This is a genomic window from Exiguobacterium sp. s124, from assembly GCF_018617485.1.
Taxonomy (GTDB): domain Bacteria; phylum Bacillota; class Bacilli; order Exiguobacteriales; family Exiguobacteriaceae; genus Exiguobacterium; species Exiguobacterium aestuarii.
Window position 1 is genome coordinate 1,549,710 of sequence record NZ_JACSKH010000001.1, and the last position, 230,686, is coordinate 1,780,395.

Sequence of the window (230,686 nt, forward strand, 5' to 3'; positions counted from 1 at the left end):
TTGTATTTCAGTTTGATTTCAGTTTTTGTAATTCAAACAAGAAGTTGTCATTTAATATCTTGATATACGTTCCTTTCATTCCTAAAGAACGTGATTCAATGACACCCGCACTTTCTAATTTACGCAGTGCGTTTACAATGACAGAACGAGTGATTCCCACACGGTCGGCAATTTTGGAAGCAACTAGCAACCCTTCGTTCCCACCAAGCTCTTCGAAAATATGTTCAATCGCTTCGAGCTCAGAATACGATAGTGAATTGATCGCCATTTGAACGACGGCCTTCTTACGGGCTGATGTTTCTGCTTCTGCCGCCTTCTCACGAAGAATTTCCATTCCAACTACCGTCGCACTATATTCTGCGAGGACGAGGTCATCTTCTGTGAATTCGTTTGCCAGTCGACCTAGCACGAGCGTACCTAGACGCTCACCACCACCGATGATTGGGACAATCGTCGTCTTCGAGTTTAGGAATAAATCGTGGTTCTCGACAGGGAACGCCGTATATTCGCTATCAATATCGATATTCGCTGTTGTTTCTTTCACATTAAACAAGTTAGAAGCATACGGTTCTGGGAACTGTCGGTCCACCAAGAATGCCTTCATGCGGTCGTTCTCAATCTGTTGTTTGATCGCAAAGCCGAGTAGGCGACCACGACGGCTTACGATAAACGTATTGGATTCAAGTACTTCACGCATTTTATCCGCCATTTCTTTAAAGTCAACGTGCGCACTCGCTTCTTGTTGAAGCATCGTGTTTAATTGGCGAGTTTTGTCTAGTAAGTTCATAATGTCTATTTCCTCCCTGTATGTGCATACAGAATCTTATAAAATATATTGGCTGAGGTCTCGGTCATCTGCGATTGACCCGACTTTAGCTTGTACGTAAGCGGGTGTGATTTCCACGCTTGTTTGTGGCATGTCTGCCGCTTCAAATGAAAGATCTTCAAGCACACGCTCCATAATAGTATAGAGTCGACGTGCACCGATGTCATCGGTCTCGCGATTGACATGCGTCGCAATTTTTGCGATTTCTTCAATCGCTTCATGCGTGAATCGGACCGTTATTTCTTCCGACTCTAATAATGCGGTGTATTGCTTGATCAAAGCCTGAGATGGTTCAGTTAAGATTTTGACGAAGTCTTCCTCCGTCAAACTATTCAATTCGACGCGAATCGGGAAGCGACCTTGCAACTCCGGAATCAAATCAGACGGCTTCGCCATATGGAACGCACCGGCTGCGATGAAGAGAACGTGATCCGTTTTGACAGGTCCGTACTTCGTAACGACCGTAGACCCTTCGACAATCGGAAGGATATCGCGCTGCACACCTTCACGAGAGACACCAGCATGGTCTTGTGACTTCGTCGCAATTTTATCGATTTCATCGACGAAGATGATTCCCATCTGTTCACTGCGCTGAACCGCTTCGTCATGCACTTCATTCAAATCTAAAAGATTTTCAGCTTCTTCCGCCACGAGGAGCGGTCTTGCTTCGCGGACAGTCAACTTACGTTGCTTCCGTTTCTTTGGAACGATTTGCCCGAGCATGTCTTGAAGGTTCGATAACCCTTCCATCCCTTGTCCTTGGAACAAATCCATCGTCTGCTTTTCTTCCAGTTCAACTTCAATGACCCGTTCTTCAAGTTCACCAAGTTCAAGAAGACGGCGAAGTTGTGCCCGATCATTTTTTGACGTATCGGTTGTCGATTCTGGTTGTTGGGTCTGTCCACCGAACAGTGCCTCAAACGGGTTTGAAGCACTCGGTGCAGCTTTCGCTTTCCCTTGCAAGGCGTCTAACAACCGCTCTGTCGCTGCTCGTTCTGCAGGCTCCTTGACGTCTTCTTTCTTCTCTTCTTTCACGAGACGAACGGACGCTTCGACAAGATCTCGAACCATTGACTCAACGTCCCGACCGACGTAACCAACTTCCGTAAACTTTGTCGCTTCCACTTTGACGAATGGTGCTCCGACTAACTTAGCTAAACGGCGGGCGATTTCGGTCTTCCCGACCCCTGTTGGACCAATCATTAAAATGTTTTTCGGTGTGACTTCGTCGCGAAGGTCCGCACTCAATTTCTGGCGACGGTAACGGTTACGTAAGGCGATCGACACAGCCCGTTTGGCGTCCTTTTGTCCGATGACGAACTTGTCTAGTTCCGATACGATTTGTCTTGGTGTCAACTCTCGATTCATTCAGCAACGCCTCCGATCGTTTCTACAATGACTTGATCATTCGTATACACGCAAAGCTCACCGGCAATTTCGAGAGCGGCTCTCGCGATCTCTTCTGCTGACTTCTCAGCAGAATGGCGGACGAGCGCGCGTCCTGCCGCGAGTGCATAGTTCCCGCCTGACCCGATTGCAAGGATGCCATCGTCTGGCTCAATGACTTCTCCATTCCCAGAGACGAGCAACAAATGTTCCGCGTCCATGACAATCAATAGAGCCTCGAGCTGTCGCAACATTTTATCACCGCGCCACTCTTTAGCAAGCTCGACCGCGGCACGCGGTAAGTTACCGTTATACATTTCAAGTTTCGATTCAAACTTCTCAAACAATGTGAAAGCATCGGCTACGCTACCTGCAAAACCGGCAACGACTTTACCACCGTACAGGCGTCTCACTTTCTTCGCCTTGTTTTTCATAATGACGGCATTCCCGAACGTAACTTGGCCATCTCCGCTCATCGCGCATTGGCCATTGTGTCGAACTGCAAAAATCGTTGTTGCATGAAACATATCGTAACCTCCTACTTTCTTGGATGTGTCGCTTGATAAATCGAACGTAGTCGTTCTGTCGATACGTGGGTATAGCGTCCAGTCGTGGACAACGATTCATGACCGAGCAACTCTTGGACCGCGCGCAAGTCAGCCCCCCGCTCCAATAAGTCCGTTGCAAAACTATGTCGCAACGAGTGCGGGGTCAACGGCTTATGTACCCCACTCTGTTTTCTCAAGCGCTTCATGACATACCGAATTTGGTCTGTTGTCATCCGATTCCCTTTTTGACTCAAAAATAATGCGTTTTCTGTCGGGAGTCCGACGTCTTTACGTATTTCGATGTACCGTTTCAATGATTGTACGGCATATTGACCAATCGGAACGTACCGTTCTTTCTTTCCTTTGCCCATCACATGAACGAAAGCTAAGACTTCGTCAAAGGATGAAAGGTTCATCCCACAAAGCTCTGCGACGCGGATGCCCGTTCCATACAACACTTCGACGATGGCGACGTCTCTCGCCTGTAAAAAAGGATCATCTTGAATGGAAGCCGCTTCTAATAATTGTTCGACCTCGGTCGGGACGGCGAACGTCGGCAAGGATTGTCGCTTTTTCGGTGAAGTCAGGTCATGAAACAAGGGCTCTCCCCCGTGCTCCCTTGCCATATACTTCCCGAACTGTTTAAGGCAAGATACTTTCTGAGACACCGTAGATGTGGCCAATTGTTTCTCATAAAGGACATATAAATAACGCCGCGCCGTCTGTGCATCGTAGGGATCTTGATGCGTCGATTGGCAATATGCGGCGTACTGGTCGAGCGTTTGCTCGTAGGAGCGTTTCGTATGAGGAGACAGTCGACGTTCAATTTGGCAGTAGCGTAAAAATGATTGTCGATCCTCTAAGAATCCCATTTTATCGCCTCCTCGATGACACGTAAAAACGCATGTTCTCGTCAAATCGAAATTAGCATAGCATACAGAATGTATGGTGACAATAGATAGTCGTTCAATAATCTGAAAATTTTCAAAGTATGAAACAAAATACACAATTGAAATTTTATTTCAAAACAAAAGAGCCAAAAAATGGCTCTCTTGTTCAAAGGTCCTTAAACTGCTGAATCGTTTCTAAAGCTCGGTTGGCGTAACGCTCATACCGTTCTTGTTTTTTCATTTTCTTCGGAGCGTCCTCTAACGTTGGGACCAATCCAAAGTTCGCATTCATCGGCTGGAAATGCTTTCCGTCAGCTGTCGTGATGTAGTGCGCCATCGAACCGAGCATCGTTTCACGTGGTAACACGACGAGCTCTTCTCCCGCGATCATCTTCGCTGCGTTGATTCCTGCCAACAATCCAGATGCCGCTGACTCAACGTAACCTTCCACGCCTGTCATTTGACCAGCGAAGAAGAGCGTGTCTCGCGTGCGTGCTTGATACGTCGGTTTCAACAAGCTCGGCGAATTGATGAACGTGTTGCGGTGCATCACACCATAACGAACGATATCTGCATTCTCAAGTCCAGGAATGAGACGGATGATCCGTTTCTGCTCGCCCCATTTCAAATGCGTCTGGAAACCGACAAGATTATAAAGCGTTCCTGCCGAGTTATCCTGACGCAACTGTACGACCGCATAAGGACGTTTACCTGTCTTCGGATCTTCTAAACCGACTGGCTTCATCGGTCCGAAGAGAAGTGTCTTCTTCCCACGCTGGGCCATTACTTCAAACGGCATACATCCTTCGAAGTAAATCTCCTTTTCGAACTCTTTCAGTGGAACGACTTCTGCTTTGACCAGTTCTTCATAAAACACGTCAAACTCTTCTTCCGTCATTGGACAGTTCAGGTAAGCAGCTTCACCTTTATCGTAACGTGACTTCAAATAGACTTTATCACGATCGATCGTATCTCCGTCTAGAATCGGAGCGGCCGCATCGTAGAAGTAAAGATAATCTTCACCTGTGAACGCTTTGAGCGATGCCGACAAATCTGGAGATGTCAGTGGGCCTGTCGCAACGATGACAATCCCTTCAGGAATTTCTTTTAGTTCTTCAGTATGCACTGTGACGTTCTCGTGGTTCTTCAGTTTCTCGGTGATGAACCCAGCGAATTCATGACGGTCGACAGCGAGTGCGCCACCAGCTGGGACGCTTGCCGTGTCTGCCGCCTTCAAGATGAGTGAGTCAAGCGTTCGCATCTCTTCTTTCAAAACACCGACCGCGTTTTGAAGACCGTTCGCACGGAGTGAGTTCGAACAAACAAGCTCCGCGAATTGATCCGTGTGGTGCGCCGGCGTTTGACGTACCGGTCTCATTTCATACAAATCTACTTGAATACCACGCTTGGCGAGTTGCCAAGCCGCTTCGGAGCCGGCCAATCCGGCCCCGATTACAGTTACACGTTGTCGCAACATTAATCCTCCTCTTGCTGATGTACCTCGGTATGGGTACAGTTCGTACATTGATATTTCACGCCGTCTTTAATTTTCTTCTCGACCATCAAACTGTCGCACACCGGGCACGGTTTCGCAACTGGTTTGTCCCATGAGACGAATTCACATTCTGGATAGTTCGAGCACCCATAGAAGAGGCGACCTTTTTTACTTCGACGTTCCACGATTTGTCCGTCCTTACAGTCTGGGCAAGGTACACCAATCTCAACTTGAACTGGCTTAGTGTTCGTACAGTTCGGGAAGTTTGAGCAAGCCATGAACTTACCGTATCGTCCCATTTTGATGACCATCGGCGAACCACATACTTCACAGTCAATTCCTGCAGGTTCATCTTTTACTTCGATTTTCTCAATCTCTTCTTCTGCACGTTTTAAGCGCTTCTCGAATGAACGATAAATCGGGGCCACGACTTCTGTCCACTCGACTTCTTTATGCTCGATCGAGTCAAGGAGCGTCTCCATGTCTGCCGTGAACTGAACGGTGATGAAGTCATTGAAATATTCGTCAATCATTTCAATCACGAGTTCACCGAGCTCTGTCGGAAGGAATTTCTTCTCTTCTAAGACGACATAACCACGGCGTTGGATTGTATCGAGTGTCGGCGCATACGTCGACGGGCGACCAATACCGAGCTCTTCCATCGCTCGGACGAGTCGTGCTTCTGTATAACGTGGCGGTGGTTGCGTGAAGTGTTGTTTCGGTTCAATCGCTTCGAAGCTGACCGTATCTTCGACTTCAAGAGGTGGTAACAAGCCCTCTTTCTCTTGATTCGTATCTTCGATGTCATCGTCTTTCGATTCGATATACACTTTCATGAAACCTGGGAATTTGACGGTCGAGCCATTCGCACGGAAGATCATACCGTTCGATTCGACGTCGATTTTGACAGTGTCGAGCACTGCCGGCGCCATTTGACTTGCGATCAAACGCTCCCAAATCAATTTATAAAGGCGCAACTGGTCACGAGACAAATAAGGTTTTAGAGAAGCAGGGTCACGGAGTGCTGAAGTCGGACGAATCGCTTCGTGCGCATCCTGTGCGTTTGCCGCTTTCTTTTCCTTTTGCTTCTGTGAGGCGACGTATTCTTCACCGAATGTCGATTCGATGTACTCTTTCGCCTCTCCCTTCGCCAAGTCCGAGATTCGTGTCGAGTCTGTACGCATATACGTGATCAGACCGACCGTCCCCTCTTTCTTACCGAGGTCAATCCCTTCATATAGTTGTTGGGCGAGCATCATCGTCTTCTTCGCACGGAAATTCAATTTACGTGCCGCATCCTGTTGCAACGAACTTGTCGTGAACGGCAACGAAGCGTTTCGTTTTCGTTCTTTCTTCGTCACGTCGATGACTTTAAATTCGTCGTTGATGGCGTCAAGAACGGCTTGAGCGTCTTCTTCAGACTTCAATTCCATTTTCTTCCCATCTTTTCCGTAAAATGAAGTCTCAAACGTTTCCCCATCGTGATTCAAGTCGAGCTTGATTGTCCAATACTCTTCTGGGTCGAACGCATTGATTTCACGTTCACGGTCAATAATCATCTTCACGGCAACTGATTGTACTCGTCCGGCAGACAATCCTTTTTTGACTTTCTTCCATAATAGAGGACTCATCCCGTATCCGACGAGGCGGTCTAAAATACGTCGAGCTTGTTGCGCGTCGACGAGGTCATGATTGATTTTACGTGGATGTTTGAATGATTCTTTAATCGCATCTTTTGTAATCTCGTTAAAGACGACGCGACATTCCGTCGTTTCGTCTACGCCGAGTGCGCGAGCCAAGTGCCAGGCAATCGCTTCCCCTTCTCTGTCGGGGTCGGCCGCGAGAAAGATTTTTGTGGCTTTTTTCGCCGCTGTCTTCAATTCTTTTAATACCGGTCCTTTACCACGGATGGTAATATACTTCGGTTCAAAGTCATGTTCGACGTCTACACCGAGTTGACTCTTCGGTAAGTCGATGACGTGTCCCATCGAAGCTTTGACCATATAATTCGGACCTAAATAACGTTTAATTGTTTTTGCTTTCGCAGGTGACTCAACGATCACCAAATATTTTGCCATACATCTGCTCCCCTTTTAGAGGTCATTTAAATCCCTACCATAATATTCATGTTCTCACCGGTTTGTCAACGTACAATCCTGAGATCTCGAATAATTTGATCGGAATTCGTCAATGGAATCGCCCCTTCTTCAATCAATCGATTCGGTCCTTCCGCTAGAGGATCAAGCGGTGAACCCGGTACCGCGAAGACCGTCTTTCCCTGCTCTAGCGCGTGTCCGACCGTGTTCATCGTCCCGCTCTTTCGTCTCGCCTGTAAGACGACGAGTGTATCACCTAGACCACTCACCAATCGATTTCTTTCCAAAAATTGAAATTTTTGAACAGGTGTGTTCGGGGCATATTCACTCAAGAGAATTCCTTGCTTCGGAATTCGCAAGAGCATATTTCGATTCGCTGCTGGATAGAGGTTGTTCAGTCCAGCTCCGAGCACCGCCACGGTCGGACAATTTTTATTTAAAGCATGCTCGTGCACGAGACCATCAATGCCAAGCGCTCCGCCCGAAACCGAAATAGTTTCTTCTATTAAAGAGTGATAGTGTCGCACTAACGATTGACTGATCCGATTCAACTCACGACTTCCGACCATTGCGGTCGTTCTTTCTTGTAGTACCTCTAAATCCCCATCGTAAAACAAACAGTATGGCGGGTTTGGAATCTCGAGCAATCGCTTTGGAAAAGACTCATCTTCCCATGTGACAAAATGAGTATACGATTCGCTTGAGCGAAGAGCCAAACTGGCTCGCTTCCAAACATGTGTAGAAAATTGAGTGCGATGTGTGTCTAACGTCCCGTTCAAATAATGATGCACGAATTCAACAGGAATGCGCGCAGCAGCAAACCGAGCTATTGTTTGATTCATCACAATCTCCCCTTTAAAAAAATGAGGGATGCAAGCATCCCTCATGATTCTTATGTCGTCGGTTGACCCGTGACACACGCTTCGTATAGACCTTCTTTTTTCAAGACACGAATCAACGTTTCACCGATGACAGCTGGTGTTTCAGCTACTTCGATCCCATTCGCGTTCAATGTCTTGATTTTTTCAGCAGCCGTCCCTTTACCGCCTGAGATGATCGCGCCAGCGTGTCCCATACGTTTGCCTTCAGGAGCCGTCTGTCCGCCGATGAAGCCGATGACCGGTTTCGTCATGTTCGCTTTCACCCATTCAGCCGCCTCTTCTTCAGCCGTTCCACCGATTTCCCCGATCATGATGACAGCTTTCGTGTCCTCATCATCGTTGAACGCTTTAAGCGTATCGATGAAGTTTGTTCCATTGACTGGGTCTCCACCGATTCCGACAGCTGTCGATTGACCGATTCCTGCCGTCGTCAACTGATGAACTGCTTCATACGTGAGCGTTCCAGAACGTGACACGATTCCGACATGCCCTTTCGTATGAATATAGCCAGGCATGATTCCAAGTTTTGCTTCTCCTGGCGTGATGATTCCAGGACAGTTCGGTCCGATCAAACGAGCCGGTTTGTCTTCGAGATAGCGTTTCACTTGAATCATGTCCACTACAGGAATGCCTTCTGTAATACAGATGATGAGTTCAATCCCACTGTCCGCTGCTTCCATGATCGAGTCAGCAGCGAAAGCTGGAGGTACGTAGATGATTGATGCGTTCGCACCCGTCGCCTCGACCGCCTCAGATACCGTGTTGAAGACTGGAACGTTGTCGAGGACCGTCGTTCCACCCTTACCTGGTGTGACACCACCGACTAATTTCGTGTTATACGCAAGCATTTGTTCACCATGGAACAAACCTTGCTTCCCTGTAATCCCTTGAATGATGACTTTCGTATCTTTATTCGCCCAAATACTCATGTCGTTTCCCCCTTATCGAACAAGTGCTGCGATTTTTTCCGCACCGTCAGCCATCGAGCTAGCTGTCGTGATCGCAAGTCCAGATTCATCGAGAATGCGCTTCCCGGCATCAACGTTCGTTCCTTCTAAGCGAACGACGAGTGGTAAGTCGAGTCCGATTTCTTTCGTCGCTGCGACAATCCCCTCTGCGATGATGTCACACTTCATGATTCCACCGAAAATGTTAACGAAGATTCCTTTGACTTGGTCATCTGACAAAATCAATTTGAACGCTTCCGTTACTTTTTCTTTTGTCGCACCGCCGCCTACATCGAGGAAGTTAGCGGGTTCAGCGCCGTAATGTTTGATGATATCCATCGTCGCCATCGCAAGGCCAGCACCGTTGACGAGACAACCGATGTTTCCGTCAAGCGCGATGTAGCTGAGGTCATGTTTAGATGCCTCGACTTCACGTGGATCTTCTTCCGTCGTATCGCGAAGTGATAGGATGTCTGAATGGCGATAGAGTGCGTTGCTATCGAAGTTCAATTTCGCATCAAGCGCGATGACGTTTCCGTCTTTCGTCGTGACGAGTGGATTGATTTCTGCGATTGTGCAATCTGTCTCGACGTATACTTTGTACAACTTCATGACCATGTCACTGAACTTGTTCACAAGTTTCGTCGGGACTTCCATTTTAAATGCGAGACGACGTGCTTGGAATGGACGCAAGCCCACAACCGGGTCGACAATCTCTTTATGAATCTTCTCAGGTGTATGTTCAGCGACTTCCTCGATGTCCATACCACCTTCAGATGAACCCATGATGACAATTCGGCCGATCGAACGGTCAAGCACGAGTCCTAAGTAAAATTCTTGGTCAATCGCAGAACCTTCTTCGATATAGAGACGCTGGACAACTTTTCCTTCCGGACCTGTTTGGTGTGTCACGAGCGTTTTCCCGAGAATTTCTGAAGCGTATTGCTTCACTTCTTCATCTGTCTTCGCAAGTTTGACGCCACCTGCTTTACCGCGGCCACCTGCGTGGATTTGTGCTTTCACAACTTTCAAATCACCGTCAAGCTTGGCAGCAGCTGCTACAGCTTCTTCAACAGTAAAGGCTGGATAACCCGTCGGAACGGCTACCCCAAACTCTCTTAACAATTCTTTCGCCTGATACTCATGGATATTCATATGTTTTTCCCCCTTAGTCCCCTTTAATATCGGCACGTCTATTGTAACGAAAAACTGAAAGCGCTGTCTATCGTTCTTGCTTTAAGTTTTCATCTTTTTTTCACATATAACCCTAGACAAATCAAATTTTATCTTGTTCCATCTGATAAAGAAACACAAAAAGTTCGGCAATGACCTGATAGACGTCCTCTGGAATCTGCTCTTCGATGTTTAAGGCTGAGAGTAAGGAAAGGAGTGCCGGGTCCTCATGAACAGGGATTCCGTTCGCCTGGGCAATCTCAAGCATCCGCTCAGCGACGATGCCTGTCCCTTTCGCCACGACGTGCGGGGCATCCATCGATTGCTCATAAGAGAGTGCGATTGCTTTCTTTGGATCGTTCATATTTGGAGATCCACCTTTCCAAGAGGCGCAAATGTTTCGGGTACACGTTCACGCTTTGCTTCGTATGAAAATGAAGACAAATCAAAATCGACACGTTTCAACCCTTCTTTTAGAAGCGGTTCGTATGTACGAACGTATGGACTTAAATCGTGAGTCTCATTAAATACCCGAACGGACACGTACCGTTTTTGGATCAATACATCGATTCCTGTTTCACCAAAACGTGGTGTTTCGAGAAACAAGACGATGCGGGCATGGTCGGAATCGATCGCCTCTCGCTTCGGTGCCTCTAAACGAAGTTGAACGTGCTCGAACGGACCTAGTTGCGGTATGTGAAATGCTTGTGCGACGAACGGTGGACTTTGGGTCGCGTTAAACGCTTCCTGAGCTCGCACAAACTGTTCGAATTTCGGCTCGCCTTTCGCTTTGAACAGTTCGCCGACGAGCGTCTTTACATCAGACCCCGCCCCGCTCTCTAGCATCGCTTTCCCGGCTGTCTTGACCGATTCTGGTGTCGGAATCGGTTCCCGAATGAAACGGGCGAGCTGTTCGCCTAACGCCTGGAGAGGCGACTTGGCAGCTGTAAGTGATTCTGATGCTTGTGGGACGACTTTCAAGACAAGCTTCGGCTCGACATCCGTGACGACCATTTTATACGTCACATTCTCTTTGACGTTCGCATTGACGCCGACCCGGAAGATTCCTTGCGGCAACTGCATGACCGCCTCATTTCCGGGCAGAAGTTGTAACACTTTCCCGACAATTGTATTCCCGAGTAAAAGCGGTCGCGACGTCTGTTCGGTCACTTTGAACGGTAAGACTCCTTGATGATCGATCCGCAACGCTACCACTCCTTTCACATGTGCTTGATTGGGGCGAATGTACGACGATGGATCGGCGTCACCCCGTGACGTCTCAAGCCTTCTAAATGTGCCTCCGTCCCATAACCAGCATTGTTGGCAAACCCGTAGCCAGGATACGTACGGTCGTATTCTTCCATCATCCGGTCCCTGACGACTTTAGCGATGACACTCGCCGCTGCAATCGATACGCTCAGCGTGTCCCCCTTGATTAGAGACTGTTGGGGAAGATCGAGATCGAGTTTCATGGCGTCGATCAACAGGGCATCGACCTCACCGACTTGACGAATCGCCTCCATCATCGCAAGCTTCGTCGCTTCATAGATATTGATGTCATCGATTACCGCAGGCTCGACGATTCCGACACCGACTTCCGCGACTTCCATGATGAGATCATACGCCGCGTTTCTAGCCGTTTTCGACATTTTCTTCGAGTCGTCCAATCCTGCAATATAAAACCCTTCCGGCAATAGAACGGCGGCCGCCACGACGGGTCCCGCGAGAGGGCCCCGTCCGACCTCATCCACCCCGACAATTCGAGTGAACCCTTCCGCCTTCCATTCACGCTCATACGCCATCCGACGTTCGAAATCGACCCGTTGCGCCTGAACTCGTTCGAATTGGCGCTGTTTTTGCTTAAGCAACGTTTGTACGCCCGCTCGGGGGTCTTGTGACAGGGTGGGAAAGAGTTGTACCCATTCTTCATATCGGATGTCCTCTAGTTGTTGTTTAATCTGTTGAATCGTCACGGTCTTCCTCCTATTCAAAAAAGCCCTGTTTACACAGGGCTTTACGCCATTTCATGGTCAGCCGGTGTCTCGAGCGAGATCCGTCCGATTTTCTCATGTCGTAGTTCATTCAAAAGCAGTTCGCTTGCCTTTTCAAAGTCGACATAACCGCCACTGATTAAACCGCGCTTCTTCCCGATCATCTCAAGGAGCTCCACGCCGTCTTCAGGTAACGTTTCGAGCTTGAATCGTTCCTTTAATTGTTCCGGATAACGAGCATGCAACTCACGAACCGTATACAAGGCGATATCGTCCAAGTTAAGAATCTCATCTTTAATCGCGCCTGTCGCGGCTAGACGATACCCGACGAGCTGGTCCTCGAATTTCGGCCAGAGAATCCCTGGCGTATCCAAGAGCTCCATCTCGCCGCCCTTCATCTTGATCCACTGCTGACGCTTCGTCACGCCTGGTCGGTCACCTGTGATGGCGATGTTACGCCCGGCAAGACGGTTGATGAGTGTCGACTTCCCGACGTTTGGGATCCCGATGATGAGCGCACGAATCGGTCCAGGGTTACGTCCCTTTTCACGCATGCGGTCATGTTTTTCTTTCATCAACTTTTGAGCACCTGTGATGAGCTGTTTCAAGCCTTTGCTATGCTTCGCATCGACTGCGACGACTTCAACGTCCTCACTCTTCAAGGCGCGTAACCATGCATCCGTCACGGCCGGGTCGGCCATGTCTGCCTTGTTCAAGACGATGAGTCTTGGCTTACCAGCCGTAATCTCGTCGACCATCGGGTTGCGGCTCGATTGCGGTACACGTGCATCCACGAGCTCGATGACGACATCAATCAATTTTAATTTTTCAGTAACTTGTCTTCTTGCTTTGGCCATGTGGCCAGGAAACCATTGAATTGCCAAAAAAGCACCACCTTAATCTTCTACCGTGCCAACATCGTCGAGCGGCCAGAAGATGAAGTTCGTCTTGCCGACAATCTCCTCTTTCGACACAAATCCGATTTCACGACTGTCCTTCGAGTTTTGACGGTTATCTCCCATGACGAAGTATGAGTCTTCAGGAACGACTGACTCGCCTGTCACTTGTTCAAGCGTGAAGTTCTCCGTCAACGGGAAACCGTTCATCTGTGCGCGGAACTCGTCTAAATACGGTTCTTCAACCGCTTCACCGTTAATATAGAGCACGTCATCTCGATATTCGAGCGTGTCGCCTGGGATGGCGATGACACGTTTAATATAGTCTTTTGATTCTGTCGCATGGAATACGACGATATCGCCTCGGTCTAGCTCACCAACATAGTTCGAAATTTTACTGACGATCATTCGATCCGCATTGTGGAGTGTCGGCATCATCGACTCCCCTTCAACGATGACAGGAACGAAGATGAACGTCCGGATGACGAACGCGATGACAAGAGCGACAACGATGGCCTTTAGCCAACTAAACACTTCTTTCAACTTCACTCACTCCTCTATCCATTTGAACTTATTGTACTAGAAAAAAAGAAGCTTGTCGCAAGCGACAAGCTTAATTCCCATCTTAACGACGGATTTCTTTAATACGTGCTGCTTTACCGCGAAGGTTACGGAGGTAGTAAAGTTTCGCACGGCGAACTTTACCGTAGCGTACTACTTCGATTTGCGCAACGCGTGGTGAGTGAAGCGGGAATGCACGCTCAACACCTACGCCGTAAGAAATCTTACGGACTGTGAATGTTTCGCTGATGCCGCCACCTTTACGCTTGATAACAACGCCTTCGAAGATCTGGATACGCTCACGCGTTCCCTCTACAACTTTAACGTGGACACGTACTGTGTCACCAGGACGGAAAGCAGGTACGTCCGATTTGAATTGTTCTTCTGTGATTTCACGGAACAGTTTTTGTGTGTTCATGAATCATATCTCCTTTTTCTTCAATGTTCATATCTTCATATGCCCAAGCATCCAATAGCGGAACATCGGTAATCGATGGGTTTAACCCACATGCTCAAACATAGCATATATTTCTCAATCGCGCAACGATTGAAGAAACTTTTTATCGTCTTCCGTCAGCTCGATTTGCTCGAGTAAATCCGGACGACGTCGATACGTTCTCGCGAGCGATTGCTCGCGTCGCCACGTCTCGATACGAGCGTGATTTCCAGACAGGAGGACGTCCGGCACTTTCAACCCGCGAAATTCCGCAGGGCGTGTGTAGTGCGGATACTCAAGGAGACCGGTCGAGAACGAATCGTCTTCGTGGCTCGCCTGATCACCAAGGACGTCCGGGAGCAGTCTCACCGTCGCATCAATCATCACCATCGTCGCGAGCTCCCCACCCGTCAAAACGAAATCGCCGATGGACACTTCGTCCGTCGCCAGTTCATCGTGGATGCGCTGGTCGAATCCCTCATAATGTCCACACAAAAAGATCAGATGCTCTTCACGGGCCCATTCTTCCGCCATCTGTTGATTGAACGGCTTTCCGGTCGGCGTCGTGAGAATGACACGTGGTGACTTCGCTTCGATCGAGTCAAATGCATCAAAGATTGGTTGTGGGGTGAGCAACATGCCCGCCCCTCCTCCGTACGGATAGTCATCGACTTTATGATGCTTGTTCGTTGAAAAATCCCGAAAATTGATGAACGACATATCCACTTGTCCGAGCGCTCTCGCTCGGCCGACGATGGAATGGTCGAGCGACTTGAACATGTCCGGGAATAACGTCAACACATCAATCTTCATCGTCAATCATTCCAGGGATTGGGGTGATGACGACCCGTTTCGCTTCCACGTCAATCTCTTTCACGACCGATTCGATGTAAGGAATGAGCGCGTCCGACTTGCCTGGTCGTTTGATGACCCATACGTCGTTCGCACCTGTCTCAAAGATATCATCGATTACCCCGATCGCCTCGCCATCGACAATCGCCTCGCAACCGATAATCTCGTGATAGTAATATTCATTCTCCGAGAGATTGTGCACGTGTTCGGCATGGACGTACAACTTCAACCCTTTATATTTCTCGATGAGGTTGATGTTTTCAAATCCTTTGAACGTGACGAGATGAAACTGTTTATGCGGACGATATGTCGTGATCGTCATCTCTTGTTTCGTTCCGTCCACGTCAAGGAACAACGTATTTCCTTTTTTAAATCGTTCTTCAGGGAAGTCTGTCGCCGCCAAAATCTTTACTTCCCCTTTAAGGCCGTGCGTATTGGCGATTTTCCCAACGTATAACCAATCCATTCGCGTTCCCTCCTCAACAAAATAGGCCGACCTCAGAAAAGGTCGGCCACATCATTACTTCGCGTTTTTCGCGTTGTGGAATTTCTCCATGATCCCTGCTTTAGAGAACAAGTTACGTACTGTGTCAGATGGCTTCGCGCCGTCTGCCAACCATTTGAGAGCGAGTTCTTCGTTGATGCGAACTTCAGCTTCTGGTTTTGCAACCGGGTTGTAGTGACCAACTTGCTCGATGAAGCGACCATCACGTGGTGAACGTGAGTCTGCTACAACGATACGGTAGAAAGGTGATTTTTTTGCGCCCATGCGCTTAAGACGAATTTTAACTGCCATGGTAATATACCTCCATCATGTGTTTAAGAATTGACAACTTTTATAGTATACAGCTTTTTTGTCCGACTGACAAAAGTTTTTGTTAGAAGAACGGAAGACCTAAGCCCTTTTTCTTCCCTTTCATTTGTCCTGACATTTGCTTCATCAGCTTCTTCATGTCATCGAACTGTTTGATGAGACGGTTCACTTCCTGAATCGAGCGACCGCTCCCTTTTGCGATCCGTTTCCGACGACTCGCATTGAGCACTTCCGGGTTGGAACGCTCATGTTTCGTCATCGAACGAATAATCGCTTCGACGTGATCGAGTTGTTTCTCGTCGATTTGGACGTTCTTCAACCCTTTCATCTTACCTGCACCAGGTAACATCGAAAGTAATTCATCAATCGGGCCCATGTTTTTCACTTGACCCAACTGTTCAATGAAATCATCGAACGTGAATGACGCGTCGCGAATTTTGCTTTCTAGCTCTCTCGCTGCGTCTTGGTCCATTTGTGTCTCGGCTTTTTCAATGAGCGAGAGCACGTCCCCCATTCCAAGAATCCGTGACGCCATGCGCTCTGGATGGAATGGTTCGAGGGCATCCAACTTTTCTCCGAGACCGACGAACTTAATCGGCGCTCCCGTGACTGCCTTGATCGAAAGGGCTGCCCCGCCTCGTGTATCTCCGTCGAGCTTTGTGAGCACGACCCCGGTGATTCCGAGTTTCTCATTGAAACTGTCGGCCACATTGACCGCATCTTGACCTGTCATCGAGTCGACGACAAGGAAGATCTCATTTGGTTTGGCAATCGTCTTCACATTTTCGAGCTCACCCATGAGCGTCTCGTCGATATGAAGGCGACCCGCCGTATCGATCAACACGAAATCGTGATGATTTGTTTTTGCGTACTCGAGTGCTTTCGTCACAATCTCTTCCGGCTTCACTTGATCGCCAAGTGAGAAGACCGGTAAATCAAGTTGTTTCCCGAGTGTCTCGAGCTGCTTGATTGCCGCCGGACGATAAATATCCGCCGCGACGAGAAGTGGACTGCGGTTATGCTTTTTACGAATCAAGTTCGCTAGCTTCCCGGTCGTTGTCGTCTTACCTGCCCCTTGTAGCCCGACCATCATGACGACTGTCGGTGGTTTCTGACTAAATGAGATCGGGACGACATCGCTTCCCATCAAATTCGTCAACTCTTCGTGAACGATTTTGACGACTTGTTGACCTGGCGTCAATGATTTCATGACATCCTGACCAACCGCACGCTCTTTCACGTCATTGACGAATTGCTTGACCACTTTAAAGTTGACGTCGGCTTCTAGTAAGGCGAGGCGAACCTCACGCATCATCTCTTTGACATCAGTCTCCGAGATTTTCCCTTTACCACGCATCTTTGAAAGCGTCGCTTGCAACCGTTCTGATAATCCTTCAAATGCCATGCTCCAGCCCCCTACTCTAAATTCTCAAGCGCAGAAATCGTGGCATTCACGTCATCCGTGAGCTCGACTTGACGTTTGAGGGTCTGAAGAAGTTGCTGACGCTGTTCGAATTTTTCGAATAGAGCGAGCTTTTCCTCGTACTGTTCAAGCATCGTTTCTGTACGCTTTATGTTATCGTAGACCGCTTGACGGCTGACTTCAAACTCTTCCGCTATCTCTCCGAGCGAGTAGTCATCTAGGTAATAAAGAGACATATAGTTGCGCTGTTTCGGTGTGAGGAGCGCTTGATAGAAATCGATGAGATAGTTCATGCGATTCGTTTTTTCGAGCGTCAAACCTTTCACCTCCACATGTTAAGTGAAATCCCTTTACAACTACCTATAGTACAGCCGTGCCTAGTACTTGTCAAGTTTTTTTCTTAACAGCAAAACTTAGGCGAGGTCTTTGTTTGTGTCCTCTTTTTCAGTCGAGTCGTCTTCTGACTTCTCTTCGAAAACGTCCCCGAATAACCCTAGGACGAACTGTTCTGGATCGAACTCTTGTAAATCGTCCATCTTTTCACCAAGACCGACATATTTGACCGGGATGTCGAGTTCATTTCGAATCGCGAGCACAATCCCACCTTTAGCCGTCCCGTCGAGCTTCGTCAAGACGATTCCGCTCACGTTCGTCGCTTCTTTGAACGCTTTAGCTTGAATCATGGCGTTTTGTCCTGTCGTTGCATCTAATGCGAGCAAGACCTCATGCGGACCGTTCGGAACTTCTCGTTCGATGACACGCTTCACTTTTTCGAGTTCTTTCATTAGATTCACTTTATTTTGAAGACGTCCCGCCGTGTCACAGATGAGGACGTCCATGTTACGCGACTTCGCGGATTGGACGGCATCGTATACGACAGCAGCCGGATCTGATCCTTCCGTTTGACGGATAACAGGAACGCCGACACGCTCTCCCCAAACTTGGAGTTGTTCGATTGCCCCTGCACGGAACGTATCCCCTGCCGCGAGCATGACGTTACGACCTTCCGACTTCAATTGATGCGCCAGTTTTCCGATTGTCGTCGTCTTCCCGACCCCGTTCACACCGACAAACAAGATGACCGTAAGTCCATCTTGCATATTCAGTTCGCGGTCTGATTCGTCTTCTTGGAGGCGTTTCGCTACTACTTCAACGAGTGCATCCCGAACTGCGACCGGGTCTTTTAAGTTGCGACGTTTCACTTCTTCTTTCAAATCTTCGACAAGATCCATCGTCGTCGTGACGCCGACATCCGCTTGGATGAGCAAATCTTCGAGTTCATCGAAGAAGTCCTCATCCACCTCGCGGAAACGATAGACGAGGTCGTTGACGGCACTCGCAAACCCGTCACGTGTCTTCGTCAACCCGTCTGTAAACTTTTGTGACACCTCTTGGGTAGATGTCGTTAATTTCTCTTTTAATTTCTTGAAAAAACTCAACGTGATTCCTCCATCTCTTCATCCATTTCTACGACACGTTTTGCTTCAGACAGTTCGACCGATAACACTTCGGACACCCCGTTCTGTTGCATCGTGACGCCATAAAGCGTGTCCGCCGCTTCCATCGTGCCTTTTCGGTGCGTAATGATGACAAACTGCGTATCAATCGATAGCGTGCGAATATATTCCCCGAACCGGTGTACGTTCGCCTCATCAAGAGCCGCCTCGACCTCATCGAGGACACAGAACGGTACCGGACGCGTCTTCAGTATCGCAAACAATAAGGCGATCGCTGTGAGTGCGCGTTCTCCACCAGACAATAGACTGAGCGTCTGTAGCTTTTTGCCAGGCGGTTTGGCAACGATCTCGATTCCTGTGTTCAGCAAGTCCGATTCATCAACAAGTTTTAAGTCGGCCTCACCTCCACCGAATAACTCGGTGAACGTCTGTTTAAAGTGTGCCCGTACGTTCGTATACGTTTCTTTAAAGAGACGTGTCACTTCACGGTCCATCTCGGCGATGATCTCATACAAATCTTCTTTTGCACTAACCAAGTCATCTCGCTGTTCAGACAAGAACGTAAAGCGTTCGTGAACGCTATCGAACTCTTCGATTGCATTCAGATTGACCGGTCCGATCTCCTCAATCTGACGAACGAGCAATTTAAACTCTTCTTTCGCTTCATCAAGAGGAATCTCGAGCGCTGGTAAAAGTTCTGCGACAAGCCCCTGTTCTTCTAACGCATCGAGCTTCCATTGTCGCTTTAATTCGAACTCTTGCTTCGCCGTCTCTAGTTTTCGGACGACCGCTTCTGCCTGTCGTCGCGCTTCCGTCGCCTGGTCGACACGCTGACGCATGATCCGGTACGCTTCTTCATTCGACTTGAGCGTTGTTGCCATTGCTTGTAGCGACTCTTGAATCTCGTTGAATTCGAGCTTGGCCGTGGTAAGCGTCGCTTCTAATTCAGCAGATGAAACGACTTCTCCACTATCGAGGCGTGTGAGTTCACGCTCCATCTGATTGTTTCGTTCCTGTAGACGATTAAGTTCAGTCGTCAAGCGCTCCAATTCATATCGAACACGTTCTTCTTCGAGCGTATGGCGTTGCAGGTCGAGTTCGTTTTGGCGAAGCGCCGTTTCGAGTTGCCCCGTACTCTCGGCACTTTTTGACTGTTCGGCACGGAGCGATTCTAGACGGACACGAATATCCGCTTGCTCTTTGTCCGTATCTGCCAAGGCTTTCGTCAATCGTTCGAGCTCGGCTGTCGACGTCTCAATCGTCCGTTCATAGCGCATCATCTCGTGATCGAACAGTTCAAGTTGTGATTTGGCATCGAGTGAGGCACGTTCAGCAGTGCGGTAAGTAGCCTCGACATCTCGAAGCGTGACTTCGACGGTACGTTTTTCGTCTCGAAGTGTCGATAGTGCTTGAGTAATCGTTGTCAATGCTTCCGTATACTCTTGAAGACGTTGCTTTTGCTCATGGAGCATGGCAAGACCTTGTGTCAATCCTTGTTTCAAGTCATCTAGTTCACGCGATTGTGTAAACAAAGCCACACCTTGCTTACGACTACCACCTGTCATCGAACCGCCGACGTTCACGATGTCTCCCTCGAGTGTGACGACGCGGAAACGATATCCGGTCGACTGTGCCATTCGGTTCGCGACTTCTAACGTCTCCGCGACGAGCACCGCACCGAGGAGTGATTGTTTTAACGTCTCAAACGATTCGTCCGTCTCGACCAAATCGGACGCCACACCGACAAACCCATTCATCGATTCGAGGCGATGCATCACTTCGGTCGGTACGAATCTCGGCTTGATCGTCGTCAGCGGCAAGAATGTCGCACGACCCGCGTTCGCTTTTCGCAATTGATCGATTTCACGGCGACCGACTGTCTCGTCTGTGACGACGACATGTTGCTGCGTCTGACCGAGAGCTGTTTCGATCGCTGCTTCATACGAAGGACGAACACGAATGAGTTCAGCGACGGCACCGAGCACACCTGCAGAACGATTTTTCAACACGAACTTGACCGCATGGAAATAACCTTCATACGATTGCTTCATCCGTTCGAGCATTTCGATCCGATCTTCTGTTTTTTGACGACGACGCTCGAGATCATAGTAAGACGTCTCCGCCCGCGTTAATTTCTCACGGATCGTCGTTTCTTGATCGTGAAGTTCCGCCTCTTTATCAGTCAATTGTTCAAAACGACTTTGTACCTCTTCGTACTGTTTTTGCGCCGCTAACAGTGTCGCTTCTTGTGAAGAACGGTCATCGAGACGGTGTTTATTCTCACGAAGAAGTCGTTCTTTCGACTCGATGGCGACATCGATATCCCGTTGTTCCCGCTTTTGTTGGTTACTGATTGTCGCTCGCGTGGTCGCGAGTTCGAACGCTTCACTTTGTAACGCTTCGATTTCAGAATTGAAATCACGCGATGCGGCTGTCAATTGTTGTTGAAGCGCATCTCTCGCCTCAGTCGTTTGGCGCAACGTATCTACTTTTTGAGACAATTCATCACGAACGGTCTGCAACCGTGTCTCAAGCTCTGCCATCTCAGCTTTTACTTCTTCACGTTGACGCAAGAGACGGTCTTTCATCTCGGCACCGTGCTCTTCTTGGGCTTTTGCGAGCTTGATGTCACCCGTCAAACGCTCGACATACGTCGACTGTTCGCGCTCCTTTTGATTCAATTCAGCCAACTCGTCACGAAGTGTCGAAAGTGTCGCCTCGAGTTGACTACGTTCTTCGGTAAGGTTCTGTACCGAACGGTCGGAGTTAGACAATTGCTGAATGGATTCTGTGTGACGTACCGTCACCTGCTCGATTTCTTGTTGAAGCATTTGAATTTCGGCACCCATGATACCCGTTTCAAGCTCGTCATGACGGGCTTTTGCCACTTTATACTCCCGAGCAAGCGCTGCTTGTTCGCGAAGGGGTTCTACCCGGTCAGCCAACTCAAATAAGATGTCGTCGACACGAGATAAGTTCAACTCCGTATCTTGTAATTTACGCTCAGCCTGTTTTTTACGCTGGCGATACTTGAGGACTCCCGCCGCCTCTTCGATGACAGCCCGGCGATCTTCCGGTTTCCCGGAAATGACTTGTTCGACCCGACCTTGCCCGATGATGGCGAATGCATCGCGGGAAAGACCTGTGTCTAAAAACAAATCAATCACGTCTTTTAGACGACATGGTTTTTTATTCATAAAATAGTCGCTGTCCCCACTCCGGGTCACGCGACGGGTCACACTCACTTCTTCATAAGGGAGACGTAACTGTTCGTCGCGATTATCGAGGACGAGTGTGACCTCGGCGACGTTTCGGTGATTCTCACCTTCACTTCCGGCAAAGATGACATCTTCCATCTTGGCACCGCGCAGTGATTTGGCCGACTGTTCTCCAAGTACCCAGCGAACAGCGTCCGATATATTGGATTTCCCGCTCCCGTTCGGCCCTACTACAGCCGTGACGCCGGGACGGAAATCTAATTCAATTCGCTTGGCAAATGATTTAAAGCCAGCGAGTTCGATTCGTTTTAAGTGCATCGTGACCATCCTATCCGCAGTAAGCATTCATCTGTATATTTTACCACAGTTAACAGTTCGTCAAAATGCCAGAATCATGCTATTCTTAAAAGAACTGTAGAAAGGGGTATACAGATGACGAATGAACAGATGATTGAAGCGATTTTGGATAAGATGAACATTATTAACCGCGGTGCGATCAAAGCGGAAGAATATAATGAGGCTGACCCATCAGCGGTGAAAGAGATTTATGAGTACGTGATGACACGTTCTTCCCTCTCTTTATCAGAAGTCGACGGAATCGTCGAAGAGCTCGGTCAATTGACATGAAAAAGGAGTGGAACCATGGTGAATGGTCCACTCCTTTTGTTTATAAATCTGCGTATCGCCGATTAAAAGCGATGAGCGCTTCTTTCGCTGCCAATTGTTCCGCTTCTTTTTTAGAACGCCCGACCCCTTCACCGACAATATCGTCGCTGAGACGTGCATGAGCCACAAATTCTCGGCTATGTGCCGGTCCGCGCTCTTCGATGATCTCATAAGTGACCGGACCTAACCCTTCACGTTGCACGCTTTCCTGCAACTGGCTCTTGAAATCAGTCTGTTCTTCAAATACTCCGGCTAAGACTTTCGGAAAAACCGCTTCGGCGAGGAATCGTTCGACTGCCTCAATCCCTTGGTCTAAATAAAGAGCACCGATATAGGATTCGAAGACATCGGCAAGTAATGCCGGACGTTTTCGTCCACCAGTCAACTCTTCACCTTTTCCAAGCAAGATAAAGTCAGAGAAGGCATAGGCCTCCGCAAAATTCACGAGTGACGGTTCACAAACAATCGCCGCCCGTAATTTTGTTAATTCCCCCTCGGAGCGCTCCGGATAAGTCTCATATAGGAACCGGGATACGGTCAATTCTAATACGGCATCCCCTAAAAACTCTAAGCGTTCATTGTCTTTTCGCAATCCACGCTGCTCATTCACATATGATGAATGCGTGAACGCCTGCATGAGCAAGTCGTGATTTGAAAACTGAACGTCTAAACGCTCTTCTAATGACTTGAATAACTCTAAGATGCGTGCTCGTTCCATTTCCTGACGTCGACGTCGCTGCGCCGATCCTTGACGGTCAAACCGCCGTTTTTCTTTTGTCATAGTTCCCTCCATGAATAAGCACAAGCCCACCACTCGGGACCGAGCGGTGGGATGGCTTGATTACACTTTTGTTTCGATGTACGCGACTACGTCGCCAACAGTTGCAAGTTTCTCAGCGTCTTCGTCTTCAATCGTGATGTCGAATTTGTCTTCGAGGTCCATCACCATTTCCATTACTTCAAGCGAGTCAGCGCCAAGGTCGTCCTTGAACGATTTCTCTGCCGTGATTTCAGAAACGTCTTTTCCGAGTTTCTCTGCTACTGCTTCTTGTACGTCTACTAAAATTTGTTCTTTTGTCATGATAAAATCCCTCCAAAGGTAAGTATATTAAATGTCTGTCTATTGGTAAAGTTCTCTTTTATGCCTTTATGCCATCGTCATGCCGCCATCGACGGCAATCGTCTGGCCAGTCACGTAAGCAGCCTGTTCAGACGCCAAAAATGAGACGAGGTTCGCTACATCTTCCACTTGTCCGAAACGGTTGAACGGAATTTGCTCGAGTGTAGCGTCTCGCTGCGCATCTGTCAAGGCATCGGTCATGTCGGTTTGAATGAAACCAGGACAAACGGCATTGACCGTCACATGACGACTTGCGAGTTCGCGTGCCACAGATTTTGTCAATCCAATCAACCCTGCTTTTGCGGCCGCATAGTTTGCTTGTCCCGCGTTCCCAGTGATGCCGACGACCGAGGCGATATTGATGATACGCCCTGATTTTGATTTGAGCAACGGACGTGTCACCGCTTGCGATGTGAGGAATGCCCCTTTCAAATTCGTCGATAAGACGTCATTGAAATCTGCCTCTTTCATACGCATGAGTAACCCATCACGTGTAATCCCTGCATTGTTCACAAGACAATCGACGCGTCCATACGTATCGACTGCCGTCTTGACGAGTGCTTTGACGTCGTCTGCGTTTGAGACATCTGCCTTCACAGCAATGGCTTCTCCGCCTGCTTCGGTGATGGCTGCCACGACGGCGTTTGCCTTCTCTTCACTACCCGAGTAGTTCACGACGACACGGAAGCCGTCTTCCCCTAAACGTTTCGCGATGGCCGCACCGATTCCACGGGACGCACCAGTCACGATCGCTACTTGATCATGCACGAACTTCTCCTCCTAACGAGGCGACTTCTTCAAGCGTGGTCGCCTTTTGAATCGAAACGTTCGAATCGATTCGTTTAATCAACCCTGAAAGGGGTGACGATGGACCGAACTCGATGAACGTGTCCACTCCGTCTGCAATCGCTTTTCGAACACATTCTTCAAAGCGCACTGACGAATAGAGTTGTTTCGTCAACAACGCTTTTAACTGTTCAGGATCGCGATGTACAACTGCATCCACGTTCGAGATGAAATCGACAGACGCCTCTTTGAACGGTGATGAGGCGAGGACATCCTGGAAACGTGTCGCCACCGGCATCATATATGAACTGTGGAACGCACCGGAGACGTTTAACGGTAACACTCGTTTCGCGCCGGCTGCTTTCAATTCTACACCTGCCTGTTCGACAGCATCGATATGCCCGGAAATGACAAACTGACCAGGGCAATTCAAGTTAGCGATTTGTACCAAATCCCCACTCGCACTAATTTTTTCAGTGATATGAAGCGCTTCTTGAAGATCGGTCATGCCGACAACTGCCGCCATCGTCCCGTCTTTCACTGAAGACATCAAATTACCACGTTCTCGAACGAGCACGGTCGCCTCTTCTAAATCGATGACCCCTGCCGAGACGAGCGCAGCATACTCTCCTACGCTATGTCCGATGACGACATCTGGTGTCGCACCATTTGCCGCATAGGCTTGTGCCAGTAACGAGGCATGCGCCACGATTGCCGGTTGTGCGACTTCTGTTTCTTGGAGGTCTTCTTTCGACCCAGCAGACATGACTTCAAGAAGGTCAAATCCGAGTCGACGCCCGATTGCCTGAAGAGTTTCAGGTTGGCCTAAAAATGTCTGTCCCATTCCGACGGCTTGAGAGCCTTGTCCCGGGAACACCCATGCTACTTTCCCCATGTCCTCACCTGCTTTCGCTTAGTCTATCGCTTTGGCACGCTTGATTTTATCGACGACATCGTGGTCTACCATGATTTTCGCCTGTTTCAACGCACTCATCATTGCGAGTGCGTCACTCGATCCGTGCGCCTTGATGACAGGCGCATTGATTCCAAATAACCCGGCTCCCCCATGTTCGCGATAATCAAGCGTTTCTTTCAATCGTCTTAATTTCGGTTTTAAGATGAGAGCGGCAAGTTTCGATACAAGATTGCTCGTGAATTGTTCTTTCATCATCTTCATAAGCATTGCTGAGGATCCTTCTACACCTTTTAACAAGATGTTTCCGGCAAATCCTTCTGTCACGATGACGTCCACGTCTCCTGACATCGCTTCACGCGCTTCGACATTCCCGACAAAGTGGACAGGGGCCTGTTCAAGGAGGGGGAACGCTTCTTTCGTGAGCGCATTTCCTTTTCCGGCTTCTGTCCCGATATTGAGAAGAGCGACACGCGGTGTTTTGATGCCACGAACATGTTCGGCATAGAGTGAGCCCATGATCGCATAATCCACAAGATGTTCGGCTTTCGCATCCGGATTCGCTCCGACATCCAACACGACGACACCACTACCTGTATATGTAGGGAACGTCGGAGATAATGCCGGACGCTCGATTCCTGGGATTCGTCCGATGATGAAGAGAGATGCAGCCATCAAGGCGCCAGTGTTTCCAGCAGACACGAGAGCATCCGCTTTACCTTCTTTGACGAGATTGGCCGCTACGACGAGCGAACTGTCCTTTTTACGGCGGACCGCTCGAACCGGCTCGTCCTCTCCTGTAATGATTTCACTAGCTGGAACGACCGTCACACGAGGATCGTCAAGTCCGTAAGAGGCGATTTTCACCTCGTCACCGACTAAAAAGAGCTCCATCGGCTCGTTCGGATATTGTTCGACGAACCGTTTCACACCTTCTACGATTGCTTTCGGTGCGTGGTCGCCACCCATTGCATCAATTGCTAATTTCATGCTTGTTCCTCCTCACCACGTCGGTAAATCGTGAAGTCGCCTTCAAAGACGCGCTCCTCGCCGACATAACTTTCGACTGTGACGTCTGTTCTTCCGTCTCCTCTTAGCTTAATCACACGAGCCTTGGCAACGACTCGCTCTCCAAGATGAACCTGGCGACTAAATCGGATCTCCGCTTTAGTGGTCAACGCCAATTCATCATTGATGAGCGCCACCGCTAACGAGTTGGCTTGCGCGAACAAGACGTGTCCACGAGCAATCTCATTGCGGCTAAAGACGTGTTCTTTTTCGATATCGAGGACAGAAATCGCAGAGTCATCGAGTTTCAAGTCAATCATATCACCGATGACCTCGCTCATTGAAAGCGATTTGACTTCATCGAGGTGTTCAGAAGCCACATGTTTGATTCGTTCCCTCACTTCTGGAATTTTTAATTCCATCCGATCGAGACGAATCGTCTGGATGCTGACGGAAAACTGTTTTGACAGTTCCTCGTCTTTGATGAACGGGTTGCGCTCAATCGTTTCTTGTAACAAGCGTTGCCGCTCTTTCTTAGGTACCCGCATTCAGTTCCCTCCTAAACTAATCGCTAAAGAACTTAATACCTGGTACTAATAGCAGTATATATTCTTTAGTCGTCATTTTCAAGTATTATTCTAACCTTTCCCCTACGAGGAGGTCGAGTTGTTTCAAATAGCCACGTAACCCTTCATATTGGGCGTCCTGCCAAAACGCATCGCTTCCAAGAAGTGCCACGGCGTCACGCATCGCCACTTCCATCACTTTTAAATCGAGAACCGGATCGGCGACCCGGAAGCTAGGCAGCCCGCTTTGGGCGGTACCAAAGAAATCACCGGCACCACGTAACTCTAAATCTTTCTCCGCCAATACGAATCCGTCATTCGTCTCCGTCATCGTTTTCAGTCGAACTTTTCCAACATCTGACTTCGGATCCCCGACGAGGATGCAGAAGGACTGATGGGCACCACGACCGACACGTCCTCGCAACTGGTGCAGTTGTGCGAGACCGAAGCGCTCAGCGTCATGAATAATGATGAGTGAAGCGTTCGGAACGTTTACCCCGACTTCGACGACCGTCGTCGAGACGAGAATTTGTGTCGCATTGTCGGCAAATGATTTCATCACGTCGTCTTTTTCTGCGCTCGATAGCTTCCCGTGCATCAAACCGACGGCATAGTTTGGGAACCGTTCTTTCAACAGTTCATATAAAGCTGTCGCACTTTCGACTTCGAGCGTATCCGACTCCTCGATGAGTGGTGCAATCACATAGGCTTGACGGCCAAGCGCTAGCTCTCGATCGACCATCGAATGGACACGGTCGATTTGGTCTTGCTTCGCCCAATATGTTTCAATCGGTTTTCGGCCTTTTGGCATCTCATCAATCGTCGAGACGTCCATCTCTCCGAACGCACTGATTGCAAGTGTCCTCGGAATCGGGGTCGCTGTCATATACAAGACGTCCGCAAATTCGGCTTTATCACGAAGTTTCTTCCGTTGTTCGACACCGAATCGATGCTGTTCGTCTGTAATCGCCAAATGCAAATTCGAAAATTCGACCGGTCCTTGAATGAGGGCATGCGTTCCGACGATGATGTCGACATCACCGGATCGAATCGCAGTCAGAAGCGCCTCCCGGGCTTTTCCTTTCACCGAGCTCGTCAAGAGGGCGATGGTGATGCCAAACGGCTCAAACAATTCCTGTAAAGATGTCGCGTGCTGTTCGGCTAAAATTTCGGTCGGTACCATCAATGCGCCTTGATACCCAGCCATGACGGTCGCATACAAGGCAATCGCGGCAACGACGGTCTTCCCGCTCCCGACATCCCCTTGCAACAATCGATTCATCCGTTCTGGCTTTTCGAGATCGGACACGATTTCACGGATGACCCGTGTTTGAGCTCCCGTCAACGGGAATGCGAGTCGTTTGACGAATTCGTTCAATTGAGGCTTATCGAGTTGAAGGGCCCGACCGTTTCCTGACCGCTCCATTTTCCGAAACGCCTGCAATTTCAATTGATACATGAGACACTCTTCGTATACGTAGCTCCGTCTCGCCTGCTTATATGTCTCCACCGTATCCGGGAAATGCATCCCGCGAAGCATGGTCATCCGGTCCTCTAGTCGATACCTGTCTCGTATGGACTGTGGCACCCGTTCCGGGAGGTCCGTCACTTGTTCGAAAGCTAACTTGACGATTCGACTAAAGTTTTTTTGCGTGAGTCCGGCTCGTAACGAATAGATGGGCTGAAGGCCGCCTGACGGTGCACCGAATTCGAGGTCGGTCGCACTGATCGTCATCCGATTCATATCCCATTTCCCTTTGACCGTGACGGTTTCGCCAATCGTCAACTTATCCTTATAGAACGCCCGATTGAACATCGTCACTTGGACTGCATACCGTTCTTCTAGCAATAATCTAAACTGAAGGCGGTTCTTCCCTTTACTATAGTACCGAACGAGCGGCTCTGCTTGAACCGTCCCACTCCATTTGACGAGGTCCCCGTGAACAGCGGTCGTTACGGTCCCACTATTATAATTCTCATAACGAAACGGGACGTGCTCTAGCACGTCCTCGATTCGAACAAGTCCCATCATTTCTAGTTTTTTGGCCATCTCTGGCCCGACTCCTTTCAGAGTCGTCAGCCGTTCATTGTTTTGCATCTTCTTTCGCTCCAAAAATATTTCGTTCGAGGCGACGAGCCGTCGGCGTATTCGCCAATCCACCTTTAGCCGTCTCTTTCAACGCAGTCGGCATCATTTGACCGACTTCATGCATCGCTGAGATGACTTCGTCACAAGGAATACGCGATGTGATTCCCGCGAGGGCCATGTCCGCTGCGACAATGGCATTGGCACCGCCCATGGCGTTCCGTTTCACACACGGCACTTCAACGAGTCCTGCCACAGGATCACAGACAAGGCCGAGCATGTTTTTAAGGGCGATTGCAAACGCCGTAGCCGACTGGTCCGGTGTCCCGCCGGCCGCTTCGACAATCGCTGCTGCTGCCATTCCGGTCGCTGAACCGACTTCTGCCTGGCATCCCCCTGCCGCTCCTGAAATCGAAGCGTTGTTCGCCACAACAAACCCGAACGCTCCTGACGTGAACAAGTAGCGAATCATGGCATCGCGGTCCATCTCGAGGCGATCTTTCACCGCGAATAACGTTCCTGGCACGACGCCCGCACTCCCCGCAGTCGGTGTCGCACAAATTCGTCCCATCGCCGCATTCACTTCGTTCGTCCCGATTGCTTTTGACACGGCATCTAAAATAAGGTCTCCGGCAAGTGATTTGCCTGAACGTATATAATCTTGCATGAGTACGGCATCGTTCCCCGTCAATCCCGTCACCGATGTGACACCTTGAAGCGCACGTTCGACCGCTTCTTCCATGACCTCGAGGTTACGGTCCATCATCCCGATGATGTCTTCCCGGCTCGAGCGTCTGACGTGCATCTCTTGTTCAATCATCACCTCAGAAATCGGGATACCTCGTTCTGTTGCCATCGTCACTAACTCTTCTACTGATTTAAACATCTCACATTCTCCTTATTCCCCAAAAATAGCGATCCGTTCGATCTGCGGTAACCGTTCTAGCTCTGCTAACACTTCAGCAGGAATCGTTTCATCAATCTCAATGGCCATCAAGGCTTGCATTCCTTTTTCGTGACGACTCACTTCCATATGTCCAATGTTCAATTGATGATTCGCCAAGACACCTGTCACTGCGGCGATTGCCCCGAATCGGTCATGATGCAAGACGACGAGCGCAGGTCCCCCACCTGTCAACTTTAACGGGAATCCATTCAGTTCCGTGATTTCAATCGTTCCCCCACCGATTGAGATCCCGACGATTTCAAACGTACCGAACTCGTCTTCGAGCAAGACACGCGCTGTATTCGGATGATCCGTCAACAAATCGCTCGTCTCAAAGATGACTTCGATTCCTTTTTCACGGGCAATGTCTAACGCTTGTGGGATTCGCAGGTCGAACGTATCAAACCCCATAATTCCACCGACAATCGCGACATCCGTACCGTGACCACGATACGTGTCCGCAAACGACCCATAAAACGTGATGCGTGCGGTGCGTGGCGTTCTTCCGAATAATTTCCCTGCCATCAGCCCGATGCGCGCGGCACCTGCTGTATGCGAACTCGATGGCCCGACCATGACAGGACCAATGATGTCAAACACACTACGATATTTCACCTAATTTTCCCCCTTTCAAAAATCCCTACCTTCATTATACAGAAGGTAGGGACTTGAAACAGCTTATTCCACACTAAAAATATAAGAGTAAAGCGGTTGTTTGCCGTCGTGTACTTCAATCTCAATCTCATCATTTACAGATTCGATATATGACGTCAACGCTTCTACGTCTGCTTCAGATGAACCTTCACCCGTTAAAATCGTGATGATTTCATCATCTGCTTCGACGAGTGCATCGACCAACTTTTTAGCCGCTTCGAGGCTCGACGTTGAGGAAGAAACGATTTTCTTCTCTGCAATCGCCATGTGCTCGTCTTTCTTGATTTCCACACCATCGATGCTCGTGTCACGAACAGCGTAAGTGACTTGTCCGGACTTCACAGTCGAGGCAGCTGACTTCATCGCTTGTTCGTTCATCTCGACATCCGCCTCTGGGTTGAAGGCGATTGCTGCCGCAAGACCTTGTGGGACCGTCTTCGTCGGGATGACAGAGACGCCGCATGGTGCGACAGACGCTGCTTGCTCAGCAGCCATGATGATGTTTGAGTTGTTCGGGAAGATAAAGACGTGTTCCGCATGTGCAGACTCAATCGCCTTGACGATATCTTCTGTTGATGGGTTCATCGTTTGACCGCCCTCGATGACGTGTGCCGCCCCGAGTGAACGGAACAATTCGCTGACGCCTTCACCCATTGCTACCGTGACGATCGCAAATGGTGCTTTCGGCTTCTCTGCCTGTTGAACACCGTGTTGATTCGCACCATGTTCTTCTTCGAGAATGGTCGAGTGTTGTTGACGCATGTTCTCGATTTTAACGGCGACGAGTTCACCGAAACGTTGACCTTTCGTGATGACCTCACCCGGTGTCTCAACGTGAACGTGAACTTTTAAGAGTTCTTCGTCCGCGACGACAAGGAGAGAATCTCCCAGTTCAGACAATTCGTTACGGAACGCATCTTCATTGAACGGTGCATCCTTTAACTTTTCGTCTTGGAAACGAACCATGATCTCTGTGCAATAACCGAATTCGATATCTTCTGTAGACATGAACCCTTGTGCCGCATGCGCATGGTGTTCTGCCTCGATCAACGCATCCATGACAGGAGCATGTGGTTTCTCGAGCTCTTTGCCTTCAAGGCTAGCAAGGAAACCTTCGTAGATGACGAGAAGTCCTTGACCGCCCGAGTCGACGACGCCGACTTCTTTTAATACCGGCAACAAGTCCGGTGTACGGTCTAACGATGCTTTCGCTTCTTCGATGACGCGTTTCATAAATTCAGTGAAATCACTTGTCGACTCTGACGCAAGGAGCGCTTCGTCGGCCGCTTCACGAGCAACCGTTAAAATCGTTCCTTCAACCGGTTTCATAACCGCCTTGTATGCCGTGTCGACACCGCGCTTGAGCGCTTCTGCAAAATCAACTGTTGTCAGTTCTGCTTTTCCTTCAACAGCTTTACCGAATCCACGGAACAACTGACTTAAAATAACACCCGAGTTTCCGCGTGCCCCCATAAGTAGTCCACGTGCAAACTTTGATGACACCTCTGCGATATCTGATGAGTTCATCGCCGCTACTTCTTTCGCGCCCGACGTCATCGTCAAGTTCATGTTCGTCCCCGTGTCTCCGTCTGGAACCGGGAAGACGTTAAGCGAATCTACATAATCTGCGTTTTGGCTCAAGTTGGCCGCTCCGTTCGCGATCATGTTTGAGAGCGCCAATCCATCTAAACGTTTTAAACCCACACCAAATCCTCCTCCGTTTTCGTCAGTCATTCGTCAGACGAACGCCTTGAACGAATATATTTACCGACGAAACGTTTAATCCTAAAGTTTCTCCGAGCGTATACTTGACTCGGCTCTGCACGTTGTATGCGACTTCAGATACTTTCGTCCCGTAGCTTACAATGATGTGCATGTCGATATGTACGTCTTCGTCTTCTTGACGTACGACGACACCACGCGCGTAATTTTCACGTTTTAACAATTCAGCAATGCCGTCTTTCAATTGTGCTTGTGAAGCCATGCCGACCACACCGAAGCATTCCATCGCTGCACCACCTGCGAGTGTCGCGATGACGTCACTTGTGATGTCAATATTGCCATATGTTGTCTTCATTTCAATTGCCATATGGAGTAGCCTCCTTTATTCGGAATGATTCCTAATGTACATTCTACAATAAGTACCTAGTTATTAAAAGAACCTGCTCCAGAAACTCGGTCAATTAACGCGATAACCTCATTCATTATTCAAATCCTTGAGAGTAATGTCAAGTTTTTTTCTTGTCATGGTACGATTTTCTAGTTGCATCGGGAAAAAAGCCGTGCTAATATAAACGAGTGTCTATTAGGACGAACCCACATAAAAAAGGAGGGGAAACGCATGGCACGTAAATGCTACGTAACAGGTAAATCACCTAAATCAGGTAACAACCGTTCGCACGCACTCAACAAGACAAAACGTACTTGGGGTGTAAACGTACAAAAAGTTCGTATTCTCGTTGACGGTAAACCGAAACGCGTTTGGGTTTCAGCTCGCGCACTTAAATCAGGTCTCGTTGAACGCGTATAATACTTATACACGAACGAATAAATCCCAGCGGCATTCGCCGATGGGATTTTTTTGTGCTCATTTTTTGACAATCATGACGAGAACGGTCCCTTGATGGACCGTCAACCGGGCAGAATCCGTAGACCATTCATTTGAGATCGTCAGCGCCTCTCCGCTAGTCACGTCATGATGGTCAAGTGGATATTTGACATCTTTAATGGAAATCGTAGCTGTCTTCCATGGCATGAAGGACAAATAGTGACCGTCCCGTTTCGGAATCGTATAGTCTCCTATTCTTACAAGATAGACCGTTTGCCCTTCATTATGAAGGTGCATCTCCGGATAGGACTCCAGTAAGCCTACATTCGCAAACGTCATATCGATCCGTCCCCCGAGAGCCCCATACACATCGATTCGTGTTGCTCCCCGTTCTCTTGCTAACTCCAATGCAATTTCTAAGTCTGTCACATCTTTCTCCGAAGGATAGCGTAACGCTTGATCAGGTGGTGTCCCATCGAACGAATCAAAATCTCCCACCACGACGTCTGGTACAACTCCTTCATCTAACAGTCTTTGATATCCACCATCCACACCAATCACAAAATCGGCATCACGCGGTAAGTCCGGAATAGGTGCCGGACTCGCCGCGACGATTAGTACGTTCATTGACGGATATCCCGTGTCGCCACACGCGTGAAACGTGGTGCTGTCGTGAAGAGAAGTACTAACACGATGGCCGAGATGACAAAGGATGGGAGCATATACGTGGCGTTATATCCGAGCGAGTAGGCCACGACCGGACCTTCTGCGTATTCAGCGAAGAAGACGATACCCGAGATGACGTGCGCTGCGTATCGTAACATCGACCCGAGCAATGCCCCGAGCACTAAATAGATGGCAAGCGTCTTTGTCGCACCTTGACTCGCAGCATGTTTCACTCGCCCTGCGAATACCCCGGCCATACCGACGAGGCCATATGCGACCGTATAGTCGAGCAAGAATTGTACAGGTGTGAAAATGTATGCTCCGAACAAGAGTTGAAGTGTCCCGACGAGCGCGCCTGTCGCAAGACCACCCTTCAGCCCGTGACGGAACGCCATGACAAAGATCGGGAGCATCGCTAAACTGATAGACCCACCTTGTGGTAAACGATATGGAATGAGCAAATCAAAAATAAGCCCGAGCGCCGCAAACAATGAAATTTCAATGAGCGCTTGTAATTTGAAACGTGATTTCATCCTTCTTCCTCCTTTATTTGTTTGAACGACAAAAAGCAGCATGACGTAAACGCCATGCTGCTTGAATTCGCAACGTGCATTTTCGCCACATCCCTACGTCCGTGTGAACGGAACAGGTTCAAAGGGTTAGCGTATGCCTCTCAGCCACATGATGTGACACCCCTTGCGACTCTATCTTGTTGTTCTACCGTCGATTATACACGAGATGCGCCACGAATGCTATCGATGGCTGCTTTATAATCCGATTGACTATAGATGGCTGATCCTGCCACAAGCACATCAGCTCCAGCATCGATGCAACGTTTTGCCGTTTCTGCGTTCACACCACCATCGATTTCAATCTCAAAATCAAGTTGATGGTCTTGACGAAGTTGGCTAAGCGCTGAAATTTTTGGCACGACCGATTCAATAAACGCCTGACCCCCGAATCCTGGGTTGACCGTCATGAGCAACACCATATCGACGTCCGTGAGTACGTGTTCAATCGTCGAAAGTGGTGTATGTGGGTTTAAGACGACCCCACATTTCGCACCTGCCGCTTTGATTTGCTGTAAGACACGATGCAAATGATTCGTCGCTTCCACGTGTACGGTTACGATGTCCGCACCGGCTTTCACGAAATCTTCTACGTAGCGTTCTGGTTGGTCAATCATCAAATGTACATCGAGTACCATGTCTGATTTTTTACGCAAGCTCGCGAGAACAGGTAGACCAATCGAGATGTTTGGTACGAATTGCCCGTCCATCACGTCAAAATGGATATAGTCAGCCCCTGCTTCTTGAACGGCTTTTACTTCAGCTTCCAAGTTGGCAAAATCGGCAGCTAAAATAGATGGTGCAATTTTAATCATCTGTCAATACCTCCGTTTTCGATCGTTTAACTCCTCCATAAAGGTAACATAATTTTCGTACCTTGTTGAAGCAATTTCGCCATTTTCAACCGCTTGTTTGATGGCACATCCTGGTTCATTAACGTGGACACATCCCCGGAACTTACAATCGTCATGGCGTTCCACGAATTCGGGGAAGCACCATCTGAGCTCATCTGTCTCAAGTTCCTGAGGAAACTCTAGACTTGAAAAACCCGGTGTATCGGCAACGAGACCATCCGCCAATTGGATTAACGTCACGTGACGTGTCGTATGTTTTCCTCGTCCGAGCGATTTCGAGATTGCACCTGTCGCCAACTCGAGTTCTGGCGCAACTGCATTGAGTAACGAACTTTTCCCGACACCGGTCTGACCGGCGAAGACGCTCGTTTTTCCCTTGAATAGACTACGCACTTCATCGACACCGTGCCCATGCTCCGTCGATGTTTCAATCACGTCATACCCAATCGCCCGATAGCGAGCAATCGCCACTTGAATCGGTTCGACTTCACTTTCATCGAGCAAGTCCATCTTCGTCAATACGATGATTGGATGAATTTGCTTCGATTCAATGAGAATGAGAAAACGGTCAAGCAAATGATAGGAAAACGCTGGTTCCTTAACTGAAAAGAGGAGGAACGCTTGATCAATATTCGCAATCGGTGGCCGAACGAGATGGTTTTGACGCTCTTCCACTTCAAGAATATAACCGGTCCCATCTTCTTGATCTTGAATCACCACATCGTCGCCGACGACAGGTGAGATATTGCGTTTTCGAAAATTCCCTCTTGCCCGACAACGAATCTCTTGGTTCGCCTCGGTCATCACATCATAAAACCCGCCTTGAAGACGAATGATTGTTCCTTTCATTATGACTACCTCCTTTTAAAAAAGAGGTGACGACACCGTCACCTCTTTATTGTGCCTCTTCGGCTTGCGCATATGTGACTGAATCCGTTCGAACAATCTCACCATCAACTTCAATCGTTGCTGTCCCGACTTCGTCAGGGGCAATGACTAGCGTGTACGAGTACGTTGTCGTCTCTGTGATTTGATCACGAAGTACCTCAATTTCACCACGTGCGTCAACCGTACGAATGACGACTTCGACCGCTTTCGGCTTCTTATCCTTATCCGGTTGCTCGACTTCAACACTCACTTCACGTTCAATCGAGATATCGGTCGGTTCGACGCCTCCCGATACAATCACCGTGAGCTCCGTTCCCGGGTCGACTGCCGTCCCGGCTGTCGGAAGTTGACGGATGATTTGACCTTTTGGAACACTTGTCGAAAATTCATCCTTCTTCACGATTTTCAATTTGTTCTGTTCAGCATAAATAGATGCTTCGTCGAACGTATACCCGGCAAGGTTAGATAGTTCCACTTTGTTGCTACCTGTCGACACAACGAGCGTGACCGTCACCTCTGAAGGAACGACCTCTTCACCTGGGTCAACCGATTGTGAAATTACATCCCCACTGTTTACTGTTTCAGAAGCTTCAGTTTTGATTTCAAGATCGCTGAATGCCAAGTCTTTTAGCATACGCTCAGCGGCAGTCTGTGAAAGACCTTCCACGTTCGGCATCTCGACCGTCTCTTTTCCGGCCGATACGACAATCGTCACAGTCGTGCCGCGTTTCGGTTTACGTCCTTCTTGCGGATTTTGCGAAATGACCTCACCCTCCGCAATATCATCGCTCGCACGTTCTGTCACTTCGACGACAAATCCAGAAGCCTCGAGTTCTGTCGTCGCGTCCCCGATACTCATGCCGACGACATCAGGCACGACGGCGCGCGACATTTCGTCGGCGACCACATACGCCGCAATGCTTCCCCCAATTAAGAGAATGACGAGTAATATCCAAATCCACCATTTGCGTTTCTTCTTTTTAACCGGTTCCTCATTTGGCTCCTGTTCCTTTGGTGGTGTGACCGGGGGCGGTGTCACCGGTACATCTTGTTTTTCTTCGGGCATGACCGCCGCCATGACGAGTGTTTGGTCGAACTCGTCCTGATTGGCTGAGACTCGTCTCGGCTCATTGGCACGTTCTCGGCTTAATGCGGTCATACAATCTTTCTTGAAGGCTGCGACCGATATATGACGGGCACCCGGTGATTTCGACAAGGCTTGCATGACACAATTCTCAAGCGCTTGTGGAATATTCGGATTCAAATCCATCGGCCGAATCGGGTCATCTTGCAAATGTTGAAGCGCGACTGCGACCGGCGTCTCGCCGATAAACGGTACGCGCCCCGTCAACAATTCGTACAAAACGGCACCGAGCGAGTAAATATCCGACTTTTCATCCGCGAACTTCCCGCGAGCTTGTTCAGGTGAGAAATAGTGGACAGAGCCTAGGACGGACATCGTATGCGTCAACGTCGCATTCGACATCGCGACCGCAATTCCAAAATCGGTCACCTTCACATTTCCATGCTGATCGATCATCATATTTTGTGGTTTGATGTCCCGATGAATGATTCGATTCGCATGGGCGTGATCAATCGCATCACAAATCTGTCCCATGATGCGCAACGCCTCATCGACAGATATGTATTCTTCTTGCAAATATTGTTTTAACGTCACGCCATCGACGTGTTCCATGACGATATAGTATAAATCATCTTCATCACCGACGTCGTAGATGGCGACGATATTCGGATGGTTCAGACTCGTAGCCGCGTGGGCTTCTCGCTCGAACCGACGTATAAATTGTTCGTTATGTGAGAATTCAGATCGCAACACCTTGATGGCGACGGTTCGGTTTAAAATCTCGTCATGAGCCCGGTAGACATTTGCCATGCCTCCGCTGCCGATTTGTTGTTCGATCCGATAACGATCGTTGATTCGTTCTCCGCTTCGCATCGGATTCATCCTCTCTTTCTATCTGTGAATTGAACGAGCGCGACCGTGATGTTGTCGCTCCCTCCCAATTGATTGGCTTCAGCAATGAGTTGATCTGCTTTTTGATCAGCCGATACAGCTTGTTGTAACACGTGTTGAATTGCGCCATCCGTCAGATGTGTCGTCAATCCATCCGTACAAATTAATATCACATCAAACTCAGGGTCAGCGAGCACTTGCACGTCAGGTTCGACTTGTTCGCTTGAACCGATCGCCCGGGTGATGACATTTCGTTTCGGATGAACGCGCATCTCCTCTTCTGTCAATTCACCGAGCTGTTTAAGCACGTTGACGTAAGAATGATCTTCTGTGAGACGTCTTAATTCATTTGCTTGCAAGGCATAGACACGGCTGTCACCGATATGAACGATGACCACCGTCTCTCCGTTCCAACAAACGGCTGCCACAGTCGTTCCCATCATGACGAGGTTCGACTGCTTTGCAAATTGCAACACTTGTTCATTCGCCAAGTGAATGTGATGACGGAACCATCGCTCGATATCGACCGGGGTCGACGGGAGAGACGGGAAAGCCCGTCGAAACTCCTCAATCACGATTTGACTCGCGACCTCTCCCGCTGCATGTCCACCCATCCCGTCGGCAACGAGCGCAATTCCTGAGAAGGCATCGCCTAAGATTAAAACTGCATCTTCATTTTGTGTGCGTACTTGTCCACGATCTGTTCGAAATGCTAATTCCATCTTTCTGATTACCTCGTTTCTTGTTCGCGCTCCTTCGCTCGAAGTTGCCCACAAGCAGCATCGATATCTGACCCTTGCTCGCGACGAATCGTCACGTTCACATTGCGGTCTTTGAGCACTTTTTCGAAGGCAAAGATTTGAGCTCTCGGTGTGCGTACATAATCGCGTTCCAATACGTGGTTAACCGGGATCAAGTTGACGTGACATTTGATTCCTTTCAACAAGTCAGCCAATTGATGGGCATGGTCTTCTGTATCATTGACGCCACCAAACAATCCGTATTCGAACGTGATGCGACGACCGCTCTTCTCCGTATAGTAACGGACGGCATCCATCAACTTGTCTAAGTCAAAGGCACGGTTGATTGGCATGAGACGTGTACGTAGTTCTGTCGTAGCCGCATGAAGCGAGATGGCGAAGTTAATGCGCATTCCTTCATCCGCAAACTTGTAGATTTTTGGAACGATTCCACTTGTTGATACTGTGATGTGGCGTGCTCCGATGTTGAGTCCGTGATCATGGTTGACCGTGCGCAAGAAACGCATTAACTCATCATAGTTATCAAACGGCTCACCGATTCCCATGACAACGATTGAGTCGACACGCTCACCTGTCGCGTCTAACGCACGCTGTACGTCGAGCACTTGTGCCGTGATTTCACCGGCTTCTAAGTTTCGCTTCAATCCACCGAGTGTTGAAGCACAGAACGTACAACCGATTCGACAACCGACTTGTGTCGTGACACAAATTGAGTTCCCATATTCGTGACGCATGAGAACCGTTTCAATTGAATAACCGTCTTGAAGTTCAAATAAGAATTTGATTGTACCGTCCTGTGATTCTTGTTTGACCAATTCTTTTAACGTCGTCAATTGGAATGATGCTTCTAATTGGTCACGTAGTGCCTTTGGAACGTTCGTCATATCGTCGAATGACGTGACACGTTTAACGTACATCCAATCATATAATTGTTTCGCACGGAATGATTTTTCTCCTGCTTCCACGACCCACGCTTCAAGTTCAGGGAACGTCAACGAATAAAGTGACGGTTTTGCGCCTAAAAGTGGGGTTTTTTCTACTGCTTTTGGATTCATTTTTTATACCTCTTTCTTAAATGCGGCGATATAGAAGCCGTCGGTCCCGAATGTCGTCGGTAATAGTTTTAATTCAGCACGGTCCGATGCCATGATCGGACGAACAGATTGTGGGAGACGTTCTCGTAACGTTTCGTCCCAGACCAATCCTTTTGATAACACATAGTCAGCCTGTGTCTCGTTCTCAGACGGATCAATTGTACATGTCGAGTAAACAAGCGTACCACCTGGCTTGAGCAGTGGCAATACGGCATCAATGATTTGTCGTTGAATCTTCGGTAAGTTCTCGAGCTGGGCTTTGTCTTTCGTCCATTTGATATCAGGCTTGCGACGAATAACACCGAGCCCTGAACAAGGAACGTCCAGAAGGATTCGATCAAAACTCTCTTTTTCGAACTGTTCACCTGCCAGACGAGCATCAAGGGCAAGTGCGGTCACTCCATTGATGTGAAGACGTTTGGCTTGCTGGTCAATCAATTTCGCTTTATGTGGGTGTAAATCGAGCGCTGTGAGCGATCCACTTTCCATCCGTTCAGCCGTATGCATCGCTTTCCCACCAGGGGCGGCACACGCGTCTAAAATATGGTCATCTTTCGAAACGCCGAGCGCATCTGCGACAAGCATAGAGCTCTCATCTTGAACCGATAAAAGTCCTTCCTCGATGAATGGGGTCGAATGGACGTTGCCCGATTCGACAACGAGTCCATCGCTCGATAGTTCAGAGCGAGATGTCAAGACGCCCAAGTCGGCCAAGCGATTCATCATTTCGTCGACAGACGCACGTTTCCGGTTGACGCGTACCGTGACAGGAGCCGGCTCATTGTTTAACTGACAGATGGCTTCAGCCGTCTCGACACCGTAAAAATCAATCCAGTCCGAAACGAGCCACTTCGGGTGACTATGCTCAATCGAGATTCTCTCCGCATCCGTCAATTCACTAAAATCAGGGAATCCTTCACGGAGAACGTTACGTAACACCCCGTTCACGAACTTACTCGTCCCGAGATGATGTCCTCGTTTTTTTGCGATTTCGACGGCTTCGTGCAAGACGGCACGATCCGGTACCTTATCAAGGTAAAAAAGTTGATATACACTCATTCGAAGAAGCGGAAGCACGAACTTGTCGAGCTTCTTCGGAGAACGGATTCGATCGTTTAAGATGTAGTCCAACGTCCCTTTCCGACTGAGTGTCCCATAGACGAGTTCGGTATACAGACCCACATCTTTCGGGGCAACTTTTTTTTGTTTTAATACATCATTGACGGCAATCGTTGAATACGCGCCGCCTTGTTCAATTTTCATCAGCGTATCGAGCGCTGCTTCACGTACGTTCATGAGTTCCTCCTAATCGGTCACCAACACGCAACTTCTGTCCAGCTCCGCGCATGAAGGTCGCACCATCCATTCGCTTTTTACCTGCTGGTTGTAGGTCCGTCACTTTGATGGCGACATTGTTTCCGGTCGCCACGACGAACCCGTCTTCTTCTAGGCGAATGACTTCTCCCGGTTGACCTGCACCGGTCGTCTTTTCTCCCATGAACAGTTTCACCCGTTCTCCGTCAAGCGTCGAGTAGGCAGTCGGGAATGGGTTCATCCCTCGAATATGGTTATAGATGGCTTCTCCACCGATACTCCAGTCAATCTGTTCGCGCTCACGGCTAATGTTCGGCGCAAACGTCACCTCCCGCTCATCTTGAGGGACCGCTTCAATCCATCCTTCTAAGAAAGCTGGAAGTGTGCGAATGAGAAGATCACTTCCCGCTACGGCAAGTTTATCAAATAGCGTTCCGACCGTATCCATCTCTTCGATTGGGACGATTGTATTCGCAATCATGTCACCCGCGTCTAACTTGTCGACCATATACATGATCGTCACACCTGTCTCCGATTCACCATCGATGATGGCTTGATGAATCGGGGCGCCTCCCCGATATTTTGGAAGAAGTGAGGCATGAACATTGATCGCTCCGTGAGGCGGTGCCTCGAGTAATGCGGTCGGCACGATTTGTCCATACGCTGCCGTGACGATGAGGTCCGGGCGCAACTCTAAAATTCCGGCATAATCTGTTCGAACTTTCTCAGGTTGTAAGACAGGAATACCGTGACGGAGTGCACACTCTTTCACAGGCGTTGGTTTGAGTTCACGTTTTCGTCCGACCGGTTTGTCCGGTTGCGAAACGACACCTACGACATTGTATCCTTCTTCGAGCAGTCGCTCAAGTACAGATACCGCAAATGTCGGAGTTCCCATAAAGACGATTCGCTTGTCTTTTCCAGGGTTTGGAACCGCTAGCTTGTCAGTGAACAAGACCCCATCCAAATGATCCATCTCATGCTGAATCGCACGAGCGAAGAAACCGCTCGCTTGAATGGTATGCGTCCGGCCTTTCAAGTCCTGATTTTTGACGACGATCGACTCATGACGTTCCACGAATCCGAATTCTCCTGGGATGCTCAAACATCCTTCAAGACCGACCTCACGTCCAGACGTTTCAATGATTTCAGGATTGATCAAGACGAGTGGACCCGTCTCATCATCGGTATGGACGACAGCGAGTCGCTGATTCAAATTGACCTGTGGCGCCGCGACTCCGACTCCGTCGTACTCATACATCGTATCAAACAAACGGTCGACCGTTTGTCGCAATTTTTTATCGAACTTCGTTACCGGTTCGCATGTCACACGTAAAATATCGTTTGGTACTTCTACTACTTTATACATGTCTCTCCACCTCACATGAATACGTATGGGTTCACATCGATACTCATTTGATATTCTTTCTTACTGATTGCTTTTGCTCTTGCTTGTTGAAGTCTTGCTAGTTCCGCGTAAAGTGTGTCAGGTTGTTTCGTTTTAATGAACACTTGATAACGATACGCGTTCTTTAATTTTGATAACGGGGCAGGCATCGGACCATTCAAGCGGCTATTCTCTACTTGCGCTTGTAAAAAGTCCGATGCGAACAGTTCCGCTTCCGCTTTGGCGACGAGCGGGTTCTCTGCTGAGAACGTGACGAGCGTCAAAAACCAATACGGCGGGTGGTTCCCGACTTGACGAAGACCCATCTCTTTCGCAAAGAACGTTTCATAATCATGTTCACTCGCTGTCTCAATCACGTAATGGTCCGGGTTGTACGTTTGCACGAATGCCTCACCTGGAAGTTTGCCGCGCCCCGCCCTTCCCGCCACTTGGGTGACGAGTTGGAAAGTCCGTTCGGTCGCTCGGAAGTCAGGCATCCCGAGTGTCGCATCTGCCGCGAGTACTCCGACGAGGGTGACGTTCGGGAAGTCGAGTCCTTTGGCAATCATTTGGGTGCCGAGTAAAATGTCGGCCTCTCCTTCTTCAAAGCGTCGTAACAGTTGTTCATGGGAACCTTTCCGCGACGTCGTATCTTGGTCCATGCGGATGATGCGCGCCTCTGGAATCCGGTTCAACAGCTCCGTTTCGATCTTTTGCGTCCCTGATCCGAACTGCTTGATTTTTTTGCTGTTACACGATGGACACGTCGACGGCATCCCGACTTCGTAGCCACAATAATGACACTTCAATCGATCACCATACTGGTGATACGTTAAATTGACGGCACAGTGCGGACACGTCATCCCTTCCCCACAGTCCCGACACATGACAAATGTCGTAAACCCACGACGGTTCAACAGAATGACACATTGCTCTTTTTTTGCGATTCGGTCGAGAATCCCGTCGAACAATTCTTCCGAGAACATCGTCGTATTGCCTTTTGCCAGTTCGCGGCGCATATCGATAATGTGGACAGGCGGCATTTCCCCGCCGTACCGCTCTTTCAAGTGCAAATAACGATATACACCTTTTTGCGCCCGTGCGTAAGATTCGAGAGAAGGTGTCGCACTTCCCAATACGACGGGACACCCATGATAGCGAGACCGCCAAATGGCGACATCACGCGCATGATAACGTGGATTTTCTTCTTGTTTATACGTCGTCTCATGCTCTTCATCCAAGATGATGAGACCGAGACGGTCGAGCGGCGCAAAAATCGCAGAACGGGCCCCGACGACGACGTCGACTTCTTTCCGCTTGATTTTACGCCATTCATCATACTTCTCACCTTTTGAAAGAGCACTGTGTAAGACTGCGACGCGTTCCCCGAAGCGACGCTTAAATCGCTTCACCATCATCGGGGTCAAACTGATTTCAGGCACGAGCAAAATGGCCTGTTTTCCTTCATCGATGACTTGCCCAATCGACTCTAAATACACTTCGGTTTTTCCGCTACCCGTCACGCCATGGACGAGCAATGTCTCTCCTGCATCCGCCTCATGAATCGCCTGGACCGCATTCGCCTGACTATCATTTAACTGCACAGATTCCTGTACTTGTTCAATCGTCGCGTAAGGGTCGCGATTCAATTCAACTTCCGTCAACCGTACCGCCCCAATGTCTTCAAGCTTTTGAAGTTGTGGGCGAGTCAATCCGATTTGACGAAGTGCCGACCAGTACATACGCGGCGTCTCTTCTAACTGCTGAATCGCTTCAAGCTGTTTTTTCGCGCGTTTCGAGACGACGGTCGCTTCGAGCAGTTCGACGACGATGTCGGTTTTGACCGTTTTCTTCTCTTTCAGAACAGGGGCGAGGGTAAGCTCCCCTTTTTTAGCGAGTCCTAAAATGACAGACTGTATGTCTTTCGGATACTCCGATAAATGTGTCCCTAGACGAACACCGTCAGGCACATGCCCTTCTTTGATTTCTTTGTCATAACTGACTTTCAGCGCTGCAGGTAGCATCGCGAGAAGCGCGGAAGACCGAAAGCAAAGCGTCGTCTCTTTCACATGAATGGACAAGTCGAGCAGTTCATCTGTGAGTGACGATTCTTCATCTAATAAAGCTTCCAGTGGCTTCAATCCATCTCTCGTCCCGTCAGACGTGCCGACGACGATTCCTAACAGACGGCGTGAGCCGAAAGGAACCGAGACGCGCATCCCTGGTTCAATCAAGGATTCGAACTGTTCGGGCACTTCATAGTCAAACGGACGATCGATCGTGATCACCGGTGCATCGACATGGACGTGGGCAATCATCGGACCGCTTCCTTAAAATGTGTGAGCAGTTCGAACGCCAACTGTTTCTTCGATTGTTTCGGTAAGTTGAGCGTCGTCCCGTCTGCATGAAAGAGGACTGCTTCATTGTCGTCTGCACCGAATCCGATGTCGCTGCCGGATACATCGTTTGCGACGAGGAAATCGACGTTCTTTTTCTTCAGTTTGGCTGCGGCATGTTCTTCGAGCCGTTCTGTCTCGGCAGCAAACCCAACTAATATTTGATGAGTCTTTCGTTCACCGAGTGTTTTTAAAATGTCCGTCGTTTCTTCGAGTTCGATGGTGAGTGGTCCGTGAACTTTTTTATGTTTCTCTGCATGAACCGTTTTCGGACGATAATCCGCAACGGCCGCCGACTTCACGACGAGGTCGAGTGAATCAAAACGACTTGTCACTTCATGTAGCATCTCTTCACTCGACATAACCGGAATCGCCGTCACGCCGTCTGGTACCGGGACTTGAAGCGGACCGTGGACGAGTGTGACACGGGCACCCATATCACGTGCCACTTCTGCGAGCGCGACACCCATTTTCCCTGATGAGTCGTTTGATAAGTAACGAACCGGATCGATGCGCTCTACCGTCGGACCTGCTGTAATCAATACTTCTTTTCCGAGGTATAGTTTCGGGACGAACTGGCTTTCGATGATGCGTACCAAATCTTCTGGTTCTGGTAGGCGTCCACCACCAATCCAACCACATGCCAAGTTGCCGACGCCCGGTTCGATCAACTGATAGCCGTATGATTTCAACGTCTCGATATTCCGCTGTGTGGCAGGATGTTCGAGCATATTCACGTTCATCGCCGGTGAGACGATGACCGGGCACTTCGCCGCAAGAATCGACGTCGTGATAAAGTCATCTGCAATCCCGTTCGCCAGTTTTGCGATCATGTTTGCTGTCGCAGGAGCAACGACGATCAAATCACTCGAGTCGACGACATCGATATGCGCAATCTTTGTCGGGTCGTGCTCTTCGAACACATCGGTATAGACCGGGTTTCGACTGAGCGCCTGGAAGGTCGCCTGACCCACGAATTGTTCTGCCGATTTCGTCATCGCGACACGAACATTCGCTCCGGCTTGAACCAATTTCGATGTGAGCGCACACGCCTTATAGGCGGCGATGCCACCACTCACACATAACAAAATAGTACGATCCTTCACCATTCCCAAACTCCCCCTTATAGACAATGAGACCCAAGTCGCAAACGACTTGGGTCACACTTCATCCGTTGTTTTTTTCGTTCACGATGATTGTCGTATCACCCGAAAATAGTTCTTCTAACGCTTGACCGACCGGCTTATATGATTTTGGCTCGGCGACTTTCGGTGCTTTTCCATCTTGAATCTGACGCGCCCGTTTCGCAGCGACCGTAACGATCGTATATTTTGACGGGATAGTACGTTGTAAGGCATCAATCGAAGGGTATAACATTAAATGACCTCCATCATGGCTTTTTTATAGAGTGACGCAACACGTTCACGTTTACAATGCTCAGCTGTCACGATCGCTTTAATTCGATCGATGGCTTTGTCGACCTCGTCGTTCGTGACGACGTAATCATAGGCGTCCATCAACTCGATTTCTTCACGCGCGACGAGCAGGCGTTGCTTAATGACTTCTTCTGACTCCGTGCCTCGTCCGATTAGACGATTGCGAAGTTCTTGAAGACTTGGTGGTGCCAAGAATAAAAAGACGGCTTCCGGGAGAAGTTCCTTCACTTGGAACGCCCCTTGCACCTCAATTTCAAGAATGACATCTTGGCCGCTTTCGAGCGTTTCACGCACCCACTCTACAGGCGTCCCGTAATAGTTGCCGACGAACTCGGCGTGTTCGAGCAATTCTTTTTGTTCGATCATGCGTTCGAACTCTTCTCTCGATTTGAAGAAGTAATGTACTCCCTCGACTTCCCCTTCACGTGGCTTTCGAGTCGTCGCCGACACCGAATATTGAAGGTTATTGTCCTCTTCCTCGCGAAGAGCACGACAAACGGTCCCTTTTCCGACACCGCTCGGTCCAGACAAAACGATTAATAATCCTCGTTCTTTAAAATTCACTGCAAGCCCTCCATCTTCTAACATCACATTTAATTATAATAGCAGTCAATCAATTGTCCCGGCAAGAAGAAGTTCGGATTTCCTACTCCATCGTACCATATTTTCTGTTTTTCTGATAACGTAGAGACAGAAAATGAACAAAGGTGATGAGATCATTGGCTTATGATGGATTAATGACATATCGTGTCGTACAAGAATTACAATCGCTCGTCGGAGGACGAATCAATAAAGTACATCAACCGTATTCTCTCGATTTGATGCTCCAGATTCGTTCGAACCGACAGAACGCGCAACTACTCATATCAGCAAATGCGATGTATGCCCGTCTCCAGCTGACGGATACACCGATTAAAAACCCACAAGAACCCCCGATGTTCTGCATGATGTTACGGAAACATGTAGAAGGCGGATTTATCACGGCGGTCGAACAAATTGGACGTGACCGCGTCATCGTCATCTCTGTCCGCTCTCGAAATGAGCTCGGCGACGAAGAATCAAAAAAAGTTTACATTGAACTGATGGGACGTCACTCAAACGTCGTCCTAACGACAGAAGAGGGGAAAATCTTAGATGCAATCAAACATCTCCCACCTTCGCAAAACACCTATCGAACGATCATGCCGGGAAGTGAATACCTCCTCCCGCCTGAACAACATAAGTTCGACCCGTTGTCTGATTTGACGGAAGGACTGAAGCGAATCGACTGGAATGCCGGTAAACTCGACAAACAGATTGTCGCCACGTTTGCTGGTGTCAGCCCTCAAATCGCCCAGGAAGTCGTTCATCTTGCGAAGATGCCCAACCGCGACTCGGTTCAGCAAGCGTTCGAGAACGTACTACGTCAACTCGAAGGACCTTACGTCTTTCAACAACTCGCGAATGGTAAAGAGCGTTTCGCTCCGATTGTATTAACGGCCGGAGACATCGTCTCCGAGGAAACATACGCATCAAGTAAAGAAGTGCTCGACCGTTTCTTCTATGAAAAAGCAAACCGCGATCGTGTCAGACAGCAAGCTCACGATGTCGAACGTCTCTTAAAATCAGAACTCGAGAAAAATCAATTGAAGCGTCGCCGTCTCTTAGAAGACTTAAAGGCGACAGAACGAGCAGATGAATTACAAAAGTTCGGTGAGTTATTGACGACCTATTTGTTCCAACTTGAGAAAGGAATGCGTGTCGCAGAAGTCGTCGATTACTATGACGAAGACGGTGCGACCATCTCGATTCCGCTCGACCCGCTCAAAACACCAAATGAGAATGCACAGCAATACTATAAGAAATACAACAAGCTAAAAGTTGCGAAAGTCGAAGTGAAGAAGCAACTCGAATTAAACGACGCGGAGATCGAATATTTGGAAACACTCACCGCTCAGCTCGATGTTGCTTCTCCTTCCGACTTGCTCGAAATTCGGGAAGAGCTCGCCGAAGAAGGATATATCCGTCAAAAACGTCAAAAGAAAAAAGCGAATCCGAAAATTTCGCTTGAAGCGTACACGTCTTCGACCGGAACGGACTTCTTTGTCGGCAAAAACAATACACAAAACGATCATTTGACGTTCAAGTTCGCCCGTCGTGACGAGATTTGGCTTCACGTCAAAGATATCCCCGGCTCTCATGTCATCATTCGTTCGACGGAACCGGATGAAACGACGCTTCTCGAAGCCGCATCGGTCGCTGCTTACTTCTCGAAAGCACGCGCATCGAGCGGTGTACCCGTCGATTATACACGCGCCCGCTACGTGAAAAAACCAAGCGGCGCCAAACCTGGTTTTGTCATCTATACGGATCAACAGACCGTCTATGTGACGCCAGATGAACAATTGATGAAGTCGTTGAAACAGTCGTAATCGAAACCTCGCCGTGTTCTCATGGCGAGGTTTCATCTAAATATTGGGAAAGATAAAAATCGCACTCGGCTTTCTTGCGCCCACGCTTTCCGAAGGCAAGGCAAACAAAACAATTCTGCAAAAAAGTCAGGCCCGCCATTTCTTGATGGCGGGCCTTTGTAGCTTGTTCACGCTTTTGGGTCATGCTTAAACGCTTCGAGCTGTTCATGATAATCGAGCAAGTGCCCGTGTAAAATTTCTGAAACGGATAAATCTTCATGCGGTAGTCTAAACAGTGAATATGGTTTATCGCACGTATAGAGAACATCATGATGGTGCGCGAGCAAATATAAGAACTCCGATTCGAACGCCTGACGTTCTTCCTCACTCATCAGCAGGAAGGCTTCACGGTGCTCGGCCAGACTTTCTAACAATAAGACGAGCTTGTCTTCTAGATGAATCAGTAATCGATATTGCTTGATTGTCATATACTTCAACTTCACGTTCGTCACTTTCATATCCTCTTGAAGCATCATGTGGAGTTCCTGATGACCGAGAATACGAGCACGCGTCTCTAATAGCTCCGCCGGGGAGCCAACGAGTTCACGCCAATGATGGAACAAGTAGGATGAGGTCTTTCTAACTTCATTTAATAACCGATCCTCATAACGTGGTGGCAAGAACGCGTAGTTCACACCGAGTGAGACAAATACACCGACCGCCGTCAATAAAGAACGCGTCCATGCATAATGAAAGAAATCCGAGGTCGGGTTCTCTAGCATCATGACGATGGCGAACGCCGCATACGTCGACATGTGTGTCTTATCGAACGTCGTATTGAGCGTGAGCGAAACGATGACCGCTAACCCGATCGAAATGGGATTGACACCGAACAAATAGACGATGAACAGTCCACACATGAGCCCGAGGACCGTTCCAAATATTCGACTGAATACAATTTTAGACGAACGCTTGACGGTCGGTTGCATCGCCACGACGGCTGCAATCGCACCCATTCCGGAATAAATTCCAAATACATACCACGAGATTGCGACGGTAATCGATACGGCAATTCCCGTCTTTAACGTACGAAGCCCGATTTTCGGGATGTAACGTTTTCTGTTCATTTCAGCTCGACCTTCCCTGTCTCAGAAATCAACTCAACGACGGGTCGATTCGATGTCGACAACTGATAGACACCTGGCTCAACTTCGTCGTAACGGTCGCTACTTGAAATTTTTCCGGCCGTCGTCACGTTCACTTGCCCAGTCGCATGTTTTGGTGCATAACTGAGCGTTCCCGCTTCCGTTTGAACGGTCATCGCCTGATTCACGACGACATCCTTGACGGTCGCATGGCGATAGGAACGAATATCTCCCGTTACGAGACGTGCTGATTCGATTGTCGCATCGCTTTTCGTCTCAATTCGGAGGCGATCACTGTCGATTTGTTTCAAATTGACCGCGTTCGCATCCATCACGATCGTTTTCACATTCAGTCCTTGCCCGGTCACTTGTTCAGCCCCTAAATGGACCGAAGTCATCGAGCTAGGCAAGGCGACACGTAGCTTATAGCGTGACGGTTCTTCACTGGCACGACTGCCGAAGTAACTGAACCATCCATACCGTTCGACGACATAGATCGTATCGCCGACCGATTTGACTTTAATCCGTCGTTCTTTCGAATTGGTCTGTACCACTTCGATTTGTACTTTTTCATTCGGACTACGGACAAACTCGACGTTCCCATGATACGTCTCGAGTCGTAACTTTTTCATTTGGTATCGATCTTCATACTGATCTCCCAACGCCAACAGATGGCTGAATACGAATAAATTCACGAGAAAGAGCGTTGGGATGACCGTCAAGACGAGACCAAAGGCGATTTTACGATGTTTCGGAATTGCCCGAAACCGTGCCCTCCATGTTTTTTCCTTGCTTCTTGAATACGCCATATGCCTCTCCTTCTTGGTTCACTTTCATCAGTTTACCATGAAGTATGACATATGCCGAATTGAAAAAGAATCCGCCCGAAGGTGGATTCTTACGATGTGACAAGGTCGCTCCAGGCGCGAGGATCCTGCTGCCACTCACGAAGAGAAAGAATTTCTGATTCGTTCAAGATTCCGGTCGACTGCGCAACATCGATCAGTTCGAGGAATGTCGTCAATGAAGCAACTTCGAGATGTGAGTCCGCTAGATTCTTCTCTAAAATCGGCAATCCGTAAGAGAAGATGGCTTGAATACCGACGACCTCACCGTCCGCCTCACGAATCGCCTGCGCCGCCTCGATACTCGACATACCTGTCGACAATAAATCCTCGATGACAAGGACACGTGCCCCGCTGTCAAGTTTCCCCTCGATTTGATTTCCTTTCCCGTGTCCTTTTGCACTCGAACGAACGTAAATGAACGGAAGCCCGAGACGGTCGGCAAGCAAAGCTCCATGTGGGATACCGGCTGTGGCCGTTCCCGCGATCACATCGATTTCTGTTGACTCGACTGCATCGACCAACCCATCGATGATTCTGTTACGGATGTCGGGATAACTGAGCGTCAATCGGTTGTCACAATAGATTGGACTCTTCAATCCGCTCGACCATGTATATGGCTCCGTCGGTGATAATGTGACAGCCTCAATTTGTAATAATGCTTCAGCGATTTGTTTCATATGTTTGTCCCCATTCCCTCATAAATTGTTCATACATGGCCATCGGATCATTTGCGCGTGTAATCGGGCGACCGACGACAATCGAGTGGACACCAATCATTCTCGCTTCACGCGGCGTTGCAACACGCACTTGGTCGTCATCGGATTGACCGAGTCGGATTCCAGGTGTGACCGTCATAAACGTGTCACCGAGTTCCTCATGAATCCATTTCGCTTCTCGGACAGATGCGACGACCCCGTCAAGTCCTGCCTGTTTGGCGAGCGTCGCCTGACGGATGACGGCTTGGTCGAGTCGACCCGCGATTCCGAGCTCCGTCTGCATCATGTGTTCATCCGTAGACGTCAACTGTGTGACACCAATCAATCGAGTCGTGTCATTCTCTTGACGAAGACCGTCCAATGCATAGCGCATCATCTTCTCACCGCCTAGCGTATGAACATTCGTCATCGTGACCCCAAGCTTTCCGATTTGACGCATCGTCCGTCGTGCCGTCTCCGGGATATCGTGTACTTTCACATCGAGAAAGACCGGATAGCCGAGATCGACCAATTCTTCGACAAAGCGTCCGCCTTCTCGATAAAACAGTTCCATCCCTACTTTGACAGCCGGACGGACTGGGAACGGTTTTAATAACTGAAGTGCCTCATCACGCGTTTCCACGTCAAGGGCGAGATACAAGTTGTGCATATGCTTTCCCCCTCACATCCAGAATGTGGTCAATCCCGAGTGAATCAAGTCGTGACGGTAATGCCTCGATAATTTCTTGGCAAACGTATGGATTTTCAAAATTCGCGGTACCGACTGCAACGGCAGAAGCCCCCGCATAGATGAATTCGAGAACGTCATCGACTGTCCGGACTCCCCCCATGGCGATGATTGGAATATCGACCGCTTGTGCGACTTCGTATACCATCCGAACCGCCACCGGTTTGATCGCTGGACCCGACAATCCTCCGATTCGGTTCGCCAAAATCGGTTGACCTGTCTGGATATCGATTCTCATCCCGACGAGTGTATTGATCATCGTCAACCCATCCGCACCAGCTGCTTCGACCGCGCGTGCCATGTCAGTGATGGACGTGACGTTCGGGGACAGCTTGACATAGACCGGCTTACTTGAAGCCGCTTTGACGAGTCTCGTCAATTCTGCTGCCATCTCAGGGTCTGTTCCGAATTGCATGCCCCCACACTTCACGTTCGGGCATGAAATGTTCAACTCGATCGCTTTGATGGTCGGGTCCGCACTAATGCGACGCGCGACTTCCACATATTCGTCTGGTGTCGACCCGGCGACGTTGGCGATGATCTCTGTATCAAAAGTGGAGAGGAACGGTAATTTCTCTTCGATGATCGCATCGACGCCTGGATTTTGAAGTCCAATCGCATTGAGCATCCCTTGCGCCGTCTCCGCGACACGTGGCGTCGGATTTCCGAATCGCGACTCTTCTGTCGCCGCCTTGATCATAATGCCACCTAAGATGGAGAGGTCATACAGTTTGGCGAACTCCTCTCCGAATCCGAAACAACCGGAAGCCGGGATGATCGGATTCTTTAACTGGAGTCCTGGTAAATCGACGTGTAATCTCATAACAGCACCTCTTCCGCATTGAATACCGGACCATCACTACACACTTTCACGTAGCCTTCCGGTGCTTTGCAGACGCAAGCGAAGCAAGCGCCAATGCCACAGCCCATTCGATTTTCAATCGAGACGTACCGCTCCGGAATCGGTGAAGCAGCGACCGCCTTCAACATCGCTTCTGGACCACAGCTGAATAACACGTCCGCCTCGATGCGTGCGAGTGGTCCCGTCACAAATCCACGTTCTCCGTAGCTCCCGTCAACTGTTGTGATAATCGTTTCCCCAAGCGCTTGAAAGGCTTCTTCATAAAAGACGCTTTCTTTTGAATCAAACCCAAGAATCGCAATCGTTTCAATTCCCATTTCATGTAGACGACGTCTGACGTAATAAAGTGGAGGTACTCCAATTCCGCCACCGACGAGGACGACTCGTTTTCCATGTTGTTTGAGTGGAAAGCCGTTCCCGAGAGGCCCGAGAACATCGAGCGTTTCCCCGACGCGCTTTCTTGCCAACTCGGAAGTGCCTTCTCCAATCACTTTGTATAAAAATGTGACCTCGTCTCCTTCGACGTTCGCCACCGATAACGGTCGACGTAACAAACCGGACGTCTTGATGTGAAAGAACGTCCCAGGGGCGACTTCCACCCCAGGACACTGTACTTTCATCTCCATCGTCGCTTTTGCGATTTGACGATTGCTGATGATTGTGACGTCACGTCTCATACCATCACCCCGAACTTAGTGAATGCCGGGATGCTGACCGTTTGGAACGACAGGCTTTCGATGACTTGTAGCAACGCTTCAACCGTATCGAGCGATGTGAGGCAAAGCGTGCCTTGCTCGGCGGCCGTACGGCGAATCAAGAAGCCATCTTTTGTCACGAGTGCGTCGCGACTCGTCGTATTGATGATCAAGTCGACTTCCCCGCGCTCGATCACGCTCAGCATCGTCTCACCCGATTCTTGAATTTTCCCAACCCGTCTGACACGCATCTGTTCCGCTTCTAGCGTATCTGCTGTACCGCTCGTCGCCATAAGACGGAAGCCGAGACGGTCAAATCGTTTGGCTAAGGCAACCGCCTCTTCCTTGTCGTGGTCTGCGATGGTCATCAGGACATTTCCTTTTAAAGCGATGTTCATTCCTGCTGCGACAAGACCTTTATAGAGTGCTTTTTCAAGTGTGCGGTCTGTCGCCATGACCTCCCCGGTCGACTTCATCTCAGGTCCGAGCGACGGATCGACTTCTTTTAATTTCGCAAACGAGAAGACCGGCACTTTGACCGAGATACTGTCTGACTCAGGATGGATGCCCGTTCCGAGACCGAGTTCTTTCAGGCTCGTGCCAAGGATCGTTTGCGTCGCAATTCGCGCGACCGGTAAGCCTGTCACTTTCGAGATGAACGGGACCGTCCGACTCGCACGCGGATTTACTTCGATGACGTACAAGTCATCTGCATAGACGAACTGGATGTTGAGCAGTCCCTTGATGCGGAATGCCTTCGCCAATTTGATCGTGTAGTCGACAACCTTTTGTTTCAACGCATCACTGAGACGTTGCGGTGGATATACTGCGATTGAGTCGCCAGAGTGTACGCCGGCACGCTCGATATGCTCCATGATGCCTGGGATATAGACGTCCGTTCCGTCACAGATCGCGTCGACTTCAATCTCAATCCCCGTCAAATAGCGGTCGATGAGGACTGGACGATCTTTTGAGGCGATGACGGCATTTCGCATGTACCGCTCGAGCTCCGACTGCTCATATACAATCTCCATCGCCCGTCCGCCAAGGACGTAAGATGGTCGGACGAGCACCGGATATCCAAGGTCGTTCGCGCAGGCTACTGCTTCTTCGACGTTCGTCGCTGTCTTGCCTGGTGGTTGAGCCAATCGTTCGGCAGACAACGTAGCTTCGAACGCCTTTCGGTCTTCAGCCCGATCGATGTCTTCTAGCGTCGTCCCGAGAATTTTCACACCGTTCGCCTCAAGCGATGCCGCTAAGTTGATGGCAGTCTGTCCACCAAATTGAACGATGACGCCGAGCGGCTTTTCGTTATCGATGACTTCTAACACATCTTCTGTCGTCAACGGCTCGAAGTACAATCGATCGGAGATCGAAAAGTCTGTCGAGACCGTCTCTGGGTTGTTGTTAATGATGATGGCTTCATATCCGGCGTCGCGAATCGTCTGAATCGAATGGACGGTCGCATAGTCGAACTCGACTCCTTGACCGATTCGAATCGGACCTGATCCGAGGACGAGGATCGATGGACGTTCCGTCTTCATCGCCTCGTTCTCCACTTCATACGTCCCGTAGAAATATGGCGTCTCCGATGCGAACTCCGCCGCACACGTATCGACCATCTTATACACCGGTCGAATGTTCCATCCGTGACGCTGCGAACGAATCGTCTCAACGTCTGATGCAAGGATGCGGGCAATCGCCACATCACTGAAGCCAAGTCGCTTCACGTCGAGTAAACGTTCTGACGTCAACGGTTCGTTAGCGAGTTGTTGCTCGGCTTGCCAAATATGATTCAATTTGTGTAAGTAGAAACGATCGATTTTCGTCAATTGGTGAAGTGCTTCCACCGTGTATCCGCGACGTAGCGCTTCATATACCATAAACAAGCGCTCGTCTGTCGGATGAACGAGCCCGTGCTCGAGCTGATCTGTATTCAATTGCTCAAGTTGCGGAACGTATAATTCTTCCATCCCGAGTTCGAGCGAACGCACTGCTTTCAACAATGCCTCTTCTAAATTTCGACCGATGGCCATGACCTCACCCGTTGCTTTCATTTGTGTGCCTAAGCGGCGATCCGCGGACTCAAACTTATCGAAAGCGAAACGAGGAATTTTGGCGACGACATAGTCAAGTGCCGGTTCGAATGAGGCGTAACTCGTCTCGGTGACCGGGTTTTTCAGTTCTGACAACTTATAGCCGACAGCGACTTTTGCAGCGAGTTTGGCGATCGGATAACCAGTCGCTTTTGATGCGAGTGCCGAGCTTCTTGAGACACGTGGGTTCACTTCGATGACGTAATATGTGAAGCTGTCCGGGTCGAGTGCGAACTGGATGTTGCATCCCCCTTCAATCCCGAGTGCCCGGATGATATCGAGCGAGACACTACGAAGCATCTGGTAATCCCGGTCCGACAACGTCTGGGTCGGTGCGAATACGATCGAGTCTCCCGTATGGACACCGACCGGGTCAAAGTTTTCCATCGCACAGACGATGATGGCTTGGTCGCTCGAGTCACGCATGACCTCAAACTCGACTTCTTTCATCCCAGCAATCGATTTCTCGAGCAAGACTTGTGTCACTGGACTCGCTTTTAATCCAGATTCGACGATTTGCTCGAACGATTCTCGGTCATGGGCAATCCCTCCACCGGTACCGCCAAGCGTGTAGGCAGGTCGAATAATGATTGGATATCCAATGCGCTCCGCGAAGCCCCAAGCGGATTCAAGCGTATGGACGATTTCACTCTCAGGTACGCCATGTCCGAGTTCGAACATGAGGTTACGGAACTGTTCACGGTCTTCAGCTTGTACGATGGCGGCTAGGTTCGTCCCGAGTAATTCCACACCACAGTCTCGTAAGACCCCTCGCTTATCGAGTTCAAACACCAAGTTCAATCCCGTCTGTCCACCGAGTGTCGCGAGTAACGCATCAGGGCGTTCTTGGCGGATAATCCGCTCCACAAATTCTGGTTCGAGTGGTTCGATATAGACACGGTCCGCTGTCGTCGGATCCGTCATAATCGTTGCCGGGTTCGAGTTGACGAGAATGACCTCGTAGCCTTCTTCTTTCAAGGCGAGACATGCCTGTGTACCAGCATAATCAAATTCTGCTGCTTGTCCGATCACAATCGGTCCTGATCCGATTACAAGGATTTTCTGAATATCTGGTCGTTTTGGCATGTCAAATTCCCACTTTCTGTTTGTTTTCTTGAACGAGTTGCATGAAACGGTCAAATAAATCGTTGGCGTCAAATGGTCCAGGTGCTGCTTCCGGGTGGTATTGTACCGAGAATGTCGGATGGTGTAGATGTTTCACTCCTTCGATTGTTCCGTCGTTGACCGCGCGATGCGTCACGATGAGCGCAGTATCGAGAAGCGATGACTCTTCTACCGCATATCCATGGTTTTGTGACGTGATTGTCACGGCGCCTGTCTCTAATTCGAGCACCGGATGGTTCGCCCCACGATGTCCAAACGGAAGCTTGAACGTGTTCGCACCGTTTGCAAGGGCGATCAGTTGATGCCCAAGACAAATCCCGAACATCGGTGTCGTCGGCATGAGTTGTTGAATGAGCGGAATCGCTGTCGGGACGTCTTTCGGGTCCCCAGGTCCGTTCGACAACATGATGCCATCTGGCTCATACCGCAACACCTCTTCTGAGGTGGCGTCATGTGGGAAGACGATGACTTCACAGTCTCGTTTCATCAACTCGCGCATAATCCCAAGCTTCGCCCCGAAGTCAATCAACGCGATTCGTGGTCCCTTACCTGTACTCACATACGTCCGCTTCGTCGAAACTCGCGCCACTTGGTCGTTCGGTGACAGTTCGTCAAAGCGTGACTGTACCTCGTCCCACGTCAACTCCCCATCGATAAGGACACCTCGCATGACACCTTGCGCCCGCAAGTGACGTGTTAACATACGCGTATCGATGTCCGACAAGCCAGGGATACCGAACCGCGTAAGCGTCGCGTCAAGCGTTGCCGTTGAACGGAAGTTTGATGGTGTGTCACACGCCTCTTTCACAATCAACGCCTTTGCCATCGGAACCGTCGTTTCAAAGTCCTCACGATTAACTCCATAGTTTCCGATCAACGGGTTCGTCAAGACAATCATCTGATCGCAATACGAAGGATCCGACAAGATTTCTTGATAGCCGGTCATACCTGTTTGGAAGACGACTTCCCCCATCGTATCCGCTGATGCTCCGAATCCTTTTCCGACAAATTTCATTCCATCCTCAAGCCATAATGTTCGTTTCATCAAATCGCCCCTTATATACAATTTCGCCACCGACCATCGTCATGACCGGCCACCCGACAAGTTGTTTCCCCGTAAACGGTGTGTTCTTCCCTTTAGAATAGAACGTCGTCGGATCTACCGACCGTATCGTCTCTGTATCGATCAGTACTAAATCAGCATCCGCCCCTACTTCCAGTTCACCTCTTGATAGGCCGAACACATCGCTCGGACGCTTCGTCATCCAGTCGATCAACTGGTGCTCTTCCATGACACCCTCTTTCACGAACGTCGTGTATAGAAGTGGGAACGCCGTCTCGAACCCGGTAATCCCGAACGGAGCTCTCTCGATGCCTTGCGCTTTTTCCTCTGCCGTGTGCGGGGCATGGTCGGTCGCAATCATGTCGATCGTCCCGTCGAATAACCCTTCGAGTAGCGCCTGTCGATCATCTTCGCTTCGGAGCGGTGGATTCATCTTAAAGTTGGCATCGAGCCCCGGGATATCCTCTTCGCTCAAGACAAGATGATGGGGTGTCACTTCTGCCGTCACTTGAATGCCTGCCCGCTTCGCATCTCGGATGACACGAACCGATTGACGAGATGAGACGTGACACACGTGATAGTGGCAACCGGTTTCTTCCGCAATCAAGACGTCACGGGCGATGTGGATGCTTTCTGCAAGGCTTGGAATCCCTTGAATCCCGTGAGCCTCACTGAACTTCCCTTCGTGGACCGAACCCGCTTTGAGCGTATTGTCTTCACAGTGTGCGACGACCGCTTTGTTCAATCGCTTGGCTTCGCGCATCGCTTGACGCATCATCGCCGCTGATTGAACACCGACGCCGTCATCGGTGAACGCGAATGCATCTGATAGAGATTCCATATCGACCTGTTCTTCGCCGAGTTGTCGTTTCGTGATGGCGGCGTAAGGAAGGACACGGACAACCGCGTCTTGCTTAATCTTTTCAAGGAGCGCGTCCATCGTTTCTCGATTGTCTGGTACCGGTCGTGTGTTCGGCATCGAACAAATCGTTGTGAATCCGCCTGCCGCCGCAGCCATCGTCCCCGTTTTGATTGTCTCTTTCGCTTCGCCTCCTGGTTCACGTAAATGTACATGTACATCGACAAGCCCTGGTGCGAGCAAGTAGCCCGTCGCATCGATGATCTCTTCACCGGCTGTCGTCCCTTTATAGTCGAGCGATTCGATTTTCCCGTCTTTCACGAAGATGTTTGTCGTGCGCTTTGTCCCGTTGTCATACCATGTCGCGTGTTGAAGTATCATTGTAGTCCTCCTAGTGCTCGATTTAAGATGCTCATGCGTGCATAGACGCCGTTCTTCATTTGTGGGAAGATGCGCGAACGTTCATGTTCAATCAGACTGCCTGCAATCTCCACATCCCGATTGACCGGTGCCGGATGCATGATGATGGCTCCTTCTTTCATCCGCTCGACTCGTTCGACCGTCAAGCCAAACTGCGTGTGATACTCCTCTTTCGAGAAGATGTCTCCCATGATATGCCGCTCGTGTTGAACACGGAGTAGCATGATGACATCACTTTCTGCTAGAACGTCATCGAGCTCCTTACGCTCGAGTCCCATTGAGTCGTCCCACCAAGAAGCAGGACTGCATCCGACCACATTTGCACCAAGACGTTTCAACACACTCGCATTCGATCGTGCGACGCGGCTGTGGACGAGATCTCCACAGATGGCGACGTTTAAGCCTTGAAACGTTTTGAACTCTTCAAAGATGGTGACGAGATCGAGTAACGATTGAGAAGGATGTTCGCCGCTCCCATCGCCCCCGTTCAGTACCGGGATGTTCAACTTTTCGACGAGTTCATGATAGTATCCCGCTTCCGGATGTCGGATGACGAGCGCATCGACGCCGATTGCCTCGAGCGTCTTGCACGTGTCATACAGTGTCTCGCCTTTCGTGACCGAGGATGTCGTCACGTCGAACGGAATCTCTTGCATGTTCAGATGTCGCTCGGCCATTTGAAACGAGTTTTTTGTACGTGTCGAGTTTTCAAAGAACAGGTTCGCGACCGTCTTCCCGTCAAATAATGGCGGTAGATCTCCTTGCTTATAGCGCAAAGATTCTTCAATCATGCCCATGATCTCATCGAGCGAGAGTGTGTCTAAGCTGACGAAGTGTTTCACTGGTTTCACATTGGTTTGCATCGTATTCATGTTCGTCTCCTCCTTTTGTTAGAGGCAAAGAGAAAAGGCGTCTCTTCACCGATGTGAAGGGACGCCTTCATTTGGGCAAGGTACACCCAAATAAACGAGCCTTCACTTTGCCGACCTCACGGGATCGAATTAAAAGTTACTTGCTTGTTTCGTTTCTTCAGTTGTGTTGACTTCAACCGCTGTCTCGACTTCTTCTTTCGGTAAGATGGCGTTCAAGAGAATCCCGACGACCGTTGCGAGCGCCATCCCTTGTACCGGGAAGCTTCCAAGTTGAATCATCGCCCCGCCTAGACCGATGACGAGGATGACCGATGAGATGATCAAATTGCGTTTTTCTGCCAAATCGACGTTGCTCTCCACCATCGTGCGTAGTCCGTTCGACGCGATGACCCCGAACAAGAGGATCGAGATGCCGCCTTTGACCGGATTCGGAATGGTTGAGATGAATGCCTCGATATGACCGAGGAACCCGAAGCTGATGGCCATGAGCGCTGCTCCGGCGATGACGTAGACGCTGTATACACGAGTGATGGCCATGACGCCGTTGTTCTCCCCGTATGTCGTACATGGCGGACCACCGAGTGCGGAAGCGACCGCTTTCCCTACTCCGTCGCCGAGTAGCGTGCGATGAAGGCCAGGATCTTTCATCGTCTCTCGTCCGATGATTTTAGATGTGACCATTTGATCGCCGATATGCTCTGTCATCGTGACGAGTGCGACCGGTACGATAGCGAGGAGTGCACCGACTTGCCACATCGGCATATAGTCGACGAACACCATCGTGAAGTCAGGGAGTTGGAACAAGCTTGCTTGTTGGATCGGTGAGTAGTCGATGATTCCGAATGCTGCGGCAATCCCATATCCTCCGACGATTCCGAAAAGGATTGGAACCGCTCCCCAAACGCCTTTCAGTTTCGTCATGGCGAGCATTGTGATCCCGAGTGTAAGAAGTGCGATTGTCATGAACGTTCCATTGTAGGCTCCATCTTGATTCATGGACATGTCGATGGCGACCGGCGCGAGCGACAATCCGATGACCATGATGACCGGTCCGACGACGACCGGCGGGAGCAACCGGAGCAACCAGTTGACGCCTGTCTTGTAGATGATCAAGGAGACGACGCCGTATACCGAACCGGCAATGATTCCGCCGAACAGTGCGGCTTCGACACCCCATTGCTGACTGACCGCAATGATTGGAGCGATGTAGGCAAAACTTGAACCGAGGTATGTCGGGACTTTGAAGCGAGTAATCGCTAAGAATGAGAGCGTGGCCACTCCGGAAGCGACGAGGGCGACCGATGTATTTAATCCTGTTAAAATCGGGACTAAAATCGTCGCTCCGAACATGGCGAAGACGTGCTGAAGACTGAATAACAGCCATTGTGGAAAGTGAGCAGGACGCTCGTGGATGTGTAGAACGGGTTGTTTCATATTGAATTTCTCCTTCCTGGCCTCTCTGGACCACCTTAAAGGTATGGGATTATTGCTGATTGATTGTCACTTCATCTGCCGTGTCGACTTCACTGAGTCGGACGACGACTTGCTCGGACTTCGATGTCGGAACGTTCTTCCCGATGAAGTCAGGTCGAATCGGGAGCTCCCGATGCCCTCGGTCGATCAAGACCGCAAGTTGAATGTAGTCTGGGCGACCGTGGTCGACGAGTGCGTCCATTGCGGCACGAACCGTTCGACCAGTATACAGGACGTCGTCGACGAGGACGACGGTCTTACCGTTAATATCATGTGGCAATTCCGTTGCTTTCACTTCCGGGTCTAGTGACTTTTTCGATAAGTCATCCCGGTAAAGCGTGATGTCGAGATTCCCGAGTGCGATCGGCTTGCCTTCAATCTCTTCGATGCGACGAGCGAGTCGGTCGGCGAGCGTCTCTCCCCTCGTCTTGATTCCGACGAGCACCACATCATCAATCCCTTTGTTGCGCTCGATGATTTCATGAGCGATTCGGGTCAGCGCGCGACGGATGGCTGATTCATCTAAAATGACGGATTGTTTCATGTCATTCCTCCTTTCTTACTTTATCCAAAAAGAAGACTCCCTCGTCCGGCTGGAAAGGGAGTCTTCATCAAAAACGGCAGTCTGATGCCGGGTTGAATTGACGTTAGTGTGACCGCGGTCACAATCCTTTCGCAGCCTCTCTGGACTGGGTTTAAAGGTGTTATGCTTCCTAGACTATAAATCGGAACGTGATAGAAGTCAACGAGTTTTCTCGATTTTATCTAACTTTGCGAGTTCTGCTTTAAAGTCTTCCGGAAGTGGTGCCTCAAATTCCATCCATTCTTTCGTACGTGGATGGTGGAATCCAAGCGTTGCCGCATGTAAGGCTTGACCGCCTAAATCAATCGTACGGCGCGGTCCATATTTCGGATCTCCCGCAAGCGGATGCCCGATATAGCGCATATGCACACGGATTTGGTGTGTGCGACCTGTCTCGAGCTTACACTCGACGAGCGTGAAGTCTTTATAGCGCTCGAGTAATCGGAAATGCGTCACCGCTTCTTTTGCGTTCTTGTCCGTCACGGTCATACGCTGACGGTCATTCGTATCACGACCAATCGGTGCCTCGATCGTCCCGAGTTCGTGAACGAGTTCGCCGTGAACGAGCGCGATGTATTCGCGTTTAATCGTCTTATCTTTCAATTGGCTCGCGAGCGACTCATGAGCCAAGTCATTTTTAGCGACCATGAGGAGACCCGTCGTATCTTTATCGATTCGGTGCACGATTCCTGGGCGTTTCACCCCATTGATACCTGAAAGGTCATCACAATGTCCGAGTAGCGCATTGACGAGCGTTCCAGACGTGTGACCAGCTGCAGGGTGAACGACCATCCCACGTGCTTTATTGACGACAATCATATCTTCATCTTCGAACACGATCTCAAGCGGAATGTTTTCAGGTAATACTTCGAGTTCCACAGCTTCAGGTACGTGCACTTCGATTTCATCGCCCACTTGGAGCTTGTAGTTCGGTTTGACGGCACTTCCATTGACGAGAAGCGCACCTGTCTTAATCCATTCTTGTACTTGTGAGCGTGACCATTCACCCTGGTCACTCACCCACTTATCAATTCTTGCCTTTTCATCGGCGACAAAAGTATAGGATTCCATTACGATTGTCCCCTTTCTTTGTGTAATTTTTCTTCAAATAAAATCGCGATGACCATCAAGATGACACCGAATGTGAGTGCCATGTCGGCCACATTAAATATCGGGAAGTTGTAGCCAAACGGATACGTATCGACAAAGTCGACGACTTCGCCACGGAACAAGCGATCGATAAAGTTACCAATCGCACCGGCCAAGAGTAGCCCAACACTATATCCAAGAAGCTGATACCCGTTTACTTCTTTATGCAAGAAGTAAACAAGTCCCGCAACGACAAGAATCGTGATGACGAAAAAGAACACCATCTGTCCTTCTAACATCCCCCAAGCCGCTCCTTTATTGCGATAAGAGGTCCAGTATAACAAGTTCGGGATGACTTCAATCGATTGACCGATCGTCATCGTCTGAACGACAACCCATTTTGTGAGTTGGTCGATCAAAATCAAGATGACGGCCAATCCGTAATATCGTTTCATATGCGTCTCCTTTCAAGCCGTTAAGAAACCGGAGTGGGGACGCCACTCCGGTTCGTCTTAACCGATTACTGATGCACAGCGTGGGCAAAGCTCAGGATGCTCTTCGTTTTGTCCAAGCTCTGTCGAGTATGTCCAACAACGTGCACAAGCAGCTCCATCCGCTTTCATGACTGTGATTTTCGTCGTCGCATAATCGACGTCTGCCGTCTCAGCCCATTCTACTTGTGAAACTTGAAGCAACTGACTGACGTTATCGATTGTTTCCAACAACGATGCAGTCTCAGCTTTCGGTGCGAGAATCAACTTCGCTTCAAGCGGTTTCCCGATCAATTTCTCGCCACGTGCGATTTCAATCGCTTTGAGGACATCGTCACGGAAGACGAGGAATTTCGACCATTTGTCTAACAACGCTTGCTCGTCAGTCGTCAACGCATCGACTTCTTCAAGATCAGTCAAGAAGATGCTTGCTTCTGACTTCCCAGGAACCTCTTTCCACGCCTCATCGGCAGTGTGTGGAAGAACTGGAGCCAACAGCTTCGTCAACAGGACGACCGCATCGTACATGACCGTCTGAACAGCACGACGGCGAAGATCATCTTCACGTTCGATATAAAGGATATCTTTTGTGAAGTCGAGATAGAACGATGACAACTCGTTGACGCAGAAGTTATGGACGAGATGGTACACCGCCATGAAGTCAAACGTGTCATACGCTTTGACAACTTTCGCCTGAAGCTGTTTCAGTTTTGTCGCCATGAAGCGGTCTGCCTCTGGCATGTCATCGAATGCGACGCGCATCGACGGCTCAAAACCGTTCAAGTTTCCAAGAAGGAAACGAATGGTGTTACGCATCTTACGGTATACTTCTGACACTTGTTTAAAGTTATCGTGTGAAGCGCGAACGTCCGACTGATAGTCGACCGAAGCGACCCAAAGGCGCACGATTTCAGCACCATACTGCTTCACGAGATCGTTCGGTGCAATCGTGTTGCCGAGCGACTTCGACATTTTACGTCCATCTCCATCAAGGACGAAACCGTGGCTCAAGACGTTACGATATGGAGCTTTGCCCGTCGTCGCAACAGCTGTTGAGAGTGACGAGTTGAACCAACCACGGTATTGGTCAGACCCTTCAAGATAGAGGTCTGCAGGGCGACGTAGGTTTTCACGTTCCTCTAACACACCCGCGTGAGATGAACCTGAATCGAACCAGACGTCCATGATGTCGAGCTCTTTACGGAATTCGCCATTTGGGCTGTTCGGATGCGTGAATCCTTCAGGGAGAAGGTCTTTTGCTTCGCGCTCGTACCAAACGTTTGATCCGTGTTCACGGAACAAGTTCGCGACGTGATCGATTGTCTCGTTTGTGATGATTTCCGTTCCATCCTCTGCATAGAAGATTGGGATTGGTACGCCCCACGCACGTTGACGACTGATGACCCAGTCCCCACGGTCACGGACCATGTTGTAAAGACGTGTCATTCCCCATTCAGGAACCCAGTTTACTTCTTCGATTTCACGAAGCATGTCTTCGCGGAAGTCTTTGATTGAAGCGAACCATTGCGGTGTCGCACGGAAGATGACTGGTTTTTTCGTACGCCAGTCGTGTGGGTACGAGTGTTTGATGAATTTCAAGTTGAGCAAGAAACCATTCTCTTCAAGTTTCATCCCGATTTGTTTGTTCGCATCTTCATAGAACAGCCCTTCGAAACCAGGAGCCTCAGCCGTCATGTAACCGCGGTCATCGACCGGGCAAAGGACATCTAAGCCGTAAGCCTGTCCGACACGATAGTCATCTTCCCCGTGACCTGGAGCTGTGTGGACGAGTCCAGTCGCATCCGCTGTGACGTGATCGCCAAGCATGACGAGCGATGTGCGGTCATATAGTGGATGTTGAGCCGTCATATATTCAAAGTCACGACCATTCCATGAGCCGCTCACTGTGAAATTAGACCATCCGAGCGCTGTCGTCACTTCTTCAACGAGCGTCTCTGCGACGATATAACCTTTTCCTTCATGCTCGATGCGCGTGTATGTCAACTCATCACTCACTGCAATCCCAAGGTTCGCTGGGATTGTCCAAGGAGTCGTTGTCCAGATGACAAAGTGATCATCAGACGTCAATGTGTCTTTACCGTCTACGACGCGGAATGCCACATAGATGGCTGGTGATTTTTTATCGTAATATTCGATCTCCGCTTCCGCGAGTGCAGACTCAGAAGATGGCGACCAATATACTGGCTTTTTCCCTTTATAGATATATCCTTTTTCAGCCATCGTTCCGAACAAGCGGATTTGTGCCGCCTCGTATTCTGGAAGAAGTGTGATATATGGATTTTCAAAGTCTGCAAGAAGACCAAGACGTTTGAACTGTTCACGTTGCGAGTTCACCTGCTCCATCGCATACTCCGCACACTTTTCACGGAATTCAGCGACTGTCATCTCCTTGCGGTTGACGCCGGCTTTTTGAAGGGCGTTCTCGATTGGAAGACCGTGTGTGTCCCAACCTGGAATCATTGGAGACTGGTACCCGTTCATCCCTTTGAAACGAACGATGATGTCTTTTAATACTTTGTTCATCGCATGTCCCATATGGATGTCGCCGTTCGCATATGGAGGACCGTCATGCAAGATGTATTGTGGTTTCCCAGCATTTTTCTCTTGTACCTTGTTGTAAAGGTCCATGTCTTCCCATTCTGTTTGCATCGCTGGTTCGCGTTTTGGTAAATTCCCACGCATTGCGAATTCTGTGTTTGGCATTAATAGCGTGTCTTTGTAGTTCATCGAAACTCCTCCATCAACATTTATTAGAAATCAAAAAAAACCAACCCATCCCTGATAGGGACGAGTTGGTTGACTCGCGGTACCACCCTACTAGTCTCACTTTCATGAGACCGCTCTCGGTAACCGATAACGAGGTCAGGCGGTCACGCTTACTATTGTTCAGCGTGACAACTCATAGGGGATACCGATTCGAGTCTTTCTCTTAGGCTCTCACCGTCCCTAAGTCGCTTCGTAGGTATGACTCGATCGACGCGTCCTACTCAACGTGTTGATCATTTATCCATGTTGTTCTTCATTCTGTGTGACTTCGTGGTCATTATACGCAAGTTCTGATCTATCGTCAAGAACCGTCTGAACAGGCGGTTCTCCTACAATCGTTTCCCATTCCGTGCTATTCAAGAGCTCCATCTGGGCATCAACGAGGACACGGAAACGCGTCCGATACAATTCCACTTTTTTGAGCATTTGCACGACTTCACGTTCTGCGAGCTGCTCTTTACGGGTTGCTTCTTCTTCACGAGCGTACGCTTCACGTTCCGCTTGTTTCAAAATCAGGCTCGCTTCTTTTTGTGCATTGTTCTTCACTTCTTCCGCAGCTTCCTGCGCGACGATAATCGACTTGTTCAACGTATCTTCCATCGAGGAGAAGTAGTCAATGCGAGCTTGCATATCGTTGACAAGTTCTTCATACCGTCGATTCTCACGAATCAATAGTTCAAACTCTTTAATGATTTGATCTAAAAATTCATTGACCTCATCGATGTCGTACCCACGAAAACGGGAAGAGAATTCTTTATTATGAATATCAATCGGTGTCAACGCCATTCGACTTTCCTCCTAAAATTTAACGTATGGTCCCATACTGTATTTTAATCTTTTCACGTTTGGTCGAACCAAGAATCTCCATCATCTTAATACGACCGTATCCACGAACGGATAGAAGATCGTCTGGTTCAAGCATAAAGCTCGGATCTTCGATGGCTTTATGATTCACTTTACAGTCACCATGTTTCACAAGCGCTTGGGCTTTCTGACGTGATATGTTGAGCACCTCGCTCACGACGGTATCAAATCGCAACGAGGATACAATCCCAAACCCTTCGACCCATTCTGTTTCTGGAACGACGAGAATGTCATCTTTCGCAACAGCAGAAATGCGAACTTTTGCTTTTCCGACACGTTCCAAGTTCATTTCGATAAATCCGACCGCTTCACGGGTTGTCGCAAACTGGACGATTTCATCTTCAAGGACGACATCCCCAAACTTTTGACGCTTCAGTCCAGCGTTCAGTAAGGTTCCAGTCACTTGTCGATGCGTCAGGTCAACAAATTTTGTCGGATATTCGATGCGACGAATCTCGATTTCAAAATCATCAACGTTCAGTTCATAGTACTCTGGCGCCAAAATCAGCCGCCGGCGTTCTGCTCCTTCGAATCCGCCGTCGTCATGAATGACGAGCTGTTTACCGACAAGCTGTTTGACGATTTGCTGTTCACGAGGGTCTAAAAAGTCTGTCAACTTCAATACGTAGCTGTCCTCGACTTGTTGTACCCAATCTAGCACTTGCTCCACGAACGCCCGTTCACTTGGTCGGTAATGATCATAAACGCTCATACATCACCCAAAAATGGCAGTGATGCCGGCTTGTGCCATCCGAAGCACGAACAACGCCACGATTGGAGAGATATCGAGCATGCCACCGATTGGCGGGATAATTCGACGGAACGGTGCTAAAAATGGTTCACATAAGAACGATAAAATTTGTCCGAACTTCGATTCACGCGCGTTCGGGAACCATGATAATAAGATATAGCCGATGAGAATCCAACTATAAATACCAAGTAAGTCTCTCAACGTATTGCCTAAGGCAGGGATTACGTTTTCCATTCAGTTACCACCCTTTACTATGAAGTTCATCCTCCGAAATCAAGTTTGAGATTGAACCAGTCAATTCGACGTTGTTCGGAGTACACAGAATCGTGTTATGTCCAATCGAAGTCATCGATCCTTCTAGTGCATAAACGACACCGGAAAGGAAGTTGACGACTTGACGCGATTGCTCTTTTGACATGCGCTGAAGATTGACGATGACAGCACGGTTTTCTTTCAATTGGTCGCTAATATCTTGCGCCTCAGCAAATACACGTGGTTCGGCCAATACGACTTTCGAACGTTCTTTCTTCTTCGTATTTAACGCCACAAGATTATTTGCTGATTTCGGACGATCTTCTTGTCTCACGACCGATGTTTCAGTCGAAGAAGGTGTGGTTGTGTTTGCGACGGCAAACTCTTCTTCTTCGTATGTGCTGTTCGGATCTTCCTCAAGTCCAAAGAAATCTTTCATTTTGTTTTTGATTGACATAACGGATTCCTCCTTAAGATATATTATTGCACAAGTACGGTACCAATACGAACAAACGATGCGCCTTCTTCAATCGCGATCGGGTAATCGTTTGACATCCCCATCGACAGTTCCGTGCAAGGTGCGTGTTCAAACGCCTTTGCGGTTACTTCATCACGTAATTGACGTAAACGGCTGAACGTCTCACGAACGACTGTCTCCTCTTCGGTGAACGGTGCCATCGTCATCAACCCGATGATTCGAATATGAGGATACTGTTTACAGTTCTCGATGAAAGGCATAACTTCCTCTATTTCGAGACCATGTTTTGAATCTTCTCCCGACGTGTTCACTTGAACGAAACAATCGATTGTTTTGTTCGCCCGTTTATCAATCTCTGCAGCGAGTGATAGACGGTCTAACGAGTGGATCGCGGCAACGTGATCGATGATTTGTCTCACCTTCCGCGTCTGTAACGTGCCGATGAAGTGAAACTTCGCATCTTCTGGCATCCCTTTTACTTTTTCAAGCAAAGAGTCCGGTCGATTCTCACCAAAGTCACGAATCCCCTCTTCATAGAGGGCGTTGGCGACATCAACGCCGACCGACTTCGTGACAGCAATCAAAGTCGGTTCTACATGTTGAACGTGTGCTGCCATGATGGATTGAACTTGTTTTACGTTATCTGAAATACTCACAATTTACGCTCCTTGACGATGACTGCCGCAAATCGACGTTTCGTTTCTCCATCTCGATACGAGAAAAATGGAGCATTTGCGCCAGTCGGTAAATTCGATTGCATGACGGACGCGTCATGTTCTTTAGCCAATACTTCATTGACGGTTTGAAGTGATAACATGGCGTGATCACCGGACTCCTGTCGAACAGCTTGTCCATAGGCGGTCGGTGAGACGGCACGAACTGCTTCTAGCACACGACGATCGACTTCATAGTCATCACCAGAAATCGATGGACCGACGAGCATCTCCACTTCCGTTGCATCGATTCCTTGTTCGTTAAATGCGTGAACCATAGTCTCGACGATATTCCCGACCGTCCCTTTCCAGCCCGCATGTGCAACTCCGATGACCCCATGGTCTTTCGCGCAGAAAAAGAGAGGTACGCAGTCAGCGAAGACGAGCGCGAGTGGTATGGCTTCTTCTTTCGTGACGAGTCCGTCTGTTTGCGGGATCGCCTCGTCATATCGAAATGCGCCTTTTCCCTTGTCGGCTGACTCGACGAGATGAACCGTTGTACCGTGTACTTGGTCGGCCCAAACTGAATCTTCAAGTGAAAGCTCTGCCTGTTGAAAGAATCGTTGACGATTTTGAACGACCTGATCGACGTCATCACCGACGTGAAGACCGACGTTTCCGGCATTGTGTCCGTTCGTCCGTGTCGTCACGTAAGCGTGATAGCGATTCGTTTCGGTTTCCCATGTATGTAACAGTTGCATCGGATTCTCCTTTTTAGAAAAAGGGATGCCGATTCGGCACCCCTTGTTGTTTAGTTACGGCGTTGTCTCACAAACGCAGGGATGTTGATCGTCTCGTCTGGGACGTCTCCTCCATACACTGGGCGATGGAAGTTCCCTTCGTCTTGTTGAGCCGCTTCATTTGCTTTTGGTTGGGGTTCCTTGTTCTCAACCTCAGGCTGTTTTTTCGGCTGCTGAAGGAATGGGTTCGCCCCTTGTGTTTCCTCAGCAAATTCAGTTGCAATCACGGTGACGATGATTTCATCGTTCAAGTTTTCGTTGATGACCGAACCGAAGATCAAGTTCACTTCCTCATCCGCTGCACTTTGAACGATTTGAGCCGCTTCTGTCACTTCATACAAGCTAAGGCTAAGCCCACCTGTAATGTTCATCAAGACACCTTTCGCTCCTTCGATTGAAGATTCGAGAAGTGGTGAAGAGATGGCTTTCTTCGCTGCTTCAACAGCACGGTTTTCACCTGTAGCGACACCTACACCCATAAGTGCAGATCCTTTTTCCGTCATGATCGTCTTCACGTCAGCGAAGTCAAGGTTAATGAGACCTGGGATAGCGATCAAGTCGGTAATCCCTTGCACACCTTGACGAAGTACGTTATCCGCTTCACGGAACGCTTCGATCATCGGCGTGTTGCGTTCCACGATTTCAAGAAGCTTATCGTTTGGAATCACGATGAGAGTATCTACTTTTTCTTTAAATGCCTGAATCCCGTGTTGCGCATGTTGCATCCGTTTCCGGCCTTCGAACATGAATGGTTTTGTGACAACGCCGACTGTGAGCGCTCCGATTTCTTTTGAAATCTCAGCGATGACCGGTGCAGCACCAGTTCCTGTTCCGCCACCCATACCAGCTGTGACGAAGACCATATCCGCTCCATCAAGCGCTTCAATCAATTGTTCGCGACTTTCTTCTGCCGCTTTTTTACCGATATCAGGATTCGCACCAGCACCGAGACCACGTGTCAATTTGGCACCAAGTTGAAGCTTCACATCAGCTTTCGACATATTCAAGGCTTGAGCATCCGTGTTGACGGCGATGAACTCAACTCCTTGTACCCCGTGTTCAATCATACGGTTAACGGCGTTTGAACCGCCGCCTCCGACTCCAATTACTTTAATTTTTGCTACGGCGTCAATCGCCTCATCAAAGTACATCATTCAGGTATCCCCCTACTTATTTTCCAAGTTGTATTACAACGTCAGCTTAAACGCCAAATAATTTTTCCATCAAACGACTAAAACCTTTTTTCGACTCTTGATCGGTCTCGTATTCGTTCTCTCCAACATGAGTATCGGTCGGTTCCTGCTTTGTGTTAAGCGTTTCGTAGCGAACTTCCGGTTTTTCGAGTTGAGATTTTGAAACGTGATGATCACTCATTAAGACATATTTCAATACACCGACTGCCGTCGCGTACTTCGGATGTCTCACACCAATCGATGAAGGTTGATATAACCTCGTCTTTTGGCCCATAATACGAGTCGCTAACTCTTGAATACCTGGTAGAGCAGCAGCTCCACCGCAAAGTAAATATCCGCCATTCAGCATCGGAACACCTACTTTTTGAACCTTATTCAACATAAGAGTAAACATTTCCTCTATTCTCGCCTCTAAAACATAGCTAATTTCTGACTGTGGTTCGAACGCCACTTCCCCATTGATGTTCGTGTAGGAGAAACCTTCTGTTCCATCGGCCATTTCTTCGAGTGCAAGACCGTATTCTTCTTTCGCCACTTTGGCATCTTGATATTTACAATTGAGTTTATAGACCAAGTCTCTTGTCATATGGTCTCCACCGACTGGAAGGATATACGAGTAGACGAGATCTCCACGATAAAATACCGAGACCGTCGTCTTTTCGTGACCAACATCGACGAGTCCGATTCCTAAATCAATCTCATCGACAGAAGCTGCACTCATGCCGAGCGCGAGGTTCCCTAAAATAAATCCTTCGAGGTGTAATCCGGCACGTTCAATCGAACGACGAATACTATGTAAAATTGTCTTCGATCCAGTAACCATCTTTCCATGCATTTCTAGTCGATAACCAAGCATGCCACGAGGATCGACGACACCCGTTTGTTGATCCACCGTGAATGATGATGGGATTACATCGATGACACTCATCTCATCCGGTAATCGCATCACTTGTGCTGAATTGATGACTTCCATCACGTCTGCATCTGTAATTTCCTGATCTTCCCGCTTCACGGATGCGATTCCATGACATGGGGCAATTTGGATATGTTCCCCTTCGATGGCAACGTATACAGATCGAATTTGATCACCTAACGATGTCTCCGCGTGTTCAACGGCCTGTTTGATCGCTTGGACTGTCTTATCGATGTCTACGACAGCACCACGTTTCACCCCTGCAGACGGTGCACACCCTTCTGCCAAAATATTAAGCGTTCCGCCGAGCAATTCACCGACGACGAGCTTAATCTCTGACGTTCCAATATCTAATGCGGCCACATAACCATTCGCTTCCAAAAGGGAAACACCTCCGCTCTATAATTTTCCTGTACAAATTACATGACAAATATGACAGATATCCAAAAAAATTGTTGGTTTCGACAAGATATCTCACGTCTAAGTTTACAACAAATAAGATAGTGAGAAAAGGTAGAATCCTACAATTTAAGCGGTTTCGCGTTATCAATTCGTTTACAAACGACAAAAAAACAGCCCTTATGTGTCTAAGGACTGTAATATAACTGACTATTCATTCGTTTTCTTATATGGAACAAAGTAAAAACCACCATCCATGACGACCGTTCCTTGCTGTCCTTTTGGGATGTTTTCATAGATTTCTCCATATTTCGATACGGTCTCACTTAACTTCAAAGTCGGGGTGAGAAGCGTATTTCCGTCATTCATAAAGATCTCGTAACGTGTCGGCTCCCCTTTTTGCTTAGACAAGATGACTTCCGACATACGAGCCCGAGTCGCATCATCGACTTGTTCCAACTCACTTGCAATCTTTTCGAGTTCCTTTTCTGAATTGAACTCTCTTAGCAGTGGACCGTCTTTCAATTTCTGTGGATCTGTAATCGTGCCTGTCGGATGAAGCGAGCCGTCTGCTAGAACGACGACATCTCCTGTCTCCGCACGAGCATAGGCAATCATCTTCTCTTCCGTCACATTGACGTGAACCACGTTATACCAAGATCGGTCGATGTCTACCCGTTTGACCCCAGGCAACTTTTCCATTTGTGCACTCATCTTACTTGGTGATAGACTGACAAATTTTGTCGATGTGTCGAGTTCCATGTCTTGAAATACATAGGCCTCATCTAACCAATAAAGTCCAGATACGTTCACTTCTTTTACGTTCGACATCGAAGTTTGCATATAGACCACGAGTAAGATGAGAATCCCAAACAGGGAGAGCACGGAGAACATCCGACGGTTCGCTTTTTTCCGTCGCTGTTTTTTCATGTACGGAATACGGTCTTCTAGACTGCGTACCGTTTGTTGGCTTGGTTCCATCGGATTCTACTCCTTTATCGAATGACTTCTTCTACTAGGTCGGCTAGCGCATCCGATGCGTCTGGGAATCCGAGGGCACGGGATGCATTCGCCATCTCCTCTTGTCGACCGAGCACTTGACGAATCGCTTCGACGAGCGTCTCACCAGTCAACGACTCTTCTTTTACGAGTAAAGCCGCTCCGTTCTCGACAAGAGCAGAGGCATTTTTCGTCTGGTGGTCTGCCGTCACGTATGGACTCGGAATTAAAACACTTGGCAACCCGAGTGCGGTCAATTCAGAAATCGTCGAGGCTCCTGCACGCGAGATGACGAGTGACGTACAAGCAAGCAAGGATGGCATATCATAGACGTACGGATGAATGTGGACATTTTCAGAAGTTGGCGCTTCTTTCGTCACAGATTCATAATGGACCTTCCCGGTGACGTAAAGTACGTTGATCGGTAAGTCTGACAGCGCCGGAATGGCCTCTATGACGGCACGGTTGATCGCTTCGGCGCCACGGCTCCCTCCGTAAATCAATACGATTGGTCGTTCGTCTAACTTATACTGTTCACGAACAGCTGCTACATCAACTTTTGTTTGTAGCACTTCACTCCCACGCGGGTTCCCAATCAAACGAACGTTCGCATCAGGGAAATGAACATCGGACCCTTTAAAGGAAAGGGCGACCCGATCCGCTTTCTTCGATAAAAACTTGTTCGTTAATCCCGGGATGCTGTTTTGTTCATGTAAAATTGTCGGGATACCGAGCTGTTGCGCCGTATAAACGACTGGTCCGGACACGAATCCGCCCGTCCCGATGACAACATCCGGTTTGAACGCCGCCATATCTTTTTTAAGAGAACGCACCGCTTTCAAAAACCAATATGCCGTCTTCAAGTTCTCGAGTGAGAGAGACCGCTTCAACCCAGCGATTTGGATTGATTTAAACGGGACACCTGTTCTTGGGACGAGATCGGCTTCTAACCCATTCTCCGTTCCAACGTATTGTACCTGTAAATCAGGGTGACGTTTTTGTAACGTCTCGATCAATGCGAGGGCCGGATAAATATGACCACCGGTACCCCCACCAGAAATCATGATTTTCATCGGTTCGCCTCCTCATATGCGCGAACGAAATGAACAAACTGTTCGCCTCGTTCTTCAAACGTCTTAAATTGATCCCAACTTGCACAAGCAGGAGACAATAGAATGACGTCTCCCACCTCAGATTGCTCAAACGCGAGTGGGACAGCGTCTGCTAACGTCTCGACAGTGAATGATGGGATTTGTTGAGACTCCCCGAGCTCTTTAAAACGCTCTTTCGTCTCACCGTATGCGACGACCGCTTTCACATTTGAAAGGGCCGGTACGAGCGAAGATAAGTCCGCACCCCGTTCGAGTCCTCCACAGAGCCACACAATCGGAGCGTCAAATCCTCGTAACGCTGCCTCCGCCGCAACATTATTCGTCGCCTTTGAATCATTGTAGACGGCACGTCCAAGGACGTCACCTAAACTTTCAGTCCGATGCGCGACGCCTCCAAAGTTTCGTAACACACGCTCGACGTGTGCTTTCGGAAGATCAAACGGCTCGACTAACAGAAGCGCCGCGAGCACGTTCTCGACGTTATGGGCACCACCTAATGCCAATTCGTTCACGCGAATGACTCGCTCACCACGCACCGTGACCCAACCATCCACTACGGAAGCATCTCCTCGCTCAAAACTGAACGTGCTCGGCTCGAACTGAGTCGGGACACGTTTCATCACATCGGCATCTGTCACTTTAACGACGACTTGGTCGTCAGACGTCATTTTGCGGAACAGATTTCCTTTTGCGTCTGCGTATGCGTCAAAATCACCGTGATAGTCAAGATGGGCTTCTGATAGATTAAGCAATGCTGCCGAACGCGGATGGAACGACTCGACGCCCATCAACTGAAAACTCGACAATTCAATGACAATCAATTCGCCCGCCTTCGCTTCTGTCGCGACCTCGATTGCCGGGAATCCGATGTTTCCCGCAAGATGAACCGGACGATCTCCGCCTTTGAGCAACTCATAGACGAGCGTCGTTGTCGTCGTCTTCCCGTTCGACCCTGTGATGGCGACGAATTCTGCCTCCGTTGCCAAATAAGCGAGCTCGACTTCCGTGTAGATTGGAATCTCACGCGACATCGCTTCTTGAAGCAACGGAATGTGGTACGGGATCCCTGGATTTTTGACAATCAGGTCTGCTTCACTCAATAAACCGATTGGGTGTTCGTTAAACACTGATTTTATCCCGAGTGCTTGAATTTTTTCTTGTTCGTCTTCGGGTGGAATGTTACCCGTATTAATCGTCACATCCGCTCCCGCATGATGCAAATACGTCGCCGCTGCAATCCCGCTCTTGGCGGCACCGAGGACGAGAACTTTTTTACCGTGCCATTGCTTTTCCATCTGTCTCACCCTTTTACATGAGTAGTAATGATAAACCTGCTGTAATTAAACTGATGCCACCGAACGTGAGGACGATGCGCCATTCCGACCATCCGACCATTTCGAAATGGTGATGAATCGGACTCATTTTAAAGATACGCTTCCCTGTCGTTTTGAACGAAAGGACTTGTAAGATGACACTCAATGTCTCGATGACAAAGATGATTCCGACAAATACGAGAAGCAACTCAAGCTTCAGCATGAGTGCGAGTCCAGCAACAGCACCACCTAACGCGAGAGAGCCTGTATCGCCCATGAAAATCTTAGCCGGATATTTGTTAAAGACGAGGAACCCAATTAAAGCACCGACAACGGCGAATGCGAACCAGGCAATCCCGAGCTCATCTTGTGCGAGCGCATAAATACCAAAGAACGTGAACGTCGGAATAGCTGAGAATGAGACGAGACCATCTAGACCGTCCGTCAAGTTGACGGCATTTGAGAATCCGACGAGCCAGAAAATGACGATGGCGATATAGAACCATCCTGTATCAAATGAAATCGATGTGAACGGAATCGAAATCGATGTATCGAGTTCCCCACCAAGTGACAAGAACCATGCGAACAAGACGGATACGATGATTTGACCAATCAACTTCTGTAGAGACGTCAAGCCAAGGTTTCGTTTATTGACGACTTTGATGTAATCATCTAAAAATCCGATTACCCCGAACGCCATCGTCACGAATAGAAGTGTCCCGAATCCGGCGACTGCTTCCCCGAAAATGACGGAGACGATAAAGCCGACTAAAATGGCGAGCAAGATGACGATTCCGCCCATCGTCGGCGTACCTGATTTCTTCTGGTGCCAACCCGGACCTTCGTCACGAATCTCTTGTCCAAATTTCAATTGACGCAATGCCGGAATGGCTCGCGGCATGACGATTAAGACACTTAATAATGCACTGATCAATACGATTAAACTAATTAACATGTTGCTACCTCACTACTCTATTTATTGAACGAGACGCTCAAGCGCCAGTCCTCGAGATGCCTTTAACAATACCACAGTATCCGGTCGTTGATAACGATGAAGAAGTGCCTTCGCTTCCTCAACATTCGGGACAAGCGTGACGTTCACGCGCGTGTCTTGAATCCCATCCGCAATCCATTTTGCTTTTTCGCCGACGAGAATACAATCCGTCACCGGAGACGTCACGACAGCCCCCACTTGTGTATGTTGCATTTGTTCATCCGTTCCAAGCTCATACATATCTCCAAGCACGAGCACGCGCTTTTTGAATCCTTCGAGTGATTTGATCGTCTCAATCGCTGCGATCATCGATGTCGGACTTGCATTGTAAGCGTCATTGATGAGATGTGCTTCACCGAACATCTGCTTCTCCATTCGCATCGTCGTCAATTTGATTCGATCAAGACCACGTTGAATCATCGCATGATCGAGTCCGAACTCGAGACCGCATGCAATCGCATAAGCCGCGTTTCGAATTTGATGGGCACCGAGTACCTTCAATTCATATAAGTCACCGTTATATTTAAAGATGGATGCTTCAAACGTCGTCTCGACCACTTCGATTTTCCCGTCAGCCGTCTCATCGTATCCGACTCGATAGCCTTGACCGTCAAGGAGCGGCTCGTCTGCATCGACAATCAATCGTCCGTCCGGTTTCAGACCAGCCTTGATTTCAAGTTTCGCTTTCGCGATACCGGAACGCCCACCGACTTGTTCTCCATGAGATTCACCGATGTTCGTCACAAACGCCACGTCCGGTTTGGCAAGCTTCGATAATTGCTCGATTTGGCCGAATCCGTTCATGCCCATTTCTAATACGGCCACTTCCGTATCGCGCGGCATTCTGAGGACGGTAAGCGGTAGACCGACATCTGAATTAAAGTTGCCAGCCGTCTTATGCGTCTTGAATTTTTCTTCTAGTACGACGGCAATCATGTCTTTGGTAGACGTTTTTCCATTTGAACCGGTAATGGCAACCACAAGTGGATGGATTTCCTCTAAATAGCGTGCCGCTGCCGTTTGCAAGGCTTCGACCGTCGACTTGACCGGAATGACGAACACATTGTCCGGTTGAGGGCGACCTTCTTCCCAGAACGTCACGATGGCCCCTTTCTCGATTGCTGCTTCGATGTAGTCATGACCGTCAACACGTGCCCCGACGATCGGCACGAATAGCCCGGCCTCATTTGCATCTCTAGAATCCGTGGCGACGCGTTCGACGAGACGCTCGTCATCTACTTCGATTCCAAACCATGACGCTAATTTTTGAACTGTCAGTTGTTCCATTCAAACTTCCTCCTCATACATAGGAAAAGAGAGCCGCAGCCCTCTTCATCTCGTGCGTTAATTCGATGGTGTCTCCAATTTCACTTTCAAGGAAGCGCCGGTCTTGACAGGTTTCCCTTTGCCAATCGATTGCGATGTGACAAATCCGGTACCATCGATTTCTAAATTTAATTGATAAAGCGTCGCTAAGCGTTTCACATCACGTAACGACCACCCTTTTAATGTTGGCATCGTAAACGAATTGCTCGTTTTTAGCAACAGTCGTTCACCGACGACGTAAGATTGTCCTTTTACAGGGCTCTGGGCCGTCACTTCATCCCCGTCACCTAAAACGATCGGGTTGAACGAACTGTCAGTCGCCTCTTTTACGGCATCCTCACGGTTATTACCGATATAAGATGACGTTGTCTTCGTCGAGGCCTCGACCGCTTTTTCTTGCTTTTCAGGCTCGACACTCCGATAACGTAACGCGACATCCATCACATCTTTAAAGAGTGGCGCCATGATGCGTGGGCCAGTTGTCGACGAGTCACTGTTCGGTCGATCGACAGCGATATACATGACGAGTTCGGGGTCGTCTTCTGGTGCCATCCCGACGAATGAGTGAATGTACTGTCCACTCAAATACTTCCCGTTCTCAGCGATTTGGGCGGTACCGGTCTTTCCGACCACTTGATAGTTGTCTAGCGCGTACAATTGCCCAGTCCCTACATCACTGTTGACGACACCGTCAAGCGCTTCACGCGTCTTTTTCGCGGTCTCAGCGGTGATTGGTTGGCCGACCTCTTTCGGATTCGTCGTTCGAATCGTCTCACCTGTTTCACTGTTGACAATCTTTTTAATGACATGCGGTTGCTTCATCGTGCCGTCGGTCGCAATCGCAGATGTCGCCTGTAAGATTTGCATCGGCGTCACCGCGGTCGATTGTCCCCAAGCCGTGATCAAGACGTTCATCGGACTTTCGAAGTCGAATTGACTGTTCACCTCGCCCGGCAAATCGATACCAGTCCGTTGATCGAACTTGAACGCTTTAAAGTAATCTTCATAACGGCTAAGACCGAGGCGTTCGTTCGCTAAAATTGAGAACGCAACGTTCGATGAGTGCCAAACGCCTTCTACCATAGGAATGGTACCCCATCCGGTAATATTGTAATCATTAAATACCGTCTTGCCGTATTTGTATGATCCCGACTTATACAGCTCGTTCGGGTTGTACACGCCTTCGTTGATTGCGGCCGCTAACGTGAAGATTTTCATCGTCGACCCTGGCTCAAAGCGTGACGAGACCGAGAAGTTACTATACGAAGAAATTTCACGCGTGTTCGGGTCGAAAGAAGGACGGTCCGATAAGGCGATGATCTCACCTGTTTTCGGGTCCATGATGATGGCCGTCGCGTTCTTCGGTTCATATTCCTCATAAAGCTCATTCATCTTCGTCTCGAGTAGCTGTTGAATCCGGTGGTCGATCGTCAATTGTACGTCGGCCCCGTCTTCCGGCTCGATTTTTAATTGTTCGTCACTCGAGACGAGCTCACGGCCGGCCAAATCTTTTTCAAATCGATACAAGCCGTACGACTCACTTAAAATGTCGTTAAGCGACTTTTCGATACCAAGTTCACCGACGAGCTCGATGCGACCGTTTTGGTCAATCTTTTGCGCATAACCGATGACGGAAGATGCGAATACTTTATTCGGGTAATAACGCTTCGGCTCCTCGACGAACGTGATCCCAGGGAGTTCGAACGCTTCGATTTCTTCTTTTTGTTCAACGGTCAAATCGCGACCGGGAACGCCAAACTCGATTTGACCTCGATCGACATTTTGCTCGAGTCGCTTCAAGATGTCGGCTTCTGCAATCGGAAGAACGGTCGCAAGTTGTTTCGCCGCTTCTTCAAACTCATTAGGCATGAGCGTCTTCCCACCGACCCGCTCACCGCCAAGTTTTAACACGGCGACGAGTCGATACGATGGAATGTTGATGGCGATCGGTTGACCGAAACGGTCGTATACTTCGCCTCGTTCGGCCTCTAACGTACTGACTGCCTTCCATCGCTGTTCCTCAGCGAACGCCAACATATTCTCGCCTTTATATGTATGCGTGACCGACAAGTAAAGAAACCATCCGACAAAAAATAAAAAGAGCGGGGTGAAGCAGACAATCGCTACCCACGCCACTCTTTTTTTACTCTGTTGTAGAGAATTCATCAATCAATCACCTTGACGTTCTTCTCATTGAATTTCATTCCGAGTTTCTCGGCAATCGCATAAATTCTTTCTGGCGAGCTTAGTTGGGCGATTTCATACTTTAATTCTTCGTTTTCTTTTGCAACCCCATTCACCTGCTGGTTGACGGCTGCCGTGTCACGCATAATGTTATACGCTTCGTTGTGTTTTGACACCGTGATGCCACCGAACATGACCACTGAACCAATCATCACTGGATACAGGATCGATTCAAACAAGGTCAACGTGCGTCGTTTTGGAGCAGGTATTGGTCGTTCTTGCGGAATCGGATTTCGATTCGGTGTAACTTGAGGCTGCAACGCCTTACGGGCAGCTTCTGGCATCAGGTATCCCTCCTACAAAGTGATTATTTTTGTTTTTCGGCCACTCTCAGTTTTGCCGAGCGTGAACGACGGTTATCTTCGAGTTCTCCCTCGCTCGCCACAATCGGTTTACGCGTGATCAACTTGAGTTCAGGTTCGAACTCTTTCGGGATGACCGGCAATCCTGGCGGTAACGGCGGGTGTTGGCTCCGTTCTTTAAACACTTGTTTACAAATGCGATCTTCTAACGAATGGAACGTAATGACACAGATGCGTCCGTTTAATGCGAGTAAGTCAATCGCATCTTGAACGGCCCGGTCGAATACGTTCAACTCGTCATTGACGGCGATACGAATCGCTTGGAACGTTCTCTTCGCTGGATGACCACCTTTTCGTCTTGCTGGTGCAGGAATCGCTTCTTTAATCAAGTCGACAAGCTCAAACGTCGTCTCAATCGGTTTATCGGCACGCGCTTGCTCAATCTTTCGTGCGATTTGCTTCGAAAACTTTTCCTCCCCGTATGTAAAGAAAATACGAGCAAGTTCGCCAAACGACCATTCATTCACAACATGATAGGCTGAAAACTCTCGCGAGCGGTCCATTCTCATATCAAGCGGCGCGTCGTAGTTATAACTGAATCCACGCTCCGCCTCATCAAGCTGTGGCGAAGAAACGCCTAAGTCGAATAGGACGCCGTCCACTTTTGTCACGCCATGTTGCGCGAGTTCTTCTTTCAAGTGAACGAAGTTGCTCTTTATAAACGTCACACGGCCTTCATAAGGAGCCAATCGCTCTTTCGCATGCGCGAGTGCGACGTCATCTTGGTCGAACGCATATAGTTGACCCGTCGTTAGACGCTTTGCGATTTCTTCACTATGACCCGCTCCACCTAACGTACAGTCCACATATACCCCATCTGGCTTGATGTTCAATCCCTCAATGGACTCCATTTTTAAAACCGTTTCATGCTCAAACATTCAAAAAACCCTCTCAACCTACAAATTTCAACTGTTTTATTACACTTACTTTATCATAAAAATGTCAAGGTCCGTACAGGTTTTTAGCGAAAAGAGGAAACAAAAAGGTAACAACAAAAAAAAGCTCCTGACAAATGTCAAGAGCTGTTCAAAAAAAGGTTATACCTTGAACAAACACCGTTCTGTATCCGATTGCTCATATGCGTGTTTCATCCGCTCGAAGATGTCTAATCCATGACGATTCAACATCGGAACCATCGATAAAATACGCTCTTGAGGTGCATCCATCGGGAATAGTCGAGTCGAAAGATGAATACGGCGCGCGTTCAATCGATATTGATCACGTTTCGCCTCGGCACGCATCTCATCTGCCAAACGTTCGAGAACGTGTCTCGACTTCGATTCAAATCGTCTTCCGTGGCTGCGAGCTTCCTGACTAACCGCCTCCGTGAGTGTCCGATACGCGTACAACTTCGCTTCAAACGCCTCATCATCAAACGGATGGTCAGGTAACGGCCGTTTCATATATTCCTCTAGCGTGACGCTCTCTTGTCTTAATTTCTTTTCGTCGTTACTCGAGACGATCAAACCACCGAGACGTGGTAACAGTAGCGGCATCTTCCATCCGAGTTCGTGGAATAACGGACGGAGTTGTAGCCAATAGGCGATTTCCCCAGGACCCGCTACATAGCCGAGCGTAGGGAACAAATAGTCTTGCATGAGCGGCCTGGAGACCACGTTATTCGAAAAGCGTTCGGGGTGTGCCTCAATTTCACGGAGCAATTCGGTTTCCGTGAATCGATGACCACGTTTCGTCGTGTACACCCCGTCAGTTTTGGTGAGCAACTCACGTGTGCCGTCATGATAAAACAGATGCGCCGCCTCTTTGTTTAAATCGACTGCCGGCATTCCGTCTTCAAAAGCGTCCTCAAGTGCTAGATGCAATGCATCATGTTGCTCGATGAGCCGACGGAACATCGGGCGTTCAAGCGCGCGTATGTCTTTTGCGTGCGGATCAAATAATAAGAAGTCGTTCCCTACGAAACGACGCATCATCCCTCCGAAAAACTGAGCGAACGAATGACTCCCTTGTATGAGTTCGATCAACGCATGGTACAGACGTGATGTATGCGGTGTCTCCGTCTCATTCAACAGCAACCGCTGCGCCATTTGCACAAGCTCGAGCTTCACGCGATCGAATTCGAGCTCCCCGACAGATGCTTTCCCTGCTAGCGGAAGCGTCGACAAGGCGTCTTTCTTTAAAGTTCTCGAAAACGTCTGTGTCGTGAAGACGTGATTGATTTCCGCGAAGTCATGATCTTCCGTCGCCATCCAGAAAATCGGAAGGACGGGTTTACCGAGCTTTGCTTCCGCTTCTTTCGCTCGTTTGATGACCGCCATCAATTTATATACAGCGAACAAGGGTCCACCGTACACACCGACTTGTTGCCCGGTCACCATGACATATGCTTCCCGCTGTTCGAGTAAATCGAGATTCGCTGATAAACGTTCCGATAGTTCCCCGAACTGCCGTTGTTGCTGTTTTAAAATTTGGACGAGCTCATGCAGATGGTCGTACGAACGTCCTGCAATTTCTCTTGCACGCTCCTCGACCTCATCCATGCCTCGATAATCGAGCCAACGTCCATACCCTTGCTCGACTTGGATCATCGGAGATGTGGGTGCATATAGGGCATCAAATGCTTCTACCTTCACGTATAACAACTTCCTTTCAATCAATCAACGAATCATTTCTTGAGCCACGCCGATCGCAAATAAAATGGCATGCGTCGGGACTAGGAGTAAAAAGAGGAGACGCCAGCCATGGACGAACATCTTTGTGAACAATACTTCCTCATATCGAACCCGTTGCCAGATCGCATTGATCGGAAAGATGGCACAGCAGGCCGCAAGCAATAGAAGAAACATTTCCGTCCCGACGATGGCCTCAAGTAAAACGCCACAAGCATAAAACCAGAGCACGACTCCGGCATCACATGCGAGTTTGAATGAGTTGATTGATTTCGGCATAATTTTTCTAAGTATCATATACACCATAAACCATAAGATGAGTGGAAATGAAACGATATACACTAACACGATGCGCTCGCTCCTATAATCAGTTTATGTAGCAGTGGAATAACGGTAAGTGAAATCTTCATTTGTTCAGCTTTCTCCATGACAGGTTTCAAAATGGCATCCACCTCTGTCGGCCTACCTTCCTCAAGATCACGCAACATGGAAGAACGATTCTCCGCAGTACGCTCGATGATGGACTCGATATACGAATACGAGACACGCTTTGAAAATAAAGGCGTCAATTCTTCATAAATGGAATGCGCAATCTCACGATACGGCGCGTTCGCGAGCGCCCCATTCGGAACACGGCACAACGCTGTGATCGGATTGATAATCGCATTTGCGAACAGTTTTTCGACGACGACTTGTTCGATGTCGTCTTCCCAGATGACCTGAAGCGGACTATCTTGAAGTGTGATCGGAAGGAGACCTGTCATACTCCCGATTCGTATACGACCGAGCCCTCGATGCTCGATCGCGTCCCCTTGATTCGTCACCCCATGTTCGACGACACCTAAATGAAACCCATGACGTTTCGCATAGTCTAGATGGGCAATGCCGTTCGAACAAATGAACACCGGAACCGCTCCGGAGAGTCGTGCCGTCGCCTGTTCGACTTGGTGAGCTTTCGTCGTGACAAAAAAGAGATCCTGGTCAGTCTCTTGTAACGTCGTGCTAGATTGAAGCGACACACGTGCTGAGCCGCTCGTCACGCCCGTTCGCGTGATGGAGAGATGTGCGTCAGACGATGCGTTTCGTGCGTATACCGTCACCTCATAATCATCAGCGAGCAAGGATGCCATCAATAGTCCGACCGCCCCGTTCCCGATGATGCCAATCCGTTTAATGGAGTTCATACATGCTTTCCTCCTGATTAGAACTATTTTCGCACAAAAAGTTTACCACATCTTCTCGTCATGACCCAAAAATGACAAACAAAAAAAGAAGCGACCTGATGTCAGGTCACTTCTTCTCGCATTATTTGCTTGTCACTTCTTTACCGTTATAATGTCCGCAAGATTTGCAAACACGGTGTGAAAGTTTCATTTCGCCACAGTTCGGGCACTCGTTCATACCAGGTACGTTGAGTTTGAAGTGAGTACGACGAAGACGTTTGCGAGTTTTCGACGTTCTACGGAATGGTACTGCCATCGTTGTCCACCTCCTTGAAAAGTTAACCTTCCTCGTTCTCTTTTTTCGAGAACAGGTCGGCCAGTCCCGCGAATCGCGGGTCAATTTTTGGTTGGGCTTCGGGCTGTTCGTCAGTAAGCGTCCAGCCTTCTCCTTCAACCTGAGTTTTGTCTGTTTCGTTCCCGTAAACTTGCATCGGGACGTCTAACATGATGAGCTCTTTTACGATCGGCACAAGACTGATCGTATTTCCTTCTGGCAAATTCACGTCATCGAATTGCTCCGTATAACGCCCATTCTCCAAAAAGAAAGGCTCGAGCGATTCAATATCGAATTCATAAGTGACGTCTTCTAACGTTCGCGCATCTGGCAACGTCAGATCACCTTGAATCTTCAGATTGAATGTAACTTGATTAGATGTGAACGATGCATCCCCGTGCACATGCACCGGGCGAATCGAACGGATATCCGGATGGAGCTGAGTCAGCTCTGGTAGTTCTACCATCTCATCGATCGTAAAACCGTCACCCTGGTTTCGGAGCTTAAGTAGCTGTGCAATAGACCATTTCATCCGAATCACCTCAATTGCAACAATATGAATTATAGATAGGCCAACTTGTTTTGTCAATGTTTTTTCTTTACACTAAAATCAGTTGACGACGGCGCTTTGCCAAAGCGTACTTACTCATCTTACACCAATCCATACGACAATGCAAAGGAGTAAATCATGCAAAAGACGGCCATTATTGCAGAGTACAATCCGTTTCACAACGGACACTTTTATCAAGCGCAAACTGCACGTCAAGAAACGGGTGCTGATGTCATGATTGCCATCATGAGTGCACAGTTCACTCAGCGAGGAGAACCGGCCTCTTTCGATAAGTGGAAACGGGCTATAGCAGCCGTCGAGAGCGGGGCAATCGATCTTGTCGTCGAACTGCCTACCAAGTACGGGGTACAGCGAGCGGATCGTTTTGCCACGTCTGCTGTTTCGATTGCAGAACAACTTCGTTGCCAAACGTTATCGTTCGGAAGCGAAAGCGGTGACGTCGACGCCATTGTTCACGCTGCTCAATCAAATGTCGAAGAGTCGCCTCTATATAAAGAGGCACTCCATCAAGCGTTACAAGAAGGACATTCATCGGCGCAAGCTTCGAGCCGAGCGTTTCATACTGTCTATCCGTCCTTTGATTTGACACGCCCTAACAATATTTTGGCCTATCATTATGCCAAAGCTGCGAAGACGATTCAGCTACATACGGTCAAGCGTCTCGGTGCAGATTTTCATGATACCTCACTCACGGACGTCATGTCGGCCACAGGCATTCGTGCCCATTACTTAGACACGGGTGAAGTTCGTGCCGTTCCTGCATCCACTGAAGCGATGTTTCGGACGCAATCGATGACGCATTGGGAACTGTATTGGCCCGTCTTACAATACAAGCTTCGGACGTTACCGCTCCACACATTGACCGAACTCGTTGGCATTGATGCTTCTCTTGCACCACGTCTGAAGCGAGCTGGGCTCGAAACATCATTTGACGCTGCCCTCACAGCCGTTTCGACACGTCGATATACGCGTACATCGATTCAACGGGCGTTCGTGTCCGTCCTTCTGCACTGGTTAAAAGATGACGTACCGACACGTTTTGACGATGTCCCGTACGTCAGGCCGCTCGCTTTTAACGAAATCGGTCGCATGGCGTTACGGGATGTGAAAAAAGAGTTGCCGCTCCTCAGTAAATATGACGAGCGTCTCGATTTTGAAGCCCGCGTTACCGAAGCGTATCGACTGCCGCTTCATAACGACGCACTAATCGAACATCGGCAACGACCTCAGTTCATCTCTTCCAAATAACGAATCGCGTCTTCGACCGTCTTCACAGGGACGACTTTGATGTCACTGTCGAGACGGTCGCGTGATTCGAGCGCTTCTTCATAATTGGAGCCGGCTGGAACGAAGAAGACTGTTGCCCCTTCTTCCTCTGCTGCGACAATTTTTTGCCATGCGCCTCCGATCGGTCCAACATTTCCTTCCTCATCAACGGTTCCTGTACCAGCAATCCGCTTTCCGTTCGCCAAATCGCCCGGTGTCAATTGGTCATAAATCTCTAACGTGAACATCATTCCCGCGGACGGTCCTCCGACATTCGTCAATGCGACATCGACTTCAGGCACTGCTGTGATTTCCTGGACGGGAAGTGGCTCATAAATGCCAATCCCGACGCGGTCACCACTTTGGTCAATCGGCTGAATGAGCGTCTGTACGACACGTTCTTCTCCGTCTCGCTCAATCGTCAACTCGACCTCATCTCCCGCGTCAGATTCCATCACCCGGTTTAAAAAGTCAGTACGCGTCGCAAAAGACATCCCGTCGATCGCCGTAATGATATCGCCTGGCTTTAACACGTTAGCGGCGAGCGAGCCGGGAATCGGTGCCGATACGTAAATCCCTTCAAAGTCGACCGTCACTTCTTTGCCGGCGAGCTCATACGCATATTGAATTGCCGCTTGTTGAGAGGAGTCCATCAGGAGTTGCTGCCGGCGATCGTAGTCCGCCTCACTTTCCCCATCATATAAATAGCGACTGGATAAATTGGCTTCTGTGAACGGTGTGACCCAACTTTCTACTAGCCAAAATGGCGTCGCACGTCGTTGGGAAATCGTCACCATCATCAGTTCCCCGTCGTCCTTTTCGCCACCTACGACGGTCAGGAATTCTTCAATCGACGTCGCCGCACCCGGTGATGAAATGTAATAAGGGAGCGGAACGAAGAGAAATAGAAGAACCGTGATGAGCAACCCGATCCCGATTTTTAGCGATTTCATTGTCCCGAACTCACTTGATATTTTTTGCGTAACGCCACTTCGACTTGTTCTGGTACGAGCTCACTGACTGACGCGCCATATTTCGCCACTTCTTTGACGATGGACGAGCTAAGGAATGAATATTGACTGTTCGTCATCATGAACAGCGTTTCTACGTTTTCATTCAGTTTTTTGTTGATCGATGCGATTTGAAGTTCGTATTCAAAATCAGAAACGGCTCGTAGTCCTCGTACAATCGTTGCCGCTTCCCGTTCCGCAGCGTACTCGACAAGAAGTCCGCCGAACGCATCGGCCGACACGTTCGGAAGATGTGTCGTCACATCTCGAATGAGTGCTAATCGTTCTTCCACATCAAATAGTGGGGCCTTACTTGAGTTTTCAAGGACGGCGACAATGACTTCGTCAAAGATGGCCGCTGCCCGCTCGATAATATCTAAATGTCCATTTGTGATCGGGTCAAAGCTCCCCGGGCAAATCGCAATCCGCTTCATTCGTTTCACTCCTCAATCGATGCATACTCATAAAAGCTGATTGTGATCACCTCTGAGTATCGCTGTTCTTTAATTCGTTCAAACCGTCCCACACGTTCTGGCAACGTCACGTCACTTCCGTGTTCACATACAATGACGCCAACGTCAATCAACATGTCAGAGGCATCAATCAGTTGCAAGAAAGCCTCATGCTCTTCCGCGTGATAAGGCGGATCCATAAAAATCAGCTTGAACTGTTCCTGCTGTCCTTTCAGCTGTTCGAGTACCGCCTTGGCATCTTGTCGATATATTTTTCCCTTTTCTTCATAATGGGTCGCCCGCAAATTTTCTTGAATCGTTTGCACGGCTTTCGGTTGACGGTCGACGAAAATCGCTTCGTCGCACCCTCTCGATAACGCCTCGATCCCAAGTCCACCACTACCCGCATATAGGTCTAACGCTTTCCCGCCAGAAAAGTAAGGACCGATGATGTTGAATAACGATTCTTTCACTTTATCTGTCGTTGGGCGCGTAGCCGTTCCCGGGACCGCCTTTAAACGGGTCCCTTTTCGTTCTCCAGATATGACACGCATGTCTTTCCCTCCAGCAGAAAAGATGAAGGTGATGCCACCTTCATCTTTTTGTTTATTTCGATTTTGTCTCGTACGTTTCGGAAATGAACGGGCGCTCGCTCCGAACGACCGATTCCACGAACGGCAATGCCTTCACTTGTTCGAGTACGGCTTCATGACCTTCGAGGTCCGTGTAAAGAAACGCATATTTTTCTCGTTTTGAGACAAAGTACAGATTCGCATAACGTCTTAACGCTTTCACTTGTTTCAAGGAATTCACGTATACGACGAAACCGATCCGTTCATTCAACTTAGACGGCGCATCCACAACTTCCGCCTCCTCCGCAACTGCCCCCTCCAGAACATCCACCTTCGTCAAAGAATGGATTACCGGTCGGGACTTTGATTTTAGGAGATACTGAATGAGCTAACAGTTCACTCACTTCCCCTAATAACTTATCCAAGTTTCGTTCCGCTTTTTTGAACGCTGCAATCTCTGGCTGGACATCGAGGCGACGTTTGATGAGATGCATCTCTTTTTTGATGCGGTCGTGGTCCGGATGATGCTTCCCGAAGCGCTGGACATACTCATAGTCCTCTTTCATCTTTAAGAACTCACGCTCGATTTCCTTTGCTTCTTGTGATGCGAGACGTGCCGCTTTCGTTTGAATATATGTTTGAAACGATTCGCTTGCTTCAATCAAATCGGTCAATTCTTCAGTTTGATCGAGCAGGGCAATCGTCTGTTCAGTGATTATCATACCCCTCACCCTTTCTGCCATGATTTTACCACAATTGTTTCCCTATGTAAGCAATCCACACTATAATTGAAGTTGACCGCAAGGCGTTCAATGTAGAAAGGAAGTGAATAGACGCACGATGTGTGTCTGTATATGAAAAAAGTTTCTTTTAATATGATTCGATCGGCCGGTATAAAGACGGAGTATGCAAAGCCTGAATATTATTACGACCAACTCGATAAAGTTCGTGAAGCTGACCTCGTCTTGTTCCCTGAGTATTGGATGGTCAATTCCATTATATACGGGATGAACAAAGCCATTTTCCCGTCCCCTGCGACTTATCACCTCGGGCATGACAAGATCGAGATGACGCGTGCCTTTAAAGCGACGTATCCTCACCGCATCCCAAAGACGCTCATTTACGGAAAAAATCCATATACAATCGAACGGGTATTGGAAGAGTTTCATTATCCATTCGTCGCCAAAAAAGCAAAATCTTCGATGGGCCAAGGTGTATGGTTGATTAAAAACGACCAAGACTGGTTAGAATATGTCGAGAACCACGATACGTTCTACGTCCAAGAATTCATCCCGAATGATCGTGACTTACGGGTCATCATCATCGGCGAGGAAGTGGTTGGATCCTATTGGCGTGTCAGCGAAGCCTTCTTGAATAACGTCGCCCAAGGAGCAAACTTCTCTTATGAGGATATTCCGGAAGACGTCGTTCAAGAAATTCAATCGATTGCCAATACGTTACACATCAATCACGCAGCGTTTGACGTCATCGTGACCGAGGACGGATTTTATATTTTGGAGTTCAACGTCTTTTTCGGTTCGGAAGGACTCCTCCCACTCGGCGTGAAACTCACTCAAAAAATCGAGGAATACTTAAATACATTAAGCTGATCAATCGTTCATCTTTTTTTCACAATTTGAACACACGTTATTCCAAGAACGTTTTTGAATATGGTATGATGACATATGAGGTTTATTCGAAAAGGGGGATTATGATGAAATTTGAGCAGTTCCACATCGAGGGAAAAGAAATCCGTTTTGGTTTGCTCGAGACGATCATGGATCATCATCATTTCATCCGTGAAGGTGCTTGGGACTACGAGCGTGCCACGTATGATATGAAATATGAGAAACAATCGACTGGCGAAACATTCTACCTTCGCTTACCTGTATACGCGATTGAAGGTCAAATCGAAGATCGTCACGCTGTCGTAAAAATGCTCACACCGATTTTAGGAAAGCATTATTACCCACACGGTGTTGAATACGATGAAGTCTTCCCAGAAGAAATCGTCCGCGATTGCGAACGTCGTCTAAAGGCTCTCGCCGAAACACTAGAAGTCAAACCCCTTGCATAAGCGAAGGGGTTTTCTTTTTGTCATAAATAAAGCCCATAGAAGCACACTGCTTCTATGGGCTTTATTTTTAGTTGGTTGCAATGATTGTCAACGTCACATCGACCTGACCGAGCAATAAGTCGAATTGGTCTCGAACATAGCGATACAATCGCTCTGCCTCGACGAGTGGTAATGAGGCAACGATTTGATAATCATAATGGTCTTTTGATCGAGACACGACCTTCACTTCTTTCAAGCCGAACTCAATGGCGCTACATGCGATCAAATCTTCAATCGCCCGTTCCGCGATCGTCACGTCTCCGTATGAATAGTCATTCCCAATCACAGCCATCGTATCGTTCAATGTGATCACTCCTTTTCATTCGCGAGCACTTTCACGTCCTCCATGATAGATTCGATATCGACCGGTTCATCCCCTGCCGTTGCCATCTGAGCGACAGCGCGAACATCATGATGACGGTCGATGACGTACATTGTCGTCGCATGTGTCACTAACCCGCTATTCGCCTTCGAATAATAAAATTGAAGCTGACGAGTGATTCGGTCGATATCGACTTGATCTCCCGTTAACATCTTCCAACCTTCAGGCTCCGCCTGGAACGCTTCCCCATAGTTTTTCAGTACGGGTACCGTGTCCACTTCCGGGTCGACGGTGATCGCAACGAGTTCTACATCCGAACCGTATAAATCCTCTGCCTTCAACTCTTTCTCCAACTTCATGAAATCACGTAACGTGAGCGGGCAAATATCTGGACAATTCGTATAGAAGAACGTGACAATTTTCACTTTTCCATTATCAGAATTGTACGTCTCTTCATTTAAAGCGTTCGTCAATGTGAACGGGGTCGGCTCTTGGATGACGGGCAAGTCGTCTTTATTGAAGAAAATAAAATAAACAGCCACTCCGATGACAACGAGCGTCAGGACGGTCAGACCGACCGTCATATAGCTATTCCGTTTCATACAGCTCTCCCTCTCTATGGATCATCCTCCGATTATTGCGCGGAATACGTTCGTCGTTTCACCAGGGTCATATGCCACATAGAGAAGAATATAGACGGTCACACCTGTAATGGCCGTGAAGAACCAGACGACCGATGCTTTCGGTCCGATTTTACGGTGCTTCTCAATCTTGTTTTTATAACCGAGATAAAGAGTGATCAACCCGAGGACACCACCCGTAGTCGCGAGTAGGATATGGAAAATCATAAAACCAAGATAGAACGGTTTTACAGAATCCGGTCCTCCGAATGCTGTGTTTCCGACAAAAATGGTACGTGAGACGTAAAGGATGAAGAATGTCGTCGCTGCAATCGCGGCCGCTGTCATCACTTTCTTATGTTTCTCGATGTTGCTGCGGTCTTTTGCGATAATCACCCATCCGATGGCGACCAGAATCGCACTGATGACGATAAATGACACACTAATTAAGGCAAGATAGTTCATCAATGTTTCCCCTTTTTGTTCTGTTTAATTTTTCTCATTCGTTTCTTGCGGAGTGAATGACATACCCTCATCTAACGCAAGAGACTTTGTACGGCGAACCCAACCGAAGAACGTCCATCCGAAGAAAAAGCCATAGACGATTTCTTGACCGAGTTTCATCAAGACCCCACCGAATCGTTGATCTTCGAGCGCACTGTTCGTCGCTCCCATGAGCGCCTCTAAATTAATACCTGACACGTCACCATTCGGTAGACAGTATCCAAGTACCCTAGCGAACGTCTCCGGGTCCGTATACGCGTTATAGAGCGTCGTTTGACTGAAGATGATCAGCGCACAGGCTGGCGTCAACAAGACTCCGTTGGCGATAATGTATACCATTCGTTTCAAGTCGGACATGCCTTCCTCCTCGTCTGTGACGAGCGGAACGATGACCGGGTACCACATCGTCAAACTAAAGACGACCAACGCCCCATGGAAGATGCGGTGTACGCCATAGTTCGTCAAGACATAGTCAAATACGACCGGCATGTGATAAATCGAGAACAATGCGTTAAATAAAATGAGCGCAATGAGTGGCTTTGTTAAAAACTTGAACGTCGGTCCGATGAATTTGAAGCTAAGTACTTTTTCAAACACCCAGTACGGTAGACCGTACACGACGAGTGCTGGTGCCAAAATGTAGACGAGAACCATCTGGAACATGTGCACCGATAAGATGATGTGTGCCAACACATCGATCGGACTTCCGAAACCAATATAATACAAGACAATCGCAAACAACATACTAAACTTTTGTAATAACGTGGTCGAGGCATATCCTCGCTTCGCCATTCTCTCAGTCACGACGGCGTATAACACATAAATCCCGACCATGAGCAATCCGAACAGCGGACTCCATAACGTGAGCCAATCAAATTGATTGAGCAGCTCCGACGTATTCCAGAGCATCCGTTCACCCCTTTTCTTTCTCTCCCTAACCTTTGAAACCGTTCACTTCAAGATTACTATTCATTCATTTTTGAAGTAAAGGAAAAAGGACCGAATCATCCGTGTTTCCACAGATGTTCAATCCTTTGTCACAATTACCAAATGAGTAAGCGTAGTGCAGCGACCGTGATGATGGCGACAAAGATGCCTAACCACATCATGCCGACGATCCATGTGTTCCCACGGTTATTCATATGCATGAAAATATACAACTGTAGGAAGACTTGAATGACCGCCAAGATGATTAAGAAACCACCTGCTGCCCAAACTGGCATGAGTTCCGCATAGACGGCACCGAATGCCACGAACGTGAGTAAAATCATCATCGCAAAGCTGATCAATTGAAGCTGATACTCGCGTTTCGATTCTGCTTTTACTTCAAGCTCTAATTGTTTGTGTGATTCGTTCATTGCTCGTTTTTCCATATTAGTTCACCATCCCTAAGAGGTAGACGATTGAGAAGATGAAGACCCAAACAACATCGATGAAATGCCAGTACAGACTTGATACATAAAACTTCGGTGCGTTGTACACATCGATTGGACGGTTCCAGTTACGAATCAAGAGTGTCGTGATCCAAAGGAGACCGAACGTGACGTGCGCTCCGTGGAAGCCGACTAGCGTGTAGAAGGCTGAACCGAATGCGCTCGACGTGAACGTATGACCGATGTGGTAGTAGTGAATGAACTCGTAAATCTCAGCACCAAGGAATCCAGCGCCTAGAAGGAGCGTCACAATCAACCAAAGCTTCATCCGCCCTGGATTGTTTGCTTTCATGTTCATCATCGCAAGGACACTTGTCAGTGAACTTGTGAGGAGGAGCATCGTCATGATGAAGACGAGCTCCATTTCAAAAATGTTATACGAGCGTAACTCCTCTGGCGCACCAGAGTTCAAGAGACCAACGTACGTTCCAAAGAGCGAGGCGAAGAGGACTGTCTCTCCACCAAGGAAGAACCAGAAGGCCACATATTTATTTTTCCCTTCCAGCGTTGCTTTCTCTGGATTGGCCGGGATACCGGTCACTGGGTGTTTTTCTACTGCATGTGCCATTTATTGTTCTCCTTTCTCACGAATCGCTTTCAAGTCTGCTTCGACTTGTGACTTCGGAATGTAGTAGCCGTGATCATCAATCCAAGAACGTAGGAACATCGAGACGAACGTCATCGCTAATCCAAACCCGATCAATGACCAACCGACCACTGCGTTATCTAAGTGGAAGATTGCTCCAAGTCCTGCAATAAAGAGACCGAGTGACATGAAGAACGGAATGAGCGAGTTGTTCGGCATATGAATGTCCGATACTTCTTCAGCGACTGACACGCGTTTGTTGCCAGCCATTTTCTCGAGCCAGAACGTATCAAGTCCTTTGACGAGCGGTGTTTGTGCAAAGTTGTACTCCGGAGTCGGAACAGGAAGTGTCCACTCAAGCGTACGTCCGTCTCCCCAATGGTCTGGTTTGACGCGTTCTTTCGACAAGAAGGCTTTTACGACAGCGACGAGCAAGACGATCGTTGACACACCCATGAAGAATGCTCCAGCTGTTGAGAGCATGTTGAGTGTATCCCAACCTTGACCACCGAGGTATGTGAAGACTCGACGTGGCATACCGAACAATCCGAGGAAGTGTTGCGGGAAGAACGTCAAGTGGAACCCGATAAAGAACAACCAGAACTGCCAGTATCCAAGCTTTTCAGAAAGGGCTTTTCCGAACATGAGCGGGAACCAGTAGTAAAGTCCTGCGAAGAGACCGTATACAACCCCACCTACGATTACGTAGTGGAAGTGAGCGACAACGAAGTAGCTGTCGTGGTACTGATAGTCAGCCGGTGCGACGGAGAGCATAACCCCTGTCATCCCACCTACGAGGAATGAAGGAATGAACGCGACTGAGTAAAGCATCGCGACGTTAAATTTAATTTGACCGCCCCATAGTGTGAAGAGCCAGTTAAAGATTTTAACACCGGTTGGTACGGCGATTGCCATCGTTGCAACAGCGAAGATTGAGTTCGCTACTGGACCAAGACCGACTGTGAACATGTGGTGAACCCAAACCATGAATCCAAGGAAACCGATAAGCATTGTTGCGAAGACCATCGTCGTGTAACCGAAGAGACGTTTACGCGCAAATGTCGGAATGATTTCCGAGAAAATACCGAATGCCGGTAAGATCAAGATGTATACTTCCGGGTGACCGAAGATCCAGAAAAGGTGTTCCCAGATGACAACGTTCCCGCCAAGTGCCGGGTCAAAATAAGCAGCTCCGAAGAGTCGCTCGAACATCAACATGAACAATCCGACCGTAAGTGGTGGGAATGCGAAGACGATCAATGCCGATGCAACGAAAGTCGTCCATGTGAAGAGCGGCATGCGCATGAGTTTCATACCTGGCGCACGCATGTTCAAGATGGTGACGAGGAAGTTAATCCCGGCCATCAAAGAACCGAAACCTGAAATCTGAAGACCGAGGGCGTAGAAGTCTACCCCTGTCGCTTCCGGTTGTGTTGAAAGTGGTGCGTAAGCCGTCCACCCTGCGTTCGGTGCTGCTCCGAAGAACCAGCTCAAGTTAAGCATGACTCCACCGAAGAAGAACAACCAAAAACCTAATGAGTTAATGAATGGGAACGCAACGTCGCGTGCCCCGATTTGAAGCGGTACGACAGCGTTCATGAAACCGAATAGCATCGGCATCGCCGCTAGGAAGATCATCGTCGTCCCGTGCATCGTAATCAATTGGTTAAATGTCTCACCGCTGACGAAATCGTTCATTGGTTTAACAAGTTGCCAACGAATCAGTAATGCTTCAATTCCACCGAGAAGGAGGAAGAAGATTCCTGAGAACAAATACAAAATACCGATTTTTTTGTGGTCAACCGTCGTAATCCAATCCATGATGCCATTGTATTTACGCGATTGCTGCATTGCAGTGGTCTGTGCCACGTGAAATCCCCCTTTTCCCGTTAGTCAATCTTCTGCTCATACAAGAAGTCAACGAGTGCGTCTAATTCTTCGTTGCTGATTTGACCTTCATTGAAACCTGGCATGAGAGCCCCTTGTTTCTTCTTCTGCGGGTCACGAATCCACTCTTTCAAGTTGTCCTCGTTATTTTCGAGGTAACCTGCGAGCCATTCGCGATCGCCGAAGTTCGTTAAACTTGGTGCAACTTTACCGCCGCCGTGACAGCTCAAGCAGCTTTCGACATACACTGCTTCACCTGTCGTCAAGTTCGTGTTGTCTGCGACAAGTTTCTCACCGTTCTCGTCTTGCTTGGCTTTCATGTCAGCGAGCCATTGATCATATTCTTCTTGCTCGAGCGCGATGACTTTAAAGTCCATAAGGGCATGTGACGGACCGCAAAGCTCTGCACATTTCCCGTAGTAAGTACCTGGTTCATTTGCATGTAACCACATTTCGTTATCAAGTCCTGGGTTCGTATCTGTTTTACCAGATAAAGCCGGTACCCAGAATGAGTGAATGACATCTTTTGACGTCAAGTTGATGCCGACTCGTTTTCCAACTGGAATGACGAGCTCTTGCGCTGTCACAACACCTGCTTCTGGATATTCAAATTCCCACCAGTACAAGTTTGCTGTAACGTTGATTTCTTCTTCTTTTTTCGCTTCTTTCGCTTTCGCGAGTTCGACAGTCGTCGTGATTGTCGGCACAGCGAGAATGATGAGAAGGATAATCGGAACGACTGTCCAAATCATCTCAAGTGTACTGCTACCTTCAACTTGCTTCGGAATCGATTCATCTTTCCGACGGAACTTCATGAGCACGTACACGTAAATGACCGATACGATGATGAGTACGAAGAGCATGATCGCCAAACTGATGAGAATGATACGGAGCTGAAGCTCAGCCCCTTCTCCCATCGGCTTCAATGCAGACAATCCCTCTTGACCGCAACCTGACAACAGGACTGCGAACATCATCATCGGGACGATGCCAAACAGAAGCTTCTTAAATGATTTCACAACAATCCCCACTTTCTCCCAAAATGATGTGTAATGGTTTTCTATATAGTGAGTGCAATCATCAAAGTGCTGTCAAAATCAGCGCGATAATCCACACGACTAAATAAATTAATGAATAAAAGAACATTTTGTTTGCCCACTTAATTTCATCCTCGGCATTGAATCCTTTCAATCCGAGATACAACCAGTAGCCCCCTAAACCGGCTGCGACTGTCAAGTAAACAAGACCGTAATGCATAAATAAGAGCGATGCCGGAATCAGCGTCGCAATCCACCAGATGATTTGCCGTTTTGTGATGGCAAATCCGTTCACGACCGGAAGCATCGGAATGCCTGCCGTTCGGTACTCTTCCGTACGTCGCATAGCGAGCGCCAAAAAGTGTGGTGGTTGCCATAAGAACATGACAAGGAACATGAGCCACGCATCGATATGAAGTGCCGGATCAAGTGCTGCCCAACCGATGAGCGGTGGAACGGCTCCCGAAATACTACCGACGACTGTATTGAGCGTACTCGTACGTTTCAGCCACATCGTATAAATCACGACATAAAAAAATGCCCCGATTAAACCGAATACTGCGGCGACGTACGATACAAGGAGCAATAAAAGTGTTCCTAATGCAAGTTGTGTCAATCCGAGGAGTAAAATCTTCTCCCCTGAAATCTTGCCGGTTACACTCGGTCGATTGTCCGTACGATCCATTAAGTAATCGATATCTCGGTCCACAAAGTTGTTTAGGTAACAACTCCCCGAAATCACGAGTGCGCTTCCTAACATCGTTAATAAGAGCTGTGGCCAAACTTCAAACAAGTAAAGGACTGGCGTATCGCTCTGATACGTCGCTGCCACGAAGAATCCCGCAAATACCAACAGTAAGTTGGCGCGAACGATTCCCATTTTCGCTAAGGCGACGTAATCTCGGAATGACGTTGACTCTGTATATTCTACATCTACGGTCATTCCTGGGTTGACTTTTGTCATACTGACCCCCCCACATAATCACGAAATCCTCGCATTCTCTTCACAGAAAAAACACAATATGAACAAAATACACTTAACTCTCTACAAAGATACCATATTTTTTTATAAAATACGCCCTTTATGCTTGTAAAATAGCGAGTTTTTTGTGTCAATAGTGTGATATTTGTCACACCTTATGTGCCTTACTAATATTAGAATAACGTTTTTGATAACGATTGCAAGCTTTTCCATTTCGTTTTTCGAACGGAAAGCCGTATAATAAGTATGGCGAAAAAAATATAAATAAACAAGGTACATTTTTAACGGATTTTGATTAGAAGCAGGTGGTATTGCATGCATAAAAAACTCGCGTTTTTCTCAGGGTTTGTCACCCTTGGGATGATGCTTGTCCTCATCATGGGTGGAACCGTGACGAAGACAGACTCAGGGGACGGTTGCGGAACAGATTGGCCGCTCTGTCACGGGAAATTGATTCCAACCAACCCGAGTGTTGAAACGATGATCGAATACAGTCACCGTGTAGTATCCGGCTTTGAAGGTCTCCTCATCATCGCGCTTGCGATTTGGACGTTCATCGCCGTCAAGCATCGTGTCGATGTGAAAATCTTTGCGTTTCTCGCATTTATCTTTATGCTCATCCAATCAATCATTGGAGCAGGGGCAGTCATTTGGCAACAGTCGGATGCCATCTTAGCCCTTCATTTCGGAATTTCGCTCGTTTCGTTCGCATCACTACTCATTTTGACGATTCTTTTGTTTGAAGGTGACCGAGAACATAAAGTTGTGTCGAAACGTTTGAGAGCTCATCTGTATGGACTTTCGATTTATACGATGATCGTCGTGTACACAGGAGCTTACGTCCGACACTTAGGAGCGACTTACGCTTGTGTCGGTTGGCCAATTTGTGATCAAGAGGTATGGACGTTCGAATCTTATGTTCAAATGGGACATCGTGTGATGGCAGGACTACTCGTCTTGTACACGTTGTATGTTCTCTACCTCGCTCGAAAAGAGATGAACCAATTAATCGAACGCGGCATGATGGCGTCTCTCTTTTTCATTCTTCTTCAAGTCGGAACAGGTGCATGGATCGTACTCGGTGGGCATGCCACATACGTACCACTTCTCCACGCATTCTTGATCACATGCTATTTCGGTATTTTGTCTTACTTGTCTTACCATGCATATCGATCGACCGGTCGACAAGATAGCACACAATTGAAAGACATGAATGGTTAAGTAAAAAAGCGCCGTGAACTGAACTGCCCCATAAAAGTTGGACATGCAAATCCAACGTTTATGGGGCGTTTTGGTTTACAACTCTTTAAATCGTTCGAGTGCCCGCGCTCTCGCTTCTTTATGGTCGACGAGTGGCATCGCATATTCTTTTCGATCAGACGGATCAGGAAAGTGAATCGATTTGTCCGTCACATGTTTCAGTTCCGGCACATATTTCCGGATGAACGTCCCATCTGGGTCGAACCGCTCAGATTGCGTCGTCGGGTTGAAGATCCGGAAGTATGGAACCGCATCCGTCCCGACCGAGGCGGCCCACTGCCATCCCCCGATATTCGATGATGCCTCATAATCGATCAATCTCCGCTCGAAGTAACGTTCCCCTTTTCTCCAATCAAGAAGAAGGTGCTTCGTCAGGAACGATGCGACAATCATGCGTAAGCGGTTGTGCATCCATCCCGTCTCGTTCAATTGGCGCATCGCTGCATCGACAATCGGATACCCGGTCTCCCCGTTACACCACTTTTCGAACTGCTCCTCATTGTCTTCCCATTCGAGCGATTTGTATTTGTCATTGAACGGTTGATCTTTCAATCCTTTGAACTTCGCCATCACCATGTAATAGAATTCACGCCACAGCAGTTCATCATAATACGTGTCGCGTCCTTTTGATTTTTTAGCGGATAACACCTGCTCGGTAATCGTACGAATCGACAATACACCGGTCCGTAAGTATGGGGATAAGCGGCTCGTCCCCGCGATGCTCGGGATATCTCGCTTTTCATCATAATCAACCATGCGATCATTGACGAATCGAGTCAACCGTTTCTTCGCCTCGGTTTCCCCTAACCCTTTCCACTCGCGCTCACAGCGTTTGAACAAATCTTTCAGTTCACTCGGTATATCATTTTTTGTGCTAATGAATTCCGCTAAGCGATCGACATCAACGTCGTAAGGTTTCGGCGGCTGTTCGGCATACGCCGCTTTTTTAAACGGGGTGAACACTTTATACGGATCACCGCTCTTTGTCGTGAACGCATCAGGGTGGAACAGATGGCGGTCGAGCAGTCGTACGACTTTTACCTCCTCACCAAGTGCGTCGATGACACGATCGTCCCGCTGTTTGAACGGTTCCACATACTCCGCATTAAAGTAAAGTACATCCATATCCCCGAGTTGTTTCACGAACTCCTTCTCCGTTTCCGCCACGAAGACGTGAAGTCCCAGTCCCTTCTCCTCTAGATCATCCATAAATGTCCGCATCGTCGAGAAGAAATAATCGTGACGCACTTCAAACGGGTCACAATATTTCGGGTTTAGCCAAAAGACGAAAGCGAGGTCGTCACCCTCTTCCGCATCGTTCAATGCCCGGTGAAGCATATGATTATCGGTCAACCTAAAATCTGATCGGAACCAACATACTCGTTTCATCATCACCACTCCCATCTACAAAAAAAGAAGCATAGCGCACTATGCTTCTTTTGATTATACAAATTCAATCAACAAGTCGTCACTTTGTATTGTGTCGCCTTCTTTAATGTGGATGGCTTTAATCTCCCCATCTTGCGCTGCCTGAATCGTCGTTTCCATCTTCATCGCTTCTGTGACGAGCAACTGCTCTCCACGATGAACACGACTTCCTGGCTCGACCAACACTTTCAACACAGAGCCCGGCATCGAGGCGCCGACTTGTTTCGAGTTCGAACGGTCCACTTTCGGACGACTCGTTGTCGCTGATTTGACGTTCACGTCTTTAATCTCAATCTCACGCGGTACGCCGTTCATCTCATAAGAAACAAGACGAATGCCATCTTCGTTTGGCGCACTGACTTGAACGAGCTTGATGATCAACGTCTTACCTGTCTCGATCTCAACTTGAATCGTCTCACCGACATTTAATCCGTAGAAGAACGTCAACGTGTCGAGCACGGATACGTCACCGTATGTCGTCGTATGTTTGACATAGTCTTCGTACACTTTCGGGTAGAGCGCATGAGCGAGAAGCTCAAAGTCCGTGACCGGTCGCTCAAACTTTTCGAACAATTCTTGTCGTGAAGATTCAAAGTCATACGGCTTGATCAATTTACCAGGACGAACGTTCAGTGGCTCGTCCCCTTTCAAGATGACTTGTTGAACATCTTTCGGGAAGCCACCAGGAGGCGTACCTAACTCGCCGCGCATCATCTCGACGACTGAGTCCGGGAAGTCAAGCTGGTGACCACGCGTCATCACATCCTCTTCCGTCAAGTTGTGCTGCACCATGAAGAGTGCCATGTCTCCGACGACTTTTGAAGAAGGGGTAACCTTGACGATATCACCGAACAACATGTTGACCCGAGCATACATCGCCTTTACTTCTCCCCAACGGTCTCCAAGTCCGACCGCTTTCGCTTGTTGCTGAAGGTTCGAATATTGCCCACCTGGCATCTCATGTTCATATACAGACGGATGCGGTGCGCGCATGTCACTTTCAAACGGTTCGTAGTTATGACGAACATCTTGCCAGTAATCACTGATCACTTCATACTGTTTCGGGTCGATCTTCGGTTGACGCTCGTGACGGTTGAGCGCATAGACTAAACTTCCGCCTGAAGGCTGTGACGTCATACCTGACATCGAGCTTGCAGCAACGTCAACGATGTCTACACCGGCATCTGTCGCCCGTGCATAAGTGAAGATACCATTACCTGAAGCATCGTGTGTATGCAGATGGATTGGTAAATCTACTGCATCTTTCAATGCTGAAACGAGTGCGTATGCTGATTCTGGCTTCAATAAGCCCGCCATATCTTTGATTGCTAGTATATGAGCACCGCTCGCCTCAAGTTTCTTCGCAAGATCGACGTAGTATGGAAGGTGATACTTCGGACGGTTGCCGTCATATAAATCACCCGTATAACAAATCGCTGCCTCCGCAACTTTCCCTGTCGGTAATGTCGCATCGATTGCCAATTGAATCGACTCTAGGTTGTTGAGACTGTCAAAGATTCGGAATACATCGACTCCGGCGTATGCTGCTTCATGCACAAACTTCTCAATGACGTTATCCGCATAGTTTTTATATCCGACCGCATTCGCACCACGAAGCAACATTTGAATCAGGACGTTCGGCATCTTCTCACGAAGCTTCATGAGACGTACCCATGGGTCTTCGGATAGGAAGCGGTATGCGACATCGAACGTCGCTCCACCCCATGCCTCGACCGAGAACAATTCTGGCATCAGTTTGCTCGTCGGTTCCGCGATGTTGAGGATGTCCTGCGTCCGCATACGCGTCGCGAGCAATGACTGATGCGCATCACGCATCGTCGTGTCCGTTAATAACAGTTCCGGTTGACGTTTGATCCAGTCAGCAAGGCCGTCTGGGCCGAGTTCCGTCAAGATTTGTTTCGTCCCCGGTTTTGCTTCAGCCGGAAGATCGTGCGGGATTCGTACAGAGCGGCTGATCGGCTTGTCTTTCAGACCGACTCCTGGGAATCCATTCACCGTTACATCCCCGATATAGTTCAACAATTTCGTCCCACGGTCTTTCCGTTTCGGGAAGACGAACAGTTCTGGCGTCTCATCGATGAATGACGTGTTGTAATCTCCGTTGATGAAGTTCGGATGCTTCATGACGTTAATCAAGAACGGAATGTTCGTCTTGATTCCACGAATCCGGAACTCGTTCAAGTTTCGTACCATTTTCGAAGCGGCTTGTTCGAATGTCATGCCATGCGTCGACAGTTTGACGAGAAGCGAGTCATAGTACGGCGAAATTTCTGCACCGACGTATGCGTTTCCTCCGTCAAGACGGACGCCAAAGCCGCCTGGAGAACGGTATGCCATGATTTTCCCTGTATCCGGCATGAAGTTGTTGGCCGGGTCTTCTGACGTTACACGTGATTGAATCGCATAACCGAGGAGTTTAATGTCCTCTTGTTTCGGCATTTGAATCATGTCGCCGTGGAGTGACTCCCCTTGTGCGATCATCAATTGTGTTTGAACGATATCAAATCCTGTCACCATCTCTGTAATCGTATGTTCGACTTGAACACGCGGGTTTACTTCGATGAAGTAGAATGACTCATCTTCTGTCACTAAAAACTCGACTGTACCCGCGTTGACGTAACCAACGTGACGCATGAGCTGTACCGCCGCATCACAAATCGCTTGACGCGAGGCTTCAGATAACGTCACACACGGTGCCACTTCGACAACTTTTTGGTGTCGGCGCTGAACCGAACAGTCACGCTCGAACAAGTGAATGATGTGACCGTGCTCATCCCCGAGAATTTGGACCTCGATATGTTTCGGGCGCTCGACGAGTTTCTCTATGTACACTTCGTCAGAACCGAATGCTTGTTTCGCTTCAGATTTCGCGCGTTCAATCAAATCTTTCATTTCAGCTTCTGTACGAATGACACGCATTCCGCGTCCTCCGCCACCCATCGAAGCTTTGACCATGAGCGGGAAACCATGCTCGTTCGCAAATGCTTCCGCATCCTCATAGGATGTGAGTGGACCATTTGAGCCCGGAATGACTGGGAGACCAGCAGCGATCGCACTTTGCCGTGCTCGTACTTTATCCCCGAACGCATGCAAATGCGACTCGTGTGGACCTACAAAGATGATTCCCTCTTCACGGCAACGTCGTGCGAGTTCGATGTTTTCTGACAGGAAACCATATCCCGGGTGAATCGCGTCACTGCCAGATTCCTTGGCGATTCGAATAACACCTTCGATATCGAGATACGCATCGATCGGCTTCTTATCGAGTCCGATCAAATAGGCTTCATCCGCTTTAAAGCGGTGTAATGAACCACTATCTTCTTGTGAATAGACGGCTACAGTCCGAATGCCTAACTCTGTCGCCGCTCGAAATACGCGAATAGCAATTTCCCCACGGTTTGCAACAAGTAACTTTTTAATTGGTTTCAAATGAAATCCCCCCGTTAATGAAGTTTGTTTGTTTCCTTACCTAACAACGTGAAGCGATGAACGTTGAACGTTCTCTTCTGACTTCACCCGAATCTCTTCTCGGCGTGTCGCTTCTCGATGACGGTTACGCATCGAGATACTACTGAGTACCCCAAGAATCCCCATCATCATGATGAGCGATGTTCCTCCATAACTGACTAGTGGCAAAGTCACCCCTGTCCCCGGGAACCAACCGGACATCGCACCGATATTGATAGCTGTTTGAATGATGATTTGTGATGCAATACCAAACGAGACAAACATCGCAAAATGACTGTCCGCATGATTGGCAATATGAATCGCGCGAAACGCGATGAAGAAGAGCAGTACCAAAACGGTTAGTACACCGAAGAACCCTAACTCTTCAGCGATGATCGACATGATATAGTCGGTCTCTGGTTCTGGTAAATACCCATACTTTTGAAAACTGTTCCCGAGTCCGACACCGGTCAATCCACCATGCACAATCGAGATGATCGACATTAGCAATTGATGCCCGTAACCTTCCGGGTCCATGAATGGGTTGAACACGACCTCAATCCGGCTCCGTTGATTCTCCGAGAAAATTGTCGTGAACAATAAGAAGACGGCACCGATTCCAGCTAAAATCCCTGGAATCATGATTCGAAGTGGCGCTCCGACACCGAACCACATGAGAAGCATGATCGAACCGAGGACGAATAATCCACCCATATCCGGCTGCCCGTTGATGGCAATGGCGTAGAACGAGAAGTAAAAGAGAACCGGTACTAAGAAGAAGGCACCGATTTGAGCACGCCATCCTTTTTTCACGATGGCGGCCCGAGCTAACCGACCAGGTAGTCCTTTTAACTCGTTGTTCCATAGTTCATGGTAGTAATTCGCAAGCAAAATGATGAGAACGAATTTTGCAATCTCAACTGGTTGAATCGTAAATCCTCCGATGATGAGCCAAGCCCGTGCCCCGTTCAATGGCGGCATCGCCCAAGTGACAAATAGCAAGATGACTGAGACCGCATAGAGACTGAGGCGGATGCCTTTCTTCCGAAACATCTCATAGCGGAACAACGTCGCAACCAAATAGACAACAATTCCGATTCCGACGTAGACGAGCTGGCGATAGAACAAACTGCTATTCGCATAGTCCCCACGATTCCAAACGCTCGCACTATAAATCATGATCGAGCTGATCCCGACGAGCAAGAGCACTGACAAAAACAACGCAAAATCAAAATACCGAAACCGTGTTTTCATGTATTCACTTCCTTATGTAAAACAATCCGACAACCCTTATAAAAAAATACTCAAACAGCGCCACTTGCACAGTTTGAGTATAAGGTTCATAATTCTGAAGCTTCTGCCAAAGCAGACAACTTTTGTTCCAATGAATCGAGCAGTCCTTTACCTTCAATGTCTGAAATGAGTCCAAGACGAACCGCAAAATCAATTTGGCGCGATAGTCCAAACATATGTGTATCAAGCACCTCTTCATAAAGCGGGCACTTCGGCATTTTTAGGTTTTCTAACTGCACTTCAATCAGACAACGGATTTTCTCAGCATCCGCCTCGAGTAACTGTAGCGCTTGCTCCCGTTGGATTGCAGCCAAATTTGTCGCCACTACGACCCCTCCTCCGTACGATGACAGACTGTTTGTCATAACTCAACTGTACATTATCTTTAATCATAATTCAATGTGCAGTATGGATGAACGCGACATTCTTCCTCTTTTCCATTTTAGAAGAAAGAGCGCTATAATGATACGTGTAATGTGTATAAAGGGGGATATAAGCATGATTTTTCCACTAGACGGATCGGTGCGTCACAGTTTGACGATTGACCCGACCGTATGGATTTTTGACGACCGCAAACGAAAGATTGAAGAATTAGACTCTGTGACGGAGAATGACCATGAGGCCTACTATGCGAAAATGGGGAAAGCATGGGACGATGGTCTATCACAAGGAACAAGAATTGATCACAATAAGCCGATGTCTCGACAAGACAAGGACGCAGCATTACGCGATTCGTTCGCGATGCCACTCTTGCCGTTTTTGAGCAATGCCGAACCTGTCGACTTGGCCACACATATCCGTTTCTACGGCGAAACGATTTTGACAATTCCACTCAGCGAAGCGTCTCGAGTCTATTTACAATTTTCAAAAGACGGGAAAGTACTCGCTGACGGACCGGTCTACGTTTTGTACGACAATCAAATCATCCGCCAAGTGAACCATATCACCGTACTGAGCAATCAATGAGAAGGAACGTTCCTTCTCATTTTTTTGGACTTTTTAGTTCACAAAGTGTAATATGTAGTGTGTTGACTACGAATTGAATAAGAAAGGTCGTGACGCTTACGATGCCTTTATGGAAACGAAATTTAATAGTTGTTTGGATCGGCAGCTTCTTGACCGCCGCTTCAATGAGTCTCGTCCTCCCCTTCCTGCCATTGTTCATTGAACAACTCGGGGTAAAGGACCCTGACCATGTCGTCACTTGGTCGGCGATCGCATTCGGTGCGACGTTCCTCGTGGCCGCAATCGTCTCCCCGATGTGGGGACGTCTGGCAGACCAAAAAGGGAGAAAGTTGATGCTCATTCGAGCGAGTCTCGGAATGGCCATCGTCATGTTTCTCATCAGTTTTGTGCAAGACGTGTATCAACTTGTCGGGTTGCGTTTACTTATGGGTGCCGTTTCTGGATTCATCTCAGCCGGTATCACCTTGGTCGCTTCCCAAACCCCAAAAGAGAAAAGTGGCTGGGCGCTCGGTACCCTGTCGACTGGTGGAATCACCGGTGGTCTACTCGGTCCGCTCATTGGCGGACTACTCGCAGACTGGATTGGGCTTCGATCCGTTTTTCTCTTTACCGGAAGTGCACTCTTCCTCACATTCCTCATCACGCTCTGGTTCGTAAAGGAAGAGTTCGTCCCAGTGAAACGTGAAGAGCTCGCCTCAGTGAAATCTATTTTCGCCTCACTGCGACATCCCCAATTGATTGTCGGGCTGTTTGTGACAACGTTCCTCATCCAGTTCTCAACACAATCAATCGGACCACTCTTGACGTTGTATGTACGTGAATTAAATCCGCATACGACCGCACTTGCTTTCATGGCAGGGATTGTCGCATCCGCCCCTGGGCTCGCCGCTCTCTTTTCAGCTCAACGTCTCGGACGACTGTCGGACCGATACGGGGCAGAACGGATTTTGTTTTGGGCACTGCTACTCTACAGCTTATTCTTAATCCCGCAAGCATTCGTCACTTCGACGACGCAACTCATCCTGTTACGCTTCGGTATCGGATTTGCGACCGCTGCATTGATGCCATCCGTTCAGTCATTGCTGCGGCAACATACACCAACTGCTGCAACCGGAAGGATCTTTTCATATAATCAGTCCGCTCAGTTCATGGGAAATTTACTTGGACCGCTATTTGGCTCTCAAATCGTGGCACACTTCGGATTTTCCGCACTGTTTATCATCACAGGATTGATCATGATTTCGAACGCCTTTTTAGAACGGACGAACGTTCAATCGCTACAACTCGATACAAAATAACGCCGAGCACTGAGCTCGGCGTTATTTGTGTATGTCGCTTATAACAAATCGGCAGCCAATCTTGCGAGGGACGAACGCTCCCCTTTGACAAGCTGGACGTGACCGAAAACATTTTGTCCTTTGAATCGTTCCACCGCGTAAGTCAATCCGTTCGAATATTCATCTAAATACGGATGGTCGATTTGGTACGGGTCACCGACGAGTACAATTTTCGAGTTCTCCCCGACACGGGTGAGAATCGTCTTGATTTCATGCTTCGTTAAGTTTTGCGCCTCATCGATGATGATGAACTGGTCAGGCATGCTTCTACCACGAATATAAGTGAGTGCTTCGAGTTGAATCGACTTCATGCCAGCCAAAATATTTCCTAACTCATCCTTTGAGTTGGCGCTGAATAAAAATTCTAAATTATCATAGATCGGTTGCATCCACGGACGCAATTTTTCTTCCATCTCACCCGGCAAGTAGCCGATATCATTCCCCATCGGAACGACCGGTCGTGCGACGACGAGCTTATTGTACCGCTGTTCATCCTCGACGAGTGAGAGTCCTGCCGCTAAGGCAAGGAGCGTCTTACCGGTTCCGGCTTTCCCGAGCAACGTGACGAACGGGATATCATCTCGGAGCAGCAAGTCGAGCGCCATCCGTTGTTGCACGTTTCGTGGATGGATCCCCCAGATGTGTTCCGCATCTAACGCTAATGGACGGACGATCGGTTGAAGCGTGTCGACCACTGCGAGCGCACTCGCTTTCGAGACGTTACTTTTTAAGACGACAAATGAATTGGGATATAGCGTCTGTTTCGTCAATGCAGATGTCGGTAGTTGGCGAACTTTATAAAATTCATCGATGAGCGACTGGTCGACCTCAATTTCGCGATAGCCGGCATACAAGTTTGTCGTATCGACGATATGGTCTGTCAAATAATCTTCAGCATCGATTCCAATGGCGTCCGCCTTGACCCGGACCAATATATCTTTTGAGACGACGACGACTTTATGATTGGCGTCATGCTCGTATTGTTTCATTAATTTTAAGGCAACGAGTAGAATGCGGTTATCATTCGTCATCACGTCGAACGGAATATCGACTTCGTGCTCGTGACCAATCTCGACAAAGAGACGTCCACCATTTTCAAGTGGGACGCCGTCATGGAGTTTCCCCGACGTTCGGAGTTGGTCCAAAACACGCGACGTTTCACGGGCGTTACGCCCGACCTCATCCATGTTTCGTTTTTTACCATCAAGCTCCTCTAAGACAATGGCCGGAATGACCACGTCATGTTCTTCAAATTGAAATAAGGATAGCGGATCATGTAGGAGTACGTTCGTATCGAGTACATACGTTTTTTTCATAGACTTTGCCGCCCCTCGAATATAGGATGGTAATCAAGAATGAAGGCTTTCTTTCACTTCACGGTCCAACTTTTCCGCCGCACGGATATCATATGTTTTCGTGATTTCGGGTTGGGCGTAAGCTGCACCGTAAAACGAGATGTTCCTCACTTCTTCGACATGTCCTTCAAAAAAACGAAGATGGAGGCTCGGTTTCATCATCGGTTCAAATTCTCGGATGGATGAAAGCAACACGTGATAGGACTGACCATCTTCGATAAAGATGAGACCGGCCGTCTTCTCGGTCGATAAGATTGTCACGATATGTGAATTCTTTGTTAGTGCCAGCCGAATCGTGACAGGGTCGAGCGCTTGCACCCAACTGATGGCGTGACTGATTGGCCATCGCTTCGCCTCATCAAAACCGACGAGAAATGTTAACGGCATGTCGTTCAACAATCGCTGTTGCGCGGCTGTCAATTCAAACGTTGCCTTACTCGCCATTCAACTCCCCTCCTTTTACCGGGTATGGTTGTACCATTCTCCCTTACCGATTCAATTCCCTGCTTTCAACGGTTGAAATCATGCTATACTCATCCTATAGAGGAAGGTGAAAAGATGCGTGTAAAATGTTCTCTTTGCGATAAAGTCGAAACAATCGACTCATGGTCGTTTGAAGCAAAACGATTGCGCAATAAGCCGGCTAAAACATATATGTGTCAAGACTGTCAGGAGCGAATCAGCGAACGTACCGCCGAACGCGCCGCATCTGGACAATTCAAGTTATATCCTACTTTTCGACAAAAGCGAAATTGGTAAACAAAACGGGCGCCTCCGAAGAGACGCCCGTTTTTTTACGATTGGACTGCATCTTGACGACGGTTCCACCAGAGGCGACCGCGATAGATGGCCAAGACGATGGCCATGACAGCAAGTACTTCCGGGATCGGCCACGTGAAAAAGACGAGTGCCATCGTACCCGCTCCAAGAGCGAGTAGAATATAGACGATGAGTGATTTCCACCACGCCAATTGTTTTGCAAAACCAAGTTTAAAGACGAGAATCGTCAATAAGATGACCGTGACAACGAGTGCGTTGAATCCGACCGAAAAGTCATTAGGGTCGCTCCCGACACCTAGCATCGAGGCAATCCACGGAACATCAATTTGTGTGATATCGATTGTTTGAGAAGCTTTCAAGACAAAGAGTCCCCCTTTATTTCATACACATCCATTCTACACTATTCCATGCAAAAGGGAACGCCGAAGCGTTCCCTTTTCTGATACTTATTCTTTACCAAGTTTACGACGCTTGTCAGCTTTCTCGCGTTCGTTCTTGTTCAAGATTTTCTTACGGAGACGGATTGACTCCGGCGTGATTTCACAGTACTCGTCATCGTTCAAGAACGTGAGCGACTCTTCGAGTGAGAAGACGCGCGGACGTTTCAAGACTTGTGTCGAGTCTTTTGCTGAAGCACGCATGTTTGTCAATTGCTTCCCTTTAACGGCGTTGATTGCAAGGTCGACGTCACGGTTACATTCACCGATGATCATTCCTTCATATACGTCCGTACCTGGCTCGATGAAGATCGTTCCACGGTCTTCAAGTGCACCGATTGAGTAAGCCGTTGACTTACCGTTTTCGATACAAACCATAACACCACTGCGACGGCCGCCGATATCAGCTGCGATATACGGACGGTACTCTTCGAACGTGTGGTTCAAGATTCCGTATCCGCGTGTCGCCGACAAGAATTCGTTACGGTAACCGATGAGACCGCGTGATGGAACGATGAATTCCATACGTGTCTGACCGTTGTCGTTCGTGTTCATGTTCGCAAGCTCACCTTTACGGAGACCGATTGACTCCATGACTGAACCTGTATACTCTTCTGGTACGTCGATGATGACGCGCTCGAACGGCTCAACTTTCGTACCGTTTTCGTCTTCACGAATGATTACTTGTGGTTTCGACACTTGAAGCTCGTAACCTTCACGACGCATGTTCTCGATCAAGATACCGAGGTGAAGCTCACCACGTCCTGATACGACCCATTGGTCAGGTGAATCCGTGTTTTCAACACGAAGTGAAACGTCTGTCTCAAGTTGCTTCATCAAACGCTCTTCAATTTTACGTGCAGTGACGAAGTCCCCTTCACGTCCTGCGAACGGAGAGTTGTTCGTCATGAAACGCATTTGAAGTGTTGGCTCATCGATGCGAAGGAGCGGAAGTGGCTCTTCTTTACCGACTGGAGTGACCGTCTCACCGACGTTGATGTCTTCCATTCCGGCGATGGCGATCAAGTCACCTGCTTTTGCTTCTTCGATTTCGACACGTTTGAGGCCGAAGTAACCGAACAATTTCGTGACGCGAAGTTGCTTCACCGTACCGTCTGTTTTACAGAGTGATACTTGCTCACCCACTTTGATTTTCCCGCGGAAGACGCGACCTACACCGATTCGGCCGAGGTAGTTATCATAGTCTAGCATTGTGACTTGGAATTGAAGTGGCTCGTCTGAGTTGTCCACTGGAGCCGGTGTGTTTTCAAGAATCGTATCGAGTACGTGCGTAATCGTTTCTTCTTGGTTTGCTGGATCAGGATCGAACGAACTTGAACCGCTGACAGCCGAAGTATAGACGACAGGGAATTCAAGTTGATCTTCATCTGCGCCAAGATCGATCAAAAGATCAACGACTTCATCGACAACGTCGAGTGGACGAACCATCGGCTTATCGATTTTGTTAACGACGACGATTGGACGAAGTCCTTGGTCGAGCGCTTTTTTCAATACGAAACGAGTTTGTGGCATACAGCCTTCACGTGCATCGACGACGAGGATAACGCCATCAACCATACGCATGATTCGCTCAACTTCTCCACCAAAGTCTGCGTGACCTGGCGTATCAACGATGTTGATGCGTGTGTCTTTATAATCGATTGCCGTGTTTTTCGCGAGAATTGTGATTCCGCGCTCACGTTCGATATCGTTTGAGTCCATCGCGCGTTCTGCGACTGCCTCGTTCGTCCGGAATGTACCAGACTGTTTCAATAATTCATCGACTAACGTTGTTTTACCGTGGTCAACGTGAGCGATGATGGCTACGTTACGAAGGTTTGTTCTTACGTTCATGTAGTTATTCCTCTCTTATTTAAAAAGTTTCAGCTTTTCTTCAACTTTAAGAGTATAGCACACGTCACAGTACCTTTGTCGAGTGGAATCGACTGTGAACGTTTTCATTGGACGTTTTTTATCATACAATGGGGTAGAGAAGAGAAAATAAGGAGGAGTCTCCATGCAGCTTATGTTTCTATTGATTGCCATGGCCGTCGTCGCCGGATTTGTCGGCATCGGCATTGGGGTGGCCGAAGGTAGCGCCGCGATCATTTTAGGAAGTCTTGTACTTAGTGGCATCGCGACGTTCTTTGGCATTCAATTACGTCGTCGTATTCTTTCTGATCGCCAATCTTGATAAGAAAAAGGGTTGCTCTGACAACAGTCGAGCAACCCTTTTTTCATGAAATGGATGAGTTAAATCGGACGCGTCAAGCAGATGCGGTCTCGTAGGACCAAACCATCTTCCTCAATTGCATCGTATCCATGATTTAAAAAGTAATCACGTTCCACAGAATCAAATCGGAATCCAGCTTGCTGATAAAAGCGTAATTGCATGATGCTTGAATTCCCCGTACAGACGAGCAATTCTTGACCACCGAGTGCTGTCGCGCGTTTAATCGCGTCTTGAAGCATCCGCTGACCAATCGTTTGATTTTGTCTCTCTGGCTTCACCGCGATATTGACAAGTTCAACTCGCCCTTCCCCATGTTTGACAAGCATATAAGCACCCACAATTTCTCCACCGAGTAACGCTTTGAACGTCCGCCCGGTCTGAAACTGCTCTCGGACCATTGCTTCATTCGGGTTCGCTAAAACGAGCAGATCACGAATTTCTTCATACGACTCGTGTTCCACGATTTGAAGATCCGGTTTCGCTTCCGCGGTCACCCCTTTTGCGATGACATAGTGTTTGATGACGTCATTGACGAACGACTCGCTTCCTGCCAATACGGACGTTCGCCCATCGTATCGGATGGGTTCCCCATATAAGGAAACGACACGCCCACCCACTTCTTCTACGAGCAATTTTCCGGCAGCATAATCCCATGGCATGTTGCGCATCGTAATGTATCCGTCCACACGTCCTGCGGCTAACCAGGCAAGTTCAAGCGATGCAGCCCCATGCGCCCTCGTCCCAATCGAGTCTCGAACAATCGGAGCAAGGATTTCCGGGGCAATTTGATGGTTCGGCGTGACCCACGTCGCATTCATGCTTAAGAATGCATCTCGTACATGATGTTCGTGTAGGTTCGTCAAAGTCCGTCCGTTCAATGTCGCACCGTATCCTTTCCGGGCCATGAACATCTCATCCGCCATCACGTCATAGACGAATCCATATTCCACGACTCCGTCGACCATGATGGCCACCGAGATGGCGAACATGCGCTTCTGATGAATAAAATTTAACGTCCCATCAATCGGATCGACGAACCAGACCGTCCCTGACAGCGTGTCTGGTGTCTCCGTCGTTCCTTCTTCCCCCATAATTTGATGGTCCGGGAATTGTTTTTGAATGCGGCGGACAATCAGCTGTTCGACCGCTCGGTCAATCTCAGTGACCAAGTCCCCTTTTCCCGTCTTCCGTTCCACTTCATAACTCTGATCAATCTCACGACGAATCAATTCTCCCGCCTGTTTGATCAAATCGACTGCAAACCATTCCATCATCTATGATCACCTCAACTGTATTGTACCAAACAAAAACCAGTATCCGCTCGGAATACTGGTTGAATGTGTGTGTAATGGTCAGGCTTCGAGACGCAATAATTCTTGGCGGTACTTCTCCAACCGATGCTTGCTAGCCTGAACTGTAGCATCATCCTGTGACGCCATCGCATCGAAGAGGGTTGCCAATTCATAATCAATCTCCAAGCGCAGCACCGGGATCCGTTTTTCTGCGTCTTTTCTTTTGAATGCCTCAATCACTTGTTTCATAAGATGCCACACTCCTTTTGTTGGGCTACAAGTTACGGTTTAATGAGTTGAATTGAGTATATCAGATAAAATTCGAAAAAGAAAGAGAATTGTCTGACTATTTTGAATTTTTTATCTTAATGGATATATTCCCAATTTCAAAGCCCTTAAACCTGAATAAGTGTTAGATAACTGTACCCGATTTAAAGAAGAAATAACAAAAAAGCATGCCTGAATTTGCACGGGCATGCTCGGACTTACAATTTAATCATTTTGCTCGACGACTTCATCGCCGCTTGAACGGTACGATACGTAGAATATCCAGTCTGTTCGTCGTGAACCGCGTTCAGTTGTTTCTCCTCTGACTTAGATGTTACGATTTGTTTGAAGGCCCGGTACGCGTCTAGGAAAACTTCACGCTCGACCCCACCTTCGTTCGCTTGCGCGACGACATTATAGAACTCGACGACCTCGATCAGTTCATCAGTCGTCCAATCCGGATTGATCGGATAATTGATTTGCATATTGTTCACCTCGACACTCATTGTATCAACAAAAAAAACTATTGCAAGTTACGCTATAAATCTCTATAGTTTTTTTGTTGCTTCTTTTTTAAATCAACATATAAATTAACGATATCATTCATCATATAAACAAACTGTTTCCAAGGGGGATTTACGATTGAAATTAAAAGGTGCTACTCAGCTCGAAACGCCACTATTTGACACGTTGCTTGAACATGTCGACTCAAATCCGATTGCGTTCCACATTCCTGGTCATAAAAGCGGGAAAGGGATGGATCCGGAGTTTCGTGACTTTATTGGCGAAAACGCCCTAAAAATTGATTTGATTAACATTGCCCCACTCGATGACCTCCATCATCCAAAAGCGGCAATCGCTGAAGCGGAACGCTTGGCGGCAGAGGCGTTCCGTGCTGACGAGACCTTTTTCTCCGTTCAAGGAACGTCGAGTGCCATCATGGCGATGATCATGGGCGTCGTCGGACCGAATGAGAAAATCATCGTTCCACGTAACGTGCATAAGTCGGTCATGTCCGCGCTCGTCTTGACAGGTGCGCACCCGGTCTTCATCCACCCAGAATTTGACGAGACGTACGGCATCGCCCATGGAATCACAGCGAGTGCCGTAGAACGTGCACTCGAGCTCCACCCGGACACAAAAGCCGTACTCGTCATCAACCCGACTTATTTCGGTGTTGCAGGTGATTTGGAGCGCATCGTCGATGTCGCCCATGCCCAAGACGTACCCGTACTTGTCGATGAGGCGCACGGTGTGCATCTGCCGTTCCACGATGAACTTCCACTTTCGGCGATGCAAGCCGGAGCGGATGTGGCGGCAACGAGCGTCCATAAACTTGGTGGTTCGATGACAGGTAGTTCTATTTTGAACGTACGCCGTGGCCTCGTCTCACCCGAACGAATTCACGCGATGCTCTCGATGATTACAACGACATCAACGTCATACTTGCTCCTTGCTTCTCTCGATGCAGCGCGTCGACAGCTTGCGACGAAAGGTCATATGATGAACGAACGAGCGCTCGACCTCGCACGTATGGCGCGTTCGGCAATCAATCAAATGCCGAACTTGTCTGTGTACGGACACGCGGAGCTTCATTCTGAATCGACTTACGCACTCGACGAGACAAAAGTGCTCGTATCGGTCCGCGAGCTCGGTGTGACCGGATTTGAAGTCGAGAAATACCTCCGAGAAAAACATCGGATTGAAGTGGAAATGTCGGATTTATTGAACGTGCTCTTCATCGTCACATCAGCAGACGATGAGTCGACGATTCAAGCATTGATTGAAGCGATGCGCGACGTCGTATCCGTCTATCAGACGTCTGGGAATGACTCGTTATCGATCATGCTCCCTGAGATTCCACCACTTGCGCTCAGCCCGCGTGATGCGTTTTATGAAGAGACGGAGACGATCCCTCTCGAAAACGCGGTCGGACGCATTTCAGCGGAATTCATCATGGTGTACCCGCCAGGAATTCCAATCATCATTCCAGGTGAATTGATCACAACGTCGACACTCGACTACATCATGGCCAACATCGAAGCCGGTCTCCCGGTTCAAGGTCTTGAAGATGAGTCTCTTCAGATGATTAAAGTCATCCAACAAACAAAAGCGATTCGTTAAACAAAAAATGAGCCGGTCATCGTGACCGGCTCATTTTTTATGTCATCTCAGAAAAGGTGGCTGTAGATGATCGAATTGCTTCCCCTATTGCCTATTATAAGAAAACGCTTACATTTTTTCAAGTGTCAATTTCTTCTGATGTTTGTGTTTTTTCAACTAGACAGAGCCGTAAAAATTCGGCGACGTGCTCCGTATCATTCAAATTGATACCAAGCATTGGATACAACTGGCGTGGCTCTTCTAATGCATGCAAATCAAGAAGGGCTGATTGACCGGTTTGCATACAAACGACTAACACCTTACCCATGAATTGGTGGGTAAAGACGAAACCAAAATCATAGCGCGCAGCTTCCGTTTCAATCCCTGTAAATCGGACGCGACTCGTCTCAGATACGGTATATAATAATTCCTCATCAAATGCCATCAGGATTCCCTCCCTTCTCTCTTCACAAGTATTTTCCTTTATACTGTTCATATGAAACCTAGACGGGAGAGAAGAAGATATGAAAGTGGAATATGCCACCATGTCCAATCAAGAAGCACTCGCACAATTAATGCACGAACTGTGGCCTGACGCACCGATTGAGGAATTGCGAATGGAAGTCAAACTCGGTCTCGTTTCAAAGAAGATGCATTATTTCATTGCATCCTCCGATACGAAAATTATCGGTTTTTGTCAGCTCAGTTTCAGACGGGATTACGTGCCAGGCGCTACGACGTCTCCTACCGCTTATGTGGAAGGACTTTATGTTCTTGAGTCAGAGCGCAACAAAGGTGTCGCCTCTCGCTTGATCGAAGCGGCGTCTACATTTGCGGTGAATCAAGGTTGCATCGAACTGGCATCAGATACCGAACTGGAGAATGAGAACAGTCAACAGTTCCATGAGAAGATTGGATTTAAAGAAGTCGAACGTGTCGTTACCTACATGAAAAAGCTCTCTCACGAAACGTGAGAGAGCTTTTATGAGCATTCTTATTTAACGACGTGGATTGGCATGCCCATTGCGATTTCAGCAGCTTCCATTGCCATCTCACCGAGTGATGGGTGAGCGTGGATTGTAAGTGCGATATCTTCAGCAGTCATACCAGCCTCGATTGCGAGACCAAGCTCAGCGATCATATCTGATGCGCCAGTACCCGCGATTTGAGCACCAATCAAGAGACCGTCCTCTTTGCGTGTGATGAGCTTCATGAAGCCGTCTGGCTCGTCAAGTGCAAGTGCACGACCGTTCGCTGCGAATGGGAATTTCGAAACTGTGATTTCGAGTCCTTCTTCTTTTGCGAGTGGCTCTGTGTAACCAACAGTTGCGAGTTCAGGATCTGTGAAGACGACTGCAGGGATTGCAGAGTAGTCGAGGTAAGCTGGCTTACCTGCTGCTGCTTCTGCTGCGATTTTCGCTTCGTAAGATGCTTTGTGTGCAAGTGGTGGTCCAGGAACGATATCACCGATTGCGTAGATGTTTTCGTTCGAAGTTTTGCACTGGTCATCGATTTCGATGATGCCACGGTCGCTGATTTTCACGTCCGCGTTCTCAAGACCGATGTCGCCTGTGTTTGGACGACGACCAACTGTGACGAGGACATAGTCCGCTTCAACAGATTGCTCTTCACCATTCACTTCAAACTTAACGGTTACGCCGTCTTCCGTTTCTTCGACACCTTTAGCAAGTGCGTTCGTGTGGATTGTGACGTTCCCTTTTTGTTTGAGCTTCTTCTTAACGATTTGCGTCATTTGTGGTTCGAAACCAGACAAGATGTCGCTAGCGCCTTCTACAACGACAACTTCTGTATCGAAGTTAGCGTATGCAGTACCGAGCTCCATACCGATGTATCCACCGCCGATGACGACGAGTTTCTTCGGTACTTCAGGAAGTGCCAATGCGCCAGTTGAAGAAAGGACGCGTTTAGACCATTTGAACGATGGGATCTCGATTGGTGTAGAACCAGTCGCGACAATCGCTTTTTTGAATTTGTAAGGAGTTGAGCTGTCTTCTGTGATGACACGAACTGTGTCTTCAGAAGCGAAGAAAGCTTCACCTTGAACGATTTCAATCTTGTTTCCTTTAAGGAGACCTTTGACACCGCCAGTCAATTTGTTAACAACTGACTGTTTCCAGTCTTGAACTTTTGTGAAGTCCACTGACACGTTGTCAGACGAGATTCCCATTGAATCATGTCCTTTAGCGTGTTGGAAGTTGTGTCCTGCTGTGATCAAAGCTTTCGATGGGATACAACCGACGTTCAAGCAAACGCCACCGAAGTTGCCTTTCTCAACGATTGTTACTTTCATTCCGAGCTGTGCGCCACGGATTGCGGCAACGTATCCACCAGGACCGGCACCGATGACAAGCAAATCAGTTTCTTGTGCGAATTCTCCTACTACCATGTTCTTATCCCTCCATCATTAGAAGTGCTGGGTCTTCGAGCAAGCGTTTCACCATGTTAAGAGCGTTTTGTGCAGTCGCACCGTCGATGAGGCGGTGGTCAAAGCTGAATGAAAGTGCAAGTACTGGCGCAGCAACGATTTCACCGTTCTTCACGACAGCTTTCTCAGCGATACGGCCGATACCGAGAATCGCAACTTCTGGGTGGTTGATGACAGGTGTGAACCATTGTCCACCAGCTGAACCGATGTTTGTGATTGTGATCGATCCGCCTTTCATGTCTTCCCCAGCGAGCTTGCCTTCACGAGCTTTACCTGCAAGTTCGTTAATGTTTGTAGCAAGTGCATAGATTGATTTACGGTCTGCATCTTTTACGACTGGTACAACGAGTCCGTTGTCCGTGTCAGCTGCAATCCCGATGTTGTAGTAGTTTTTGTAGACGATTTCTTCGTTCACATCATCGATTGAAGCGTTGATTGTTGGGAATGCTTTCGCTGCAGCAGTCAATGCTTTCACGACGAATGGCAAGTACGTGAGTTTCACGCCTTGGTCAGCCGCGACTTGTTTGAAGTCTTTGCGGAGTGCGACGAGTTTTGTAACGTCGACTTCGTCCATGAGTGTAACGTGTGGTGCAGTGTGTTTCGAGTTAACCATAGCTTTCGAGATGGCTTTACGGATTCCACGGATTTTCTCACGTGTTTCAAGTTCTGGAGTCGCTGACTCGTAAGGCTTGATTTCCGCTTTCGCAGCTGCTGCTGGTGCTACAGAATCTGTTTTCTCTGTTGTAGCTTCTGCAGACGGTGCTTCGCCGTTCGCGAATGCATCGATGTCTTCTTTTAAGACGCGACCGTTGTCGCCAGAACCGTTCACTTCACGGATGTCGACACCTTTTTCACGTGCATATTTACGGACAGATGGCATTGCGATGACACGCTCAGATTTGTGAAGTTGAACGTCGCGTGGCGCGTCTTCTTTCACATCTTCTTTCACGTCTTCTGTCTTCTCTTCTGCTTTCGGTTGTTCAGGTGTTTCTTCTTCTTCACCTGCTGGTGCGTCGCCTTCGATGTCAAATGTAATGAGGACGTCGCCGACTACGGCAACTGTACCTTCAGAAACTTTAACCTCTTTGACTGTACCGTCTACTGGTGCTGGGATTTCAACGACTGCTTTGTCGTTTTGTACTTCTAAAAGAACATCGTCCTCTTTGACCGTATCCCCTGCTTTTACGAACCACTTGACGATTTCACCTTCGTGAATACCTTCACCGATATCTGGTAATTTAAATTCAAATACTGCCACTGGTTTTTCCTCCCATCAATTCATCATGTAAACACGACAAGGGAGAACATTCTCCCTCATCGTTTATTCGACACGATCTTAGAAGTTCACAACTTCCTTAACTTTTGCAACGACATCTTTATGGTCTGGTAACCACATGTCTTCACCTTGTGCGAATGCGAAGACTGTGTCTGGTGCAGTTACTCGAAGAACTGGTGCTTCGAGGTGAAGAATTGCGCGTTCTTGAATTTCAGTTACAACGTTCGCTGCGATACCTGCTTGACGTTGTGCTTCTTGAACGACGATCGCACGACCTGTTTTCTTAACAGATTCTACGATTGTGTCGATATCAAGCGGGCTCACTGTCATGAGGTCGATGACTTCAACGTTGATGTTTTCTTTTTCAAGCTCTTCCGCTGCTTTAAGTGAAGTGTGCACCATCGCACCGTAAGTGATGATTGAAACGTCTGTACCTTCACGTTTCACATCTGCTTTACCGAGTTCGATTGTGTAATCACCTTCAGGTACTTCGCCACGGAATGAACGATACAATTTCATGTGCTCGAGGAACACAACTGGGTCGTTGTCACGGATTGACGCGATCAACAAACCTTTTGCATCGTACGGAGTTGATGGAATAACAACTTTAAGACCAGGTGTCTGAGCCATCAAACCTTCAAGGCTATCCGCGTGAAGTTCAGGTGTCTTAACTCCACCACCAAATGGTGAACGGATTGTGATTGGTTGGCTGTAAGCGCCGCCTGAACGGTAACGCATACGTGCCATTTGAGCTGCGATTGAGTCGAATACTTCGAATACGAATCCGAAGAATTGAACTTCCATGATCGGACGGAATCCAGTAAGACCTAGACCGATTGCAAGACCACCAATCCCTGATTCAGCGAGTGGCGTGTCGAAGACACGGTCTTCGCCGAGCTCGTCTTGGAGACCTTCCGTTGCACGGAATACCCCACCGTTTTTACCAACGTCTTCTCCGAAGAGAAGTACTTTCTCGTCGCGTTTCATTTCAACGCGCATCGCATCAGTAATCGCTTGGATCATTGTCATTTGAGCCATAACTTACTTCGACTCCTTTGCAGTATATTCTTCAAGCTGTTCTTTCAAGTTTGAAGGAAGTTCTTCGAACATGTTGTTGATGAAGTCCGAAACTTTTTGTTTTGGTTCTTTGTCCGCTTGGCTGATTGCATCTTTCACGTCAGCTTTCGCTTGCTCGATCACTTCGTTCTCCATGTCTTCGTTCCAGAGTTTCTTGTTCTCAAGGAAGAGACGGAAACGTACGAGTGGATCTTTTTCTTGGTACTCTGTATCGAGTTCTTTTGTACGGTAACGTGTTGGGTCATCCCCAGCGAGCGTGTGTGGTCCGTAACGGTAAGTGAGTGACTCGATAAGTGTAGGTGTTCCTTCAAGTGCATCTACGCGAGCTTGTTGTGTCGCTGCAAGCACTGCAAGAACGTCCATTCCGTCTACTTGAATTCCGTTGATTCCAGCTGCAACAGCTTTTTGCGCGATCGTTTTAGCTGCTGTTTGCTTTTCAACTGGTGTTGAAATAGCGAAGCGGTTGTTTTGAACGACGAAGATTGCTGGTGATTTGAATGCACCTGCAAAGTTCAATCCTTCGTAGAAGTCACCTTGTGATGAGCCACCGTCACCTGTGTAAGTAATAGCGACATTTTTGTTGCCATTGCGTTTGAGGCCCATAGCCACACCCGCAGTTTGAATGATTTGTGCACCGATGATGATTTGCGGCATCAATACGTTGACACCTTCAGGGATGCGGTTTCCTGCCACGTGTCCACGTGAGAACAAGAACGCTTGATAAAGCGGAAGTCCGTGGAATACGAGTTGTGGAATATCACGGTATCCTGGAAGAATCCAGTCCTCTTTGTCGAGCGCGTATTGCGTCCCGATCATCGTCGCTTCTTGACCTGCCACTGGCGCGTAGAATCCTAGGCGTCCTTGACGGTTAAGTGAGATGGCGCGTTGGTCCCAGATTCGAGTATAGACCATGCGGCGCATGAGTTCCTGAAGTTGCTCGTCCGTTAGGTCAGGCATTGCGTCTTGGTTGACGACCTCACCCTTCTCGTCGAGAATACGGAACGTTTGGAAGTTTTCTTCCACGTTTTGAAGTACCTGAACGTTGTTCATTCGTTTCACCTCATCCTTTCAACTATGAGACAATTGTCTTTTTTGTGATCAAACACTATCTCAAATCTTACGTGTATCTGTCCAAAAAAGCAATCTGTATTAACGTAATTCAGGAAAGTTATGCTCTCCTGCCGTTTCCTAGTTAGTATAAAACGGGTTGTTATAATAACGCAAAAAATATGCTTACTGAAATAAAACGCTTACATTCAAGGCATATGACATTCATTTTGCCTCTGTATCATTTTCGTTTCACCTTCTGTACCATCCACATTCCTTCCTGTTTAAATATGATATAATCAATCATATACGTTTTACAGAAAGGAAGTTGCATATGTTAACGATGAAAGACGTGATTCGCGAAGGAGACGAGCGACTCCGCGCGCGCTCAACCGAAGTACCGCTTCCGCCAACTACAGAAGATTTGGCGTTACTCGACGAGATGGAGACGTTCCTCGTCAATAGTCAAGACCCAGAGATGAGCGAGAAATACGAGTTACGAGGTGGAGTTGGCATTGCCGCGCCACAGCTCGGTGTGAATCGTCGTTTCTTCACAGTCTTGCTACAAGAAGAGGAAGAAACGTTTAAGCTTTCCATCTTCAACCCTAAAATCACAAGCCATTCCGTTGAACAAACGTTTTTAAATGGTGGGGAAGGCTGCTTGTCGGTCGACCGTGTGGTCAAAGGAAACGTACCTCGTTTTCGTCGAATTACATTAGAAGGGTTCGATCGAGACGGACAGCCAATCAAGATGCGTCTCCGCGGAATGCGTGCCATCGTGTGTCAACATGAGCTCGATCATTTGGACGGCATTTTATTTTATGACCGCATCAATACATCGAACCCGTTAGACACTTACGGCGAACCGATTTAACATGTTTAGCTCGAGAAAAAGGGCACTGTTGTTACTATTCCCATTTTTATTTCTTTTAATCGGCGGATGTGTGCGCATCAATTACGATGCGACCGTTCACTACGATCAATCCGTTTCACTCGAAACCACATACGCTTTCCGTGACCACCCGGTGATGAAGTTGCTCAATCTAAGGCTCGACTGGGATACGTGGAAGGAACAGGCAGAAGACAACGGGTACGAAACCGAAGATTATTCGAGTGCCGATGACTATGAAGGAATGATCTTGAAGAAGACGTTTCGCAATGTGGATGAGTTGCAAAGAATTAAAGAAGAGTGGAAAACGGGACCAGCCGGTATTTTAGTCCCACCAGACATTCAGTTCGATATCGAACAGCGAGACGGCATCTGGTTCGACTCCTATACGATGCAGACGAACCTCGACCTCAGACTAGACCAGGTTGACTTACCGGGTGTCGAACTGTCGGGTTCACCAAAGAAATTAGCTGAACGATATATCCGGCAAGCCGATATCCGCTTTAATTTGACCGTTCCGACCGGCGTGTTCGTGGAAGACGGGACCGGTCTCGACCTTCGCTCCATGAAACATGTGGAATGGCAAGTGTACGGCGGTCGCCAAAATAATTTGAAACTCGTCGCCCACGTCCCGAATATTAAAGCATGGGTGATCACCATCGTCGTGTTCGTGGCAGCGATCATTTTAGGGTATTTCATTTGGCGTAAGTATAGACGGAACGTCGGTAACCCTAGGGAAACATCGATTCGCTCACGACTGTTAGGATTATTGATCGTCTCACTCTCGCTCGTACTGATTGTCGGTACATTCCGACAAGAATTGGCGAATGAGCGGCAATCCGAGGCGATTCGCCAAGCGTCACAAACGAACGAATTCATTCCGACGTTCGCGGTACACGGCTTGCTCGGGACCGACCGAACCTTCTTGCGTTTCTCACAAGCGATGGAACAGAGCGGTCAAGCGACTGACGGTGCCCTTTGTACGGTGACTGTGAAAGGAAAAACTGACTGTGAAATTTATGACTATAGCTCGAATCGCCCGATCGTTCGAATCGAGTTCGAGGATGCAGAGGCTTCATTGAACAATCAAACGAAATGGTTGAATTCAGCTATCGAGACGTACAAGAAAACGAGAAATCGTTCATTCGACCGCATGTATATTCTCGGTCACAGTATGGGTGGTGTTGCCGCTGCCAACTATATCCTGAACCAGGAGACATATATCATCGATAAATTCGTCACGTTCGATAGTCCATTTGGCGGCACTCGGCTCGCAAACTTCGGGCTGTCCGCCAGTAATTTTGGAATCAATACCGGGAGCCCTGCCATTCGGGACCTGTCCCCGAATTCGGACGGGTTACAGGCGTTCCAATCAAAACTTGAGACGTGGCCACGTTCCGTACAAGTGCTCTCCTTCTCTGGACGAGGCGGTGAGTTCAATCTAATTGAGCCATCTAGTTCTCTGTTACTCGAAGAATATACGAATAACATTCAGACAGAGACCGTCCCGTACGATCATTTCTCGCTTCACCGTAAAAGCGATGTCTTGAAAGAGACCGGGAAGTTTTTGTACGAATATACGAACGAGTTTAATCCAATCGAAACGAATTGACGCCAAAACAGCTATCCTCATGTTGAGGATAGCTGTTTGTTTAATACGTCATCGTCCACGTTACTTTTTGAAGCCAATACATCACGTACTTGCCGAGTGGGAGATCGGTTTGAATCTCATCATATGCGACCGTGTACGTTCCCTCCTCATTGTTCCATAAGCGATTAAAATAATCGTCAACTTCACCAAAGAAAGCTGTATCGTCTTCACCTTTCACTTCGACGTCTGCTTCAAGGTTGTAATCGTTCATATTCCGAGTCGTATAGTTCCCTGACCCTAACACGACCGTCTTCTCGTCCCCGTCCACATATAAGATTTTCGGATGATATTGTTCCTTGCCGACGTCATACCATCGAATCTCGATTTGTTCAGGATTGACAGTATTCAGTTCTGCCGTCACTGGTAAGTTCGGCAATCCCGATTTCGAGCGACCGAACGCGTTCGTGTTTGGATCGAGAATCAGATTTACTTTCACGCCTCGACCTGCGGCATCCTCGATCGCTTGGATAATGTTTCGGTCAGCCAAATAGAACATCCCGATCCAAATCGTATCGCCATCCTCCGCTCCGTTCATCGCATCGAGCACCGACTCTTGAATCTTCCCTTCCGTGACGTAACGAATTTCCATCGGCGCCTCAGTCGGTGCACGCTCGATGCTAGATAGTGCCTCGTCGTCCGGGAAGCGTCGGGCATCCCCTTTCGAGAACGTTGCGACCGCTTGCTCGCCTTCTACAATCTCTTTTAAAATCGGTCCTTTTAAATGGACCCCGACGTTCGAATGATATCCACTAGCATCATGTGGATTCGCTGATAACACGAACCCTTCATTTTCTGTCACCATCACCTTCCGATGGTTCGCTTTAATGTTTAATAGTCTCAAATAGGCACGAACTGTGATGTCTGGTGCCGACGAGGCCATCGGGTTTGGCAACCATCCGTCCTGACTATTGCCGAACCATTGGATCGCCATCCGATAAAACGTGGAATATAAAATGTTCGGGTCACGCAGCGCGTCGAGGTTCGTGTACACGACTTCTACCCCCGCCTCTTCAAGCACATCGAAATGGTCGGAAACGTGTCCGTTATACGTTGTATTGATATCGTCTGTAATAAAGACGACCTTCAAGTCTGGGTAACGCTCCATTTGTTCAAGCAACGCCGAGGACAATCGTGATGTAATATCCGGATATTGCCGATCTTCGTTGGAATAAGGGTTAAATAAGAAAAAGTCCATAACGATATATTCTTCGGCTTCCCGAATTGCCCGCTCGACTTCGTTAAAAATTTCTTGCTCAACAATCTCCGTATCCTCCCCTTGGTATGTCAAATCATGAAGAAAATCAATCTGATCATCCGAAATGAGATAAGGTTCTGATTGTCGTGATACGCCATCCGGTAACGGTTTGACCTGGTGATACACGAGTGTGATGAGAAAAACGACAGCAATGATGGCCGCAATCCACTTGAACCACCCTTTCTTTCCTTTCCCCTTAACCATAAACTCTCCTCCTTTACAGTTCAAAAAACGGGCTGTAGTCACCTACAGCCCGTTAGATCATACTTCCATAATAATCGGCAGGACCATCGGGTGTCTCCGCGTCTTTTGTGCCAAATACGGTGTGAGCGTATCGGATACGAGTTGCTTCATCTCCGACCACTTCATCTGTTTATTTGACAACCCTTGCTCGACGGTTTTCTTCAACAGACGTTCGCCGTCACGAATCAAGCTACCCGATTCACGCATATAGACGAAACCACGCGAGATGATATCCGGTCCTGAAACGAGTTTACGTGTCTTGCCATCGATACTGATGACGACGACGACGAGTCCATCTTCAGAAAGGATACGACGATCCCTTAGTACAATATTCCCGATATCGCCAATTCCATTCCCATCAATGTAGACGGCGTTCGCAGAAATTTTACCAGTGACAGCAGCCGATTCAGAGTCGACGGCAAGCACTTCCCCGTTATCCATGACGAAGCTATTTTCTTTTGGAATGCCGACCGATTCAGCGAGTTCAGCATGTTTCTTCAACATACGATACTCTCCGTGGATCGGCATAAAGAATTTCGGATTGAGAAGGCGAATCATCAACAATTGCTCTTGTTGCGAACCGTGTCCTGACGTGTGAATGTTCGTCAACTTCCCGTAAACGACGTCAGCCCCCGCTTTATACAATTGGTCAATCGTCTTCCCGACCGAGATAGCGTTCCCCGGAATCGGAGAAGATGAGAAGATGACCGTATCTCCAGGAATGATCGACACTTGACGGTGTGTCCCGTTGGCGATTCGACTAAGCGCTGCCATCGGTTCACCTTGTGAGCCGGTACAAAGAATGGCGATCTCATTCGGGTCATAGTGACGCATTTGATTCGCTTCAATGATCATCCCTTTTGGAACGTTGATGAATCCGAGTTCTTGCCCAATCGTCATGACCTTCTCCATCGAACGACCAAAGATCATGAGATGACGTCCTGTTTCGGCACACGCATCGACGACTTGTTGTAATCGATAAATGTTTGAAGCGAACGTTGCGAAAATGATTCGACCATCCGCTTTACGGAACGTCTCGCTAATCGTCCCCCCGACGACGCTCTCACTCATCGTGAATCCTTCGACTTCCGCATTTGTCGAGTCAGACAAGAGACAGAGCACGCCTTCTTTTCCAATCTCCGCCATCTTGGCGAGGTCGGCCGGTTCACCGACTGGAGTAAAGTCGAACTTGAAGTCACCCGTATGGACGATGTTCCCTTGTGGTGTTTTGACGACAACACCGAGCGAGTTCGGAATCGAGTGCGTCGTTCGGAAGAACGAAATGCTCGTTTTACGGAACTTGATGAGTGAATCCTCATCGATTTCGTGGAGTTCCGCCTCACGCAACAATCCATGCTCCTCGAGTTTTACTTTAATCAAACCAAGCGCAAGTTTCGTAGCGTAAATCGGTAACTGAACTTGCTTGAGTAAGAATGGAATTCCCCCGATATGGTCTTCGTGACCGTGCGTGATGAATACCCCTTTTACTTTGTCCTTGTTCTTAATCAAATACGAGTAATCCGGAATCACATAGTCAATCCCAAGCAAGTCATCCTCTGGGAACATGATTCCCGCATCGATGACGATGATTTCATCTTGGAATTGAACAACGTATGTGTTCTTCCCGATTTCTCCTAGTCCGCCTAGTGCGAACACGGCTGTTTGGTGGTTCTTAACAAACTTCATTTAATCTCTCCTTACTTCAATTATTAATACATCTATGTGAAACATAAGTGATTCTCGAATATGTCCGTAAGATTCTTTTTTCATTATAGCTCATATCGTGGCAATATTTCACTAACGATGTGATATTCGTGGTAGTTTCCCTATTTCGTGTTATCCTTTTAGTGGGATCGAAAAACATATTTTTTAGATAAAGAGAAAGATTGGTGAATCAAATGGAAGATCAAAAAGTTGTTTTCTTCGACATTGACGGCACACTCTTGCATGAAGGTAGCTATATTCCACCTTCCACAATTTCAGCGATTCAAGCGCTTCGTGATAACGGCGTCGAGACGTTTATCGCGACGGGACGAGAACCAGCGATGTTATCGGATATTCCGGAACGCGTAGGAATCGATAGCCTTGTTTGTTATAACGGTCAAATCGTCGTGCATAAAGGTGAAATCGTCGTGCATAAAGGTGAAATCGTGTATCGTAACACGCTCTCTAAAGATGCGCTCGGTCGTTTGACGACTCATGCCACTTCGAACGACCACACGCTTGTCTACTTGGGACAAGATCGAGGCGGCGCTTCAAAACCGGATGACGCCATCGTCAAGCGATCGCTCGGAGAACTCGACATGCCGATTCCTCGCTACGAACCAAACTTCCACGCAGAAGAAGACGTCTATCAGACGCTCCTTTACTGTACACCTGAAGATGAGCATCACTATCTCGATGCCTATCATGAGTTCGACTTCATCCGCTGGCATCCACATGCGATGGACGTCATCAATAAAGGTGCTAGTAAAGCCGACGGCATTCGTCACTTTATCGAAGCAAACGGTTATCGACTCGAGAATACGTACGCGTTTGGAGACGCGTTGAACGACTTGGCCATGCTCCAATATGTAGGGACAGGGATTGCCATGGGAAATGCTCGTTCTGAAGCGAAAGACGTTGCGGACTTTGTAACGAAATCGATTCTTGAAGATGGCATCGAATATGGATTGAAAGCGATGAAGTTAATCTAAAAAAAGACCTGCTTGAGTCAAACCGCCGAGTTGGATCAATCGATTCAACGATCACGGTATCGCTCAAGAGGTCTTTTTGTTTTTACTTCGAGCGTAACGTTCGCTCGAGCCGGTCTAGATCGGTATCTTTCCCGATGATAATTAAAATATCTTCCGATAAGATCATCTCATCTGCCTGCGGAGAAATGAGGACATCATCATCACGACGAATCGCGACAATGTTGACTCCGTACTTCGCCCGTAAGTCCAAATCGATGAGTGATTTATTCGATAGCTTGTCTGATGCTTTGATTTCGACAATCGAATGCTCATTTGATAACTCTAGATAATCCAAAATGCTCTGGCTCATCAATCCGTTTGCGATTCGAACACCCATATCACGTTCCGGGTGGACGATGTTATCCGCACCGATGCGACGGAGAACTTTTTCATGGTAATCGTTCGTCGCTTTGACGGTGATGATTTGGACGCCAAGTTCCTTTAAAATCAACGTCGTTAAAATCGAAGCTTGAATGTTTTCACCGATGGCGACGATGACGTGTTCAAAGTTACGAATCCCCAAACTCTTCAACACATTTTCATCTGTCGTATCCGCGATAACCGCATGAGTTGCCAGCCCCATAAACTCATTGACGCGTTCTTCGTCTGAATCGATGGCGAGGACGTCATATCCGTTTGAAGACAATTCACGGACGATCGACCCACCAAACCGTCCTAATCCAATGACTGCAAATTCACCTGTCATGATGCTACATCCCTTTCCTACACCTGTTCTCTTCTTGATTCTTCGTTCAGTGTAACTGATTCCCTTTCAAAACTCTACATAAAAAACAAAGACGGGATCTCCTTATATGAAGGAAACCCCATCTTTCAAATCACGCTTTTCCGCTCGAACGTTTCCCGCGCACATAATCGTTGTCAAACAGGAACAAACGGAGTAACAAATAGAGGGCCGGAACGAGAAGGAGCAATCCTAAGATGAACACGATGACGAGTGCCACCGCCATCGACTCGTTGACGACGCTTCCGTTGATATCGATGTACGGATACAAGATATACGGTAAGTGTGAATATCCGTAGCCGAACCATGCCATGAAGAATTGTCCCATGACCATCAAGAAGGCAATCCCATAGTTTCGCTTCATATAGACGAATGAGACGGCAATCACGAAGAAGAGGAAGCTCATCGCGAACCACCACCAGTTCCCTCCGAGAATGCTCTCATAATGCCAAGCTGCCTGCGACTTCAAGCCGAAGAAGACGAGCCCAGAAGCGATAATCGTCGGAACGCTCCAGAAGAGCGCCCATTTTCTGACGAGTTCGATCGCATCTCGATCGCGTGCCTTGTCCGCATAGAACAAGAGGAACATTGCGCTAATATACAACACTGAGACAATCGCTAAGATAACGACTGTCCACGAGTAAAAGTTCGTGAACAATTTTGCCCCGTCGAAGAAGACGCCATTCTCAGTTTCAGTGATGAACCCACCTTGGCTGACCGTCAATACTGTCGACATCGAAGCCGGGATGAGTAATCCCGTGGCCCCGTATAAGAACATATATAGGGTACTTTCTTTCGATCCGTAGTTCGCGAACGCGTAAAAACTACCGCGAATCGCAAGTAAGATTAACACGACTGACGCCGGAACGAGCAACGCCGTTCCATAATAATAGGCCGTATCCGGAAAGAATCCGACAATCCCGACGAAGAAGAAGACGAAAAACACGTTCGTCACTTCCCACGTCGGTGACAAATACCGTTTGACGAGACGGTTCACTAAGTGGTCCCGTTTCGTATAACGGCTATAGAATGCGAAGAAGCCAGCACCGAAGTCAATCGATGCGACGATGAGGTAGCCGTACAAGAACGTCCATAAGACGGCAATCCCTAACTCTTGAATTTGCATGTCATACCCTCCGATCACACATCATCCGCAAACATCGCTTCACCACGATGTTCGGATTGTTTTAGTTCTTTCCCTACTGGGTTCTCTTTGAACAGACGTGATAGTACGACTACCGTGACTGTTCCGAGTACCGCGTAGAGGATCGCGAAAGCGACAAGCATCCAACCGACATTCGCCGACGTCGTAGCTGCTTCACTCGTACGCATCAATTCATAAAGCGCCCACGGTTGGCGACCAAATTCAGCGAAGAACCAACCAAATTCGATGGCTGCCATAGCAAGCGGTCCACCGGCTGCAATCGCAAAGAGCATAGGTTTACTGAACTGGTTCAAACGCTTAATATAACGCCCTAATACGAATAGGAAGGAGATGAGTGCGAGAAGCATTCCAATCCCGACCATCGCATCAAACAAGTAGTGAACAAAGAGCGGTGGTTGGTCTTCTTTAGCAAATTCATCGAGACCCGTCACTTCATAGTTCGGGACACCACCTGCAAGAATGGAGAGCGCGTAAGGAATCTTCAATGCGCCTCGGACTTCATATCCGCCTTCTCCGTCATCTTCTAACCAACCACCAAGAATCAATTCTGCCTCGGAGGAGGTTTCAAAATGCCATTCTGCTGCTGCTAATTTATCTGGTTGATACTGAGCCAAGTATTTACCTGAGAAATCTCCGACGAGTGCTGTCGCGATCGCAAAAATCAAAGCGACTGTCATCGTCAAACGAAGACCTTTTTTGTGATACTCAATCGACAGCTTGTCAAGTTGATTACGACGCTGACGCAACAACTGTACGGCTGCGATTGCAGCTAAGATGAACGCAGATGTTAAAATCGCAGATGTCAATACGTGTGCCATCTTCGTAGGCATAGCCGGACTGAACATCGCCTCAAGCGGACTGACGTTCGCCAAACGACCGTCTACGATATCGAACCCTACAGGTTGGTTCATAAAGCTGTTTACTGTTGTGATGAAGAACCCAGAGAACAATGCACCGACCGCGACTGGAATCCCAATCAGCATGTGGTGCCATGGATTTTTAAAACGATCCCATGTGTACAAGTAAATCCCGAGGAAGATCGCTTCAAAGAAGAACGCGAACGTCTCCATAAATAGCGGGAGTGCAATCGTTTGACCCGCAACGCGCATCAAGTTCGGCCATAATAATGAAAGTTGTAGACCGATTGCCGTACCCGTTACAACCCCGACCGCGACCGTCACGACATAACCGCGTGACCACCGGCGAGCCATAAGGGTATATTTCGGGTCTTTTTTACGAATCCCTAAAAATTCTGCCAATAAGATTAAAAGTGGAACCCCGACGCCGAGTGTGGCAAAAATCACATGAAAACCTAACGTGAGTGCCGTCAATGCTCGACTCATCAGGACAGGATCTTGAAACATCTATTGATTACCTCCTATCTCTCTCTATCGCTTCGAACCCATGTATGAAACGACAATCACAGATGAATACCCTTCGATACTTACATCATAATGATTTTATATTGCGCTGTAATGTCTCAATGCTCGAGTTCGCAAAATGTTCACATTTGAGCAATCGCCACAAAATCGTCGCTTTACATGCATCTTTCTTTCCCCTTTTCTACCTCGCTCACTCTTTTTCGGGCACACTAAAAGCGGTCGCGACTGCGACCGCTCACGTCATTGAATCATGACTGTACGGAAATAATGATCGAACAATTCGATGGCCACTTCAATCGCCCGTTCGTCCGGGTTGAGTGTTGATTGATGTAGACCCGATCCCATATCGTTCACACCGAGCCAAACCATGAACCCCGGAACTTGCTTCAGCATGTAACCGAAGTCTTCACCTGTCATGGCAGGGACACACGTCTTATACGAATATCCCACTTCTTCGACCGCTTCTTCGAATTGATAGAGGTAGCGCTCATCATTGACGACCTCATGATAGCGATTGCCGAACTCCAGGTCGATTTGAACGTTATACGTCATTTCGACACCGGCGATGATTTGACGGATTCGACTCTCGAGTACGACCATTTCTTTGTCAGACAGTGCGCGTACCGTTCCGTCTAACTTCGCCGTATCTGCAATGATGTTCTCTTTTGTTCCAGCTGCAATCTTTCCGATACTGACGACCGCACTACCCATGGGATCAATGTTCCGTGACACGATTGTTTGTAGTTGCATGATGAGGGCGGCTTGGACGATGACGGCATCGATTCCTGCGTGTGGGAAAGCGCCGTGCCCTCCTTTTCCATGAATCGTAATATGGAGTTCGCGTGCACTCGCGAATAATACGCCAGGTCTAGAGGCCACCATCCCAACCGGATATTCCGGTGCGACGTGTAATCCGAATAGGGCGTCCGGACGGAAGTGATAGAACAATTCAGATTTCGCCATCGGTTCTGCCCCGCCCGGCCCTTCTTCAGCAGGTTGGAAGAAGACGACGAGATGGTGATTGAACGGGACTTCGACCGCCCGCTTAATCAATCCGAGCGCAATGGACATGTGAACGTCATGACCACATGCATGCATCATCCCTTCATGAATCGATGCAAATTCTAAACCCGTCTCCTCGGTAATCGGCAGCCCATCTATGTCGGCACGATACCCAATCGTTTTCTCACCGACAAGACCGTCTACGCGGACGAAGAGACCCGTCCGCCAATGGGTAATATGAACACGTGGCGAATCAAGCGAACGGATCAATTGCTCGAGTGTCGCTTGTGTTTTGAATTCTTCATATCCTGCTTCTGGAATTAAATGCAGTTGTCTTCTTGCTTCGATTGCCCAATTCATCATTCAGTCTCCTTCGTAACTTCTTCAACAATGTCCCAAAATGCTTGAACTTGTGCCAATTCTAACATCGATTCTGTCGACAGCATCCATGTGTCCCGAACGAGCGGCACGCCACCTGACGAGGTTAACGGAATCTTATTCATCTCATTGACATCTTTGATGGTGGACTCCGGTAAAATCGCAAAGCCGATTCCGTGCAACGCCATCTGTTTGCATGTCTCAATCTGGTCGACGACGAGTGTGGTGAGCGGCGGGCTTGAAAAGCGCTCCTGCCACCATTCTAATATTTCCTGGTAATATGTCGAGTCGCTCTTAAATTGAATGAACGAGCGCTCGTTATTTTTGAGTTGGGCGAGGTCTGTCATTTTCAAATCGACCAAGTGTAGAGAGTCGGAGAACAGCTTCATACGCTCCCCACGCCAATCCGGATTCCCCCGAATGATACCGATATGAAAATTCTCTTCGAGCATGTAACGCATCATCTCACTCGACCATCCAGTGACCAATTTGACTCGGACGGACGGATAACGCTCCACGAACGTCTTTAGCACTTTCGGGAGCCAGTACTGCCCCATGATGGAAGCGACCGCAATTTTTAACGTCCCATATACTTCCCCTGGATTCGCGGTCAACTCGCTTCGTAGTTCTTGTTCCTCGCTGTACATTTTTTTAGCGAACTCGATGATTTTTTCCCCATCTGGCGTCAAGGCAAGACCACGAGTCGAACGGACAAAGATCTTTTTCCCCCATTGATGTTCGATGGTCACGAGCCGTTGACTGAGCGCCGGCTGGGAAACGAATAATCGTTCCGCAGCTTTACGCATATTCAATTCTTCTGCAAGGATAATCAACACTTCTACTTCCGATACTTGCATGACGTCACCTGTTTCTCTATCGTTTGAAAGATTGTATACTGAATAAGTATTTGTTTCAATGTATCATATCATGTTTATGAATCAATTTGAGTATTAGGAGGAAATCTGATGCAACGCCATCATTTCGCCTTTATCGTCGCCACTGTCGCGACGCTCGGCAGCCTATATTTTTCTGAAGTCATGCTCTTCTTACCATGTAAACTATGTTGGTTTCAACGCATCTTTATGTATCCACTCGCCATCTACTACTTGACGATCATGCTGACCGCCCGTGACGTGAATCGATTATTCGTCGGCATCATGGCCGGTGCCGGATGGTGTATCAGTCTCTATCACGTCATTCTAGAGCGAATTCCGAACGGAGATGCCTTCTGCACGAATGACTGCCTCATTCGCTGGGTGAACTACTTCGGCTTCGTCACAATCCCGCTACTCAGCTTCATCGCATTCACATGTATTTTGATGATTCAATTTGTCCCATTCAAAAAGGCGTGAGACACAGAAAAGGAGAAGCCGTCATGATGACAGCCTCTCCTTTTTATTGCCACCACTCGTCGTATAGAGAAGCAGGCATATGATGTTTGTGACGTGAACGTTTGAAAATCGTCTCGATTCGCTCTGCAATCACTGGGTCGACAGACTTACCTTCTAAATAGTCATCGAGCTGGTCATACGTCATACCGAGTGCCACTTCGTCAGGAAGTCCCGGGCGACCATCTTCAAGGTCTGCTGTCGGGACTTTATAAATGACACGCTCATGCGCTTCTAGTTCATGAAGCAAAGCCTTCCCTTGACGTTTGTTTAAACCAGTCAACGGCGTGAGGTCACATGCCCCATCCCCATGCTTCGTGTAAAACCCTGTCACATATTCGGCTGCATGATCCGTACCGACGACGAGGGCGCCGAACGTCGCTGCGATATCATACTGTGCTTTCATTCGCTCCCGTGCTTTCGTGTTCCCTTTATGGAAGTCACTCAATTCCAACCCAGTCGCTTGACGGAACGCTTCTACCGATGCATCGACGGCAGGTTTGATATTGACCGTGAGCGACTTGTCCGGGCGAATGAACTCAAGGGCGAGTTGCGCATCGTCTTCGTCATGTTGTTCACCATACGGTAACCTTACCGCGTAAAACGTATAGTCTAAAGCTTCCTCCGCGCGAAGTTCTTCCATGGCGAGCTGACATAGTTTCCCTGCCAAACTTGAGTCCTGACCACCCGAAATTCCGAGTACAAGACCTTTAGCGCCCGCACGTTTTACATACGCTTTTAAAAAATCGATTCGTTGACGAATCTCTGCTTTCGGATCGATGGTCGGCTTGACATGTGTCGATTCGATAATATGTTGTTGCATGAATGACCCTCCCATAATTCTCTCATTTCGTTTTATTGTCTGATAATTCACAAACCCCGTCAACTAGCGACTCAAAAAAAGAAAGACGGAAACATTCGTTTCCGTCTCGCAATTATTGAATTTGGAATGAAGTGACGTCCCCACCGATTGGCGTCAATTCGAGGAAGAGTTTTTGTCCTTCTGCTGGCGCTTCATCGAGCAACACACCAAACGTGAAGCTTCCACCCGTCACTTCGGCAGCACCTTGTGCGTACAGGTTGTGGCCGTCTGACACAGACCACTCAAACTCCACTTCTTCCGTGAAGCCACTGACTTGTATCATCGTACCATTCACATCGATTTTAACATCGCGGAACGCACCATCTGTTTGCGGTTCAGATGAAGGTGTTTCTTCCGGCGTTTCTGTCGTGTCCTCTTCTGGCTCTTCTACAGCTCGTTCAACAGTGAAAGAGGTCTCATCCGTCACAGCAATCTCTGGTGCCCCATCGACTTGACCGAGCCCAATCACTTCGACCGAATATTCACCAGCCTCTAATTCATCTAACAGGAAGACCTCATCGAATATCTTTTGTTCATCCGCTTCCCACGTCTCTTCAATGATTGATTCCGTGAACATGAATTCACTACCATAGTCAAACACGGTTTCGTCACCTTGTTTGATAATCAACTGATAACGCTGCGACGTATTGAATGTCACGTCCACGGCTTCTTTATTCGGGTTCGTCATTTTGATTGTTGCTGATAATGCATGGTCTTCTGAATCGTATGCCACTTCCGTATCGAGCGTTAATGGAGATGGTGGTTCGGACGAATCACTGTTCACTTGACTCGGTTTCGCCTCTTCTTTTCCACATCCTGCTACGACTAGTATGATTGCCGTCACCACGGCGAGTAACCAAGTTTTTTTCATAGGGCCCACTCTCCTCAACAAAATAAAAAACGTCTACAACACTAGTGTATACAAAGTGCAGACGTTTGTAATGATTTCCCTTATATCATTTACCTTTTTTTACGAAACTTCAACTTGTTCCATGTACTGTTGCCAACCGGTCATGAACAACGAATCAGCGATATCGAGATCAGACCGGACTTGCGCCGAAATGGAGAACGTCTCACTATGCATCGATTCGAACGTGACGACCATCGTCTCTCCTACCACTTCTTTATAAGCTACAAGTTCAGGCGTTTCTGCAAACAACATCATAAGTATGGCTCCTTTGTTCATCTGTGATAAACCTAGTGTACCAATCTGAAACCAAGATGCAGGTCCTATCGTTCGACAGGGAAATCGTGACGTTTTACCTATTGTCGAAACGCTTACATCAAATGTTAGTCAAATGGTGAAATGTGCATAAATGATATTGAAAAAGAGAGGTAATCCGCCTTAAGGACCCCTCTCTCTTCCTAAAAATGTAAATAAAATTGATTCACTACATGTCGAACGAAATGTTACTTCGTACGGTTCGAAATTTGTTGCCACACTGTTCCAAGTGCCGTTTCCCCGCTTGTGATGCGCTCTTTCGCGAGTCGTGCCTGCAACGAAACTTCAAATTCACGGTCTTGTTCGGCAACCGTTAAAGCCGATACAGCACGTTCGTCCCCACAATCAAATAAGAAACGGGCTGCACGCCAACGGACAAGTTTATTCTTATCTTTTAATGCCTCGATCATCGAAGGTTGAGATTGAGGTAACGCCCAATCCGAGACCGTATCCCCAGCCGTACGTCGCACAATTGGAGAAGCGTCCACGAGCGCTTGTTCAATATATGTGACATATTCCTCACGCCGTTCTTCAAACATCCCGATCATGACGACAGCTTGGCGGCGAATCGCCATCACGGAGTCTTCGAGTGCGCGACGGAAATAGACCATGTTCTCGTCTCGGATCTCCAATTCATCCAAGAAAGCCATCCGGTCTTTCCAATTGTCAGATTGCAAGTGGTTCGCGTTTGCCTCGAAATCAGCCTCGCGCCCAAACGCTCGCGCCACGATGCGCTCAAGACGCTCCTGTGGATATGCAGCTTCTAATTCTTCTTGCGCGACGACACTGACTTCATCTAATTCACCATAGCGTGGGGCTTGTTCGCCCCAGCGCCGATCTTGTATGACATTCTTCACTTGTGCCTGAACTTCCATTGCAGCATCAACGAACCGTTTCGACAATCCGATTCGTTTTTCTTCATCCCCTTTGACGAGTTTCAACTGCATCGGGACGTCTAGCACGAACTGGACAGACACATGAACTGGTTCATAGTCCGTGTCCATCTGTGCGGATTCGACTTCTTCGACTTGTTCACCGAAGGCTCGTCGGATTTCATTCATCACGTCATGCCAGTCATGTTTCGGATGACGCTCGACGGCAAGAAAATCAGATACAGCGTAAACCGATTTTACGCCTCGAAGGCCAACGATTTCTTGAATGACCGCTGGAGCATCGGTACTCGCTTTGTCATACGTTGTCCCTCTTCCTTCAAACGGAGGGTCCACAATAATTTTCAAGTTATTCGGACTTGGAGTTGGTTCGATTGCTACTAGTTTCATCCTCATCACCTCACTCTTCATCGTGACGAAAATGACAAAAAAACGCAAGCGAGTCGCTTGCGTTCAATCACCCATTTATTCTTTTTTAGAACAACGCGATAAACTGTTGGAGCGAGTACGTGACCCCATCCACAGTAAATGTGTCATCCTCTGAAATCGGTTCAAGGAAGAAACGTTTTTCACCATTCTCTTTTACGTAACCAAAAATATGATTGGATTGATAGAACAATTCAACAATCGTCATCCGACCAAACGTCATACCATCGTTCATTACCGCCCGATCACCTAATTCGCCGCCATTGTACAGTTCGATGTAAGTTTCCATTTTGGTGTCGCTCCTCTTGTGTTTGTTTTCACAATTCCTTTCTATCAAACAAAAAGGGCGACTTCAAGTTAATTTTTTGCGTTACGCTTCCAAAAATCAATCCATTTACGATACTCAGATAATGTTTTGTTAATTTGATGAATCGATTTCTCATCATGTAATCCGATATCATCAATCTTCTCTTTGCAATGTGTGATGAAAATTTCATTTCCTGGTAAAACATTCGCACGATTTGTGGCAAATACTTGTCGGAGATGAATTTGACATCTGGCCGTACCGAGTATGCCCGGCGAAGCGCCCGCAATCATGACGGGCTTTTCTCGGAGTGGGGTCCCCGGCTCGAGTGAGAGCCAGTCGATCGCATTCTTCAGTACGCCTGGAATGCTATGGTTATATTCAGGTGTGACGATCAATATCCCATCAGCTTCTCGGACGGCTTGCTTCAAAGCGGCTACAACTTCCGGCTCATCCGGATCGATTAAATCGTCGTTAAACAACGGAAGTTCGATGGAAACGACATCGATGTCAAAATCATCTTGAGCCAGCTCAATAATCGAATGTAAAAGTGCTGTGTTGAAAGATTGTTTTCGAAGACTACCCGACATCGCAATTAATTTATACTTTTCCATGCTTCACCTCCCGCATCCACTGATTCACAATCTCCGCTTCTTCTTCAGGGGCTTCGATCATTCCCATGTGGCTATAAGGTACAACGGCTTTCTTGTGACGATTCGCACCTAAAAACGCCCGTGCCTCGTCCATATTCGGATCTTTCTCCCCATAAATGAATAAACCCGGGAGTTCGGTCGCCTGAACAGTACCCACTTCATCTTCACGGTCACGAATTGCTCGTTGTGCATTCACAATACCTTCCACAGACATCTCATATCCAATCTCAATCGCCCGTTGAATAAGTGTTGGATCGGAATCATCCGAGAAAACGTTCGGAATCATCCCATCAATAAATGGCTTCACACCCTCTTCGATGACTTTGTTGATTGCCCCGTTCCGTTTTTCTTTCGCTTCTTCTGTATCAGAGGCGGCAGTTGAATGAAGCAATCCAAATCCGGATAATTCTTCACCGTAGCGACGCACGAGATTGGTCGTCACGTATCCTCCGAAGGAATGTCCGAGGACGAACGGTTTTTCAAGATTTCGAAGTCGAATCTCTTCGATGACCCAGTTTGCAAACTGGTCCATCGTCTCTGGTCCGACTTCCGTCCCTGCATGCCCCGGCAGTGTGAGGGCATGGACTTCTGCATTCAATAACGGTTCCATTCGTTCAAAATACTTTGGCGAACCGCACAATCCGTGTATCAATACGAGTTCCTTCATATCATCAAATGCTCCTTTTCTTCCCATTCTGTTTTGAGTAGTCGATACATCGTCAAATCCATGAATCGACCATGGCTATATGCATAATCATGTAATAAGCCCTCTTCTATGAATCCAAGTTTTTGTACGAGGCGATTCGAACCCTCATTCCCTGGTGCAACCAAGGCGGAGATGCGATGAAACTTGAACTCTTCAAATCCATGTTGGATGACAGCAGTCGCCGCTTCGAAAGCCACCCCTTGTCTCCAATAATGGGGGGAGACTTCAAAACCGATTTCAGCCCGGTAATATTGAGGCGTCCAATTATGAAATCCGATTGTCCCGACTAACTCGTTTGTCAATCGATCACAAATGGCCCAGCGAATCGCTTTTCCTTGTTGAAATTGATCTTTGAAGTATGCGATGACATTTTTCGCCTCATAGACTGCAAGCAACGGGTCCGACCCGTAGTATCGCATTACTTCTTCAGTCGATAAAATGGTATAAAGTGCTCTAGCATCACGCGGTTCTAGCTCTCGCAGGATAAACCGGGGCGTAGCGAGCTCAGGAAAACTACGTTTTAATCCCCACATGTGGAACCCGCCTTTCCTATTCGTTTCCTCAAGTATACTTCTCTTTTCCCAAATGTATCGAACTCAACCCTCTCGAACCGTCTCAAGATAGCGGAAATCATGTGTTTTTGCTACTATGAATGTAGTATGTCAAACTGAGGGGATACCATATGTCAAAACAACTCTTTTATTTAAAACAAGACCGAGATGTTCAGCGCTTTACGCTACATGGGGTTACGTTAGCTGATGTGACAGAGGCACTTTCTGTCACGAGACCGATGATTATTTGTCGAACCGATATTAAAGGAATGAGACAATCTTCTAGGTCACGATTCCGATATATCGAAGCGCATGAGCTCTCTTCATTCTCGTCTAAGTATTTAAATAACCAGACGACATTCACTGCAATTGATTTCCCGGACTATAACACGCTTGAGACGTTGTCCGATCATGAAATCGCAGAGATCCTATTTTTAAGTCATATGGAGCGTGGTATCAAGAAACCGTTTTTGGATTCGCTTGATAACGAGATTGTGTTCTTCAATGAAGCAAACGATCGTCACAGCAGTCTCTACATCCGCGATTGGTCGACAATCAATCGTTTCGTTCAAAATATGTTGCAAAGCAAGCTAGACCGCGATATCCGAAACATTAGTTTCGTCCCAATCCCGCTTCCTGTCATCGATGAGCTGCTCGATTTGGCACCTCAAGGACTGATCATCGATTTTGATCACACGAAACGAAGTCTGTTCAATCGCCAAATCGTCATTTCCTTCTATGTGGCCGGTCGTTATGAAGATATGTCCGTCCTCGAAGAAGACTTTGACGCCAAAAAGGAATCAATCGCGCTGAAAGGACAGTTGTTGTACCGTCGTCGTACATGGCACATTGAACGGTTATAAGGTCATGGATGTATAGAACGCAATCGAACCTCTGAAAATGAGGTTCTTTTTTGTTATTTTCAGCCCGATTGTTTCAAGTCAATTCCCTTCAAGAATGGGTGTGAACGCTATTCTTAAAAATTGATAACAAATTGTCTTAATTTTTTGTTAAATTAACACTTTTCTTTTTCGGACAAGGCGTTATACTAGGAATAACCTTCTGGAGGAATGGAAGGCAATATAGAGAAAGCGAGGTGAAAATCTATTCATCACGCGGATGGATAGATACACGAAATGGAACAACTGAAAGTACAAGGAGTCTCTTCGTTCACCAAGTTTGCGACGAATGGAAAAATGCTGAAACTTAAAGATGCTCACGCAGGAGAACAACGCATTTCACTTCAGGATGCGACTGACATTCAAGTCTCTCTGCTCGACGAGGACCATTCGCGCTTCACTATATTTGGTCATGCCCACCCACTTGTGGAGCTGACCCTTCCTCACAACTCTTGTGAAGTCCTCTATGCATGGTTACTCCACAAGATGAAACGACAAAAAATCAAACTCGCTTCAAATGCGTAAAAAATGAGGTCTTGTCTCCGTGTGGGAGAAAGACCTCATTTTCTATATTATGAGAATAATGAAACAAGCCAACTGACCAAAATACCAACAAGGGCAAAGTCAGAGTCCCCGAATGTCGTACTCTCAAATCCGAGATTCCCCAAGAGTGGCAAGAGGAGAGCCGGTAAGAAACTGATTAATACACCGTTTGCAATCGATCCAAGAATCGCTCCGCGACGTCCACCGGTAGCATTCCCGAATACCCCTGCCGTCGCCCCTGTAAAGAAGTGTGGGACAAGGCCTGGTACAATGACAGCCAGACCGAATAACGGAAGAAGAAACATCGAGAATAGCCCAGCTGCAAAACTCGCTAAAAATCCGATGATGACCGCATTCGGCGCAAACGGGAAGACGGTCGGACAATCTAGCGCAGGTTTTGCGTTCGGTACCATCTTGTCGGCAATCCCTTTGAAGGCCGGTACAATTTCTGCAATCAACATCCGTACACCAGCAAGGACGATATATACCCCTGCAGCAAAGGTGATCGCTTGAATGATAGAGAAGACGATGTAGTTTGATCCATCTGACAATTCCGTTTCAACAAATGCTGGTCCGGCAAAGATAGCTACCACCACAAATAACAGGGTCATCGTCAACGAAACGGCAACGGATGTGTCCCGTAGAAACCCAAGTTGTTTTGGTACTTGAATTTGCTCCGTCGAGTGCTCCTTGTTTCCGGCATATTTCCCAATCGTTCCAGATATAAAGTAACCGAGTGAACCAAAGTGTCCGACTGCAAAATCGTCTGACCCCGTAATTTGACGAACGAACGGTTGAAGAAGAGCAGGGAACAAGACCATGCATAATCCGAGCAATACCGATCCGATGATGATCAAGAGCGTACCTTCGAGACCAGAGACGGAAAGAATGGCTGCGAGTAAACTCGCCATGAATAACGTATGGTGACCCGTCAAGAAGATGTATTTAAATGGTGTGATGCGAGCCAAAACGATATTCATAACCATCCCGAACACCATGATCATTGCTGTTTCAACACCGAATGCATCTTGTGCAACTGCAACAATCGCTTCATTGTTTGGGATGACGCCACGAATACTGAACGCCTCGTCGAACATTTGTCCGAAAATGTCGAGGGCCGCAATGATCACACCGGCCCCCGCTCCAATAATCACGAACCCCATGATTGTCTTCAGCGTACCAGAGACGATGGAAGCAATGTCTTTTTTCTGTAAAACGAGCCCGATTAATGCGAACAATCCGACCAGTATGGCAGGTGTCCCCAATATATCTCGCATAATCAAATCAAGCATAAGCGCTCCCCCTTTACGATTTATTTATTCTTTATACTTTGCCTTCAAGTTTAGATTTGATTTCTTCAATATTCATGACATTCTCAAGGGCGACAATTTCTTTCGCACCATCATCTAGTGTCCCGATGATATCTTGTGCCCCAAGGTAAATATCAGCAGGTTCAGTTCGTGCTGTTGCAATATCCGTATGAGAGACATCTGCCTCTTTCCCCATTTGTTCGAGCGCTTTCTTCACGTTCAACTCCATAATGAAGCTTGACCCTAATCCGTTCCCACATACTACTAAAATCTTTTTCATTTTTCTTCCTCCTCTGAATAACGATTGAGTATCTCAACAATCTCTTCGACGTTGTCTGCCCCTAATACGAGTGACACGTCTTGTTCATTCCCTAACAGTTCAGTCAACTGCGCAAGCGCTTTCAAGTGAGTCGTTTGATCGATAGCCGCTAGCACAAAAAATGCACGGACTGGTTTATCTCCCGGAAAAAAGACCGGTTCTGTAAGTTTCAACACGCTCATCCCAAGTTGATTCACACCATCCTCAGGTCGCGCATGTGGGATAGCAATTTGTGGCATGAGGACGATATACGGACCATGCTCCACGACGTTCTCAATCATCGTTTCCACGTAGCGTGTTTCGATCGTCCCGTTCTGGACAAGTGGTTCGGCCGCGAGACGAATGGACTCCTGCCAATTCGACACATGATCGCGAAGTTGAATTTCATTTTTTGTTACGAGTTGATTTAGCACGGGTTGTCCCCCTTTCCATTCATCTTTCGTCGCTTCATCTTGTAGTAAATGATTCAATTCTTTTCTCAATTGTGATTCTTGATGGACTGTCGCATATTTCTTCACCACTTCGAGAATGTCGGACACTTCTAATCGAGCAATTCCTCCAGTGGCGATAAAACGTTGATGGATTTGTCGCTTCAAGGCGAGTTGCTCGAGTCTCGTTGGAAGGGTCGGTACGAGGGTCACATGCGCCTGCTGCTGAACGGCTAAAGGCAATGGGACCGTAGTGAAAATCAAATCGACAAGCGGCGCATACTCTAACACGTCACGTTGTGAAATCGGTGGTAAGAATACAAAGTCCGGAAATTGATTTTTCAAAATATGGTCGAGCATATGCGACACACTAATCCCGCTCGGACATACGACAATCGCCTTCATTTTTTCATCAAGGTGCTGTCCTTGTTGATGAAGGTGAGCTGCGAAGTGCAACGTGAAATACATGACTTCCGTTTTCGGAAGATCGGCTTGAATTTGTTGTCGAATCGGATCGAGTGAACGATCGACGATCACATTCAAAACCCGGTGCTCTTTCAAGACATACCTTTCTAACTCTTCTGGCGGCATGACTTCCGTATGAACACGCTTCAGTGTCGCTTTGGCGTGAAGAACTAATTTTTCACATAATGCTTCCCGTTCAATGACCCGCGTACAACTCAATCCCTCGAATCGCTCAATCACCTGAATCATCGTGGCGGCAAGATTCTGTTGGACCGTTTCATCCATCTCTTCCGACACTTTCGGTCCACTTTGGATGAGCATCATCAACATATCCCACAGTTGCGGGACATCTTGAAAATGCGCTCGAACTGATTGTTCTACTTTTTCCGTCAACCAAGAGTCCTCATCTCGAACAAATGATTCTGGAGACAACTTGGAACCAACGAGAAGAAAATACGCCATTTTTTCGCGGTGACTTTCCACAAATTGAAACTGTTTGAGCGCCTCAAACTGTTCAATCTGACGGACACGCTTCCTAAACTCCTCTTGCCATTCATCGAAGCATAGGTCGAGTAATTGTGAGGACGTCGACTTATCAAGCAATTGTTCAATCGTTCGATAAACGTATAAAGTGACCGTTTGGAAATGACCGTTGAATCGATACCCTTCTTTTCTCGTATAGGAGAAGTCGAGACCGAATCGTGCGGCCTTTTTCTTGATCGCATTTAAACTTTCTTGAACGGTGTACTTGGACACATCCAACAAATGCTGAAAGTGGAAGCTTGAAAGAAACTCAACTTGTGTCATGGCATAAAGTGTAATCACAAGCTCACGTTCTTCTTCTGACCAAACTAATTCCGCACGTTCCACTTGATCGATTAACGCTTCTGTCACCGTCAATTCAATTTTAGTTCCATCCACTTTCATATTGGATAAACCATGGTAACTGAGCCATTCTTGAATGCGCTCAAGCTCATATTCAACCGTTCGACGAGAATATGGAAGCATCATCGTTAACGTATCGACGGTCATCTGCTTTTCGTGTAAGATGACATTTAACATTCGTTTACTTTTTTCATTCAATTGCATGGTAGAGGCCTCCTACACCTGTAGTATAAAACGAATCGGGACAAAAAATGTAAGCGGTTACGACAGACTTTTCGTAGACACCTCCACAAACTTCTGTCTCTACAAGAAAATACAAAAAAGAGACGACCGAATCGTTCAAATTCGTTCGTCTCTTTTTCAGTTATGAAGTCGGTACGACCGGATTACGGCGATAAATCGTGATCCCGCCGTGCTTGGCTTCTCCTACAACTTGAAAGAGCCAACCTTTCTCAATCAGCATGGTCCGAACGGATAAAAAGTCTTTCCGTGGTACTTTCACTTCATCTTGTTGTTCGTCAAATAATTGTTGAAACGTATGTTCCCAATCAGTCATGTCCATTCTCCTTACGTGCGTCTTCTTCTCGAATCCATTCGAACAGTCGGCGTCCTGAATCCAATCGATCGGTCGCATCCCATAACTCGTTCGGGACGCCGGGAACGCCATCAATTGTCTCTTCTCCTGCAAACACAACACGGTTATTCGTCACCTGTTCAATATAGTTGAGCGCAAACGTTAGGATTGACGCTTCCGATACATGTCCACTTTCCTGTAAGGCGAGTTCATACGATTCATCTCGTTGGTTGTTCACGAGTAACGTGCGCCCCCTGTCGAGTAACGCCAACGGAGGCACGGCATCGACGTGGAATACCTCATACGAGCGATAAGTCTCTTCATCATAAGGTAACAGTGGGACGAATTGGCGTTGACCCGTCCATTTCTTCAGTTGGAACAAAATTTTCATCGAAGTGAACCATGTGGCCCCTTCTATATTCTTTTCCACCAAAATCGTAGGCACCGACGCTTCATCCGCTTCTCTCTTTTGAACAAATAACCACTTCTCTACATCTACAACGACGATCAAACTGTTTTCCTCCTTATAACCCATTCAGACAAGGCAATCATGGTCAGCGCGACGAGCCAGCCACCAATCACGTCACTAAAATAATGGACGTTCAAGACGACTCGACTGAGCGATACTGCAAGGACGAGACAGATCAGTACGAAGATGGCGAATGTTGACTGCCCCTTTCGATACAGCACATAAGCCGTCAATCCATATAACGCAAGCGATCCAGATGCATGACCGCTCGGAAAGCTATACGTTGTCGCATCGAGCGATGCATCGATGAGCGGGCGATCAATCCCATAGACGAGCTTTAGCACTTGTGTGAAAAGGAGCGTCCCAATCCCTACGAGCGCGAGTCGCCATGCCTCGACGCGATCACCGCGCCAGAACCAAAACAATAAACCTAAAATCGATAGCCCGACAATGACCTGCGCGCTCCCTAACTCCGTGACGTATGCAAACACACGATCCGGTAGCGGTTGTAACAACTCATATACGAACGTATTCATGGGACCGACTGCTCCCAAAACGACAAACACCGACACGATCACATATGCGATCGTCCCGGCGATGACCACCTGCATGGGTGTATATTTCATTAATACAACCCTTTTCGTTCACGCATCTCTTCTTCTCCGAAGTCGACCATATCTCGAAGACGGTGTGCCAATCGTCCAGACGCGTTCGCTGCAATCGCACCGACAAGGTCGTCCATGAACGTATGCACTTGACCGTCGTCCATTTTCGTATCGAGCTGCTTGATGATGCCGATTTTCGCCTTGTCTAAGTACCCGAACGTCGTGACGGCGATCGAACCATATGTGTTAACGGCACCGATGGCAATCGTTTCGTCCACTCCAAATAGACCTTCGTCAGATGCGATGATAGATAAGAGTGGTTCAGACAGTTGGCCCTTCTCCGCCAACATATCGAGTTCCGATCCGACGAGAATAGCATGTTGCAATTCTCGTTTGTCGAGAACCGCCTCAACGGAATCCATACAATCTTTTAAGGAAAGATGCGGCGAGTAAGGGGCTTGCATCTGATAGACAATTTCTGCAATCGATTCAATCGTGACGCCGCGCTCGAGCAGGCGGGCACGCGCTGCTTCTCGGACATCTCGTGAGTGTGGTACGTGTTTCATAATAGGCGCAGGATTGAAATCCCGCTTCACATCCCTTCGTTCAGAGAGTCATCGCCTCTCTAGTTAATATAACCATTATACTGAAAAATCGAAAAAAGACGAACCCTGCTTTGACTTCCCTCATTAAATCGGTCATCATAAACATGTAGGTTAAACGATTAAAGGGGGAAGAGGAATGAAGATTGGGGTAGTCTTATTTCCGTCTAAACAAGTGCAAGATTTTGCGAACTCTTATCGAAAACGTTATGACACTAAATATGCGTTGATTTCACCTCACGTGACCATCAAGGAGCGGACAGAGGTGGCAGAAGAAGACTTGCCAAAAGTACTCGAGTACTTGCAACAAGTTGCGGATTCGACTAAACCGATTCAGTTAAAAGTCGATGGCGTCCGCTCTTTTGCGCCGACGAACAACGTGCTGTATTTGAAAGTGTTACCGACACGCGAACTGTCTGCTTTGCAGCAGCGACTACATGAAGACGTGCTCAGTCAGTCTCCAAAATATGAGTTCTTGCCACATATTACAATCGGTCAAGATTTGACCGATGCCGAACTGTTCGACGTCCTCGAACGGATGCGTATGGAGCAAGTCCATTTTGAAGAGACGATCACTCGGATGGCTGTCATGTACGAACTCGAAAATGAAACATGGAACGTCTATGAGACGTTCCGTTTCCGAGGCTAATCTTATATGCTCCGGTCGACAAAGCGACCGGGGTTTTTTTCTTGCTCTTCTTCTAACCATTCTTCTCGTCGAGGTCGGATTCGCTGAACGCGTTTGATACGCGTCACCGGTTCGATGCTCGCTCGACCTGACGGCTGGACTTGCCGGTTGACGTATTGAACGACAGTAAAGTCAATCTGATAAGGACCCATGATCTGACCTCCTTCATAAGTCCTTACCCGATTCAACGGCTACATAATACAAAAATGGCGCATCACTGCGCCATTCCCCAAACTTATAAAATATGATACCCGCTATCGACGTGAATGACTTCACCCGTGACGCCGCTTCCCATTCCCGAGAGAAGGAAAAGTCCAGTTGACGCAACTTCTTCTGCAGAGACGTTTCGACGTAACGGCGCTTTTTGTTCAAGCTCAGAAAGGATACTGTTGAAGTCGCCTACCCCTTTAGCCGACAATGTACGAATCGGACCAGCCGAGATTGCATTGACACGAACGCCATGCGGACCGTACTCATTTGCCAAGTACTTGACGCTAGAGTCAAGCGCTGCTTTTGCGACACCCATCAAGTTATAGTTCGGAACGACGCGCTCCCCACCGAGGTATGTTAACGTGATCACCGAGGCATCTGATGCGAAGTAAGGTTTCGCCGCTTTCACGACTGCCGTCAAACTATACGCAGAGATGTCTAACGCCTGCGCGAATTGTCCACGTGTCATTTCCGAGAACTCGCCGCGCAATGCTTCTTTATCTGCGAATGCGATTGAATGGGCAATCCCTTGAATTTCGCCCGCTTGTTCATGGATGGAACGGAACGTCGTTTCAATCGCTTCATCATTTGTGACGTCACACTCGAGCAAAATCGCTTCTTGCTTCAACTCGCTCGCAAGCGATTCGAGACTTGATTTGAATCGTTCTGCTGCATACGTTAATACGAGCTTCGCTCCCGCCTCATCGAGCGTTTTAGCAATCGCCCATGCGATGGAACGCTTGTTGGCAATCCCCATGACGACATACGTTTTATTCGTTAATGTTGGAAAAATTGACATCATAAACTCCCCTTTTTAGTACCTGGTGATAATATCTGTTATCAGATTACAGAAAGGTTTCTGTTTTGTCAACCGGCTCGTTTCGTATTGCGATTTTTTTAAGTTGCGGTAAGATAAAATACGTATAGAAAGGGTGACTCGACTCCATTATGAACCGCATTCAATCATATTTCAAAAGTATAGACACCACGTTATTGACCATCGTCTTCTTATTGATGATCATCAGCCTCGGTGCAATCTATACGGCACAACCGATGTTGCCGACCCGACTTCAACATATCAACTTCGCTCTCGAGCAAGGCATTCGATACGTCATCGGCTTTTTCGCGATGTTTGCCATCATGACAATCGAATATGAGCAACTTCGAAAAATCCATTGGTACTTATATGCATTTGGTCTTCTCTTGCTCGTAGGACTCATTCCTCTCCGCGACACAACACTCGTTCCGAACATCAACGGAGCGTATGGTTGGTATAACGTACCGGGATTCAGTTTTCAGCCGGCAGAGTTCATGAAATTGTTCCTTTTGATTTCGATGTCGACGATTGTATATGACCACAATAAGCGATACGGCTCATCTCAACTCGACACATGGCTCTTGGTCAAATTGGTATTAGTCGCCATTCCACCACTTGGGCTGATCGTGACGCAACCGGACTTAGGAACAGGACTCGTCTTGATCACGATGCTCGGCGCGATTATCATCGTCTCCGGTATCGGCTGGAAGTGGTTGCTCGGCCTCTTCAGCGCCGCCGCTTTGACCATCGGGACGTTCATGTATCTGTTCTTCTCCCATTTTGAAGTGTTGCAGGCTATCGTACCAGGACACGCCCTCAACCGATTCCAGGCATGGATCTATCCATATGAATACTCGGATGACTTGGCGTTCCAGTTAATCAAATCATTACAAGCGATCGGGTCTGGGCAGATGTTTGGGGCAGGATATGGACAAGGACTCGTCTACCTACCAGAATCACAGACAGACTTCATCTTCGCCGTCATCGCCGAGCATTACGGCTTCATCGGCGCAGCACTTGTGATCATCGTCTTTTTCTTGTTCCTCTATCGCATGATTCACATCGCACTTGAATCAAGCAGCGCATTCGGAAGCTATATCGTTACCGGCGTCATCGCTATGTTCACATTCCAAGTGTTCCAAAACATCGGGATGACAATCGGGGTCTTGCCGATCACGGGACTCACCCTCCCATTCGTCAGTTATGGAGGGACAGGGATCATCATGAACATGATCGCCATCGGTCTCGTCATGAACGTTGCCTCTAAATCAAAAACCTATATGTTTGATGACGATTGACAAAATCCCCTCAAGGTTACGAAAAACCTCGAGGGGATTTTTTACATAGATTGAAAATCCTGCGGAATCGGTGCTTCGATGATCACTTCTTCCCCTGTCATCGGATGAATAAAGCGCGCTGACGCGCTGTGGAGGGCGTGACGTGACAACCGAGCCGCTCCCCCATACATCGAGTCCCCGATTAGCGGATGACCGATATGGCGCAAATGAACACGGATTTGATGCGTGCGTCCTGTCTCAAGTCGAATCGTCAATAAAGAGTCACTCCCGAATGGCTGACACGCGACGATATGTGTGACGGCGCGCTGTCCGTCTCTTGTCACGACTCGTTCCATAATCGAATTCTCGGCGCGTCCAATCGGTGCATCGATTGTTTGGATAGGAACTTCGCCTTCAACGAGCGCCACATAAGAGCGTGTGAGCGCATTCGTTTTCTGAAGCTCGCTAAATCGATGGTGAATGAATCCATACTTTGCAAACAGGACGACACCGCTCGTATCGCGATCGAGTCGATTGATCACATGGATCGCAGATGCCAGACCGATTCGATAATAGTAACCGAGTACGGCGTTTGCGAGTGTATCGGTCGGATGTAGTCGTGATGGAATCGTGGCGATTCCTGCCGGTTTATCGACCGCCAACACCGTATCATCTTCATACAAAATGCGGATTGGTCTGTCTGAGGCGACCATGTCTGTTGAAGGGGATTCGGGTGGGAAACGTACCGTCACTTCATCCCCTGGCTCGAGAACGTGCCGAACGGTGCGATGTATTCCATTCACCTCGATTTCACCTTCATGCTTTACGAGCGTAAGCATCTTTCGGGATATCCCGAGGTCCTGCATTAAAAAGTCGCGCAGTGGAATCGACTTCTCCACAACGCGACGCATCATAAATCCTTGCATCTGTTACTTTCCTTCCTCAATGAACGATTCGCGTACACGGCGCCAAAATGGGAACGGGCGGAAACGGGCGAATGTCACTTTTTCTTTTGCGACCGCGCATCGGATCGACACGACGTCTGACCAAGATAACGCTTCTTGATGGTCGAACGCCAATTCGAATTCCGTTTTCGTGTGCGGCTTAATTTTCACTTGATGATGTTTCGGCAATAGGAGCGGCGCCCCAATCGTCCGATAAACCAAGTTATTGATGGAGGCCATCTCTGTCACTTGAATCGCCTCAATCGATGGGTGAACGATTGCACCACCGAGCGCTTTGTTATAGGCGGTCGAACCTGATGGGGTCGAGATACATAGCCCGTCTCCACGAAACGTTTCAAAATAATCGTCGCGAATCGACAAATCACAGACGAGCGTCCGCTTATAATTTTTAATCGTACAGTCATTCATCGCCAGTTGACGATCGGTCTTTCCGTTCTCATAGTCGATCAGTACCTCGACGAGCGGATAAGAGACCGGTTCGAACGACTCACTCGTAATCATTTCCGTCAGTTCATCCAACTCATCCGGTTGCCAGTCCGCATAAAATCCAAGATGTCCGGTATGAATGCCGACGAGAAGTGTTTCATCGAGTCGGTCAATATATTTATGGAACGCCTGCAACATCGTCCCGTCCCCACCGACTGATACCACGATTCGTGGTTCTTCCGATAACGTGTGCCCCGCGGCTTCAAGTTTTTCAGTCAGATCTTGGGCGATTTCCGCTGATCGCGTATCTCCCCTCGATACAATCGCAAACTGCATATCGATTTCCCCCTAGTCCTCGTCCGTTTTCACATTCATCTCTTTATCCCGAAACACTTGCTGTGCGTCTTGAATCTCGACACGAAGTTGACTCATCTCTGCATCAAGAAGAAAGGCCGCCTCAGCCGCACGTCTCAATCGTTCTTGTACTTCAAGAGGCATATCGCCATCGTATTTATAATTTAAAGAATGCTCGATCGTTGCCCAAAAGTTCATCGCAAGGGTACGAATTTGCACTTCGACGAGTGTCGGAATCTCCCCATGAATCGTCTGGACCGGATATTCGATAATGACGTGATACGATCGATAGCCAGAATCTTTTTGATGCGTAATATAATTACGTTCTTCCACTATTTTAAAATCTGTCCGACGATGAAGCAAATCCAAGACGTGAACGATATCATCGACAAACTGACACATGATTCGTAATCCAGCAATATCTTGCATATCGGTCGCCAGTTCATGATCAGCGATATTCTTTCGCTTTGCCTTCTCGAGGATACTCCCGACTGGCTTCACACGACCTGTGACAAATTCAATCGGAGAATGGTCATTTTGCGACTTGAATTGCTTACGAATGGCTTTTAACTTCACTTTCAACTCGTCTACCGCGATTTGATACGGTACTAAAAACTGATCCCAGTTCACTGATTGCATACGCTGTCACCACTTTCGTTCTTTTCCGGAAAAAACGCGTCCTTTCCGTATGTATCCGTTTGTATGGTATCATAAACGAACAATTGTTCATAGAATGGAGCGATGATTTATGACCCAAGAAGTGGAAATTGAATTCAAATCAATGTTGACGAAAGATGAGTATGAAAAGCTGATTCGAGCTTACAAACTAGAAGATCAAGTACGCTGGCAAGCGAACGATTATTTTGATACGCCGTCTTTTCAGTTAAAAAAGAATGGCGCAGCTCTTCGCATCCGTGAGAAAAAACAAGGTCAAGTGTTGACGCTGAAACAACCGAACGAAATCGGATTGCTTGAGACGCATGCCAAAATCACGGAAGAAGAAGCAGAAGACTTGTTCAAATACGGAATCGTTCACGATGACCAAATGAAGCAAGCTCTTGCTCCATTCAAATTAAATGCCGCACTCGAACACCTCGGGCGCCTCGAGACGAATCGAGCCGAATATCAAACAGAGGACGGTCTACTCGTTTTAGATGAAAGCCATTATTTGGAGACGACCGACTATGAAATAGAATTTGAGGTCGCGAATGAAGAAGCAGGTCAGCGCGCATTCGAAAGACTGCTAGCAGAGCACGGTCTCCCGTACCGTCCCGCCAAAAATAAAATCGTACGATTCATGGAATTAAAAATGAGTCGGTCTGAAGGTTGAGCAGATACATTGCCAACCTTTTTTTTTCGTTGCTACAATGAGTTTACAAAGTTAAATGAGTTTTTTGCCGAGAGGAGGCGACACAAATGGAACTTGAACAATGTAATGGGTCATCCTGTTCACTGGAAGAAACTCCTATTCAAGTAACGTATAAGCCATTGGAGTTATTCTATTTCATGGACATCTCGAGTCCTGAAAATTTTCACGTGATGACACTGATCAAAAAGTTAGAGATTGAATACGGACATGTGATTCGTTTCCGAATGGTCTCTACCGTTCCTAGCTGTGTTGGCGGATGTCAGGAAGAAGTTCGCCTTCTCACTATGATCAAAGCGCTAGAATTACAAGGGAAACGTCATGCGATGCGTTTTTTACGTCATTTGCATGTGAACGATTTATTCTCTAGTAAACAATTTGGCTCCATCGATTTATGGGAAATCGCACGTTCTTTCGAAGAGTACGGTCTTGATTTGAGTGAACTCGAAGCCGATCTTCAATCGAACCAGCTCTTGAATGCTTTAGCAGTCGATCATCAAGTGTTGAAAGATTGGGAGATTGAGTCATTGCCCGCCCTCACCTTCGTGACGCGCGATGAAGCATTGAAGATTGAAGGGGTTTATCCGTACGATGTCTATCAATCAGTCATGACCGAGTTGCTAGGTTATGCACCGAGTCGCTCGACTGACTGGGATGTAGCGAAAGTATTGGCTCGATATGACGCCTCTACCATTACCGAACTATCGTATATTCTAGACTTAGATAAAGCTGTGATTGAACGCGAACTGAAGAAGCTTTCTTTGCAACAACGCTGCCGTCCTGTACCTGGATGTAGTGGTGAAGCATGGGCGCAAACGAAATAAAAAAGAACCCCACGGCCGGGGAGCCGTGGGGTTTTTGACGTCTCAAGCGGGGACAAGAGCCGTCTTACCTTGAGGCCCGGGGAAGGCCTACAAGATGGGAGAAAGTTTACGGTCAATAAAGGGGTTTGTGATTGATTTCACACTTATAATATACCGAGTCCCACTTCATCTGACAACTAGTTTGTATACATTGTCACATATTGTTCACGAGAACAATAATGATTCCATTTCGTTGAGCACTGCTTCGAACTGATCAAGCGCCTTGAGTACCGGTTCTTTCGTCGTCATATCGACACCAGCCGCTTTCAACACTTCGATTGAATAGTCACTTGATCCAGCCTTGAGGAAGTTATCGATGTAGCGACGAACAGCTGGCTCTCCCTCTTCCATAATTTGTTGCGACAACGCTGCCGATGCAGAAATACCTGTCGCATATTGATAGACATAGTAGTTGTAATAGAAATGAGGGATTCGCGCCCATTCGTATGAAATCTCTTCATCGATGACAATCTCGTCTCCGAAGTAACGTTTGTTCAATTCCAAATACGTCTCATTCAAGTATTCTGGAGTGAGTGAGACGCCTTCTTGCGCAGCCTGATGGATCATATGTTCAAACTCAGCGAACATCGTTTGACGGAACAACGTCCCACGGAACGTTTCAAGTTGATTGTTCAACAAGTAGAGACGCTCTTCTTTTGCCGTTCGTGTTTTCAATAGATGGTCGTTCAATAGAGCCTCGTTCGTCGTCGATGCGACTTCTGCCACAAAGATTGAATAGTCACCATACGGATACGGCTGTGACGTACGCGTATAATGGCTATGCACGGAGTGACCGAACTCGTGCGCGAGTGTGAACAAGTTGTTGACGTTGTCCTGCCAGTTCATGAGAATGAACGGTTGTGTATCGTATGCTCCTGATGAATAAGCACCGCTGCGTTTGCCACGTGTCTCGCGAACGTCGACCCAACGTGAGTCGAGCCCGTCTTTCACGATTTGAACATACTCTTCACCAAGAGGTGCCAAACCATCAACCATCAATTGTTTCGCTTCCTCATATGACACCTTCATCTCAACATCTTTCACGAGCGGTGTATATAAATCATACATGTGCAACTCATCTAACCCGAGCGCACGCTTACGAAGTGCGACATAACGATGCAACAAGTCAAGACGCTCGTTCACTGCCTCGACTAGTCCGTCATATACAGACTCCGGAATCGCATTATGGTGAAGTGCTGCCTGTCTTGCACTCTCAAACTTACGAACAGACGCATAGAAGTTATCTTTTTTCACACTACCTGAGAGCGTAGAGGCAAACGTGTTCAAATATTGCCCATACGTCCCGTACATCGCTTTAAAGGCGTTCTCACGGACACTTCGATCACTTGATTCGAGGAACGTGATGTAACGACCGTGCGTCAACTCGACCTCTTCCCCTTTTTCATTCTTCACTTTTGGGAATTTCAAATCCGCGTTGTTGAGCATACCGAACGTCGAACTCGATTGACCGAGCACGTCTCCGGCCTGTGCAAGAATCGCTTCTTCCGCTTCCGTCAACACGTGTGGACGTTCTTGCGCCAACTCATCGAACGCATGACGATAAACGCGGAGCGACTCGTGCTGCTCCATAAAGGCTTCAATTTGGGCTTCATCGATTGAGAGAAGCTCTGGCGTCATGAACGCGAGTTGAGCTGAAATTTGCGAGGCGAGTGAGCCCGCACGGTCATTTAGCGCCTGATAATGACTGTTCGCCGTATCTTCGTCATAACGCATGTGTGCGTATGTATACAGCTTATGTAATTTACGAGAAAGCTCATCGCGGAGTTGTAATGCTTCGTATAACGTTTCTGCCGATTCTCCGAGCTTCCCTTTAAAACCGATTAAAGCAGGTACTTGCTCTTTCAACGCTTGAAAATCCGCTTCCCAAGCTTCGTCATTACTGTAGATCGTCTCTAAGTTCCACGTCTCTTCAACTGGAACTTGTTGTCGTGTCAATACTTCCGACATACGTTCACTCCCTTTTCTGATTGGCTAGCCGATTGTAACATCAATCGCTGAAGTCCTTGAAACAATCGTGTATCGTGACGTCTCGCTTCTTCATATGTGGTCGGAAGCGGCCATGACCTGACATCACACGATAAACGACATGCATTCAAGAGTTGTTTCCATTGTACATGAAATGACTGGGAAAAGTCGCTTGTCGGTGTCACTCCAAACTGACGGCACGTCTTTTGAATACTCCACTCTACCGAATCATTCGGTGACTCGCGTCGATTTAAATAAAGAACGGTCTGAAACTCAATCGGATGGATGTGTACTCCCCAAAGCGACGTGAGCGGAAGATAGCAGGCTGTTGGTAACAATGCGGGAATCAACCCCAAAGGATATAGACGATTCAAAATGAGACGACGATTGGTTGGAGACGGATAAAGTGGCGACATCCGCTTTCTTCGAATCATCTCCGTCCATTCCAGCGCATTGAACCGATAATAGGCTTCATAAGGTGACGTGTTCACTGACGACGAGATTTCCCAGTTTCCGATGCCATATTTGATTGAAATCGGAAATCCATTGAAACGCAACAGATTCCCACCCCTCACTGTCAACAACCGATGTCGCTGAAAGAGTTCGAGGCGCATCCATGGTTGAAACGATTGGTTCATTCTTAAATCGAGTCCACTCGCGAGCCAAATCACATCGAGACCAGCTCGTATATAATCGTTCGTTCGCGCGACGTACTCTTCCGATTGCAAGGGGGATGCTTGAATCTCGAATACGGTTTTGTTCCCATCCACGTCTGTAAGAACGTCAGCCCGACGATTCCCAATCGTCACCTCTTGTTCGACCGGATATCCTCTTTCTTGAAGCCACTGGCACACTGCCCATTTATCTTGATGGTGTTTGACGGATTCCGCTCTCCCACACGTATGGATATGGGCAAAATGCAGCCGTCGTTTCGCTCCTTGCTTCAAAATCAGCATTTCCTGACATGTCGGACATCGAAAAGGAGCAAGTTGCTCCGCCTGCATTCGATTGAGCGTAAAGGAATCAACGATGTTTCCTTCTCGACCGATCGCAAACCGCATCTTGCTCCCCCCTTATAGTAGTGGTGAAAACATTCTGGCTAATGATTCTACGAGTTTTATAAAGAATGAGCGCTTCGCGAACTCTTCTAACACGAGTTCGTGAGACCCTTCAAAATCATGATACAAGTCTTGTTTCAATTGATGGACCGAGTTCGTGTTGTACAGAAGCGCATTCACTTCGAAATTTAAGTGGAAGCTACGAAAGTCCATGTTCGCCGTCCCGATCGTAGCAAGCCCATCATCGACGACGATGACTTTTGAATGCATGAATCCTTCCTCATATAAATAAATCTTCACTCCAGCCAATAACAGCTCTTCATAATAAGATCGACTCGCATAAAATACAATTTTGTGGTCCGGGTAACTCGGTAAGACGATACGAACATCGATGCCTGATAGTGACGCCGTCTTTAACGCACTCATAATGTCTTCATCCGGAATCAAATACGGGGAGGAAATATAGACGGACTTTTTCGCCGCATTAATTAACGAGAAATAAATCGATTTCATCGTCTCATACGGTTCATCTGGTCCGCTGGCAACGATTTGGACACCGCCGCTCGCACTCCTTACCGTTTCGAGCGGTTCTAAATAGAACGGGGTGAACAGCCGCTCCCCAGTCATGTAATACCAATCTTGTAAAAAAATCAGTTGTAACTCCGATACTCCTTCTCCTCTGACATAGAGATGGGTGTCACGCCAAAACCCAAATTTAGAGTGTTCGCCCAAGTACTCATCCCCTACGTTCAAGCCTCCAGTGAACGCCTCGGTCCCATCGATGACGACAATCTTACGATGGTTTCGGTAATTCGTCTTACTCGACACGAGCGGAAGGACGACCGGAAAGAACGCCTGCACCTGGACACCAGCTTGTTTCATTTCTTCAAAGAACGTACTACTCGTATGGATGGAACCGACCGCATCATATAAAAATCGAACTTCTACCCCTTTTTTGGCTTTCTCGATTAAAATGCGCTGAATTTCCCGAGAAATACGATCTTCCCTAAAGATGTAATACTCTAAGTGGATATGCCTTGTCGCCCCTTTCAGGGCTGGTAACAGCTTCGAGAATTTTTCACGACCGTTCGTCAAAACCTGCGTATACGTATTCGAAGAGACCGGCAGTTGGTTCAATGATGAGGTGAGATGCATCAATTTCTCATAATCATCATGCGCAAACATGAGTGACGGGGATAACGTCATTGCTTTTTGCCGATAAGCCAAGTATGTCTCTTCATCGAGCATCGCTTTCTCTTTAAACATCCGCTTACGACGATAGTTCTGACCGAACACAAAGTAAGCGAACAGCCCGACGACAGGAAAACCGATCATGACAATCGCCCAAATCAACGTCCGTTGCGGATTTCGATTTTCAAGCAAAATCACAAGTAAAATACTGAACGTTGTCAAAAAAACGAGAATCGAGAAGAGCCCGATCACTTGTGAGCTCCAGTAATACGATAATATCGCAATGAGTCCTGCGAGCAAAATAAGGGAAAAGAGTACTTGTATGCGTCGCAACATATTATAACCTGACCTCGTTTCTGTCATGTATTATCATTAATTATACATCGTAACGCCAATTTTTTGAGGGGAGCGAATAAATTATGGGGACTTTTCTAATTACAGGTGCGACAAGTGGGATTGGGCGCGCCGTAGCATTGCGGTTAACCGAACATGGCCATCCTGTCATCGGGATTGGTCGTGACGAGACGAGAGGGGCTTCTCTCGAATCAGATTCGAACGGATTGGCCACGTTCATCCGATGTGATCTCCATTCAAACGAAGACATCGACCATCTTTTTGTTCACCTAAAAGAGCAAGGTGTGACGTTACATGGTCTCTTCAACAATGCAGCAACATTCGGCAGACCCGGTACACCGGAGCGTCTAACGCACGATGCTTACACTGAAGTGTTTGACGTCAACCTCTATGCATTGAATACGGTGACGCAACGAGCCATTCCTTTGTTTGACCAAGGAGCCAGCGTCGTCAACAATGCCGCAATCGTCGGGCACGTCAAGTTTCCACCTATGCTCGCTCATTATGCCGCCTCCAAGGCCGCAGTGGTCGCCTTAACGAAAACGTTCGCCCATCGGATGAAAGGAAAAGTCCGATTCAACGCCGTCTGTTTCGGTCCAGTCGATACGCCGCTTAGTCATAAGCTATATGGAGGAGAAGCAAAGTTTAAAGAGGCGATGTCTCATCATTTCCGGGGACATGCTGCCTCGCCTGAAGAAATAGCTCCGGTCGTCGAGTTTTTATTAACCGACGCCTCATCCTATATTAACGGACAAGCCATCACGGTCGATGGCGGCTATACCCTCTCTTGAAAAGAGACCACCTCTTCTTCTGAAAAGGTGGTCTCCTGTCATGTCGCCATCTTTTTCGCGCGACCGATTTTATTACGTAAATAGTTCTGTTCTTTTGTATGAAGACTCTCCCAATCGATCACATCTTCAAAGTAATCAATCATCTCTTCAAACGTCGAATCTAACGTCTCATGCGCCTGAAGACGCGCCATTCGAATCGCCTCAAATACGGAACCCATCACAAAGATATCTTTACTGGCGTAAGTCTGCATCGGCGATAATGATTCAAAAAGAATCGTCTCAAGCGTTTTTCGCTTCACATGCCAATCGGACTTCCCGTTCGAATATAGAAAATCACCATCCGGCAGTTCACAGAGCTCTCGTAAAATGTCCCCGATGTAGTGAATCGCATGGATCGCGGTATTCGGGTCATTAATTCCTGGAGAAATACCACGCAGCGCAATCTCACTTAATTTTTCAATCGCAAATGATGGATCTTGCATCGAAGAACGGACTTCTCCAATCTCAAACAAGTCGATGTCCGGCGCGTCCTCACCTTTCCAGAATCCGAGTAAATCACCTTTAGCGACGAAATCTCCAACGGCAACGATGGACTCGAAGTCCGTTTCATGATCCCCTTGCTTTTCTCTTAAAAATAAGCGAACATAACCCGTTTGCGGTGCCCGTAACGCTTGGCCTTCGAAGGAATGAACAGAACGTGGTAGTACGAGATTCACGTCATCTGACTCGATTGCGTCTTTTTGCTCACTAATCACCGATAACGCTTCTTTATGTAACGCGGATAACAAACGTTCTGCCTGAATCGAGACACTGATTGTCTGAATGAACTTGACGAACGCCCAAATCGAACCAATGACCAAGAGTACACTGATCCCTGAAGATAATACGACACCATCATCTGCCGTTCGGACGAGGAATAAATTCGAAATCCCATAAACGGTCGTCATAATAAAGAGACCAAGCGTGTGCTTAGCCGATGTATTCGTCAAAAAGTTATTGATCGTCCGTGGAGAAAATTGAGAAGAATATGTCGTCAACACGACGAGGATTGTGGAAAAACTGAACGTCATCATCGTCATGAGACTCGTAAACGTCGAAGACAATACGGACGCCGCAGAGTCTAGGTCTAGATAAATAAAGTCCGGCAATAAATCTCGGAAAAATTCACCGAACAGTTGTGTTAACGCCGTTAACACAATCCCTCCCATCCCGTATAGAAACGGGACAAACCATGCACTATCATTGAGTAATAATCGAATTCGTCTCACCATACCAACACCTCTTTGCCATTGATTTGAAAAACATCGCCTGTCCGACTGAACAGGCGATGTTTTATTAGAAATAGTGACGTACTTTTGCAAACACGTTGCCTTCGAGAATGAGTTTACCATACTCTTCAAGCATCGGTTGTGTCTGTGTACTGAAAGTTAAATATTCTGCTAAAAGACTGAGTGCATTCTCTTCGTCTTCCGGCTCCATTTCATCCGGGAAATCAATCCACAAGTAGTAGCGGTCTTGATAATGATATAGTTTCAAATCAAGATCACTGAACGTGTCACCTGCACGTTTACTCAGTGAAATGATTGCCTCGAAATCATTCGTTTCCATCGCAAGTGGCGCCCAAGCATCTGCCTCAGCTTCAAGTTCATCCAACTCACTCAATTGGTCGAGTACCGATTGTTGATCCCGTGCTTCATCAATCGCAGAGCGAAGAAGCGAACCGAGTTCTGAATCATCATCCGTGTCCATCACATTTTTAGCGATTGTCACGGTCACTTCTAGACCTTTCTCAAAAGCTTGGACCTGAATCCACAGTGGACCATCAAACGAGATGTCTTCACGTTCGTGAGCCTCGTCCATCATTTGCCAGAACAGCTGCTCGCCTCGTTCCCGGTTGTACCATATTTCATCACGTGCGAAACCACGTTTCTCGATATCCACATATGTGATGAAAAATTTAACGGTATTGTCATTGATGCGCTCAATTTTCACGATTGTCCACTCCCTTCTCACCTCACTCCCAATTCACATAAGGAGGAGAGGGGAAATTATCTTTTTATAGTTGTACCCTTTTTGACATCGTTCAATCTAGATGACGGGTTATAACTTTATTTTATAGGAAATAATCAATAATAAAAAGCACACTGCTTAAACAGTATGCTTTCATTCATTCACAAGTCGTTGTGCTTCCTGTAATTGGAAAGTTCGAACTTTCCGTGGCAGGAATCGACGAATCTCATCTTCGTTGTATCCGACTTGTAGTCGTTTTTCATCAATCAAAATCGGACGACGTAGTAAGCCCGGATATTCTTGAATCAAATCATACAGCTGTTGAAGCGATAACGCATCAACGGATACGTCGATTTTAGAGAAGACTTTTGAACGGGTTGAAATAATTTCATCTGTTCCATCTTCCGTCATACGTAAAATTTGTTTAATCTCATTAAGTGAGAGCGGTTCTGAAAATATGTTTCGTTCTGTAAACGGGATATCGTGTTCTTCGAGCCAAGCCCGTGCCTTCCGGCAAGATGTACAGCTTGGAGACGTATAAAGTGTGACCATTTTTCTTCCTCCCTGATCGAGTATGCGTCCATCTTTTAAGTGACTCTATTTGTATACCCAAATTCGCATCCACTTAATTATAATAATTCTTAATTATTAAAACTTCAATGATATTCTTTATCATTCAGATAAGAAAAGAGGGCGCATTCGTTGAATGCGACCTTGAATGACCCATCTCAAGATGCCGGGATTCGAGACACTGGTTGAGACACCGTCTCTTTCCCTGGCTTGACTTGTAAGTCTTTCAACTTCTTCTTCAAAACTTCTTTCAAAAGTCGTTTTTTCTCTCGAAGAACTTTGTCACGTTCTTTCATGGCCTCTCACCCCCGTACAGCGTAAGCAACCGACCGAGCATTACCGATTCTGAAAATCTTGAACTTGCACTAATCTACAATTAAATTATAGCACATTTGTTTGTGAAATGTGAATCATTCTTGCGAATTCATCGTTTCTTTACATAGGTATCATTTGCATTACATTAAAAAAACCTGTATAGTTTATAGAAATAACCTTTTTATATATAAGGAGGAGAGCGATGATGAGAATCACACTAGAAACGATTATGGGACATCCGGTTACCCAAAAATATTTGACTCGATCAGGCTTAAAGCATGCGGTTGATGTATGCGAACGCGCTCTCGAAATGGCAACGAAACGTGGTCTCGATACAGATCTAGCGACGAAAGCTGCGCTTCTTCATGATATCGGTCACTATGAGTGGTATACAGAAGGCAAATGGAATTATGATTTATATCGCCAGAACGACATTCATGCGATTAAAGGTGCGGAACGGGCACACAAGTTATTGATTCGTCTCGGGGAAGACCCTGCCCGTGCCAAAGAAATCTCTGTCATGATTCTTCTACACACCGACTCTTATTTACCACCAAGTCGAATTCAACGAACACCGCTCCAACAACTCGTCCATGACGCGGATACGTTCGTGGAGCAACCAGGTGGTCTTCACCACTATGAGACAATGGAAATCGAGGATGCGTTAGCTCGTGTCCGTCAAATCGACGCCATTGTGGAACGTCTCTCGAACTTGCCACGTATTTCAAACGGATAATCAATCACCTAGTTCGTTAGGTGATTTTTTTGTACAAAAAAACCTGATTTCGCGAAGAAATCAGGTTTTTTATATTAAACGAGTTGTGCTTTGTATGCTGCGTACTCTTCGTCTGTGAGCGAGACATAGTGTCCTGGCTCGACTTCGCGAAGTGGTGGGATACTTGAATCTTCATCCGAACGTCCAACTGGACCTTTTGATGTTGACTCGTATACGATCCGTTTACGTGTACGCTCATGCTCCGGGTCTGGAAGCGGAATCGCTGACAAGAGCGATTTCGTGTATGCATGAATCGGGTTCTCGTAAAGACGATCTGCTGTCGCAAGCTCTACGAGGTGACCTTGATACATAACACCGATACGGTCAGAGATGTATTTAACCATCGACAAATCGTGGGCGATGAACAAATACGTCAAGTCGCGATCGCGTTGCAATTCTTTCATCAAGTTGACGACCTGCGCTTGAATCGATACATCAAGTGCAGAAATCGGCTCATCGGCGATGATGAAGTCCGGTTCAACCGCAAGGGCACGGGCAATCCCGATACGCTGACGTTGACCACCCGAGAATTCGTGTGGATAACGGCTCGCGTGCTCTTTCGTCAAACCAACCGTTTCAAGAAGGTCATAGACGCGGTTCATACGATCTTCTTTCGTCTTCGCAAGACCGTGAATATCAATCCCTTCTGCGATGATATCCGCAACCGTCATACGCGGGTTAAGCGATGCGTATGGGTCTTGGAAAATCATTTGCATGGCACGGTTGAATTTCAACTTGTCTGCTTTTGATTTTTTACCGTGGACGTTTTCGCCTTTGAACACAACGTCACCATCTGTCGCGTCATAAAGACCGATAATTGTACGTCCTGTCGTAGACTTCCCACAACCAGACTCACCTACGAGTCCGAGCACTTCACCTTTGAAAATATCAAACGAGATTCCGTCTACCGCTTTGACGACGCGGCCACGGCCAATTTTAAAGTGCTGCTTCAGGTTTTTTACTTCGAGTAGCTTCTCGCGTTCCATTATTCAGCACCACCTTTCGTAAACGATTTAGCGAACGCACTGTCCGGACGATACTTGAGAGCGAGTTCACGAATCGCACGTGGCGGACTAACCGCTGGTGCTTGTGGGTGTAATAACCAACTTGAAGCAAAGTGTGTATCACTTACCTGGAACATCGGTGGCTCTTTCTCAAAATCAATCTTCATCGCGTATGGGTTACGCGGTGCGAACGCATCCCCTTTTGGAGGATCGAGCAAGTTTGGAGGCGTACCTGGGATTGCAGGTAGCGCTTCGTTACGGTCATCTGTCGGACGCGGCATCGAACCAAGAAGTCCCCATGTGTACGGGTGACGTGGCTCGTAGAAGATTTCATCAACCGTTCCTTTTTCAACGAGACGACCTGCATACATAACAGCGACACGGTCAGCCATGTTCGCAACAACGCCAAGGTCGTGCGTGATGAAGATAATCGCTGTGCCAGTTTTTTGTTGAATATCTTTTAATAGTTCAAGAATTTGAGCTTGAATCGTAACATCAAGTGCCGTTGTCGGTTCATCGGCAATCAACACTTTCGGGTTACATGCGAGCGCGATCGCAATAACGATACGCTGACGCATCCCACCAGAGAGTTGGTGTGGATATTGTTTCAAGCGTGCTTCTGGGTTTGGAATCCCTACAAGTGTCAACAATTCGAGTGTACGTTTCTTCGCATCCTCACCTGTTAACCCTTGGTGCTGTTTCAACCCTTCTGCGATTTGTTTATAAATCGTCATGGTCGGGTTGAGTGATGTCATCGGGTCTTGGAAAATCATTGCGATATCGCGACCACGAATTTTAAGCATTTCTTTTTCCGAAAGTTTCGCCAAGTCTTTTCCTTCGAACATGATTTCTCCGTTCGTGATTTCACCTGGAGGGTTCGGAATGAGACGCATGATTGCCTTCGAAGTGACGGATTTACCTGAACCCGATTCTCCTACGATGGCGAGCGTCTCGCCTTTTTTCAAATCAAACGATACGCCACGAACGGCTTGAACCGTTCCTGCATATGTGTGGAACGAGACCTCTAAGTCTCGGACTGATAAAATCGTTTCCATGCACGAGTCCCCCTCTTTCTTTTTTATTTACGCATTTTCGGATCGAACGCATCACGCAAGCCATCGGCAAGCAAGTTGAAGCTGACCATGAGCAAGACGATGATGACAGACGGGATAATAAGAAGGAACGGGAATGTCCGTAGTTCTTTGTATCCATCGTTAATCAACGTACCAAGTGATGCTTGTGGCGGTTGAAGCCCGATCCCGATAAAGCTGAGGAATGCCTCGAAGAAGATGGCAGATGGAATCGTGAACATGAGCGTAATGATAATCGCACCCAATGTGTTTGGAATCAAGTGTTTGAAAATCAAACGACTACTAGATGCTCCAAGTGTACGAGCTGCCAAGACGAATTCTTGGTTTTTGAGTTTCAAAATCTGACCTCGAACAAGTCGACTCATCCCAATCCATCCTGTGATGGCCATTGCAAGGATGATGGTGAAGACACCTGGGTCAAAGATCAAGATGAACAAGATGATCAAGATCAAGTTAGGTACACCAGTCAAAATCTCAACAATACGTTGCATGATGTTATCCGTACGCCCACCGAAGTAAGCTGAGACACCACCGTATGCGACACCAATCAATGTATCAATGATAGCCGCAACGAAACCGATGAAGAGGGAAATACGTGTCCCTTCCCAAATACGTGACCAAAGATCACGACCGAGGTAGTCGGTACCGAACCAGAAGTTCTCTTCTACGTTCTTTTGTTCGTAGAAGTCGATATCGCGTCCACCGAGTGTCGCCATTCCATCGAAGCCAGCCCATTCAAGTCCTGTGACTTTTGGTGGAAGTTTAGCTTGTGAAATGTTTTGTTCATAAGCATCGCGAGCCGATAACATCGGTCCAAACAACGCAAGTGCGACGAGAATCAAAATAATCGACAGCGAGATGATGGCCGCTTTGTTTTTCTTTAGGCGCATCCATGCATCTTGCCAGAAGTTTAAACTTTTCCCAGCGATTCGTTCACCAAGCTGTTCATTCATCTCAACAGGTGTGAACATGTCTTGGTCGAACTGTTCGTAATTCTTTTTGTTTTCAATCATCAGTTATTCCCCCCAAGACGAATACGTGGGTCAACAACCCCATAGAGCAAGTCGACAAGCAAAATAATAATAATGAACAATCCTGAGAAGAACAATGTCGTTCCCATGATGACTGAGTAGTCATTCAATGTGATTGACGTGACGAACAATTCTCCTAGGCCTGGTACCGCGAAGATTTTCTCGATAACGAACGTACCCGTTAAGAGTCCAGCTGTCATCGGTCCAAGAATCGTGATGGCAGGAATCATCGCATTACGAACCATGTGTTTCCATACGATGGCGTTACCCGTCAATCCTTTCGCTTTCGCGAGGGTGACATAGTCTTGTCCGGTAACCTCTAACATCTCCGTTCGGACGAAACGGGCAATCGCTGCCGTGACACCGAGCGATAATGAGATTGTTGGTAATATTGTATGAGCTGGAGAATCCCAGAATGCGACCGGAAGCAATTGCAATTTAACTCCAACATAGTACTGAAGGAGGGCTGCAAAAACGAACGATGGGACAGAAATCCCGATTACCGATACGAACATTGAACCATAGTCAATGACCGTATTGTGACGAATCGCCGCAACAACACCTAACAATACACCTACAAGAGTTCCGAGAACTAATGCCTGGAGCCCTAATTGTGCTGAAGGACCGATTCGTTCCATAATCAACTCAGTTACTGGACGGTTAGCCGTACGGAATGAAACGCCAAGGTCACCTTGGAGCATGTTTCCAATGTACGTTGCATAGCGGACCGGAAGCGGATCGTTGAGTCCGTAGCGGTCATTCAATAATTGAATTTGTGATTCTGTCAGTTTTTCCTGGTTTTGATACGGCGAACCTGGGAGCAGGTCCATCAGGAAGAACGTGAACGTGGCAATCAAGAAGAACGTGATGAGGCCGTAAGTCAGCCGTTGTAGGATATAACGTCCCATGAATAAAAACCCCCTGTTTTTTCTAATTCTTTCTACTACTTGCACCAACAGCTTCATTATGACATATGACCTATTTTTCAAATTCACAAAATGAAAGGAATATTCTGAAAGAATAGCGTATACGTCATCTCAAGGCTCTTAGCACAGTGGCTGAAAACAAAGAATATTCTTTTCAGAGATTATTCTGAATTTTCACTGTTACTACATTATACTTTACCAACAAAACATTTGAACAGTATTTTCTCTTACTTCGATCGAATTTTTTAGAAAATCGGGGACATGCGATTGCATGCCCCCTCATCTCATTACTTAATATCAACGTATTTGTACTGGTAATCAGCACCGAACAATTGACGGTTAAAGTTTTCGATGTTTGGACGAATCAAGTACGCCACACCAGCTTGATAAATCGGCATGATCGCTTGGTCTTGTTCAATCAAGAGAGCTTCAGCTTCTTTGAACAAGTCATAACGTGCATCGATGTTTGTTTCAGCAGACGCTTCGTCAATCAACTGGTCATACTCAGATGACGAGTAGTTGATATCGTTTTGTCCATTGTCTGATGTGAAGATACCAAGGTTCGTAAGTGGATCTTGGTAGTCAGGTCCCCAAAGTGCGAATGACATTTGGTAGTCACCGTTTGCTTCACGCTCGAGTTTGTTGTTGAAAGGTTGTTGAGCAATCTCAACCGTTACGTTCGGCAAGTTAGACTCGATTTGACCTTTCATGTACTCAGAGATTTGTTTAGATACTTCGCTATCGAACGAGAGAAGTTCGATTGTTGTCGCTTCTCCGCCTGTAGCTTCTTCCCAAAGTGAAGCCGCTTCGTCAGCGTTTGTTTGGAAGTACTCAACACCTTCAGTGTAATCCGTACCGTCTTCATATTTGATGAAGTCTTTCGGAATGAATGATGTTGTTGCAATTGAACCGTTGTTCAAGAGTTGGTCGATGATTCCAGTTGGGTCGACCGCACGTGCGATTGCTTTACGTGCATTTACATCAGAGAAGATTTCATCTTCGTGGTTGAATTTGAAATATCCGATGGCAGAACGAAGACCTGTGTTGTAATCTTCATCTTCTTGGAACGCAGCAACTTGTTCTGATGCGAGACCAGCATAATCGACATCGCCAGCTTCATACAAGTTTACGACTGTAGAAGTTTCTTTAACAACTTTCACATCAACTGAATCGAGAGCAACGTTTTCTGCATCCCAATACGATTCGTTTTTCGTTAAGACATAACCTTGTTCACGATCCCACTCCGACCATGTGAATGGTCCGTTGTAAAGGAGGTTTTCAGGGTTTGTTGAGAAATCTTCGCCTTTTTCTGTTGCGAATGCTTCATTGATTGGTGTGAATGTACCAAATGAAGTAAGTGAGAGGAATGATGGGTCTGGACGCTCGAGCGTGACTTCGAGTGTTTTCTCATCGATTGCTTTAACGCCAAGCTCTTCTTTCGGTGTATCACCTGTGTTGATCGCTTCAGCGTTTTTAATTGTGTTCATGATATATGCATACTGTGAACCTGTTGCAGGATCGACAGCACGTTGCCATGCATACACGAAGTCGTTCGCTGTGACTGGCTCACCGTTTGACCACTCAGCATCACGAAGCGTGAATGTGTAAACAGTCTCATCTTCGTTTACTTCTGGTTCGCCTTCAGCGAGAGCTGGTACGGCATTTCCGTCTTTATCAAGACGGTAAAGACCTTCCATTGTGTTGGCGATCAAGTTGAATGCGACCGCGTCTGTAGCAAGAGCCGGATCGGCTGTTGTGATATCTGACGTATCCGTCAAGCGAAGAACTTTTTCTCCGTTTGATGAAGAACCGCCGCCATCAGAGTCTCCGCCTGTCGAACAAGCCGCGAGTACTGAACCGAGTGCCAAGATGATCGTCATCATGAGCAAAATCGATTTTTTCTTCATTGCGATTTCCCCTTTCGTTTTGAAAAGCTAGCCGTTCGCCGAATAAACATCTTACTTTTTTCTTTAATTTTCTGAATATTTCATAAAGTATTCGACGAAAGAACGTTAGGGCTATTGTAAGAAATTTTTAATCAAACTGTCAACTACAGAATAAAACGCTGTCATATAACGCAACTTTCTTACTCGCTTTCTGCCCCGCCTTCCTAGTATCATAGAAGAAACGTGGAATGGTGTCCCCATTCCTTTGACTGCTTGAAAGGAGATTACATCATTGAAAAAGTTTCGAAATATATTGATTGTTTGGGGGATTGTCACAATTCTCTACACCGCTTGGTCCATTTTTTCATATTTCCGAACCGAATCTGTTCTTTTCCATTTAAGCGGAGGCCTCTTCGTTTCCGGTATTCTCACGTTTGCAATCGGAATGTTTTCCCATATGAGTGCGACTGGATTGTTTGATGGCATCATGTACGGTTTTAAGCGAAATCGACGTGCCAAGTTAAAGGAAATTGATGCAGATTATGAAGAGGATGAAGAAGAAGATCCTGAAGATCGACAACTCCGTAAACAATCGGCTTGGAACTGGGTGTTTGTTGGTGTCGGAAGTATCGCGCTCTCGTTCCTCGTCGCTTTGATTTAATCTTTTCGAGAGTCTGATCCTATGCTAAACTAAATGCAGAATAAGAACACAATGAAGAAGACAAGTAATTCAACGCTCCTTTTCCTCAGAGAGTCTACGTTGCTGCGAGTAGATGAAAAGATGTTGAATGAATGGACTTTGGAGTGGCTCGCTTGAACGTAAGTATGGCGAGACGGATCACGCCCGTTATCGCGTTCAAGTGGCATATGATATGCAAATTTGGGTGGCACCGCGGTTATTCGTCCCGATTTATTCGGACGGACGACTGCGGTTTTTTTATATTCTTCGGAGGTGTATACACATGGCAACGATTTTTTCAGGAATCAAACCGACCGGCGTCGTGACGCTCGGCAACTACTTAGGTGCGATGAAACAATTCGTCGACCTTCAAGACGACAACAATGCGTATTATTGTATCGTCGATTTACATTCTATTACGGTGCAACTGGATCGCGTCGAGTTAATGAATAACACGCGAAAATTAGCGGCACTCTATCTCGCTTCTGGCCTCGACCCAGAGAAAGCGACAATCTTCGTTCAATCCGAAGTGAAAGCGCACGCTCAACTCGGATGGATGTTAACATGCATCGCGGGAATGGGTGAGCTCGGTCGTATGACACAATACAAAGATAAATCACAAGGAAACGAGAACGTCGGAGCAGGGTTATTTGTTTATCCAACCCTCATGGCATCTGATATCTTGTTATACAATACAGAACTCGTTCCTGTCGGAGATGACCAAAAACAACATATCGAATTGACTCGTGATTTGGCGGAGCGTTTCAATAAACGTTATTACGAGACGTTCACGATGCCGGAACCATTGATCCAAAAAGAAGGGGCACGGATTATGTCCCTCACGAATCCGGTGAAGAAAATGTCGAAATCGGATACAAACGCGAAAGGATACATTTCGATGCTCGATGAGCCAAATGTCATCCGTAAGAAAATCAAGAGCGCCGTGACTGATTCAAGTGGTGTCATCTCGTTTGACCGCGAGAACAAACCAGGAATCTCAAACTTATTAGAAATATACTCACTATCGACGGGTACATCAATCGATGACCTCGTCAAACAATATGAGAACTCAAATTACGGAACATTTAAACAAGATGTGGCAGAAGCGGTCGTTGCTTTGCTCGAGCCGATTCAAGCACGTTATCACGAACTGATCGATTCTCCAGAACTCGATGAAATTCTCGATGCCGGTCGTGCCAAGGCGGAAACCGTCGCAAATAAAAACCTCGCGAAGATCGAAAAAGCGATGGGTCTCAGTCGCAAACGTGCGAAAGTTAAAAAATAACTCATCCTTTACAGAACTCTCCATGTGAGAGTTCTTTTTTGTATAAAAAAACGATACATAAAAAAGAGAGACAGGCGTCCCTGTCTCTCTTGTAAGCGTGTAATGAAATTATTCTTTGCCTTCGATTGAAGCCCACTTGTAAGAGTAGTCTGCACCGAATGCGTGCTCAACGATACCTTTAACATATGGCTTCGTGAGGCGAGCCGATCCACGTTGGTAAACTGGTGAGATTACGCTCTCTTCAAGAACGATTTTCTCAGCATCTTGCATTTGCTTCCAACGCTCAGCTGGATCTGTGCTTGCTTTCGCATCAGCGATGAGTTTATCGAACTCTTCGTTCGACCACTTACCACGGTTGTATGGTCCGTCTGTGACGAAGAGGTCAATGAATGTCATTGGATCTTGGTAGTCAGGACCCCAACCAGCGAATGTGAACTCAAACTCTCCTTTGTTCTCAAGGTCAAGTTTGTTGTTGAACGGTTGTTGCTTGATTGAAACGCTCATACCTGGAAGGTTCTTCTCAAGTTCACCTTTGATGAACTCACCGATTTGCTTCGCAGACTCTGAGTCATAGTTGAGGAGTTCAAGTTCAACTTTGTCTGTTCCGAGCTCTTTAAGCCCTTCTTCCCAAAGCTTTTGAGCTTCTTCAACGTTGTATCCGCCGATGTCGCCATTTCCTTCACGGAAGTCTTTTCCGTCTGGACCTGTTACGAAATCTTTTGGTACGAAGTAGTTTGCAGGGATTGAACCGTTCGCAAGAAGTGTTTCTGAGATTGCAGCTTTATCGTATGCGCGATCAATCGCGTTACGGATTTTTTGGTTGTCAAGCGCTTCCACAGCAGTGTTGAACTGGAGGTAGAAGAGTGTTGGCTCAACGACAGTTGAGAAGTCTTCGCTATCTTGATACTGAGCAACGAGCTCAGAAGTCAAGCCTGTGCGGTCAACGTCACCGTTTTCATACAAGTTAACACCTGTTGAAACTTCTTTAACGACTTTAACGTTGATTTCTTCAAGCTTAACTGTGTCTGCATCCCAATAGTCTTCGTTCTTGACCATTTTCCAGCCTTGTTCGCGCTCCCAGCTGTCGAGTTTGAACGGTCCGTTGTAGAGAGTTGTCTCTGCAGATGTACCGAAGTTTTCGCCTTGCTCTTTATCGAATGACTCAAGTTTTGGCATGAACACGCCGAAGCTTGTCAATCCGAGGAAGTAGTCAGCTGGAGCTTTCAATTTAACTTCAAGTGTTTGATCGTCGAGTGCTTTAACGCCTACTGCATCGCGTTCGCCTTCGCCAGTGTTATACTCGTCAGCACCTTCGATTGGTGACATAACGTATGCATATTGTGAAGCGTTATCTGGGTTGAGTACTTCTTTCCAAGCGTATTCGAAGTCGTTCGCTGTGACAGGCTCCCCGTTTGACCAAGTCGCGCCTTCACGGATTTTGAACGTGTACGTTTTTCCGTCTTCTGAAACATCGTGATCTTCAGCCATACCTGGAGTTGGCTCATCGTTCTCATCCATGCGGTAAAGACCTTCGTTAACGTTGTTTAAGACGTTGAACGATACAGCGTCCGTTGCGAGTGTTGGGTTAAGTGAAGGAATGTCTGAACCGTCGAGCAAGTTGAGGACTTGCGCTTCATCTGCAGAACCTTCCGAACCTGATCCATTTGAAGACCCTGTGTCTTCATCCCCTGTCGAACACGCAGCTAGGAAAGCACTTGAAAGAAGTGTAACCGAAGATGCTAAAGCAAAACCTTTTTTCTTATTCATTGCGATGACCCCCTGATTTTTTCGTTTTAACGAAGTGAATGATGGTAGAAAATTCAGTCATTTCTTCTGACAGTATTTGTTACCAAAATCCCGTTGATGCAATAATACAATATTCTGATAATTTTGCAAAGTGTTTATTTTGATTTTTCTAAAAAATTTTCTCTATAGTCAAAAAGCCCGCCTAGAGCGGCGGGCTTTTAGCTCAATTTTCATATTTTTTCGAAAAGGTTAGGACATATGAAGGACCGATGACCGGATAACCGATTTGATCGTATCCTTTTTCAACCAAATAGGAACGTCCTGCTTGATAGATTGGCATAACAACGGCCTCTTCTAATAGCTTCGCTTCTGCATTTCGTAAAATTGTATTTCGCTCTTCTAAACTCTCAGTTGAGCGAGCCTCGTCCATCAACTGATCGTACGATTCGCTTCTATATCGACTTGAATTGAGCACATCGTCAGATTCGAATTGAGTCAAATAGGCTGATAGCATCGGGTAGTCTGGTTGCCACCCGGATAAAGAGAAAGAATAATCTCCTGAGACTTCTTTCCTAACTTTCTCTCCTAGTGGCAGCTCCACGACATTGACGGTCAATCCGTCTAACTGTTCCAAATTATTCTTTAATTTTGTCGAAATTTCACGTGCTTCTTCATCGACAAAGCTAAGCAATTCAATCTCGATTGTTTCTGTTTTTAACCGTTTTTTTACGGTTTCAAATAATTGGTCGGCATCGCCTTCCAACTCTACAACTGCAGCTTCTTCATCCATGACGAGAAGTCGTTCCGTCGTTTGTTCCGACCGTGCAAGCGATTCTTCGAGTGTCGTCCGTTCCAGCGTCAGTGCGAGGGCTTGTCGAAACGCAACATCATCGAATGGTGCTTTTTCAACGTTCGGTTTTAAATAAAACACGCCACTTCGCGGAACGTCCTTAATATTCATGACTTCCTTATCAACGGTAGACGTGTCGAAGTCATACGGAATCGGATGCATCCCGGACACTTCCGACAAGTTTGACTCGTTTCGAATGGAAATCGTTTCGAGCGTGACTTGATCAGCTTCACGGTACGTTTCGTTTTTATGTAACGAGATGCTTGTATCATCCATTTGATTCAATTCAAACGGTCCGTTCGTTTCCAACTCTTCCCATGATGTCACGGATGGTTGTGGTAAAAATGCTGGCATTGCAAAAATCTTTTCGAATCCTTTCATCGGTCGGATGAGTGTGAGTTCAAGCGTTCGGTCATCGATGGCTCGAACGCCTAACGCGTCTGGTTCTTGTTGTCCGAGACCAATTTCTTTTGCCGCCTTGACATCCGCGAGTAAAAAACTAAACGGTGAATTCGTATCGTCATCGACGAGTTTTCGGAAATGATCGACGAACGTCTGTGCCGTGATCGCATTTCCTTCGGTCGTCACACTCTCTTTCAACGTGAATGTATATACCGTCCCATCATCTGAGCGTTCTAGCTTCTCGACGAGTGCCGGTTCAATCGACCCGTCTGAGCCGAATCGGTAGAGTCCCTCATAAAGATGCGACAGTACCGTTTGGGATGCCGGGTCAATCGCGAGCATGACGTCCGGTTGTGTCGGAAGGGATTCCCCGTTGATTGTAATCGTTTGTTCTTCTGGTGGTACTAGTTCACGTGACTGCTCTCGTTGTTCGTTCCAAATGAATAAAAAAAGGATAAGGACTGAACCTAACAAGGCGGCCACGATGAATGATTTCTTTTTCATTCGTTGCACTCCTTTCTGTTAGACCAACCCTTATACCCTAACCTTTTTTGAATGATTTTTCTACCGTCAGTTCGTCACTTTCGCAAATGCGAGTGTCGCATTATGGCCCCCGAAGCCAAGTGAGTTACTGAGTGCATACTGAATGTCAAGTTCCCGATTTCCTTCACGTACATAATCAAGGTCGCAATCTGCTGCAGGTGATTCACAGTTGATTGTCGGATGAATCTTCCCTTCATGAATCGAAAGGGCTGTAATGACTGCCTCGACGCCACCTGCTCCTCCGAGAAGATGTCCAATCATCGATTTCGACGAGTTGACCGCGAGTTTGTCAGCGTGTTCCCCGAACACACGACGAATCGCTTTCGTTTCGAGCATATCGTTGAGCGGTGTGCTCGTCCCGTGCGCGTTGATGTATTGAACATCTTCCGGTGTGATCCCGGCATCACGAATCGCCTCACTCATCGCTTTTGAACCACCCTCTGCCTCTGGTGACGGTGCAGTGATGTGATAAGCGTCTGAACTCATTCCGTATCCAACGACTTCTGCATACATTTTCGCTCCACGTGCCTTCGCATGTTCATACTCTTCTAATACGAGTACGCCAGCGCCTTCACCCATGACAAACCCGTCGCGGTTCTCGTCGAATGGACGGCACGCCGTATTCGGGTCTGGATTCGTCGAGAGCGCTTTGTTTGAACAGAAACCTGCGAACGAGAGTGGAGTGATCGGTGCTTCCGCTCCACCGGCGAACATGGCAATCGCATCTCCCCGTTGAATGACGCGGAACGCTTCTCCGATTGAGTTCGTTCCTGACGCACAAGCTGTCACAGAACAGTTACTCGGTCCTTTCGCTCCAAGATAGATGGAAACTTGTCCGCTCGCCATATTCGGAATCATCATCGGAATGAAGAATGGACTGATACGACGTGGTCCACGATCATGGAGGATCGCCGATTGCTTGTCGATTGTCTCAACGCCACCGATTCCGCTCCCGATCCACGTACCGACTTCATCCGCGATCGCTTTGACATCGAGCCCACTATCTTTATGAGCAGCGTCTGCTGCTAAAAGAGAGTATTGAATGAATGAGTCCATCTTGCGTGCTTCTTTTGGCTCGACCAAATGATCGATGTTCCACTCTTTCACTTCCGCTCCGACTTTCGCCGGATATTGACTGATATCGATTTTTGTCAACGTATCAATGGCGTTATCCCCTTTTAAAAGACGATCCCACATTGTCGACACGTCGTTTCCTAACGGTGATACGACTCCTAATCCTGTCACTACTACTCGTTTCATGAATGATTCCCCTCCGTAATTGTTGCATGATTCCATGTCAGACAGCTTGCACCCCATGTGAGCCCGGCACCAAACCCTGCGATGACGACCGTTTGTCCATCTTGGATTTTACCAGATTTGACGGCTTCCGCTAAGGCGAGCGGAATGGATGCCGCCGATGTGTTCGCATGGTCTTGTATGGTCATGACGACTTTCTCTTCTTCTAAGTTTAACCGTTCCATCGCCGCATCAATGATTCGACGATTCGCTTGGTGCGGCACGAGGACGTCGAGGTCATTCAACGACTTATCGGCCTTGTTTAACGACTCGAGCACGATCTCGGGCATTTTCCGTACGGCGAACTTGAATACTTCGCGACCATTCATGACGATCTTTCCTTCATCATTTTCGTACAAGTGCTTGCCACCTGTTCCATCACTTCCAAGTACGATTGAGTCGATTGAAGCGATATCGTCTTCCCCGAGTACGACAGCCCCAGCTCCATCTCCGAATAGGACAGCTGTCGACCGGTCATCCCAGTCAATCAAACTTCCCATCTTCTCCGCTCCGATGACGAGCGTTTTCTTGAATCCTTTCGAATCCATCAGGCTCTTCGCTGTATCCATCGCAAAGATAAACCCGCTGCACGCGGCACTGACGTCGAACGCCACAGCGGCTTTCGCGCCAAGATTCGCCTGAACCACACATGCGGTTGCCGGAAACGCTGGCGCAGTCGCCGTCGCACAGACAATCGCCTCGATCTCGTCGATGCTGACCCCAGCGCTTTGTAACGCTCGTTCTGCAGCGCGTGTTGCCATATCCGAGACCGACACGTCACTTTCTGCTAAATGTCGTGCCTCGATGCCTGTACGCGTACGAATCCACTCATCGCTCGTATCCATTCGTTTTTCTAAATCGATATTTGTCACCCGATTGTCCGGTAAGAACGATCCGATGCCGATGATTCCAATATTCATATCGTCGACCCCTATTCTTAGTATCTGGTACTAATATAAGGGAATAAAAAGAGGATGTCAATGCATCCTCCTCGTAATCAATCGATTAAGCTTGTTCGAGACGTTTCGTGACGGCCATGACCATCTTCGCAGAGTTGATCGAAGCCGTTTCTAAAAATTCATCAAACGATAAGTTTGCCTCTTCGTCTGCACTGTCTGAGATCGAGCGCGTAACGACGAATGGTACGCCGAACTGGTAACAGGTCTGCGCGATTGGAGCAGCCTCCATCTCGACGGCAGCGACGCCATCGAAATGACCGAGGATATCAGCCACACGCTTCGAGTCGTTGATGAACGAATCTCCCGTTACAATCAATCCTTGATGCACGTTCACGTCAGGCAAGCTTTCAATCACATCTTTACAGACGTTGACGAGCTTCGCATCGGCTTCATACGCCGGTGGCATTCCTGGCACTTGACCGTATTCATAACCGAATGCCGTCACATCGACATCGTGGTGGCGCACTTCCGTCGAGACGACGACGTCACCGACTTTCATCCCTTTTTTGAATCCGCCTGCAGAACCGGTGTTGATGACGACGTCCGGTTTGAATTTATCAATCAAGAGTGTCGTCCCGATCGCGGCATTGACTTTCCCGATGCCTGACTTCAAGATGACGACTTGCATGTTTCCAAGATAACCTTCATAAAAATGATAGTTTGCGATTTCCGTATCCTTGCGCTCCGTCAATTCATTCCGAAGTAAATTCACTTCTTCTTCCATCGCACCGATGATTCCAACTTTCATTCCGATTCCTCCTCAGAAAGAGAGCGACTTCCATGATGGAGGTCGCTCAACAACTTATTTGATTTCTTTGATTTCGACGATCATGTCGCCACCTGGTGTTTGAACCGTGACCACATCTCCGACCGTACGACCGAGAAGTGCTTTCGCGATTGGTGATTCGTTCGAGATTTTTCCTGTGAACGGATCTGCCTCGGCACCACCGACGATTGTGTACGTCTCGTCTTCGTTATCTTCTTGGATGAAGAACGTGACCGTTTTCCCGATTGAGACAACCGAGTTATCCGCTGCATCATCTTGAATGATGACGGCGTTACGGAGCATTTCTTCTAATTGTGCGATTCGTCCTTCGACCATCGCTTGTTCTTCTTTTGCCGCGTCATATTCCGCGTTTTCTGATAAGTCACCGAAATCACGAGCAATCTTAATATTTTCAACGACTTCTTTACGGCGGACCGTCTTCAGTTCGTTTAATTCATTCTCGATCTTCGCTTTTCCGTCTAACGTCATATAATGTTGTTTTTCAGCCATTTCTGTCACTCCTTCATTGTCTCCTAGTATATTACAGCTAGGGTAAATTGAAAACGATTTATTTCCTCACGCGCGATTGCGCTCAGTGAGCACCCAACGGATCTTCGTCACGAGTAAGTCGATTGCGACAAAATTTTCTCCGCCTTCAGGAACGATGATGTCCGCATACCGTTTCGTCGGCTCGCAGAATTGTAAATGCATCGGGCGTACGACATTCGTGTATTGTGCCACGACTGAATCGATTGAACGGCCTCGTTCATTAATGTCCCGCTGCATGCGGCGCAAGATTCGAACGTCGGCATCCGTATCCACGAACACTTTAATATCCATCAATTCACGCAAGCGGGCATCTTCAAGTGCCAAGATCCCCTCAACGATGACGACATCGACCGGTTCGATCAAAATCGTCTCATCAGACCGTGTATGGGCCGCATAGTCATATACCGGCTTTTCGACAGCTTGATGCTGTTGCAATTGTTGGATATGTTCAATTAGCAAATCGTTATCAAAGGCGAAGGGGTGGTCGTAGTTCGTCTTGTACCGTTCCTCCATCGTCATTTCGGATTGATCTTTATAATACGCGTCTTGTTCAATCATGACGACCGATTGACCTTTAAACGCATCGACGAGCGCACGGGCCACGGTCGTTTTTCCAGATCCGGTACCCCCGGCCACGCCAATAATGACGGGTTTATGTTGCATCAAAGTTAAGTCCTCCTCATCGTAATTTACGACTGATTGCTAGGCCATCACCAAGGGGCAAAATTGCAGTATGATAATCGGTCCGTGCCATCAATTGCTCAGTAAACTGTTTCACGAGACGGACAAGTCGGCGTCTGCGACGGTCAAGTACTGACACGTCCTCGAGCAAGACGTCCCCTCGTAAAAACAAATTATCGCTGTAAATCGTACCACCAATTGGTACTAAAGCGCCATACCCATCAAAAAATTTTTGATATTGTCCTTTTGCCGCATCAATAAACACGGCATCGAACTCACCTTCAATCGAACCAATCAATTCAACGGCGTCACCGTGAATCAATGTGATGCGATCGCGAACATCAGATCGTCCGATAAAGCCAGTCGCCTCTTCGAATCGACGGGCGTTTCGTTCAATCGTGACGATTTCGGCATCTGGTAACAACTCTGCCATACGGATTGCACTGTAGCCAATTGCCGTCCCCACCTCAAGGATACGGGTCGGTCGCTGCATCGCCAACAAAGAGAGAAGCACTTCAGAGCCCGTCAAGTCCATGATTGGAACGTGATGTTCTCGCGCAAATGCCTCCATCTCCGTCAACAGCGGAGAGCGGTCGTTGATCAATTGTTCTACATATCCCTCATAGGATGCATGGTCCACTCGTTCCACCTCTTAACTCTCTTCATTCAAACGACCGGAAGCATCCGCTTCCGGTCGTCCCATCAATTACTGTTCGCTTCTTCAAACGCTTCCCATTCGGAACGGTATTTATTGACGTTTTGTTGATGGTCCTCATAGTCCACTTCGAACAATACTTCCCCATTCGGGAATCCTTCACGCGGAGGGCGTGCATAGAAGTAAATGTTCGCCGTATCATTTGGATTGAGTACCGCCTCAAACGCGTCACGACTAACAGCCGCGATTGGACCGATCGGAATTCCTCCATAACGATACGTGTTATATAAGGAATCGTTCTCCAGGTCTGCGAATGAAGTAAAAATCGACGTCTCCCCTGTACCGTACCAGACGGTCGGGTCAGACTGTAGTTTCATACCATCATTCAGACGATTTTCAAAGACACCGGCAATCTCTTTCCGGTCTTCCGTTGACACGGCCTCTTTCTCGACAACCGATGCGAGCGCGAGCGTCTCATGGAACGTACGTCCTGAATCGGCCAAACGACCTTTGTACTCTTGATACATGCTTTCAGTCGGGAGTAGCATCTCATCGATGATTTCAGTGAGCGTTACCCCTTTATTGAATTCATACGTTGCTGGGAACAGGTATCCTTCAAGCGGATGATAAATACCTTCCTGCAATACTTCCTCCGTCAACATCTCATGCTCGTTCACGAGCGAACTAATATATTCACGGTCGCTCAATTGCTCAGAGATCTCTTCTTTCGGAATATCGGCCTCTTTCGCAAGTCGTGCGATGACTTGGTCGATTGTGAATCCTTCCGGAATGACAAGCTTGATATCAGGAACCACAATGACTTTACCTGTTTGCAACGTTTCAATCAACTCATCGATTGATTGAGACGGTGACAACGTATACGTCCCCGCTTGGAACGATGATTCGTTTTTAAAACGCGTATAGAAACGGAAAATCGTGCTACTCCTTACAAGCCCATTCTCTTCAAGTAATTCACCAATATATCCCGAACCAGCTCCGAGCGGGACTTCGACCTCAACTGTTTCAGTCGAAGTTGGATCAATCGGTTCGACGGAGCGCTTCACGAACACATAAGCGAGTGCCGAGCCTGTGGCGATGACGAGAAGGAAGATGGCAAGGATGACAACCGTGATGCGACGGACGATCCGGTTGCGGGCACGTTTCTCATCTGACATAGATGGATGATTCATGCATTTCTCCCCTGTTCATTTTATAAAGAGAGGCGACGAGGGAGATCCCTAGCCGCCCATCCCCTATTTAGTCTAGACCGACTTCGTCATTGACGATATCGAATGCTTCCATGACCTCTTCGAAGTCTTCATCGTCTTCGACGAGCTTCAAGATGAATTCGCCATCTTCAAGTTCTTCAATTTCAAATGCGTATACTTCGATTGTGTCTTCATCTTCTGTTTCCGGAGCGCCGACCGGTTCGAGCACGACGAATGTCTTCTTCGAACGGTCGCTTGTCATACGGAAAATTTCTGCAAATAAATGCTCGTCTCCATTTTCATCTGGAATACGGTACATTTCTTCTTCACGACGAATTTCTGCCATGAGAGATTCCTCCTTTATTTCCCGGAACGATCCAGGTAGTTTTGTAAAATCATCACGGCCGCCATTTTGTCGATGACCGCTTTTCTCTTTTTGCGGCTGACATCTGCTGAAATGAGCATCCGTTCCGCTTGCATCGTCGTCAATCGTTCATCCACCAACACGCAAGGTAAGCCTGTCTGCTCTGTGAACGCCTCAGCAAACGCCTCAGACGCCTCACCGCGCGGACCGATTGTCCCGTTCATGTTTTTCGGATGACCGACGACGACTTCTTTCACATCGTACTGCTCGATAAACGGACGAAGGAGACGGACGGCTTCGTCAAAGTCGGGTTCAGTCCAGTAGACCGTTTCCACACCTTGCGCCGTCCATCCCATCAGGTCACTTACTGCGACACCAATTGTCTTCGATCCGACATCGAGTCCCATGACTCGCTTCATATTAATCCTCTCTACGATCGTTCAAATACGATTTGACCAACTCTTCGAGAAGTTCATCCCGCTCAATTTTGCGAATCAAGTTTCGCGCATCATTATGACGTGGGATGTAGGCGGGGTCACCTGATAATAAGTATCCCACGATTTGATTGATCGGTTGATAACCTTTTTCCTCGAGTGCTTGATATACCGTAATCAGGGTCTCACGTGTGTTAGCACGTTGATCATCTTCTGGAAAATTGAATTGCATCGTGCGATCCATTTGGCTCACAAGAATCCACCTCTTTCCGTTTGCACTTCACACTCTATTATGCCAGTGATTGAACGTAATGTGAAGCAAACTTCAATGCTTCGTCCAGTTTTGTTGCGTCACGGCCACCTGCTTGTGCCATGTCTGGACGTCCGCCACCACCGCCGCCACAGCGTGTTGCGACTTCTTTAATGAGTTTTCCGGCATGGAAGCCACGGTCGTTCAAGTCTTTCGTCACACCTGCGACGAGGTTGACCTTCTCACCGTTCGCCGACCCAAGGATGATCACGGCAGAGCCGAGTTTTCCTTTCAAATCGTCGACCATGCTACGGAGGGCATCCATGTCTTGTCCATCGACACGCTTCGCGATCAATTGGACGTCACCGATTGTCTCGATCGCATCCGTCAATGAAGAAGCTTCGATGTTCGCGAGTTTCGCTTTGAGCGACTCTGAAGCACGCTCCACGTCTTTGATTTCAGCCTGAAGTGCTTGAACACGTGCTGGAACTTCGAGTGGTTTCGTTTTCAACAGTTTCGCCGCCGCTTCGAGCGTCTCGATTTGCTGGTTCATCACTTCGTATGCGCCAGCCCCTGTGACCGCTTCGATTCGACGTGTTCCTGCGCCAATTCCTGACTCAGACAAGATTTTAAAGAGTCCGATTTCAGCCGTATTGGATACGTGGCACCCACCGCAAAGTTCAACCGAGTAATCTCCAGCAGATACGACGCGAACGACATCACCGTATTTCTCGCCGAAGAGTGCCATCGCCCCTTTTGCTTTCGCATCAGCGATGTTCATCTCTTCGATGTCGACACCAATCGACGCCCAAATCTTCTCGTTCACTTGACGCTCAATCGATTGAAGCTCTTCTGGTGTCACTTGTCCGAAGTGAGAGAAGTCAAAACGAAGACGGTCTGGTGTCACGAGTGACCCTGCCTGATTGACGTGCTCACCGAGTGTGTCTTTGAGTGCACGGTGCAAGAGGTGCGTCGCGGTATGGTTCTTCACAATCGCTTGACGTGAGTCTTGGTCAACCGTCGCTGTCACTGCCACTTCCGCTTTCGCGACGCCTGACTCAACTGTGACCGTATGCAAGTTTTGGCCGTTCGGTGCTTTCGAGACATCTTTCACGCGAAGAAGGAAGTCTTCCCCAACGATTTGTCCTTTGTCCCCGATTTGACCGCCGCTCTCTGCATAGAATGGCGTTTGATCAAGGATCACTTGCGCTTCTTCTCCTGCTGCAACCACGTCGACGAGTTCCCCGTCGTGAATCAAGCTGACGATTTTCGCGTTCGTCTCAAGATTGTTGTATCCGAGGAACGTCGATGGCATCGTAATATCCGCGAGTACGCCAGATTGGATTTGCATCGATTCGACGTCAGCGCGTGCTTGACGTGCACGTTCACGTTGCTCGTTCATCGCTTCTTTGAAGCCGTCTTCATCGACCGTCATGTGATGGTCTTCAGCGTATTCGATTGTCAATTCAAGTGGGAAGCCGTACGTGTCATAGAGACGGAACGCATCTTGACCACTGATCACGTTTGAACCTGCAGCTTTTTGCGCTTTCGCAACTTCGTTCAAGATTGCGAGTCCGTCGTTCAACGTTTCATGGAAACGCTCTTCCTCGTTCTTGATGACTTTTTTGATGAAGTCTTTCTTCTCGTTCACTTGTGGATAGAAGTCGACCATGATGTCACCGACGACGTCCACGAGTTCGTGCATGAACGGGCGCTCGATGCCTAGCATCTTCGCATAGCGGACCGCACGACGGAGAAGACGACGGAGGACATATCCACGTCCTTCGTTCGACGGGAGTGCCCCGTCACCAATCGCGAACGATACGGTACGGATGTGGTCAGCGATGACTTTGAACGCCACATCCTTGCTGCTGTCTTGACGATACACGTCTCCACTGATTTTTTCTGTTTCACGAATAATTGGCATGAAGAGGTCCGTATCGAAGTTTGTCGGTACGTCTTGAAGGACGCTCGCCATCCGTTCGAGTCCCATCCCCGTATCAATGTTTTTACGTGGAAGCTCTGTGTAGTTGCCGTGTCCGTCATGGTTATATTGGCTGAATACGATGTTCCAAATTTCAAGGTAACGCTCGTTCTCCCCGCCTGGGTAGAGTTCAGGATCTGTCGGGTCGTCTCCGAACGCAGGACCACGGTCGAAGAAGATTTCGGTGTTCGGACCAGATGGGCCTTCGCCGATTTCCCAGAAGTTATCTTCAAGTGGGATGATGCGGTCAGCCGGCATGCCGAGGTTCAACCAGATTTGTTTTGATTCTTCATCGTCTGGGTGAATTGTGACCGAGAGACGGTCCGGGTCGAGACCGTACCATTCATCACTCGTCAACAGTTCCCAGCCCCATGTGATCGCTTCTTCACGGAAGTATTCTCCGACTGAGAAGTTCCCGAGCATCTCGAAGAACGTATGGTGACGTGCTGTCTTCCCGACGTTCTCGATATCGTTCGTACGAATCGATTTTTGTGCGTTGACGATACGTGGGTTTGCCGGGATGACACGTCCATCAAAGTATTTCTTCAATGTCGCGACACCTGAGTTGATCCATAAAAGGGTAGGATCTTCGACCGGTACGAGTGACGCACTCGGCTCAACGCTGTGACCTTTTGATTTGAAGAAATCTAAGTACATTTGGCGAATCTGTGCGCCAGTCAATGATTTGAGCGGTTTCATGAACAATTCCTCCTTATTTCTGAACGAAACGAAAAAAAGCGATGCCTGCCCCTGTGGAAAGGGACGAAAGCATCGCTTCGTGGTACCACCCTCGTTCGCACGGTAAACACCGTGCCTCGAACATCCGTTAACGTGGATGAGGCGCCCAGGTTGAGTGGGGACTCCAGAATAGCTTCGGTCGGCCGACCTCCATCTTCTCGCAGCCAAGGAAGATGTCTCTGTAGAGGCGGTGACGACGTACTCATTTCCTTCATCGTCTGTATCGTTTCAGTTATCTATTCGTCATTATCACACGCGCTTATGAAGACGTCAAGACTTCCCGCCTAAGCGCTCCACCAATTTCGTTCGACGAACCGGCTCTTCTTCTCGTGTTGCTGCCTCGAGCGCTCGTACGTCTCCAAATAACAGTAAACTTTTCTTCGCTCGCGTGACGGCCGTATAAATCAAGTTCCTCGACGAGCGGAAGCCACCCGTGAAGAAGACCGGCATAAGCACGATCGGGAATTCGGACCCTTGTGACTTATGGATCGTGATGGCATATGCGTGGGTGAACTGGTCCCATTCACTGCGGTTATATTCGACTTCTGTCTGATCGAATCGGATATAAATTTTATCGACTTTATCGACGTTCTCTTTTGCGAAGAAAATATTTGTGATTTCACCGATATCTCCGTTATAGACGTTCTCTTCGGCGTTGTTGACGAGTTGTAGCACTTTATCGCCGTTTCGGTAAATACGTGTCCCGTGCTTCACTTCTCGGGCGCCCGATTTCGGATTGAATACGTTTTGGAGCGCCTCGTTCAACCCGTCGATTCCGCACACACCTCGATACGTCGGAGCGAGCACTTGGATATCAAATGGCGAATACCCTTTCCGAAGGGCCGCACCTGCCATCTGACAAATCGCTTGAAGCGCCGTCTCTTGGTTCGCCGTATAGAATCGACGGTCCGGGAGCGCCGCCAATAAATCTTCTGGCATTTTTTTAGCGTTCAACGAATGGGCGAGTCGCAAGATGCTCGACTCCGACGCCTGACGGTGGACGACGTCGAGTCGGACGACCGGAATCCCGTCCGTCGCCATCAAATCGGCGAGCACTTGACCCGGACCGACCGAAGGAAGCTGATCGCGGTCACCGACGAACAAAATCTTCATGCCGTTCGGAACCGCCTTCAACAAGCTCCTGAACAAGAAAATATCAATCATCGATGCCTCGTCGACAATGAGTACTTTTCCCACGAGCGGATTCGTCTCATCGACTTGGAACGAACTTCCGTCAAACTTCAACAGACGGTGAATCGTCGATGCCGGGAGACCCGTCGATTCACTGAGCCGTTTTGCGGCACGACCCGTCGGTGCGGCCAACACGAACGGGAACGGTTGGTTCGGGACGGGTTCGAGTTTCCAGTCGAAAACGTCACTCAGTGCATGAATGATGCCTCGGACGACCGTCGTCTTCCCGGTACCCGGACCTCCCGTGAGGACCATGAGCGGTGATTTGAGCGCAAGTTCGATTGCCTCTCGTTGTTGTGTCGCGTATTCAATCGAGAACATTTCTTCGACACGACCGACCGCGTCAAAGATTGTCGTCATATCCACGTCCTCCGTCGTCGATGTCGCCATGATGCGCGCCAACTCTTCTGCCGCCTTCCGTTCGGCGCGAAACACGCGAGGGTGATACACGACCGCGTCATCGATGACGACCCGTTCTTCTTTTGCGAGCGATTCTAATGCTGTGACGAGCGCGTCACCTGGGTCCGCCCCGATGATACGTGGCATCTCCGCTTCGAGTTGCTCCGCTGTCACATACAAATGACCGTTCCCTTGTTCGAGTTCCAACACGTAAAGGACCGCTGCCGCGATACGTTCGGGATGAATCCCTTGAATCCCAAAATGCGCGGCGATGGCATCCGCTGTCTTGAATCCGATTCCTTGCACATCATACATGAGCGCATACGGATTCTTCTCAATCGTTTCCATCGCCCGTCCTTCATATTCTTTATGAATTTTCGAGGCGAGACGCGGCGTGACGTCGAATGGGGCGAGAAACAACAACAGTTGGTCGACGCCATACAAGACGTTCAGACGTTCCGTAATGACGCGCGCCTGCTTTTCTTTCAATCCGTCGACTTCCGAGAGAATACTCGGATGCTTCACGATTTGGTCGATACAATCATCCCCGAGTGTATCCGCAATCTTTTGAGCGGTCTTTTGACCAATCCCAGGGAAGGAACCGTTCGTCAAAAAACGGACGGCGGCACGTTTTGTCATCGGAACGACGCGACGAATCCAATCCGCTTTCATCTGTTTCCCGAATCGAGGATGCTCGACGAGGCGACCGTGCGCTTTATACGTCTCTCCCTTTTCGATGCCGACTCCGACGCCAGCGATGACCATCTCGGTCTCGTCCGTCTCAAAATTCTTTTCTTTTATTCTGACGAGCGCAATGGTGTGCGCTTCTTCTTCTGATTGAAACAGGACTCGAATGACTTTTCCAGTCAACTCGTAAGGTGCTGCCATCATATCCGACACCTCCAGCTATTTTTCCATCATTCATTATAGCCCGAGATGAATCGATTGAACAAATGCCCTAGTCGAACAGACTCAAGATTTGCTCGATTCTGTCGAGGTCGACGACTTCTAATATGCGAATGAGTTGTTCAAGGTCGACTCGGTCCAAGATGCGCTCGACTTGTTCGAGATCCACCTCTTCTATTAAACGTTGTATCCGGTCCAAATCACCTGACGCCTCGTACGCTTCAAGTTTTGTAAAGAGTTCGGTCTTCTCGATACGAATCGAATCCTCTAACATCCCTCTAGCCCCAAATAAGACGAGACCGATGACCGCTAGTTGAATCAACCAATTCGTGACGACTTTCCAAAACGGGACGGTCTGTCCGATGAACGGGATGAGCGGAATGAACGTCAATTGTAAGAGCAAGATTCCGACTTGGACATATACGTTCGGAATCAACAACCCTAGAATCGCAAGAAGCAATGGAACGAACCATCCGACCCCGACATGTTCCGACGTGAGTTGCCAAGACTTTTGTTGCGAGTACACATAATGGACACCCCACCCGACAACGAGAAGCGCCACAAACAGAATGAGTAGTAACGTTAATAGTCCACGTGGCTCGACGACCACTTGATATAAAATCGTGTTCGTCCACTTTCCTTCAGCAAGTCGCTGATTTACCGTTTCAAATAATTGCGTGAACCATACATACTCGATTATGAAAAACAAGATGACACTGACCATGCTATATTTTCGCAAACGATTCGACCTCCTTCTATAAGTTGTCATTCCCTCACTTTCAGACAGCTAGTCGCGTTTTTGATTGATGGAAAGCGGGAACTGTTCGAATGACACATTGAAGGAGGCGTCATATATGGGTAAACGAATTCCAGTCAGCGGTCTATGTGAGCTTGTATTAGAAGTGACAGATATGGAAGAAGCCGTTTCGTTTTGGTCTGAAAAATTAGGTCTCCCCGTCGTCGAACAATGGGTGGGAGACGATGCGGAACCGAGTGAATCGCAAGAACAGGCAAATGAGCCGTGGGCAACGTGGCTCTATATCGGAGGAAACACACGACTTGGACTTTGGCTAAAGCGAGATTTCACCGAGGAAGAGGACGCCAATCGAAAACAAGACGTGACCGAGTGGGACACGCTCTATGATGAAGGTGGAGTCCACGTCCACTGCGCGTTCTTCGTGCCGATGGAGTCGTTTGAAAAGGCACTCGAGATTTTGGATGAGACCGATGTACCCGTAAAATTACGGACGTGGGACGAAGATGAAACGAAGAACGGGAAAGAACGGTCGGCGTACTTCAAAGACCCGAGCCATAACATCATTGAATTGTACACGAAAAATATGGACGAGGCTTACGGTGATTTCGCCGGGGAACCCGTCAAGATTACGACGAAACAACTTTAATCACGAGCACTAAAAAAAGTGCCATCGCTCCATTGCGATGGCACTTTCCTATTCAAGAGATTAGTTTCCGAGCAGTGCATCCATCTTCGCGATGGCGTCTCGTGCGAGTTCGTGATCTGGTTGCATCTCCAAGACACGTTGGAGCTCCGCATACGTCCGTTCCTGGTCACCTAAGAACGCATAAGCGATTGCCAAGTTATAGCGAGCGTCTGTATGGCTTGCATCGAGGTCGAGCGTCTCTTCTAATGCGACGACCGCCTCTTCTAACTGTTCACTTTGTGCGAGTGCGAGTCCGTACTGGAACGTGATTTCTACGTCTTCAGGCGATTGCTTTTTCGCTTCGCGCAGGCGTGGCATCGCACGAACGAAGTCACCCATCGCCTTGTACGTCAACCCGAGCATGAAATGAAGATCAGCATCGTCCATTCCAGACAGGAGCGCTTGACGTAGTGAGGCCTCCGCCGACTCCAATTGCTCGAGTTCATAAGCGAGAGCACCTTTCGCATAGTGCGCGGCACCGAACGAACCGTCGAGTTCGATCGCCTTGTCATAGAAGATGACGGCACGATCGTAGTCGTTGATGGCCTGAAACAACGTTCCCATGTTGACGAAGCCAGTCGGGTCCGTCGGGTTCGCTTCAATCGCCTCATTGAAATGTTTGGCCGCCTGTTCGAATTCACCTTGCTGCATCGCTTGGATGCCTTGTTCGTTTGCGTTCATATTCAATCACCTCATCCGATATAGTCGAGTCGTTTTCCGTTTCGATACGCTTCGTCGATTGTCGCCCCACCAAGACAGACGTCGCCATCATAGAAGACGACCGCTTGTCCAGGTGTGATGGCACGTTGCGGCTCATCGAACTTGACGAGTACTTCTCCGTTTTCAAGAGGGGCGACCGTGACCGGCACGTCTTGTTGACGATAGCGGAATTTCGCCGTCGCCCGGAACTCGCCAGTCGGAGCAGCCCCCGTCCAAGAGAGTTTTGACGCGAGAAGCGCATCTGAATAGAGTGCGTCGTGATGGAAGCCTTGTCCGACGAACAAGACGTTATTCTCGACATCTTTTCCGACGACGAACCAAGGGTCCCCGTCGCCACCAATCCCGAGACCGTGACGTTGTCCGAGCGTATAATACATCAAGCCGTCGTGACGTCCTTTGACGACACCGTCGAGCGTCCGCATCTCACCAGGTTGTGACGGAAGGTATTCCGATAAGAACTCTTTAAAGTTCCGTTCACCGATAAAGCAGATCCCGGTCGAATCTTTTTTCTTCGCCGTCGCAAGGCCTGCTTCTTCAGCGATCACACGCACATCTTTCTTGTCCATATGACCGATCGGGAACATCGTCCGTGCGAGCTGATCTTGTGACAATTGATTCAAGAAATACGTCTGGTCTTTATTGTCGTCTTTCCCACGCAACAAGCGATGTTCTCCGTCGACATATTCCACTTGGGCGTAATGACCTGTCGCGACAAAGTCCGCACCGAGTCGAAGGGCATGGTCAAGGAACGCCTTGAATTTGATCTCTTTGTTACACATGACGTCCGGGTTCGGGGTACGACCGAGACGATATTCCGCCAAGAAATATTCAAATACGCGATCCCAATATTCTTTCTCGAAGTTGACCGCATAGTAAGGGATCCCGATTTGGTTCGCGACGGCGATGACGTCTTCATAGTCTTCTGTCGCCGTACACACACCGTTCTCGTCTGTGTCATCCCAGTTTTTCATAAAAATCCCGATGACGTTGTACCCTTGCTCTTTCAACACATGGGCCGTCACCGATGAATCGACGCCACCTGACATACCGACGACGACTGTCGTCTCTTCAGGGGCTTTCGTGCGTAAATTCATCTATCTCACTCCGTTCATAAATGTCGAGACGACTTCTTGTAGTCGCTCCGCGAGCCGTTTCGCGTCCTCGACCGAGTTGCCGTGGCCAAAACTGATTCGAACAGACTGACGCGTCCGTTCTGAATCCCCGTACATCGCCGACAATACATGGGACGGTTCAACCGACCCCGCCGTGCAGGCACTTCCGCTCGAAATCGCCATGCCCCGCATATCCATCATGATGAGGAAGGGTTCAAGGTCAATTCCAGGAAGGTATAAATTCACGATGTGAGGTAAACGATTCGACCCGTTCACCTCATAAGTTACGCCGAGTTCGTCAAGGCGCTGACGGAGCGCCGTATCGAGCGACTCATAATGAGCCACTCGGGTCTCACGTTCTGCCATGACGAGTTCAGCTGCTTTTTGGAATCCGACGGCACCCGGAACATTTTCCGTGCCGGCTCGACGTTTACGTTCTTGTTGTCCACCAAAAGAACGTGACGCTAATTTTACACCTGTTTTCATGAAAAGAAAACCGATACCTTTCGGTCCATTCACTTTATGTGCGGATGCCGACAATAAATCGACATGAACTGCCTTCACATCAATCATTTCTGTACCGAGCGCTTGTACCGCATCGGTATGAAAGATGGCTTGATGGTCTTGTAACAACTCCCCGATCTCCTGAATCGGTTGACGTGTCCCGACCTCGTTGTTACCGTACATGACCGATACGAGAATGGTGTCATCCCGTAATGCCGCACGCACCGCGTCGACAGTGACGGCTCCCGACGCTTCGACATCGAGATACGTGACATCGAAGCCCTCGCGTTCGAGTTGCTCCATCGCGTGAAGAACGGCGTGATGTTCGACTTTCGTCGTGATGATATGTTTTCCTTTTTCTTGATGGGCATATGCCGCACCAAACAAGGCGTAATTATCCGACTCCGTCCCACCTGACGTAAAGACAATCTCGTTCGGTGAAGCACCGATCCATTTCGCAAGGACACGACGTGACGAATCGAGCGCCGCCCGGGCGTTACGTCCAATCCCGTGGATGCTCGATGCGTTCCCGTACGTATCTAAAAAGTAGGGTGTCATCGCTTCGAGGACTTCTGGTCGCATCGGTGTCGTCGCAGCGTGATCAAAATAGTTCATCTAAAGTCACCTCATTATTAAATATAAAACATATAGCCGTCTGACTCTTCCTCAGCAAGGTCAGCGAGTGTCGTTTCGTCAAGGACGGTATCAATGGCTTCTTTGATTTTATCCCAAAGCTTCCGTTTCACCGCATCATCTGCTTCAGATTCTTCGACGATAGCGAGCGGTCCTTCAAGCAAGCGAATGATTTCACCCGCTGTCACTTCTTCTGGCGGTTTGACGAGCTGATAGCCGCCATACGCACCACGCACGCTCTTGACGAGTCCACCGTTACGGAGTGGCCCGATCAATTGCTCTAAATAATGCTCTGGCAATTCATGTCGTGCCGCGATCTTTTTTAAACTGAGCGGTTTATTATCTGTCTCGCGCGCCAACGCAATCATAATCGTCAAGCCATAACGGCCTTTTGTAGATATTTTCATCTTCAAGTCTCCTTCTGTTATACTAATCGAACAAACGTTTGTCGAAAGGAATGGTTACGTATGCCTGATCTATTTCATCAATCGAATGGCGGACCACTCGCCAACCGGATGCGGCCCGAAACGTTAGATGACGTCATCGGACAGCGCCATATTGTTGGCGAGGGCAAGCTACTTCGTCGTGCCATCGAAGCCGACCGACTCGGTACGATTATTCTTTATGGTCCACCTGGAACCGGGAAGACGACACTCGCCCGTGTCATTTCGAATTACACGAAAGCGACATTCGTCCAATTGAACGCCGTCACGGCCAAACTCGAGGAATTGCGGAACGTCATTCGTGAGGCCGAGTCCCGGTTTGACTATGAGGACGAACGAACAATTCTCTTTTTAGATGAGATCCATCGATTCAATAAGCTTCAGCAAGACGCGCTCCTCCCTGCTCTGGAGTCCGGCAAGCTCGTCCTCATCGGAGCGACGACCGAAAACCCGAGCTTTGAAGTGAACGCCGCCCTCTTGTCACGAGCGACCGTCTTTCGGCTTGAACCACCGGGTGCCGAGGAATTACGCACTGTTCTCGAACGGGCGCTACACGACTCACGCGGTCTCGGAAACTACCCGGTGAAGATGGATGAAGCTGCTGCAGACCATTATATCAAAATGGCGGATGGTGACTACCGTGTCCTATTGAACGCACTCGAACTCGCCGTCTTGACAACACCAGAGATAGATGGACAGATTCACATCACGCTCGAGGTCGCGGAAGAGTCGATTCAACAAAAGTCGATCAAGTACGATAAGACAGGCGACCGACACTACGACGTGATCTCGGCGTTCATCAAATCGATTCGCGGTTCGGACCCGGATGCGGCGCTTTACTGGCTCGCTGTCATGATTGAGGCTGGTGAGTCACCGCGCTTCATCATGCGTCGTCTTTACGTCCATGCTGCCGAGGATATCGGAATGAGCGACCCGAACGCGCTACTGATCGTCGATGCGGCAGCACGAGCGAGTGAGTACATCGGTTTCCCAGAAGCTCGCATACCGATCGCAGAAGCCGTCCTGTACTTGGCGACCGCTCCAAAATCGAATGCGGTTATCACCGCCATCGATAAGGCGCTTCACCACGTCCGTACAGTCGAGGGTGGACCTGTGCCCGTACATTTGCGCGACGCCCACAGTCCAGGAGCACGTGAACTTGGAAACGGGGTCGGTTACAAATATCCGCACGATGAAAAAGACGGGTTCGTCCCTCAAAACTACTGGCCAGAAAACTTGGCTAGAAAACGACCAAATTACTATAAACCGACACCACGTGGATTCGAGCAACAAATTCAAAAACGGCTCGATTATTGGGAAAAACGACGCGACTCGAAATGAGCCAGCGTCGTTTTATTTTTGGATGCGGTTGATTTCGACGCCCGCTTTTTCGAGCAAATCATTGATGACGTAACCCGCAGCGACAAGTCCTGCAACCGATGGGACGAATGCGTTCGAGCTCGGTGGCATCTTCGCTTTCCGAATCGGAGCGTCTTTCTTCCCGACGACCTCGTTCACATCTTCGCGTGTCACGATTGGAGATTCGTCTGAGAAGACGACTGGGACGCCTTTATAGATTTTTTCTTTACGCAGACGTGTGCGGACCATCTTCGCAATCGGGTCATATGACGTATCTTTAATGTCGACGACTTTGATGCGTGTCGGATCCATCTTATTCGCCATCCCCATGCTCGAGATGACCGGGATGCCGCGACGTTTACATTCCACGATTAAATGAATCTTATAGATGATCGTATCTGACGCATCGATGACGTAGTCGATGTTTTGAGCGAAGAACTCTTCATATGTCTCTTCTGTATAGAACATCTTCAATTGGACGAGGTCTAAGTCCGGGTTGATGTCGAGGAGACGTTTCCCCATCGCTTCGACTTTCGGTTGACCGACTGTCGACAATAATGCGTGGATTTGACGGTTGACGTTCGTGATGTCGATATCATCTTTGTCGACGAGGACGATGCGTCCGACGCCACTGCGCGCAAGTGCCTCTGCCGCAAACGAGCCGACACCGCCGACACCTAAAATCGCGACCGTTTTATTCTTTAGAGCATCCAGGCCTTCAGAACCGATGGCCAATTCATTTCGTGAAAACTGGTGTAACATGTTTCTTCCTCCAACTAATTCTATTTTCTCATACTATTTTACTCGGAATTATATTCAAAAAAAAGACGTCTCGCGACGTATTTACAAAAAAATCGATGGGGCCCGGAGTGCCGTGACGATGCCTTGCTTTTGAACCTGCGTATGCAGGTGGGTGACCTAGCGTTTCCTTCACAAGTCCTCCTGCACGTGATGAGGCAGTTGATCTGGTTAGCAGTTCGGTCTCCCGTATTCAAAGTGTTGGCTCAAAATAACGAAGGCGGCTCTCGTACACCTCAGGTATCCCATCTGTTGATTTAACTATAGCGCTTCTGTAAAAAGAAGTCAATGAGAAACACCGACTTCTCGTGACAGTTTGGTCACAACCACCTGTTACGAAACGCACCATCTGGATCGTACGTGAACTGTTGACGCTCGATATTGAAACGTCGATTTCGTGAATCGTTTCCGACACCCGCTTGGTACGCCCAGTTGCCGTAATTGCTTGCGACATCGTAATCGATCAGTTTCGATTCAAAGTAGGCAGCCCCGTAACGCCAGTCTTGCTCTAACTCTTTGGCGAAATAATTGGCAACGATTTGTCGTCCCCGATTTGACATCCATCCCGTCGCATTCAGTTCGCGCATGAACGCATCGACGAAATCGATACCCGTCTCTCCCCGTCTCCATTTTTCAATGACATCCGCATCGACTCGCCAGTCTTTTCGTTTCGACCGGATCCCTTGCGTCCGAAACAAGCGTTTCCCTTGTTCAAGCGCGACCCATTGAAAGAATTCCCGCCACAGCAGTTCAAAATAGAGCCAATACGTCGATTCGTTCACCCCATGTGTTCGTTCATGTGCCTCGAGTTCAAAGAACACCCGTCGTGGTGATAGCGATCCGTTCGCCAAATAGGCAGATAGCTTCGTCGAGTCATCGACACCAAAACCATTCCGCGTCTCTTTATACGTTCGAATCGGCACGGACAGATAGTCATTCAATCGGCGCTTCGCAGCCAATTCGCCACCTTTGAACGGAAACGCCGTCCTCGGGTCTTTCTCGATTTCTTGAAACGGAAAAGGGAACGTCACGTCGCGCGTGGCGGCAGTCGCCTTTCGAGAGACGAGCTCGCGAGGACGAACATCATATTCGACGGCTTTGCGGAACTCTGTGAATAAAAAGGGCATTTTCTCAAACGGGATATCGTCCTCTTCAAATAACGTGAATCCACCGAACGTCTCGTACTCCCCCTTCCATTTTTTCATCACTTCTTCTTCACGCCGACGCTCATTGTACCCGACGGCTCGTTGAAACAAGAGGCGGTCGTTCGGGTCGAGCGTCTCGAGCGGATGACCGACATGAACAAAGAATGGGATCCCGAGTGCGTCTAACGAACCTGCCACGTCTTCTAGCGACTCCTTCAGGAAATGAAGTCGTTCGTTCCCGAGCGGAATGACGCCAAAGCGATTTTCAACGAGCTGTTTTGGGCTAATGAAAAAATGACCTTCAATCGGGTCGTCATATCGCAGCGCTTCCTCGAGCGGCAAATGATCATCCACACGTAAATCGTTTTGGTACCAAATGATTGTTTTCATCAATAGACCTCCTCTACTTCTTAGTATGATGGGTTATGATCTTGATCATGAAGATGGAATATGCTTAAGATATGTTTTTAAAATCAAATTGTGTGGAATATATTCTTCTAGAAGAGAAAGGGGTGCAGCATAATGGCTAAGAAAGGCAAAATGGGAACATTGATTAAAATCGCGACGGCGGTCGCACCGTTCGTCTACGATTACTATAAAAAGAACAAAGCAAAGAAATCACCGAAGAAATAAGTCCTGCGTCTCAGCCAACAAGCTGAGACGTTTTTTTCATGTTTTGCAATCGCCTATGCTAAGATAAATCAATCATTCTATTGAAACGAGGCGATGTTCGTGCACGCAAGGTCTATCCACTTTTTACGCATTCTCTTCAAATGGGGTCTCTTCATGACCGGGTTGTTCTTACTCGCACTCGGGTCATCGATCATGATCACCGCAAACCTCGGTGTCTCCACGTGGGACGTCCTTCATATCGGCATTGCTCACCATCTTCCGATTTCAATCGGAACGGTGATTTTATGCGTCGGTCTTTTACTCGTGCTATTTAAATACATACTCGACCGCATCCGTCCTCAATTCGGAACACTAGTCAACGCGGTGTTCGTCGGGGTGTTCATGAACTTGATCTTAAATGAGCAATGGCTCCCTGTTTTCGAAGGGATGATTGTAAATATCGTTTGGCTCACATTCGGCATATTTGTGATGGGCATGGGAGCAGGTCTCTATGTCGCCGTCGGGTACGGTGCCGGTCCACGCGATGGATTGACGCTTGCTTTAGCAGACCGTTTTGCCACATCTGTCCGTGCCATGCGAACCTGGATGGAACTGACCGCTTGTCTCATCGGATGGATGCTCGGCGGACCACTCTTCTTCGGGACCGTCTTATCGATTTTCCTCATCGGTCCGTTCTTCCAATTTTGGCTAGAACGGTTCCGCCTGTTCATCGCCTACGTCGATCGTCTCAAAGTAAAATTCGCATGAAAAAGAGAGGGGCTGCCCTCTCTTTTTATGTGTTCGGAATCAAGACGATCTTTCCGAACTTACCCGATTGTTTAAAATACGTCTGTGCCTCACGTGCCTCTTCAAGCGGGAACGTCCGGTCAATGACCGGTTTCAGCTTCCCTTCGGCAATCGAGCGCAACATTTCCGCGAACTCATGCCGTGTCCCGAGAACAGACCCGTACATCGCAATATGTTTCAAATACAGTGTCCGAAAATCGAGATGGGTCGTCTGTCCTCCTGCCGAACCAGAGATACAGAACTTCCCTCCTTTTTTCAAGATGTTTAGAGACACATCAAATAGCGCATCCCCCACGACATCGAGTACGGCATCGACCGGTCCACCGTTTGCCGCGATGATGTCATCGGCGAGCGTCTCAGAACGATACGAAAAGACTTCGGTCGCCCCGAACGCTTTCAATTCTTGCTCGTTTTTCAAATCACCGACGATCGCGAATACTTTCGCGCCGAAGACGTTCGCTGCAATCTGAACGTTGAGCGAGCCGACACCACCACTCGCACCTGTGACGACGATCGTCTCACCAGAACGGATGTGTAACTGCTCATTCATATGCCACGCTGTGAGTCCGCTCACGGAAAAGACCGCACTCTCGACGAAATCATCGAGCGGCATATCAAAACAAAGTTCGGCTGGCCACGCCACGTATTCTGCATAACCCCCGTCATATTCTGAACCGATAAAGGACATATCGTCCGATAAATGTTCTTTCCGTTCAGGTCCGCTCGAGGTGAACGGGAACAGAACGACGTGTCGTCCCATCATCCCTTGGTCGACCCCGTCCCCTAGCTCCACAACTTCTCCCGTGATATCTGAACCAGGAATACGCGGGAACTGGACACCCTCCGGACGCCAACCCGACTTCTCTCCAGTTCCGTACGCCCCTTCTCGCATCCAAATCTCTGTATTGTTGATGGCACAGGCGCGCACCTTAATCAGTACTTCTCCCGTTTTCGGTGTCGGTTTTGGGATATCAACCACTTGGAGTTGATCGACATCCCCATATCCTACGACTTGTACAGCTTTCATGGTGTATCTTCCTCCTTCTCTTTCGTTCATCCATATGTATTTACCCACGAACCACCCATATCACGCCAGAAAGGCCACCTTTTAGAGGTGACCTTCCGTTTAGAGCTGTTGGCGTTGTAACAGGTTCGTGAAGACGCCGCCTTTTTGGCTAAGTTCTTCGTGCGTCCCATCTTCCACAATTCCTTCTGCCGTCACGACGAGAATGCGATCCGCATTTTTTACCGTCGCTAGGCGATGGGCGATGATGAGCGTCGTCCGATTCGCGGCTAGTTCATTGAGTGAATCTTGAATGATGGCCTCAGTTTCCGTGTCAAGCGCCGAAGTCGCTTCATCTAAAATTAAAATCGGCGGATTTTTCAAGAACATGCGGGCGATGGCAATCCGTTGTTTCTGTCCACCAGAGAGCTTCAGTCCCCGTTCACCGATTTGCGTGTCGAGACCGTGTTCAAGTTCCTCGACGAGCGTGCCGAGATGTGCCTTCTCCACCGCATGCATGATATCTGCATCGGTCGCGTCAAGCTTTCCGTAAGCGATATTCTCCCGAAGCGTACCGGCAAATAAGAAGACGTCCTGTTGAACGATTCCGATTTGGCGACGTAGGCTCTCTTTCGTCATGTCACGGATATCCATACCGTCAATCGAAATCGCACCCTCTGTCACGTCATAAAAGCGAGGGATGAGTGAACAGATGGTCGTCTTCCCTGCCCCACTCGTCCCGACCAAGGCAACGGTCGTCCCTGCCTCAATCGACAAGTCAATATCCGTCAACACTTGGCGATAATCTGAATAACCGAAGGAGACGTCGTCAAAAGTAATATCGCCTTTCAACGTCTCGACCTCGATGGCATCCGCACGGTTCTCGATGTCTGGCTCTTCATCGAGCAACTGGGTGAATCGTTTAAACCCAGCCATCCCTTTCGGATACATCTCTAGAAGTGCCGTAATCTTCTCAATCGGCTTGATGAGCAAGTTCATATACAAAATAAATCCGACGAGCTGTCCGTATGTCAACTGCCCTTCATACGTTAAGTACGCCCCGTAGACAAGGACGAGCAACGTCATCAGACGCGTCGTGATGTAAATTCCGGCGAGCGATGTACTCATGACACGATACGCCTCAATTTTTGAGCCACGATAGAAGTTGTTATCTTTTTGGAAACGCCCGATTTCAAACGCCTCATTCGTAAATGATTGGACGACACGTGCCCCTGAAACGCTGTCTTCGACGCGCGCATTCACTTCCCCGATGTTCGTGTACATTTTTTGCCACGCCTTATTCATATTCTTATTCGCATATGTGATCATGATAATCAGGAACGGCACAGCGACAACGGTGACGAGCGCGAGTTCCGGGTCGATCGAGAACATGATGCCGAACGCACCGAGTAACGTCATGATGGCGATAAAGAAATCTTCCGGCCCATGGTGTGCCACTTCCCCGATATCGAACAAGTCGTTCGTGACCCGACTCATCAAATGTCCAGTCTTATGATTATCAAAGAATCGGAACGACTGTTTATGAATATGCGTGAACAACTCTTCCCGCATATCTGTCTCGATATTAATCCCGAGCTTATGCCCCCAGTAGTTGACAACGTACTGCATCATCATGGCCAATATGTATAGGATCAATAGACCAATGCTGACGATGATAATCCAGTTCCATTCCCCACCTGGCAATAAGTCATCGATGAACCATTGAACGGCGAGCGGAAACCCGAGTTCAAGCAGTCCGACGAGAATCGCGAATGAAAAATCGAGCATGAACAACTTTTTATGTGGTCGATAATAACTAAAAAACCGTGAAATCATCCTGTTTCCCCCTTCTCAACACTCTAAGTGTACGCTTTTTTCCGAAAGGTGGAAAATAGGATGCATCCCTTTTTCATTCTTTTTTCAATCGGCGTATAATGAAAATAAGGAGTGATACACATGAATGTACACATTACAGAACGTGCGCTCGAACGAATCGAGTCATTGAAAGGCGAACGTGAAGGACAGATGCACCTCTTCTATGAGACGGAAGGTTGTGGCTGTGGAAACAGCGGAATCTTTGAGATTCGATATGTTACGGAGAAGACTCCAGAAGACGTCGAGATTGACTCGAACCTCGGTCCGATCTTAATCAAAAACTGGACGAAAGTATTTTTAGATGAACAGATGACAATCGATTTCCTCGAAGAACGTCGTACGCTCGTCTTGAAGAGTGACGGACAAGTGTTCAATTCGAATCTACTCGTCACTGACGGAACGGGTTGCCAGCTGAACGTTCCGAGCCGATGAAACAGGCGTTACGAGAACATCCTATCCTGTGGCTATGGTTCCTCCTAAGCTTCGGACTCGGACTGTTCGGAATCTATCTGGCGTTCACCGATTCGGTTTACACGATGTCCGCAGTTATCGCCTCGCTCTTTGCGTTCGGGTTTGCGTTGCAGCGTACAGCAAAGTATATGCAGCGAGAGGAAGATAGACGTTAAAATAGACTTCATTTCTATTTAGACATTTGTGATCGAGCAGTGGGCCAAAATATAATTTCACACACAGAAAAAGGAGATTCGCCGCGGCGAATCTCCTTTTGAATACTTACTTTTTCTCTTTTACTGCCGTACGAATCGACAACTCTTCAAGTTGTGCGTCTGCGACCGGGCTCGGTGCTTGCGTGAGCAAGTCGCTTGCCGAAGCCGTTTTCGGGAAGGCGATTGTGTCACGAAGGTTAGAACGACCTGCAAGAATCATGACGAGACGGTCAAGACCGAGTGCGATCCCTGCGTGTGGTGGTGTTCCGTATTCGAACGCTTCAAGTAAGAAGCCGAACTGTTCAACTGCTTCTTCTTGCGTGAAGCCGAGCAATTTGAACATGCGCTCCTGGATGTCACGCTCATAAATACGCTGTGAACCGCCACCGAGCTCGTAACCGTTCAAGACGAGGTCATACGCGATTGCGCGTACACTTGCCGGATCTGTCTCGAGAAGGTGAAGGTCTTCACGGTTTGGCATCGTGAACGGATGGTGGTTCGCGTAGAAACGACCGTCTTCTTCTTCAAACGTCACGAGTGGGAAGTCCGTCACCCAAAGGAAGTTGAACTTCGACTCGTCGATGAGACCGAGGTCGTGACCAAGTTTGACGCGGAGTGCGCCAAGGCTGTCTGCGACGACAGTTGGTTTCGATGCGACGAAGAGGAGAAGGTCACCTGCCTCTGCATTCGTTGCTTCGATTAACTTCTGTGCATACGTTTCGTCAAAGAACTTCGCGATCGGGCCGTTCAAGCCTTCCGCCGTCACTTTGAGCCATGCGAGACCTTTCGCACCGTAAACTGCCGTGAACTCTTGAAGCTTGTCGATGTCTTTACGTGAGAAGTTGTCCGCCTCACCTTTGACGTTGATCGCTTTGACTTGTCCGTTTGATTCGAGTGCGGCGTCGAATACTTTGAAGCCGGCACCTTTCACCGCGTCTGCCACGTCGATGAGTTCTAGACCGAAACGCGTGTCCGGCTTATCTGAACCGAAACGACGCATCGCTTCTTCATGAGTCATGCGCTCGAACTTCGCTGGTGTGTCCGTACGACCGAGCGTCGATTCCATCACTTGGCCCATCATCGATTCCATCATCGCCATCAAGTCTTCGATGTCCATGAAGCTCGTCTCGATGTCGACTTGTGTGAATTCAGGCTGACGGTCTGCACGAAGGTCTTCATCACGGAAGCAGCGCGCGATTTGGAAGTAACGGTCAAATCCTGCGACCATGAGCAACTGTTTGAAGAGCTGTGGCGATTGCGGGAGTGCATAGAACTCTCCACCGTGGACACGGCTCGGGACGAGGTAGTCACGTGCGCCTTCTGGTGTCGACTTCGTCAAGATCGGTGTCTCGACTTCGAGGAACTCCTGCTCCGTCAAGAAGTTACGGATCGTGTTCGATGTCTTCGAGCGGAGACGGAACGTCTCTTGAAGCGCCGGACGACGAAGGTCGAGGTAACGGTACTTGAGGCGAAGGTCTTCTGAGACGTTTTCTGCTTCGTCACCGATTGGGATTGGCGTCATCTTCGCTGCGTTCAAGATGTTGATTTCTGAAGCGATGACTTCGATGTTTCCTGTCGGCATGTTCGGGTTCTTGTTCTCGCGCTCGAGAACCGTCCCTTTCACGTCGAGAACGAACTCGCTACGAATCGTCTCCGCGAGCTTGTGGACTGCTTCGTTTTCTGGGCGAACGACGACTTGGACGATCCCTGTGCGGTCACGAAGGTCGATGAAGATGAGTCCTCCGAGGTCACGTCGTTTTTGTACCCATCCTTTTAATTGTACTTCTTGGCCGATGAGTGACTCTGTCACGCGGCCGTTCATATGTGTGCGTCCGATCATTGTCCTGCTCCTTCCGATAGTTCACGAATTTTGTCTGCGACGGCCGAGAGCGGCACATCGACTTGTTCACCAGTCATCATATCTTTCAAGGCGGCTGCACCGCGTTCGACTTCGTCATCCCCTAAGATGACTGTGAACTTGGCTTTCAAGCGGTCCGCCTGTTTGAATTGTCCTTTGAACTTGCGTCCTTGGTAATCACGGTCTGCCTTGAACCCTTCCATGCGAAGGAGTTGTAAGAGACGTGTCGCCGTTAATTCGACTTCTTTCTCACCTTGCGCGACGATGAAGACATCAAGTCCTGTCTCAAGTTCGGGTAAGACCCCTTCATTCTCTAATGCGAGGATGAGGCGCTCCAAGCCGATTCCAAACCCGATTCCTGGCATGTCTGGTCCGCCGATATCCTGTACGAGACCGTTGTAGCGTCCGCCGCCACAAAGTGTCGTGATGGCGCCGAATCCTTCTGCCTCGGACATGATTTCAAACGCCGTGTGCGTGTAGTAATCGAGTCCACGGACGAGCGTCGGGTCGACTTCATAGGCGACACCGAGTGCGTCGAGTTGAGCGAGCACTTGATCGAAATAGGCTTTCGACTCTTCATTCAAATATTCAAGGATCGACGGTGCCGTCTTCATCGACGGGTGATCGCGGTCGACTTTACAATCCAAGATGCGAAGCGGATTCTTATAAAGGCGTGACTGGCAGTCTTGGCAAAGTTCGCCTGCCACCGGCTCGAAGTGACGGATGAGCGCATCGCGGTGGGCGTTGCGGCTTTCCGCGTCCCCAAGCGAGTTGACGACGACTTTGATTTTTTGAAGGCCAAACGATTTGTAAATCGAGTAGGCGAGGCTGATGACCTCAGCGTCAACGGCCGGGTCGCTACTGCCGATCGCTTCGACACCGTATTGGTGAAGCTGACGGAAACGACCTTTTTGCGGACGCTCATAGCGGAACATCGGTCCCATGTAATAAAGCTTCGTCGGTTGGTCCGGATTGCCGAACAGTTTGTTCGTCACGAACGCACGAACGACAGATGCCGTTCCTTCTGGGCGAAGCGTGTACTCGTCTTTCCCTTTCTTCACGAGCGTGAACATCTCTTTTTGTACGATGTCCGTCGTCTCCCCGACACTACGTGTGAACAGGTTCGTCGTCTCAAAGATTGGTGTGCGGATCTCTTTATAGTTATAACGGGCGCTCATGTCGCGAAGCTTTTCCTCGACATATTGCCACGTCTCGACCGTGCCCGGAAGCAGGTCTTGTGTACCGCGTGGTGCTTTCATCATTCTTGTTTCCCTCCTTAAAAATACAAAAAAGGCCCTCGTCCGCAAAGGGACGAGAGCCTGTGTAAGTTTCCCGTGGTACCACCCTCGTTGCAGAGCCATTACTTGAAACTCTGCCACTCGAAATCGGTTAACGCCCGATGAGACGGCTCCCCCTACTCGTTTTCAAGGGAGCACCTCCAAAGTGTCGTTCGGGTCATCATCCAGTCGATGCTTTCAGCCAAGGCATCGCTCTCTTTGCTGGTGGGTTGACCGTACTCTTCTTTATCGTAGGTGTTTGACTATATGCTTCATGATGCCGAATGAAGCCGGCATCTGTCAAGCGTTTTTTTCGAGCATGAGTGTGACCGGGCCGTCATTGACGAGAGCGACGTCCATCATCGCCCCGAAGCGTCCCGTCTCGACGACGAGTCCGTTTGACCGAAGTCGTTCGTTAAACTTTTCATAGAGTGTCTCAGCCATGTCCGGTTTCGCCGCCTTTGTGAAAGCAGGTCGACGTCCTTTCATCGTATCTCCATACAATGTGAATTGAGAGACAGATAAAATCTGACCGGACACATCTTGAATCGATAAGTTCATCTTTTCTTGATCGTCTTCGAAGACACGAAGCCCGGTCACCTTGTCGGCGAGCCAGTTGACTTCTTCTTCTGTGTCTTCATGTGTCACGCCGACGAGAAGCAAGTATCCGGCGTTGATTGCCCCGACGACTTCTTCCTCGACTGTGACCGATGCTTCTTTCACTCGTTGCAATAATACACGCACGTTCCTCTTCCTTTCGTCACGTCATCATGACTCGGCTGACCGAATACACGTCTGAGATTTGTTTGATGCGCTCGACGACTTTCTGCAAATGATTCACGTTCGGAATCGAAATCGTCATCGAGATGCGGGCTTGTTTGTTTTGGTCGCCACGACCGCTGACGGCCACGATATTCGTATTCGTCGCGGAAACCGCTTGAAGGACGTCGTTTAAGAGACCTGAACGATCATATCCTGTGATTTCGATATCGACGTTATAGTTCTTCTCTTTCGCCTGTCCGACTTCCCATTCGACGTCGAGGAGACGCTCGGGATGTTGTTCGTTGACGATGTTCAAGCAGTCTTTCCGGTGAATCGAGACGCCGCGTCCACGAGTGATGTATCCGACGATCTCATCTCCCGGTACCGGGTTACAGCAACGACTCATGCGAACGAGCATGTTGTCGATCCCTTTGACCGTCACGCCCGCTTCCGTCGTTTTCTTCTTCGGTGCCTGACTGACTTTCAATTCACTGATCGCTTCAGAGAGTTCGAGTTTCGGTTCTTTCCGCTGCTTCTCCGTCAACTTATGTGCGACTTGAGCGGCAGTGATGCCTTGGTAGCCGACCGCGGCGTACATCTCTTCCTCGTTCCCGAAGTTGAATTTCTCGACGACGATACTGAGTGCAGGCTCATCGATTACTTCTTTCGGTTCAAAACCAAGTTTCTTGATTTCCGCCTCGACGAGATCTTTCCCTTTCTCGACGTTCTCTTCACGCTGTTGACGTTTGAACCATTGGCGAATCTTGTTCTTCGCCTGACTCGAAACAGCGAGTTTCAACCAGTCTTTGCTCGGTCCATAACTGTGCTTCGACGTGATGATTTCAATGATGTCACCTGTCTCGAGTTTGTAGTCGAGCGGCACCATCCGACCGTTCACTTTCGCACCTGTCATCCGATGGCCGATTTCCGTATGGATCCGGTAGGCATAGTCGATCGGGACAGAGCCTTTCGGCAACTCGAATACGTCCCCTTTTGGTGTAAAGACGTAGAGCATGTCGCTAAAGAAGTCGACTTTAAGCGACTCCATAAACTCTTCGGCATCCGTCGTATCTTTTTGAAGCTCAAGAATCTCACGAAGATGGGCAATCTTCTCGTCGAACCCGTTCGTCGAGACGTTTTTGCCTTCTTTATATGCCCAGTGTGCCGCAATCCCGAATTCGGCGATGAAATGCATGTCTTTTGTCCGAATCTGGACTTCAAGCGGCTCACCCTTCGGACCGATCACTGTCGTATGGAGCGACTGATACATGTTCGGTTTCGGCATGGCGATATAATCTTTGAAGCGTCCTGGCATCGGCTTGTATTGCGTATGGATGATCCCAAGTACCGCATAACAATCACGAATCGAGTCGACGATAATGCGGACCGCCATCAAATCATAAATTTCATTGAATTCTTTTTTATGCTTCACCATCTTATTGTAGATGGAATAGATATGTTTCGGTCGACCGTTTACGTCGGCATCGATATGCACTTCTTCAAGAACTCCGTTCACTTCCGTGATGACAGAGGTGACGAGTGCTTCTCGTTCCGTCCGTTTTTGTTTCATCATCGAGACGATCTTGTAGTATTGCTGCGGGTTGATATAACGTAACGAAATATCCTCGAGCTCCCACTTGATTGTCGAGATCCCCATGCGGTGGGCGAGCGGCGCAAAGATTTCAAGCGTCTCTTCTGCCTTTTGGACTTGCTTTTCTTTCGGCATATGCTGAAGCGTCCGCATGTTGTGGAGACGGTCCGCGAGCTTGATCAAGATGACGCGCACGTCTTCCGCCATCGCGATAATCATCTTCCGATGGTTCTCTGCGAGTTCTTCTTTTTTCGACTTATATTTGATTTTCCCAAGCTTCGTGACGCCGTCGACGAGCATGGCCACGTCCGGACCAAAATCGTCCGTCAATTGCTGTAACGAAATATCCGTATCTTCGACGACATCATGCAAGAGCGCTCCGATAATCGTCGTGGCATCTAAGCCGATATCAACGAGAATGCCGGCCACTTGGACCGGATGGAGGATATAGGGCTCGCCCGAACGTCGGAACTGACCGGTATGATGAAGTTTTGCGTATTCGTAAGCGCGTTTCACTTCGGCAATATCGTCGTCACCCATATACTCCCCGAGCGCGTCGAGAAGATCCTCAATACTTACGATTTGTTTTTTGGTCATAACATTCGACACCCTTTTTCTTACCGCTCCAATCGACTCAGATTCGTCGCAGCATGGTAGTAGTTTATATTCAAGATTCTATAATTTTTATAACCATTATCGAAAAAATCTGACGACCTGTCAAAGGTTGTAGGTTATTTTCCTCAAAAACTATTCAAAAACGGGAAGCATATGCTTCCCGTTTAAAAATTAGTCTTCGTATCGGATGAGTGAGAAGATGTCATATCCTTCAAGACGCTCACGTCCGCCGAGTCCGTCGAGTTCAATCAAGAACCCGATTCCTGCTACAACTCCACCGAGCTGCTCAATCATTTTGATGGTCGCTTCAATCGTTCCACCTGTCGCGAGCAAGTCATCCAAGATGACGACTTGTTGTCCCGGCTTGATTGAATCTTTGTGCATCGTTAAGATGTCCGTTCCGTACTCGAGACCGTATGATACACGTACTGTCTCACGTGGTAACTTTCCTTCTTTACGAACTGGTACAAATCCGAGCTCGAGTGCGTACGCTGCCGGGCAACCGACGACAAATCCGCGCGCCTCTGGTCCAGCAATCAACTCTGCCCCACGCTCACGTGCATAAGCGACGAGCTCGTCTACTGATTTCTTGTAGACTTCGCCATCTTGCATAAGTGACGTGATATCTTTGAAGCTGATTCCTTCTTTCGGATAATCTGCTACTTCTTTAATATGCTGTTTGAAATCCATTTTATGTGTATGCCTCCTGCATCTTGTTCGATCGCAACGATTGTAACCGCTCTTTGAGCTCTGCCAATGACGCATAAACGAAACGTTCTTCGAGTTGTTGGCACCCAATCCGGCGTTGATAGCACGGCGCTTCGGTCAAATCGCGTTTCGGTGCTTCTGGATTGACTCCAGGCAGTCCGTCTTCCATTGTAACAAGAAATTCGAGTTCAGAGAATACTTGATGCATAAATTGAATCGTATTTTTTGACCATTTTCGTTCTTTTGACAGACGAATCAGGTTTTCACGTAGATTTTTCCGTTCACATGTCGCCATGTGCACGTAATACGTTCGGAAATCCTCACGTGACGGGAGACGCTCGAAGAACGAGTCACCTTGACCGAAGGCGCAATAGATTCGCTCGACACCCTCGTGAAGTTTTTCTGCAAGAACCTCTTCATCGTCAGGTAGGTCGAGTAAGACGACGAAACGATTGAGTGGTTCATCTCCTTCATGAAGTGGATAATCTTCGGCTATTCCTTGGAACGATAAGAATGACGTATGTTCTTTCGGCAAGTCTTTCAACTCTTGTACCGACTTTTTCTTCCCACGGTAATCGAACACCTGGAAGTCATCGACACGTAAATCTTGAATCATGAGCTGAGGTTTTCGCATCCCGTTCCACTCGTTCACTTGAAGACTGCCCATCACCGAGATGTGAGCCATCTGCGAGATTTCTGAGACGACGTGTCCGAACCCGAAGCCGATACCGTCGAGTTCACGCTTGTCTCCGGCGAGCTGAACTTTCAAATGTGTCGCGTCACGTCCGATTTGACGAATATCGCGCAGTTTGGCATCCGCAACGACGACCCGTGGAGACGGGTTCCCCATGCCGAACGGTGCCAGTTTCGCGATCTCGGAGATGAGATCGAGCGAGACGTCATTGACCGTCAGTTTCAAATCGACATTGACCCGTGGCACGAATACATCGTCTGGAATCCCTTCTGCTTGACGATTCAACCGTTCACGCAGTTCAGCAACGTTCTCGGACTGAAGCGTCATCCCCGCGGCTGCCGGGTGTCCCCCGAAGTGCGGCAAGATGTCTTCGTTCTTCGAGAGTTCTTTAAACAAGTCAAACCCGTCAATCGACCGTCCTGAGCCTTTCGCCTTACCAGTTTCCGGGTCGTGGCAAAGGAGGATGACCGGACGATAGTACGCCTCGACAAGACGGGAGGCGACGATTCCGACCACACCCGGGTTCCACTTCTCGCTCGCGACGACGAGTACACGGTCCTCGGTCATGGACGCTTCGACGAGTTCCTTCGCTTCAGCGGTGATCGTTTTGACGATATCTTGACGCTCTTTATTTTGCTTATCGAGTTGCTTCGCAAGTTCGAGCGCTTCCTCGACATGTTCGGCAAGGAGCATTTGTAGCGCCGGCATCGCCGAATCGAGACGTCCTGCCGCATTGATCCGCGGACCGAACGCAAAACCGACGGATTCTTCGTTCAACACGCTGTCACCGAGCCCACATACTTCACGTAACGCCAAAATGCCTGGTCGTTTCGAAGCTTCGAGTGCCGCGATTCCTTTTTTTGCGAGCAATCGGTTTTCGCCGTCGAGTGGGACGAGGTCAGCGATTGTTCCGAGAACGGCCAAATCCAGCAATTCCTCTGGCATCCTTCCTAAGACGGCATGTGCCACCTTCAGCGCGACCCCCGCACCGGCGAGCTTATCGTATGGATATCTCGGGTCAATGTGCGGATGGATGATCGCATACGCGTCCGGGAGTGTCTCTTTCGGCTCATGGTGGTCGGTAATGATCAAATCGACACCGAGGTCTTTTAAGAGCGTCGCTTCTTCAATCCCTGAGATCCCGCAGTCCACTGTGATCACCAAGGTGAAGCCTTCGTTCGCTGCCCATTGGAACGCTTCCTTGTTCGGTCCATACCCTTCTGTGAAGCGGTTCGGGATGTAGCATTCGGCCATGACGCCAATCTCGGTCAAAGCGTGCCACATGACCGAAGATGCGCTGACACCATCGACATCGTAGTCTCCATAGATGAGTACCATCTCACCCTCGTCCGCCGCTTGCTTGATACGGGCTACGACTTTCTCCATCTGTTCGAATAAATACGGGTCATGAAAGACGAGTTCATCCTCGGCATACAAGAATGCCTTGGCCGCTTCTACGTCCTGATGACCTCGCTGAACGAGTAACGTCGCCAGTTGTGCTGATATATTTAATTCGTTTTGTAAACGTGTGACGTCGTCCGGGTTCGTTTCCGGGTAGAGCCACTGTTTCTTCGAATGGTACATGTCCTTCACTCCAATCAATTGTAGATTATAGCAGACCGCGTGAAAGATGTGCCGTCTTGACATTTAAAAAGGTCTCCCGTTTGAAGGGAGACCCACTCGTTACGCCTCTGTGACCGGCGTATCTTTTTTCTTGTTGATGGTCGTACGTTTGATTAACAACCACAAGTATGACGCGATGAAGATAGATGAGTACATCCCCATGAAGAGCCCGATGATCAATGCGAGCGAGAAGCTTCGAATCGATTCGGCACCGAACGCGTACAAGGCAATGGCCGTCACGAGTACCGTGATGACGGTGTTGACCGAACGGACAATCGTCTCTTGAATCGATTTATTGATGATCGACTCATACACATCCATCGAACGGATCTTCCGTTCTTTTTCATACGACGTGATATTCTCTCGGACGCGGTCGAACGTAACGATCGTATCGTTGACGGAATAACCGATGATCGTCAGGATCGCTGCGATGAAGTATAAGTTGACCTCAATCCCAAAGAGCGAGAACGCGACGATCATGAAGAACGCATCGTGTAGCATCGCCACCACGGTCGCGACCGCATAAGAGAATTGGAAACGGACCGTGATGTACAAGATGATCCCGATTGAAGCGACGGCTACCGCGTACAAGGCGTTCTTCGCCAAGTCACGACCGACTTGAGCCGACACGGTGCTGATGTTCGGGTCGTTCCCGAACTGCTCCGTGAACGCCGTCTTGACGCTCGCGACTTCCTCTTGACCTAGTTGTCCGACGAACGTCACATAAGCCAAACGACCTTCGTCGGCATATTGGACGCTCGAGATTTCTTGGTCGATCCCTGCATCATTGAACGCTTGCGTAAACTCTTCTTGTGAGACACGCTCTTCTGTTAATACCTCGACACGTGTTCCTGAAGCGAAGTCGATCCCAAGGTTCAATCCTCGGAAGAACAAGAGACCGATTCCGAGAACGACGATTGCCGTCGAGACTAAGAACATCGTGCGCATATGTTTGACGTAATTCCATTCAGTAAGCTTAAAGTTCACGGATTTCACTCTCCTTCACACCAAACCATCCTTTACGTTTGTCGAACAGACGACTTGAGACAAGGAGGTGCATCAAATAACGTGAGATGAATACGTTCGAGATGAACGTCATCGCGATTGAGATCATGAGCATAATCGCGAACCCTTTGACTGAGCTTTGTCCGAAATAGAACAAGACCGCAGCCGAGATGAGTGTCGTCAAGTTGGCATCGATGATCGTGCTAAGTGATCGGCGGTTACCGGCACGGAATGCAGACAAGACCGACTTCCCAGAGCGGAGCTCATCTTTGATTCGTTCCGCCGTAATGATGTTCGCATCGACGGCCATCCCTACCCCGAGGACGAGTGCTGCAATCCCTGGGAGCGTCAAGACCGCATTGATTCCATTGAAGAACAACATGATCAAGTTGATATACAAAACAAGCGTGATGATTGACACGAGTCCTGGTAGACGATAGAAGAACAACATGAAGATAAATACGGCAATGATCCCGATAGAAGCGGCAAATACCGTCTCTTCTAATGCGTCTTGACCGAACTGAGCCGATACCGACGTCGAGTAGATTTCATCAAGTTTAACCGGGAGCGCCCCTGCGTTCAAGATGTCGGCGAGTTGCTTTGCGCTCTCAGCTGTAATATCTCCACCTTTAATGATAGCTTTGTCCGACAAGATTTGACTCGTGACTCGGGCATCTGACACAATCTTCGAGTTCTCTTTTTGAATCTCTTCCTCGTATGTGTCGCCTTCTTCATAATCGAGCCAGATGACGAGGCGATTCTCAGGTTCGGGAAGCTGTGCGATTTCAGCAGTTACTTCACCAAATTTTTCAGCCGATTGTAAGGTTAACTCAACAACTGGTTCCCCGCTGTTAGGATCGTACCCAATAGCCGCACCACGTGGCGCCAAATCTTTCCCGTCGAGCAAGACGTTGTCGTTCACGTCACGGAACGTCAATTGCGCCGTAGACGAGATGACTTCGCGCGCTTCGTTTTGGTTCGACACGCCAGCGAGCTGGACACGGATTCGGTTGTTCTCTTCGATTCGAACGTCCGGTTCGGATACCCCGAGGACGTTGATTCGGTTGTTGATGGCGCGAACGGTTGCATTCATCGCCGACTCGTCGATGACGTCGCCGTCTTCGAGCGGTTGTACTTCATACAAAACTTCGAATCCACCTTTTAAGTCGAGTCCGAGGTTCGTGTTCTTGACTACCCAAGGTGTCGAGAACACAGCGAGCAGGATTGTCGCAATCATGATGATTGCAAAAATCGCAATATTGCCTTTTTTGTACATACGACTATTTCCTTTCTAAACCACTGTTCTTGATATAACTTCTCTCGTTAACATTACAAATTTTCTAAACATTTATCAATCATTTTCCTAAAATTGTAACGTCTCTTTACTGAAATGACGCCTTGATTTGCGTATAAGACTAAATGTTGCACAAGGGCAAAACTTCATGTATGATGTAGCTAACATCACAACATCAAAGGAGTCTTACCACATGGACAGCACAATTATTTTTGCGTTCCTCCTCACCTTGTTCGCAGGTCTTGCGACAGGAATCGGGAGTATGATCGCATTCTTTGCGAAACGGACGAATACGGCCTTCTTGTCCATCTCTCTCGGATTTTCCGGAGGCGTCATGATTTACGTATCATTCATCGAGATTTTCCCGAAAGCGCTCGAGGAGCTCGTCGGCGCACACGGAGAATATACGGGTACAATTTATACCGTCCTGGCGTTCTTCGGTGGGATGTTCTTGATTGGAATGATTGATAAGTTCATCCCGAAAATGGAGAATCCACACGAGGTCAAATTCGTCGAATCGATGCAGAACGACCCGTCAACTCAAGAGTTGGCGACGACAGCTACAAATGAAACAACTGCGATTCAACATCCGGAATCACAAAATCGCTTAAAGAAAATGGGGATTTTCATGGCACTCGCCATCGGGATTCATAACTTCCCGGAAGGACTCGCGACGTTCATCTCGGCGCTTGATGATCCGACAGTCGGTGTCGCCATCGCCATCGCCATCGCGCTGCATAACATTCCAGAAGGGATCGCCGTCTCCGTCCCGATTTATTATGCGACCGGTTCACGGAAGAAGGCGTTCAAGCTCTCCATGTTATCGGGTCTCGCCGAGCCAGCTGGGGCTGCCATCGGATTTTTAATTCTCATGCCGTTCTTGAGCGACACCGTCTTCGGTCTGTTGTTTGCAGCAGTCGGCGGGATCATGGTATTCATCTCGCTCGATGAGTTGCTCCCTGCGGCCCGTGAATATGGTCATGCCCATCATTCGATGTACGGAATGGTCGCCGGGATGATTGTCATGGCGACGAGTCTTATCCTATTAATGTAACGAGCAATGCCCTGACGCCTCGCGTCAGGGCATTTATTATCTCGTTTTAAACACATGGACGACATCTTTTAATTCGGACGACATATGACTCATCGTCTCGGCGATACTATTGATTTCCTGAATGGCCGCGAGTTGCTCCTCGACATTGGCCCCCGCTTCTTCGACACTTCGTTGCGTCGAGACCGCATTCGTAGACATATCCTCGACCGAAACAGCGACTTCTGTCGTATTCGCACTCACTTCTTCCGTCGCCGCTGCAATCTCACTCATCTGACGTGATGTCTCTTCGATGACCGATACGATCTCACGGAACGCCGAGGCGACTTCACCCATCTGTGATACCCCGCTCTCGACATGGACGCTCGATTCTTCGAACGCCGTCTCGACTTGTTCCGTATCACGCTGGATATCCCGGACCACAGTCTGAATTTGAATGGCAGATTGCTTCGATTCTTCGGCGAGCTTACGTACCTCAGCCGCGACGACTGCAAATCCTTTTCCATGTTCACCGGCACGTGCCGCCTCAATGGCCGCATTGAGGGCAAGCAAGTTCGTCTGTTCCGTGATGGCGGTGATGGAACGGGTGATCTTTTCAATCTCAAGTGATTGGTTTGAAAGACGGGTCACCATCTGTTGTGTCAGCTCATTGGCACGACGAATCTCCTGCATCCGTTTCTCCGCTAATTGAACGGTCTCAAGTCCACCGTTTGCCGCTTCAAGTGTATGAATCGTCTGTTCGTTCACCCCTTGTGAGGCTGCAGCGATCTGGTTCAATCCATCGACCGCTTGATTTACTCCAATGGTCCCTTCCTCTGCTCGTTTAGACGATCCTTGGGCCGCCACGTTCATGTCTTCAAACAATCGTGAGACACCTTGGGTCGTCGTCGCGACATGGTCTGTGCTCGCGTAAAGTTCTTCAGAATAGGCTGTGACTTTCTCTGAGGCTTCTCCCACTCGACGAATCAACCCGACAAGGTTTTGTTTCATCTCGTTGAATGCCTTTACAAGGTCTCCGAGCTCATCGTTCGAGGTGACCTCGATATCCTCTTCTGTCAAGTCGCCGCCTGCCATGATTCGCGCTTGACGGCCAAGTCGATTGATCGGTTTTAAGAAGAGGCGTTGCAAGGCAAGCATGGACAGAATTCCGATTACGACACCAATGACGCTAATGACAAGCATCCAGAGGATCGAGCTCTCCGCATCTGCTTGAACAGCTTTCGTCTCGGTCGCGAGGAGTTCACCTTTGTATTCGACAAGATCTGTCACCGTCATCCGAACGCGGTCCGTCGTCGGGGTGACGCTCGTATTCAGTACCGTCTTGTAGCCAATCTCATCTTGTTGTTGGCGAAGTTCGATGGCACGAGTCATCTCACGGTCCAACAGTTCATTAAACTTCTCTAAATCCCCTAACCAAGACAAGACCTTTTCATCTGAAGACGATGCCTTGAGTGCTGACATTAATTCGTCACGCTGTTCCTGGACACTTTGTAGACTGATGAGTGTTTTCGGGTTGGCGACGAGCATATAGTAGTTTAAATAACGTTCTGCATCGGTCACCGCGAGCGACAGATTTTCCGCCAACAGCATCTCTTGCGTCCCTTCGTTCAGGACTCGGTCGTACGCGGCAGTCGATTGTCTCAACTGGTATGACCCGAGGGCTCCGACGAGAACGAGCGCGATGATTGTCGGAATCAACGCAATCGACATCCGTCTTCTGAGAGACGAACGCCCCTTCTGTTTAGTACCGCTTCGCTTCCACGTCCACCCTTTCCACTTCTTCATCGGTCGTACAAATCGTTTCACGTCCATGTCATTCGTTCTCCTTCATCTCGAATTTCTTCTCAACTTGACATTAATGCAAACGTTTTCACGAATCAAACCGATTTTTCGAAATGAGGTGGATGAATCATCAGATTGACATACTTTGTCAAAAATCAGACGTTTTCAACTAAAAAAAAGCGCCCGACCATTAATTAATGGTCAGACGCTTACTTACTTATTCCTCAAATGAGGCATTCGCTTTTTTCACGACTTCCGCAACTGCGCTTCGGTTGAAACGGAGAAGCGATTGATCGCATTTCAAAACGACATGTGTGTCTTCGATTTGATGAACGACGCCGTGTAAACCGCCGATTGTGACAACGCTGTCGCCACGCTCGAGGGCGTTTTGCATCGCTTGTACTTCTTTTTGGCGTTTCGTCTGTGGACGAATCAACAAGAAGTAAAATACGACGAAAATCAAGATCATTGGTAATAACGCAACGATTGTTTCCATGAGTAACATTCACCCTTTCCTTCAATATCAGGTTCATTATACCGTGAAACTGAAGCATTGTCACACAATGTCCGACACGTTTGCTTAGAAATTCTTCGCGTTCGGCTTGTTGTAGCCGTATTCTTCGAAGAACTCTTCTTTGAAATCGAGCAAACGGTCTTCGCGAATCGCTTGACGAACCTGCTCCATCAACTTCACGAGGAAGTGAAGGTTATGTGTCGTACATAAGTGAAGGCCAAACATCTCGTCCGCACGAATCAAGTGATGGACATATGCACGCGAGTAATTCTTACACGTGTTGCAGTCACACTTCTCATCGATTGGACCGAAGTCTGTCTTATACTTCGCCTGCTTGATCGTGACGCGACCTTTTGATGTCATGAGCGTCCCGTTCCGTGCAATCCGTGTCGGGAGGACACAGTCGAACATATCGATCCCACGAATCGATCCTTCAATCAATGCATCCGGTGAACCGACACCCATCAAATAGCGCGGTTTGTTTTCCGGCATGAGCGGCGTCGTGAACTCGAGGGCACGATACATGACGTCTTTCGGTTCACCGACCGAGAGACCACCGACCGCATATCCTGGGAAATCAAGTGAGACGAGGTCTTGTGCGCTTTGACGACGAAGGTCCTCATATTCGCCACCTTGGATGATTCCGAAGAGGGCTTGGTCTTCTGGACGTTCATGTGCCTCAAGGCAACGTTCTGCCCAGCGGCTCGTACGCTCGACCGATTTTTTCATGTATTCATGCGTCGCCGGATAAGGCGGGCACTCGTCGAATGCCATCATGATATCCGACCCGAGCGCGTTTTGAATCTCCATCGCCTTCTCCGGTGACAAGAACAACTTGTCGCCGTTCAAGTGGTTACGGAAATGGACGCCTTCCTCCTGAATGTTTCGGAGGTCGGCAAGCGAGAACACTTGGAATCCGCCCGAGTCCGTGAGAATCGCGCCATTCCAGTTCATGAACTTATGAAGACCACCAGCTTGTTTGATGACCTCATGTCCTGGGCGAACCCACAAATGGTACGTGTTCGACAAGATGATGTTCGCACCCATGTCCTTGACTTGCTCTGGTGCCATCGTCTTGACGCTCGCTTGTGTCCCTACTGGCATAAAGACCGGTGTCTCGAACGACCCGTGCGGCGTATGGACGATTCCGTGCCGCGCTCCCGTCTGTTTACATGTGTGAATGTGTTCGTATGTGACTGCATGTTTTGTCATTTTGTTACTTCCTTCCTCGTGATGAGCATCGCGTCTCCAAAGCTGAAGAAGCGGTATCGTTCTGCGACCGCAGTCCGATAAGCGTGTAAGATGATGTCGCGCGTCGAGAATGCCGAGACGAGCATGACGAGCGTCGATTTAGGCAAGTGGAAGTTCGTGATCAATCCATCGATCGCCTTCAACTCGACACCAGGGTAAATAAAGATGTCCGTCCAGCCCGATGACTCGACGAAGTCCCCGTGGTCTCGCATGATCGTTTCGAGTGTACGTGTTGACGTCGTACCGACCGCAAAGATGCGACCGCCATTCGTCCGCACATCTCGTAGCGCGGCTGCCGATGCCTCGGACAACTCGAAATATTCACTATGCATCGTATGTTCTTCGATCGAATCAGCCGTCACCGGACGGAACGTACCGAGACCAACGTGAAGCGTGAGCGGAATCAATCGAACCCCTTTCACCTTCGCTGCCTCGAGCAGTTCTTCTGTGAAATGTAGACCCGCTGTCGGAGCGGCTGCACTGCCTCGTTCACGCGCATAGACCGTCTGATAGCGATCTTGGTCGTCAAGTTGCTCGCGAATGTATGGTGGGAGCGGCATCGTTCCGAGCTCGTCTAAAATCTCGTAGAAGATTCCGTCGTAGTCAAACTTGAAACGACGGCCCCCTTCCGGGAGTTCCTCGACGCATTCCGCGCGGAGAAGTCCGTCACCGAACTCGACGATGGAACCGACGCGGACTTTCTTCGCTGGTTTGACGAGTGCTTCCCACACATCGTCCTCCGTCTGCTTCAACAAGAGCAACTCGACTTTCCCGCCTGTTTCTTGTTTCGCTCCGAAAAGACGAGCCGGTAAGACGCGCGAATCGTTGACGACGAGCGCATCCCCCTCGTTCAAGTAATCGAGCACGTCACGGAAATGACGATGCTCGATGTCTCCTGTCTGACGGTCCAACACGAGCAGACGTGAGCTCGTCCGATCGAGCAACGGAACTTGCGCGATCAACTCTTCTGGCAATTCAAAATCATAATCGTTTACGTTCAATTGAATGTCTTGCATACCTTACTCCTCTTCCTCTTCATAACCAAAATGCGACTTGGCAAACTGTGTGATCATCCGTCCTCGCGGCGTACGCTGCAAGAACCCTTGTTGTAGTAAATATGGCTCATAGACGTCTTCGATTGTCTGAGCATCCTCACCGATCGTTGCGGCGAGCGTCTCGAGTCCGACCGGTCCACCCCCGAACCGCTCCACCATAGCTCGAAGCAATCGGTGGTCGACTTCATCGAGCCCGAGCGCATCGACGTGTAGACGGTCGAGCGCATCAGATGCGAGCACAGGGTCGATCTCTTTCGTTCCGGCTACCTGCGCGAAGTCACGGACTCGACGCAAGAGACGGTTTGCAATTCGTGGCGTCCCTCGCGAACGCTTCGCAATCGCGCCGCTCGCTTCAGGTGAAATCGAAAGGCGGAACAGCTGGGCCGTCCGACTGACGATTGCCGCGAGTTCATGCGCCTCATAATATTCGAGCTTCAACGTGACCCCGAAACGGTCCCGAAGCGGCGCCGATAACATCCCGGCACGCGTCGTCGCCCCGACGAGCGTGAACGGTGGCAAGTCGATACGGACGCTTCGTGCCATCTCTCCTTGTCCGTAGACGATGTCGAGACAATAGTCTTCCATCGCCGGATAAAGAATTTCCTCAATCGTCCGGCTCAAGCGGTGGATCTCATCGATAAACAAGACGTCACCTGGCTCAAGAGTCGAGAGAATTGCCGCCAAATCACCTGGTCGCTCAATCGCCGGTCCGGCTGTCGTCTTGATCCCGACACCCATCTCGTTGGCGATGATTTGCGCGAGCGTCGTCTTCCCGAGTCCCGGGGGTCCGTATAACAAGACGTGGTCGAGCGTCTCACTGCGAAGTTTGGCGGCCTGAATGAAGACCGACAAATTCCCTTTCGCCTTTTCTTGCCCGATATATTGCTCGAAGCGCTGCGGACGTAAGCTCCACTCTTCAGAGTCTTCATATTGCTGATGAGATTGTGACAACAATCGTTCGTCCATAGCTTCCTCCTTATTTCAATAACAGCTGTAGCGCGCGTTTTATGTACGCGTCGGTCGTCAAGATCTCTCCGCTCAATGCTTTGCGGACTTTCGCGATCTCTCGTTCAGAATATCCGAGGGCGACGAGCGCCTCACACGCCTCGTCGAGTTCAGACGCACCTTGCGCGAACAACCCTTCGTTCGGCACATAATCCGGTGCGAGCTCGGATAACTTTCCTTTCAAGTCGAGTGCCATCTGCTTGGCCGTCTTCTTCCCGACTCCCGGGAACTTGGTCAAATACTTCTCGTTCTCGGTCTCAATCGCATCGATCAACGCGTCGATATCACCCGAGGCAACGATGGCGAGTGCCCCCTTCGGTCCGATACCGCTCACGCTAAGGAGTTTATTGAAAAGCTCCCGTTCCCGGCGTGACCGGAAACCGTATAGCGTCTGTTGATCTTCACGGACGTAATGATGCGTAAACACGATTACATGTTCGTCTTGTTCACGATAAAAAAACGGGTTAGGCACATGTACTTTGTAGCCGACGCCCGAGACATCTAACGTTATATATTCCGCACACACATAGGCGACGGGTCCTTTTACGAATTCAATCACGGTGTACTCTCCTTTTCGGTCGGAAAAACTGCATTTATTGTACCATAACGAGCGATATGAAAAAAGGACAGGCGTTTGCCTGTCCTGAAGCGATTAACGTGCGAGCATGCGTTCAAGTGCGCGTTTTGACCATTCTGTCGTATCAGCATCGACACGAATTACGTTGACAGGATCCGTCTCGAGCGACTCGAGCGCCCAAAGCAGATGTTGCAAGTCGATTCGGTTCATCGTCAAACATGGACACATGAACGGGTTCAACGAGACGATATCGAGGTGCGGGTATGTTGCCGCTAACCGGTTCACGAGGTTCATCTCGGTCCCGACCGCCCATTTCGTTCCCGGTGCACTCGCATCAATCTTGTCGATGATATACGACGTCGAACCGGCCTCATCCGCCGCCTGGACGACGTCAAACGTACATTCCGGATGGACGATGATACGACGATCCGGTTCGCGCTCACGGAATGCTTGAATTTGCGACACCGTGAACTTCTCGTGAACAGAGCAGTGTCCTTTCCACAAGATGACCTTCACTTGCTCGTCATCCCCCTCGGCGACCAATTCTTCACGGAGCGGATCCCAGACGGCCATCGCCTCGCGCGGGATCCCGAGATCGTATGCCGTATTCCGTCCGAGGTGTTGATCTGGAAGGAACAAGATGCGTTCGCCTGCCTCAAGCGCCCAACGGACGATTTCATGTGCATTGGACGATGTGACGGTCGCCCCGCCGTGACGCCCGACGAACGCTTTGATGGCCGCCGTTGAATTGACATATGTGATTGGGATGATCCCATCCCCGAATCGTTCCGTCAGTTCTTCCCACGCAATCTCTGTCTGATCGATATCGGCCATGTCTGCCATTGAACAGCCGGCGCGCATGTCGGGCAAAACAACAATTTGGTCATCCCGTGTCAACATGTCTGCCGTCTCTGCCATGAAATGCACACCACAGAAGACGATGAATTCCGCTTCGCTCATCTGTTCCGCGAGCCGTGCGAGCTGGAGCGAATCTCCTGTCGCGTCCGCGAACTGGACGACCTCGTCTTTTTGATAATGATGCGCCGGTAAGAAGAGACGTGTCCCGAGTCGATCTTTGACCGCCTGAATCCGTGTCTCCATTTCCTCCACCGACAGATTAGCGTACGTCGGTGGGAGTGTTCCGAGTAGTTGCATATTTCATTCCTCCTTGTAAGTTCATACTACAGTCGAGCGCTCGCACTGAATGGGTCAATTGACCGAGCGAGATGACATCAATCCGAATCCCTCGATAGTCGGCAATCGTGTCGAGCGTGATGCCGCCGGATACTTCGATCGTGATATGGTTCGGGATATGACGCACCCATTCTCGTAATTCATCTGGTGTCCGATTATCGAGCATTACAATATCCGGATTCACTTGAATCGCTTGTACGAGTTGGTCGAACGATTCGACCTCGACCTCGATCGGCGTCGTATGCCCTACTTTCGAGCGCGCCGCGTGAACGGCTTCTGCCACACCGCCGAGGGCGACGATATGATTGTCTTTGATCATGACGGCATCGTCGAGCCGAAGCCGATGGTTATAACCCCCGCCGACACGAACCGCATATTTCTCAAGCATCCGAAGTCCCGGTGTCGTCTTGCGTGTATCCGTGACATGAATCGAGTCGTCACCGAGCGCATCGACGCACTGCCGGGTCATCGTCGCAATCCCGCTCATCCGCTGAATCACATTCAATAGGACGCGTTCTGTCTCTAAAAGGACACGGGTCTTTCCTTTCAAGACGATGAGTACATCGCCTGGTGCAATTCGACTTCCGTCTTCTTGACAAGCCACTAAGTCGAGTTGCTGCATGATCGCGAGTTCACGGACGATCGGTTTTCCGCAGAAAACGCCATGCTCTTTCGCGATGACAGTCGCGACTGACTCGTCCCGTTCATCGATCAGTTCACTCGACAAATCACCATATCCGATATCCTCAATCAGAAACTGTCGCAGCTGTTCGCGTAGATAAATCGTGTTCATCGTACCTCTCCATTTCGAGGATGCTTTGCGCGAGAAGGCGCGCCGCATCGAGTTGTAAAGTTTGTTCACTTAATTGTCTTGTCACGTGTTTCGTCAAGGTCAACGTTTGGGTATTTTGTAAGAAACATTTCATTTCATCCAAGTTCGGTGAAATCGTCAACCATTTGCCGATTTGATGACGAAACGCCTGAAACGTTTCAGGTGAGATGTCATACACCATCACATCGCTCGTCGCTAAGGATGCATCGTTCACCTGAATCGCCTCGGCGACACGTTTTCCGAACACCCAACATTCCAAGAGTGAGTTCGATGCCAGTCGATTCGTTCCGTGTACACCCGTATCCGCCACTTCCCCGACGGCGTATAGGCCATCGACGTCCGTTCGACCCGATTCATCCACTTCGATTCCACCCATATGAAAATGAAGCCCTGGGCGAACGGGGATTTGTCGAAGGTCGATTCCTAGCTTGTCACACGTCGCAACGAGTTTTGGGAAGCGGTCACGCAGTCGCTTCACCTTTGTCGTATCGAGAAAGACGAGTCCGACATGGTCTGTCAGGACGCGCGCCACCACATCGCGAGGAGCGAGACTTCCGAGTGGGTCATGCGCCATCACGTGGTTACCGGATGCATCGACAAGCTTGGCACCGGCACCACGGAGCGCTTCGGTGACGAGATGTGGTTCCTCGGCAGCAAGTAATGTCGGATGAAATTGAATCTGTTGTAAGTGCGTCAGCTTCGCCCCGCATCGGTTCGCCAAGACAAGCCCGTCACCGGTCACCGTCTTGGCGTTCGAGGTCCAATCGATCAGACCACCAATTCCACCTGTAGCGAGAATGACTGCACCGGCCTCCAACTGGAGCATTTCCTCATGGTGAAAGGCTAGCGCACCGACAACACGCCCTTCCTTCATCACAAGGTCATGGACGAGAACATGCTCTAGAATGCTGACATTGTCCGGTAACGACCGACGTAACTGTCGCATCACATGTCGACCCGTCTCGTCACCCCCGGCATGAAAGATGCGATGCAACTGGTGTGCCCCTTCTCGTCCTAGGGCATATCCGTCTTCGTCACGATCGAAGCGGACACCGAACCGTTCCATCTCTTCAATCGCTCGACGACCTTCTTTTACGAGAATGTCGACACGTTCTGAGCACGATGTCCTGTTCGAAGCAAGCATCGTGTCTTCTTTATGTGCCTCACTCGTCTCCTCTAGATACGAGCTCGCAATACCTCCTTGTGCCAAATCAGAGTTCGTCGACGTCACCTCACCCTTTGAGACGAGGAGAACAGACAATGAGGATGGCACATGAAGCGCCGTCGCGACGGCAGCAAGTCCTGTTCCGATAATCAAAATGTCGGTTTTCTTTATCTGTAAAGACACTTGTATATCACCTGTTTTTCATATGTAATGTTGACTTGTAAACTAGTTTCGCATAATTTTGTGTAGAAGACAACATGAGAAAAGGGGAGTCCATGATGAACCGCTACTTCGACTACGCCGCTACACATCCTATGACACATGCAGCATTAGACCATTACGTGGCTATGGCCAAAAACGTTTATGGGAACCCATCATCACTCCACGCACACGGATATATGGCTGAAGACTATTTGACAGAGGCACGACGTTTGATCAAACAGGCGCTCGGGCTTGATATGTTACGAGGGAAATTATTATTCACCGGAAGTGGCTCGGAGAGTAATTACATCGCACTGACGAGCTTACGGAAACGAATGAAAGGGAAAGAAGTGATCACGTCCTGGCACGAACATGATTCGGTTGCCCTCTTACTTGAAGAATGGGAACGAGAAGGGGTCATCGTCCATCGGTTGAAACTGAAGGACGGAAAGTTTGATATGGACACGTTCACACACTTACTTGACCGTGACATCGGACTCGTCACGCTCCAGCACGTCAATTCCGACACAGGTTGGGTGTTACCGCTCCACCATATCCAATGTCTCCTCAAATATAAGAAGATCCTCTTTCACGTGGACGGCGTACAGGCACTTGGGAAAATTCCCATCTCTGTGGAAGGAATCGATGCCTATTCGTTCAGTGCCCATAAGGTTGGGGGGCCAAAAGGAATTGGTGCCCTCTATATGGAACGCCTGATTCCACCACCTTACTACCCAGGTCATCATCAATACGGGATTCGCCCAGGTACGATCGATGTTCCCGGAATAAGCGCCTTCGTCAAAGCGCTCGGGGAACGTCAGGAGCAATTGACACGTTTTCAGAGAAATTTCATGGCATTTCGTGCTATCTTGAAAGAGAAGACGTCAGCGTATGTCCATTGGCTCGAGTTTGACGAACAAAGTCCCGCTATCTTCTCCTTCGTATCTCATCAACGCGATGGACAATGGTGGATGACTGAGCTCGACGATCTCGGGTTCCAAGTATCAGCCGGGTCCGCATGCCGCGCCGGTCAGAATGGACCGAACCGCATGCTTGAAGCACTCGGATATGAGACGAGCGCATGCCACGGACTCGTCCGCATTTCCTTCGGCGCGCAAACGACCGTCGAAGACACATCGGCCCTCGCCGATGCCATCGTCACTTTAGCAAGGAGAGTCGAACATCATGAACAAACGTTTAGCCGGTGAAGAACGCCGTCGCACTTTACTTCAATTGATCGAATCGAGCAATGAACCGATCACAGGATCTGAACTGGCGAGGCACGTATCTGTCAGTCGCCAAGTCATCGTCCAAGACTTGTCGCTCTTAAAAGCAAAAGGTCACCAAATCGTCGCGACCGCTCGTGGTTACGTCTATTTGCAAGGTGACCTCACCCCGTCTACTTATTCGAAAAAGGTGGCTTGCCGCCATACGGCAGAGGAGATGGAGGCAGAAATGAACGCCATCGTCGATGAAGGGGTCACCATCAAAGACGTCATCATCGATCACCCTGTTTACGGATCCATCACCGGACAACTCATGGTGAAGAGCCGACGTGACGTCCGTGCCTTCCTCGAACGGGTCAAAGCGCACGGTGCCTCTCCGCTTTCTCAACTGACCGGAGGATTACACGTCCATACACTTGAAGCCGATCATCAAGAGGCAATCGATGCCGCCGTGAAAGAGCTCGACCGGCTCGGTATTCTCGTATCTGAATTAGATTGAAGAGACGTCACGAATATGTGACATCTCTTCTTTTTCTTTTCAGTCATGTCCGTTATACTGATGGATGGAACAACTTTCCCGAAATCAACTCGAAAGGAGGATTCGTCATGAACGTCCTCGAGCACATGCTCGCCGTATGCGGTGTTTTCAGCATTCCCATCGGTATCTTCATTCAATTCATCCCGAACGAACTCGTTCTCGCATATGGTGGCTTTCTCGTCGATTCACATGACGCGTCCTTCTTCCTAACGTTCCTACTGGCGTGGTTCTCTTTCACGCTCAGTCAGATCGGTCTTTACTGGATTGGTCGATACGGCGGACGTCCCGTCGCCTTGAAGCTGTATGGATATTTCCGGATTCGCCAAGACAAGCAGCTTCGTGCCGAGCGCTGGTTTGAGAAATACGGGGCATGGATCGTCTGCCTCAGTCTCTTCTGGCGCCAACTGTTCGCCGTGAGTGCGGGCGTGATGCGCCTGTCGTTCCGAAAATTCTTGTCGGTGACGACACTCATTTTCGCCGTCTGGTCATTCGTCTTCATTCATGTCGGGATGATGCTCGGCAACAACTGGCGCATGATCGGTCATTTCATGGACGACATCCTGCCCTTCCTGGCACTGGCCATCGGAATCGTTCTCGTCGTCCGCCATCTTCGCCAGCAACCAAAACATGTGAAAGGATCAGCGTAACCAGCGCTGATTCTTTTTTTGTTGAAAAGGGAAACGCTCACATCTGTCGAATAAGAACAATGTAAGCGAATCGCGGTCACACATACAGGACACCGCACAACGAAAAAGGAGGAATCACCATGTTCCATCGCCGTAAAACGTATACGATTCGACCTGAACGCCTGCAAGAATTCACCGACTTCTTCCATACATACATCTATCCGATTCAAGCGTCCCATGGCGCTCGCCTCGTCGGACGCTGGGTGACCGAAGACAAATCCGAGGTCATGGCATTATGGGAATATCGGGACCGTGAACACTATGAGCAAGTCGAGCGAGATTATCGCGGCAGCGCGTTAAGACGGGATGCCATGAAAAAACGGGCCCGCCTCGGAAAAGACTTGTATATCAAGTCAAGCGAAGAGTTCATGATGCCGACCGGTCACTATACGCCGCCGCGTGCCATCGTTTGTGTGACGGCGTATATTACGAACGAAGCGGGTGAGGTCCTCCTTGTCAAAAACATGCATCGGAACGACTCGTTCGAGATGCCGGGCGGACAGGTCGAAGAACATGAATCGCTCGTCGACGCAATCCACCGTGAAGTGGACGAAGAGACAGGTGTGAAAATCGAAGTAGAAGGCATCACCGGGATTTATCAAAACGTATCGTCCCGTGTCCTCTGCGTCACGTTCCGCGCGAAATATGTGTCTGGAGAACTTCGACCACAAGCCGGAGAAACGCAAGAAGTCGGATTCCACAAAGTCGATGCTCATAATGTCGGCGACTATATCAAACGGGAGCACTTCCAGATGCGCTTCCTCGATGCGATTGATCCCGTCTATATGCCATACGCCATCTATAAAGTACGTCCATACGAATTGATTGAGCGCATCGAGCGCCAATCGGTCTAACACAAAAAGGGATGATTCGCTCGTGGCGAATCATCCCTTTTCTTTATGCTTCTTCTTGCATGTCTTCTTGCTGTGATTGTCCAGTCTCCACTAACAGTTTCCGGACACGGCGTTTTTCCACGTGGAGAACGGTGAACGTCAAGTCTTGATACGTCACTTGCGCACCTTTCTCCGGGATGTCGCCGAGTAATTCTACGAACCAACCGCCCATCGTGTTGGAATCGACGTCTGGTTCCGCAATCCCCATCTCTTCGGCGAATTCATCGACGTTCATGTCAGCCATACACTCGTATACGCCTTCACGGAGACGTCTGAGATAGACGACAGATTCGTCGTGCTCATCCCAGATGTCGCCGACGAGCTCCTCGAGCATGTCTTCTAACGTGATCAGACCCGCCGTGCCCCCAAATTCATCGAGGACGACAGCCATGTGAGATTGTTTCTGTTGGAGAATCGGAAGTAGTTCAATCAATTTCGTCTGCGGTGACACATACGTGAGCGGTCGAATGAGCGAACGGACATCCGTCACTTCATCCTTCATCATCGAACGCAAGAAGTCACGTTCTGACAAGACACCGATGACGTTGTCAATCGAGTCTTTGTAGACCGGCAAACGTGAATGTCCACCACTGAAAATCGTGTCTTTGATTTCATCGAGCGAATCGTCGATGTCGACTGCCAAAATATCGATTCGCGGCGTCAAGACGTCATCGACGGTAATATCGTTGAAGGCGAAGGCGCTATGGACGAGCTCAGCTTCCGTCTCACCAAGCACACCTTCTTCTTCTCCCATATCGACGAGCACTTTCAACTCTTCTTCCGTGACTGACGGCTCCTTGGCTTTCATCCCAATCATCCGAAGCGTCAACTTCTTCAAGCCAGTGAAGATCATCGTCACCGGTTTGAGGACTTTGACGAGGAACACGAGAATCCCGCTGATGAGAAGCGAATACTTCTCCGCAAATTCTTTGGCGAGCGATTTCGGTAAGATCTCACCGAAGATTAAGATGATGACCGTCGTCGCGAACGTCGACACGAGAAGACCCGTACCGCCACTGAAAATTGATGTGGCGATGGCGGTCGATACCGTCGCCGAACCGATATTGACGATGTTGTTCCCGACGAGGATCGTCGAGAGCGTATCGTCAAAGCGGTCGACGAGACTGAGGACGCGTTTAGCGGCTTTGTCGCCGTCTTCTGCCATCCGAATCATCCGAACACGGTTTACACTTGAAAGCGCCGTTTCTGCTGATGAGAAAAACGCTGACAACATGATGAGAACTACATATAGAATTAAACTTGACGAGGGCACAGGGTCCACGTTAGCTTCACACTCCGTTTCTTCTTAACAAATAATTTTTTCTTACTCCACGAACTCGAATTCGAAGTCGAGAATCGCAACGACGCTGCCGTCTTCGGCACCAAGCTTACGAAGATCATCATCGACGCCCATCTGACGCATTTGACGAGCGAATCGTTTGATTGACTCATCATGGTCAAAGTTCGTCATCTTGAAGAGCTTCTCGATACGTGGCCCCGTGATGACGAAGCGATCGTACTCATCGATGTGGATCTGATAGCCTTTCTCTTCCTTCTCATAACGATACACGACACGAGGCGTCGCTGTCTTCTCTTCAAGCTCATCGAGTGGGAATTCAGGTGTCGTATCGACAAAGTTCGCCACTTCGATCAACAAGTTGCGAAGACCATCTTGTGCGAGAGCAGAGATTGGGAAGACTTTGACATCGTCTCCTACCTTCTTCTTGAACTCTTCGAGATGTTCCTCTGCGTCCGGCATATCCATTTTGTTCGCAACGACGACTTGCGGACGCTCGAGGAGGCGTAGGTTATACGACTCGAGCTCACGGTTGATCGTCGTGTAATCTTCGAACGGATCGCGTCCTTCCATCCCACTCATATCGATCATGTGAACGATCACTTTCGTCCGTTCGATATGACGAAGGAATTGGTGACCGAGCCCAACGCCTTGGCTAGCCCCTTCGATGAGTCCTGGAAGGTCGGCCATGACGAAACTGCGGTCGTCCGCTGTCTTGACGACACCGAGGTTCGGTGTGATCGTCGTGAAGTGGTACGCCCCGATTTTTGGACGTGCCGAAGAGACGACCGACAGAAGCGTTGATTTCCCGACAGACGGGAATCCGACGAGTCCGACGTCTGCGAGAAGTTTCAACTCAAGACGCAACTCACGCTCTTGACCTGGTTCACCGTTCTCAGCGATTTCTGGAGCCGGGTTGGCAGGTGTCGCGAAACGACAGTTCCCGCGTCCGCCACGTCCGCCTTTGGCGATCGTCGCTTGTTGTCCGTGCTCCGTCAAGTCGGCGATGACCGTATCCGTCTCTGCGTCGAATACGATTGTGCCAGGTGGGACTTTGACGATGAGCGGCTTCGCTTTACGTCCGTGCATCCCTTTTGACATTCCTTTTTCGCCATCATGGGCGATAAACTTCTTCGAATAACGGAAATCAACGAGTGTGCGCAATCCTTCTTCTACTTCGAAGACGACGTCTCCACCGTGACCACCGTCACCACCTGCAGGTCCACCATCTGGGACATACTTTTCGCGGCGGAAGGCAACCATTCCTTTACCACCGTCTCCAGCTTTTACAAAAATATTAACCTGATCGACAAACATTTATTTCCCCTCCTTTATGTGAAACGTAGTCATCGCTACGTTCTGTTCGTACACATCGGCTGACGTGAGCACGTCTTCCGGGACATCTCCCGTGACGCGAACCATCAGTCCGTCCGTGAACGTCACATGAATCGGCCCGTCCGTGTTTTCTAACAATCGGACAAGCATCTCTGCCACTCGCGCATCATCGATGGCGAGTTGGTCGGTCGAAATCGTATACGTCATCCGTCCTTCCCAATTCGCTTGAATCACGACAAGGCTCGTCTGTGGCACGTTCAGGCGAACGAGCGCACTCTCCTCGTCGGCCTGTTTCCGATAGCGTTCGTAAAGTTCTTCTAGCTTAGTCGGATCGAGTGCCGCATAGAGCGAGATCAATTGAAGCCGATTCATCCATTCGTGACGGACGGTCGATAAGAGCTCGAGTGTCTGTTCTGAATCCATTTGATCCTCTCCTAGAAAAAAAGACTCTAACCAAAAAAGTGGCTAGAGTCTTCTGCGTCGTTCAACTTACGCGACTGGGTAAACGCTCACTTGTTTCTTGTCGCGACCAAGACGCTCATAGCGTACTACGCCGTCAACTTTCGCAAACAAAGTGTCGTCGCCACCACGGCCAACGTTTTCACCTGGGTGAATCTTTGTACCGCGTTGGCGGTAAAGGATTGATCCAGCTGAAACTGTTTGTCCGTCAGCGCGTTTTGCACCGAGACGTTTCGAAATTGAGTCACGACCGTTTTTAGTCGAACCAACTCCCTTTTTCGAAGCGAAGAACTGAAGGTTCAATTGTAACATGAGGTCCACCTCCTATTGTTCAATTTGGATATATTCACCGTAGCTTTGGGCGATCGTGTCTAACTGCACGAGCATCCCTTCTAATAACAGTTGGGTGCGTTCCATATCCTGCGGTGATAAGTCAGGATACGTCTCGACATAAAAGTAACCACCCTCTGTTTGATCTGCCATTTCTACAAGAAGTGATTGACCCGCAAGCGTTTCGACGGCGTTATAGGCACCAAATATGATGGCTGAAACACCGGCGCACACCAAGTCAGAACCAGGTTCTGCAAAATTGGCATGACCAGTCACTTCGACGGAGCGAATCGACTTCGCCTCGTCTCGTCTTACCTTGACCCGAATCATAGCTTACGCTTCGATTTTCTCGATGCGAACTTTCGTGTAAGGCTGACGGTGACCTTGCTTACGACGGTAGT

232 protein-coding genes, 1 other RNA gene, 1 pseudogene, 1 riboswitch and 3 other annotated features (1 of these 238 running past the window's edge) are annotated in these 230,686 nt (G+C 48.4%); of the genes and pseudogenes, 37 read left to right on the forward strand and 197 right to left on the reverse strand.

The features are described 5' to 3' along the window. Positions 1–7: 7 nt before the first annotated feature. From codY to smc, 22 genes are all read right to left on the reverse strand, one after another. Positions 8–787 carry a GTP-sensing pleiotropic transcriptional regulator CodY gene (gene codY, locus KNO85_RS08105; RefSeq protein WP_214691812.1) on the reverse strand — a complete coding sequence of 260 codons (780 nt, stop codon included), beginning with the start codon at positions 785–787 and terminating at the stop codon, positions 8–10. Between the two features lie 36 nt (positions 788–823). Continuing rightward, positions 824–2,194, reverse strand: a complete 1,371-nt coding sequence (gene hslU / locus KNO85_RS08110) for an ATP-dependent protease ATPase subunit HslU (protein WP_214788832.1) — start codon at positions 2,192–2,194, stop codon at positions 824–826. Further along, on the reverse strand, positions 2,191–2,739 hold the full coding sequence (gene hslV, locus KNO85_RS08115; protein WP_214788835.1) for an ATP-dependent protease subunit HslV: 549 nt from the start codon (positions 2,737–2,739) through the stop codon (positions 2,191–2,193). The genes hslU and hslV overlap by 4 nt, the downstream gene beginning before the upstream one ends. Before the next feature lie 11 nt (positions 2,740–2,750). Further along, positions 2,751–3,632 (reverse strand): tyrosine-type recombinase/integrase, encoded by an 882-nt coding sequence (locus KNO85_RS08120; RefSeq protein WP_214788838.1) that lies wholly within the window; start codon positions 3,630–3,632, stop codon positions 2,751–2,753. 184 nt (positions 3,633–3,816) lie between these two features. Continuing rightward, positions 3,817–5,127, reverse strand: coding sequence for an FADH(2)-oxidizing methylenetetrahydrofolate--tRNA-(uracil(54)-C(5))-methyltransferase TrmFO (gene trmFO / locus KNO85_RS08125; RefSeq protein ID WP_214788840.1), 1,311 nt, complete (start codon positions 5,125–5,127; stop codon positions 3,817–3,819). Next, positions 5,127–7,223 carry a type I DNA topoisomerase gene (gene topA / locus KNO85_RS08130; protein WP_214788844.1) on the reverse strand — a complete coding sequence of 699 codons (2,097 nt, stop codon included), beginning with the start codon at positions 7,221–7,223 and terminating at the stop codon, positions 5,127–5,129. The genes trmFO and topA overlap by 1 nt, the downstream gene beginning before the upstream one ends. A 65-nt stretch (positions 7,224–7,288) precedes the next feature. Continuing rightward, on the reverse strand, positions 7,289–8,083 hold the full coding sequence (gene dprA, locus KNO85_RS08135) for a DNA-processing protein DprA (RefSeq protein ID WP_214788847.1): 795 nt from the start codon (positions 8,081–8,083) through the stop codon (positions 7,289–7,291). Positions 8,084–8,133: 50 nt separating this feature from the next. Further along, complete coding sequence (gene sucD / locus KNO85_RS08140; RefSeq protein WP_214788850.1) at positions 8,134–9,051, reverse strand: succinate--CoA ligase subunit alpha; 918 nt, start codon at positions 9,049–9,051, stop codon at positions 8,134–8,136. Between the two features lie 12 nt (positions 9,052–9,063). Further along, positions 9,064–10,224, reverse strand: coding sequence for an ADP-forming succinate--CoA ligase subunit beta (gene sucC / locus KNO85_RS08145; RefSeq protein WP_214788853.1), 1,161 nt, complete (start codon positions 10,222–10,224; stop codon positions 9,064–9,066). 121 nt (positions 10,225–10,345) lie between these two features. Further along, positions 10,346–10,606 carry an EscU/YscU/HrcU family type III secretion system export apparatus switch protein gene (locus KNO85_RS08150; protein WP_074034763.1) on the reverse strand — a complete coding sequence of 87 codons (261 nt, stop codon included), beginning with the start codon at positions 10,604–10,606 and terminating at the stop codon, positions 10,346–10,348. After that, positions 10,603–11,448: a hypothetical protein gene (locus tag KNO85_RS08155; RefSeq protein ID WP_214788856.1), complete on the reverse strand. Its 846-nt coding sequence runs from the start codon at positions 11,446–11,448 to the stop codon at positions 10,603–10,605. The genes KNO85_RS08150 and KNO85_RS08155 overlap by 4 nt, the downstream gene beginning before the upstream one ends. A 14-nt stretch (positions 11,449–11,462) precedes the next feature. Continuing rightward, entirely contained in the window at positions 11,463–12,215 is a 753-nt protein-coding gene (locus tag KNO85_RS08160; protein WP_214788859.1) for a ribonuclease HII, read from the reverse strand. Between the two features lie 41 nt (positions 12,216–12,256). Next, positions 12,257–13,117 (reverse strand): ribosome biogenesis GTPase YlqF, encoded by an 861-nt coding sequence (gene ylqF / locus KNO85_RS08165; RefSeq protein WP_214788862.1) that lies wholly within the window; start codon positions 13,115–13,117, stop codon positions 12,257–12,259. A gap of 12 nt (positions 13,118–13,129) precedes the next feature. Continuing rightward, a complete protein-coding gene (gene lepB / locus KNO85_RS08170; protein ID WP_074034770.1) occupies positions 13,130–13,672 on the reverse strand; it encodes a signal peptidase I in 543 nt (180 codons plus the stop codon). A gap of 82 nt (positions 13,673–13,754) precedes the next feature. Further along, entirely contained in the window at positions 13,755–14,108 is a 354-nt protein-coding gene (gene rplS, locus KNO85_RS08175; protein ID WP_015881369.1) for a 50S ribosomal protein L19, read from the reverse strand. Between the two features lie 114 nt (positions 14,109–14,222). After that, a complete protein-coding gene (trmD, locus tag KNO85_RS08180) occupies positions 14,223–14,939 on the reverse strand; it encodes a tRNA (guanosine(37)-N1)-methyltransferase TrmD (protein ID WP_214788865.1) in 717 nt (238 codons plus the stop codon). After that, positions 14,929–15,444: a ribosome maturation factor RimM gene (gene rimM, locus KNO85_RS08185; protein WP_214788868.1), complete on the reverse strand. Its 516-nt coding sequence runs from the start codon at positions 15,442–15,444 to the stop codon at positions 14,929–14,931. The genes trmD and rimM overlap by 11 nt, the downstream gene beginning before the upstream one ends. Before the next feature lie 54 nt (positions 15,445–15,498). Next, on the reverse strand, positions 15,499–15,774 hold the full coding sequence (rpsP, locus tag KNO85_RS08190) for a 30S ribosomal protein S16 (RefSeq protein WP_015881366.1): 276 nt from the start codon (positions 15,772–15,774) through the stop codon (positions 15,499–15,501). Between the two features lie 82 nt (positions 15,775–15,856). Continuing rightward, positions 15,857–17,197: a signal recognition particle protein gene (ffh, locus tag KNO85_RS08195; RefSeq protein WP_214788871.1), complete on the reverse strand. Its 1,341-nt coding sequence runs from the start codon at positions 17,195–17,197 to the stop codon at positions 15,857–15,859. 11 nt (positions 17,198–17,208) lie between these two features. Continuing rightward, positions 17,209–17,532 carry a putative DNA-binding protein gene (locus KNO85_RS08200; RefSeq protein WP_214702252.1) on the reverse strand — a complete coding sequence of 108 codons (324 nt, stop codon included), beginning with the start codon at positions 17,530–17,532 and terminating at the stop codon, positions 17,209–17,211. A gap of 96 nt (positions 17,533–17,628) precedes the next feature. Then, positions 17,629–18,654: a signal recognition particle-docking protein FtsY gene (ftsY, locus tag KNO85_RS08205; protein ID WP_214788874.1), complete on the reverse strand. Its 1,026-nt coding sequence runs from the start codon at positions 18,652–18,654 to the stop codon at positions 17,629–17,631. After that, on the reverse strand, positions 18,651–22,208 hold the full coding sequence (smc, locus tag KNO85_RS08210) for a chromosome segregation protein SMC (protein ID WP_214788877.1): 3,558 nt from the start codon (positions 22,206–22,208) through the stop codon (positions 18,651–18,653). Before smc ends, ftsY begins: the two co-directional genes overlap by 4 nt. A 114-nt stretch (positions 22,209–22,322) precedes the next feature. Here smc and KNO85_RS08215 point away from each other — a divergent pair, with 114 nt between their 5' ends. Next, a complete protein-coding gene (locus KNO85_RS08215; RefSeq protein ID WP_214788880.1) occupies positions 22,323–22,517 on the forward strand; it encodes a DUF1128 family protein in 195 nt (64 codons plus the stop codon). Positions 22,518–22,557: 40 nt separating this feature from the next. On the opposite strand, the gene rnc is transcribed toward KNO85_RS08215, so the two are convergent. From rnc to KNO85_RS08270, 11 genes are all read right to left on the reverse strand, one after another. Next, positions 22,558–23,274: a ribonuclease III gene (gene rnc / locus KNO85_RS08220; protein ID WP_214693956.1), complete on the reverse strand. Its 717-nt coding sequence runs from the start codon at positions 23,272–23,274 to the stop codon at positions 22,558–22,560. Between the two features lie 123 nt (positions 23,275–23,397). Continuing rightward, on the reverse strand, positions 23,398–23,637 hold the full coding sequence (acpP, locus tag KNO85_RS08225; RefSeq protein ID WP_214788883.1) for an acyl carrier protein: 240 nt from the start codon (positions 23,635–23,637) through the stop codon (positions 23,398–23,400). Between the two features lie 66 nt (positions 23,638–23,703). Beyond that, on the reverse strand, positions 23,704–24,444 hold the full coding sequence (gene fabG / locus KNO85_RS08230) for a 3-oxoacyl-[acyl-carrier-protein] reductase (RefSeq protein WP_214788886.1): 741 nt from the start codon (positions 24,442–24,444) through the stop codon (positions 23,704–23,706). Continuing rightward, positions 24,437–25,357 (reverse strand): ACP S-malonyltransferase, encoded by a 921-nt coding sequence (gene fabD / locus KNO85_RS08235; protein WP_214788888.1) that lies wholly within the window; start codon positions 25,355–25,357, stop codon positions 24,437–24,439. The genes fabG and fabD overlap by 8 nt, the downstream gene beginning before the upstream one ends. An 18-nt stretch (positions 25,358–25,375) precedes the next feature. After that, the gene (gene plsX / locus KNO85_RS08240) at positions 25,376–26,365 is read right to left on the reverse strand and encodes a phosphate acyltransferase PlsX (protein ID WP_214788891.1); all 990 of its coding nucleotides are present in this window, start codon (positions 26,363–26,365) and stop codon (positions 25,376–25,378) included. Then, positions 26,362–26,931 carry a transcription factor FapR gene (gene fapR / locus KNO85_RS08245; protein WP_214788894.1) on the reverse strand — a complete coding sequence of 190 codons (570 nt, stop codon included), beginning with the start codon at positions 26,929–26,931 and terminating at the stop codon, positions 26,362–26,364. The genes plsX and fapR overlap by 4 nt, the downstream gene beginning before the upstream one ends. A gap of 85 nt (positions 26,932–27,016) precedes the next feature. Continuing rightward, complete coding sequence (gene recG / locus KNO85_RS08250) at positions 27,017–29,047, reverse strand: ATP-dependent DNA helicase RecG (protein ID WP_214788897.1); 2,031 nt, start codon at positions 29,045–29,047, stop codon at positions 27,017–27,019. Next, entirely contained in the window at positions 29,034–29,921 is an 888-nt protein-coding gene (gene sdaAA, locus KNO85_RS08255) for an L-serine ammonia-lyase, iron-sulfur-dependent, subunit alpha (RefSeq protein WP_214788900.1), read from the reverse strand. The genes recG and sdaAA overlap by 14 nt, the downstream gene beginning before the upstream one ends. 12 nt (positions 29,922–29,933) lie before the next feature. After that, positions 29,934–30,596, reverse strand: a complete 663-nt coding sequence (sdaAB, locus tag KNO85_RS08260; protein ID WP_214788903.1) for an L-serine ammonia-lyase, iron-sulfur-dependent subunit beta — start codon at positions 30,594–30,596, stop codon at positions 29,934–29,936. 63 nt (positions 30,597–30,659) lie between these two features. Then, positions 30,660–32,339 (reverse strand): DAK2 domain-containing protein, encoded by a 1,680-nt coding sequence (locus KNO85_RS08265; protein WP_214788906.1) that lies wholly within the window; start codon positions 32,337–32,339, stop codon positions 30,660–30,662. A gap of 22 nt (positions 32,340–32,361) precedes the next feature. Then, positions 32,362–32,724 (reverse strand): Asp23/Gls24 family envelope stress response protein, encoded by a 363-nt coding sequence (locus KNO85_RS08270; protein ID WP_015881350.1) that lies wholly within the window; start codon positions 32,722–32,724, stop codon positions 32,362–32,364. Between the two features lie 252 nt (positions 32,725–32,976). Between KNO85_RS08270 and rpmB the strand changes: the two genes are divergently transcribed. Continuing rightward, on the forward strand, positions 32,977–33,165 hold the full coding sequence (gene rpmB, locus KNO85_RS08275; protein ID WP_015881349.1) for a 50S ribosomal protein L28: 189 nt from the start codon (positions 32,977–32,979) through the stop codon (positions 33,163–33,165). A 57-nt stretch (positions 33,166–33,222) separates the two neighbouring features. Here rpmB and KNO85_RS08280 read toward each other — a convergent pair whose 3' ends face one another. From KNO85_RS08280 to gmk, 13 genes are all read right to left on the reverse strand, one after another. Beyond that, on the reverse strand, positions 33,223–33,810 hold the full coding sequence (locus KNO85_RS08280; protein ID WP_214788909.1) for a thiamine diphosphokinase: 588 nt from the start codon (positions 33,808–33,810) through the stop codon (positions 33,223–33,225). Further along, positions 33,807–34,382 (reverse strand): energy-coupled thiamine transporter ThiT, encoded by a 576-nt coding sequence (gene thiT, locus KNO85_RS08285; RefSeq protein WP_214788912.1) that lies wholly within the window; start codon positions 34,380–34,382, stop codon positions 33,807–33,809. The genes KNO85_RS08280 and thiT overlap by 4 nt, the downstream gene beginning before the upstream one ends. A gap of 73 nt (positions 34,383–34,455) precedes the next feature. Then, positions 34,456–34,556: riboswitch (TPP riboswitch) on the reverse strand. 20 nt (positions 34,557–34,576) lie between these two features. After that, positions 34,577–35,233, reverse strand: coding sequence for a ribulose-phosphate 3-epimerase (rpe, locus tag KNO85_RS08290; protein WP_214788915.1), 657 nt, complete (start codon positions 35,231–35,233; stop codon positions 34,577–34,579). Positions 35,234–35,236: 3 nt separating this feature from the next. Next, entirely contained in the window at positions 35,237–36,124 is an 888-nt protein-coding gene (rsgA, locus tag KNO85_RS08295; protein WP_214789858.1) for a ribosome small subunit-dependent GTPase A, read from the reverse strand. A 43-nt stretch (positions 36,125–36,167) separates the two neighbouring features. Next, positions 36,168–38,117 carry a Stk1 family PASTA domain-containing Ser/Thr kinase gene (gene pknB / locus KNO85_RS08300; protein WP_214788917.1) on the reverse strand — a complete coding sequence of 650 codons (1,950 nt, stop codon included), beginning with the start codon at positions 38,115–38,117 and terminating at the stop codon, positions 36,168–36,170. 5 nt (positions 38,118–38,122) lie between these two features. After that, positions 38,123–38,857, reverse strand: a complete 735-nt coding sequence (locus KNO85_RS08305; RefSeq protein WP_214788920.1) for a Stp1/IreP family PP2C-type Ser/Thr phosphatase — start codon at positions 38,855–38,857, stop codon at positions 38,123–38,125. Positions 38,858–38,865: 8 nt separating this feature from the next. Continuing rightward, the gene (gene rlmN / locus KNO85_RS08310) at positions 38,866–39,951 is read right to left on the reverse strand and encodes a dual-specificity RNA methyltransferase RlmN (protein WP_214788923.1); all 1,086 of its coding nucleotides are present in this window, start codon (positions 39,949–39,951) and stop codon (positions 38,866–38,868) included. Positions 39,952–39,954: 3 nt separating this feature from the next. Next, positions 39,955–41,286: a 16S rRNA (cytosine(967)-C(5))-methyltransferase RsmB gene (gene rsmB, locus KNO85_RS08315; protein WP_214788926.1), complete on the reverse strand. Its 1,332-nt coding sequence runs from the start codon at positions 41,284–41,286 to the stop codon at positions 39,955–39,957. Next, positions 41,273–42,673 (reverse strand): methionyl-tRNA formyltransferase, encoded by a 1,401-nt coding sequence (gene fmt, locus KNO85_RS08320; RefSeq protein WP_214788929.1) that lies wholly within the window; start codon positions 42,671–42,673, stop codon positions 41,273–41,275. The genes rsmB and fmt overlap by 14 nt, the downstream gene beginning before the upstream one ends. Positions 42,674–42,684: 11 nt before the next feature. Then, positions 42,685–45,009 (reverse strand): primosomal protein N', encoded by a 2,325-nt coding sequence (priA, locus tag KNO85_RS08325; protein ID WP_214788932.1) that lies wholly within the window; start codon positions 45,007–45,009, stop codon positions 42,685–42,687. Beyond that, a complete protein-coding gene (coaBC, locus tag KNO85_RS08330) occupies positions 45,006–46,196 on the reverse strand; it encodes a bifunctional phosphopantothenoylcysteine decarboxylase/phosphopantothenate--cysteine ligase CoaBC (RefSeq protein WP_214788935.1) in 1,191 nt (396 codons plus the stop codon). The genes priA and coaBC overlap by 4 nt, the downstream gene beginning before the upstream one ends. Positions 46,197–46,254: 58 nt before the next feature. Beyond that, positions 46,255–46,464 (reverse strand): DNA-directed RNA polymerase subunit omega, encoded by a 210-nt coding sequence (rpoZ, locus tag KNO85_RS08335; RefSeq protein WP_015881337.1) that lies wholly within the window; start codon positions 46,462–46,464, stop codon positions 46,255–46,257. After that, positions 46,464–47,111: a guanylate kinase gene (gene gmk, locus KNO85_RS08340; protein WP_031421596.1), complete on the reverse strand. Its 648-nt coding sequence runs from the start codon at positions 47,109–47,111 to the stop codon at positions 46,464–46,466. Before gmk ends, rpoZ begins: the two co-directional genes overlap by 1 nt. 131 nt (positions 47,112–47,242) lie before the next feature. On the opposite strand from gmk, the gene KNO85_RS08345 reads away from it, so the two are divergent. Next, on the forward strand, positions 47,243–48,934 hold the full coding sequence (locus tag KNO85_RS08345; RefSeq protein ID WP_214788937.1) for an Rqc2 family fibronectin-binding protein: 1,692 nt from the start codon (positions 47,243–47,245) through the stop codon (positions 48,932–48,934). A 167-nt stretch (positions 48,935–49,101) separates the two neighbouring features. On the opposite strand, the gene KNO85_RS08350 is transcribed toward KNO85_RS08345, so the two are convergent. The 36 genes from KNO85_RS08350 to KNO85_RS08525 all read right to left on the reverse strand — a co-directional run bounded on the left by KNO85_RS08350 (position 49,102) and on the right by KNO85_RS08525 (position 86,076). After that, complete coding sequence (locus tag KNO85_RS08350; protein WP_214788940.1) at positions 49,102–50,040, reverse strand: FUSC family protein; 939 nt, start codon at positions 50,038–50,040, stop codon at positions 49,102–49,104. Then, a complete protein-coding gene (locus KNO85_RS08355) occupies positions 50,037–50,867 on the reverse strand; it encodes a hypothetical protein (protein ID WP_214788944.1) in 831 nt (276 codons plus the stop codon). The genes KNO85_RS08350 and KNO85_RS08355 overlap by 4 nt, the downstream gene beginning before the upstream one ends. Before the next feature lie 89 nt (positions 50,868–50,956). Further along, positions 50,957–51,583 carry an orotate phosphoribosyltransferase gene (gene pyrE, locus KNO85_RS08360; RefSeq protein ID WP_214788948.1) on the reverse strand — a complete coding sequence of 209 codons (627 nt, stop codon included), beginning with the start codon at positions 51,581–51,583 and terminating at the stop codon, positions 50,957–50,959. Then, positions 51,567–52,271 carry an orotidine-5'-phosphate decarboxylase gene (gene pyrF, locus KNO85_RS08365; protein WP_214788951.1) on the reverse strand — a complete coding sequence of 235 codons (705 nt, stop codon included), beginning with the start codon at positions 52,269–52,271 and terminating at the stop codon, positions 51,567–51,569. Before pyrF ends, pyrE begins: the two co-directional genes overlap by 17 nt. Further along, a complete protein-coding gene (locus tag KNO85_RS08370; protein WP_214788954.1) occupies positions 52,246–53,172 on the reverse strand; it encodes a dihydroorotate dehydrogenase in 927 nt (308 codons plus the stop codon). The genes pyrF and KNO85_RS08370 overlap by 26 nt, the downstream gene beginning before the upstream one ends. Next, positions 53,169–53,888, reverse strand: a complete 720-nt coding sequence (locus KNO85_RS08375) for a dihydroorotate dehydrogenase electron transfer subunit (protein WP_214788958.1) — start codon at positions 53,886–53,888, stop codon at positions 53,169–53,171. The genes KNO85_RS08370 and KNO85_RS08375 overlap by 4 nt, the downstream gene beginning before the upstream one ends. Next, positions 53,885–57,088, reverse strand: a complete 3,204-nt coding sequence (gene carB, locus KNO85_RS08380) for a carbamoyl-phosphate synthase large subunit (RefSeq protein WP_214788961.1) — start codon at positions 57,086–57,088, stop codon at positions 53,885–53,887. Before carB ends, KNO85_RS08375 begins: the two co-directional genes overlap by 4 nt. Position 57,089: 1 nt before the next feature. Further along, positions 57,090–58,172 (reverse strand): carbamoyl phosphate synthase small subunit, encoded by a 1,083-nt coding sequence (locus KNO85_RS08385; RefSeq protein WP_214788964.1) that lies wholly within the window; start codon positions 58,170–58,172, stop codon positions 57,090–57,092. Continuing rightward, complete coding sequence (locus KNO85_RS08390; protein WP_214788967.1) at positions 58,150–59,430, reverse strand: dihydroorotase; 1,281 nt, start codon at positions 59,428–59,430, stop codon at positions 58,150–58,152. The genes KNO85_RS08385 and KNO85_RS08390 overlap by 23 nt, the downstream gene beginning before the upstream one ends. After that, on the reverse strand, positions 59,427–60,311 hold the full coding sequence (locus tag KNO85_RS08395; protein ID WP_214789860.1) for an aspartate carbamoyltransferase catalytic subunit: 885 nt from the start codon (positions 60,309–60,311) through the stop codon (positions 59,427–59,429). Before KNO85_RS08395 ends, KNO85_RS08390 begins: the two co-directional genes overlap by 4 nt. Before the next feature lie 159 nt (positions 60,312–60,470). Next, positions 60,471–61,775, reverse strand: a complete 1,305-nt coding sequence (locus KNO85_RS08400) for a uracil-xanthine permease family protein (RefSeq protein ID WP_214788970.1) — start codon at positions 61,773–61,775, stop codon at positions 60,471–60,473. Positions 61,776–61,824: 49 nt separating this feature from the next. After that, on the reverse strand, positions 61,825–62,358 hold the full coding sequence (gene pyrR, locus KNO85_RS08405) for a bifunctional pyr operon transcriptional regulator/uracil phosphoribosyltransferase PyrR (RefSeq protein WP_214788973.1): 534 nt from the start codon (positions 62,356–62,358) through the stop codon (positions 61,825–61,827). 198 nt (positions 62,359–62,556) lie between these two features. Further along, entirely contained in the window at positions 62,557–63,468 is a 912-nt protein-coding gene (locus KNO85_RS08410) for an RluA family pseudouridine synthase (RefSeq protein ID WP_214788975.1), read from the reverse strand. Next, positions 63,468–63,941 (reverse strand): signal peptidase II, encoded by a 474-nt coding sequence (gene lspA / locus KNO85_RS08415; RefSeq protein WP_214788978.1) that lies wholly within the window; start codon positions 63,939–63,941, stop codon positions 63,468–63,470. The genes KNO85_RS08410 and lspA overlap by 1 nt, the downstream gene beginning before the upstream one ends. Positions 63,942–63,998: 57 nt before the next feature. After that, entirely contained in the window at positions 63,999–66,725 is a 2,727-nt protein-coding gene (ileS, locus tag KNO85_RS08420; RefSeq protein WP_214788981.1) for an isoleucine--tRNA ligase, read from the reverse strand. Between the two features lie 53 nt (positions 66,726–66,778). Further along, positions 66,779–66,998 (reverse strand) — a binding site (T-box leader). A gap of 3 nt (positions 66,999–67,001) precedes the next feature. After that, positions 67,002–67,550, reverse strand: a complete 549-nt coding sequence (locus KNO85_RS08425) for a DivIVA domain-containing protein (protein ID WP_214788984.1) — start codon at positions 67,548–67,550, stop codon at positions 67,002–67,004. A gap of 19 nt (positions 67,551–67,569) precedes the next feature. Beyond that, positions 67,570–68,340: a YlmH family RNA-binding protein gene (locus tag KNO85_RS08430; protein ID WP_214788986.1), complete on the reverse strand. Its 771-nt coding sequence runs from the start codon at positions 68,338–68,340 to the stop codon at positions 67,570–67,572. Positions 68,341–68,343: 3 nt separating this feature from the next. Further along, positions 68,344–68,613: a YggT family protein gene (locus KNO85_RS08435; RefSeq protein WP_214745583.1), complete on the reverse strand. Its 270-nt coding sequence runs from the start codon at positions 68,611–68,613 to the stop codon at positions 68,344–68,346. A 4-nt stretch (positions 68,614–68,617) separates the two neighbouring features. After that, a complete protein-coding gene (locus tag KNO85_RS08440) occupies positions 68,618–69,088 on the reverse strand; it encodes a cell division protein SepF (protein WP_214788989.1) in 471 nt (156 codons plus the stop codon). 23 nt (positions 69,089–69,111) lie between these two features. Continuing rightward, on the reverse strand, positions 69,112–69,765 hold the full coding sequence (locus tag KNO85_RS08445) for a YggS family pyridoxal phosphate-dependent enzyme (protein WP_214788992.1): 654 nt from the start codon (positions 69,763–69,765) through the stop codon (positions 69,112–69,114). Beyond that, positions 69,762–70,523 (reverse strand): peptidoglycan editing factor PgeF, encoded by a 762-nt coding sequence (pgeF, locus tag KNO85_RS08450; protein WP_214788995.1) that lies wholly within the window; start codon positions 70,521–70,523, stop codon positions 69,762–69,764. The genes KNO85_RS08445 and pgeF overlap by 4 nt, the downstream gene beginning before the upstream one ends. Positions 70,524–70,573: 50 nt before the next feature. Beyond that, positions 70,574–71,716, reverse strand: coding sequence for a cell division protein FtsZ (gene ftsZ, locus KNO85_RS08455; RefSeq protein ID WP_214691765.1), 1,143 nt, complete (start codon positions 71,714–71,716; stop codon positions 70,574–70,576). Between the two features lie 46 nt (positions 71,717–71,762). Continuing rightward, on the reverse strand, positions 71,763–73,049 hold the full coding sequence (gene ftsA / locus KNO85_RS08460; RefSeq protein ID WP_214788998.1) for a cell division protein FtsA: 1,287 nt from the start codon (positions 73,047–73,049) through the stop codon (positions 71,763–71,765). Positions 73,050–73,277: 228 nt separating this feature from the next. Beyond that, the gene (locus KNO85_RS08465) at positions 73,278–74,048 is read right to left on the reverse strand and encodes a cell division protein FtsQ/DivIB (RefSeq protein WP_214789001.1); all 771 of its coding nucleotides are present in this window, start codon (positions 74,046–74,048) and stop codon (positions 73,278–73,280) included. A 14-nt stretch (positions 74,049–74,062) separates the two neighbouring features. Next, entirely contained in the window at positions 74,063–75,139 is a 1,077-nt protein-coding gene (gene murG / locus KNO85_RS08470; protein ID WP_214789004.1) for an undecaprenyldiphospho-muramoylpentapeptide beta-N-acetylglucosaminyltransferase, read from the reverse strand. Then, positions 75,136–76,473 carry a UDP-N-acetylmuramoyl-L-alanine--D-glutamate ligase gene (gene murD / locus KNO85_RS08475; RefSeq protein WP_214789007.1) on the reverse strand — a complete coding sequence of 446 codons (1,338 nt, stop codon included), beginning with the start codon at positions 76,471–76,473 and terminating at the stop codon, positions 75,136–75,138. Before murD ends, murG begins: the two co-directional genes overlap by 4 nt. Positions 76,474–76,486: 13 nt before the next feature. Beyond that, complete coding sequence (gene mraY / locus KNO85_RS08480; protein ID WP_214789009.1) at positions 76,487–77,446, reverse strand: phospho-N-acetylmuramoyl-pentapeptide-transferase; 960 nt, start codon at positions 77,444–77,446, stop codon at positions 76,487–76,489. A 21-nt stretch (positions 77,447–77,467) separates the two neighbouring features. Continuing rightward, entirely contained in the window at positions 77,468–78,772 is a 1,305-nt protein-coding gene (locus KNO85_RS08485) for a UDP-N-acetylmuramoyl-tripeptide--D-alanyl-D-alanine ligase (RefSeq protein ID WP_214789012.1), read from the reverse strand. A 57-nt stretch (positions 78,773–78,829) separates the two neighbouring features. Continuing rightward, positions 78,830–80,977 carry a penicillin-binding protein gene (locus KNO85_RS08490; protein ID WP_214789015.1) on the reverse strand — a complete coding sequence of 716 codons (2,148 nt, stop codon included), beginning with the start codon at positions 80,975–80,977 and terminating at the stop codon, positions 78,830–78,832. Beyond that, a complete protein-coding gene (ftsL, locus tag KNO85_RS08495; protein ID WP_214691757.1) occupies positions 80,977–81,339 on the reverse strand; it encodes a cell division protein FtsL in 363 nt (120 codons plus the stop codon). The genes KNO85_RS08490 and ftsL overlap by 1 nt, the downstream gene beginning before the upstream one ends. 23 nt (positions 81,340–81,362) lie before the next feature. Continuing rightward, positions 81,363–82,295 carry a 16S rRNA (cytosine(1402)-N(4))-methyltransferase RsmH gene (gene rsmH, locus KNO85_RS08500; RefSeq protein ID WP_214789018.1) on the reverse strand — a complete coding sequence of 311 codons (933 nt, stop codon included), beginning with the start codon at positions 82,293–82,295 and terminating at the stop codon, positions 81,363–81,365. 159 nt (positions 82,296–82,454) lie between these two features. Then, the gene (bshC, locus tag KNO85_RS08505) at positions 82,455–84,011 is read right to left on the reverse strand and encodes a bacillithiol biosynthesis cysteine-adding enzyme BshC (protein WP_260569811.1); all 1,557 of its coding nucleotides are present in this window, start codon (positions 84,009–84,011) and stop codon (positions 82,455–82,457) included. Positions 84,012–84,035: 24 nt separating this feature from the next. After that, positions 84,036–84,395, reverse strand: a complete 360-nt coding sequence (locus KNO85_RS08510; RefSeq protein WP_214789020.1) for a DUF3397 domain-containing protein — start codon at positions 84,393–84,395, stop codon at positions 84,036–84,038. Further along, on the reverse strand, positions 84,389–85,231 hold the full coding sequence (locus KNO85_RS08515) for a 2-dehydropantoate 2-reductase (RefSeq protein ID WP_214789023.1): 843 nt from the start codon (positions 85,229–85,231) through the stop codon (positions 84,389–84,391). The genes KNO85_RS08510 and KNO85_RS08515 overlap by 7 nt, the downstream gene beginning before the upstream one ends. A 121-nt stretch (positions 85,232–85,352) precedes the next feature. After that, positions 85,353–85,526: a 50S ribosomal protein L32 gene (rpmF, locus tag KNO85_RS08520; protein ID WP_015881300.1), complete on the reverse strand. Its 174-nt coding sequence runs from the start codon at positions 85,524–85,526 to the stop codon at positions 85,353–85,355. Between the two features lie 22 nt (positions 85,527–85,548). Continuing rightward, positions 85,549–86,076, reverse strand: a complete 528-nt coding sequence (locus KNO85_RS08525) for a YceD family protein (protein ID WP_015881299.1) — start codon at positions 86,074–86,076, stop codon at positions 85,549–85,551. A gap of 156 nt (positions 86,077–86,232) precedes the next feature. Between KNO85_RS08525 and KNO85_RS08530 the strand changes: the two genes are divergently transcribed. Further along, the gene (locus tag KNO85_RS08530) at positions 86,233–87,363 is read left to right on the forward strand and encodes a tRNA(Met) cytidine acetate ligase (protein WP_214789026.1); all 1,131 of its coding nucleotides are present in this window, start codon (positions 86,233–86,235) and stop codon (positions 87,361–87,363) included. Here KNO85_RS08530 and KNO85_RS08535 read toward each other — a convergent pair. The 5 genes from KNO85_RS08535 to KNO85_RS08555 are packed head-to-tail and all read right to left on the reverse strand — an operon-like array spanning position 87,342 to position 90,137. Continuing rightward, positions 87,342–88,334, reverse strand: a complete 993-nt coding sequence (locus tag KNO85_RS08535) for a SepM family pheromone-processing serine protease (RefSeq protein ID WP_214789029.1) — start codon at positions 88,332–88,334, stop codon at positions 87,342–87,344. The two genes, KNO85_RS08530 and KNO85_RS08535, sit on opposite strands and share 22 nt — an antisense overlap. Beyond that, positions 88,331–88,825, reverse strand: a complete 495-nt coding sequence (gene coaD / locus KNO85_RS08540; protein ID WP_214789032.1) for a pantetheine-phosphate adenylyltransferase — start codon at positions 88,823–88,825, stop codon at positions 88,331–88,333. The genes KNO85_RS08535 and coaD overlap by 4 nt, the downstream gene beginning before the upstream one ends. A gap of 5 nt (positions 88,826–88,830) precedes the next feature. Next, positions 88,831–89,397: a 16S rRNA (guanine(966)-N(2))-methyltransferase RsmD gene (gene rsmD / locus KNO85_RS08545; protein ID WP_214789035.1), complete on the reverse strand. Its 567-nt coding sequence runs from the start codon at positions 89,395–89,397 to the stop codon at positions 88,831–88,833. 52 nt (positions 89,398–89,449) lie between these two features. Further along, positions 89,450–89,704 (reverse strand): YlbG family protein, encoded by a 255-nt coding sequence (locus tag KNO85_RS08550; RefSeq protein WP_260569896.1) that lies wholly within the window; start codon positions 89,702–89,704, stop codon positions 89,450–89,452. Next, a complete protein-coding gene (locus KNO85_RS08555) occupies positions 89,688–90,137 on the reverse strand; it encodes a YlbF/YmcA family competence regulator (RefSeq protein ID WP_214789038.1) in 450 nt (149 codons plus the stop codon). Before KNO85_RS08555 ends, KNO85_RS08550 begins: the two co-directional genes overlap by 17 nt. 132 nt (positions 90,138–90,269) lie before the next feature. Here KNO85_RS08555 and KNO85_RS08560 point away from each other — a divergent pair, with 132 nt between their 5' ends. After that, entirely contained in the window at positions 90,270–91,025 is a 756-nt protein-coding gene (locus KNO85_RS08560; protein ID WP_214789041.1) for an ATP-grasp domain-containing protein, read from the forward strand. A 104-nt stretch (positions 91,026–91,129) separates the two neighbouring features. After that, positions 91,130–91,492, forward strand: a complete 363-nt coding sequence (locus tag KNO85_RS08565; protein ID WP_015881291.1) for a YugN family protein — start codon at positions 91,130–91,132, stop codon at positions 91,490–91,492. Between the two features lie 67 nt (positions 91,493–91,559). Here KNO85_RS08565 and KNO85_RS08570 read toward each other — a convergent pair whose 3' ends face one another. From KNO85_RS08570 to cyoE, 9 genes are all read right to left on the reverse strand, one after another. Beyond that, positions 91,560–91,844, reverse strand: a complete 285-nt coding sequence (locus tag KNO85_RS08570; RefSeq protein WP_260569895.1) for a hypothetical protein — start codon at positions 91,842–91,844, stop codon at positions 91,560–91,562. Next, positions 91,841–92,455, reverse strand: coding sequence for an SCO family protein (locus tag KNO85_RS08575; RefSeq protein WP_214789047.1), 615 nt, complete (start codon positions 92,453–92,455; stop codon positions 91,841–91,843). Before KNO85_RS08575 ends, KNO85_RS08570 begins: the two co-directional genes overlap by 4 nt. A 21-nt stretch (positions 92,456–92,476) precedes the next feature. After that, the gene (locus KNO85_RS08580; protein WP_214698118.1) at positions 92,477–92,938 is read right to left on the reverse strand and encodes a DUF420 domain-containing protein; all 462 of its coding nucleotides are present in this window, start codon (positions 92,936–92,938) and stop codon (positions 92,477–92,479) included. Between the two features lie 24 nt (positions 92,939–92,962). Continuing rightward, entirely contained in the window at positions 92,963–93,886 is a 924-nt protein-coding gene (locus KNO85_RS08585; protein WP_214691744.1) for a cytochrome c oxidase assembly protein, read from the reverse strand. A gap of 134 nt (positions 93,887–94,020) precedes the next feature. Continuing rightward, positions 94,021–94,350, reverse strand: coding sequence for a cytochrome C oxidase subunit IV family protein (locus tag KNO85_RS08590; RefSeq protein ID WP_214691743.1), 330 nt, complete (start codon positions 94,348–94,350; stop codon positions 94,021–94,023). Between the two features lies 1 nt (position 94,351). Further along, positions 94,352–94,978, reverse strand: a complete 627-nt coding sequence (locus KNO85_RS08595; protein ID WP_015881284.1) for a cytochrome (ubi)quinol oxidase subunit III — start codon at positions 94,976–94,978, stop codon at positions 94,352–94,354. Continuing rightward, positions 94,979–96,847 (reverse strand): cytochrome c oxidase subunit I, encoded by a 1,869-nt coding sequence (ctaD, locus tag KNO85_RS08600; RefSeq protein WP_214789865.1) that lies wholly within the window; start codon positions 96,845–96,847, stop codon positions 94,979–94,981. A gap of 38 nt (positions 96,848–96,885) precedes the next feature. Further along, the gene (gene coxB, locus KNO85_RS08605; protein ID WP_214789867.1) at positions 96,886–97,863 is read right to left on the reverse strand and encodes a cytochrome c oxidase subunit II; all 978 of its coding nucleotides are present in this window, start codon (positions 97,861–97,863) and stop codon (positions 96,886–96,888) included. A 100-nt stretch (positions 97,864–97,963) separates the two neighbouring features. Continuing rightward, entirely contained in the window at positions 97,964–98,884 is a 921-nt protein-coding gene (cyoE, locus tag KNO85_RS08610) for a heme o synthase (protein ID WP_214789049.1), read from the reverse strand. A 333-nt stretch (positions 98,885–99,217) separates the two neighbouring features. Between cyoE and KNO85_RS08615 the strand changes: the two genes are divergently transcribed. Continuing rightward, positions 99,218–100,123, forward strand: coding sequence for a COX15/CtaA family protein (locus KNO85_RS08615; protein ID WP_214789052.1), 906 nt, complete (start codon positions 99,218–99,220; stop codon positions 100,121–100,123). A 75-nt stretch (positions 100,124–100,198) separates the two neighbouring features. Here the strand turns inward: KNO85_RS08615 and KNO85_RS08620 are convergent, their stop codons facing one another. From KNO85_RS08620 to KNO85_RS08635, 4 genes are all read right to left on the reverse strand, one after another. Then, positions 100,199–101,551 carry a cryptochrome/photolyase family protein gene (locus KNO85_RS08620; RefSeq protein WP_214789056.1) on the reverse strand — a complete coding sequence of 451 codons (1,353 nt, stop codon included), beginning with the start codon at positions 101,549–101,551 and terminating at the stop codon, positions 100,199–100,201. 54 nt (positions 101,552–101,605) lie between these two features. Continuing rightward, entirely contained in the window at positions 101,606–105,040 is a 3,435-nt protein-coding gene (locus tag KNO85_RS08625; protein WP_214789059.1) for a pyruvate carboxylase, read from the reverse strand. Between the two features lie 36 nt (positions 105,041–105,076). Continuing rightward, positions 105,077–106,312 (reverse strand): FtsW/RodA/SpoVE family cell cycle protein, encoded by a 1,236-nt coding sequence (locus KNO85_RS08630; protein ID WP_214789061.1) that lies wholly within the window; start codon positions 106,310–106,312, stop codon positions 105,077–105,079. A gap of 86 nt (positions 106,313–106,398) precedes the next feature. After that, a complete protein-coding gene (locus KNO85_RS08635) occupies positions 106,399–106,677 on the reverse strand; it encodes an Fpa/YlaN family protein (RefSeq protein WP_015881276.1) in 279 nt (92 codons plus the stop codon). 172 nt (positions 106,678–106,849) lie between these two features. Between KNO85_RS08635 and KNO85_RS08640 the strand changes: the two genes are divergently transcribed. Then, positions 106,850–107,317: a hypothetical protein gene (locus KNO85_RS08640; RefSeq protein WP_214789064.1), complete on the forward strand. Its 468-nt coding sequence runs from the start codon at positions 106,850–106,852 to the stop codon at positions 107,315–107,317. Positions 107,318–107,418: 101 nt separating this feature from the next. Then, positions 107,419–108,615: a multidrug efflux MFS transporter gene (locus tag KNO85_RS08645; protein ID WP_214789067.1), complete on the forward strand. Its 1,197-nt coding sequence runs from the start codon at positions 107,419–107,421 to the stop codon at positions 108,613–108,615. A gap of 38 nt (positions 108,616–108,653) precedes the next feature. On the opposite strand, the gene KNO85_RS08650 is transcribed toward KNO85_RS08645, so the two are convergent. Next, the gene (locus KNO85_RS08650; protein ID WP_214789070.1) at positions 108,654–109,970 is read right to left on the reverse strand and encodes a PhoH family protein; all 1,317 of its coding nucleotides are present in this window, start codon (positions 109,968–109,970) and stop codon (positions 108,654–108,656) included. A 33-nt stretch (positions 109,971–110,003) separates the two neighbouring features. Beyond that, positions 110,004–110,453: a PNPOx family protein gene (locus KNO85_RS08655; protein ID WP_214789072.1), complete on the reverse strand. Its 450-nt coding sequence runs from the start codon at positions 110,451–110,453 to the stop codon at positions 110,004–110,006. Between the two features lie 114 nt (positions 110,454–110,567). Between KNO85_RS08655 and KNO85_RS08660 the strand changes: the two genes are divergently transcribed. Then, positions 110,568–110,768: a YlaI family protein gene (locus KNO85_RS08660; protein WP_074034957.1), complete on the forward strand. Its 201-nt coding sequence runs from the start codon at positions 110,568–110,570 to the stop codon at positions 110,766–110,768. A gap of 35 nt (positions 110,769–110,803) precedes the next feature. Here the strand turns inward: KNO85_RS08660 and KNO85_RS08665 are convergent, their stop codons facing one another. Both KNO85_RS08665 and typA read right to left on the reverse strand, forming a co-directional pair. Then, positions 110,804–111,148, reverse strand: a complete 345-nt coding sequence (locus KNO85_RS08665) for a YlaH-like family protein (protein ID WP_214789075.1) — start codon at positions 111,146–111,148, stop codon at positions 110,804–110,806. An 87-nt stretch (positions 111,149–111,235) separates the two neighbouring features. Further along, the gene (gene typA / locus KNO85_RS08670; RefSeq protein ID WP_214789078.1) at positions 111,236–113,080 is read right to left on the reverse strand and encodes a translational GTPase TypA; all 1,845 of its coding nucleotides are present in this window, start codon (positions 113,078–113,080) and stop codon (positions 111,236–111,238) included. Between the two features lie 163 nt (positions 113,081–113,243). On the opposite strand from typA, the gene KNO85_RS08675 reads away from it, so the two are divergent. Further along, positions 113,244–113,420 (forward strand): DUF5325 family protein, encoded by a 177-nt coding sequence (locus KNO85_RS08675; RefSeq protein WP_214789081.1) that lies wholly within the window; start codon positions 113,244–113,246, stop codon positions 113,418–113,420. A gap of 59 nt (positions 113,421–113,479) precedes the next feature. Here KNO85_RS08675 and KNO85_RS08680 read toward each other — a convergent pair whose 3' ends face one another. From KNO85_RS08680 to KNO85_RS08690, 3 genes are all read right to left on the reverse strand, one after another. Beyond that, positions 113,480–114,730 carry an inositol monophosphatase family protein gene (locus KNO85_RS08680; RefSeq protein WP_251130609.1) on the reverse strand — a complete coding sequence of 417 codons (1,251 nt, stop codon included), beginning with the start codon at positions 114,728–114,730 and terminating at the stop codon, positions 113,480–113,482. A gap of 81 nt (positions 114,731–114,811) precedes the next feature. Further along, positions 114,812–115,000: a hypothetical protein gene (locus KNO85_RS08685; RefSeq protein ID WP_015881266.1), complete on the reverse strand. Its 189-nt coding sequence runs from the start codon at positions 114,998–115,000 to the stop codon at positions 114,812–114,814. 236 nt (positions 115,001–115,236) lie between these two features. Next, on the reverse strand, positions 115,237–115,503 hold the full coding sequence (locus tag KNO85_RS08690; RefSeq protein ID WP_214748331.1) for a UPF0223 family protein: 267 nt from the start codon (positions 115,501–115,503) through the stop codon (positions 115,237–115,239). A gap of 157 nt (positions 115,504–115,660) precedes the next feature. Between KNO85_RS08690 and KNO85_RS08695 the strand changes: the two genes are divergently transcribed. Continuing rightward, complete coding sequence (locus KNO85_RS08695; protein WP_214789086.1) at positions 115,661–117,142, forward strand: aminotransferase class I/II-fold pyridoxal phosphate-dependent enzyme; 1,482 nt, start codon at positions 115,661–115,663, stop codon at positions 117,140–117,142. 118 nt (positions 117,143–117,260) lie between these two features. Here the strand turns inward: KNO85_RS08695 and KNO85_RS08700 are convergent, their stop codons facing one another. Beyond that, positions 117,261–117,566 (reverse strand): DUF3055 domain-containing protein, encoded by a 306-nt coding sequence (locus tag KNO85_RS08700; protein ID WP_214789090.1) that lies wholly within the window; start codon positions 117,564–117,566, stop codon positions 117,261–117,263. A gap of 79 nt (positions 117,567–117,645) precedes the next feature. Between KNO85_RS08700 and aac(6') the strand changes: the two genes are divergently transcribed. Beyond that, on the forward strand, positions 117,646–118,095 hold the full coding sequence (gene aac(6'), locus KNO85_RS08705) for an aminoglycoside 6'-N-acetyltransferase (RefSeq protein ID WP_214789093.1): 450 nt from the start codon (positions 117,646–117,648) through the stop codon (positions 118,093–118,095). A 20-nt stretch (positions 118,096–118,115) separates the two neighbouring features. On the opposite strand, the gene lpdA is transcribed toward aac(6'), so the two are convergent. From lpdA to pdhA, 4 genes are all read right to left on the reverse strand, one after another. Next, on the reverse strand, positions 118,116–119,528 hold the full coding sequence (lpdA, locus tag KNO85_RS08710) for a dihydrolipoyl dehydrogenase (RefSeq protein ID WP_074034989.1): 1,413 nt from the start codon (positions 119,526–119,528) through the stop codon (positions 118,116–118,118). 4 nt (positions 119,529–119,532) lie between these two features. Continuing rightward, a complete protein-coding gene (locus KNO85_RS08715; RefSeq protein ID WP_214789096.1) occupies positions 119,533–120,825 on the reverse strand; it encodes a dihydrolipoamide acetyltransferase family protein in 1,293 nt (430 codons plus the stop codon). 78 nt (positions 120,826–120,903) lie between these two features. After that, entirely contained in the window at positions 120,904–121,881 is a 978-nt protein-coding gene (locus KNO85_RS08720; protein WP_074034993.1) for an alpha-ketoacid dehydrogenase subunit beta, read from the reverse strand. 3 nt (positions 121,882–121,884) lie between these two features. After that, entirely contained in the window at positions 121,885–122,970 is a 1,086-nt protein-coding gene (gene pdhA / locus KNO85_RS08725; protein WP_214789099.1) for a pyruvate dehydrogenase (acetyl-transferring) E1 component subunit alpha, read from the reverse strand. Between the two features lie 331 nt (positions 122,971–123,301). Here pdhA and def point away from each other — a divergent pair, with 331 nt between their 5' ends. Then, complete coding sequence (gene def / locus KNO85_RS08730) at positions 123,302–123,841, forward strand: peptide deformylase (protein ID WP_214789102.1); 540 nt, start codon at positions 123,302–123,304, stop codon at positions 123,839–123,841. Between the two features lies 1 nt (position 123,842). Beyond that, positions 123,843–125,468 (forward strand): alpha/beta hydrolase, encoded by a 1,626-nt coding sequence (locus KNO85_RS08735; protein ID WP_214789106.1) that lies wholly within the window; start codon positions 123,843–123,845, stop codon positions 125,466–125,468. 40 nt (positions 125,469–125,508) lie between these two features. On the opposite strand, the gene KNO85_RS08740 is transcribed toward KNO85_RS08735, so the two are convergent. Together KNO85_RS08740 and rnjA are read right to left on the reverse strand one after the other, a co-directional pair. Then, a complete protein-coding gene (locus tag KNO85_RS08740) occupies positions 125,509–126,966 on the reverse strand; it encodes a phospholipase D family protein (RefSeq protein WP_214789109.1) in 1,458 nt (485 codons plus the stop codon). A 57-nt stretch (positions 126,967–127,023) separates the two neighbouring features. Then, positions 127,024–128,691 (reverse strand): ribonuclease J1, encoded by a 1,668-nt coding sequence (gene rnjA, locus KNO85_RS08745; RefSeq protein ID WP_015881254.1) that lies wholly within the window; start codon positions 128,689–128,691, stop codon positions 127,024–127,026. 212 nt (positions 128,692–128,903) lie between these two features. Here rnjA and KNO85_RS08750 point away from each other — a divergent pair, with 212 nt between their 5' ends. Beyond that, positions 128,904–129,701, forward strand: coding sequence for a Cof-type HAD-IIB family hydrolase (locus tag KNO85_RS08750; RefSeq protein WP_214789869.1), 798 nt, complete (start codon positions 128,904–128,906; stop codon positions 129,699–129,701). An 82-nt stretch (positions 129,702–129,783) separates the two neighbouring features. Here KNO85_RS08750 and KNO85_RS08755 read toward each other — a convergent pair whose 3' ends face one another. From KNO85_RS08755 to KNO85_RS08775, 5 genes are all read right to left on the reverse strand, one after another. Then, positions 129,784–130,446: a potassium channel family protein gene (locus KNO85_RS08755; protein WP_214695570.1), complete on the reverse strand. Its 663-nt coding sequence runs from the start codon at positions 130,444–130,446 to the stop codon at positions 129,784–129,786. Positions 130,447–130,576: 130 nt separating this feature from the next. Then, positions 130,577–131,608, reverse strand: coding sequence for a cytochrome d ubiquinol oxidase subunit II (locus tag KNO85_RS08760; protein ID WP_214789112.1), 1,032 nt, complete (start codon positions 131,606–131,608; stop codon positions 130,577–130,579). 14 nt (positions 131,609–131,622) lie between these two features. Next, positions 131,623–133,011, reverse strand: a complete 1,389-nt coding sequence (locus KNO85_RS08765; RefSeq protein ID WP_214789115.1) for a cytochrome ubiquinol oxidase subunit I — start codon at positions 133,009–133,011, stop codon at positions 131,623–131,625. A gap of 258 nt (positions 133,012–133,269) precedes the next feature. Beyond that, positions 133,270–134,391 (reverse strand): N-acetyldiaminopimelate deacetylase, encoded by a 1,122-nt coding sequence (locus KNO85_RS08770; RefSeq protein WP_214789118.1) that lies wholly within the window; start codon positions 134,389–134,391, stop codon positions 133,270–133,272. Further along, positions 134,391–135,266, reverse strand: coding sequence for a transcriptional regulator CcpC (locus KNO85_RS08775; protein ID WP_214789121.1), 876 nt, complete (start codon positions 135,264–135,266; stop codon positions 134,391–134,393). The genes KNO85_RS08770 and KNO85_RS08775 overlap by 1 nt, the downstream gene beginning before the upstream one ends. A 108-nt stretch (positions 135,267–135,374) precedes the next feature. Between KNO85_RS08775 and KNO85_RS08780 the strand changes: the two genes are divergently transcribed. Beyond that, complete coding sequence (locus tag KNO85_RS08780; protein WP_214789124.1) at positions 135,375–135,761, forward strand: disulfide bond formation protein B; 387 nt, start codon at positions 135,375–135,377, stop codon at positions 135,759–135,761. A 43-nt stretch (positions 135,762–135,804) separates the two neighbouring features. Here KNO85_RS08780 and nadE read toward each other — a convergent pair whose 3' ends face one another. From nadE to KNO85_RS08820, 8 genes are all read right to left on the reverse strand, one after another. Next, positions 135,805–136,620 (reverse strand): ammonia-dependent NAD(+) synthetase, encoded by an 816-nt coding sequence (gene nadE / locus KNO85_RS08785; protein ID WP_214789128.1) that lies wholly within the window; start codon positions 136,618–136,620, stop codon positions 135,805–135,807. Between the two features lie 112 nt (positions 136,621–136,732). Next, positions 136,733–137,530: a BsuPI-related putative proteinase inhibitor gene (locus KNO85_RS08790; protein ID WP_214789131.1), complete on the reverse strand. Its 798-nt coding sequence runs from the start codon at positions 137,528–137,530 to the stop codon at positions 136,733–136,735. 99 nt (positions 137,531–137,629) lie between these two features. Then, positions 137,630–137,824, reverse strand: a complete 195-nt coding sequence (locus KNO85_RS08795; protein ID WP_214789134.1) for a hypothetical protein — start codon at positions 137,822–137,824, stop codon at positions 137,630–137,632. Positions 137,825–138,069: 245 nt separating this feature from the next. After that, complete coding sequence (locus KNO85_RS08800) at positions 138,070–139,161, reverse strand: virulence factor (RefSeq protein ID WP_214789137.1); 1,092 nt, start codon at positions 139,159–139,161, stop codon at positions 138,070–138,072. Between the two features lie 85 nt (positions 139,162–139,246). Continuing rightward, positions 139,247–139,486 (reverse strand): hypothetical protein, encoded by a 240-nt coding sequence (locus tag KNO85_RS08805; RefSeq protein WP_214789140.1) that lies wholly within the window; start codon positions 139,484–139,486, stop codon positions 139,247–139,249. Between the two features lie 68 nt (positions 139,487–139,554). Continuing rightward, the gene (locus KNO85_RS08810; protein WP_214789143.1) at positions 139,555–140,115 is read right to left on the reverse strand and encodes an NADPH-dependent FMN reductase; all 561 of its coding nucleotides are present in this window, start codon (positions 140,113–140,115) and stop codon (positions 139,555–139,557) included. Next, positions 140,102–140,821: an alpha/beta fold hydrolase gene (locus tag KNO85_RS08815; protein WP_214789146.1), complete on the reverse strand. Its 720-nt coding sequence runs from the start codon at positions 140,819–140,821 to the stop codon at positions 140,102–140,104. Before KNO85_RS08815 ends, KNO85_RS08810 begins: the two co-directional genes overlap by 14 nt. Next, positions 140,818–141,393: a GNAT family N-acetyltransferase gene (locus tag KNO85_RS08820; RefSeq protein ID WP_214789149.1), complete on the reverse strand. Its 576-nt coding sequence runs from the start codon at positions 141,391–141,393 to the stop codon at positions 140,818–140,820. Before KNO85_RS08820 ends, KNO85_RS08815 begins: the two co-directional genes overlap by 4 nt. Before the next feature lie 149 nt (positions 141,394–141,542). Between KNO85_RS08820 and KNO85_RS08825 the strand changes: the two genes are divergently transcribed. Continuing rightward, complete coding sequence (locus KNO85_RS08825) at positions 141,543–142,274, forward strand: hypothetical protein (RefSeq protein ID WP_214789152.1); 732 nt, start codon at positions 141,543–141,545, stop codon at positions 142,272–142,274. Between the two features lie 273 nt (positions 142,275–142,547). Next, positions 142,548–142,835, forward strand: coding sequence for a hypothetical protein (locus KNO85_RS08830; RefSeq protein ID WP_015881237.1), 288 nt, complete (start codon positions 142,548–142,550; stop codon positions 142,833–142,835). 47 nt (positions 142,836–142,882) lie between these two features. Here the strand turns inward: KNO85_RS08830 and KNO85_RS08835 are convergent, their stop codons facing one another. From KNO85_RS08835 to KNO85_RS08865, 7 genes are all read right to left on the reverse strand, one after another. Beyond that, on the reverse strand, positions 142,883–144,145 hold the full coding sequence (locus KNO85_RS08835; RefSeq protein ID WP_214789155.1) for a PTS ascorbate transporter subunit IIC: 1,263 nt from the start codon (positions 144,143–144,145) through the stop codon (positions 142,883–142,885). Between the two features lie 31 nt (positions 144,146–144,176). Beyond that, a complete protein-coding gene (locus KNO85_RS08840) occupies positions 144,177–144,443 on the reverse strand; it encodes a PTS sugar transporter subunit IIB (RefSeq protein ID WP_214739852.1) in 267 nt (88 codons plus the stop codon). After that, entirely contained in the window at positions 144,440–146,464 is a 2,025-nt protein-coding gene (locus KNO85_RS08845) for a BglG family transcription antiterminator (protein ID WP_214789158.1), read from the reverse strand. The genes KNO85_RS08840 and KNO85_RS08845 overlap by 4 nt, the downstream gene beginning before the upstream one ends. A 160-nt stretch (positions 146,465–146,624) precedes the next feature. Further along, on the reverse strand, positions 146,625–146,816 hold the full coding sequence (locus KNO85_RS08850; RefSeq protein ID WP_214789161.1) for a hypothetical protein: 192 nt from the start codon (positions 146,814–146,816) through the stop codon (positions 146,625–146,627). Beyond that, positions 146,809–147,345, reverse strand: a complete 537-nt coding sequence (locus KNO85_RS08855) for a hypothetical protein (protein WP_214789164.1) — start codon at positions 147,343–147,345, stop codon at positions 146,809–146,811. The genes KNO85_RS08850 and KNO85_RS08855 overlap by 8 nt, the downstream gene beginning before the upstream one ends. Then, entirely contained in the window at positions 147,342–147,929 is a 588-nt protein-coding gene (locus KNO85_RS08860) for a phosphatase PAP2 family protein (RefSeq protein ID WP_214789167.1), read from the reverse strand. Before KNO85_RS08860 ends, KNO85_RS08855 begins: the two co-directional genes overlap by 4 nt. Next, positions 147,929–148,474 (reverse strand): phosphatidylglycerophosphatase A family protein, encoded by a 546-nt coding sequence (locus tag KNO85_RS08865; protein ID WP_015881233.1) that lies wholly within the window; start codon positions 148,472–148,474, stop codon positions 147,929–147,931. The genes KNO85_RS08860 and KNO85_RS08865 overlap by 1 nt, the downstream gene beginning before the upstream one ends. Before the next feature lie 175 nt (positions 148,475–148,649). Between KNO85_RS08865 and KNO85_RS08870 the strand changes: the two genes are divergently transcribed. After that, positions 148,650–149,159 (forward strand): YjcG family protein, encoded by a 510-nt coding sequence (locus KNO85_RS08870; RefSeq protein ID WP_214789170.1) that lies wholly within the window; start codon positions 148,650–148,652, stop codon positions 149,157–149,159. A 2-nt stretch (positions 149,160–149,161) separates the two neighbouring features. Here the strand turns inward: KNO85_RS08870 and KNO85_RS08875 are convergent, their stop codons facing one another. Both KNO85_RS08875 and fabI read right to left on the reverse strand, forming a co-directional pair. Continuing rightward, positions 149,162–149,350: a hypothetical protein gene (locus KNO85_RS08875; RefSeq protein ID WP_074035057.1), complete on the reverse strand. Its 189-nt coding sequence runs from the start codon at positions 149,348–149,350 to the stop codon at positions 149,162–149,164. Between the two features lie 83 nt (positions 149,351–149,433). Continuing rightward, complete coding sequence (fabI, locus tag KNO85_RS08880; RefSeq protein ID WP_214695521.1) at positions 149,434–150,207, reverse strand: enoyl-ACP reductase FabI; 774 nt, start codon at positions 150,205–150,207, stop codon at positions 149,434–149,436. A gap of 149 nt (positions 150,208–150,356) precedes the next feature. On the opposite strand from fabI, the gene KNO85_RS08885 reads away from it, so the two are divergent. Continuing rightward, positions 150,357–151,523, forward strand: a complete 1,167-nt coding sequence (locus KNO85_RS08885; RefSeq protein WP_214789173.1) for an FtsW/RodA/SpoVE family cell cycle protein — start codon at positions 150,357–150,359, stop codon at positions 151,521–151,523. Positions 151,524–151,564: 41 nt separating this feature from the next. Here the strand turns inward: KNO85_RS08885 and KNO85_RS08890 are convergent, their stop codons facing one another. The 3 genes from KNO85_RS08890 to yjbM are packed head-to-tail and all read right to left on the reverse strand — an operon-like array spanning position 151,565 to position 153,886. Beyond that, entirely contained in the window at positions 151,565–152,428 is an 864-nt protein-coding gene (locus tag KNO85_RS08890; RefSeq protein ID WP_214789176.1) for an RluA family pseudouridine synthase, read from the reverse strand. 3 nt (positions 152,429–152,431) lie between these two features. Further along, positions 152,432–153,229, reverse strand: coding sequence for an NAD kinase (locus KNO85_RS08895; protein ID WP_214789179.1), 798 nt, complete (start codon positions 153,227–153,229; stop codon positions 152,432–152,434). A gap of 12 nt (positions 153,230–153,241) precedes the next feature. Further along, positions 153,242–153,886: a GTP diphosphokinase gene (yjbM, locus tag KNO85_RS08900; protein WP_214789182.1), complete on the reverse strand. Its 645-nt coding sequence runs from the start codon at positions 153,884–153,886 to the stop codon at positions 153,242–153,244. A 109-nt stretch (positions 153,887–153,995) separates the two neighbouring features. Here yjbM and KNO85_RS08905 point away from each other — a divergent pair, with 109 nt between their 5' ends. Then, on the forward strand, positions 153,996–154,577 hold the full coding sequence (locus KNO85_RS08905; RefSeq protein WP_214789185.1) for a CYTH domain-containing protein: 582 nt from the start codon (positions 153,996–153,998) through the stop codon (positions 154,575–154,577). A gap of 86 nt (positions 154,578–154,663) precedes the next feature. Then, the gene (locus KNO85_RS08910) at positions 154,664–155,437 is read left to right on the forward strand and encodes a DsbA family protein (protein WP_214789188.1); all 774 of its coding nucleotides are present in this window, start codon (positions 154,664–154,666) and stop codon (positions 155,435–155,437) included. Positions 155,438–155,641: 204 nt separating this feature from the next. On the opposite strand, the gene pepF is transcribed toward KNO85_RS08910, so the two are convergent. From pepF to cls, 3 genes are read right to left on the reverse strand one after another with little or no spacing between them, the layout of a single operon-like run. After that, the gene (gene pepF, locus KNO85_RS08915) at positions 155,642–157,444 is read right to left on the reverse strand and encodes an oligoendopeptidase F (RefSeq protein WP_214789191.1); all 1,803 of its coding nucleotides are present in this window, start codon (positions 157,442–157,444) and stop codon (positions 155,642–155,644) included. Then, entirely contained in the window at positions 157,429–158,523 is a 1,095-nt protein-coding gene (locus KNO85_RS08920; RefSeq protein ID WP_214789194.1) for a competence protein CoiA, read from the reverse strand. The genes pepF and KNO85_RS08920 overlap by 16 nt, the downstream gene beginning before the upstream one ends. A 12-nt stretch (positions 158,524–158,535) precedes the next feature. Next, entirely contained in the window at positions 158,536–160,047 is a 1,512-nt protein-coding gene (gene cls, locus KNO85_RS08925; RefSeq protein WP_214789197.1) for a cardiolipin synthase, read from the reverse strand. Positions 160,048–160,130: 83 nt separating this feature from the next. Here cls and KNO85_RS08930 point away from each other — a divergent pair, with 83 nt between their 5' ends. Then, complete coding sequence (locus KNO85_RS08930) at positions 160,131–160,856, forward strand: SDR family NAD(P)-dependent oxidoreductase (protein ID WP_214789200.1); 726 nt, start codon at positions 160,131–160,133, stop codon at positions 160,854–160,856. Between the two features lie 38 nt (positions 160,857–160,894). On the opposite strand, the gene KNO85_RS08935 is transcribed toward KNO85_RS08930, so the two are convergent. The 4 genes from KNO85_RS08935 to KNO85_RS08950 all read right to left on the reverse strand — a co-directional run bounded on the left by KNO85_RS08935 (position 160,895) and on the right by KNO85_RS08950 (position 163,732). Beyond that, a complete protein-coding gene (locus KNO85_RS08935) occupies positions 160,895–162,127 on the reverse strand; it encodes a DUF2254 domain-containing protein (protein WP_214789203.1) in 1,233 nt (410 codons plus the stop codon). A 64-nt stretch (positions 162,128–162,191) separates the two neighbouring features. Then, positions 162,192–162,848, reverse strand: a complete 657-nt coding sequence (mecA, locus tag KNO85_RS08940; RefSeq protein WP_214789206.1) for an adaptor protein MecA — start codon at positions 162,846–162,848, stop codon at positions 162,192–162,194. A gap of 171 nt (positions 162,849–163,019) precedes the next feature. Then, the gene (gene spxA, locus KNO85_RS08945; protein WP_015881217.1) at positions 163,020–163,418 is read right to left on the reverse strand and encodes a transcriptional regulator SpxA; all 399 of its coding nucleotides are present in this window, start codon (positions 163,416–163,418) and stop codon (positions 163,020–163,022) included. Positions 163,419–163,594: 176 nt separating this feature from the next. Beyond that, a complete protein-coding gene (locus KNO85_RS08950) occupies positions 163,595–163,732 on the reverse strand; it encodes a hypothetical protein (protein WP_015881216.1) in 138 nt (45 codons plus the stop codon). A 221-nt stretch (positions 163,733–163,953) separates the two neighbouring features. Between KNO85_RS08950 and KNO85_RS08955 the strand changes: the two genes are divergently transcribed. Beyond that, on the forward strand, positions 163,954–164,487 hold the full coding sequence (locus KNO85_RS08955; protein WP_074035089.1) for an HD domain-containing protein: 534 nt from the start codon (positions 163,954–163,956) through the stop codon (positions 164,485–164,487). 74 nt (positions 164,488–164,561) lie between these two features. Here KNO85_RS08955 and KNO85_RS08960 read toward each other — a convergent pair whose 3' ends face one another. From KNO85_RS08960 to KNO85_RS08980, 5 genes are all read right to left on the reverse strand, one after another. Next, a complete protein-coding gene (locus KNO85_RS08960; RefSeq protein ID WP_214789209.1) occupies positions 164,562–165,512 on the reverse strand; it encodes an ABC transporter ATP-binding protein in 951 nt (316 codons plus the stop codon). After that, complete coding sequence (locus KNO85_RS08965; RefSeq protein ID WP_214695470.1) at positions 165,512–166,585, reverse strand: ABC transporter ATP-binding protein; 1,074 nt, start codon at positions 166,583–166,585, stop codon at positions 165,512–165,514. Before KNO85_RS08965 ends, KNO85_RS08960 begins: the two co-directional genes overlap by 1 nt. Before the next feature lie 23 nt (positions 166,586–166,608). After that, positions 166,609–167,634, reverse strand: a complete 1,026-nt coding sequence (gene opp3C, locus KNO85_RS08970) for an oligopeptide ABC transporter permease (RefSeq protein WP_371816623.1) — start codon at positions 167,632–167,634, stop codon at positions 166,609–166,611. Beyond that, on the reverse strand, positions 167,634–168,560 hold the full coding sequence (opp3b, locus tag KNO85_RS08975; RefSeq protein ID WP_214748439.1) for an oligopeptide ABC transporter permease: 927 nt from the start codon (positions 168,558–168,560) through the stop codon (positions 167,634–167,636). Before opp3b ends, opp3C begins: the two co-directional genes overlap by 1 nt. Before the next feature lie 305 nt (positions 168,561–168,865). Continuing rightward, positions 168,866–170,485: a peptide ABC transporter substrate-binding protein gene (locus KNO85_RS08980; protein ID WP_214789212.1), complete on the reverse strand. Its 1,620-nt coding sequence runs from the start codon at positions 170,483–170,485 to the stop codon at positions 168,866–168,868. Between the two features lie 271 nt (positions 170,486–170,756). Between KNO85_RS08980 and KNO85_RS08985 the strand changes: the two genes are divergently transcribed. After that, on the forward strand, positions 170,757–171,125 hold the full coding sequence (locus KNO85_RS08985; protein WP_214789215.1) for a DUF3899 domain-containing protein: 369 nt from the start codon (positions 170,757–170,759) through the stop codon (positions 171,123–171,125). A 42-nt stretch (positions 171,126–171,167) separates the two neighbouring features. Next, positions 171,168–171,375: a binding site (T-box leader), on the forward strand. Between the two features lie 51 nt (positions 171,376–171,426). After that, entirely contained in the window at positions 171,427–172,428 is a 1,002-nt protein-coding gene (trpS, locus tag KNO85_RS08990; protein WP_214789218.1) for a tryptophan--tRNA ligase, read from the forward strand. A 108-nt stretch (positions 172,429–172,536) separates the two neighbouring features. Here the strand turns inward: trpS and KNO85_RS08995 are convergent, their stop codons facing one another. From KNO85_RS08995 to KNO85_RS09065, 15 genes are all read right to left on the reverse strand, one after another. Further along, positions 172,537–174,195 (reverse strand): peptide ABC transporter substrate-binding protein, encoded by a 1,659-nt coding sequence (locus KNO85_RS08995; protein ID WP_214789221.1) that lies wholly within the window; start codon positions 174,193–174,195, stop codon positions 172,537–172,539. A 202-nt stretch (positions 174,196–174,397) separates the two neighbouring features. Then, complete coding sequence (locus KNO85_RS09000; protein ID WP_214789224.1) at positions 174,398–175,930, reverse strand: peptide ABC transporter substrate-binding protein; 1,533 nt, start codon at positions 175,928–175,930, stop codon at positions 174,398–174,400. 66 nt (positions 175,931–175,996) lie between these two features. Then, positions 175,997–177,229, reverse strand: a complete 1,233-nt coding sequence (gene fabF, locus KNO85_RS09005) for a beta-ketoacyl-ACP synthase II (protein WP_214789228.1) — start codon at positions 177,227–177,229, stop codon at positions 175,997–175,999. Beyond that, a complete protein-coding gene (locus KNO85_RS09010; RefSeq protein WP_214789229.1) occupies positions 177,226–178,185 on the reverse strand; it encodes a beta-ketoacyl-ACP synthase III in 960 nt (319 codons plus the stop codon). Before KNO85_RS09010 ends, fabF begins: the two co-directional genes overlap by 4 nt. A gap of 85 nt (positions 178,186–178,270) precedes the next feature. Further along, positions 178,271–178,972 carry a 5'-methylthioadenosine/S-adenosylhomocysteine nucleosidase gene (mtnN, locus tag KNO85_RS09015; protein ID WP_214789234.1) on the reverse strand — a complete coding sequence of 234 codons (702 nt, stop codon included), beginning with the start codon at positions 178,970–178,972 and terminating at the stop codon, positions 178,271–178,273. A 54-nt stretch (positions 178,973–179,026) separates the two neighbouring features. Next, a complete protein-coding gene (gene greA / locus KNO85_RS09020) occupies positions 179,027–179,500 on the reverse strand; it encodes a transcription elongation factor GreA (protein ID WP_214789237.1) in 474 nt (157 codons plus the stop codon). Positions 179,501–179,566: 66 nt separating this feature from the next. Further along, positions 179,567–180,202: a uridine kinase gene (gene udk / locus KNO85_RS09025; RefSeq protein WP_074035132.1), complete on the reverse strand. Its 636-nt coding sequence runs from the start codon at positions 180,200–180,202 to the stop codon at positions 179,567–179,569. Between the two features lie 16 nt (positions 180,203–180,218). Then, entirely contained in the window at positions 180,219–180,860 is a 642-nt protein-coding gene (locus KNO85_RS09030; protein ID WP_214748553.1) for an O-methyltransferase, read from the reverse strand. A gap of 62 nt (positions 180,861–180,922) precedes the next feature. Beyond that, the gene (mltG, locus tag KNO85_RS09035) at positions 180,923–182,065 is read right to left on the reverse strand and encodes an endolytic transglycosylase MltG (RefSeq protein ID WP_214789240.1); all 1,143 of its coding nucleotides are present in this window, start codon (positions 182,063–182,065) and stop codon (positions 180,923–180,925) included. Positions 182,066–182,132: 67 nt separating this feature from the next. Then, a complete protein-coding gene (locus KNO85_RS09040; protein WP_078146594.1) occupies positions 182,133–182,429 on the reverse strand; it encodes a DUF1292 domain-containing protein in 297 nt (98 codons plus the stop codon). Positions 182,430–182,443: 14 nt separating this feature from the next. After that, positions 182,444–182,866 carry a Holliday junction resolvase RuvX gene (gene ruvX, locus KNO85_RS09045; protein WP_214789243.1) on the reverse strand — a complete coding sequence of 141 codons (423 nt, stop codon included), beginning with the start codon at positions 182,864–182,866 and terminating at the stop codon, positions 182,444–182,446. A gap of 1 nt (position 182,867) precedes the next feature. Then, positions 182,868–183,134 carry an IreB family regulatory phosphoprotein gene (locus KNO85_RS09050; RefSeq protein WP_015881196.1) on the reverse strand — a complete coding sequence of 89 codons (267 nt, stop codon included), beginning with the start codon at positions 183,132–183,134 and terminating at the stop codon, positions 182,868–182,870. Between the two features lie 37 nt (positions 183,135–183,171). Next, positions 183,172–185,814 carry an alanine--tRNA ligase gene (gene alaS, locus KNO85_RS09055; protein ID WP_214789245.1) on the reverse strand — a complete coding sequence of 881 codons (2,643 nt, stop codon included), beginning with the start codon at positions 185,812–185,814 and terminating at the stop codon, positions 183,172–183,174. A gap of 309 nt (positions 185,815–186,123) precedes the next feature. Further along, positions 186,124–188,331: an SF1B family DNA helicase RecD2 gene (gene recD2, locus KNO85_RS09060; RefSeq protein WP_251130611.1), complete on the reverse strand. Its 2,208-nt coding sequence runs from the start codon at positions 188,329–188,331 to the stop codon at positions 186,124–186,126. A 70-nt stretch (positions 188,332–188,401) separates the two neighbouring features. After that, a complete protein-coding gene (locus tag KNO85_RS09065; protein ID WP_214789249.1) occupies positions 188,402–189,088 on the reverse strand; it encodes a hypothetical protein in 687 nt (228 codons plus the stop codon). 115 nt (positions 189,089–189,203) lie between these two features. Here KNO85_RS09065 and KNO85_RS09070 point away from each other — a divergent pair, with 115 nt between their 5' ends. Continuing rightward, on the forward strand, positions 189,204–189,752 hold the full coding sequence (locus tag KNO85_RS09070) for a VOC family protein (protein WP_214789251.1): 549 nt from the start codon (positions 189,204–189,206) through the stop codon (positions 189,750–189,752). 60 nt (positions 189,753–189,812) lie between these two features. On the opposite strand, the gene KNO85_RS09075 is transcribed toward KNO85_RS09070, so the two are convergent. The 4 genes from KNO85_RS09075 to cymR are packed head-to-tail and all read right to left on the reverse strand — an operon-like array spanning position 189,813 to position 193,167. Beyond that, positions 189,813–190,472, reverse strand: a complete 660-nt coding sequence (locus tag KNO85_RS09075) for a tetratricopeptide repeat protein (protein WP_214789254.1) — start codon at positions 190,470–190,472, stop codon at positions 189,813–189,815. Between the two features lie 11 nt (positions 190,473–190,483). After that, the gene (gene mnmA, locus KNO85_RS09080) at positions 190,484–191,605 is read right to left on the reverse strand and encodes a tRNA 2-thiouridine(34) synthase MnmA (RefSeq protein WP_214789256.1); all 1,122 of its coding nucleotides are present in this window, start codon (positions 191,603–191,605) and stop codon (positions 190,484–190,486) included. Then, on the reverse strand, positions 191,606–192,742 hold the full coding sequence (locus KNO85_RS09085) for a cysteine desulfurase family protein (protein WP_214789258.1): 1,137 nt from the start codon (positions 192,740–192,742) through the stop codon (positions 191,606–191,608). A gap of 17 nt (positions 192,743–192,759) precedes the next feature. Further along, positions 192,760–193,167 carry a cysteine metabolism transcriptional regulator CymR gene (gene cymR, locus KNO85_RS09090; RefSeq protein ID WP_074037447.1) on the reverse strand — a complete coding sequence of 136 codons (408 nt, stop codon included), beginning with the start codon at positions 193,165–193,167 and terminating at the stop codon, positions 192,760–192,762. A 60-nt stretch (positions 193,168–193,227) separates the two neighbouring features. Here cymR and KNO85_RS09095 point away from each other — a divergent pair, with 60 nt between their 5' ends. Then, positions 193,228–194,544: a replication-associated recombination protein A gene (locus KNO85_RS09095; RefSeq protein ID WP_214789261.1), complete on the forward strand. Its 1,317-nt coding sequence runs from the start codon at positions 193,228–193,230 to the stop codon at positions 194,542–194,544. 12 nt (positions 194,545–194,556) lie between these two features. Here the strand turns inward: KNO85_RS09095 and KNO85_RS09100 are convergent, their stop codons facing one another. From KNO85_RS09100 to KNO85_RS09110, 3 genes are all read right to left on the reverse strand, one after another. Next, entirely contained in the window at positions 194,557–195,324 is a 768-nt protein-coding gene (locus KNO85_RS09100) for a tRNA threonylcarbamoyladenosine dehydratase (protein ID WP_214687847.1), read from the reverse strand. 95 nt (positions 195,325–195,419) lie between these two features. Continuing rightward, positions 195,420–195,606: non-coding RNA, 6S RNA (gene ssrS, locus KNO85_RS09105), on the reverse strand. Between the two features lie 74 nt (positions 195,607–195,680). Then, positions 195,681–196,895 (reverse strand): DASH family cryptochrome, encoded by a 1,215-nt coding sequence (locus KNO85_RS09110; RefSeq protein ID WP_214789263.1) that lies wholly within the window; start codon positions 196,893–196,895, stop codon positions 195,681–195,683. Between the two features lie 336 nt (positions 196,896–197,231). Here KNO85_RS09110 and KNO85_RS09115 point away from each other — a divergent pair, with 336 nt between their 5' ends. Continuing rightward, on the forward strand, positions 197,232–197,885 hold the full coding sequence (locus KNO85_RS09115; RefSeq protein WP_214789265.1) for a YczE/YyaS/YitT family protein: 654 nt from the start codon (positions 197,232–197,234) through the stop codon (positions 197,883–197,885). Positions 197,886–197,910: 25 nt separating this feature from the next. Here KNO85_RS09115 and KNO85_RS09120 read toward each other — a convergent pair whose 3' ends face one another. Further along, complete coding sequence (locus KNO85_RS09120) at positions 197,911–198,951, reverse strand: alcohol dehydrogenase family protein (RefSeq protein WP_214789267.1); 1,041 nt, start codon at positions 198,949–198,951, stop codon at positions 197,911–197,913. A gap of 99 nt (positions 198,952–199,050) precedes the next feature. Then, the gene (locus KNO85_RS09125; RefSeq protein WP_214789269.1) at positions 199,051–200,763 is read right to left on the reverse strand and encodes an ABC transporter ATP-binding protein; all 1,713 of its coding nucleotides are present in this window, start codon (positions 200,761–200,763) and stop codon (positions 199,051–199,053) included. 120 nt (positions 200,764–200,883) lie between these two features. Between KNO85_RS09125 and KNO85_RS09130 the strand changes: the two genes are divergently transcribed. Together KNO85_RS09130 and KNO85_RS09135 are read left to right on the forward strand one after the other, a co-directional pair. Continuing rightward, positions 200,884–201,234, forward strand: coding sequence for an iron-sulfur cluster biosynthesis family protein (locus KNO85_RS09130; RefSeq protein ID WP_214789271.1), 351 nt, complete (start codon positions 200,884–200,886; stop codon positions 201,232–201,234). Next, a complete protein-coding gene (locus KNO85_RS09135; RefSeq protein WP_214789273.1) occupies positions 201,207–201,428 on the forward strand; it encodes a hypothetical protein in 222 nt (73 codons plus the stop codon). Before KNO85_RS09130 ends, KNO85_RS09135 begins: the two co-directional genes overlap by 28 nt. Positions 201,429–201,534: 106 nt before the next feature. Here the strand turns inward: KNO85_RS09135 and aspS are convergent, their stop codons facing one another. From aspS to secD, 7 genes and pseudogenes are all read right to left on the reverse strand, one after another. Further along, positions 201,535–203,307 carry an aspartate--tRNA ligase gene (aspS, locus tag KNO85_RS09140; RefSeq protein WP_214789275.1) on the reverse strand — a complete coding sequence of 591 codons (1,773 nt, stop codon included), beginning with the start codon at positions 203,305–203,307 and terminating at the stop codon, positions 201,535–201,537. Then, positions 203,304–204,584, reverse strand: coding sequence for a histidine--tRNA ligase (gene hisS / locus KNO85_RS09145; protein ID WP_214789873.1), 1,281 nt, complete (start codon positions 204,582–204,584; stop codon positions 203,304–203,306). Before hisS ends, aspS begins: the two co-directional genes overlap by 4 nt. A gap of 45 nt (positions 204,585–204,629) precedes the next feature. After that, positions 204,630–204,864 (reverse strand) — a binding site (T-box leader). Between the two features lie 38 nt (positions 204,865–204,902). Further along, positions 204,903–205,346, reverse strand: a complete 444-nt coding sequence (gene dtd / locus KNO85_RS09150; protein WP_031421442.1) for a D-aminoacyl-tRNA deacylase — start codon at positions 205,344–205,346, stop codon at positions 204,903–204,905. Between the two features lie 16 nt (positions 205,347–205,362). After that, entirely contained in the window at positions 205,363–207,552 is a 2,190-nt protein-coding gene (locus KNO85_RS09155; RefSeq protein ID WP_074035181.1) for a RelA/SpoT family protein, read from the reverse strand. 189 nt (positions 207,553–207,741) lie between these two features. Continuing rightward, positions 207,742–208,260: an adenine phosphoribosyltransferase gene (locus KNO85_RS09160; RefSeq protein ID WP_214702380.1), complete on the reverse strand. Its 519-nt coding sequence runs from the start codon at positions 208,258–208,260 to the stop codon at positions 207,742–207,744. Between the two features lies 1 nt (position 208,261). Continuing rightward, positions 208,262–210,619: a single-stranded-DNA-specific exonuclease RecJ gene (recJ, locus tag KNO85_RS09165; RefSeq protein WP_251130612.1), complete on the reverse strand. Its 2,358-nt coding sequence runs from the start codon at positions 210,617–210,619 to the stop codon at positions 208,262–208,264. Between the two features lie 36 nt (positions 210,620–210,655). Beyond that, positions 210,656–212,876, reverse strand: a pseudogene (gene secD, locus KNO85_RS14915) (protein translocase subunit SecD). A gap of 211 nt (positions 212,877–213,087) precedes the next feature. Here secD and zupT point away from each other — a divergent pair. Further along, positions 213,088–213,948 carry a zinc transporter ZupT gene (gene zupT / locus KNO85_RS09180; RefSeq protein ID WP_214789283.1) on the forward strand — a complete coding sequence of 287 codons (861 nt, stop codon included), beginning with the start codon at positions 213,088–213,090 and terminating at the stop codon, positions 213,946–213,948. Positions 213,949–213,984: 36 nt separating this feature from the next. Here zupT and KNO85_RS09185 read toward each other — a convergent pair whose 3' ends face one another. From KNO85_RS09185 to KNO85_RS09225, 9 genes are all read right to left on the reverse strand, one after another. Continuing rightward, positions 213,985–215,757: a methyl-accepting chemotaxis protein gene (locus KNO85_RS09185; protein ID WP_214789286.1), complete on the reverse strand. Its 1,773-nt coding sequence runs from the start codon at positions 215,755–215,757 to the stop codon at positions 213,985–213,987. A 187-nt stretch (positions 215,758–215,944) separates the two neighbouring features. Next, entirely contained in the window at positions 215,945–216,223 is a 279-nt protein-coding gene (yajC, locus tag KNO85_RS09190) for a preprotein translocase subunit YajC (RefSeq protein WP_031421435.1), read from the reverse strand. 84 nt (positions 216,224–216,307) lie between these two features. After that, on the reverse strand, positions 216,308–217,453 hold the full coding sequence (tgt, locus tag KNO85_RS09195) for a tRNA guanosine(34) transglycosylase Tgt (protein WP_214789289.1): 1,146 nt from the start codon (positions 217,451–217,453) through the stop codon (positions 216,308–216,310). Continuing rightward, positions 217,450–218,508 carry a tRNA preQ1(34) S-adenosylmethionine ribosyltransferase-isomerase QueA gene (queA, locus tag KNO85_RS09200; RefSeq protein WP_376777883.1) on the reverse strand — a complete coding sequence of 353 codons (1,059 nt, stop codon included), beginning with the start codon at positions 218,506–218,508 and terminating at the stop codon, positions 217,450–217,452. Before queA ends, tgt begins: the two co-directional genes overlap by 4 nt. 3 nt (positions 218,509–218,511) lie before the next feature. Continuing rightward, positions 218,512–219,513 carry a Holliday junction branch migration DNA helicase RuvB gene (gene ruvB, locus KNO85_RS09205; RefSeq protein WP_214739730.1) on the reverse strand — a complete coding sequence of 334 codons (1,002 nt, stop codon included), beginning with the start codon at positions 219,511–219,513 and terminating at the stop codon, positions 218,512–218,514. Between the two features lie 10 nt (positions 219,514–219,523). Next, positions 219,524–220,111 carry a Holliday junction branch migration protein RuvA gene (gene ruvA, locus KNO85_RS09210; protein ID WP_015881166.1) on the reverse strand — a complete coding sequence of 196 codons (588 nt, stop codon included), beginning with the start codon at positions 220,109–220,111 and terminating at the stop codon, positions 219,524–219,526. 93 nt (positions 220,112–220,204) lie between these two features. Further along, positions 220,205–221,284, reverse strand: coding sequence for a quinolinate synthase NadA (gene nadA, locus KNO85_RS09215; protein ID WP_214789291.1), 1,080 nt, complete (start codon positions 221,282–221,284; stop codon positions 220,205–220,207). Beyond that, positions 221,247–222,116, reverse strand: coding sequence for a carboxylating nicotinate-nucleotide diphosphorylase (gene nadC / locus KNO85_RS09220; RefSeq protein WP_214789294.1), 870 nt, complete (start codon positions 222,114–222,116; stop codon positions 221,247–221,249). Before nadC ends, nadA begins: the two co-directional genes overlap by 38 nt. Continuing rightward, positions 222,070–223,503: an L-aspartate oxidase gene (locus tag KNO85_RS09225; RefSeq protein ID WP_214789297.1), complete on the reverse strand. Its 1,434-nt coding sequence runs from the start codon at positions 223,501–223,503 to the stop codon at positions 222,070–222,072. The genes nadC and KNO85_RS09225 overlap by 47 nt, the downstream gene beginning before the upstream one ends. Before the next feature lie 95 nt (positions 223,504–223,598). Between KNO85_RS09225 and KNO85_RS09230 the strand changes: the two genes are divergently transcribed. From KNO85_RS09230 to KNO85_RS09245, 4 genes are all read left to right on the forward strand, one after another. Then, complete coding sequence (locus KNO85_RS09230) at positions 223,599–224,729, forward strand: cysteine desulfurase family protein (RefSeq protein ID WP_214789300.1); 1,131 nt, start codon at positions 223,599–223,601, stop codon at positions 224,727–224,729. After that, the gene (locus KNO85_RS09235; protein ID WP_214789303.1) at positions 224,707–225,246 is read left to right on the forward strand and encodes a transcription repressor NadR; all 540 of its coding nucleotides are present in this window, start codon (positions 224,707–224,709) and stop codon (positions 225,244–225,246) included. The genes KNO85_RS09230 and KNO85_RS09235 overlap by 23 nt, the downstream gene beginning before the upstream one ends. 107 nt (positions 225,247–225,353) lie before the next feature. Beyond that, the gene (locus tag KNO85_RS09240; RefSeq protein ID WP_214789306.1) at positions 225,354–225,932 is read left to right on the forward strand and encodes a DedA family protein; all 579 of its coding nucleotides are present in this window, start codon (positions 225,354–225,356) and stop codon (positions 225,930–225,932) included. Positions 225,933–226,051: 119 nt separating this feature from the next. After that, complete coding sequence (locus tag KNO85_RS09245) at positions 226,052–226,825, forward strand: NUDIX domain-containing protein (RefSeq protein WP_214789309.1); 774 nt, start codon at positions 226,052–226,054, stop codon at positions 226,823–226,825. A gap of 43 nt (positions 226,826–226,868) precedes the next feature. Here the strand turns inward: KNO85_RS09245 and KNO85_RS09250 are convergent, their stop codons facing one another. The 6 genes from KNO85_RS09250 to rplU form a co-directional block, all read right to left on the reverse strand. Next, on the reverse strand, positions 226,869–228,146 hold the full coding sequence (locus tag KNO85_RS09250) for a hemolysin family protein (RefSeq protein ID WP_214789311.1): 1,278 nt from the start codon (positions 228,144–228,146) through the stop codon (positions 226,869–226,871). A gap of 42 nt (positions 228,147–228,188) precedes the next feature. Next, complete coding sequence (obgE, locus tag KNO85_RS09255; protein WP_074035227.1) at positions 228,189–229,478, reverse strand: GTPase ObgE; 1,290 nt, start codon at positions 229,476–229,478, stop codon at positions 228,189–228,191. Then, a complete protein-coding gene (locus KNO85_RS09260; RefSeq protein WP_214789314.1) occupies positions 229,479–229,919 on the reverse strand; it encodes a Spo0B domain-containing protein in 441 nt (146 codons plus the stop codon). It abuts the gene before it with no gap. 66 nt (positions 229,920–229,985) lie between these two features. Continuing rightward, entirely contained in the window at positions 229,986–230,267 is a 282-nt protein-coding gene (gene rpmA / locus KNO85_RS09265) for a 50S ribosomal protein L27 (RefSeq protein ID WP_015881155.1), read from the reverse strand. Between the two features lie 12 nt (positions 230,268–230,279). Continuing rightward, a complete protein-coding gene (locus KNO85_RS09270; RefSeq protein WP_015881154.1) occupies positions 230,280–230,615 on the reverse strand; it encodes a ribosomal-processing cysteine protease Prp in 336 nt (111 codons plus the stop codon). Between the two features lie 3 nt (positions 230,616–230,618). Then, positions 230,619–230,686, reverse strand: the final stretch of a protein-coding gene (rplU, locus tag KNO85_RS09275) for a 50S ribosomal protein L21 (RefSeq protein WP_015881153.1). It continues 241 nt past the right edge of the window; only the last 68 of its 309 coding nucleotides appear in the window; the start codon falls outside the window, past its right edge; its stop codon occupies positions 230,619–230,621.

Excerpts from the sequence above, each read along its gene's own strand:
- rnjA (WP_015881254.1), bottom strand. The coding sequence starts at position 128,691 with ATGAAGTTTGTTAAGAACCACCAAACAGCCGTGTTCGCACTAGGCGGA.
- fabF (WP_214789228.1), bottom strand. The coding sequence starts at position 177,229 with ATGAAACGAGTAGTAGTGACAGGATTAGGAGTCGTATCACCGTTAGGA.
- pgeF (WP_214788995.1), bottom strand. The coding sequence starts at position 70,523 with ATGCAACTGTTACATACATGGGAAACCGAAACGAATCGCTATCACGCT.
- KNO85_RS08690 (WP_214748331.1), bottom strand. The coding sequence starts at position 115,503 with ATGCAAATCAATTATCCGATCAATCCGGATTGGACGACTGATGAACTG.
- pdhA (WP_214789099.1), bottom strand. The coding sequence starts at position 122,970 with ATGAACAACGTTCAGGTACTTCAAAACGTGGAAGAAAACTTCCAAACG.
- KNO85_RS08735 (WP_214789106.1), top strand. The coding sequence starts at position 123,843 with ATGTTTAGCTCGAGAAAAAGGGCACTGTTGTTACTATTCCCATTTTTA.
- cls (WP_214789197.1), bottom strand. The coding sequence starts at position 160,047 with ATGTTGCGACGCATACAAGTACTCTTTTCCCTTATTTTGCTCGCAGGA.
- mnmA (WP_214789256.1), bottom strand. The coding sequence starts at position 191,605 with ATGAATTTACGCACGAAAGCCCCTGAAGAGACGACAGTCGTCGTCGGT.
- KNO85_RS08595 (WP_015881284.1), bottom strand. The coding sequence starts at position 94,978 with ATGGCACATGCAGTAGAAAAACACCCAGTGACCGGTATCCCGGCCAAT.
- plsX (WP_214788891.1), bottom strand. The coding sequence starts at position 26,365 with ATGAAATTAGCAATTGATGCAATGGGTGGCGACCACGCACCGAAAGCA.
- KNO85_RS09095 (WP_214789261.1), top strand. The coding sequence starts at position 193,228 with ATGCCTGATCTATTTCATCAATCGAATGGCGGACCACTCGCCAACCGG.
- priA (WP_214788932.1), bottom strand. The coding sequence starts at position 45,009 with ATGATTGCCCACGTCCATGTCGATGCACCGGTGATCACGATCGATCGT.
- KNO85_RS08525 (WP_015881299.1), bottom strand. The coding sequence starts at position 86,076 with ATGAAATGGTCTATTGCACAGCTACTTAAGCTCCGAAACCAGGGTGAC.
- greA (WP_214789237.1), bottom strand. The coding sequence starts at position 179,500 with ATGGCTGAAAAACAACATTATATGACGTTAGACGGAAAAGCGAAGATC.
- KNO85_RS08910 (WP_214789188.1), top strand. The coding sequence starts at position 154,664 with ATGGAACTTGAACAATGTAATGGGTCATCCTGTTCACTGGAAGAAACT.
- KNO85_RS09155 (WP_074035181.1), bottom strand. The coding sequence starts at position 207,552 with ATGACCAAAAAACAAATCGTAAGTATTGAGGATCTTCTCGACGCGCTC.
- KNO85_RS09010 (WP_214789229.1), bottom strand. The coding sequence starts at position 178,185 with ATGAATATTGGAATCATCGGCATCGGATCGTTCTTACCGGACAATCGG.
- hslV (WP_214788835.1), bottom strand. The coding sequence starts at position 2,739 with ATGTTTCATGCAACAACGATTTTTGCAGTTCGACACAATGGCCAATGC.
- KNO85_RS09070 (WP_214789251.1), top strand. The coding sequence starts at position 189,204 with ATGGGTAAACGAATTCCAGTCAGCGGTCTATGTGAGCTTGTATTAGAA.
- KNO85_RS08490 (WP_214789015.1), bottom strand. The coding sequence starts at position 80,977 with ATGAATTCTCTACAACAGAGTAAAAAAAGAGTGGCGTGGGTAGCGATT.
- KNO85_RS08515 (WP_214789023.1), bottom strand. The coding sequence starts at position 85,231 with ATGAACTCCATTAAACGGATTGGCATCATCGGGAACGGGGCGGTCGGA.
- KNO85_RS09040 (WP_078146594.1), bottom strand. The coding sequence starts at position 182,429 with ATGGCAGAAATTCGTCGTGAAGAAGAAATGTACCGTATTCCAGATGAA.
- mltG (WP_214789240.1), bottom strand. The coding sequence starts at position 182,065 with ATGAATCATCCATCTATGTCAGATGAGAAACGTGCCCGCAACCGGATC.
- trmFO (WP_214788840.1), bottom strand. The coding sequence starts at position 5,127 with ATGTTGCGACAACGTGTAACTGTAATCGGGGCCGGATTGGCCGGCTCC.
- rplS (WP_015881369.1), bottom strand. The coding sequence starts at position 14,108 with ATGAACACACAAAAACTGTTCCGTGAAATCACAGAAGAACAATTCAAA.
- pyrE (WP_214788948.1), bottom strand. The coding sequence starts at position 51,583 with ATGAAACAAATCGCTGAAGCATTATTACAAATTGAGGCTGTCACATTA.
- KNO85_RS08645 (WP_214789067.1), top strand. The coding sequence starts at position 107,419 with ATGCCTTTATGGAAACGAAATTTAATAGTTGTTTGGATCGGCAGCTTC.
- KNO85_RS08835 (WP_214789155.1), bottom strand. The coding sequence starts at position 144,145 with ATGCTTGATTTGATTATGCGAGATATATTGGGGACACCTGCCATACTG.
- KNO85_RS08895 (WP_214789179.1), bottom strand. The coding sequence starts at position 153,229 with ATGCAGTTTGCGATTGTATCGAGGGGAGATACGCGATCAGCGGAAATC.
- KNO85_RS08965 (WP_214695470.1), bottom strand. The coding sequence starts at position 166,585 with ATGGAAACGATTTTATCAGTCCGAGACTTAGAGGTCTCGTTCCACACA.
- KNO85_RS08700 (WP_214789090.1), bottom strand. The coding sequence starts at position 117,566 with ATGGCATTTGATGAGGAATTATTATATACCGTATCTGAGACGAGTCGC.
- alaS (WP_214789245.1), bottom strand. The coding sequence starts at position 185,814 with ATGAAACCGCTCAAATCATTGACTGGCGCACAGATTCGCCAAATGTAC.
- KNO85_RS08485 (WP_214789012.1), bottom strand. The coding sequence starts at position 78,772 with ATGGAACAACTGACAGTTCAAAAATTAGCGTCATGGTTTGGAATCGAA.
- opp3C (WP_371816623.1), bottom strand. The coding sequence starts at position 167,634 with ATGATTGAAAACAAAAAGAATTACGAACAGTTCGACCAAGACATGTTC.
- ileS (WP_214788981.1), bottom strand. The coding sequence starts at position 66,725 with ATGAACTACAAAGACACGCTATTAATGCCAAACACAGAATTCGCAATG.
- udk (WP_074035132.1), bottom strand. The coding sequence starts at position 180,202 with ATGCAACATAAACCCGTCATTATTGGCGTGGCCGGGGGTACCGGATCT.
- KNO85_RS09115 (WP_214789265.1), top strand. The coding sequence starts at position 197,232 with ATGTTCGTGCACGCAAGGTCTATCCACTTTTTACGCATTCTCTTCAAA.
- KNO85_RS09240 (WP_214789306.1), top strand. The coding sequence starts at position 225,354 with ATGAACGTCCTCGAGCACATGCTCGCCGTATGCGGTGTTTTCAGCATT.
- KNO85_RS08770 (WP_214789118.1), bottom strand. The coding sequence starts at position 134,391 with ATGAATTGGGCAATCGAAGCAAGAAGACAACTGCATTTAATTCCAGAA.
- coaBC (WP_214788935.1), bottom strand. The coding sequence starts at position 46,196 with ATGGTGAAGGATCGTACTATTTTGTTATGTGTGAGTGGTGGCATCGCC.
- sdaAA (WP_214788900.1), bottom strand. The coding sequence starts at position 29,921 with ATGTTTAAATCAGTAGAAGAGTTAGTGACGATGGCAACAGAACGAGGT.
- KNO85_RS08905 (WP_214789185.1), top strand. The coding sequence starts at position 153,996 with ATGACCCAAGAAGTGGAAATTGAATTCAAATCAATGTTGACGAAAGAT.
- KNO85_RS08885 (WP_214789173.1), top strand. The coding sequence starts at position 150,357 with ATGAACCGCATTCAATCATATTTCAAAAGTATAGACACCACGTTATTG.
- gmk (WP_031421596.1), bottom strand. The coding sequence starts at position 47,111 with ATGTTAGAAGATGGAGGGCTTGCAGTGAATTTTAAAGAACGAGGATTA.
- rsmB (WP_214788926.1), bottom strand. The coding sequence starts at position 41,286 with ATGAACGTACGTGAAGCAGCGCTCGATACGCTGATGAAAATTGAACAA.
- aspS (WP_214789275.1), bottom strand. The coding sequence starts at position 203,307 with ATGATCGGACGCACACATATGAACGGCCGCGTGACAGAGTCACTCATC.
- dprA (WP_214788847.1), bottom strand. The coding sequence starts at position 8,083 with ATGAATCAAACAATAGCTCGGTTTGCTGCTGCGCGCATTCCTGTTGAA.
- coaD (WP_214789032.1), bottom strand. The coding sequence starts at position 88,825 with ATGAAGCGGATTGCGATTTGCCCGGGGAGCTTTGACCCGATCACAAAT.
- ctaD (WP_214789865.1), bottom strand. The coding sequence starts at position 96,847 with ATGCAGCAATCGCGTAAATACAATGGCATCATGGATTGGATTACGACG.
- KNO85_RS08780 (WP_214789124.1), top strand. The coding sequence starts at position 135,375 with ATGCAACGCCATCATTTCGCCTTTATCGTCGCCACTGTCGCGACGCTC.
- KNO85_RS08930 (WP_214789200.1), top strand. The coding sequence starts at position 160,131 with ATGGGGACTTTTCTAATTACAGGTGCGACAAGTGGGATTGGGCGCGCC.
- KNO85_RS08820 (WP_214789149.1), bottom strand. The coding sequence starts at position 141,393 with ATGTGGGGATTAAAACGTAGTTTTCCTGAGCTCGCTACGCCCCGGTTT.
- KNO85_RS08350 (WP_214788940.1), bottom strand. The coding sequence starts at position 50,040 with ATGAACAGAAAACGTTACATCCCGAAAATCGGGCTTCGTACGTTAAAG.
- KNO85_RS08555 (WP_214789038.1), bottom strand. The coding sequence starts at position 90,137 with ATGATAATCACTGAACAGACGATTGCCCTGCTCGATCAAACTGAAGAA.
- ruvX (WP_214789243.1), bottom strand. The coding sequence starts at position 182,866 with ATGAAGCGAGTCATGGGACTCGATGTCGGATCGAAGACAATTGGTGTC.
- KNO85_RS08685 (WP_015881266.1), bottom strand. The coding sequence starts at position 115,000 with ATGAAACAAGTGATTGAGGCATTCAAAAGAAAAGACGCAGAAAAACGG.
- KNO85_RS09235 (WP_214789303.1), top strand. The coding sequence starts at position 224,707 with ATGAACAAACGTTTAGCCGGTGAAGAACGCCGTCGCACTTTACTTCAA.
- fmt (WP_214788929.1), bottom strand. The coding sequence starts at position 42,673 with ATGTATAAAGTAGTAGAAGTACCAAACGATATTTTACGTGTGACATGC.
- mtnN (WP_214789234.1), bottom strand. The coding sequence starts at position 178,972 with ATGAAAGTTGGAATCATCGGTGCGATGGAAGAAGAAGTGAATTTACTT.
- mraY (WP_214789009.1), bottom strand. The coding sequence starts at position 77,446 with ATGTTAATTAGTTTAATCGTATTGATCAGTGCATTATTAAGTGTCTTA.
- KNO85_RS08740 (WP_214789109.1), bottom strand. The coding sequence starts at position 126,966 with ATGGTTAAGGGGAAAGGAAAGAAAGGGTGGTTCAAGTGGATTGCGGCC.
- rpmF (WP_015881300.1), bottom strand. The coding sequence starts at position 85,526 with ATGGCAGTACCATTCCGTAGAACGTCGAAAACTCGCAAACGTCTTCGT.
- KNO85_RS08280 (WP_214788909.1), bottom strand. The coding sequence starts at position 33,810 with ATGAACGTACTAATCGTCGCGGCGAGTCCGGCACCTATTCCGGACTTA.
- fabI (WP_214695521.1), bottom strand. The coding sequence starts at position 150,207 with ATGTCAATTTTTCCAACATTAACGAATAAAACGTATGTCGTCATGGGG.
- KNO85_RS09075 (WP_214789254.1), bottom strand. The coding sequence starts at position 190,472 with ATGAACGCAAACGAACAAGGCATCCAAGCGATGCAGCAAGGTGAATTC.
- KNO85_RS08425 (WP_214788984.1), bottom strand. The coding sequence starts at position 67,550 with ATGGCGTTGACACCGATTGATATTCATAATAAAGAATTCTCTTCCCGT.
- recD2 (WP_251130611.1), bottom strand. The coding sequence starts at position 188,331 with ATGGCAGCACCTTACGAGTTGACTGGAAAAGTCATTCGAGTCCTGTTT.
- KNO85_RS08795 (WP_214789134.1), bottom strand. The coding sequence starts at position 137,824 with ATGATGTTGTTTGCAGAAACGCCTGAACTTGTAGCTTATAAAGAAGTG.
- tgt (WP_214789289.1), bottom strand. The coding sequence starts at position 217,453 with ATGACAAAACATGCAGTCACATACGAACACATTCACACATGTAAACAG.
- KNO85_RS08890 (WP_214789176.1), bottom strand. The coding sequence starts at position 152,428 with ATGCAAGGATTTATGATGCGTCGCGTTGTGGAGAAGTCGATTCCACTG.
- rnc (WP_214693956.1), bottom strand. The coding sequence starts at position 23,274 with ATGGAACGAGCACGCATCTTAGAGTTATTCAAGTCATTAGAAGAGCGT.
- KNO85_RS09245 (WP_214789309.1), top strand. The coding sequence starts at position 226,052 with ATGTTCCATCGCCGTAAAACGTATACGATTCGACCTGAACGCCTGCAA.
- KNO85_RS08440 (WP_214788989.1), bottom strand. The coding sequence starts at position 69,088 with ATGTCAATCAAAAACAAAATGAAAGATTTCTTTGGACTTGAGGAAGAT.
- KNO85_RS08935 (WP_214789203.1), bottom strand. The coding sequence starts at position 162,127 with ATGGTGAGACGAATTCGATTATTACTCAATGATAGTGCATGGTTTGTC.
- KNO85_RS09110 (WP_214789263.1), bottom strand. The coding sequence starts at position 196,895 with ATGAAAACAATCATTTGGTACCAAAACGATTTACGTGTGGATGATCAT.
- KNO85_RS08810 (WP_214789143.1), bottom strand. The coding sequence starts at position 140,115 with ATGGAAAAGTATAAATTAATTGCGATGTCGGGTAGTCTTCGAAAACAA.
- KNO85_RS08750 (WP_214789869.1), top strand. The coding sequence starts at position 128,904 with ATGGAAGATCAAAAAGTTGTTTTCTTCGACATTGACGGCACACTCTTG.
- KNO85_RS08530 (WP_214789026.1), top strand. The coding sequence starts at position 86,233 with ATGCAAAAGACGGCCATTATTGCAGAGTACAATCCGTTTCACAACGGA.
- KNO85_RS08995 (WP_214789221.1), bottom strand. The coding sequence starts at position 174,195 with ATGAATAAGAAAAAAGGTTTTGCTTTAGCATCTTCGGTTACACTTCTT.
- KNO85_RS08590 (WP_214691743.1), bottom strand. The coding sequence starts at position 94,350 with ATGGAAAAACGAGCAATGAACGAATCACACAAACAATTAGAGCTTGAA.
- typA (WP_214789078.1), bottom strand. The coding sequence starts at position 113,080 with ATGAACGTAAGAACAAACCTTCGTAACGTAGCCATCATCGCTCACGTT.
- KNO85_RS08675 (WP_214789081.1), top strand. The coding sequence starts at position 113,244 with ATGCAGCTTATGTTTCTATTGATTGCCATGGCCGTCGTCGCCGGATTT.
- KNO85_RS08585 (WP_214691744.1), bottom strand. The coding sequence starts at position 93,886 with ATGCTCTGGAATACGTCGGAGCTGCTCAATCAATTTGATTGGCTCACG.
- KNO85_RS08620 (WP_214789056.1), bottom strand. The coding sequence starts at position 101,551 with ATGAAACGAGTATGTTGGTTCCGATCAGATTTTAGGTTGACCGATAAT.
- KNO85_RS08800 (WP_214789137.1), bottom strand. The coding sequence starts at position 139,161 with ATGAAACTAGTAGCAATCGAACCAACTCCAAGTCCGAATAACTTGAAA.
- KNO85_RS08760 (WP_214789112.1), bottom strand. The coding sequence starts at position 131,608 with ATGCAAATTCAAGAGTTAGGGATTGCCGTCTTATGGACGTTCTTGTAC.
- rpmB (WP_015881349.1), top strand. The coding sequence starts at position 32,977 with ATGGCACGTAAATGCTACGTAACAGGTAAATCACCTAAATCAGGTAAC.
- acpP (WP_214788883.1), bottom strand. The coding sequence starts at position 23,637 with ATGACAAAAGAACAAATTTTAGTAGACGTACAAGAAGCAGTAGCAGAG.
- rpoZ (WP_015881337.1), bottom strand. The coding sequence starts at position 46,464 with ATGTTATACCCTTCGATTGATGCCTTACAACGTACTATCCCGTCAAAA.
- murG (WP_214789004.1), bottom strand. The coding sequence starts at position 75,139 with ATGAAAATCATGATTTCTGGTGGGGGTACCGGTGGTCATATTTATCCG.
- KNO85_RS08845 (WP_214789158.1), bottom strand. The coding sequence starts at position 146,464 with ATGCAATTGAATGAAAAAAGTAAACGAATGTTAAATGTCATCTTACAC.
- KNO85_RS08385 (WP_214788964.1), bottom strand. The coding sequence starts at position 58,172 with ATGAAACGAACATTATGGCTTGAGGATGGAATGAAATTTGTCGGAAAA.
- carB (WP_214788961.1), bottom strand. The coding sequence starts at position 57,088 with ATGCCAAAACGACCAGATATTCAGAAAATCCTTGTAATCGGATCAGGA.
- KNO85_RS08575 (WP_214789047.1), bottom strand. The coding sequence starts at position 92,455 with ATGAAACGGAATAGCTATATGACGGTCGGTCTGACCGTCCTGACGCTC.
- KNO85_RS08630 (WP_214789061.1), bottom strand. The coding sequence starts at position 106,312 with ATGAAAACACGGTTTCGGTATTTTGATTTTGCGTTGTTTTTGTCAGTG.
- KNO85_RS08865 (WP_015881233.1), bottom strand. The coding sequence starts at position 148,474 with ATGAAACACGTACCACACTCACGAGATGTCCGAGAAGCAGCGCGTGCC.
- KNO85_RS08875 (WP_074035057.1), bottom strand. The coding sequence starts at position 149,350 with ATGGGTCCTTATCAGATTGACTTTACTGTCGTTCAATACGTCAACCGG.
- smc (WP_214788877.1), bottom strand. The coding sequence starts at position 22,208 with ATGCACTTAAAACGAATCGAACTCGCTGGCTTTAAATCATTTGCCAAG.
- nadC (WP_214789294.1), bottom strand. The coding sequence starts at position 222,116 with ATGAACACGATTTATCTACGCGAACAGCTGCGACAGTTTCTGATTGAG.
- pknB (WP_214788917.1), bottom strand. The coding sequence starts at position 38,117 with ATGCGAAGCGGAGAACGAATCAACGATCGTTATCGGATCGAACAACAA.
- cymR (WP_074037447.1), bottom strand. The coding sequence starts at position 193,167 with ATGAAAATATCTACAAAAGGCCGTTATGGCTTGACGATTATGATTGCG.
- lpdA (WP_074034989.1), bottom strand. The coding sequence starts at position 119,528 with ATGGTAGTAGGAGAATTCGCACAAGAAACTGATTTGCTTGTCATCGGT.
- KNO85_RS08215 (WP_214788880.1), top strand. The coding sequence starts at position 22,323 with ATGACGAATGAACAGATGATTGAAGCGATTTTGGATAAGATGAACATT.
- nadA (WP_214789291.1), bottom strand. The coding sequence starts at position 221,284 with ATGCAACTACTCGGAACACTCCCACCGACGTACGCTAATCTGTCGGTG.
- KNO85_RS08370 (WP_214788954.1), bottom strand. The coding sequence starts at position 53,172 with ATGAGATTACACGTCGATTTACCAGGACTCCAGTTAAAGAATCCGATC.
- fapR (WP_214788894.1), bottom strand. The coding sequence starts at position 26,931 with ATGCGGGTACCTAAGAAAGAGCGGCAACGCTTGTTACAAGAAACGATT.
- KNO85_RS08560 (WP_214789041.1), top strand. The coding sequence starts at position 90,270 with ATGAAAAAAGTTTCTTTTAATATGATTCGATCGGCCGGTATAAAGACG.
- KNO85_RS08920 (WP_214789194.1), bottom strand. The coding sequence starts at position 158,523 with ATGCGGTTTGCGATCGGTCGAGAAGGAAACATCGTTGATTCCTTTACG.
- KNO85_RS08720 (WP_074034993.1), bottom strand. The coding sequence starts at position 121,881 with ATGGCTCAAATGACAATGATCCAAGCGATTACTGATGCGATGCGCGTT.
- rlmN (WP_214788923.1), bottom strand. The coding sequence starts at position 39,951 with ATGAATCCAAAAGCAGTAGAAAAAACCCCACTTTTAGGCGCAAAACCG.
- KNO85_RS09260 (WP_214789314.1), bottom strand. The coding sequence starts at position 229,919 with ATGGATTCAGAACAGACACTCGAGCTCTTATCGACCGTCCGTCACGAA.
- KNO85_RS08765 (WP_214789115.1), bottom strand. The coding sequence starts at position 133,011 with ATGTTTCAAGATCCTGTCCTGATGAGTCGAGCATTGACGGCACTCACG.
- KNO85_RS08660 (WP_074034957.1), top strand. The coding sequence starts at position 110,568 with ATGCGTGTAAAATGTTCTCTTTGCGATAAAGTCGAAACAATCGACTCA.
- KNO85_RS08815 (WP_214789146.1), bottom strand. The coding sequence starts at position 140,821 with ATGAAGGAACTCGTATTGATACACGGATTGTGCGGTTCGCCAAAGTAT.
- KNO85_RS08790 (WP_214789131.1), bottom strand. The coding sequence starts at position 137,530 with ATGAAAAAAACTTGGTTACTCGCCGTGGTGACGGCAATCATACTAGTC.
- KNO85_RS09100 (WP_214687847.1), bottom strand. The coding sequence starts at position 195,324 with ATGTTACACCAGTTTTCACGAAATGAATTGGCCATCGGTTCTGAAGGC.
- ftsL (WP_214691757.1), bottom strand. The coding sequence starts at position 81,339 with ATGCCAGAAGCTGCCCGTAAGGCGTTGCAGCCTCAAGTTACACCGAAT.
- KNO85_RS08305 (WP_214788920.1), bottom strand. The coding sequence starts at position 38,857 with ATGGAATTAGCATTTCGAACAGATCGTGGACAAGTACGCACACAAAAT.
- zupT (WP_214789283.1), top strand. The coding sequence starts at position 213,088 with ATGGACAGCACAATTATTTTTGCGTTCCTCCTCACCTTGTTCGCAGGT.
- obgE (WP_074035227.1), bottom strand. The coding sequence starts at position 229,478 with ATGTTTGTCGATCAGGTTAATATTTTTGTAAAAGCTGGAGACGGTGGT.
- KNO85_RS08950 (WP_015881216.1), bottom strand. The coding sequence starts at position 163,732 with ATGAAAGAACGTGACAAAGTTCTTCGAGAGAAAAAACGACTTTTGAAA.
- KNO85_RS08870 (WP_214789170.1), top strand. The coding sequence starts at position 148,650 with ATGAAGATTGGGGTAGTCTTATTTCCGTCTAAACAAGTGCAAGATTTT.
- spxA (WP_015881217.1), bottom strand. The coding sequence starts at position 163,418 with ATGGTCACACTTTATACGTCTCCAAGCTGTACATCTTGCCGGAAGGCA.
- sucC (WP_214788853.1), bottom strand. The coding sequence starts at position 10,224 with ATGAATATCCATGAGTATCAGGCGAAAGAATTGTTAAGAGAGTTTGGG.
- KNO85_RS08150 (WP_074034763.1), bottom strand. The coding sequence starts at position 10,606 with ATGAACGATCCAAAGAAAGCAATCGCACTCTCTTATGAGCAATCGATG.
- KNO85_RS08860 (WP_214789167.1), bottom strand. The coding sequence starts at position 147,929 with ATGAAATATACACCCATGCAGGTGGTCATCGCCGGGACGATCGCATAT.
- fabD (WP_214788888.1), bottom strand. The coding sequence starts at position 25,357 with ATGGGGAAAGTAGCATGGGTGTTCCCGGGACAAGGCTCTCAAGCCGTC.
- KNO85_RS08535 (WP_214789029.1), bottom strand. The coding sequence starts at position 88,334 with ATGAAATCGCTAAAAATCGGGATCGGGTTGCTCATCACGGTTCTTCTA.
- pyrF (WP_214788951.1), bottom strand. The coding sequence starts at position 52,271 with ATGCACAACTTGTATCTCGCCCTTGACGTGGAAACGCGTGATGAGGCA.
- rpe (WP_214788915.1), bottom strand. The coding sequence starts at position 35,233 with ATGATTAAAATTGCACCATCTATTTTAGCTGCCGATTTTGCCAACTTG.
- KNO85_RS08580 (WP_214698118.1), bottom strand. The coding sequence starts at position 92,938 with ATGAACTATCTTGCCTTAATTAGTGTGTCATTTATCGTCATCAGTGCG.
- KNO85_RS08400 (WP_214788970.1), bottom strand. The coding sequence starts at position 61,775 with ATGAAACAACCCGTTCTACACATCCACGAGCGTCCTGCTCACTTTCCA.
- KNO85_RS08565 (WP_015881291.1), top strand. The coding sequence starts at position 91,130 with ATGAAATTTGAGCAGTTCCACATCGAGGGAAAAGAAATCCGTTTTGGT.
- KNO85_RS08640 (WP_214789064.1), top strand. The coding sequence starts at position 106,850 with ATGATTTTTCCACTAGACGGATCGGTGCGTCACAGTTTGACGATTGAC.
- KNO85_RS09160 (WP_214702380.1), bottom strand. The coding sequence starts at position 208,260 with ATGGATTTCAAACAGCATATTAAAGAAGTAGCAGATTATCCGAAAGAA.
- hisS (WP_214789873.1), bottom strand. The coding sequence starts at position 204,584 with ATGAAAGCACCACGCGGTACACAAGACCTGCTTCCGGGCACGGTCGAG.
- queA (WP_376777883.1), bottom strand. The coding sequence starts at position 218,508 with ATGCAAGACATTCAATTGAACGTAAACGATTATGATTTTGAATTGCCA.
- KNO85_RS08390 (WP_214788967.1), bottom strand. The coding sequence starts at position 59,430 with ATGATACTTCAACACGCGACATGGTATGACAACGGGACAAAGCGCACG.
- KNO85_RS08435 (WP_214745583.1), bottom strand. The coding sequence starts at position 68,613 with ATGGAAAACGTAATCCCTGCCTTAGGCAATACGTTGAGAGACTTACTT.
- pyrR (WP_214788973.1), bottom strand. The coding sequence starts at position 62,358 with ATGAAACAATCCGTCATTTTAGATGAATCAGCCATCCGTCGCGCGCTG.
- codY (WP_214691812.1), bottom strand. The coding sequence starts at position 787 with ATGAACTTACTAGACAAAACTCGCCAATTAAACACGATGCTTCAACAA.
- KNO85_RS08355 (WP_214788944.1), bottom strand. The coding sequence starts at position 50,867 with ATGGCGTATTCAAGAAGCAAGGAAAAAACATGGAGGGCACGGTTTCGG.
- rsmH (WP_214789018.1), bottom strand. The coding sequence starts at position 82,295 with ATGTTTGAGCATGAAACGGTTTTAAAAATGGAGTCCATTGAGGGATTG.
- trmD (WP_214788865.1), bottom strand. The coding sequence starts at position 14,939 with ATGAAGATTGATGTGTTGACGTTATTCCCGGACATGTTCAAGTCGCTC.
- rsmD (WP_214789035.1), bottom strand. The coding sequence starts at position 89,397 with ATGCGTGTCATATCTGGAGAACGAAAAGGGACCCGTTTAAAGGCGGTC.
- opp3b (WP_214748439.1), bottom strand. The coding sequence starts at position 168,560 with ATGGGACGTTATATCCTACAACGGCTGACTTACGGCCTCATCACGTTC.
- KNO85_RS08375 (WP_214788958.1), bottom strand. The coding sequence starts at position 53,888 with ATGAGACGTGACGTCACAATCATCAGCAATCGTCAAATCGCAAAAGCG.
- topA (WP_214788844.1), bottom strand. The coding sequence starts at position 7,223 with ATGGCAAAATATTTGGTGATCGTTGAGTCACCTGCGAAAGCAAAAACA.
- KNO85_RS08410 (WP_214788975.1), bottom strand. The coding sequence starts at position 63,468 with ATGGAATCCTATACTTTTGTCGCCGATGAAAAGGCAAGAATTGATAAG.
- KNO85_RS09000 (WP_214789224.1), bottom strand. The coding sequence starts at position 175,930 with ATGAAAAAGAAATCATTCATCGTGGCCGCCTTGTTAGGTTCAGTCCTT.
- recJ (WP_251130612.1), bottom strand. The coding sequence starts at position 210,619 with ATGTCAAGACGGCACATCTTTCACGCGGTCTGCTATAATCTACAATTG.
- KNO85_RS08655 (WP_214789072.1), bottom strand. The coding sequence starts at position 110,453 with ATGGCGAGTAAGGCAACGTTTGAATTGACAGCCGCGCAACAGCGATTG.
- KNO85_RS08840 (WP_214739852.1), bottom strand. The coding sequence starts at position 144,443 with ATGAAAAAGATTTTAGTAGTATGTGGGAACGGATTAGGGTCAAGCTTC.
- KNO85_RS09120 (WP_214789267.1), bottom strand. The coding sequence starts at position 198,951 with ATGAAAGCTGTACAAGTCGTAGGATATGGGGATGTCGATCAACTCCAA.
- thiT (WP_214788912.1), bottom strand. The coding sequence starts at position 34,382 with ATGAAATCACGTTTCAAATTACAAGCGCTCATTGAAATTTCATTGTTT.
- cyoE (WP_214789049.1), bottom strand. The coding sequence starts at position 98,884 with ATGACAAAAGTCAACCCAGGAATGACCGTAGATGTAGAATATACAGAG.
- KNO85_RS09130 (WP_214789271.1), top strand. The coding sequence starts at position 200,884 with ATGAATGTACACATTACAGAACGTGCGCTCGAACGAATCGAGTCATTG.
- KNO85_RS08850 (WP_214789161.1), bottom strand. The coding sequence starts at position 146,816 with ATGACTGATTGGGAACATACGTTTCAACAATTATTTGACGAACAACAA.
- KNO85_RS08680 (WP_251130609.1), bottom strand. The coding sequence starts at position 114,730 with ATGGAATGGTTTGCAGTCGATTTGATCAAACAGGCGGGAGAATTGATT.
- pepF (WP_214789191.1), bottom strand. The coding sequence starts at position 157,444 with ATGTCGGAAGTATTGACACGACAACAAGTTCCAGTTGAAGAGACGTGG.
- lspA (WP_214788978.1), bottom strand. The coding sequence starts at position 63,941 with ATGAAACGATATTACGGATTGGCCGTCATCTTGATTTTGATCGACCAA.
- KNO85_RS08960 (WP_214789209.1), bottom strand. The coding sequence starts at position 165,512 with ATGGAACGCGAGAAGCTACTCGAAGTAAAAAACCTGAAGCAGCACTTT.
- KNO85_RS09185 (WP_214789286.1), bottom strand. The coding sequence starts at position 215,757 with ATGGACGTGAAACGATTTGTACGACCGATGAAGAAGTGGAAAGGGTGG.
- KNO85_RS08755 (WP_214695570.1), bottom strand. The coding sequence starts at position 130,446 with ATGACAGGTGAATTTGCAGTCATTGGATTAGGACGGTTTGGTGGGTCG.
- KNO85_RS08650 (WP_214789070.1), bottom strand. The coding sequence starts at position 109,970 with ATGAAAAAAACGTATGTACTCGATACGAACGTACTCCTACATGATCCG.
- KNO85_RS09125 (WP_214789269.1), bottom strand. The coding sequence starts at position 200,763 with ATGATTTCACGGTTTTTTAGTTATTATCGACCACATAAAAAGTTGTTC.
- nadE (WP_214789128.1), bottom strand. The coding sequence starts at position 136,620 with ATGCAACAACATATTATCGAATCGACACATGTCAAGCCGACCATCGAT.
- trpS (WP_214789218.1), top strand. The coding sequence starts at position 171,427 with ATGGCAACGATTTTTTCAGGAATCAAACCGACCGGCGTCGTGACGCTC.
- rpmA (WP_015881155.1), bottom strand. The coding sequence starts at position 230,267 with ATGTTACAATTGAACCTTCAGTTCTTCGCTTCGAAAAAGGGAGTTGGT.
- KNO85_RS08615 (WP_214789052.1), top strand. The coding sequence starts at position 99,218 with ATGCATAAAAAACTCGCGTTTTTCTCAGGGTTTGTCACCCTTGGGATG.
- sucD (WP_214788850.1), bottom strand. The coding sequence starts at position 9,051 with ATGAGTATTTGGGCGAATAAAGATACGAAAGTCATCATTCAAGGGATT.
- KNO85_RS08465 (WP_214789001.1), bottom strand. The coding sequence starts at position 74,048 with ATGGAACCAAGCCAACAAACGGTACGCAGTCTAGAAGACCGTATTCCG.
- KNO85_RS08825 (WP_214789152.1), top strand. The coding sequence starts at position 141,543 with ATGTCAAAACAACTCTTTTATTTAAAACAAGACCGAGATGTTCAGCGC.
- KNO85_RS08830 (WP_015881237.1), top strand. The coding sequence starts at position 142,548 with ATGGAACAACTGAAAGTACAAGGAGTCTCTTCGTTCACCAAGTTTGCG.
- coxB (WP_214789867.1), bottom strand. The coding sequence starts at position 97,863 with ATGATGATGTTCGCAGTCCTGTTGTCAGGTTGCGGTCAAGAGGGATTG.
- KNO85_RS08120 (WP_214788838.1), bottom strand. The coding sequence starts at position 3,632 with ATGGGATTCTTAGAGGATCGACAATCATTTTTACGCTACTGCCAAATT.
- ftsZ (WP_214691765.1), bottom strand. The coding sequence starts at position 71,716 with ATGATGTACTTTGATGAGGCGATTGACGCCGTAGCAAAAATTAAAGTA.
- KNO85_RS08980 (WP_214789212.1), bottom strand. The coding sequence starts at position 170,485 with ATGAAGAAAAAATCGATTTTGCTCATGATGACGATCATCTTGGCACTC.
- KNO85_RS08270 (WP_015881350.1), bottom strand. The coding sequence starts at position 32,724 with ATGGCAATTGAAATGAAGACAACATATGGCAATATTGACATCACAAGT.
- murD (WP_214789007.1), bottom strand. The coding sequence starts at position 76,473 with ATGGAAAAGCAATGGCACGGTAAAAAAGTTCTCGTCCTCGGTGCCGCC.
- KNO85_RS08805 (WP_214789140.1), bottom strand. The coding sequence starts at position 139,486 with ATGGAAACTTACATCGAACTGTACAATGGCGGCGAATTAGGTGATCGG.
- KNO85_RS08430 (WP_214788986.1), bottom strand. The coding sequence starts at position 68,340 with ATGAGCGTTTATGATCATTACCGACCAAGTGAACGGGCGTTCGTGGAG.
- recG (WP_214788897.1), bottom strand. The coding sequence starts at position 29,047 with ATGCAAAACAATGAACGGCTGACGACTCTGAAAGGAGTCGGGCCAGAG.
- KNO85_RS09270 (WP_015881154.1), bottom strand. The coding sequence starts at position 230,615 with ATGATTCGGGTCAAGGTAAGACGAGACGAGGCGAAGTCGATTCGCTCC.
- def (WP_214789102.1), top strand. The coding sequence starts at position 123,302 with ATGTTAACGATGAAAGACGTGATTCGCGAAGGAGACGAGCGACTCCGC.
- rpsP (WP_015881366.1), bottom strand. The coding sequence starts at position 15,774 with ATGGCAGTTAAAATTCGTCTTAAGCGCATGGGCGCAAAAAAATCACCT.
- yjbM (WP_214789182.1), bottom strand. The coding sequence starts at position 153,886 with ATGCAATCAGTGAACTGGGATCAGTTTTTAGTACCGTATCAAATCGCG.
- rimM (WP_214788868.1), bottom strand. The coding sequence starts at position 15,444 with ATGGATTGGTTATACGTTGGGAAAATCGCCAATACGCACGGCCTTAAA.
- KNO85_RS08955 (WP_074035089.1), top strand. The coding sequence starts at position 163,954 with ATGATGAGAATCACACTAGAAACGATTATGGGACATCCGGTTACCCAA.
- yajC (WP_031421435.1), bottom strand. The coding sequence starts at position 216,223 with ATGGAAACAATCGTTGCGTTATTACCAATGATCTTGATTTTCGTCGTA.
- KNO85_RS09085 (WP_214789258.1), bottom strand. The coding sequence starts at position 192,742 with ATGAACTATTTTGATCACGCTGCGACGACACCGATGCGACCAGAAGTC.
- KNO85_RS09230 (WP_214789300.1), top strand. The coding sequence starts at position 223,599 with ATGAACCGCTACTTCGACTACGCCGCTACACATCCTATGACACATGCA.
- hslU (WP_214788832.1), bottom strand. The coding sequence starts at position 2,194 with ATGAATCGAGAGTTGACACCAAGACAAATCGTATCGGAACTAGACAAG.
- ffh (WP_214788871.1), bottom strand. The coding sequence starts at position 17,197 with ATGGCATTTGAAGGATTATCAGAACGGTTGCAAGCGACGCTTTCAAAG.
- ruvB (WP_214739730.1), bottom strand. The coding sequence starts at position 219,513 with ATGGACGAACGATTGTTGTCACAATCTCATCAGCAATATGAAGACTCT.
- KNO85_RS08775 (WP_214789121.1), bottom strand. The coding sequence starts at position 135,266 with ATGCAAGTATCGGAAGTAGAAGTGTTGATTATCCTTGCAGAAGAATTG.